216 protein-coding genes, 1 tRNA gene and 1 riboswitch (2 of these 218 only partly in view) are annotated in these 220,635 nt (G+C 70.5%); of the genes, 106 read left to right on the top strand and 111 right to left on the bottom strand.

The window, feature by feature from the left end:
- Window positions 1–29, top strand: the 3' end of a protein-coding gene (locus ACSQ1L_RS09205) for a phasin family protein (RefSeq protein WP_435994174.1). The gene continues 433 nt to the left of window position 1, outside the view; only the last 29 of its 462 coding nucleotides appear in the window; its start codon lies off the left edge, out of view; it ends in the stop codon at window positions 27–29.
- Window position 30: 1 nt separating this feature from the next.
- Here the strand turns inward: ACSQ1L_RS09205 and ACSQ1L_RS09200 are convergent, their stop codons facing one another.
- From ACSQ1L_RS09200 to ACSQ1L_RS09180, 5 genes are all read right to left on the bottom strand, one after another.
- The gene (locus ACSQ1L_RS09200) at window positions 31–1,476 is read right to left on the bottom strand and encodes an AMP nucleosidase (RefSeq protein ID WP_435994172.1); all 1,446 of its coding nucleotides are present in this window, start codon (window positions 1,474–1,476) and stop codon (window positions 31–33) included.
- Between the two features lie 36 nt (window positions 1,477–1,512).
- Entirely contained in the window at window positions 1,513–2,370 is an 858-nt protein-coding gene (locus ACSQ1L_RS09195) for an alpha/beta hydrolase (protein WP_435994171.1), read from the bottom strand.
- Between the two features lie 59 nt (window positions 2,371–2,429).
- Window positions 2,430–4,469, bottom strand: coding sequence for an AsmA family protein (locus ACSQ1L_RS09190; RefSeq protein WP_435994169.1), 2,040 nt, complete (start codon window positions 4,467–4,469; stop codon window positions 2,430–2,432).
- Window positions 4,470–4,596: 127 nt separating this feature from the next.
- Entirely contained in the window at window positions 4,597–6,702 is a 2,106-nt protein-coding gene (locus ACSQ1L_RS09185; protein ID WP_435994167.1) for a prolyl oligopeptidase family serine peptidase, read from the bottom strand.
- A gap of 74 nt (window positions 6,703–6,776) precedes the next feature.
- A complete protein-coding gene (locus ACSQ1L_RS09180) occupies window positions 6,777–7,490 on the bottom strand; it encodes a hypothetical protein (RefSeq protein WP_435994165.1) in 714 nt (237 codons plus the stop codon).
- 102 nt (window positions 7,491–7,592) lie between these two features.
- Between ACSQ1L_RS09180 and ACSQ1L_RS09175 the strand changes: the two genes are divergently transcribed.
- The 7 genes from ACSQ1L_RS09175 (at window position 7,593) to trxA (ending at window position 17,795) form a co-directional block, all read left to right on the top strand.
- On the top strand, window positions 7,593–8,474 hold the full coding sequence (locus ACSQ1L_RS09175; RefSeq protein ID WP_435994163.1) for a GNAT family N-acetyltransferase: 882 nt from the start codon (window positions 7,593–7,595) through the stop codon (window positions 8,472–8,474).
- Window positions 8,467–8,940, top strand: coding sequence for a tRNA (adenosine(37)-N6)-threonylcarbamoyltransferase complex ATPase subunit type 1 TsaE (gene tsaE / locus ACSQ1L_RS09170; protein WP_435994161.1), 474 nt, complete (start codon window positions 8,467–8,469; stop codon window positions 8,938–8,940). The genes ACSQ1L_RS09175 and tsaE overlap by 8 nt, the downstream gene beginning before the upstream one ends.
- On the top strand, window positions 8,933–10,018 hold the full coding sequence (amgK, locus tag ACSQ1L_RS09165; protein WP_435994159.1) for an N-acetylmuramate/N-acetylglucosamine kinase AmgK: 1,086 nt from the start codon (window positions 8,933–8,935) through the stop codon (window positions 10,016–10,018). Before tsaE ends, amgK begins: the two co-directional genes overlap by 8 nt.
- Window positions 10,019–10,038: 20 nt before the next feature.
- Window positions 10,039–10,746: an N-acetylmuramate alpha-1-phosphate uridylyltransferase MurU gene (gene murU / locus ACSQ1L_RS09160; RefSeq protein ID WP_435994272.1), complete on the top strand. Its 708-nt coding sequence runs from the start codon at window positions 10,039–10,041 to the stop codon at window positions 10,744–10,746.
- Window positions 10,747–10,798: 52 nt separating this feature from the next.
- A complete protein-coding gene (addB, locus tag ACSQ1L_RS09155; RefSeq protein WP_435994157.1) occupies window positions 10,799–13,891 on the top strand; it encodes a double-strand break repair protein AddB in 3,093 nt (1,030 codons plus the stop codon).
- Window positions 13,888–17,355 (top strand): double-strand break repair helicase AddA, encoded by a 3,468-nt coding sequence (gene addA, locus ACSQ1L_RS09150; protein ID WP_435994155.1) that lies wholly within the window; start codon window positions 13,888–13,890, stop codon window positions 17,353–17,355. The genes addB and addA overlap by 4 nt, the downstream gene beginning before the upstream one ends.
- A gap of 101 nt (window positions 17,356–17,456) precedes the next feature.
- On the top strand, window positions 17,457–17,795 hold the full coding sequence (trxA, locus tag ACSQ1L_RS09145; RefSeq protein WP_435994153.1) for a thioredoxin: 339 nt from the start codon (window positions 17,457–17,459) through the stop codon (window positions 17,793–17,795).
- A gap of 93 nt (window positions 17,796–17,888) precedes the next feature.
- On the opposite strand, the gene ACSQ1L_RS09140 is transcribed toward trxA, so the two are convergent.
- From ACSQ1L_RS09140 to purH, 10 genes are all read right to left on the bottom strand, one after another.
- A complete protein-coding gene (locus ACSQ1L_RS09140) occupies window positions 17,889–19,175 on the bottom strand; it encodes a bifunctional folylpolyglutamate synthase/dihydrofolate synthase (RefSeq protein ID WP_435994151.1) in 1,287 nt (428 codons plus the stop codon).
- 4 nt (window positions 19,176–19,179) lie between these two features.
- The gene (locus ACSQ1L_RS09135) at window positions 19,180–20,073 is read right to left on the bottom strand and encodes an acetyl-CoA carboxylase carboxyltransferase subunit beta (RefSeq protein WP_435994149.1); all 894 of its coding nucleotides are present in this window, start codon (window positions 20,071–20,073) and stop codon (window positions 19,180–19,182) included.
- A gap of 10 nt (window positions 20,074–20,083) precedes the next feature.
- On the bottom strand, window positions 20,084–20,914 hold the full coding sequence (gene trpA / locus ACSQ1L_RS09130) for a tryptophan synthase subunit alpha (protein ID WP_435994147.1): 831 nt from the start codon (window positions 20,912–20,914) through the stop codon (window positions 20,084–20,086).
- The gene (locus tag ACSQ1L_RS09125) at window positions 20,911–21,339 is read right to left on the bottom strand and encodes a hypothetical protein (RefSeq protein WP_435994145.1); all 429 of its coding nucleotides are present in this window, start codon (window positions 21,337–21,339) and stop codon (window positions 20,911–20,913) included. Before ACSQ1L_RS09125 ends, trpA begins: the two co-directional genes overlap by 4 nt.
- A 3-nt stretch (window positions 21,340–21,342) precedes the next feature.
- Window positions 21,343–22,527 (bottom strand): tryptophan synthase subunit beta, encoded by a 1,185-nt coding sequence (gene trpB, locus ACSQ1L_RS09120; RefSeq protein ID WP_435994270.1) that lies wholly within the window; start codon window positions 22,525–22,527, stop codon window positions 21,343–21,345.
- Window positions 22,528–22,589: 62 nt separating this feature from the next.
- Complete coding sequence (locus ACSQ1L_RS09115; protein WP_435994143.1) at window positions 22,590–23,228, bottom strand: phosphoribosylanthranilate isomerase; 639 nt, start codon at window positions 23,226–23,228, stop codon at window positions 22,590–22,592.
- Window positions 23,229–23,259: 31 nt separating this feature from the next.
- Window positions 23,260–23,976 (bottom strand): pseudouridine synthase, encoded by a 717-nt coding sequence (locus ACSQ1L_RS09110; protein WP_435994268.1) that lies wholly within the window; start codon window positions 23,974–23,976, stop codon window positions 23,260–23,262.
- A gap of 14 nt (window positions 23,977–23,990) precedes the next feature.
- Window positions 23,991–24,890 (bottom strand): class I SAM-dependent methyltransferase, encoded by a 900-nt coding sequence (locus tag ACSQ1L_RS09105; protein WP_435994141.1) that lies wholly within the window; start codon window positions 24,888–24,890, stop codon window positions 23,991–23,993.
- Between the two features lie 19 nt (window positions 24,891–24,909).
- Window positions 24,910–25,665 carry a dienelactone hydrolase family protein gene (locus tag ACSQ1L_RS09100; RefSeq protein WP_435994139.1) on the bottom strand — a complete coding sequence of 252 codons (756 nt, stop codon included), beginning with the start codon at window positions 25,663–25,665 and terminating at the stop codon, window positions 24,910–24,912.
- A gap of 119 nt (window positions 25,666–25,784) precedes the next feature.
- The gene (purH, locus tag ACSQ1L_RS09095; RefSeq protein ID WP_435994137.1) at window positions 25,785–27,389 is read right to left on the bottom strand and encodes a bifunctional phosphoribosylaminoimidazolecarboxamide formyltransferase/IMP cyclohydrolase; all 1,605 of its coding nucleotides are present in this window, start codon (window positions 27,387–27,389) and stop codon (window positions 25,785–25,787) included.
- A gap of 235 nt (window positions 27,390–27,624) precedes the next feature.
- Here purH and ACSQ1L_RS09090 point away from each other — a divergent pair, with 235 nt between their 5' ends.
- Complete coding sequence (locus ACSQ1L_RS09090; protein ID WP_435994135.1) at window positions 27,625–27,834, top strand: hypothetical protein; 210 nt, start codon at window positions 27,625–27,627, stop codon at window positions 27,832–27,834.
- A 169-nt stretch (window positions 27,835–28,003) separates the two neighbouring features.
- Here the strand turns inward: ACSQ1L_RS09090 and ACSQ1L_RS09085 are convergent, their stop codons facing one another.
- On the bottom strand, window positions 28,004–28,525 hold the full coding sequence (locus tag ACSQ1L_RS09085) for a prolyl-tRNA synthetase associated domain-containing protein (protein ID WP_435994133.1): 522 nt from the start codon (window positions 28,523–28,525) through the stop codon (window positions 28,004–28,006).
- A gap of 51 nt (window positions 28,526–28,576) precedes the next feature.
- Here ACSQ1L_RS09085 and ACSQ1L_RS09080 point away from each other — a divergent pair, with 51 nt between their 5' ends.
- Window positions 28,577–29,317, top strand: a complete 741-nt coding sequence (locus ACSQ1L_RS09080) for a DUF6065 family protein (RefSeq protein ID WP_435994131.1) — start codon at window positions 28,577–28,579, stop codon at window positions 29,315–29,317.
- Between the two features lie 90 nt (window positions 29,318–29,407).
- On the opposite strand, the gene ACSQ1L_RS09075 is transcribed toward ACSQ1L_RS09080, so the two are convergent.
- The 7 genes from ACSQ1L_RS09075 to htpX form a co-directional block, all read right to left on the bottom strand.
- On the bottom strand, window positions 29,408–29,956 hold the full coding sequence (locus tag ACSQ1L_RS09075) for a CC0125/CC1285 family lipoprotein (protein WP_435994129.1): 549 nt from the start codon (window positions 29,954–29,956) through the stop codon (window positions 29,408–29,410).
- Window positions 29,957–30,038: 82 nt separating this feature from the next.
- On the bottom strand, window positions 30,039–30,671 hold the full coding sequence (locus ACSQ1L_RS09070; RefSeq protein ID WP_435994127.1) for a LysE family translocator: 633 nt from the start codon (window positions 30,669–30,671) through the stop codon (window positions 30,039–30,041).
- Window positions 30,672–30,712: 41 nt separating this feature from the next.
- The gene (locus ACSQ1L_RS09065) at window positions 30,713–31,291 is read right to left on the bottom strand and encodes a hypothetical protein (protein ID WP_435994125.1); all 579 of its coding nucleotides are present in this window, start codon (window positions 31,289–31,291) and stop codon (window positions 30,713–30,715) included.
- 110 nt (window positions 31,292–31,401) lie between these two features.
- Complete coding sequence (locus ACSQ1L_RS09060; RefSeq protein WP_435994123.1) at window positions 31,402–31,875, bottom strand: translation initiation factor IF-2; 474 nt, start codon at window positions 31,873–31,875, stop codon at window positions 31,402–31,404.
- Window positions 31,876–31,983: 108 nt separating this feature from the next.
- Window positions 31,984–33,216, bottom strand: a complete 1,233-nt coding sequence (locus tag ACSQ1L_RS09055) for an argininosuccinate synthase (RefSeq protein WP_435994121.1) — start codon at window positions 33,214–33,216, stop codon at window positions 31,984–31,986.
- Window positions 33,217–33,317: 101 nt separating this feature from the next.
- Window positions 33,318–33,602 carry a hypothetical protein gene (locus ACSQ1L_RS09050; protein ID WP_435994119.1) on the bottom strand — a complete coding sequence of 95 codons (285 nt, stop codon included), beginning with the start codon at window positions 33,600–33,602 and terminating at the stop codon, window positions 33,318–33,320.
- Window positions 33,603–33,654: 52 nt separating this feature from the next.
- Window positions 33,655–34,641 carry a zinc metalloprotease HtpX gene (gene htpX / locus ACSQ1L_RS09045; RefSeq protein ID WP_435994117.1) on the bottom strand — a complete coding sequence of 329 codons (987 nt, stop codon included), beginning with the start codon at window positions 34,639–34,641 and terminating at the stop codon, window positions 33,655–33,657.
- Window positions 34,642–34,729: 88 nt separating this feature from the next.
- On the opposite strand from htpX, the gene ACSQ1L_RS09040 reads away from it, so the two are divergent.
- Together ACSQ1L_RS09040 and ACSQ1L_RS09035 are read left to right on the top strand one after the other, a co-directional pair.
- Window positions 34,730–34,972, top strand: coding sequence for a DUF1674 domain-containing protein (locus ACSQ1L_RS09040; RefSeq protein WP_435994115.1), 243 nt, complete (start codon window positions 34,730–34,732; stop codon window positions 34,970–34,972).
- A 125-nt stretch (window positions 34,973–35,097) separates the two neighbouring features.
- Window positions 35,098–35,898 carry a hypothetical protein gene (locus ACSQ1L_RS09035; RefSeq protein WP_435994113.1) on the top strand — a complete coding sequence of 267 codons (801 nt, stop codon included), beginning with the start codon at window positions 35,098–35,100 and terminating at the stop codon, window positions 35,896–35,898.
- On the opposite strand, the gene pyrF is transcribed toward ACSQ1L_RS09035, so the two are convergent.
- Complete coding sequence (pyrF, locus tag ACSQ1L_RS09030; RefSeq protein WP_435994266.1) at window positions 35,895–36,605, bottom strand: orotidine-5'-phosphate decarboxylase; 711 nt, start codon at window positions 36,603–36,605, stop codon at window positions 35,895–35,897. The two genes, ACSQ1L_RS09035 and pyrF, sit on opposite strands and share 4 nt — an antisense overlap.
- A gap of 102 nt (window positions 36,606–36,707) precedes the next feature.
- On the opposite strand from pyrF, the gene ACSQ1L_RS09025 reads away from it, so the two are divergent.
- Window positions 36,708–37,406, top strand: coding sequence for a MarC family protein (locus tag ACSQ1L_RS09025; protein WP_435994111.1), 699 nt, complete (start codon window positions 36,708–36,710; stop codon window positions 37,404–37,406).
- On the opposite strand, the gene ACSQ1L_RS09020 is transcribed toward ACSQ1L_RS09025, so the two are convergent.
- Together ACSQ1L_RS09020 and ACSQ1L_RS09015 are read right to left on the bottom strand one after the other, a co-directional pair.
- A complete protein-coding gene (locus ACSQ1L_RS09020) occupies window positions 37,403–38,209 on the bottom strand; it encodes an SDR family NAD(P)-dependent oxidoreductase (RefSeq protein ID WP_435994109.1) in 807 nt (268 codons plus the stop codon). The two genes, ACSQ1L_RS09025 and ACSQ1L_RS09020, sit on opposite strands and share 4 nt — an antisense overlap.
- 13 nt (window positions 38,210–38,222) lie before the next feature.
- Window positions 38,223–38,693 carry an Rrf2 family transcriptional regulator gene (locus ACSQ1L_RS09015; RefSeq protein WP_435994107.1) on the bottom strand — a complete coding sequence of 157 codons (471 nt, stop codon included), beginning with the start codon at window positions 38,691–38,693 and terminating at the stop codon, window positions 38,223–38,225.
- A 209-nt stretch (window positions 38,694–38,902) separates the two neighbouring features.
- On the opposite strand from ACSQ1L_RS09015, the gene ACSQ1L_RS09010 reads away from it, so the two are divergent.
- Both ACSQ1L_RS09010 and ACSQ1L_RS09005 read left to right on the top strand, forming a co-directional pair.
- Window positions 38,903–40,888, top strand: coding sequence for a potassium transporter Kup (locus tag ACSQ1L_RS09010; protein WP_435994105.1), 1,986 nt, complete (start codon window positions 38,903–38,905; stop codon window positions 40,886–40,888).
- Window positions 40,889–40,935: 47 nt separating this feature from the next.
- A complete protein-coding gene (locus ACSQ1L_RS09005; RefSeq protein ID WP_435994264.1) occupies window positions 40,936–42,273 on the top strand; it encodes an RsmB/NOP family class I SAM-dependent RNA methyltransferase in 1,338 nt (445 codons plus the stop codon).
- Window positions 42,274–42,610: 337 nt separating this feature from the next.
- On the opposite strand, the gene ACSQ1L_RS09000 is transcribed toward ACSQ1L_RS09005, so the two are convergent.
- The 5 genes from ACSQ1L_RS09000 to mutS all read right to left on the bottom strand — a co-directional run bounded on the left by ACSQ1L_RS09000 (window position 42,611) and on the right by mutS (window position 51,640).
- The gene (locus ACSQ1L_RS09000) at window positions 42,611–43,291 is read right to left on the bottom strand and encodes a GNAT family N-acetyltransferase (RefSeq protein WP_435994103.1); all 681 of its coding nucleotides are present in this window, start codon (window positions 43,289–43,291) and stop codon (window positions 42,611–42,613) included.
- A gap of 68 nt (window positions 43,292–43,359) precedes the next feature.
- Window positions 43,360–44,409 (bottom strand): tryptophan--tRNA ligase, encoded by a 1,050-nt coding sequence (trpS, locus tag ACSQ1L_RS08995; RefSeq protein ID WP_435994101.1) that lies wholly within the window; start codon window positions 44,407–44,409, stop codon window positions 43,360–43,362.
- 144 nt (window positions 44,410–44,553) lie between these two features.
- The gene (gene murJ / locus ACSQ1L_RS08990; protein WP_435994099.1) at window positions 44,554–46,149 is read right to left on the bottom strand and encodes a murein biosynthesis integral membrane protein MurJ; all 1,596 of its coding nucleotides are present in this window, start codon (window positions 46,147–46,149) and stop codon (window positions 44,554–44,556) included.
- A gap of 29 nt (window positions 46,150–46,178) precedes the next feature.
- Window positions 46,179–48,902: a [protein-PII] uridylyltransferase gene (gene glnD, locus ACSQ1L_RS08985; RefSeq protein ID WP_435994097.1), complete on the bottom strand. Its 2,724-nt coding sequence runs from the start codon at window positions 48,900–48,902 to the stop codon at window positions 46,179–46,181.
- Between the two features lie 47 nt (window positions 48,903–48,949).
- Window positions 48,950–51,640 carry a DNA mismatch repair protein MutS gene (mutS, locus tag ACSQ1L_RS08980; RefSeq protein ID WP_435994095.1) on the bottom strand — a complete coding sequence of 897 codons (2,691 nt, stop codon included), beginning with the start codon at window positions 51,638–51,640 and terminating at the stop codon, window positions 48,950–48,952.
- A gap of 78 nt (window positions 51,641–51,718) precedes the next feature.
- A riboswitch (cobalamin riboswitch) is annotated at window positions 51,719–51,901 on the top strand.
- Window positions 51,902–52,037: 136 nt separating this feature from the next.
- On the opposite strand from mutS, the gene ACSQ1L_RS08975 reads away from it, so the two are divergent.
- Window positions 52,038–53,873, top strand: coding sequence for a TonB-dependent receptor plug domain-containing protein (locus ACSQ1L_RS08975; RefSeq protein ID WP_435994093.1), 1,836 nt, complete (start codon window positions 52,038–52,040; stop codon window positions 53,871–53,873).
- Here the strand turns inward: ACSQ1L_RS08975 and ACSQ1L_RS08970 are convergent.
- From ACSQ1L_RS08970 to ACSQ1L_RS08960, 3 genes are all read right to left on the bottom strand, one after another.
- Window positions 53,857–54,777: an aldo/keto reductase gene (locus tag ACSQ1L_RS08970; RefSeq protein ID WP_435994091.1), complete on the bottom strand. Its 921-nt coding sequence runs from the start codon at window positions 54,775–54,777 to the stop codon at window positions 53,857–53,859. The two genes, ACSQ1L_RS08975 and ACSQ1L_RS08970, sit on opposite strands and share 17 nt — an antisense overlap.
- 85 nt (window positions 54,778–54,862) lie before the next feature.
- Window positions 54,863–56,731, bottom strand: coding sequence for a DNA helicase RecQ (gene recQ, locus ACSQ1L_RS08965; RefSeq protein ID WP_435994089.1), 1,869 nt, complete (start codon window positions 56,729–56,731; stop codon window positions 54,863–54,865).
- Window positions 56,732–56,780: 49 nt separating this feature from the next.
- Window positions 56,781–57,242, bottom strand: coding sequence for an OsmC family protein (locus ACSQ1L_RS08960; RefSeq protein ID WP_435994087.1), 462 nt, complete (start codon window positions 57,240–57,242; stop codon window positions 56,781–56,783).
- Window positions 57,243–57,352: 110 nt separating this feature from the next.
- Here ACSQ1L_RS08960 and rpe point away from each other — a divergent pair, with 110 nt between their 5' ends.
- The 5 genes from rpe (at window position 57,353) to ACSQ1L_RS08935 (ending at window position 61,768) form a co-directional block, all read left to right on the top strand.
- Window positions 57,353–58,027, top strand: coding sequence for a ribulose-phosphate 3-epimerase (rpe, locus tag ACSQ1L_RS08955; protein WP_435994085.1), 675 nt, complete (start codon window positions 57,353–57,355; stop codon window positions 58,025–58,027).
- Window positions 58,024–59,835 carry a heparinase II/III family protein gene (locus ACSQ1L_RS08950; RefSeq protein WP_435994083.1) on the top strand — a complete coding sequence of 604 codons (1,812 nt, stop codon included), beginning with the start codon at window positions 58,024–58,026 and terminating at the stop codon, window positions 59,833–59,835. The genes rpe and ACSQ1L_RS08950 overlap by 4 nt, the downstream gene beginning before the upstream one ends.
- A gap of 78 nt (window positions 59,836–59,913) precedes the next feature.
- Window positions 59,914–60,810 carry a tetratricopeptide repeat protein gene (locus ACSQ1L_RS08945; protein WP_435994081.1) on the top strand — a complete coding sequence of 299 codons (897 nt, stop codon included), beginning with the start codon at window positions 59,914–59,916 and terminating at the stop codon, window positions 60,808–60,810.
- Window positions 60,811–60,819: 9 nt separating this feature from the next.
- Window positions 60,820–61,476 (top strand): LON peptidase substrate-binding domain-containing protein, encoded by a 657-nt coding sequence (locus tag ACSQ1L_RS08940; RefSeq protein WP_435994079.1) that lies wholly within the window; start codon window positions 60,820–60,822, stop codon window positions 61,474–61,476.
- A 97-nt stretch (window positions 61,477–61,573) separates the two neighbouring features.
- Complete coding sequence (locus ACSQ1L_RS08935) at window positions 61,574–61,768, top strand: Trm112 family protein (protein WP_435994077.1); 195 nt, start codon at window positions 61,574–61,576, stop codon at window positions 61,766–61,768.
- A gap of 44 nt (window positions 61,769–61,812) precedes the next feature.
- On the opposite strand, the gene ACSQ1L_RS08930 is transcribed toward ACSQ1L_RS08935, so the two are convergent.
- The gene (locus ACSQ1L_RS08930) at window positions 61,813–63,066 is read right to left on the bottom strand and encodes a UbiH/UbiF/VisC/COQ6 family ubiquinone biosynthesis hydroxylase (protein WP_435994262.1); all 1,254 of its coding nucleotides are present in this window, start codon (window positions 63,064–63,066) and stop codon (window positions 61,813–61,815) included.
- A 167-nt stretch (window positions 63,067–63,233) separates the two neighbouring features.
- Between ACSQ1L_RS08930 and ACSQ1L_RS08925 the strand changes: the two genes are divergently transcribed.
- From ACSQ1L_RS08925 to ACSQ1L_RS08915, 3 genes are all read left to right on the top strand, one after another.
- Window positions 63,234–65,594 (top strand): DNA translocase FtsK 4TM domain-containing protein, encoded by a 2,361-nt coding sequence (locus ACSQ1L_RS08925; RefSeq protein ID WP_435994075.1) that lies wholly within the window; start codon window positions 63,234–63,236, stop codon window positions 65,592–65,594.
- Between the two features lie 175 nt (window positions 65,595–65,769).
- Window positions 65,770–66,402, top strand: coding sequence for a LolA family protein (locus ACSQ1L_RS08920; RefSeq protein ID WP_435994073.1), 633 nt, complete (start codon window positions 65,770–65,772; stop codon window positions 66,400–66,402).
- A 344-nt stretch (window positions 66,403–66,746) separates the two neighbouring features.
- Complete coding sequence (locus tag ACSQ1L_RS08915; RefSeq protein WP_435994071.1) at window positions 66,747–67,541, top strand: exodeoxyribonuclease III; 795 nt, start codon at window positions 66,747–66,749, stop codon at window positions 67,539–67,541.
- On the opposite strand, the gene ACSQ1L_RS08910 is transcribed toward ACSQ1L_RS08915, so the two are convergent.
- Complete coding sequence (locus ACSQ1L_RS08910) at window positions 67,538–68,947, bottom strand: SLC13 family permease (protein ID WP_435994069.1); 1,410 nt, start codon at window positions 68,945–68,947, stop codon at window positions 67,538–67,540. The two genes, ACSQ1L_RS08915 and ACSQ1L_RS08910, sit on opposite strands and share 4 nt — an antisense overlap.
- Before the next feature lie 103 nt (window positions 68,948–69,050).
- Here ACSQ1L_RS08910 and ACSQ1L_RS08905 point away from each other — a divergent pair, with 103 nt between their 5' ends.
- Complete coding sequence (locus ACSQ1L_RS08905) at window positions 69,051–69,875, top strand: hypothetical protein (RefSeq protein WP_435994067.1); 825 nt, start codon at window positions 69,051–69,053, stop codon at window positions 69,873–69,875.
- On the opposite strand, the gene ACSQ1L_RS08900 is transcribed toward ACSQ1L_RS08905, so the two are convergent.
- Both ACSQ1L_RS08900 and ACSQ1L_RS08895 read right to left on the bottom strand, forming a co-directional pair.
- Complete coding sequence (locus tag ACSQ1L_RS08900) at window positions 69,876–70,562, bottom strand: response regulator transcription factor (protein WP_435994065.1); 687 nt, start codon at window positions 70,560–70,562, stop codon at window positions 69,876–69,878. It lies immediately after the preceding gene.
- Between the two features lie 62 nt (window positions 70,563–70,624).
- Window positions 70,625–71,347, bottom strand: a complete 723-nt coding sequence (locus ACSQ1L_RS08895) for a YggS family pyridoxal phosphate-dependent enzyme (protein ID WP_435994063.1) — start codon at window positions 71,345–71,347, stop codon at window positions 70,625–70,627.
- On the opposite strand from ACSQ1L_RS08895, the gene ACSQ1L_RS08890 reads away from it, so the two are divergent.
- Window positions 71,346–71,999 (top strand): thiamine phosphate synthase, encoded by a 654-nt coding sequence (locus ACSQ1L_RS08890; RefSeq protein ID WP_435994061.1) that lies wholly within the window; start codon window positions 71,346–71,348, stop codon window positions 71,997–71,999. The genes ACSQ1L_RS08895 and ACSQ1L_RS08890 overlap by 2 nt on opposite strands.
- A gap of 3 nt (window positions 72,000–72,002) precedes the next feature.
- Here the strand turns inward: ACSQ1L_RS08890 and ACSQ1L_RS08885 are convergent, their stop codons facing one another.
- The gene (locus ACSQ1L_RS08885) at window positions 72,003–72,410 is read right to left on the bottom strand and encodes an NtrZ family periplasmic regulatory protein (RefSeq protein ID WP_435994059.1); all 408 of its coding nucleotides are present in this window, start codon (window positions 72,408–72,410) and stop codon (window positions 72,003–72,005) included.
- 331 nt (window positions 72,411–72,741) lie between these two features.
- Here ACSQ1L_RS08885 and ACSQ1L_RS08880 point away from each other — a divergent pair, with 331 nt between their 5' ends.
- The 4 genes from ACSQ1L_RS08880 (at window position 72,742) to holA (ending at window position 77,343) form a co-directional block, all read left to right on the top strand.
- Window positions 72,742–73,179: a DUF3576 domain-containing protein gene (locus ACSQ1L_RS08880; protein WP_435994058.1), complete on the top strand. Its 438-nt coding sequence runs from the start codon at window positions 72,742–72,744 to the stop codon at window positions 73,177–73,179.
- 63 nt (window positions 73,180–73,242) lie between these two features.
- Entirely contained in the window at window positions 73,243–75,795 is a 2,553-nt protein-coding gene (gene leuS / locus ACSQ1L_RS08875; protein WP_435994056.1) for a leucine--tRNA ligase, read from the top strand.
- Window positions 75,795–76,280 carry an LPS assembly lipoprotein LptE gene (lptE, locus tag ACSQ1L_RS08870; RefSeq protein ID WP_435994054.1) on the top strand — a complete coding sequence of 162 codons (486 nt, stop codon included), beginning with the start codon at window positions 75,795–75,797 and terminating at the stop codon, window positions 76,278–76,280. Before leuS ends, lptE begins: the two co-directional genes overlap by 1 nt.
- 10 nt (window positions 76,281–76,290) lie before the next feature.
- Entirely contained in the window at window positions 76,291–77,343 is a 1,053-nt protein-coding gene (holA, locus tag ACSQ1L_RS08865) for a DNA polymerase III subunit delta (protein WP_435994052.1), read from the top strand.
- A gap of 15 nt (window positions 77,344–77,358) precedes the next feature.
- On the opposite strand, the gene ACSQ1L_RS08860 is transcribed toward holA, so the two are convergent.
- The 12 genes from ACSQ1L_RS08860 to hemE form a co-directional block, all read right to left on the bottom strand.
- A complete protein-coding gene (locus ACSQ1L_RS08860) occupies window positions 77,359–77,544 on the bottom strand; it encodes a hypothetical protein (protein WP_435994050.1) in 186 nt (61 codons plus the stop codon).
- Window positions 77,541–78,149 carry a class I SAM-dependent DNA methyltransferase gene (locus ACSQ1L_RS08855; protein ID WP_435994048.1) on the bottom strand — a complete coding sequence of 203 codons (609 nt, stop codon included), beginning with the start codon at window positions 78,147–78,149 and terminating at the stop codon, window positions 77,541–77,543. The genes ACSQ1L_RS08860 and ACSQ1L_RS08855 overlap by 4 nt, the downstream gene beginning before the upstream one ends.
- A 1-nt stretch (window position 78,150) precedes the next feature.
- Window positions 78,151–79,044, bottom strand: coding sequence for a ParB/RepB/Spo0J family partition protein (locus ACSQ1L_RS08850; RefSeq protein ID WP_435994046.1), 894 nt, complete (start codon window positions 79,042–79,044; stop codon window positions 78,151–78,153).
- Window positions 79,045–79,072: 28 nt separating this feature from the next.
- Window positions 79,073–79,879 (bottom strand): ParA family protein, encoded by an 807-nt coding sequence (locus ACSQ1L_RS08845; RefSeq protein ID WP_435994260.1) that lies wholly within the window; start codon window positions 79,877–79,879, stop codon window positions 79,073–79,075.
- The gene (gene rsmG / locus ACSQ1L_RS08840; RefSeq protein ID WP_435994258.1) at window positions 79,869–80,492 is read right to left on the bottom strand and encodes a 16S rRNA (guanine(527)-N(7))-methyltransferase RsmG; all 624 of its coding nucleotides are present in this window, start codon (window positions 80,490–80,492) and stop codon (window positions 79,869–79,871) included. Before rsmG ends, ACSQ1L_RS08845 begins: the two co-directional genes overlap by 11 nt.
- Window positions 80,493–80,494: 2 nt before the next feature.
- The gene (gene mnmG, locus ACSQ1L_RS08835) at window positions 80,495–82,351 is read right to left on the bottom strand and encodes a tRNA uridine-5-carboxymethylaminomethyl(34) synthesis enzyme MnmG (RefSeq protein ID WP_435994044.1); all 1,857 of its coding nucleotides are present in this window, start codon (window positions 82,349–82,351) and stop codon (window positions 80,495–80,497) included.
- A 68-nt stretch (window positions 82,352–82,419) separates the two neighbouring features.
- Window positions 82,420–83,724, bottom strand: coding sequence for a tRNA uridine-5-carboxymethylaminomethyl(34) synthesis GTPase MnmE (gene mnmE / locus ACSQ1L_RS08830; RefSeq protein ID WP_435994042.1), 1,305 nt, complete (start codon window positions 83,722–83,724; stop codon window positions 82,420–82,422).
- Between the two features lie 139 nt (window positions 83,725–83,863).
- Complete coding sequence (locus ACSQ1L_RS08825) at window positions 83,864–84,088, bottom strand: DUF6489 family protein (protein ID WP_435994040.1); 225 nt, start codon at window positions 84,086–84,088, stop codon at window positions 83,864–83,866.
- Between the two features lie 78 nt (window positions 84,089–84,166).
- Window positions 84,167–85,585, bottom strand: coding sequence for a transcription termination factor Rho (gene rho / locus ACSQ1L_RS08820; RefSeq protein WP_435994038.1), 1,419 nt, complete (start codon window positions 85,583–85,585; stop codon window positions 84,167–84,169).
- A 226-nt stretch (window positions 85,586–85,811) separates the two neighbouring features.
- Complete coding sequence (locus tag ACSQ1L_RS08815; protein WP_435994036.1) at window positions 85,812–86,291, bottom strand: CopD family protein; 480 nt, start codon at window positions 86,289–86,291, stop codon at window positions 85,812–85,814.
- Entirely contained in the window at window positions 86,288–87,346 is a 1,059-nt protein-coding gene (gene hemH / locus ACSQ1L_RS08810) for a ferrochelatase (RefSeq protein ID WP_435994034.1), read from the bottom strand. Before hemH ends, ACSQ1L_RS08815 begins: the two co-directional genes overlap by 4 nt.
- Window positions 87,343–88,386, bottom strand: a complete 1,044-nt coding sequence (gene hemE, locus ACSQ1L_RS08805) for a uroporphyrinogen decarboxylase (RefSeq protein ID WP_435994032.1) — start codon at window positions 88,384–88,386, stop codon at window positions 87,343–87,345. The genes hemH and hemE overlap by 4 nt, the downstream gene beginning before the upstream one ends.
- A 516-nt stretch (window positions 88,387–88,902) precedes the next feature.
- Here hemE and ACSQ1L_RS08800 point away from each other — a divergent pair.
- Genes ACSQ1L_RS08800 through dnaQ form a run of 5 tightly spaced genes read left to right on the top strand, consistent with a single transcriptional unit; the run spans window position 88,903 to window position 92,519 of the window.
- On the top strand, window positions 88,903–89,772 hold the full coding sequence (locus ACSQ1L_RS08800; protein WP_435994030.1) for a pyruvate, water dikinase regulatory protein: 870 nt from the start codon (window positions 88,903–88,905) through the stop codon (window positions 89,770–89,772).
- Window positions 89,769–90,365 carry a Maf family protein gene (locus ACSQ1L_RS08795; RefSeq protein WP_435994028.1) on the top strand — a complete coding sequence of 199 codons (597 nt, stop codon included), beginning with the start codon at window positions 89,769–89,771 and terminating at the stop codon, window positions 90,363–90,365. The genes ACSQ1L_RS08800 and ACSQ1L_RS08795 overlap by 4 nt, the downstream gene beginning before the upstream one ends.
- Window positions 90,362–91,159: a shikimate dehydrogenase family protein gene (locus tag ACSQ1L_RS08790; RefSeq protein WP_435994026.1), complete on the top strand. Its 798-nt coding sequence runs from the start codon at window positions 90,362–90,364 to the stop codon at window positions 91,157–91,159. The genes ACSQ1L_RS08795 and ACSQ1L_RS08790 overlap by 4 nt, the downstream gene beginning before the upstream one ends.
- On the top strand, window positions 91,156–91,797 hold the full coding sequence (gene coaE, locus ACSQ1L_RS08785) for a dephospho-CoA kinase (RefSeq protein ID WP_435994024.1): 642 nt from the start codon (window positions 91,156–91,158) through the stop codon (window positions 91,795–91,797). The genes ACSQ1L_RS08790 and coaE overlap by 4 nt, the downstream gene beginning before the upstream one ends.
- Window positions 91,798–91,802: 5 nt before the next feature.
- A complete protein-coding gene (gene dnaQ, locus ACSQ1L_RS08780) occupies window positions 91,803–92,519 on the top strand; it encodes a DNA polymerase III subunit epsilon (protein WP_435994022.1) in 717 nt (238 codons plus the stop codon).
- 17 nt (window positions 92,520–92,536) lie between these two features.
- On the opposite strand, the gene secB is transcribed toward dnaQ, so the two are convergent.
- Complete coding sequence (gene secB / locus ACSQ1L_RS08775; protein ID WP_435994020.1) at window positions 92,537–93,052, bottom strand: protein-export chaperone SecB; 516 nt, start codon at window positions 93,050–93,052, stop codon at window positions 92,537–92,539.
- Between the two features lie 234 nt (window positions 93,053–93,286).
- On the opposite strand from secB, the gene timA reads away from it, so the two are divergent.
- Window positions 93,287–93,925, top strand: a complete 639-nt coding sequence (timA, locus tag ACSQ1L_RS08770) for a TIM44-related membrane protein TimA (RefSeq protein WP_435994018.1) — start codon at window positions 93,287–93,289, stop codon at window positions 93,923–93,925.
- The gene (locus tag ACSQ1L_RS08765) at window positions 93,922–95,046 is read left to right on the top strand and encodes an MltA domain-containing protein (RefSeq protein ID WP_435994016.1); all 1,125 of its coding nucleotides are present in this window, start codon (window positions 93,922–93,924) and stop codon (window positions 95,044–95,046) included. Before timA ends, ACSQ1L_RS08765 begins: the two co-directional genes overlap by 4 nt.
- Before the next feature lie 76 nt (window positions 95,047–95,122).
- Here the strand turns inward: ACSQ1L_RS08765 and ACSQ1L_RS08760 are convergent, their stop codons facing one another.
- Complete coding sequence (locus tag ACSQ1L_RS08760; RefSeq protein ID WP_435994014.1) at window positions 95,123–96,673, bottom strand: helicase HerA-like domain-containing protein; 1,551 nt, start codon at window positions 96,671–96,673, stop codon at window positions 95,123–95,125.
- A gap of 97 nt (window positions 96,674–96,770) precedes the next feature.
- Between ACSQ1L_RS08760 and ACSQ1L_RS08755 the strand changes: the two genes are divergently transcribed.
- The 14 genes from ACSQ1L_RS08755 to ACSQ1L_RS08690 all read left to right on the top strand — a co-directional run bounded on the left by ACSQ1L_RS08755 (window position 96,771) and on the right by ACSQ1L_RS08690 (window position 112,301).
- Window positions 96,771–97,895: an AI-2E family transporter gene (locus ACSQ1L_RS08755; RefSeq protein WP_435994012.1), complete on the top strand. Its 1,125-nt coding sequence runs from the start codon at window positions 96,771–96,773 to the stop codon at window positions 97,893–97,895.
- Window positions 97,896–98,251: 356 nt separating this feature from the next.
- Window positions 98,252–103,117: an NAD-glutamate dehydrogenase gene (locus tag ACSQ1L_RS08750; RefSeq protein WP_435994010.1), complete on the top strand. Its 4,866-nt coding sequence runs from the start codon at window positions 98,252–98,254 to the stop codon at window positions 103,115–103,117.
- 133 nt (window positions 103,118–103,250) lie between these two features.
- A complete protein-coding gene (locus ACSQ1L_RS08745) occupies window positions 103,251–103,715 on the top strand; it encodes a universal stress protein (protein WP_435994008.1) in 465 nt (154 codons plus the stop codon).
- Between the two features lie 152 nt (window positions 103,716–103,867).
- Window positions 103,868–104,425 (top strand): NifU family protein, encoded by a 558-nt coding sequence (locus ACSQ1L_RS08740; RefSeq protein WP_435994006.1) that lies wholly within the window; start codon window positions 103,868–103,870, stop codon window positions 104,423–104,425.
- A 98-nt stretch (window positions 104,426–104,523) separates the two neighbouring features.
- Window positions 104,524–105,105 carry a helix-turn-helix transcriptional regulator gene (locus ACSQ1L_RS08735; RefSeq protein WP_435994004.1) on the top strand — a complete coding sequence of 194 codons (582 nt, stop codon included), beginning with the start codon at window positions 104,524–104,526 and terminating at the stop codon, window positions 105,103–105,105.
- A 70-nt stretch (window positions 105,106–105,175) separates the two neighbouring features.
- A complete protein-coding gene (locus tag ACSQ1L_RS08730; protein ID WP_435994002.1) occupies window positions 105,176–105,562 on the top strand; it encodes a helix-turn-helix domain-containing protein in 387 nt (128 codons plus the stop codon).
- Window positions 105,563–105,584: 22 nt separating this feature from the next.
- Window positions 105,585–106,274, top strand: coding sequence for a tRNA (adenosine(37)-N6)-threonylcarbamoyltransferase complex dimerization subunit type 1 TsaB (gene tsaB, locus ACSQ1L_RS08725; RefSeq protein ID WP_435994000.1), 690 nt, complete (start codon window positions 105,585–105,587; stop codon window positions 106,272–106,274).
- Window positions 106,271–106,705, top strand: coding sequence for a GNAT family N-acetyltransferase (locus ACSQ1L_RS08720; RefSeq protein WP_435993998.1), 435 nt, complete (start codon window positions 106,271–106,273; stop codon window positions 106,703–106,705). The genes tsaB and ACSQ1L_RS08720 overlap by 4 nt, the downstream gene beginning before the upstream one ends.
- A 27-nt stretch (window positions 106,706–106,732) precedes the next feature.
- On the top strand, window positions 106,733–107,209 hold the full coding sequence (locus ACSQ1L_RS08715; protein ID WP_435993996.1) for a Fur family transcriptional regulator: 477 nt from the start codon (window positions 106,733–106,735) through the stop codon (window positions 107,207–107,209).
- 48 nt (window positions 107,210–107,257) lie between these two features.
- Window positions 107,258–108,688: a tRNA (N6-isopentenyl adenosine(37)-C2)-methylthiotransferase MiaB gene (gene miaB / locus ACSQ1L_RS08710; protein WP_435993994.1), complete on the top strand. Its 1,431-nt coding sequence runs from the start codon at window positions 107,258–107,260 to the stop codon at window positions 108,686–108,688.
- A gap of 1 nt (window position 108,689) precedes the next feature.
- Entirely contained in the window at window positions 108,690–109,685 is a 996-nt protein-coding gene (locus tag ACSQ1L_RS08705) for a PhoH family protein (protein WP_435993993.1), read from the top strand.
- Window positions 109,682–110,143 (top strand): rRNA maturation RNase YbeY, encoded by a 462-nt coding sequence (ybeY, locus tag ACSQ1L_RS08700; RefSeq protein WP_435993991.1) that lies wholly within the window; start codon window positions 109,682–109,684, stop codon window positions 110,141–110,143. The genes ACSQ1L_RS08705 and ybeY overlap by 4 nt, the downstream gene beginning before the upstream one ends.
- Window positions 110,130–111,722, top strand: coding sequence for an apolipoprotein N-acyltransferase (gene lnt, locus ACSQ1L_RS08695; RefSeq protein ID WP_435993989.1), 1,593 nt, complete (start codon window positions 110,130–110,132; stop codon window positions 111,720–111,722). Before ybeY ends, lnt begins: the two co-directional genes overlap by 14 nt.
- A 162-nt stretch (window positions 111,723–111,884) precedes the next feature.
- Entirely contained in the window at window positions 111,885–112,301 is a 417-nt protein-coding gene (locus ACSQ1L_RS08690; RefSeq protein WP_435993987.1) for a helix-turn-helix domain-containing protein, read from the top strand.
- Window positions 112,302–112,315: 14 nt separating this feature from the next.
- On the opposite strand, the gene ACSQ1L_RS08685 is transcribed toward ACSQ1L_RS08690, so the two are convergent.
- Window positions 112,316–112,837: an S-type pyocin family protein gene (locus ACSQ1L_RS08685; protein ID WP_435993985.1), complete on the bottom strand. Its 522-nt coding sequence runs from the start codon at window positions 112,835–112,837 to the stop codon at window positions 112,316–112,318.
- A gap of 121 nt (window positions 112,838–112,958) precedes the next feature.
- Between ACSQ1L_RS08685 and coaBC the strand changes: the two genes are divergently transcribed.
- The 3 genes from coaBC (at window position 112,959) to ACSQ1L_RS08670 (ending at window position 115,211) form a co-directional block, all read left to right on the top strand.
- Window positions 112,959–114,182 (top strand): bifunctional phosphopantothenoylcysteine decarboxylase/phosphopantothenate--cysteine ligase CoaBC, encoded by a 1,224-nt coding sequence (gene coaBC / locus ACSQ1L_RS08680; protein WP_435993983.1) that lies wholly within the window; start codon window positions 112,959–112,961, stop codon window positions 114,180–114,182.
- Between the two features lie 139 nt (window positions 114,183–114,321).
- Window positions 114,322–114,771: a dUTP diphosphatase gene (gene dut / locus ACSQ1L_RS08675; RefSeq protein WP_435993981.1), complete on the top strand. Its 450-nt coding sequence runs from the start codon at window positions 114,322–114,324 to the stop codon at window positions 114,769–114,771.
- A 74-nt stretch (window positions 114,772–114,845) separates the two neighbouring features.
- The gene (locus ACSQ1L_RS08670) at window positions 114,846–115,211 is read left to right on the top strand and encodes a hypothetical protein (protein WP_435993979.1); all 366 of its coding nucleotides are present in this window, start codon (window positions 114,846–114,848) and stop codon (window positions 115,209–115,211) included.
- Between the two features lie 139 nt (window positions 115,212–115,350).
- Here the strand turns inward: ACSQ1L_RS08670 and dapB are convergent, their stop codons facing one another.
- The 3 genes from dapB to dnaK all read right to left on the bottom strand — a co-directional run bounded on the left by dapB (window position 115,351) and on the right by dnaK (window position 119,416).
- Entirely contained in the window at window positions 115,351–116,100 is a 750-nt protein-coding gene (gene dapB, locus ACSQ1L_RS08665; RefSeq protein ID WP_435993977.1) for a 4-hydroxy-tetrahydrodipicolinate reductase, read from the bottom strand.
- Between the two features lie 20 nt (window positions 116,101–116,120).
- Entirely contained in the window at window positions 116,121–117,320 is a 1,200-nt protein-coding gene (gene dnaJ, locus ACSQ1L_RS08660) for a molecular chaperone DnaJ (protein WP_435993975.1), read from the bottom strand.
- Between the two features lie 170 nt (window positions 117,321–117,490).
- Window positions 117,491–119,416 (bottom strand): molecular chaperone DnaK, encoded by a 1,926-nt coding sequence (dnaK, locus tag ACSQ1L_RS08655; RefSeq protein ID WP_435993973.1) that lies wholly within the window; start codon window positions 119,414–119,416, stop codon window positions 117,491–117,493.
- 298 nt (window positions 119,417–119,714) lie between these two features.
- Here dnaK and ACSQ1L_RS08650 point away from each other — a divergent pair, with 298 nt between their 5' ends.
- The 3 genes from ACSQ1L_RS08650 (at window position 119,715) to ACSQ1L_RS08640 (ending at window position 121,674) form a co-directional block, all read left to right on the top strand.
- Complete coding sequence (locus ACSQ1L_RS08650) at window positions 119,715–120,080, top strand: hypothetical protein (protein ID WP_435993971.1); 366 nt, start codon at window positions 119,715–119,717, stop codon at window positions 120,078–120,080.
- A 2-nt stretch (window positions 120,081–120,082) separates the two neighbouring features.
- Complete coding sequence (locus ACSQ1L_RS08645; RefSeq protein WP_435993969.1) at window positions 120,083–120,697, top strand: alpha-ketoglutarate-dependent dioxygenase AlkB; 615 nt, start codon at window positions 120,083–120,085, stop codon at window positions 120,695–120,697.
- Window positions 120,698–120,771: 74 nt separating this feature from the next.
- On the top strand, window positions 120,772–121,674 hold the full coding sequence (locus ACSQ1L_RS08640) for a dienelactone hydrolase family protein (protein ID WP_435993967.1): 903 nt from the start codon (window positions 120,772–120,774) through the stop codon (window positions 121,672–121,674).
- Between the two features lie 37 nt (window positions 121,675–121,711).
- On the opposite strand, the gene grpE is transcribed toward ACSQ1L_RS08640, so the two are convergent.
- From grpE to ACSQ1L_RS08625, 3 genes are read right to left on the bottom strand one after another with little or no spacing between them, the layout of a single operon-like run.
- Window positions 121,712–122,311, bottom strand: a complete 600-nt coding sequence (gene grpE / locus ACSQ1L_RS08635) for a nucleotide exchange factor GrpE (RefSeq protein WP_435994256.1) — start codon at window positions 122,309–122,311, stop codon at window positions 121,712–121,714.
- 35 nt (window positions 122,312–122,346) lie between these two features.
- Entirely contained in the window at window positions 122,347–123,435 is a 1,089-nt protein-coding gene (gene hrcA / locus ACSQ1L_RS08630) for a heat-inducible transcriptional repressor HrcA (protein WP_435993966.1), read from the bottom strand.
- Complete coding sequence (locus ACSQ1L_RS08625) at window positions 123,432–123,971, bottom strand: GNAT family N-acetyltransferase (protein WP_435993964.1); 540 nt, start codon at window positions 123,969–123,971, stop codon at window positions 123,432–123,434. Before ACSQ1L_RS08625 ends, hrcA begins: the two co-directional genes overlap by 4 nt.
- Before the next feature lie 64 nt (window positions 123,972–124,035).
- Here ACSQ1L_RS08625 and rph point away from each other — a divergent pair, with 64 nt between their 5' ends.
- Window positions 124,036–124,761: a ribonuclease PH gene (gene rph, locus ACSQ1L_RS08620; protein ID WP_435993962.1), complete on the top strand. Its 726-nt coding sequence runs from the start codon at window positions 124,036–124,038 to the stop codon at window positions 124,759–124,761.
- 3 nt (window positions 124,762–124,764) lie between these two features.
- On the opposite strand, the gene ACSQ1L_RS08615 is transcribed toward rph, so the two are convergent.
- Both ACSQ1L_RS08615 and ACSQ1L_RS08610 read right to left on the bottom strand, forming a co-directional pair.
- Window positions 124,765–125,562, bottom strand: a complete 798-nt coding sequence (locus tag ACSQ1L_RS08615; RefSeq protein WP_435994254.1) for an enoyl-ACP reductase FabI — start codon at window positions 125,560–125,562, stop codon at window positions 124,765–124,767.
- 26 nt (window positions 125,563–125,588) lie between these two features.
- Window positions 125,589–126,878, bottom strand: a complete 1,290-nt coding sequence (locus tag ACSQ1L_RS08610) for a cation:proton antiporter (RefSeq protein WP_435993960.1) — start codon at window positions 126,876–126,878, stop codon at window positions 125,589–125,591.
- Window positions 126,879–127,008: 130 nt separating this feature from the next.
- Between ACSQ1L_RS08610 and ACSQ1L_RS08605 the strand changes: the two genes are divergently transcribed.
- From ACSQ1L_RS08605 to ACSQ1L_RS08595, 3 genes are all read left to right on the top strand, one after another.
- Window positions 127,009–127,572 carry a hypothetical protein gene (locus tag ACSQ1L_RS08605; protein ID WP_435993958.1) on the top strand — a complete coding sequence of 188 codons (564 nt, stop codon included), beginning with the start codon at window positions 127,009–127,011 and terminating at the stop codon, window positions 127,570–127,572.
- An 83-nt stretch (window positions 127,573–127,655) separates the two neighbouring features.
- Entirely contained in the window at window positions 127,656–128,150 is a 495-nt protein-coding gene (locus ACSQ1L_RS08600; protein WP_435993956.1) for a hypothetical protein, read from the top strand.
- Window positions 128,147–128,674 (top strand): hypothetical protein, encoded by a 528-nt coding sequence (locus tag ACSQ1L_RS08595; protein WP_435993954.1) that lies wholly within the window; start codon window positions 128,147–128,149, stop codon window positions 128,672–128,674. Before ACSQ1L_RS08600 ends, ACSQ1L_RS08595 begins: the two co-directional genes overlap by 4 nt.
- A gap of 3 nt (window positions 128,675–128,677) precedes the next feature.
- Here ACSQ1L_RS08595 and fabB read toward each other — a convergent pair whose 3' ends face one another.
- From fabB to ACSQ1L_RS08580, 3 genes are all read right to left on the bottom strand, one after another.
- The gene (gene fabB / locus ACSQ1L_RS08590) at window positions 128,678–129,907 is read right to left on the bottom strand and encodes a beta-ketoacyl-ACP synthase I (RefSeq protein ID WP_435993952.1); all 1,230 of its coding nucleotides are present in this window, start codon (window positions 129,905–129,907) and stop codon (window positions 128,678–128,680) included.
- Between the two features lie 55 nt (window positions 129,908–129,962).
- Window positions 129,963–130,490: a 3-hydroxyacyl-[acyl-carrier-protein] dehydratase FabA gene (fabA, locus tag ACSQ1L_RS08585; RefSeq protein WP_331032426.1), complete on the bottom strand. Its 528-nt coding sequence runs from the start codon at window positions 130,488–130,490 to the stop codon at window positions 129,963–129,965.
- A 100-nt stretch (window positions 130,491–130,590) separates the two neighbouring features.
- Window positions 130,591–131,151 carry an SH3 domain-containing protein gene (locus tag ACSQ1L_RS08580; RefSeq protein WP_435993950.1) on the bottom strand — a complete coding sequence of 187 codons (561 nt, stop codon included), beginning with the start codon at window positions 131,149–131,151 and terminating at the stop codon, window positions 130,591–130,593.
- Between the two features lie 29 nt (window positions 131,152–131,180).
- On the opposite strand from ACSQ1L_RS08580, the gene ACSQ1L_RS08575 reads away from it, so the two are divergent.
- On the top strand, window positions 131,181–132,167 hold the full coding sequence (locus ACSQ1L_RS08575) for a 2-hydroxyacid dehydrogenase (protein WP_435993948.1): 987 nt from the start codon (window positions 131,181–131,183) through the stop codon (window positions 132,165–132,167).
- A 67-nt stretch (window positions 132,168–132,234) separates the two neighbouring features.
- Complete coding sequence (locus ACSQ1L_RS08570) at window positions 132,235–134,292, top strand: alpha/beta hydrolase family protein (protein ID WP_435993946.1); 2,058 nt, start codon at window positions 132,235–132,237, stop codon at window positions 134,290–134,292.
- Here ACSQ1L_RS08570 and ACSQ1L_RS08565 read toward each other — a convergent pair.
- Window positions 134,289–135,023 (bottom strand): HesA/MoeB/ThiF family protein, encoded by a 735-nt coding sequence (locus tag ACSQ1L_RS08565; RefSeq protein ID WP_435993944.1) that lies wholly within the window; start codon window positions 135,021–135,023, stop codon window positions 134,289–134,291. The genes ACSQ1L_RS08570 and ACSQ1L_RS08565 overlap by 4 nt on opposite strands.
- 31 nt (window positions 135,024–135,054) lie before the next feature.
- Window positions 135,055–135,444 (bottom strand): BLUF domain-containing protein, encoded by a 390-nt coding sequence (locus ACSQ1L_RS08560; protein WP_435993942.1) that lies wholly within the window; start codon window positions 135,442–135,444, stop codon window positions 135,055–135,057.
- Between the two features lie 142 nt (window positions 135,445–135,586).
- Here ACSQ1L_RS08560 and hslV point away from each other — a divergent pair, with 142 nt between their 5' ends.
- On the top strand, window positions 135,587–136,153 hold the full coding sequence (hslV, locus tag ACSQ1L_RS08555) for an ATP-dependent protease subunit HslV (RefSeq protein ID WP_435993940.1): 567 nt from the start codon (window positions 135,587–135,589) through the stop codon (window positions 136,151–136,153).
- A 10-nt stretch (window positions 136,154–136,163) separates the two neighbouring features.
- Here hslV and ACSQ1L_RS08550 read toward each other — a convergent pair whose 3' ends face one another.
- On the bottom strand, window positions 136,164–136,952 hold the full coding sequence (locus ACSQ1L_RS08550) for a TSUP family transporter (RefSeq protein ID WP_435993938.1): 789 nt from the start codon (window positions 136,950–136,952) through the stop codon (window positions 136,164–136,166).
- Between the two features lie 137 nt (window positions 136,953–137,089).
- Between ACSQ1L_RS08550 and hslU the strand changes: the two genes are divergently transcribed.
- Both hslU and mmcB read left to right on the top strand, forming a co-directional pair.
- Window positions 137,090–138,388, top strand: coding sequence for an ATP-dependent protease ATPase subunit HslU (hslU, locus tag ACSQ1L_RS08545; protein ID WP_435993936.1), 1,299 nt, complete (start codon window positions 137,090–137,092; stop codon window positions 138,386–138,388).
- 80 nt (window positions 138,389–138,468) lie between these two features.
- A complete protein-coding gene (gene mmcB / locus ACSQ1L_RS08540) occupies window positions 138,469–138,912 on the top strand; it encodes a DNA repair putative endonuclease MmcB (protein ID WP_435994252.1) in 444 nt (147 codons plus the stop codon).
- On the opposite strand, the gene ACSQ1L_RS08535 is transcribed toward mmcB, so the two are convergent.
- The 6 genes from ACSQ1L_RS08535 to ACSQ1L_RS08510 all read right to left on the bottom strand — a co-directional run bounded on the left by ACSQ1L_RS08535 (window position 138,897) and on the right by ACSQ1L_RS08510 (window position 142,845).
- Window positions 138,897–139,373, bottom strand: a complete 477-nt coding sequence (locus tag ACSQ1L_RS08535) for a COG3650 family protein (RefSeq protein WP_435993934.1) — start codon at window positions 139,371–139,373, stop codon at window positions 138,897–138,899. The two genes, mmcB and ACSQ1L_RS08535, sit on opposite strands and share 16 nt — an antisense overlap.
- 58 nt (window positions 139,374–139,431) lie before the next feature.
- Window positions 139,432–140,394 carry a magnesium transporter CorA family protein gene (locus tag ACSQ1L_RS08530; protein WP_435993932.1) on the bottom strand — a complete coding sequence of 321 codons (963 nt, stop codon included), beginning with the start codon at window positions 140,392–140,394 and terminating at the stop codon, window positions 139,432–139,434.
- Window positions 140,395–140,424: 30 nt separating this feature from the next.
- The gene (locus ACSQ1L_RS08525) at window positions 140,425–140,982 is read right to left on the bottom strand and encodes a CHAP domain-containing protein (protein ID WP_435993930.1); all 558 of its coding nucleotides are present in this window, start codon (window positions 140,980–140,982) and stop codon (window positions 140,425–140,427) included.
- Window positions 140,983–140,989: 7 nt separating this feature from the next.
- Window positions 140,990–142,141, bottom strand: a complete 1,152-nt coding sequence (locus ACSQ1L_RS08520; protein ID WP_435993928.1) for an acyltransferase family protein — start codon at window positions 142,139–142,141, stop codon at window positions 140,990–140,992.
- 36 nt (window positions 142,142–142,177) lie between these two features.
- Window positions 142,178–142,552 (bottom strand): hypothetical protein, encoded by a 375-nt coding sequence (locus ACSQ1L_RS08515; RefSeq protein ID WP_435993926.1) that lies wholly within the window; start codon window positions 142,550–142,552, stop codon window positions 142,178–142,180.
- A gap of 77 nt (window positions 142,553–142,629) precedes the next feature.
- Complete coding sequence (locus ACSQ1L_RS08510; RefSeq protein WP_435993924.1) at window positions 142,630–142,845, bottom strand: KTSC domain-containing protein; 216 nt, start codon at window positions 142,843–142,845, stop codon at window positions 142,630–142,632.
- 142 nt (window positions 142,846–142,987) lie between these two features.
- On the opposite strand from ACSQ1L_RS08510, the gene ACSQ1L_RS08505 reads away from it, so the two are divergent.
- The gene (locus ACSQ1L_RS08505) at window positions 142,988–143,164 is read left to right on the top strand and encodes a YegP family protein (protein ID WP_435993922.1); all 177 of its coding nucleotides are present in this window, start codon (window positions 142,988–142,990) and stop codon (window positions 143,162–143,164) included.
- 7 nt (window positions 143,165–143,171) lie between these two features.
- Here the strand turns inward: ACSQ1L_RS08505 and rimM are convergent, their stop codons facing one another.
- The 3 genes from rimM to ffh all read right to left on the bottom strand — a co-directional run bounded on the left by rimM (window position 143,172) and on the right by ffh (window position 145,986).
- Entirely contained in the window at window positions 143,172–143,696 is a 525-nt protein-coding gene (gene rimM / locus ACSQ1L_RS08500) for a ribosome maturation factor RimM (RefSeq protein ID WP_435993920.1), read from the bottom strand.
- Between the two features lie 145 nt (window positions 143,697–143,841).
- A complete protein-coding gene (gene rpsP / locus ACSQ1L_RS08495) occupies window positions 143,842–144,453 on the bottom strand; it encodes a 30S ribosomal protein S16 (protein WP_435993918.1) in 612 nt (203 codons plus the stop codon).
- A gap of 21 nt (window positions 144,454–144,474) precedes the next feature.
- On the bottom strand, window positions 144,475–145,986 hold the full coding sequence (gene ffh, locus ACSQ1L_RS08490; protein ID WP_435993916.1) for a signal recognition particle protein: 1,512 nt from the start codon (window positions 145,984–145,986) through the stop codon (window positions 144,475–144,477).
- A 287-nt stretch (window positions 145,987–146,273) separates the two neighbouring features.
- Here ffh and ppc point away from each other — a divergent pair, with 287 nt between their 5' ends.
- Complete coding sequence (gene ppc / locus ACSQ1L_RS08485; protein ID WP_435993914.1) at window positions 146,274–148,970, top strand: phosphoenolpyruvate carboxylase; 2,697 nt, start codon at window positions 146,274–146,276, stop codon at window positions 148,968–148,970.
- A 135-nt stretch (window positions 148,971–149,105) separates the two neighbouring features.
- Window positions 149,106–149,393: a UrcA family protein gene (locus tag ACSQ1L_RS08480; RefSeq protein ID WP_435993912.1), complete on the top strand. Its 288-nt coding sequence runs from the start codon at window positions 149,106–149,108 to the stop codon at window positions 149,391–149,393.
- 106 nt (window positions 149,394–149,499) lie between these two features.
- Here the strand turns inward: ACSQ1L_RS08480 and ACSQ1L_RS08475 are convergent, their stop codons facing one another.
- Complete coding sequence (locus ACSQ1L_RS08475) at window positions 149,500–151,668, bottom strand: M3 family metallopeptidase (RefSeq protein WP_435993910.1); 2,169 nt, start codon at window positions 151,666–151,668, stop codon at window positions 149,500–149,502.
- Window positions 151,669–151,791: 123 nt separating this feature from the next.
- Between ACSQ1L_RS08475 and ACSQ1L_RS08470 the strand changes: the two genes are divergently transcribed.
- Complete coding sequence (locus ACSQ1L_RS08470; RefSeq protein WP_435993908.1) at window positions 151,792–152,643, top strand: glutamate racemase; 852 nt, start codon at window positions 151,792–151,794, stop codon at window positions 152,641–152,643.
- 65 nt (window positions 152,644–152,708) lie between these two features.
- Entirely contained in the window at window positions 152,709–153,224 is a 516-nt protein-coding gene (locus ACSQ1L_RS08465) for an ATPase (protein WP_435993906.1), read from the top strand.
- Here the strand turns inward: ACSQ1L_RS08465 and ACSQ1L_RS08460 are convergent.
- Both ACSQ1L_RS08460 and ACSQ1L_RS08455 read right to left on the bottom strand, forming a co-directional pair.
- The gene (locus ACSQ1L_RS08460; RefSeq protein ID WP_435993904.1) at window positions 153,221–153,754 is read right to left on the bottom strand and encodes a carboxymuconolactone decarboxylase family protein; all 534 of its coding nucleotides are present in this window, start codon (window positions 153,752–153,754) and stop codon (window positions 153,221–153,223) included. The two genes, ACSQ1L_RS08465 and ACSQ1L_RS08460, sit on opposite strands and share 4 nt — an antisense overlap.
- Window positions 153,755–153,955: 201 nt before the next feature.
- Window positions 153,956–154,510 carry a peroxiredoxin gene (locus ACSQ1L_RS08455; RefSeq protein ID WP_435993902.1) on the bottom strand — a complete coding sequence of 185 codons (555 nt, stop codon included), beginning with the start codon at window positions 154,508–154,510 and terminating at the stop codon, window positions 153,956–153,958.
- Between the two features lie 228 nt (window positions 154,511–154,738).
- Here ACSQ1L_RS08455 and ACSQ1L_RS08450 point away from each other — a divergent pair, with 228 nt between their 5' ends.
- Both ACSQ1L_RS08450 and ACSQ1L_RS08445 read left to right on the top strand, forming a co-directional pair.
- Window positions 154,739–155,614: an SIMPL domain-containing protein gene (locus ACSQ1L_RS08450; RefSeq protein WP_435993900.1), complete on the top strand. Its 876-nt coding sequence runs from the start codon at window positions 154,739–154,741 to the stop codon at window positions 155,612–155,614.
- Window positions 155,615–155,659: 45 nt separating this feature from the next.
- Window positions 155,660–156,085 (top strand): HIT domain-containing protein, encoded by a 426-nt coding sequence (locus ACSQ1L_RS08445; RefSeq protein ID WP_435994250.1) that lies wholly within the window; start codon window positions 155,660–155,662, stop codon window positions 156,083–156,085.
- Here the strand turns inward: ACSQ1L_RS08445 and ACSQ1L_RS08440 are convergent.
- Complete coding sequence (locus ACSQ1L_RS08440; protein ID WP_435993898.1) at window positions 156,069–156,623, bottom strand: hypothetical protein; 555 nt, start codon at window positions 156,621–156,623, stop codon at window positions 156,069–156,071. The genes ACSQ1L_RS08445 and ACSQ1L_RS08440 overlap by 17 nt on opposite strands.
- Before the next feature lie 179 nt (window positions 156,624–156,802).
- Between ACSQ1L_RS08440 and sdhC the strand changes: the two genes are divergently transcribed.
- From sdhC to ACSQ1L_RS08395, 9 genes are read left to right on the top strand one after another with little or no spacing between them, the layout of a single operon-like run.
- Window positions 156,803–157,276 (top strand): succinate dehydrogenase, cytochrome b556 subunit, encoded by a 474-nt coding sequence (gene sdhC / locus ACSQ1L_RS08435; RefSeq protein WP_435993896.1) that lies wholly within the window; start codon window positions 156,803–156,805, stop codon window positions 157,274–157,276.
- Complete coding sequence (gene sdhD / locus ACSQ1L_RS08430; RefSeq protein ID WP_435993895.1) at window positions 157,273–157,680, top strand: succinate dehydrogenase, hydrophobic membrane anchor protein; 408 nt, start codon at window positions 157,273–157,275, stop codon at window positions 157,678–157,680. The genes sdhC and sdhD overlap by 4 nt, the downstream gene beginning before the upstream one ends.
- 4 nt (window positions 157,681–157,684) lie before the next feature.
- Window positions 157,685–159,469 carry a succinate dehydrogenase flavoprotein subunit gene (gene sdhA / locus ACSQ1L_RS08425; protein WP_435993893.1) on the top strand — a complete coding sequence of 595 codons (1,785 nt, stop codon included), beginning with the start codon at window positions 157,685–157,687 and terminating at the stop codon, window positions 159,467–159,469.
- Between the two features lie 2 nt (window positions 159,470–159,471).
- The gene (locus ACSQ1L_RS08420) at window positions 159,472–159,864 is read left to right on the top strand and encodes a GFA family protein (protein ID WP_435993891.1); all 393 of its coding nucleotides are present in this window, start codon (window positions 159,472–159,474) and stop codon (window positions 159,862–159,864) included.
- Window positions 159,861–161,294, top strand: a complete 1,434-nt coding sequence (creD, locus tag ACSQ1L_RS08415; RefSeq protein ID WP_435993889.1) for a cell envelope integrity protein CreD — start codon at window positions 159,861–159,863, stop codon at window positions 161,292–161,294. Before ACSQ1L_RS08420 ends, creD begins: the two co-directional genes overlap by 4 nt.
- On the top strand, window positions 161,294–162,094 hold the full coding sequence (locus ACSQ1L_RS08410) for a succinate dehydrogenase iron-sulfur subunit (protein ID WP_435993887.1): 801 nt from the start codon (window positions 161,294–161,296) through the stop codon (window positions 162,092–162,094). The genes creD and ACSQ1L_RS08410 overlap by 1 nt, the downstream gene beginning before the upstream one ends.
- Window position 162,095: 1 nt before the next feature.
- Window positions 162,096–162,416, top strand: a complete 321-nt coding sequence (locus ACSQ1L_RS08405) for a 2Fe-2S iron-sulfur cluster-binding protein (protein ID WP_435993885.1) — start codon at window positions 162,096–162,098, stop codon at window positions 162,414–162,416.
- A 7-nt stretch (window positions 162,417–162,423) separates the two neighbouring features.
- Complete coding sequence (locus ACSQ1L_RS08400) at window positions 162,424–163,224, top strand: kinase (RefSeq protein WP_435993883.1); 801 nt, start codon at window positions 162,424–162,426, stop codon at window positions 163,222–163,224.
- Entirely contained in the window at window positions 163,221–163,550 is a 330-nt protein-coding gene (locus tag ACSQ1L_RS08395; protein WP_435993881.1) for a PilZ domain-containing protein, read from the top strand. The genes ACSQ1L_RS08400 and ACSQ1L_RS08395 overlap by 4 nt, the downstream gene beginning before the upstream one ends.
- On the opposite strand, the gene ACSQ1L_RS08390 is transcribed toward ACSQ1L_RS08395, so the two are convergent.
- The gene (locus tag ACSQ1L_RS08390) at window positions 163,547–164,401 is read right to left on the bottom strand and encodes an HAD family hydrolase (protein ID WP_435993879.1); all 855 of its coding nucleotides are present in this window, start codon (window positions 164,399–164,401) and stop codon (window positions 163,547–163,549) included. The two genes, ACSQ1L_RS08395 and ACSQ1L_RS08390, sit on opposite strands and share 4 nt — an antisense overlap.
- Before the next feature lie 127 nt (window positions 164,402–164,528).
- Entirely contained in the window at window positions 164,529–166,865 is a 2,337-nt protein-coding gene (locus ACSQ1L_RS08385; RefSeq protein WP_435993877.1) for an ATP-binding protein, read from the bottom strand.
- Between the two features lie 204 nt (window positions 166,866–167,069).
- On the opposite strand from ACSQ1L_RS08385, the gene ACSQ1L_RS08380 reads away from it, so the two are divergent.
- The 4 genes from ACSQ1L_RS08380 (at window position 167,070) to ACSQ1L_RS08365 (ending at window position 170,097) form a co-directional block, all read left to right on the top strand.
- Window positions 167,070–167,477 carry a metallopeptidase family protein gene (locus ACSQ1L_RS08380; RefSeq protein ID WP_435993875.1) on the top strand — a complete coding sequence of 136 codons (408 nt, stop codon included), beginning with the start codon at window positions 167,070–167,072 and terminating at the stop codon, window positions 167,475–167,477.
- Between the two features lie 75 nt (window positions 167,478–167,552).
- Entirely contained in the window at window positions 167,553–168,710 is a 1,158-nt protein-coding gene (gene rlmN / locus ACSQ1L_RS08375) for a 23S rRNA (adenine(2503)-C(2))-methyltransferase RlmN (protein ID WP_435993873.1), read from the top strand.
- A 114-nt stretch (window positions 168,711–168,824) separates the two neighbouring features.
- Complete coding sequence (locus tag ACSQ1L_RS08370; RefSeq protein WP_435993871.1) at window positions 168,825–169,268, top strand: DUF350 domain-containing protein; 444 nt, start codon at window positions 168,825–168,827, stop codon at window positions 169,266–169,268.
- A gap of 4 nt (window positions 169,269–169,272) precedes the next feature.
- Window positions 169,273–170,097 carry a S1 family peptidase gene (locus ACSQ1L_RS08365; protein WP_435993869.1) on the top strand — a complete coding sequence of 275 codons (825 nt, stop codon included), beginning with the start codon at window positions 169,273–169,275 and terminating at the stop codon, window positions 170,095–170,097.
- A gap of 2 nt (window positions 170,098–170,099) precedes the next feature.
- Here ACSQ1L_RS08365 and ACSQ1L_RS08360 read toward each other — a convergent pair whose 3' ends face one another.
- The 4 genes from ACSQ1L_RS08360 to ACSQ1L_RS08345 all read right to left on the bottom strand — a co-directional run bounded on the left by ACSQ1L_RS08360 (window position 170,100) and on the right by ACSQ1L_RS08345 (window position 177,175).
- Window positions 170,100–172,970: a M16 family metallopeptidase gene (locus ACSQ1L_RS08360; protein ID WP_435993867.1), complete on the bottom strand. Its 2,871-nt coding sequence runs from the start codon at window positions 172,968–172,970 to the stop codon at window positions 170,100–170,102.
- Window positions 172,971–173,061: 91 nt separating this feature from the next.
- A complete protein-coding gene (locus ACSQ1L_RS08355; protein ID WP_435994248.1) occupies window positions 173,062–173,949 on the bottom strand; it encodes a hydrogen peroxide-inducible genes activator in 888 nt (295 codons plus the stop codon).
- A gap of 101 nt (window positions 173,950–174,050) precedes the next feature.
- Complete coding sequence (gene katG, locus ACSQ1L_RS08350; RefSeq protein ID WP_435993865.1) at window positions 174,051–176,294, bottom strand: catalase/peroxidase HPI; 2,244 nt, start codon at window positions 176,292–176,294, stop codon at window positions 174,051–174,053.
- Window positions 176,295–176,386: 92 nt separating this feature from the next.
- Window positions 176,387–177,175 (bottom strand): EcsC family protein, encoded by a 789-nt coding sequence (locus tag ACSQ1L_RS08345; protein WP_435993863.1) that lies wholly within the window; start codon window positions 177,173–177,175, stop codon window positions 176,387–176,389.
- Between the two features lie 137 nt (window positions 177,176–177,312).
- Between ACSQ1L_RS08345 and mdh the strand changes: the two genes are divergently transcribed.
- Window positions 177,313–178,275, top strand: coding sequence for a malate dehydrogenase (mdh, locus tag ACSQ1L_RS08340; RefSeq protein WP_435993861.1), 963 nt, complete (start codon window positions 177,313–177,315; stop codon window positions 178,273–178,275).
- Window positions 178,276–178,519: 244 nt separating this feature from the next.
- Window positions 178,520–180,958, top strand: a complete 2,439-nt coding sequence (gene gyrB / locus ACSQ1L_RS08335; protein WP_435993859.1) for a DNA topoisomerase (ATP-hydrolyzing) subunit B — start codon at window positions 178,520–178,522, stop codon at window positions 180,956–180,958.
- Between the two features lie 9 nt (window positions 180,959–180,967).
- Here gyrB and ACSQ1L_RS08330 read toward each other — a convergent pair whose 3' ends face one another.
- Together ACSQ1L_RS08330 and ACSQ1L_RS08325 are read right to left on the bottom strand one after the other, a co-directional pair.
- Window positions 180,968–181,402, bottom strand: a complete 435-nt coding sequence (locus tag ACSQ1L_RS08330) for a surface-adhesin E family protein (RefSeq protein WP_435993857.1) — start codon at window positions 181,400–181,402, stop codon at window positions 180,968–180,970.
- Between the two features lie 92 nt (window positions 181,403–181,494).
- A tRNA-Arg gene (locus tag ACSQ1L_RS08325) sits at window positions 181,495–181,571 on the bottom strand.
- Window positions 181,572–181,825: 254 nt separating this feature from the next.
- On the opposite strand from ACSQ1L_RS08325, the gene ACSQ1L_RS08320 reads away from it, so the two are divergent.
- On the top strand, window positions 181,826–183,115 hold the full coding sequence (locus tag ACSQ1L_RS08320; RefSeq protein ID WP_435993855.1) for a hypothetical protein: 1,290 nt from the start codon (window positions 181,826–181,828) through the stop codon (window positions 183,113–183,115).
- A gap of 17 nt (window positions 183,116–183,132) precedes the next feature.
- Here ACSQ1L_RS08320 and ACSQ1L_RS08315 read toward each other — a convergent pair whose 3' ends face one another.
- Together ACSQ1L_RS08315 and ACSQ1L_RS08310 are read right to left on the bottom strand one after the other, a co-directional pair.
- On the bottom strand, window positions 183,133–183,915 hold the full coding sequence (locus tag ACSQ1L_RS08315) for an SDR family oxidoreductase (protein WP_435993853.1): 783 nt from the start codon (window positions 183,913–183,915) through the stop codon (window positions 183,133–183,135).
- The gene (locus ACSQ1L_RS08310) at window positions 183,912–184,214 is read right to left on the bottom strand and encodes a 4a-hydroxytetrahydrobiopterin dehydratase (RefSeq protein WP_435993851.1); all 303 of its coding nucleotides are present in this window, start codon (window positions 184,212–184,214) and stop codon (window positions 183,912–183,914) included. The genes ACSQ1L_RS08315 and ACSQ1L_RS08310 overlap by 4 nt, the downstream gene beginning before the upstream one ends.
- Window positions 184,215–184,366: 152 nt before the next feature.
- Here ACSQ1L_RS08310 and ACSQ1L_RS08305 point away from each other — a divergent pair, with 152 nt between their 5' ends.
- The 4 genes from ACSQ1L_RS08305 to ACSQ1L_RS08290 all read left to right on the top strand — a co-directional run bounded on the left by ACSQ1L_RS08305 (window position 184,367) and on the right by ACSQ1L_RS08290 (window position 188,012).
- Complete coding sequence (locus ACSQ1L_RS08305; RefSeq protein ID WP_435993849.1) at window positions 184,367–185,074, top strand: Crp/Fnr family transcriptional regulator; 708 nt, start codon at window positions 184,367–184,369, stop codon at window positions 185,072–185,074.
- Window positions 185,075–185,142: 68 nt separating this feature from the next.
- Window positions 185,143–185,925, top strand: a complete 783-nt coding sequence (locus ACSQ1L_RS08300; protein WP_435993847.1) for a class I SAM-dependent methyltransferase — start codon at window positions 185,143–185,145, stop codon at window positions 185,923–185,925.
- Complete coding sequence (gene ubiB, locus ACSQ1L_RS08295; protein WP_435993845.1) at window positions 185,913–187,511, top strand: 2-polyprenylphenol 6-hydroxylase; 1,599 nt, start codon at window positions 185,913–185,915, stop codon at window positions 187,509–187,511. Before ACSQ1L_RS08300 ends, ubiB begins: the two co-directional genes overlap by 13 nt.
- Before the next feature lie 21 nt (window positions 187,512–187,532).
- Complete coding sequence (locus tag ACSQ1L_RS08290) at window positions 187,533–188,012, top strand: hypothetical protein (protein ID WP_435993844.1); 480 nt, start codon at window positions 187,533–187,535, stop codon at window positions 188,010–188,012.
- Window positions 188,013–188,015: 3 nt separating this feature from the next.
- Here ACSQ1L_RS08290 and arfB read toward each other — a convergent pair whose 3' ends face one another.
- The 10 genes from arfB to ACSQ1L_RS08240 form a co-directional block, all read right to left on the bottom strand.
- The gene (gene arfB / locus ACSQ1L_RS08285) at window positions 188,016–188,420 is read right to left on the bottom strand and encodes an alternative ribosome rescue aminoacyl-tRNA hydrolase ArfB (protein ID WP_435993842.1); all 405 of its coding nucleotides are present in this window, start codon (window positions 188,418–188,420) and stop codon (window positions 188,016–188,018) included.
- Window positions 188,417–188,878, bottom strand: a complete 462-nt coding sequence (locus tag ACSQ1L_RS08280) for a YaiI/YqxD family protein (RefSeq protein WP_435993840.1) — start codon at window positions 188,876–188,878, stop codon at window positions 188,417–188,419. The genes arfB and ACSQ1L_RS08280 overlap by 4 nt, the downstream gene beginning before the upstream one ends.
- 47 nt (window positions 188,879–188,925) lie before the next feature.
- Window positions 188,926–189,792 (bottom strand): Ku protein, encoded by an 867-nt coding sequence (locus ACSQ1L_RS08275; RefSeq protein ID WP_435993838.1) that lies wholly within the window; start codon window positions 189,790–189,792, stop codon window positions 188,926–188,928.
- Window positions 189,793–189,847: 55 nt separating this feature from the next.
- The gene (locus ACSQ1L_RS08270; protein WP_435993837.1) at window positions 189,848–191,605 is read right to left on the bottom strand and encodes an ATP-binding protein; all 1,758 of its coding nucleotides are present in this window, start codon (window positions 191,603–191,605) and stop codon (window positions 189,848–189,850) included.
- A 4-nt stretch (window positions 191,606–191,609) separates the two neighbouring features.
- Window positions 191,610–192,149, bottom strand: coding sequence for a YfiR family protein (locus tag ACSQ1L_RS08265; RefSeq protein ID WP_435993835.1), 540 nt, complete (start codon window positions 192,147–192,149; stop codon window positions 191,610–191,612).
- Between the two features lies 1 nt (window position 192,150).
- Complete coding sequence (locus ACSQ1L_RS08260) at window positions 192,151–194,076, bottom strand: TonB-dependent receptor plug domain-containing protein (protein ID WP_435993833.1); 1,926 nt, start codon at window positions 194,074–194,076, stop codon at window positions 192,151–192,153.
- Window positions 194,077–194,202: 126 nt separating this feature from the next.
- Entirely contained in the window at window positions 194,203–197,037 is a 2,835-nt protein-coding gene (locus tag ACSQ1L_RS08255) for a M16 family metallopeptidase (protein WP_435993831.1), read from the bottom strand.
- Window positions 197,038–197,214: 177 nt separating this feature from the next.
- The gene (locus ACSQ1L_RS08250) at window positions 197,215–197,514 is read right to left on the bottom strand and encodes a hypothetical protein (RefSeq protein ID WP_435993829.1); all 300 of its coding nucleotides are present in this window, start codon (window positions 197,512–197,514) and stop codon (window positions 197,215–197,217) included.
- A gap of 98 nt (window positions 197,515–197,612) precedes the next feature.
- A complete protein-coding gene (locus ACSQ1L_RS08245) occupies window positions 197,613–199,289 on the bottom strand; it encodes a response regulator (RefSeq protein ID WP_435993827.1) in 1,677 nt (558 codons plus the stop codon).
- On the bottom strand, window positions 199,286–200,785 hold the full coding sequence (locus ACSQ1L_RS08240) for an ATPase domain-containing protein (protein ID WP_435993825.1): 1,500 nt from the start codon (window positions 200,783–200,785) through the stop codon (window positions 199,286–199,288). Before ACSQ1L_RS08240 ends, ACSQ1L_RS08245 begins: the two co-directional genes overlap by 4 nt.
- Window positions 200,786–200,987: 202 nt before the next feature.
- Between ACSQ1L_RS08240 and ACSQ1L_RS08235 the strand changes: the two genes are divergently transcribed.
- The 5 genes from ACSQ1L_RS08235 to ACSQ1L_RS08215 all read left to right on the top strand — a co-directional run bounded on the left by ACSQ1L_RS08235 (window position 200,988) and on the right by ACSQ1L_RS08215 (window position 206,773).
- Window positions 200,988–201,590: a demethoxyubiquinone hydroxylase family protein gene (locus ACSQ1L_RS08235; protein ID WP_435993823.1), complete on the top strand. Its 603-nt coding sequence runs from the start codon at window positions 200,988–200,990 to the stop codon at window positions 201,588–201,590.
- Between the two features lie 398 nt (window positions 201,591–201,988).
- Complete coding sequence (locus ACSQ1L_RS08230) at window positions 201,989–203,035, top strand: hypothetical protein (RefSeq protein WP_435993821.1); 1,047 nt, start codon at window positions 201,989–201,991, stop codon at window positions 203,033–203,035.
- 29 nt (window positions 203,036–203,064) lie between these two features.
- Entirely contained in the window at window positions 203,065–205,053 is a 1,989-nt protein-coding gene (locus tag ACSQ1L_RS08225; RefSeq protein ID WP_435993819.1) for an AAA family ATPase, read from the top strand.
- A gap of 9 nt (window positions 205,054–205,062) precedes the next feature.
- Window positions 205,063–205,668 carry a hypothetical protein gene (locus tag ACSQ1L_RS08220; RefSeq protein WP_435993818.1) on the top strand — a complete coding sequence of 202 codons (606 nt, stop codon included), beginning with the start codon at window positions 205,063–205,065 and terminating at the stop codon, window positions 205,666–205,668.
- Window positions 205,661–206,773: a hypothetical protein gene (locus tag ACSQ1L_RS08215; RefSeq protein ID WP_435993816.1), complete on the top strand. Its 1,113-nt coding sequence runs from the start codon at window positions 205,661–205,663 to the stop codon at window positions 206,771–206,773. The genes ACSQ1L_RS08220 and ACSQ1L_RS08215 overlap by 8 nt, the downstream gene beginning before the upstream one ends.
- A 117-nt stretch (window positions 206,774–206,890) precedes the next feature.
- On the opposite strand, the gene groL is transcribed toward ACSQ1L_RS08215, so the two are convergent.
- Complete coding sequence (groL, locus tag ACSQ1L_RS08210; RefSeq protein WP_435993814.1) at window positions 206,891–208,540, bottom strand: chaperonin GroEL; 1,650 nt, start codon at window positions 208,538–208,540, stop codon at window positions 206,891–206,893.
- 56 nt (window positions 208,541–208,596) lie between these two features.
- Window positions 208,597–208,884, bottom strand: a complete 288-nt coding sequence (locus tag ACSQ1L_RS08205) for a co-chaperone GroES (RefSeq protein ID WP_435994246.1) — start codon at window positions 208,882–208,884, stop codon at window positions 208,597–208,599.
- A gap of 256 nt (window positions 208,885–209,140) precedes the next feature.
- Here ACSQ1L_RS08205 and ACSQ1L_RS08200 point away from each other — a divergent pair, with 256 nt between their 5' ends.
- Window positions 209,141–209,581 (top strand): hypothetical protein, encoded by a 441-nt coding sequence (locus ACSQ1L_RS08200; protein ID WP_435993812.1) that lies wholly within the window; start codon window positions 209,141–209,143, stop codon window positions 209,579–209,581.
- Between the two features lie 211 nt (window positions 209,582–209,792).
- Window positions 209,793–210,245, top strand: a complete 453-nt coding sequence (locus ACSQ1L_RS08195; protein WP_435993810.1) for a hypothetical protein — start codon at window positions 209,793–209,795, stop codon at window positions 210,243–210,245.
- A gap of 23 nt (window positions 210,246–210,268) precedes the next feature.
- Here the strand turns inward: ACSQ1L_RS08195 and pgi are convergent, their stop codons facing one another.
- The gene (pgi, locus tag ACSQ1L_RS08190) at window positions 210,269–211,894 is read right to left on the bottom strand and encodes a glucose-6-phosphate isomerase (protein WP_435993808.1); all 1,626 of its coding nucleotides are present in this window, start codon (window positions 211,892–211,894) and stop codon (window positions 210,269–210,271) included.
- 101 nt (window positions 211,895–211,995) lie between these two features.
- Between pgi and ACSQ1L_RS08185 the strand changes: the two genes are divergently transcribed.
- Window positions 211,996–212,472: a hypothetical protein gene (locus ACSQ1L_RS08185; protein WP_435993806.1), complete on the top strand. Its 477-nt coding sequence runs from the start codon at window positions 211,996–211,998 to the stop codon at window positions 212,470–212,472.
- On the opposite strand, the gene ACSQ1L_RS08180 is transcribed toward ACSQ1L_RS08185, so the two are convergent.
- From ACSQ1L_RS08180 to ACSQ1L_RS08170, 3 genes are all read right to left on the bottom strand, one after another.
- Window positions 212,444–214,510, bottom strand: a complete 2,067-nt coding sequence (locus ACSQ1L_RS08180) for a protein-disulfide reductase DsbD family protein (protein ID WP_435994244.1) — start codon at window positions 214,508–214,510, stop codon at window positions 212,444–212,446. The two genes, ACSQ1L_RS08185 and ACSQ1L_RS08180, sit on opposite strands and share 29 nt — an antisense overlap.
- Window positions 214,511–214,690: 180 nt before the next feature.
- Complete coding sequence (locus ACSQ1L_RS08175; protein ID WP_435993804.1) at window positions 214,691–215,137, bottom strand: OmpA family protein; 447 nt, start codon at window positions 215,135–215,137, stop codon at window positions 214,691–214,693.
- A gap of 78 nt (window positions 215,138–215,215) precedes the next feature.
- Entirely contained in the window at window positions 215,216–215,557 is a 342-nt protein-coding gene (locus ACSQ1L_RS08170; protein WP_435993802.1) for a YMGG-like glycine zipper-containing protein, read from the bottom strand.
- 161 nt (window positions 215,558–215,718) lie between these two features.
- Here ACSQ1L_RS08170 and ACSQ1L_RS08165 point away from each other — a divergent pair, with 161 nt between their 5' ends.
- From ACSQ1L_RS08165 to ACSQ1L_RS08155, 3 genes are read left to right on the top strand one after another with little or no spacing between them, the layout of a single operon-like run.
- Window positions 215,719–216,057 carry a hypothetical protein gene (locus ACSQ1L_RS08165; protein ID WP_435993801.1) on the top strand — a complete coding sequence of 113 codons (339 nt, stop codon included), beginning with the start codon at window positions 215,719–215,721 and terminating at the stop codon, window positions 216,055–216,057.
- A 58-nt stretch (window positions 216,058–216,115) separates the two neighbouring features.
- On the top strand, window positions 216,116–217,099 hold the full coding sequence (locus ACSQ1L_RS08160) for a diacylglycerol/lipid kinase family protein (protein WP_435993799.1): 984 nt from the start codon (window positions 216,116–216,118) through the stop codon (window positions 217,097–217,099).
- Complete coding sequence (locus tag ACSQ1L_RS08155; RefSeq protein WP_435993797.1) at window positions 217,099–217,950, top strand: metallophosphoesterase family protein; 852 nt, start codon at window positions 217,099–217,101, stop codon at window positions 217,948–217,950. The genes ACSQ1L_RS08160 and ACSQ1L_RS08155 overlap by 1 nt, the downstream gene beginning before the upstream one ends.
- Window positions 217,951–218,021: 71 nt before the next feature.
- Here the strand turns inward: ACSQ1L_RS08155 and ACSQ1L_RS08150 are convergent, their stop codons facing one another.
- From ACSQ1L_RS08150 to ACSQ1L_RS08140, 3 genes are all read right to left on the bottom strand, one after another.
- Window positions 218,022–218,189 carry a DUF1328 family protein gene (locus tag ACSQ1L_RS08150; RefSeq protein ID WP_324817146.1) on the bottom strand — a complete coding sequence of 56 codons (168 nt, stop codon included), beginning with the start codon at window positions 218,187–218,189 and terminating at the stop codon, window positions 218,022–218,024.
- 93 nt (window positions 218,190–218,282) lie between these two features.
- Window positions 218,283–218,690 (bottom strand): hypothetical protein, encoded by a 408-nt coding sequence (locus tag ACSQ1L_RS08145; RefSeq protein WP_435993795.1) that lies wholly within the window; start codon window positions 218,688–218,690, stop codon window positions 218,283–218,285.
- Window positions 218,690–219,070 (bottom strand): DUF883 family protein, encoded by a 381-nt coding sequence (locus tag ACSQ1L_RS08140; RefSeq protein WP_435993793.1) that lies wholly within the window; start codon window positions 219,068–219,070, stop codon window positions 218,690–218,692. The genes ACSQ1L_RS08145 and ACSQ1L_RS08140 overlap by 1 nt, the downstream gene beginning before the upstream one ends.
- A 136-nt stretch (window positions 219,071–219,206) precedes the next feature.
- Here ACSQ1L_RS08140 and ACSQ1L_RS08135 point away from each other — a divergent pair, with 136 nt between their 5' ends.
- On the top strand, window positions 219,207–219,860 hold the full coding sequence (locus tag ACSQ1L_RS08135; protein WP_435993791.1) for a fumarylacetoacetate hydrolase family protein: 654 nt from the start codon (window positions 219,207–219,209) through the stop codon (window positions 219,858–219,860).
- Window positions 219,857–220,489: a maleylacetoacetate isomerase gene (maiA, locus tag ACSQ1L_RS08130; protein ID WP_435993789.1), complete on the top strand. Its 633-nt coding sequence runs from the start codon at window positions 219,857–219,859 to the stop codon at window positions 220,487–220,489. The genes ACSQ1L_RS08135 and maiA overlap by 4 nt, the downstream gene beginning before the upstream one ends.
- Before the next feature lie 2 nt (window positions 220,490–220,491).
- Here maiA and ACSQ1L_RS08125 read toward each other — a convergent pair whose 3' ends face one another.
- Window positions 220,492–220,635 carry the end of an alpha/beta fold hydrolase gene (locus ACSQ1L_RS08125; protein ID WP_435993787.1) on the bottom strand. 744 nt of this gene lie beyond the right edge of the window, so only the last 144 of its 888 coding nucleotides appear in the window; the start codon falls outside the window, past its right edge; the stop codon is at window positions 220,492–220,494.

Raw genomic sequence — 220,635 nt, 5'->3', positions numbered from 1 at the left:
TGGCCAATGCGAAGCGGCTGAAGCGGTAGATTACCGGAACGGCGGCTCGTCGAAGGCGCGGAGCTTGCGCGAGTGCAGGCGTGAGCCCTCGGCGCGCAACAGATCCACGGCCTGGATGCCGATCTGCAGGTGTTCCGAGATCGAGCCCTCGTAGAAGCGGTTGGCCTGGCCCGGCAGCTTGATCTCGCCGTGCAGCGGCCGGTCCGAGACGCACAGCAGGGTCCCGTAGGGCACGCGGAAGCGATAGCCCTGGGCGGCGATGGTGGCGCTCTCCATGTCGATGGCCACGGCCCGGCTCTGGTTGAAGCGCTGGGCCGACTTGGAATAGCGCAGCTCCCAATTGCGGTCGTCGGTGGTCACCACCGTGCCGGTGCGCAGCCGCCGCTTGACCTCTTCGCCGGGCGCGCCGGAGACCAGCTTGGCGGCGTCGTACAGCGCCCGCTGCACCTCGGCGATCGACGGGATCGGGATGTCCGGCGGCAGCACGGCGTCCAGCACGTGGTCGTCGCGCAGATAGGCGTGGGCCAGCACATAGTCGCCGATGATCTGGCTGTCGCGCAGGCCGCCGCAGTGGCCGATCATCATCCAGGCGTGGGGACGGGTCACGGCCAGGTGGTCGCAGATGGTCTTGGCGTTGGACGGGCCGACGCCGATGTTGACCAGGGTGATGCCGTTCCAGCCCGGCGCGGTCAGGTGGTAGGCCGGCATCTGGTGCTTCTTCCAGGCCGCGTCCATCACCGCCTGCTCGGGGTTCGGGGTGTCGCGGGTGATCACCACCCCGCCGGCGCAGGACAGCGTCTCATAGGGACTGTCCGGGTCGGCCAGCTGGGCGCAGGCCCAGCGCACGAACTCGTCGACGTAGCGGTTGTAGTTGGTGAACAGGATGTAGGACTGCACGTCCTCGACCGGGGTGCCGGTGTAGTGGCGCAGCCGGGCCAGCGAGAAGTCGGTGCGCAGGCCGTCGAACTGGGCCAGCGGGAATTCGCGGCTGGGGTCGAACAGGCCGTCGGAGACCTCGTCGCCGATATGGGCCAGGTCGGTGGTGGGGAAGTGGCGGGCAACGGCGGCGGTCTGGCTGCGGTCCAGCGCCACGTCCGAACCGTCCATCACATAGGGGAAGGGGATCTCCTGATCCGACGGACCGACGTCGAAGGTGGCGCCATAGTCGGCCTCGAGCAGGGCCAGCTGCTCGGTCAGATAGGGACGGAACAGCTCGGGCCGGGTGATGGTGGTCGAATAGACGCCCGGCCGCGAGATCCGGGCGTAGGCGCGGGTGGCCAGATTCGCCGGCCGTTCGCCGAACCAGCTGACCCGGAGTTCGGGATAGGAGAACAGGCCGCGGGCGCGGGCCTCGGGGTCCGGCCGCTCGCCGGTGGCCAGGAAGGTCCGCACCGCCTCGCGGAGGTTGGTCACCGATTGATCGTAGAGGGTTTGAAGGCGGTCCAGAGCCGCCTGTGCTGTCATCGTTTCTGTCATGACCTCCCTTACCGGAGGACTGTGACAAAGGCGAGATCAGGTCAGCTCGCGCCGCAGGAAAGCGGTCACGTCGTCCAGCACCGGCGCCTTCTTGCGGAACAGCGGCGAGAAGGTCGCGATCAGGTCGGCGTGGTTCAGGCCCGGATACAGTTTCGCCTCGCAGCGCCCGCCGGCCGCCGTCATCCGTTGGCACAGGATCGTGCTGTCCTCGGCATGCACCACCTCGTCCTGCGTTCCATGGCCCAGCCACAGCGGCGGGGCGTCGGCCCGGACGAAGGTGACGGGCTGGGTCAGGGTCAGGTCGGCGGCCCGCCCGAAGGCGTTGATCGAGGCCGGAACGTCGAGCGGCAGGAAGTCGTACGGCCCGGCCAGCCCCGCGGCCGCCCGGATCAGCTCGGGCGCCCCGGCGGCGGCCATGTAGCGCCGGTCGAGCGCGATCATCATCGCCAGATGGGCCCCCGCCGAGTGGCCGATGACGCCGAGCCGGGCGGGGTCGCCGCCATAGCGGCGCGCCAGTTCGCCCGCGCGGGCCGTCGCCGCCGCCGCATCCTCGATGAATCCGGGGAAGAGAACCGTCGGGACCAGCCGGTAGTCCGGCACGGCCACGACGAATCCCCGCGCCGCCAGGGCGTGCGCCGCCCAGCCGTAGTGGGCCCGCGAACCGGAGTCCCAGCCCCCGCCATAGAAGAACACCAGCATCGGCCAGGACCGGTCCGGCGCGCCGGTCGGAGCCAGTATGTCCATGCGCTGGCGCGGATCGTCGCCATAGCGGAGGCCGCTCGCCAGTCGCCGCACGCCTCTGTCGCGCGGGCCGACGGCGTTCAGGGCGGCGAGCGGCGAACAGGCCGCGGCCAGCGCCGCGGCGGCGGGAACCAGAAATCCTCTTCGGGTCATGGAGTCTCGAATCCGGCGAACGACCGCCAAGATACGCACGAAGCGCGCCCTTGGCTCAATCACCTCGCCGAAGAGATCAGCGCGCCGCAGTTGGCGTCCTCGGCGAGGCCCGGATCGACGAAGGCCACCAGCGCCGCGAACGGATTGACCAGCGCGCCGATGACCGCGCCCAGCCCGACCTGCGCCGCCACCTCGCCGCGATCAACGTCGACCGAGGGCGACATCAGCGGTCCCTGCACCAGGATCGGGGCCCACAGCCGCACCAGCCGCGCCTCCTTGGTCTCGCCGTCGATGCGCAGATTCATGGTCTCGCTGTCGAGGTCGATCGTGCCGGTGCCGTGGGCCAGCACCGGGGTGGTGTCGATGACGAAGGTCCGCGCCGTGGCCGTGCCGCCGCTGACGGTGAAGTCCGCCACGGCGCAGCGGATCTCGGCGGTCGAGTCATCGTCGAGCTTCAGCAGCCCGGCCAGGAGGTTGATGCCCAGCAGTTCGGCGAAGGCGGCCCGCATCCGGCCCTGCGGCACAACGAGGCTGATCGTCCCCTTCGAGGAGGCGGCGAAGTCGTGCACCGACGCCCCCGGTCCCTCCAGCTGGGCCCGCCCCAGCGCCCGTCCGGTGACCGTCGGGAGGCCGTTGCGGGCGGGAATGATCGATTCCAGCGGGTAGCCGCGCAGGCGGAAGTCGATGGCGCTGTAGGGCCGGTCCCGCGTGGCGTTGATCTTCGCCGTGCCACGCAGCTCGCCGCGGCTGAAGGTGAAGGCCACCGGATCGAGGTTCAGGACGCCGCCCTTCAGATCGCCCCCGAGATCGACCCGGCGGATGTCGAGGTTGTTGCCCTTCACCCGCGCCGCCCGGAAGCGGACTGTGCCGTCCATGACCCGCAGCCGGTCGACGTTCAGCGGCGCGTCGGGGAGCAGGCGGCCGGGCACGCCCGAGCTCACCACCGTATTGCCGCCGGACACGACCCGCGGCTCGGCCCCGAGAACCACCATCAAGTCGTCGATGTCGAGCAGCCGCGAGCGCAGGTCGGCGTCGACACGGCGGCGGTCGTCCACCTTGTTGACCACCACCTCGCCCGCCAGATCGGACGAGCCCACCCGGCCCTCCACGTCGGCGAAGGTGAATTTGGCGTCGTCGCGGGTCAGCGTGCCCGCCAGCCGGTAGGGCGGCGTGTTCGGCGTGGTGATGCCGGTCAGCAGATAGATGTCCGACAGGTCCTGCCCCTGCAGGCGAAGCGTCGCGTTGAAATGGCCGAGGTCGAACGGCCGGGTGATCGAGCCGTCGGCGACCATCCGCGTGCCGGCGCCGGTGATCTCGCCATGGAAGCCGTAGGGCCGGTCGCGGCGGATCTGGATGAAGGGCCCGCCGCGGACCACCACCGTCAGCGGCGTGCCGTTGATCGTGCCGCGGCCATCGAGGTGGAAGCCGGCCTGGCCGTCGGAGCCCTCGCGTGCGTCGAAGGTCGCCTCCAGCCGGAGCTTTCGCCTCTGCTCGTCGAGGGTGACGCGGCCGTCCTGGATCAGCAGCCGGTTGATCGGCGGCAGCTTCAGCCCCTCGCCGGTGTCCGGCCGGTCCGGATTGAGATGCCAGCTCTTGCGGCCGTCCCCGGTCGAGATCAGCACCGCGCGGGGACGGGTGACGGCCACCAGCGGCATCTCCAGCCGTCCGCCCAGCAGGGCCCGCAGCCGCACCGCGAGGCGCAGGTCCTCGACCTGCAGCGTGTCGCGCTCGCGCGCCCAGTCCGGCCCGCCGATGCGCAGGTTCCGCACCTGGGCGGACGGCGTCCAGCTGAACAGATTGACGTCGAGATCGCCGTTGAGCTGGATTTCCCGGTCATACCGCGCCGAGGCCCAGCGGCCGATCGGGCCGCGGAGCATATTCCAGTCGAACAGGATCAGGAACAGCACGATGGCGCCGACCAGGACCAGGGTGACGCCGGCGGCGATCTTCTCCGGCGGTCCCGGCCGCCGCGCGGCGGCGTAGACGGGATCGTTGGCGACCACCCAGTCGCGCCAGCCGCGCATCCTCGCGCCGGCGGGAACAAGGGCGCGGTCCCGCACGACCAGCCAGTTCGGATTGTCCTTCAGAGGGTTGGGCAAGCGCGAACTCCGTCGAGCGGAGACAACGCATGAGCGCCTTGAAAGGCTCAGCGGGGCTCGTCGCCGGCCATGAGAAAGGGCGTCCCCGTCGCCGGAAACGCCCTTCTTCGGATCGCGAGGTCCGGCGCTACTCGACCGGCTTCAGATGCTTGTCCAGCCAGCCGAACACTTCGGTGTGCCATTGCAGGCTGTTGGCCGGCCTCAGCACCCAGTGGTTCTCCTCCGGGAAGACGATCAGACGGCTTTCGATTCCGCGCCGCTGCAGGGCCGTGAAGGTCGACAGCGATTGGGCCGTGGGGATGCGGAAGTCCTGGTCGCCCTGCACCACCAGCATCGGGTCACGCCAGTTCTGGACGTGGTTGGCGGGGTTGAAGGCCTGGTAGCCGCGCGGGTTCTCCCACGGGGTGCCGCCGTACTCCCACTCGGTGAACCACAGCTCCTCGGTCGAATAGCCCATGCCGAAGGTGTCGAAGACGCCGTCGTGGTTGACGAGGCATTTGAACTCGCCGGGCCAGTTGCCGGCGATCCAGTTGATCATATAGCCGCCGTACGAGGCGCCGAGGGCGCAGGCGTTGTCGCCGTCGAGGAAGGGGTAGGCGCCCTGGGCGTGGGCCCAGCCCTTCTGCAGGTCCTCGAGCGGGCGGTCGCCCCAGTGCTGGCTGATCGCGTCGGTGAAGGCCTGGCCGTAGCCGGTCGAACCGTGGAAATCGATCATCACCACCGCATAGCCGGCCCCGGCGTAGGTCGAGGGGTTCCAGCGATAGGACCAGCTGTTGCCGAACGAGCCCTGCGGACCGCCGTGGATCAGGAAGGCGACCGGATATTTCTGGCCCTCGACATAGTTCGCCGGCTTGATGACGTAGCCGTGCACGGTCTCGCCGTTCCAGCCCGGGAAGTTGAACTGCTCGGCCTCGCCGAAGGCCTTGTCGTCCAGCTGCGGGTTCACGTCGGTGATGCGGCGCGGCATCTCGCGGCCGCGGTAGGTCTTGACGAACAGCTCGCTGGGCCGGGTCAGGCTGTCCTGGGCGAAGACGAAGCCGGACGGCGTCTGCTGGAAGGCCGAGACGTGGCCCTCGCCGGTGATCGGCACGACCGAACCGCTGGTCACGTCGATGGCGAACAGCCGGGTCTGACCGACATCGCCGGCGGTGGTGTAGAGCGTGCTCCCGTCGGACGACCACTGCAGGCTGTCGGCCGAACGGTCCCAGTCGGCGGCGATCTGGCGCAGCTGGCCGGTGGCCACGTCGCGCAGGACGATGGCGTATTTGTCGGCCTCGAAGCCGGGCCGGGCCATGGCGCGGTAGGCCATCGTGCGGCCGTCCGGCGAGAACACCGGGCCGGTGTCCCAGGCGTCATTGTGGTCGGTCAGGTTCTCGAACGCGCCGTCGCCGCTCAGGCCGTTGGTCCGCCAGAGGTCGAAATTGGTGCTCCACGGCTCCGACTGGCCCGCCAGACGGGCCGAGAACACCACCGCGTCGCCCTCGGGCGTGAAGGTGAACTCGCTCTCGTCGCCGAACGGCTTGGAGGGCGTGTCGCCGTCGAAGCCCTTCGTGACCCAGACCGGCTCGCCGGAGCCGTCGGTGTTGACCACGAACAGATGGTTCTGGGTCCCGTCGTTCCAGGTGTCCCAGTGGCGCACGAACATGCGGTCGTAGACCTGGCCGGTGGTCTTGTCGTCGGCCTCGGCCTTGGCGCGGTCGACCGTGCAGGCCAGGTCGGCGCAGGAGGGGAACACCGCCAGCGACACCGCCACCTTGCCGGCGTCACGGCTCAGCCGGTAGGCGTTGACGTCGACCGGCAGGTCGGTGACCTGGACCGGATCGGTTCCGTCGGCGTCGGCGCGCCACACCTGGCTCGACCCGGAGCGGCCCGACAGGAAATACAGCTTGCCGTCCGAGCCCCAGCGCGCCGTGTTGGCGCCGCCCTCGCTGATCGCCAGCCGGCGGCCCTCGCCCGGCTCCTGCAGGTCCATGATGTAGAGCGAACCCTGGCGGCGGTTGGCGTCGACGTCGGTGGTGGTCACCGAATATACCACCCAGCGTCCGTCCGGCGACACCTGCGGATCGCCCAGCCGGTTGGCCGTGATCATGTCGCGGTAGCCGAACGGCTCGGCCGTCTGGGCCGAGGCGGTCGCGGCGGCGGGCGCGGCGGGCGGGGCCTCCGCCAGGGCGGGTGCGGCGACGGCGAGCAGCACGGCGGCGGCGGCGCCGGAAAGAAGCGAGCGGTGACGCATGGACGTTTCCTCTGGAAGCTTTGGCAAGGGGTAGCACCCCCGCCCGGCCGCCGCCAAGGCCGGGGCCCGGCGGTTCAGGGGCGGCGCGCCGTCCAGCCGGCCTCGCCGCGTTCGATCTTCAGCCCGGCCTCGTGCGCCCAGGCGGACAGACGCCGCTCCAGCCGGTGGTAGGCCACGGGCTCGCGCCGGGGCGAGATGCGCCACAGCGGCCCGCGGGCGAGCTTGACGGTCCGGCCGCCGGTCAGGCGCAGCCGCAGGTCGATGGTCTCGCTCGCCGCCTTGCGATGTTCGGCGATCCACGGCGGATATCGCCAGGCGAATTCGACGCCGAGCAGTTCGGCCGGCTCGATCAGGTCCAGCCGCCCGGGAAAACCGGGCGCGCCGGCGGCGTCGATGCGCAGCCGGGCGACCCGGAGCGTGCTCCGGATGACCCACGAGGCGACGGCGGCGGCGACGATCAGGGCGCCGATCATGGGCTGGCCGAGACCGATCACAGTCCCGGCGATCACCAGGGCGGAGAAGGTCAGGATCGGCTCGGCCGCGCCGCGCAGCACCCGATACTCGCCGGCCATGTCGTGGCCCGGACCGGGCGCGGGGGCGTCGATCTGCGCCGCGATCGCCGCCGCCTCCTCCGGATCGAAGCCGAGACGGCCGGCCTCGGCCGCGATCTCGCGCGCCAGCGTCCGCAGCGTCGCGCCGTCGCCATGGCCGGCGGCGGCGGCCTCGGCCTGGCGCTCGCGCAGGGACCGCAGCCGCCGCTCGGGGTCGTCCGGGCCTGAAGGGGTCATGACGGCGGGTCCTCGGGACGCTTCTCACAAGGCCTAGCATCGCCGCCACGCCCCGACCAAGCCGCTTGCCCGGCGGCGCGGGAGCGGCGACAAGCGCAGGGCATGGTTCTCGCTGCCGCCCTTGATCCTGTGGACGCTCCGGCCCCCGCGCCCGCGGGGCCGCACATCTGCGACGTGCTGATCGCCGAGCGCGCGCCGCGCCTGACGGGATCGCCCCTGTGGCCGCTGGCGCGACCGTTCCTCTACAAGCTGCTCAACTACCGTCACGCCGTGCGCATGGCCGACGCCGTCCGGCCGCTGTCGGGCGCCGAGGCGCTCGATTACATGAGCGACCTGCTGGACCTGAAGGTCACGGTGATGAACCCCGACCGCATCCCGGCGACGGGCCGCTGCGTCGTCGTCGCCAACCATCCGACCGGCATCGCCGACGGCATCGCGGTGTTCGACGCCATCCGGGCCCGACGCCAGGACGCCGTCTTCTTCGCCAACGCCGACGCCCTGCGGGTCTCGCCCCGCCTGGGCGAGGCGGTCATCCCGGTCGAATGGGTGGTCGAGAAGCGGACTCGCGAGAAGACCCGCGCCACCCTGCAGGCCGCGAAGGAAGCCTTCGAGGCCGGGCGTTGCGTGGTCATGTTCCCGGCCGGGCGGCTGGCGCGGGTGGGCAAGGACGGTTCGGTCACCGATCCCGAATGGGCCCCGACCGCCGCGTCGCTGGCCCGGAAATATGACGCGCCGGTCGTGCCGGTTCATGTCGCCGGGCCGGAGTCCCGCCTGTTCCACTGGTTCGACCGGATCTCGCCGGAGCTGCGCGACATCACCCTGTTCCACGAACTGCTCAACAAGAAGCGCACGCGATTCTTCCTCAAGGTCGGCAAGCCGATTCCGCCGTCGCGGCTCGATATCGACGCCGCCCGGGCGACCTATGCGCTGAAGGCCTTCACCGAACGGGTCCTGCCCAGCCAGCCGGACGCAGACTTTGCCTGAGCCCGGGACGACGTTGGCCCTTGAGGACGCCGTCGCCACCGCCCGGCTCGGCGCGCGCATCGCCCCCCTGCTGGCGCCGGGCGAGACCGTGCTGCTGTACGGTCCGCTGGGCATGGGCAAGTCGACGCTGGCGCGCGGCCTGATCCGCGCCCTGACCACCCCCGACGAGGACGTGCCGTCGCCGACCTTCACCTTGGTGCAGTTCTACGAGAGCGATCCGCCGGTGGCGCATTTCGACCTCTACCGCCTGACCCGCCCCGAGGAGGCCGCCGAGATCGGCCTCGACGAGGCGCTGGACGAGGGCTGCGCCGTGATCGAATGGCCCGAGCGCCTCGGCGACGATCCCGCCGCCTGGCTGGGCCCCGACCGGGTGAGCGTCACCCTGGCGGAGCACGGAGCGGGACGCGTTGCGACCGTTTCTGGCGTAGGGGCGTGGGAGAGCAAGCTGAAGGGCCTGAATGTCTGATCGTGAACTGCAGCGTGTCGATTTCCTCAAGGCGGCCGGCCTCGCCGACGCCGGACGCGCGCCCCTGCCCGGCGACGCCTCGACGCGGCGCTATGAGCGGCTGACCACGCCGCAAGGGGCCAGCCTGATGCTGATGGACCAGGCGCCGGCGGCGGAGTCCCAACCCTGTGACCCGTCGTGGTCGCCGGAGCGACGCCGCGCCGAGGGCTGGAACGCCGTCGCCCGCCTGTCCGCCGGCCGTATCGAGGCCTTCGCCGCCGTCGCCGCCCACCTGCGCTCGCTGGGCCTGTCGGCGCCGGAGATCATCGCCGTCGACGCCGCCGCCGGGCTGGCGGTGCTCGAGGACTTCGGCGACGACCTGTTCGCCCGGGTGATCGAGGCGGGAGAGCCGGAGGCGCCGCTGTATCTGGCGGCGGTGGAGGCTCTGGCGACGCTGCACGAGGCGGCGACGCCCGAGGTGCTGACCGGGGCGGCGGGCGACTGGCCGCTGCTGGCCTATGACGAGACAGCCCTGCAGGGGGGCGCCGACCTGTTCATCGAATGGCTGCCCCGGCTTGATCCGGCCCTGGACTTCGGCGGGGGAGCCGTGGCCGAATGGCGCGCGGCCTGGGCGCCGGTGGTGGCGCGCGGGGCGGCGGGGGCTGGCGTCATGGCCCACCGCGACTATCACGCCGAGAACCTGATCCGCCTGCCCGGGCGCGGACCGGCCAGCGTCGGCATGATCGACTTCCAGGACGCCGTCCGCGCCCACCCCTCGTGGGACCTGCATTCCCTGCTGCAGGACGCCCGCCGCGACGTCCCGCCAGAGATCGAGGCCCGGGCTCTGGCCCACTATTTCGACCTGCGGCCGCAGATCGACCGCGCCGCCTTCCAGCAGGACTACGCCGGTCTCGCGGCCCTGAACGAGGCGCGCATCCTCGGCGTCTTCGCCCGGCTGATCGTCCGCGACGGCAAGCCGAGGTACCGCGCCTTCATGCCCCGCATGTGGGCTCACCTGAACGCCAACCTCGACAAGCCGGGGCTGGAGGGCGTCCGCGCCTGGTTCGACCGTCATGTCCCGGTGGAGAGACGCGGATGAACGGGACCCCAAGAACCGCCATGGTGCTGGCGGCCGGGCTCGGCACCCGGATGCGGCCGCTGACCGACGATCGGCCCAAGGCGCTGGTCGAGGTGGCGGGCCGGGCCCTGATCGACCACGTGCTCGACCGGCTGGCCGGGGCCGGCGTCGAGCGGGCGGTGGTCAATGTCCACTGGTTCGCCGACCGGCTCGAGCGCCACCTCGCCGACCGTGGGCGCGGCCCGGACATCGTCATCTCGGACGAACGGGCGGAACTGCTGGAGACCGGCGGCGGCCTGAAGAAGGCCGCCCCGCTGCTGGGGCCTGATCCGGTGTTCGTGGCCAATATTGACAGCGTCTGGACCGACAACGGTCGCGAGGGGAATTCCGCGCTGAATCAACTCGCTCGCCTGTGGAATCCGTCAACCATGGACGCCGCCCTGCTGCTGGCGCGGCGCGAGGGGTCGATCGGGTTCGAGGGGAACGGCGACGTCTTTCTCGCCGACGACGGGCGGCTGACCTTCCGCGGCGACGCGCCCGAGGCTCCCTACGCCTACATGGGCGTGCACATCTGCCGGCCCGACTATGTCGCCGATGGGCCCGACGGGCCGTTCTCGCTCAGCGGCCTGTGGCGCCGGTCCGCCGCCGCCGGACGGCTGTACGGCTGCGTCCTCGACGGCGACTGGATGCACGTCGGCGACCCGGAGGCCCGGGACGAAGCCGAGGCCAGACTGGCCGGGCCGGGATGATCCGTATGCGCCTGAAGCAGCGAGACGCCGCGCGTCGAGCGGCAGGCGCCCCATGACGTCCCGCTTCGATCCCTTCGCCGCGCCCGGGCCGCGCTGGTACGCCATCGAGGCGCGCCGGCCGTTCCTTGAGGATCTGGCCGCCGGCGTGCTCGACTGGGTCGGCGAACACCCGCCCGAGGCCCTGTCGGACGCCGTCATCCTGCTGCCCAACCGCCGCGCCGCCCGCGCCTTCACCGCCGCCCTGTCGAAGCTGGCGGGCGAGCGGCCCGTGCTGCTGCCGCAGGTCCGGCCGCTGGGCGACCTGGAAGAGGACGAGCCGCCGTTCGCGCCCGGCGAACTGGGCCTCGACCTGCCGCCGGCCATCGCCCCGCTGACCCGCCGCTTCGAGATGGCGCGGATGATCGTCGAGGACTTCCGCCCCGGCCTGGCCCCGCTGCGGGCGCTGGAGATGGCCGACGCCCTCGGCGGCTTCCTCGACTCCTGCCAGCTGGAGGAGATCGACGACCTCGCCCGCGTCGCCACCCTGGTCGAGGGCGACCTGGCCGAGCACTGGCAGGAGTCGGCCCGCTTCCTCGGCCTCGCCGTCGAGGCCTGGCCCAGGCGGCTGGCCGCGTTGGGGCTGGTCGATCCGGCGTGGCGGCGGGCCCGCCTGCTGCGCCTGCTGGCCGACGCCTGGGCCGAGCGGCCGCCGACCCAGCCGGTGATCGCCGCCGGCTCGACCGGCACCGCCCCCGCCGCCGCCGACGTGCTGGCCGCCGTCGCGGGCGCGCCGCAGGGTTGCGTCGTCCTGCCCGGCCTGGACCGCGACCTCGGCGCCCCGGTCTGGTCCCAGCTGGGAGACAACGAACAACACCCCCAGAACGCGCTGTGGCGGCTGCTCGAGCAGCGCCGGGTCGAGCGCGAGGCGGTCCGGCCGTGGTTCCTTCCACCCGAGGAGCCCGCCCGCGCCGGCCGGGGCCGCGCCCGCCAGCGCCTGCTCAACGAGGCCCTGCGCCCGGCCGAGGCCACCGATGACTGGCGCGACCTGATCCGCGATCTGCGCGCCGACGCCTTCCGCGAGCGCTCGGCGGACCCCATCGCTGAAGGACTGGAAGGTCTGTCCGTCGTCACCGTCCGCGCCGAGGAGGACGCCGCCGCGGCGCTGGCCCTGATGATGCGCGAGACGCTGGAGACGCCCGGCCGCACCTGCGCCCTGGTCACGCCCGACCTGGCGCTGGGCCGCCGCGTCGCCGCCCGGCTGGAGCGCTGGGGCGTGGTCGCCGACAACTCGTCCGGCCAGCCGCTGTCGCGCATGCCGGCCGGGCGGCTGGTCGATCTCGCCGCCCGCTTCATCGCCGAGCCGCTCGACCCCCACGCCCTGCTCGGCCTGCTCAAGCATCCGCTGGTCCGCCTCGATCTCGACGGGGCCGGGCCCGCGACCGCGATCAAGGCGCTGGAGGAACACGCCCTGCGCGGCCCCCGCCGCCGCGACTGGGCCCGGGCCCGCCGCGCCCTGCTCACCGCGGCCGAGCCGCGCGACGACGGCCAGCCCCGCTCCGAGGGAACCCGCGCCCGCGTCGCCGCCGCCGCCCGGCTGCTCGACCGGCTGGAGGCCTTGTCCGACGCCGCCCGCGCCCCCTTCGTCCCCGCCGCGCCGCTGGACGAGGCCGCCCGCGCCCTGACCCGCCTGATCGAGGCGCTGGCCGGGCCGGACGCCTGGGCCGGGCCCGATGGCGAGGCCGCCGCCGCGATGGCGGCCGGGCTGATCGAGGGCGGGGCCTCGCTGGGCGCGGTGTCGCGCGCGGACTTCGCCGACCTGGTCCGCGGCCTGCTGGCCGAAGAGACGGTGCGCACCGGCGGGGCCAGCCAGCCGCGCCTGCGCATCCTCGGGGCTATCGAGGCGCGGCTGGTGCGCGCCGACCGGATGATCCTGGCCGGACTCGAGGAAGGCGTCTGGCCCAACGCCGCCCCGACCGACCCCTTCCTGTCGCGGCCGATGCGTCAGGCCCTGGGCCTGCCGCCGCCCGAGCGCCGTCTCGGCCAGACCGCCCAGGACTTCGTCCAGGCCGCCTGCGCCGACGAGGCCATACTGGTGCACAGCGAACGCCGCGGCGGCCAGCCGGCGGTCAAGTCGCGCTGGCTATGGCGGCTGGAGATGCTGACCCGGGGGGCCAACAGCGAGAACACCCCGGTCCAACTGGAACGGCCGTCGGCCCACCTCGATCAGGCCCGCGCCCTCGACGCCCCCGCCCGCGCCACGCCCGACTACGCCCGCCGTCCGGCTCCACGCCCGCCGGTCGGGCGCCGCCCGCGCGAACTGCCCGTCACCGGCGTCGAACGTTGGGTGCGCGATCCCTACGCCATCTATGCGCGATATGTCCTGAACCTGAGACAGATGGACCGGCCCGGCCAGTCGGCCGAGGCCATGGCGCGCGGCAACGCCGTGCACAAGGCGGTCGAGCGCCTGACCCTGTCCTGGCCCGAGGTCCTGCCCGACGACTGCGCCGACCAGCTCGAAACCCTGCTGCTCGAGGAGCTCGGCCACCACGGCTTCGAGGACGCGGCCATGGCCCGCGAGGCGCCGCTGGCCCGCAACTGCGCCCGCTGGCTGTCGGGCTGGGAGGCCGAGCGGCGGATGCGCGGGGTCGAGATCCGGGTCGAGGAAAAGGTCGAGATGCTGATCCCGGCCCCGGCCAGCCCGTTCAAACTGACCGCCAAGGCCGACCGCATCGAGCTGTCGGCCAGGGGCGCGGCGGTGCTCGACTTCAAGACGGGTAGAACTCCGACACGATCCGAGGTCTTGGCGGGATTTTCTCCCCAACTCACCCTAACCGGCGCCATCCTCCTCGCCGATACGATCCACGGTCCCGCTGAGATAAATCAACTGGCCTATGTCCGCGTTGTTGGCAGGAAGGATCCGGGGCAGTTTCTCGACGTCTCGAAGCCCACGCAGAAGAAACCTCTCCCGCTGACGGCCACTGAAATGGCAGTGGATGCGCTCGCTGGCCTCAGGCGTCGCATCGCCCGCTTCGACGACGAGACCACCCCCTATCTGTCGTGGGTCGCGCCGCAGTTCATGGGCTCGTTCGGCGGCAACTACGACCACCTCGCCCGGGTCTGGGAATGGCACGTGGTCGGCGGCGAAGACGGCGGAGACGCCGAATGAGCGCCCGCATCCTGCCCGATCCGCACCAGATCGCCGCCGCCGATCCGCGCCAGTCGGTGTTCGTCACCGCCAACGCCGGCTCGGGCAAGACCTCGACCCTGGTCGACCGCGTGGCCCGCCTGCTGCTCGAGGAAGTCCAGCCCGGCGAGATCCTTTGCGTCACCTACACCAAGGCCGCCGCCGCCGAGATGCAGGCGCGGCTGTTCGACCGGCTCGGCGAGTGGGCTGTGATGAGCGACGAAAGGCTGGCGCAGTCGCTGGCCGACCTCGACACCCGCGACCCCGCCGCCCTGACCGGCCCCGACCTGTCGAAGGCGCGACGCCTGTTCGCCAAGGCGCTGGAGACCCCGGGCGGGCTGAAGATCCAGACCATCCACGCCTTCTGCGAAAAGCTGCTGCGTCGATTCCCGATCGAGGCCGACGTCACGCCCGGATTCACCGTGCTGGAGAACGAGGCGGCGCTGGCCCTGTCGCACGGCGCGCGCGAGGACCTCGCCCGCATGGCCCTGGCCGACGGCGACGGGCCGATCGGTCGCGCCTACAGCCATTTCGCCGTCGAGCTCGACTGGGGAGCCTTCCAGTCGCTGCTGGGCATGATCGAGGCCGACCGGGCCAAGCTGACCGACTACACCGCCCGCATCCTCGACGGCCGGGCGCCGGCGCCGCACATCCTCGTCGGGGCCCATCCGGACGAGACGCCGGAGTCGATCGAGACCGGCTTCATGCGCTGGCTCGGCCGCACCGAATGGCTGGAGACCGCGTCGCTGATGGCGACCGGCTCGGCCAACGACCAGAAATGCGCCGAGCGGATGCGCGCCGCCGACTGGAGCTTCGCCGGGCTTGGCGAGGTCTTCCTGACCAGCGGCGAGCCGCGCAAGTCGATGGCCACCGCCAAGGCCCCGCCCGTCGCCGGCGCCTGGCTGGCGGACCTGCAGCTGAAATACCTCTCGGCGCTGGAGTCCCTGCGCAAGGCCCGGGTCGCCGCCGACACCCGCCACGTGCTGCTGCTGGCCGAGGCGCACGCCCGGCTCTACGACCAGGCCAAGGCCGCGAAGGGGGCGCTCGACTTCGGCGACCTCGTCGCCCGCACCGTCGACCTGCTGACCCAAAAGGCCTCGGCGGCGTGGGTGCTGTACAAGCTGGACGGCGGCATCGAGCATGTGCTCGTCGACGAAGCGCAGGACACCGCGCCCCAGCAATGGGACATTCTGCGCGCCCTGACCGAGGGCTTCTTCGCCGGTGAAGGAAGCCAACGCTTCACCCCGATCCCGACTTCGGGACAGCGCCTCGCCCGCACCGTCTTCGCCGTCGGCGACGAGAAACAGTCGATCTATTCCTTCCAGGGCGCGCGGCCCGAGCGGCTGCGGCAGGAGTCCCAGCGCTACGACTCGCTCGTGACCGGCTCGGGCGCGTCGTTCAAGGGCGTCGAACTGGCCACCTCCTTCCGCTCGACGCCGGAGGTGCTGAAATTCGTCGACGCCGTGTTCGACGGTCCCGAGCGGACCACCGCCCTCGTCGGCGAGGAGATCGGGGCCATCCCGCCGCACGTCGCCAAACGCGAAGGCCAGTCCGGCTGCGTCGACCTGTGGCCCTTGTTCGAGGACATCAAGCCGCCGGAACCGGATGTCTGGGACCCGGTGGACCAGGAGCCGGGCACGAGCGGCCGCAAGCAGCTGGCGGCGAAACTGGCGGCCGAGATCCGGCGGCAGGTCGAGACCGGCGAGGCGGTGTACGATCGTAAACACCGCGAGCGCCGCGCCTGCGGCTACGGCGACTTTCTCATTCTCGTGCGCCGCCGCGACGCCACCTTCGAGGAGATCATCCGGGCGTTGAAGACCGCCGGCGTGCCGGTGGCCGGGGCCGACCGGCTCAAGCTGTCGTCGCACATCGTCTTCGACGACCTGATCGCCCTCGCCCGCTTCGCCCTGTTCCCCGACGACGACCTCAGCCTCGCCGGGGTGCTGCGCAGCCCGTTCTGCGACGTCGATGAGGACAGTCTGTTCGCCCTCGCTGGCGGCAAGGATCGTCGCAAGCTGTGGCGGGAGCTGCGGGACCGGGCGGCGGAGCGGCCGGAGTGGTCCCATGCCCGGGACCTGCTGGCCTTCGCGCTGGAGAGCCGCGACCGCGACCCCTTCGCCTTCTTCTCGGGCCTGCTCAACCGGGTCGATTCCACCGGCGTCTCGGGCCGCGCCCGCATCCTGCGCCGGCTCGGCCGCGAGGCCGAGGAGGCCATCGACGAAACCCTCAACCAGGTGCTCTCGGCCGAGGACCGCGGCGCGGTCGATCTGGAGACCTGCGTCGCCCTGCTCGAGGCCGCCGACGTCGAGGTCAAGCGCGAGCTGGAGGGGCCGCGCGGCGAGGTGCGGGTGATGACCGTGCACGGGGCCAAGGGGCTGGAGGCGCCCGTCGTCATCCTGCCCGACACCACCTCGCGGGCGAAGGCGCAGGGACCCAGCCTGATGCCGGTCACCCTCGACGACGGCTCGGAGGCCTGGCTGATGTGCCCCGGCTCGTCGAAGGAGGACTGCGACGCCTCGAAGGCCGCGCGCGAGGCGCGGCAGGCGCGCACCGACGCCGAGACCCTGCGTCTGCTCTACGTCGCCCTGACCCGGGCCCGCGACCGCCTGATCCTGCTCGGCCGGGCCTGCGGAAACTCGAAACAGGGGTATGACGACGGCAGCTGGTGGTCCGTGCTGACCGAGACCTTCGACCGGCTCGGCGCCGAGGCCCGCGACGTCGGTGACGGCGTCCGCCGCTTCGGCGCCGACCCGGCCCGGCTGGCCCCCGGACGCCCCGACGCCCTGGTCGGAGCGGCCCTGCCCGAATGGGCGCGCACCCCGCCCGCCCCGGACCACGCCGCCCGCTACGCCGCGCCGTCGCAGATGGAGGGGATGGTCCGCATCCCCGCCCCCTCGCCGCTGGCGACCGCGGCCGGGCCGGGCGCGCCGCTCGGCCGCTTCCGGCGCGGCGACCTGATCCACCGGTTGCTCGAGAGACTGCCCGACATCGCCCCGGCCGAACGCCCTTCCGCCGCCGGCCGCCTGCTGTCTCGCGAACGGGACCTGACCGACGAACAGCGGGCCGAGATGACCGCCGCCGCCTTCTCCGTCCTGGACGACGCCCGCTTCGCCCCCGTGTTCGGTCCCGGCTCGCGGGCCGAGGTCGCGTTGACGGGGACCGCGCCGGACCTGCCCGCCGGCGTCACCGTGTCGGGCCGCATCGACCGGCTGGTGATCACGCCGGAGCGGGTGCTGGTCATCGACTACAAGACCAACCGCCCCGCCCCGGACCGCATCGAGGCCGCCGACCCCGCCTATGTGCTGCAACTGGCGATCTATGTCGCCGTGCTGAAGCGGCTCTACCCGGACCGTCCGGTCGAGGCGGCCCTGGTCTGGACCGACGGCCCGAACCTGATGCCGGTCCCCCAGGGGCTGATGGACGCGGCCTTGAAAGCCGCGCGTTGATTTGATCGACGACGCGCCCCACATCGCTTCCGAAGGGCCGGAATCATCGCATGATGCCCGGCTGAAACCGTATCGCGCGCCCGCAGCGCCAAGGAGAGCCCATGGCCACCGTCAAGGTCACCGATGACAGCTTCGACGCCGACGTCCTGAAATCGTCCACCCCCGTGCTCGTCGACTTCTGGGCCGAGTGGTGCGGCCCGTGCAAACAGATCGGCCCGGCCCTGGAGCAGATCGCCGACGAACTGTCCGGCAAGGTCGTCATCGCCAAGGTCAACATCGACGACAGCCCGATGGTCCCCTCGCGCCTCGGCGTGAAGGGCATCCCGACCCTGATGCTGTTCAAGGACGGCCAGCTGGCCTCGATGAAGGTCGGCGCCATGCCCAAGGGCAAGATCGTCGAGTGGCTGGCCGAAGCGGGCATCAGCGCGTCGGCGGCCTGAAGCCGAGGGATTAGGGACCAGGGATCATGGATTGGCCGCTCCGACGTTCGTCCGGACCGCCCTCCTGATCCCTATTCCCTCTTCCCTAATGCCTCACTCCGGCCACGTCTCGCGGCTCGCGCCCAGCACCTCGCCCGCGAGGTAGAGCGACCCGCAGATGGCCACCCGGCCGGCCTCGAGGCGGAGCGCACGCTCGAGCGCCTCGGACACCGAGCCGCAGGCCGTGGCCCCCAATCCATGGCCGCGCGCCACCGCGGCCAGCGCCTCCGGCTCGGCGGCCGCGCCCTCGAAGGGGACCGTGAACACGGCCGCCCCGGTCTCCTTCAGCGCCTCGAAGAAGCCGCCGGCGTCCTTGTTGCCCAGCATGCCGACAATGAGGGCCAGCGGCCGCGGGGCCCTGGCCTGCCGTTCCGCCAGCGCCTCGGCCAGCGCCCGGGCCGCGTGCGGATTGTGCCCCCCGTCCAGCCATAGCTCGGCGTCCGCCGCCCTCGCCGCCTCGCCATAGGGCCCGCCCGTCAGCCGCTGCATCCGCGCCGGCCAGCGGACAGTGCGCAGGCCGTCGGCGATCGCCGCCTCGGGCAGGTCCAGTTCCAGCGCCACGGCGACGGCCAGACCCGCGTTGGCGACCTGGTGCGGCCCGGCCAGCGCCGGGGCCGGCAGGTCGAGGAACCGGCTCTGGTCCTGAAAGGCCAGGCCGCCGCGTTCGGCCCAGGCGTCGAAATCCACCCCCATCGTCGTCAGCGGCGCCCGCACCGCCCCGGCCGCGACCTCGATCGCCGCCATCGCCTCTTCCGGTTGCCGCGCGATCAGCCCCCGCGCGCCGGCCTTGAGAATGCCCGCCTTCTCCACCGCCACGCCGCGCAGACTGGTCCCGAGGAACTCGGCGTGGTCGAGGTCGACGGGGGTGATGACGCTGAGCAACGGCCGCTCGATGACATTGGTGGCGTCCAGCACCCCGCCGAGGCCGACCTCCACGATGGCCAGGTCGGCCGGCGTCTCGCTCATGGCGACGAAGGCGGCGGCGGTGGTGCTCTCGAACACCGTCGCCTCGGTCCCGGACCGGTCGATGGCCGCCTCGATCCGGTCGAGGATGGCGTTCAGCGCCTCGTCCCCGATCAGCCGCCCGGCCAGCCGGATGCGCTCGTTGAACCGCACCAGATGCGGCGAGGTGTAGGCGTGGACGCTGAGCCCCGCCGCCTCGGCGATGGCGCGGATAAGGGCGACCGTCGAGCCCTTGCCGTTGGTGCCGGCCACGTGGATCACCGGCGGCAGGCGGTTCTGCGGGTCGCCGAGGGCGCCGCACAGGGCGCGCATCCGCTCCAGCGACAGATCGATGCGCTGCGGGTGGCGCGCCCTCAGTCTCTCGGAGATCGGATCCATCGGCCTAGGCGGCCCGGCGCTTCCCGCCCATCAGCATCGACAGGATCCGGCCCAGGACCGTCGGCAGCTCGGCCCGCGTGACCACGCGGTCGACCATGCCCTTTTCCTGCAGGTATTCGGCGCGCTGGAAGCCCGGCGGCAGCTTCTCGCGGATGGTGGCCTCGATGACGCGCGGGCCGGCGAAGCCGATCAGGGCCCCCGGCTCGGCCAGGTGCACGTCGCCGAGCATGGCGTAGCTGGCGGTCACCCCGCCGGTGGTCGGGTCGGTCAGCACCACCACGAACGGCAGCTGGACCGCCTTCAGTTCCTGGATGGCCAGGGTGGTGCGGGCCATCTGCATCAGGCTGAGCGCGCCCTCCTGCATCCGCGCCCCGCCCGCCGCCGTGAAGCAGACCAGCGGCACGCCGCGCTCGATCGCGGCCCGGGCCGCGGCGATGAAGGCCTCGCCCGCGGCCATGCCCAGCGACCCGCCCATAAAGGTGAAGTCCTGCACGATGACCACCGCCGGCGTGCCGTCCAGCTCGCCGAAGCCGATAGCCATGGTGTCCTTGCGCCCGCTCGCCTTGCGCGCCGCCGACAGGCGGTCCTTGTAGGGTTTGCCGTCCGAGAATTTCAGCGGGTCCTCTGGGACATCGGGCGTCTCGATCGGCTCATAGGAGCCGCCGTCGAAGGTGAAGCGCAGCCGCGTCGGCGCGTCGATGCGCATGTGGCGACCGGTCGGCGTGACCCACAGCGACGCCTCGAGGTCGGACCGGTACAGCATCTCGCCGGTGTCGGGGTCCTTGACCCACAGGTTGTCGGGCGTGTCGCGCCGGCTGACGATCTTGCGCACGCCGGGGGCGAAGCGGGACAGCCAGCCGCCGCGCTTCTCCTGCTGGGGTTTGTTCTTGTCGACCATGAGCGGCGCTTTAGACGGTTTCCGGCGTCCTTGCACCCCGGACCGCGTTCGCGAGGGCCCTGACCCTGGCCAGAACGCGCCCGGCGGCCGGTTCGTTCGCCTCAAGCGCCGCCGCCACCTCGTCGACCAGCACCGAGCCGGCCACGACGGCGTCGGCCACGCGGGCGATCTCGGCCGCTCGCTCGGGGGTCCTGACGCCGAAGCCGACGGCGACGGGCAGGCCCGAGGCCTTGCGCACCCGCTCGACCGCGGGCGCCACCGATCCCGCCTGCGCCTCCTTGACCCCGGTCACCCCGGCCACCGAGACATAGTAGACGAAGCCCGAGGTGCGCCGGGCGATGATCTTCAGCCGGGCGTCGTCCGAGGTCGGCGTGGCCAGCCGGATCAGCGACACCTGCGCCGCGTCCAGCGCGTCCGACAGCGGCCCGGCCTCCTCCGGCGGACAGTCGACCACGATCACCCCGTCGACCCCCGCCGCCGCCGCGTCGTCGGCGAAGGCCCTGTAGCCGTAGGTCTCGATCGGATTGAGGTAGCCCATCAGGATCACCGGCGTGTCGGCGTCGCCCTCGCGGAAGGCCCGCGCCAGATCGAGCGTGCCCTTCAGCGTCAGCCCGGCCTTGAGGCCGCGCAGGGCTGCGCGCTGGATCGGCGGCCCCTCGGCCATCGGGTCGGAGAAGGGAAAGCCCAGTTCGATGATGTCGGCCCCCGCCGCCGGCAGGCCGCGCAGAATCTCCAGCGCCTGCTCCCGGGTCGGATCGCCGGCCATCACATAGGCGACGAAGCCGGCCCGGCCTTCGGCCTTCAGCGCCGCGAACCGGGCGTCGATGCGTGCGGTGGTCATGGCTGCGGAGCGTCCGCCGCCGCGCCGGGCTCACCCGCGGCGCACACGTCGCCGGGGATCAGGCCGAAGCCGAGATAGCCGGTCGCCTCCGGTCCGGCGGGGCGCGAGGTGTCGTAGAAGGCCTGCATCTGAAGACCGTCGCAGCCGCCGCCCTCGCGGCGCTTCACGAACACCACCCGGTTGGCGTCGCCCCCGGCCGCCAGCCAGCCCCGCCCCTCGAGTTCGGCGACATAGGCGTCGGCCAGGGCGCCGATCCCGGCGAGCGGGGCGCTGACGCAGAAGGCCTTGCCGGCCAGGCCATACAGGTTGCCGCAGTCCGGCGCGGATGTCGCGCCGGCGAGGGTCGGCACGTCGGGCAACGGCGACTGCGCCATCGCCGGACCGGTGAACAGCGCCGCCGCGGCGGCCAGAAGGATGAGTTTCATGGTCTAGAGCTCCACGCCGAGATGCTTCGCCACGGCGAAGATGTCCTTGTCGCCCCGCCCGCACATATTGAGCACGACGTCGCCGCCCTTGCCCACTTCCCGGGCGATCTCGCCGACGCGGGCCAGGGCATGGCTGGGCTCCAGCGCCGGAATGATCCCCTCGAGCTTCGAGCACAGCTGGAAGGCTTCCAGGGCCTCGGCGTCGGTCGTGGCGCGATATTCGGCGCGGCCGATGTCCTTGAGCCAGGCGTGCTCCGGCCCGATGCCCGGATAGTCGAGCCCGGCCGAGATGGAGTGACCCTCGAGAATCTGCCCGTCGTCGTCCTGCAGCAGATAGGTCCGGTTGCCGTGCAGCACGCCCGGGCGTCCGCCCTGCAGCGAGGCCGCGTGATCGGGGCCGTCCAGCCCGCGTCCGGCCGCCTCGACCCCGATCAGCCGCACGCCGGCGTCCTCGATGAACGGGTGGAACAGGCCGATGGCGTTCGACCCGCCGCCGATCGCCGCCACGCAGGCGTCCGGCAGCTTGCCCCTCCGCGCCAGCATCGAGGCCCGCGCCTCGCGCCCGATCACCGCCTGGAAATCGCGCACCATGGCCGGATAGGGATGCGGACCGGCCGCCGTGCCGATCAGGTAGTAGGTATCCTCGACATTGGTCACCCAGTCCCGCATCGCCTCGTTCATGGCGTCCTTGAGCGTGGCCCGCCCGGACGTCACCGGCACCACCTCGGCGCCCAGCAGCTTCATGCGGAAGACGTTGGGCATCTGCCGCTCGACGTCGGTCGCGCCCATGTAGACGACGCACTGCAGGCCGAAGCGGGCGCACACCGTCGCCGTCGCCACGCCATGCTGGCCGGCCCCGGTCTCGGCGATGATGCGGGTCTTGCCCATCCGCATGGCCAGCAGGATCTGGCCCATGCAGTTGTTGATCTTGTGCGCGCCGGTGTGGTTCAGCTCGTCGCGCTTGAACCAGATGTCGGCCGCGCCGTAGTGGGCCGTCAGCCGCTCGGCCAGGTACAGCGGGCTGGGCCGCCCGACATAGTCGGTCAGGAAGCCGTCCAGCTCGGCCTGGAACGACGGATCCGCCTTCGCCGCCTCGTACGCGTCGTTCAGCTGATGGATCAGCGGCATCAGCGTCTCGGCCACGAAACGCCCGCCATAGGGGCCGAAGCGGCCCTCGGCGTCGGGCATGGCGTAGCTGTTGGGGAGAATGGCGTTCACGGGGGCAAACTCGCGCGGGGGAGCGGCGGAAATCAGGCCGACCGCGCCGCCTCGAGGAAAGCCGCGATCAGGTGAGGGTCCTTAACACCGGGGCTGGTTTCCACGCCAGAGGACACATCGACGGCGGGCGCACCCGAAATCGTGATCGCCTCCCCGACATTGGCGGGTGTCAGCCCGCCCGCCACGAACCACGGCCGGCGGAAGGCCCGGTCAGCCAGCAGCGTCCAGTCGAACCGCGCGCCCACCCCGCCCGGCAGGTCCGATCCCTCCGGCGGCTTCGCATCGAACATCAGATGCTCGACGAACGGCTCCCAGGCCTCCGCCTCGGCGAAATCCTCATGCACACGGATGGGCAGGGCCTTGATGACCCCGGCCGCGGTCAGGGTCCGCACCCGTTCCGCCCGCGCCGGGGTTTCGGAGCCGTGCAGCTGGATCAGGTCCGGCTTGAGGATCAGGGCAATCTCGGTCAGCAGGGCGTCGTCGGCGTCGACGGTGACCGCCACCACCTTCGCCCGCCCTCGCGCCCGCTCGAACAGGGTCGCGGCGTGCAGCGGATCGATGTGGCGCGGACTCCTCGGGTACACCACCGCGCCGACGAAGGCCGCGCCCCCGGCCAGGGCGGCGTCGAGCGTTTCCGCTGTGGTCAGGCCGCAGATCTTGACGGAGGTCATGGGGAGCAGGTGGCGGCGCGCCCGCCCGAGGTCAAGCGAAGAGGCTGTCGATCTCGTCCGGCGTCAGCAGCCGCCACTGGCCCGGGGCCAGGTCGTCCGGCAGGGCCAGACCGCCGACCCGCTCACGGTGCAGGGCTTCGACATGATTGCCCACGGCGGCGAACATGCGCCGGACCATGTGGTAGCGGCCCTCGGTCACGGTCAGGCGCGCCTCGACCGGCGACAGCACCTCCAGCGCGGCGGGGGCCAGCGGCTTGTCCTCGCCCTCCAGCACCAGCCCGCCGGCGGCGAACAGCTCGGCCTCGGTTCCAGCCAGCGGCCGCGCCAGCGTGGCGCGATAGACCTTGGCCACGTGGCGTTTGGGCGAGATCACCCGGTGCAGCAGGTCGCCGTCGTCGGTGAGCAGCAGCAGGCCGGTGGTCGCCTTGTCGAGCCGGCCGATGGTCGAGATGGCCGGGTCGCGGCGCCGCCAGCGGTCGGGCAGGACGTCATAGACCAGCGCCCCGTCCTCCTTGTGCGAACAGGTCATGCCCAGCGGCTTGTGCAGCATCAGCACGAGGCCCGGCGGCGGGTCGAGCGGCTGGCCGTCGACCTCCATCCGCGACGGCAGGTCCGGTGTCACCGCGATCCGTTTCGACACGTCGGTCAGCTCGGCCCCGTCCAGCACGATGCCGCCGGCCTTGCCCAGCCGGGCCATTTCATTGCGCGAGCCGTAGCCCATCGAACCGAGAAGGCGGTCGACCCGCATGGTCGAAGGTTTGCTCACTTCACCGCCTCGAACACCTTGTAGCCGCCGGCGTCGGCGATCATGTCGACGCGCCTGAAGGCGGCGTTCAGCTCGGCCTCGTAGGGCAGGTGGCGGTTGGCGACGAGCCACAGCACCCCGCCCTTCTTCAACAGTCCGGCGGCCTTGCGGATGAAGGCCTGCCCCAGCCGTTTGTCCTCGGCCCCGCCGTCGTGGAACGGCGGATTGCTGACCGCAAAATTGAGCTCGGCGCCGTCCTCCAGCGTCCGCACATCGGCCCATTCGAAGCCCGCGCGCGGATCGGTCACGTTCTTCTTCGCCGCCTCGACCGCCCGCCGGTCGAGGTCGACCAGCCGCAGCGCGGTCACCTCCGGCGAGCGCAGCACCACCGTGGCCAGCGCCCCGTAGCCGCAGCCGAGGTCGATGCCCGCGCCCTTCAGCGGCGGCAGGGTCTGGGCCAGCGCCATGGTCCCGGCGTCGAGGCGGTCCCAGGCGAACACGCCCGGCTGCGACCACGCCTCCAGCCCCGGCACGATCCTCGGCGCGCCCGCGTCGATCGCCTCGTCCAGCCCCGTCACCCTCGCCGGCCGGATCACCACACAGCGTCGGTGATGGGCCTTGGCGCTCTCGCCGACCTCGACGCCGAAGGCCGCCAGCTCCTTCTTCAGCCGCGAGCCGCCCTTGTCCTTGGGGGCCATGACGTCGAGCCGCCCGCCGGGCTTCAGCGCCCGCAGCGCCAGCGCCAGGGTGTAACGCCGCTCCAGCACTCCGGGCGGCGCGTAGATCATGGCGACGTCGGCCGAGCCTTCGGCCACCGTTTCAAGCGCGGTCGAGCCGGGGATCAGGGGCGAGGTCTGGATCGCGTCGCCGGGCGGATCGAACACCGCCGGGGGGCGGCCGTACAGGAGGGTCGTCATGGTCGGGTCCATAGACCGATCAGGCCGGCGGCGCGACGGCCACGTCGTGGAGCAGGGCCCCGAAGCGGCGCAGGGCCTCGTCGGTCAGGTCGGGGTCGTATTTCATGGGCGGGGCGCTGGTCGGTTCGTCGAAGCTGTGGCTGCCGTCGGCGACCCAGGTTTCGACCTCGGCGCCGCAGTCGCGGATCATGGCGTGGATGCGTTCGGCGTTGCGGACGGTGGTCAGGTGGTCGGAGCGGGCGATCACGGCCAGGGTCTTCGGGCAGTGCCGCCACGGGCGCATGCGGTTGAAGGCGGCGACGCCGACGTAGGGGTAGGCGAGATACGTTCCGACCACGCCGTCGAGGGCGACGCGTCCGGGATCGGCGACGCCCAGCGCCGGGCGGGATCGGTCGGCGCTCATCGCCTCCATGATGCCCCAGCCGCCGTGGCTCCAGCCGGCGAGGACGATCTTCGAGGCGTCGACGTCAGGTCGTTGGGACACACCGTACAGGGTGGCCAGGATGTCGCCCGCCCGGTCGTGGCCGCGCAGCAGCAGGCCGGTGCAGACCGTGGCCATGGCGAACTCGCGGCTCCAGCCGCGCGGGGCGTATGAATCGACGGTGAAGGCGCGCCAGCCTGCCTGCCGGGCGACTTCAGCGTATTTGGGCAGATGACCGCGCAGGCCGCCGCAGCCGTGGAAGAGCAGCACTGCCGGGCGCGGCCGGTCGTTGTCGGGGCCGACCATGGTGGTGTGGGGCTCGAGCCGGGCCCAGCGCTGGGAGAGGGTGTCCATGGAAGAAGCTTAGCCGCTTTTGCCGCCCCGCCACACACCGTCCGTCGCCCTCGGGGCTTCATCCGGGGATGACGGCCCGAGGGAGCGAACCACCGCGTCGCGAGGGCTGCGCCCGATGCTTAATGCCGGAACACGCGCACGCCGGTGAAGGCCATGGCCACGCCGGCTTCGTCGGCGGCGGCGATGACCTCGTCGTCGCGGATCGAGCCGCCCGGCTGGATCACCGCCGTGGCGCCGGCCGCCACCGCCTCGAGCAGGCCGTCGGCGAAGGGGAAGAAGGCTTCGGAGGCGCAGGCGCTGCCCTGGGCCAGCGAGTGCGCCAGACCCTTGGCCTCGCCCGCCTCGCGGGCGCGGATGGCGGCGATGCGGGCCGAGTCGCGGCGGTTCATCTGGCCGGCGCCGATGCCGGCGGTCTGGCCGTCCCTGGCGTAGACGATGGCGTTGGACTTGACGTGCTTGGCCACGGTGAAGGCGAAGAGCATGTCCTCGATCTCCTGCGGCGTCGGCTGGCGGCGGGTGACGATCTTGAGGTCGGCGGGGGCGATGCGGCTGCGGTCGCGCGACTGGACGAGCAAGCCGCCCGCGACGGAGCGGAACACCTCGCCGGCCGCCAGCGGATCGGGCAGGCCGTCGGTGAGCAGCAGGCGCAGGTTCTTCTTGGCGGCGAAGATCGATTGCGCTTCTTCGTCGGCCCCCGGGGCGATGACCACCTCGGTGAAGATGTCGGTGATCAGCTTCGCGTCGGCGGCGGTCAGGGTGCGGTTGACGGCGATGACGCCGCCGAAGGCCGAGACGGCGTCGCACTCCAGCGCCCGGGCGTAGGCCGTCGCCAGATCGGTCCCGACGGCGACGCCGCAGGGGTTGGCGTGTTTGACGATGACGCAGGCCGGGGCCTCGAACTCGGCGACCAGCTCATAGGCGGCGTCGGCGTCGGCGATGTTGTTGTAGCCCAGCTCCTTGCCCTGGAGCTGGCGGGCGTTGGCCACGCCCGGGCGGGATTCGCCGGTGCGGTAGAAGGCCCCCGTCTGGTGCGGGTTCTCACCGTAGCGCAGGGTCTGGGCCAGCGCGCCGGCGATGGATTTGCGGGCCGGGGCGGCGTCCCCGACCTGCTGCGCGAACCAGCCGGAGACGGCGGCGTCATAGGCGGCGGTGCGGGCGAAGGCGCGGGCGGCGAGGCGTTTGCGCAGGTCCAGCGAGGTGGCGCCGTCGGCCTTCAGCGCGGCCAGCACCTCGTCCAGACCGGCCTTGTCGACGCAGACGGCGACGTAGCCGTGGTTCTTCGAGGCCGAGCGGATCATGGCCGGGCCGCCGATGTCGATGTTCTCGACCGCCGCCTCGAAGCCGCCGCCCGCCGCCACGGTCGCCTCGAACGGATAGAGGTCGATCCAGGCGATATCGATGCCGCCGATGCCGTGTTCGGTCATCGCCTGCGCATGCGAGGGTTCGTCGCGCACCCCGAGCAGGCCGCCGTGCACCACCGGGTGCAGCGTCTTGACCCGGCCGTCCATCATCTCGGGGAAGCCGGTCAGGTCGGCGACGTCCTTCACCGGCAGGCCGAAGCCGGCGATGGCGGCGCGGGTGCCGCCGGTCGAGACCAGTTCGACGCCGAGGTCGTGCAGGGCGCGGGCCGCGTCCTCCAGCCCGGTCTTGTCGCTCAGCGAGATCAGCGCGCGCTTCGGCGCCACGCGGTCGGGCGCGGGGGGAAAGTCGGGAGCGGCGGGCATGGCGGCGTCCGTATGCTGGAGGTCGGGGAGACGCGCGGGGCTCTAGCATTGTCCGCGGCGGGATAGAACCTCGGTCGAGCGATCGAGTGGCGAAACGGGTCCGGCGGCCCAGCCGCTCGGAAACGCGCCGCCCCGGCTCCGCGCTCACGACTTGCTCATGGTTCCCTCATGACGTCGCCGGAACGGGCCCCCTAGCGTGGCCATGGTTCATCACCGGAGATGAGGAGCAGGAAACATGACTCGATCCGACAAGACTGGTTGGGCTTTCACGGCGGGGCTCGCCGTGGCGGCCGTAACCTCGCTTCTGACCGTATGGACGACCGTGGTGCGCGACGACGGTTCGGCCGAGGGGTATTTCATGGTCATCCTCGCGGCGGGCGTGGGGAGTTTCGCGGCCATGTTCCGGGCCTCCGGCATGGCGCGAACCATGCTGGGGTGGCCGTGATGCATGCGGCGCTCGGCCTTCTGACCGCCACGGCGCCATCCACGGCGAGCCAGCCCGGCGCCTCCACAAATGCTCTGCTTTTCAGCGGCGGCTTTTCGCTTCTCTGGCTCACCTCGGCGGCGCTTTTCCGTGTCGCCGACGGATCACAACGGAGCCCGGAACCGTCCGATCAGCCCGCCAACTGATCGAAATCGACCACGATCGGCTCCCGCCCGATCAACGCCAGGAAGCGCCGGAACGCGTCCTGCGTCAGCGCCGTCGTCGCCGTGTTGGTCAGGGGATGGAAGTTGACCACATCCGCGTCCCACAGGGCCTTGTCGAGGACGAAGGTCACGCGCTGGACGGCGTCATTGATCAGGCCGAGCGCCGTCACCGAGCCCGGCGTCAGGCCGAGGGTCTCATAGAGCAGCCCCTCGTTTCCGAACGACAGCCGGTCCGAGCCGATCGTCTTGGGCGCCCGCTTCAGGTCGATGATCGTGTCCTGCCGGGCCGAGATCAGCCACAGCTTCCCCTTCTTGTCCTTGAGGAACAGGTTCTTGGTGTGCGCCCCGGGCAGGGCGGCCTTCAGCTCCAGCCCCTCCTCGACGCGGAACACCGCCGGATGGTCGTGCGTCGTCTGCGCCACGCCGTTCGCCGCCATCCACGCCAGCAGGCGGTCGCGGTCGAAGGCGGGCGGCTTGTCTTGGGTCATGGGGCCCCGCTAGGGATGAGAACCATCCCCGATACCCTCCGGAGCGCCGCCGTGGAACTGGAATGCTACCCGATGTCGGACCAGCCGTGCGACCTGGTGCCGGGCCGCCAGCCGCGCGACTGGATGGACGCCTTCCCCAGCCGCCACCCCTACCGCTGCCTGCCGCTGACCATGGCCAACACCACCGGCTGGGAGGTGCTGTGTCCGATCGGCTTCACCGCCGAATGGAACGGCGGACCCAGCCAGAACGACATCGTCATCACCCCCGACCGGCATTCGCCCAACCTGCACCACTTCGTCACCTCGCACTTCTCGCGCGGGGTGATGACCCTGCATCCGCAGTATCTGTTCCGGACGCCCCCGGGCTGGGGCCTGCTGGTCACCGGCGCGCCCAATCACGTCAAGGACGGCATCGCCCCCCTGACCGGCCTGGTCGAGACCGACTGGCTGCCCTTCCCCTTCACCATGAACTGGATCTTCACCCGCCCGGGCCGGGTCAAGTTCGAGCGCGGCGAGCCGTTCTGCTTCATCACCCCGATCGAGCACCGCAAGGCCGAGGCCTTCGAACCGGTGATCCGCTCGATCGAGTCCAACCCGGTGATGAAGGGCCAGTTCGAGGCCTGGAACCGCCAGCGCACGGACTTCAACAAGCGGCTGGCCTCGGGCGACCCCGACGCCGCCAAGGAGGCGTGGCAGCGCTTCTACTTCAAGGGCGAGCTGCCCGAGGACCTGGGCGCGGCGCCCGAGACGCATACGAACAAGCGGCGGCTGAAGGCGCCGAGGCTGGGATAGGGATTAGGGATTAGGGATGAGAGGTCAGGGAGGTGGGGTGCTGGTCGCCCCGATCCTAATCCCTAATCCCTCTTCCCCAATCCCTCGCTCCTACACCGGCCGCGGCACCCGCGGTCCGAGGTTCTGGATCACCTCGCGGGCGTCGAAGGCGTTCGGATCGCCGGCGGGCTTGGGCCCGTTCCCGACCACGATCTCGGCGGTGGCCTCGTAGCGGTCGATCTCGCGGATATCCATGCTCGGACCGAACGGATCGTACCACGGGCTCCAGAAGCCGCGGCGGTAGTAGCGCCATGACGGGCCCCAGAACGGGCTGTAGCGGTCATAGTAGAACGGGTCGGGCGAGGCCGAATAGCGCACATCGCGGTCGGTGGCGCGGTTGACCGTGGCGAACCAGTCGTGGCCGCTCTCAAGCGTCACCTCGGCGGCGCGCAGCAGCAGGCCCATCTCGACCTGCTCGCGCGAGGTCACCGAATTGCCGGCGAAGCTGACGCGGAAGCGGGTCTCGTCGATCCGCACGTCGGAATAGCCGTAGCGGCTGCCCTGTCCAGCCGGGCCGTAGGGAGTCGCCGTCGCGCAGGCCGAAAGGGCCAGCGCCGCCGTCATGGCCAGCAGGACGGGCTTGAGGACGCGGGTCTTCATCTGAATTCTCCTTGGGCGCCCAGCAGACGCCTTTCCTGCTGAACGGCACATGAACAACGCGGTTCCGCCGGGCAACAAGCCTTTATAATCGCGAGACAATAAGCACCGACGCCGCCAGCAGCAGGCCGCCGGTGACCAAGGCGAAGCCGCGCTGAAAACGCGGCTCCGACATGCGACGGGCCAGCGCCGCCCCACCCAGACCGTAGGCGGACATCGAGAGCACGTCCATGCCGATGGTGGCGACCGCGAACAGGGCCAGCTGCGCCGCCGCCGGCCGGTCTACGTCGAGGAACGGCGGCAGCACGGCGGTGAAGAACAACACCGCCTTGGGGTTGGCGATCTGGACCATGAAGCCGTCCACCAGGGCGCTGCGGCCCAACCGGATGATCGGCGCGTGCGGGTCGGCGGCGGTGCGGAACGCCCCGCGCAGGGCGTTGACCCCCAGCCACGCCACATACAGCGCCCCGCCGATGGAGATCAGCCGGAACACCTCGGGAAACGCGATCACCAGCGCCCCGAGCCCCAGCGCCGCGGCCGCGAACCAGACCAGGGTCGCGGCGTTCATGCCGATCACGCCGGCCATGGCGGCGGCGGGTCCGCGCTGGACGCCGTTGGCCACCGAAAACAGGTTGGCGGGCCCGGGCGTCCAGGCCATCACGGCCATGACTCCGAGGAAGGTCAGATAGAGGCGCGGATCGACGGGCAGGCCGGACATCGCCGCCGTGTCGCGTCACACGTCTCCCGGGTCAAGCGGGATCAGTCGGCGGCGGGTTCCGCCGGCGCGATTTCGGCCTCGACGGCGATCTCCGCCGTGGCGGCGTCGAGCTCGTCCATGGCCTCGTCGACCTCGTCCAGGGCGCCGCCGATGGCGTAGTCGGCCATCAGACCGTAGGTGGCCATGTGCTCGGGATCGTTGGACGCCCAGGAGCCGTTGGCGGCCATGCCGCCGGCCATGGCCATGGCCCCGGACATGTTGACCTCGGACATGGCTTCGGCGACCAGCGCCTCGATGTCGACCTCGGCCAGGGCCTGGCCGGCGATCGTCGCGGCGTGTTCGGTGACCACGGCGGTGAAGGCCTGGACATCCGGCGCATATTCGCCCCACAGGGCGGCGACACGGGCCTCGCGCTGTTCCTCGGGCAGGCTCTCGTCGGCGCTGAGGGCCTCGGCGCGCTCGCCGAATTCCTCCATGCGCAGCTCGAATCGCTCGGCGGCGGCCTCGATGGCGGCTTCGGCGGCGGTAGCAGCGGCCCCGGTGGTCTCCGGTTCCTGCGCGGCGGCGGCCGAGAGCGGCAGGATGGCGAGGGCGGCGGCGAGGGAAAGGGCCTTGATCATGGCGGGGCTCCTGAAGGACCCGCGCAAACTCCGCCCAACGCCGCTCCGCCTCAAGTGAAATCGCGGTAAGGCGGCGGACGCCTGCGCCCGCCGCCCCCTTCGCGCGGGTCTTACTCGGCCGGGGCGGGCGAGGGCGCCGCACCGGCCGCGGCTCCGGCGGCGGCGCCGGCCGCCGTTTCGACCTGACCGCGAACCATGGCGGGAATGCCCCTGATCATCGGGATGACCTGGGCCGCGGCCGCGGCCATCTGGGTCTTCTCTTCCTCGGTCCCCGTGCTCGCCTTGGCGTCGAAGAAGGCCTGAAGCTCGCCGGCGAAGGCATCCGCCTCGGGCTGGTACTGGGCCACAATGGCGTCGAGCGAAGCGGTGATGCGGGCCTGATCGCCGCCGGCCGCGATCGCAGCCTCCATCTCGCCGCCCATGGCCTCCATGCGGGCCTGGAAGACCTCGCTCCTGGCCTCCAGCGCCGCTTCGGCCGGATCGGCGGCCTCGGCGGCTGGCGGCGCGGCGGGGGCGTCCTGGGCGAAGGCAGGCGCGGCGAAGGCCAGAACGGCGGAAGCGGCGAGAACGATGCGAAGAGACATGACGGGTTCCTGATGCGTCGAAGGAGCCCATGCTCCTGCGCGCAGGGTGGCGCCAAACCGGGGCGAGCACGAGGCCATTTCTGACGGCCGTCCCCCGGTAGATTCGCGTCAGTCCCGGTCGCGCTGGTCCCGCTTGCCCAGCACGCGCAGGCGCAGGGCGTTCAGCTTGATGAAGCCGGCGGCGTCCTTCTGGTCGTAGGCCACGGCCCCGTCCTCGAAGGTGACCAGCTCCTGGTCGTACAGGCTGTGCGGGCTCTCGCGGCCGATCACCGTCGCATTGCCCTTGTAGAGCTTGACCCGGACCGTGCCCGACACCTTCGCCTGCGAATGGTCGATCGCAGCCTGCAGCATCTCGCGCTCGGGCGAGAACCAGAAGCCGTTGTAGATCAGGTGGGCGTATTTGACCGCCAGCTCGTCCTTCAGGTGCATGGCGCCGCGGTCGAGGGTGATCGACTCCATGCCCCGGTGCGCCGCCAGCAGGATGGTCCCGCCAGGGGTCTCGTAGACGCCGCGCGACTTCATGCCGACGAAGCGGTTCTCGACCAGATCCAGACGGCCGATGCCATTGTCGTGGCCATGCTGGTTGAGGGCGGTCAGCAGGGTCGCCGGGCTCATCGCCTCGCCGTTGATCGAGACCGCATCGCCCTTCTCGAAGCCGATGGTGATGACAGTCGGCGTGTCCGGCGCATCCTCAGGGCTGATCGTGCGCTGGTGCACGAACTCGGGGGCCTCGACCGCCGGGTCCTCCAGCACCTTGCCCTCGGACGAGGAGTGCAGAAGGTTGGCGTCGACGCTGAACGGGGCCTCGCCGCGCTTGTCCTTGGAGATCGGGATCTGGTGCTTCTCGGCGAAGTCGAGCAGGTGTTCGCGCGACTTGAAGTCCCACTCGCGCCACGGCGCCACGACCCGGATGTCGGGCTCCAGCGCATAGTAGCCCAGCTCGAAGCGGACCTGGTCGTTGCCCTTGCCGGTGGCGCCGTGACAGACGGCGTCGGCGCCGACCTGGCGGGCGATCTCGATCTGGCGCTTGGCGATCAGCGGCCGGGCGATCGAGGTGCCGAGCAGGTATTGCCCCTCGTACAGGGCGTTGGCGCGGAACATCGGGAAGACGTAGTCGCGCACGAACTCCTCGCGCAGGTCGTCGATGAAGATGTTCTCGGGCTTGATGCCCAGCTTGAGCGCCTTCTCCTTCGCCGGCGCCAGCTCCTCGCCCTGGCCGAGGTCGGCGGTGAAGGTCACGACCTCCGCGCCGTATTCGGTCTGCAGCCATTTGAGGATGATCGAGGTGTCCAGCCCGCCGGAATAGGCGAGCACGACCTTCTTGGGCGCGGGCAGGGTCATGAGGAGGTCCTTGGTCGAACGCGGGGAGGCGCTGCGCGCGCTTAAAGGACCAGACGCCCGGCGATGCAAGGGCGGGATTGCGGCGGGCCGGGAGCGACGTTTCAGTCCGCCCCGGCCGCTGGAGGTCGCCGTCGCACGAGAGCCGAGCCGCCGCGTCGGGCCAGGCCGATACCGCACCGGACGAACTGCAGACTGAAGATCGACAGGAACACCAGCGGCGCGGCGTCCGCAAACGTCGCCCAGCTCGGGTCGAGCGTCCAGGATCCCCACTGGCGGATGGCCTGCCAGACGAACAACGCCGGCAGGGCCGCGCCCAGCAAGGTGATCATCACGCCGTTGAGCAAGGTCGCCGCGGCGTCCTCGACGGTCTCGAGTTCATCCGCCATGGCCGGACCTTAACAGCGCGACGCCCGGCGGCAAGGTTCGGGCAGGGACGGGTCAGCCCCAGGGACCGCGACGATCCGGCGGCGTCGATGGGACGCTGGTCGAGGCTCGCACCGGCGGCGTCTTCGAGACGGAGGTGGACATCCCGGCCGTGGCGGGCGCCACAGCAGGACGCGGTCCCAACCCCATCCTCGCCCCCAGCTCCATCAGCGCCCGCACGCGGTTGCCGGTGTTGGGGTGGGTCGAGAACAGGTTGTCGGCGCCGCGTCCCGCCAGAGGGTTGATGATGAACAGCTGGCCCGAGGCCGGATTGCGCTCGGCGGTGACGTTGACGATGCGCTTCGAATACCCCTCGATCTTCTGCAGGGCCGAGGCCAGCGACGCGGGGTCGTCGGCGATCTCGGCCCCGACCCGGTCGGCCTCGTATTCGCGGGTCCGGCTGATGGCCATCTGCACCAGCCCGGCCGCCATCGGCGCGAGGATCATCAGCGCCAGGGCGCCGATCAGGCCGCCCGGCCGCTCGCGGTCGTCGCCGCCGCCGAAGAACAGGGCGAAATTGGCCAGGGCCGCGATCGCCCCCGCCACGGTGGCGGTCACCGTCATGGTCAGGGTGTCGCGGTTCTTCACATGGGCCAGCTCGTGCGCCATGACTCCGCGGATCTCCTCACGGGTCAGCATGTCGAGCAGGCCGGTGGTGGCGCACACGGCGGCGTTCTCCGGATTGCGGCCGGTGGCGAAGGCGTTGGGCTGGTCGTTGGGGATGATGGCCACAACCGGACGCGGCAGGCCGGCGTCCCGCGCCATCTGCACCACGTCGCCGACATAGGCGCGAACCACCGCATTGGGATGACTCTCGTCGACCGGCTGGGCCCGGTACATCTTCAGGACGATCTTGTCGGCGTTCCAGTAGCTGAACAGGTTCATGCCCCCGGCGACGACCAGGGCGATCAGCATGCCCGTCGCGCCGCCGATCAGATAGCCGAGGCCGGCGAACAGCGCGGTCAGGGCGGCCAGCAGGGCGAAGGTCTTGAGGTGGTTCATAGGCGGGAAAAACTCGATCGGCTCTGGCGCGGCGGGCGACGGGCGCTAACTTGTGCAGTCCCGGGCTTTGGCTCAAGGCAGGACCGCTGTGACCGATCAACCCACCCCCGACGACGCCGCCTTCAACGCCCCCGCCTTCAACACCGACGTGCCGCACGCCACGCCGGAGCGGCCGCTGGGCGACGCCGCGCGCCGGGCCCTGCTGGAGGCGGCCGGGCGCCGCGCGGCCGAGGCCGGGACAGCGCTGCAGCCCGAGCACGGCGGCCCGCGCGGACCCGAACCGACCCGCTACGGCGACTGGGAGAAGAAGGGTCTCGCCGTCGACTTCTGAGGCCGAAGGGTTAGCGCCGACTCCGTCGGGGGGAATGACACGGCCCCGATTTCGCCCCCTCGGTGCATTCCGGACCCTTTTCTTTCCAATAACTTAGAGTGGCTCCAGTCTCCGGAGTCCGTGTCATGCGCGCGTTAACGCTTTCCGCCATCCTCGCCCTTCTCGCGGCGGGACCCGCCCTGGCCGGCGATCCGAGGGGCGGCGGCCATCACAACCCTCCGCCCGGACCGCCGGCCGGACCCTGCTGCGGCCACGGCGGCGGCTCGCGCAATGTGAACATCAATGTGAACGCCCACGCCCGCGCCTCGGCCGAGGCCTCCGCGACCTCGCATTTCAACGCCCGCACCTATGATGTCGGCGGCGCCCGCGGCCGCGGCTACGGCGGAACCGTCTATGTCGGCGGCGGCTATGGCGGCGACGCGGGCGGCTACGGCTATGTCGGCGCGCCGGTCTACTACGACATCGACCGCCGCGTGCTCGCCTGCGCCAGCGCGCCGTTCGGCTATATGGTCACCGGCTTCGGGCGCGACGGACGCCGCCCGCCCTCCTGCGGCGGCCGCTATGAACACGCGTACGACACCGACGACCGCGGCGGCCGCTACGGCTACAGCGAACGCCACGACGCCCGGGAAGAGCGGTCGCACCAGTCCTACGAAAGCTACGAGGAATACGTGGCCTACGAGGAGTACGGGACCTACGCCTATGACGGGCCGGTCGAGGATCCGGACTACGGCATCGGCGATTACGAGCGCGGCTATATCGAGGGCCGCGACTGCGACTGCCATGACCGCGGTCCGGCCCCCTATCCGCCGGCCTACCTGCCCGAGCCGCCGCGCTATGAGCCGCCGTCGTATCCGCGGCCCTACGAGCCGCGCCCCGAACCGCCCCGCCAGCAGTACCGGCAGGAACCCGGAGAGCGCGGCTAGACCCCCGCGATCGACCCGACGATGGCCGAAGCCGCCGACAACGGATCGTCGGCCGCCACCACCGGCCGGGCCACGACCAGATGGCTCGCGCCCGCCTGCAGCGCCGCGCGCGGCGTCGCCACCCGCTGCTGGTCGCCCTTGTCCGCGCCCTCGGGGCGCACCCCGGGCGTGACGATCAGGAAGTCCGGCCGGCCCGCCGCGTCCGCCAGCGCCCGGGCCCGGGCCGCCTCCAGCGGGCTCGACACCACGCCGTCGACGCCGCAATCCAGCGCCTGCCGCACCCGTCGCTCGACCAGGTCGCCGGCGACGAAACCATAGCCGATCTCGGCCAGGTCGGCGTCCGACAGGCTGGTCAGCACCGTCACCGCCAGCAGTTTCGTGGCCGTTCCCGCCGCGTCGCGCCCCTTGACCGCGCCGCGCATCACCTGCGGCTCGGCGTGGACGGTCAGCAGGTCGCAGCCGCCCTCGGCCACGGCTCGCGCCGCGCCCTCCACCTGGGCCCCGATGTCGTGCAGCTTCCAGTCCTGGAACACCGCCTTGCCGGCGGCCCGCAGTTCGTGGGCGAAGGCCACGCCGCCCGGCCGCGCCAGCAGGGTGAGCCCGACCTTGTAGGCCGACACCGTCGCCCCCAGCCGCTCCACCATGGCCCGCGCCGCGTCGATCGACGGCAGGTCCAGGCCGACGATCAGGCGGGGGTCGGTCAACAGGGTCGTCATGACGTCGCTCCTTTGGCTCAATCAGGACTGGACGCGCGCGCGGGCGTCAGCCTTGATGGCCGTGAACGGTGAATTGCAGGGCGAGGTCAGCACATGAACGCGGTCGATCTGGGCGTCAACCTGTTCGTGGCCCTGTTCGCCCTGATGGACCCGATCGGCAACCTGCCGATCTTCGCCGCCGCCACGGCGGGCGCGTCGCTGCGTCAGCGCATCTCGGTCTCGGCGCTGATCTGCCTCTTCGCCGTGGTCTTTCTGGCCTTCTTCCTGTTCACCGGCTTGGCGCTGCTGCAGTTCTTCGGCATCTCCATGGCCGCCTTCCGCATCGCCGGCGGCATCCTCCTGCTGCTGCTCGGCCTCGACATGGTGCGCGAAGACTTCCTCAAGATGTTCGCCGACGCCGACGCCTCCTCGGACGCGCTCGACGTGCGCGGCTACGCCCGGCGCCGCTTCAAGCGGCTGATCGTGCCCTTCGCCATCCCGCTGGTGATCGGCCCCGGGGCCATCTCGACGGTCATCATCGTCGCCGGCGAGGGCGAGCAGATCGGCCCGACCGGGACCATGGCCGCCCTCGCGGCCATCGGGGCGGTCGGCTTCGTCAGCTTCGTCTGCTTCGCCCTGACCGGTCCGCTAAGCCGCCTGCTCGGCGACGTCGGCATGGCGGTCGTCGTCCGGGTGCTGGGCCTGATCCTGTGCGCCCTGGCCATCCAGTTCATGCTCTCCGGCCTGTCGGAAGCCATCCCGGGCATGTTCAGCACCATCGCCACGACGCCCTACCCGACCGGCGGACACTAGATCCGCTTCAGCCGCCTGGCGTGCCCGCCGACCATGGCCAGCGCCAGCCGGTCCGGCAGGTGTTTGGCCAGCCCCGCCAGCAGGTTGTTCATCACCCCCGGCGTGACGCTCGGCCGGTTGGCCTCGACCGCATCGTAGCCGATGCGCGCCACCCGCTCCGCATCCATCCACATCCAGCCCGGCCAGGCCGCCGAGACCTCCGCCCGCGTGCCGTTGGCGTCGTGGAATTCGGTCAGGGTGTAGCCGGGGCACAGGGCGGTGACGTGCACCCCGGTCCCGCGCAGCTCCAGATGAAGCCCCTGCGAGGCCTTGATCAGGAAGCTCTTGATCGGCCCGTACAGGGTGTCGCCCCCGGTCGCCGGCATCCGTCCGGCCAGCGAGGCGACATTGAGAATGCGGCCATAGCCCCGCCCGACCATCCCGGGGGCGAACAGCCGGGCGAGCTCGACCGGCGCGGTCAGCATGACCCGGATCATCGCCGCGTGCGCCTCCGGCTCCGCTTCGAGGAAGCCGGCCGTGCGGCTGAAGCCGGCGTTGTTGACCAGGCCGTCGACCGCAAGGCCCTTCGCCCTGATCGCCTCGAACAGGCGGCGCGGCGCGTCCGGGTCGGCGAGATCTTCGGGGATGACGGCCACGGCCGCGCCCCGTCCGGCCAGTTCGGCCGCGAGCGCCTGCAGCGGCGCTTGGCGGCGGGCGGTGAGGATCAGGTCCCAGCCTTCGGCCGCGTACACCCGGGCCAGCGCCGCGCCGATCCCGGCGGAGGCGCCGGTGATCAGGGCCGTCCGGCGGACGTTGGACTTCACGCGGTCCCCGAACTCAGGCCGCAACGGGGCAGGACGAATGCGGCGCGAAGGCCGCCAGCGACGGCGGGTCCTCGGCCAGCAGGTCGGCGATGGTGATCTTGGCCAGCGCCTCGCCGGCGGCGCGGTCGGCGGCGGTCAGGGCCTTGGCCACCTGTCGGGGAATGTGGGTGCTGACCGGGCAGTTCTGCGCCCCAGCGGGCGGCGAGCCGAGGTGGGCGCACCCGTTCACGGCCCGCAACACCGCGTCCAGTGTGATGGCTTCGGGCCGGTGCAGCAGCCAGGCCCCGCCCGAAACGCCGGGCCGGGTGGCGATCAGCCCGGCCTTGGCCAGCAGCGCCGTCACGCGCCGCACCACCACCGGATTGGTCGGGATCGAGGCGGCCAGAACCGCGCTCGGCGCGGCCTCGGCCGGCGAGTAGGCGCCCTTGTGGGCCAGATAGGCCAGGGCGTGGGCGGCGACGGGAAATCGTTGGCTGTCTGACATGGCGTTATCCACAAGATAGGATGTCGGCGGCGCTTTCACAAACGGGGGCCCGTTCGCCGGCGTCGTTCAACTCCCCGGGGCCTCCCGGACCGCTGCGGCCGGTGCAACCTTCGCACCTGCAGCACGATTGAACCGGCGGATGAAAGGGCCTAAAGGCTCGCCGCTCGTTTGATGGGAACCGCACTGTTGCGGCGTCCCGGAGGCACTTCATGGTCGGGGCCCCTCCCCAAGGTGAAGACGGCAAGCCCGCCGCGAATTCCCCCTCCCCCCAGGACAAGTCCGTCGCACCGGCCCACCCGCACCCCGCGGCGGCCGGCGAAGGCGGTCACGTCAAGGCCGGCAAATGGGGCCTGATCATCGGCGCCATCGGCGTGGTGTTCGGCGACATCGGCACCAGCCCGCTCTACGCCATGCGCGAGGCGCTGCACCACAGCCGCAGCGGCGGCACGGCCGAGCTGGCCGTGCTGGGCGTGGTTTCGCTGGTGTTCTGGGCGCTGATCCTGGTCGTGACCCTGAAATACGTCGTCTTTCTGATGAAGGCCGACAACAAGGGCGAGGGCGGCACCCTGGCCCTGATGGCGCTGGCCCAGCGGGCCATGGGCCGACGCTCGGGCCTGGTCTTCCTGCTCGGCGTTTGCGGCGCGGCGTTGTTCTATGGCGACGGGGTGATCACCCCGGCCATCTCGGTCGTCTCGGCGGTCGAGGGCCTGCGCGACGCGCCGGGGATCGGCAGCTCCCTCAGCCCCTTCATCCTGCCCATCGCGGCGGGCATCCTGATCGCCCTGTTCATGATCCAGTCGCGCGGCACCGCCAGCGTGGCCCGCTACTTCGGCCCGCTGACAGCGGTCTGGTTCCTGATCCTGGCCGGCCTCGGCCTGTGGCACATCTTCGACGACATCTCGATCCTGCGCGCCCTGTCGCCGCACTACGGCGTGCTGTTCCTGATCGACAACGGCTTCCTCGGCTTCGTCATCCTCGGCAGCGTCTTCCTCGCGGTGACCGGCGCCGAGGCGCTCTACGCGGACATGGGTCATTTCGGCAAGGCGCCGATCCGGCAGGGTTGGCTGATCTTCGTCCTGCCCTGCCTGACCCTCAACTATCTCGGCCAGGGCGCCCTGGTGCTGGCCGAACCGGCGGCGCTCGCCAATCCGTTCTGGAAGATGGTGCCCGAGTTCGCCTACTGGCCGGTCCTGATCATGGCCACCATCGCCACGGTCATCGCCTCGCAGGCGGTCATCACCGGCGCCTTCTCCGTCACCCAGCAGGCGGTCCAGCTGGGCCTGCTGCCCCGCATCGACATCCGCAACACCTCGGAAAGCCAGGCCGGCCAGATCTTCGTGCCGTCGGTCAACCTGATGCTGATGGTCGGCGTTCTGGCGCTGGTGGCGACCTTCCAGACCTCCACCGCCCTGGCCGCCGCCTACGGCATCGCGGTGACCGGCTCGATGTTCGTCGACACCCTGCTGGCCTGGTTCATCGTGCGCCGGCTGTGGAAGTGGAGCCTGCCGGTCAGCCTCGCCGCGCTCGCGCCCTTCCTGGTCATCGATCTGGTCTTCCTGACCTCGAACCTGCTGAAAATCCCGCAGGGCGCCTGGTTCCCGCTGGCGCTCGGCGTGATCCTGATCCTGATCATGTGGACCTGGGTGCGCGGCACGCAGATCGTCACCGCCAAGACCCGCAAGGACAGCCTGCCGCTCGCCGACCTGATCGAGATGCTGCGCGCCAGGCCGCCGCACCGGGCCCCCGGCACGGCTATCTTCCTGACCTCGGACCCGGACATCGCCCCGGTCGCGCTGATGCACAATCTCAAGCACAACAAGGTGCTGCATGAGAAGAACGTCATCCTGACCGTGCGCACCACGGACCGGCCGCGCGTCTCCGCGGCCGACCGGGTCAGGATCGAGCCGATCTCGGACGACTTCAAGAAGCTGATCGTCTCCTACGGCTTCATGGAGCGGCCCAACGTGCCCAAGGCGCTCAATCTGTGCCGCAAGCAGCAGGGGCTGAAGTTCGACATCATGTCGACCAGCTTCTTCCTCGGCCGCCGCTCGCTGGTGCCGTCGGCCAACCAGGGCATGCCCCTTTGGCAGGACCGTCTGTATATCTTCCTGATGCGCAACGCGGCCAATCCGACCGACTTCTTCCACATCCCCCCGGGGCGGGTGGTCGAACTGGGCACGCAGGTGTCGGTGTGAGCCGCGAACCGACCGGGGGCCGCAGCTCGGCCGCCCGCGGCCGCCGCATGGCCGAGAAGTCGCGCGGGCCGCGTCCGCCGAAGGTCGAACAGCCCCGCGACGAGGCCGCCGACATCGGCGTCGAGGCGCGGCTGGCCGCCGGCGTGCTGCTCAACGCGGCGCTGGAAGGCCGTGGCGGGCTGGACGCCGCCCTGTCGTTCCGCGAGGTCGCCGACCTGCCCGGCCCCGACCGCGCCTTCGCCCGCGCCGTAGCCATGGCCGCCCTGCGCCGGCTGGGCGAGATCGACCAGATCCTCGACCGCAAGCTCCAGAAGGGTCCGCCGCTGGCGGTGCGCACCATTCTGCGCGTCGCCCTGGCCCAGACCCTGGTGCTCGAGACCCCCGCCTTCGCCGCCGTCTCCACCGCCGTGAAGCTGGCCGAGCGCGATCCGAAGACCCGCCCCTACAAGAATCTCGTCAACGCCGTCCTGCGCGGCATCGAGCGCGAGGGCCCCGGCCTGACCACGGCCGAGTCCAACCTGCCCGACTGGCTGTCGGCGCGCTGGCGGGCGACCTACGGCGAGCCCGCCCTGGCCGGGCTGGCGCTGGCCACCCGCGAGGAGCCGGCCACCGACCTCAGCATCAAGCCGGAGGTCGATCCCGCCGCCGTCGCCGACGCGGTGGACGGGGAAGTCCTGCCCGGCGGGACCGTGCGCACCGGACGGCGCGGCGACGTGGCCGGCTGGCCCGGCTTCGACGACGGAACCTGGTGGGTGCAGGACGCCGCCGCCGCGGTCGCGGCCCGCCTGCTGGCCCCGAAAGCCGGCGAGACCGTCGTCGACTTCTGCGCCGCGCCCGGCGGCAAGACCCTGCAACTGGCCGCCGCCGGCGCCGCGGTCGTCGCGCTGGACCGGTCCGCGACCCGCCTGAAGCGGCTCGAAGCCAACCTGGCCCGCACCCGCCTGGCCGCCGAGGTCGTGGCCACGCCGGCCGAGGACTGGGACGACCCGCGCGTCTTCGACGCCGTCCTGCTCGACGCCCCCTGCACCTCCACCGGCACCTTCCGGCGCAATCCCGAGGTCCTGCGCGCCACCAAGCCCGCCGATGTGGCCAAGCTGGCCGATGTCCAGCACCGCCTGCTCGACGCCGCCGCCCTTCGGGTGAAGCCGGGCGGCCGGCTGGTCTATTGCGTCTGTTCGCTGGAGCGCGAAGAGGGCGAGACCCAGGTCATCGCCTTCCTGCGCCGCAACCCCGCCTTCAAGACCGCCCCCGCCGTCCCGGCCGAGCTCGGCGCCCCCGACGAGGCCCTGACCCCTGAAGGCTGGCTGCGCATCCTGCCCTCGATGTGGGCGGAGAAGGGTGGCCTCGACGGCTTCTTCATCGCCCGGCTGGACTGCATCGAATAGCCCTCTCCCGATGGGAGAGGGTCTCCTTTCCCGAAAACCCTGCCAACCCGTACCCTGTCATCCCGACACTTCGCGCGTCATTCCGACACTCCCGGTCACATCGAAGCCGCCGGCAAACCGACTCGATTCTCTCCCACGTCCGCTTCTGACGCAGGCCCGTGCATACTGGAGAAACGCCCGCCGGGCCTGGTCTTTGACAGCTTCAGAACTCCGCCGTCACCGCCCAGGCGCGGCGATCCCATCACCGGGACATGCCCCGCAATTGTTCATGAAGCGACGGGGCCGAATTTTCAGGGCGAACCCTGCCATCCCGGACCCTCCCGCCGGGCCGGGGTGCTCAGTCGACCGCAGCGAGCAGCCGGTAGTCGATCCGCGCCCGGGGTCTGAATCCCAGCGTCTCATAGAAGGCGATGGTTTCGACGTGGGCGGCGCGCGCATGCAGGAGGGCGGTTTCGCCCCGCTGCAGGATGCGCGTCGTCACGATCCGCGTCAGGGCGCCCGCGAGACCCTGCCCGCGCGCGTCGGGATGGGTGCAGACCCCGCTGACCTCGCCGTGGCCGTCGAGACTGAGCCGTTCCCCCGCCATGGCGACCAGACGGCCCTCGCGCCGCACGCCGACGAACGGGCCGAGCTGGTGGGTCTTTTCGAGGAAGGGACCTGGGCGGGTCAGGGTCGCCAACGCCAGCATCTCCGGTCCGTCGGCGTCCGTCAGCTCCACGACGTCAACCTCCCGCCCGCCGGGGGTCAGGGCGTCGCAGAGCATCTGGAGGCAGGGAATGTGGTCGAGCGGCTCGAACCCGGGCGGCTCGGGCGCGGCCGCCTCGAACAGGGCGAGCGGTCCCGTCGCGCGCGCCAGCCGCTGGAGCGCGCTCCAGTCGGGGTTGTTCCCCTGCACCGCCGCGAACAGGGCATAGGCCGGATCGAAACGGGTCGCCGGACCGTCGGTGATGGCCAGATGCGCCTGTCGCCTCGTCAGGGCGTTCAGGGCCGGCCGGTCGAGGGGATGGTTGACGCTCATGACCCCGCTCTAGCGGGTGACACGCGCGTCGTCAGCCACGGCCGTCGCGCGAGGTCCGGAAACCGCGCTCACGCGCGCCAGAAGCCGACGATCTTCTTGACCTCGTCGAGCACCGGATCGGCGATGGCGGCGGCGCGTTCGGCCCCGTCCTTGAGCACCCGGTCGATCTCGGCCGGGTCGTCCATCAGGCGGCGCATCTCGGCCGTCACCGGGGCCATCGAGGCCACGGCGAGGTCGGCCAACGCCGGCTTGAAGGCGCCGAAGCCCTGCCCGCCGAACTCGGCCAGCACCTGCTCCCGCGTCAGGTCCGCGAGGGCGGCGTAGATGGTCACCAGGTTCTTCGCCTCGGGCCGGGCGTCCAGCTCCTCGACCGTCTCCGGCAGCGGCTCCGGGTCGGTCCGTGCCTTGCGGATCTTGGCCGTGATCGCGTCGGCGTCGTCGGTCAGGTTGATGCGCGACTGGTCCGAGGGATCGGACTTGCTCATCTTGGCCGCCCCGTCGCGCAGGCTCATCACCCGTGGCGCCGGCCCCTGGGTCAGCGGCTCCGGCAACGGGAAGAAGCCGGGCACGCCGAAGTCGTTGTTGAACTTGGCGGCGATGTCGCGGGTCAGCTCGAGATGCTGCTTCTGGTCCTCGCCGGTCGGCACCTCGGTGGCCTTGTAGAGCAGGATGTCGGCCGCCTGCAGCACCGGATAGGTGTAGAGGCCCACCGACGAGCGCTCCTTGTGCTTGCCGGACTTCTCCTTGAACTGGGTCATCCGGTCCAGCCAGCCGAGCCGGGCTGTGCAGTTGAAGATCCACGCCAGGTCGGCATGCGCCCGCACCGCCGACTGCGGGAAGATCACCGACCGCGCCGGGTCCAGCCCGGAGGCCAGGTAGGCGGCGGCGATCTCGCGCGTCTGGGCAGCCAGCAGGGCCGGGTCCTGCCACACGGTGATGGCGTGCAGGTCGGCCACGAACAGGAAGCAGGGCGCGCCGGACTCCTGCAGCTGGGTGAAGCGTTTCAGGGCGCCGAGGTAGTTGCCCAGGTGCAGGGCGCCCGAGGCTTGGATGCCGGACAGGATGCGGCGGGGGCCCCCGTAGGCCGGAACGGAGGGGGCCGGGGTCTGGTCGGTCATGGGGCGTGAACTCGGGAAGAAGGCTGGATCAGGCGCGCGCGGTCGCGCGCGGGGGCGCTGGTGAAGATCAGCCGCGCCATCGCCGGCCGGCGCGGGTCTGTCCCGAAGTCGTCATGGCCATGGCGCTTATCGCCTCCCCGGCGGTCAGTCCAGACCGGACGGGATGGAACTCCCCGACTCCCGGCGCAGCACGGCCCTCAGCTCCGCCGGGGTCACGGCGCGGAACAGGATCAGGCACAGGCCGTAGACGACCGCGCCGACGCCGCAGACGACCAGCACCGCGACCTCCTTGGCCAGCAGGAGCCGGCTCAGCGTCTCGTAGCCGACGCCGGCCGCCAGCAGCACGCCGGCCATCACGGCGCTGGCCAGCAGCACCCGGGACAGCCTCGCCACGAACGCCGGCGACGGCCGCCACGCGTCCTCCCGCACCAGCGTCCCCGCCAGCAGGGCCACATTGATCCACGCCGACAGGCTGGTGGCGACGGCCAGGCCCAGCACTCCGTCGACGCCAAGACTCGACAGCCAGAAGAACAGCGCCGATCCGATCAGCACCGTGAAGATCACCGCCGCCACCGCGTAATACATCGGCCGCCGCGTATCCTCGCGGGCGAAGAACGGCGGCGTCAGCACCTTGGCCAGCACGAAGGCGGGCACGCCCCAGGCGAACTGGCGCAGCACATCGGCGGTCCGCGCCGCGTCGGCGCTGGTGAAGGCGCCCCGCGTCACCGTCGCGTCGATCAGGAAGAAGGGGATGACCAGCAGGGCCGTCGCGGCCGGCAGGGTGAAGGCCATGGCCAGGGTGATGCCGTCGTCCAGCGTCCGCCGCCCGCCCTCATGGTCCCCGGACACGAAGGCCCGTGTCAGGCGCGGCACCAGCGCCAGGCCGATCGCCACCCCGATCAGGCCGAGCGGCAGCTGGTACAACCGGTCGGCGTTGTAGAGCACCGACCGCGCGCCCTCGTCCGACCCGGCCAGCATCTGGCTGACCAGAGAATTGACCTGCATGGCCCCGCCGGCCAGCGCCCCGGGCACCGCCAGCGCCAGCGCCCGCTTCACCGCCGGAGTCAGGCGCGGCCACCCGATCCGCAGCGCCACGCCGAGCCGGCGCACGCCCCACCACAGCAGCCCGGCCTGGATCAGGCCCGAGACGGTGACGGCCGCGCTGACCCATAGCAACACCTCGGGCTGGCGGGCGGGCACGAGATAGGCGGCCAGCAGCGGAGCGAGGGTGCACAGGTTCAGGAACACCGGCACGCCGGCCGACAGGGCGAACTTCCCCGCCGTGTTGAGCACGCCCGACAGCAGCGAGGCCACCGTCATGCAGGCGAGGTAGGGCATGGCCAGCTGGGTCGCCGTGACCGCCGCCCGCAGCACCTCGGCGTCGTCGCGGTAGGCCGACAGCAGCCACGGCATGATCCACGGCATCAGCACCTGCAGCAGGATGCAGAAGGCCGCCACCACCGCCAGCATGAAGGACATGGCCTCCGACGCCGTCACCGCCGCCGCCTCGTCGCCCTCGCGCGCCTTGACGCCGCCATAGACCGGCACGAAGGCCTGGGCGAAGGCGCCTTCGGCGAACAGCCGCCGGAACATGTTGGGCAGCATCAGCGCCGTGGTGAAGGCGTCCATCATCGGCCCCTGTCCGAACCGCGCGGCCAGGGCGATATCGCGGGCGAAGCCGAGCACGCGGCTGCCCAGCGTCAGGGTCGATTGGACAAGGGTGTTTCGCGCGAGGCTCATGCGGGGCTCGGTGAGGGCAGACGACCGCCTTAGCGTGCTTCCGGTCCGCGCGATACCGGTCGCCGCGCCGGACGCAGCCGGCCGACCTCCGACACGTCCCGCAGGCTGGCCCGCACCGGCGCGGAGACGGGCGCCCCGCCCCGTTCCTTGTGGTCGAGCACCATTTCGAGGTCGCTCCGCAGCCGCTCCAGCGCCGCCCCCGCCTTCGGCTTCCGGCCCTGGGCGTCGGTGACGTAGAAGCTGTCGACGGCGCGTTCGCCGAAGCCCGCGATATGGGCCGAACGGATCGACAGGCCGGCGTCGGCCAGCGCCCGGGCCAGGTCGGCCAGCAGGCCCGGCCGGTCGGCCCCCGACACCTCGACCACGGCGGCGCTCGGGCTCTGTTCCAGGTCGACGACGGTGGTCGGCCGCACGTCGAAGGCGGCGCGGCGCGAATTGAACGGCGCCGCCGACGGCCGGGCGCGGCCCGGTTGTCCGCGCGCCGCCGCCTCCAGCGCCTTCAACAGGCGAGCGATCCGCCGCGGCTCGGCCTGGCCGTAGGGCGCGCCGGCGCCGTCCTGAAGCTCGAACACGTCCAGCGCCGCGCCGTCCTCCGCCGTCGCCACCCGGGCCCCCACCACGTCGGCGCCCGCCGCGGCCAGGGCTTCGGCCAGGTCGACGAACAGGCCCGGCCGGTCGGTCGCCGCCACGGCCACCCGCGTCGCCGAGTCTTCATCCTCCGAAGGCCTCTCCAGCACCTCGGCCGCAACGCCGTCGGCCCGGGCCCTCGCCATCAGCGCCGGATAGTCGTTCAGCGGATCCGCCCGGATGAGGTCCTCGCCCCGGAACACCGCCTCGGTGCGCTGGTAGAGATCGCGGATCAGCTGCCCCTTCCAGCCGTTCCAGACCCCCGGGCCGACAGCGCGGATGTCGGCCACGGTCAGGATCAGCAGGGTCCGAAGCCGCTCGGGGTCGCCGACCAGTTCGGTGAAAGCCCGCACCGTCTCAGGGTCGGATACGTCGCGCTTCTGGGCGTAGTCGCTGAGCGCCAGATGGTTGCGCACCAGCCAGACCACGAACTCGATCCGGCGCGGGTCGAGCCCGAGGCGGTCGCAGGCGCGGCGCGCGGCGATGGCCCCGTCCTCCAACTGCCCCCGATCGCCGCCCTTGCCGACGTCGTGCAGCAGCATGGCCAGCATCAGGGCCTCGAAGTCGTCGATGCGATGGACCACCTCGCTGGCGTTCGGATGCTCGTCCTTCAGCTTGCCGCGCCAGATGTCGTTGATGATGCCGATGGCCTGCAGCGTGTGCTCGTCGACCGTATAGGCGTGGTACATGTTGAACTGGGTCTGGCCGACGATCCGGCCCCATTCCGGCAGGAAGCGCCCCAGCAGTCCGGTCTCGTTCATCAGGGTCAGCACCCGGTAGGGCCGTTGGCCCTGGGCCAGCACGTCGAGGAAGGCCCGGGCCGCTTCCGGATCGCGGCGCAGCGACGGGGTGACCAGCGACAGCGAACGGCTCACGGCCGAGAAGGCGTCAGGGTGCAGGTCGAGGTCGTGGGCGTCGGCGCAGCGGAACAGCTGCAGCAGTTTCTCCGGCGCGGCCGCGAACACCTCGGGTCCGGCGACCGACAGCCGTCCGCCGTCCTCGATGAAGCCCTCGACGCCGAGCTTGCGCCGGCGCCCCGGGATCAGCCGCGACAGGCTCAGGGTCGGCTTCTGCTGGCGCGCCTCCAGCTTGGCCGACAGGGCGCGGGTCAGACCGCCGACGTCGCGGGCGACAATGAAGTAGCGACGCATGAACCGCTCGACCGCCGGCTCGTCGCCACGCCCGCGCCAGCCCATCCGCCGCGCCACCTCGGGCTGGAGGTCGAAGGTCAGCTTCTCCTCGGCCCGCCCCGCGACCATGTGCAGGTGGGCCCGGGTGCGCCACAGGAAGTCGAAGGCCTCCTCGAAGGTCCGGCGCTCGCGCGGGGTCAGCAGATCGTCCATGACCCGGGCGCCCAGCGGGCTCTCCGGCGCCAGGGAGCGGGCGATCCAGAACAGGGTGTTGAGGTCGCGCAGTCCGCCCTTGCCGTCCTTGACGTTGGGCTCGACCCGGTAGCGCACCGCCCCCGCCTTCTGATGCCGGGCGTCGCGCTCCTCCAGCTTGGCGGCGATGAACGGGCGGGGGTCGGCCTTGACCACGAAGGTGCGGAAACGGGCGATGAAATCCTCGGCCAGCCGCTCGTCGCCGACCAGCGGCCGCGCCTCCAGCAGCGCCGTGCGCACCGTCATGTCGGTCTTCGCCAGCGCCAGACATTCATCGACCGAGCGGGCCGACTGGCCGACCTTCACGCCGAGGTCCCACAGCACGTAGAGCATGAACTCGATGACCTGTTCGGTGCGCGGGATCGACTTCCACGGACGCAGGAACAACAGGTCCAGATCGGAGAAGGGCGCCAGCACGCCGCGTCCATAGCCGCCGACGGCGATCAGGCTGAGCCGCTCGGCCTCGGTCGGATTGGGGGCCGGATAGAGGGCCTCGGTCGCGAACCGCCACAGCGTCGTCAGCATGTCGTCGGCCGCGGCCGCGTAGAGCCGGGCGACCTCGACGCCGCCCAGCCCGTATTCAAGCCGCTGCGCCGCGCGCAGACGGGCGGCCTCCCACGACCGGCGCAGCAGGGCAGTGGCGGCGGCGCGCGGATCGGCCGCCGCGGCGGCCGCGGCCCAGCCGTCGCCGTCGGGCCCGGGGCCTTCTGCGATGTCGGCCGGGCGGCGGGTGCGGGGGCTCATGCCGTGGATATAGACCGTGAGACGGGCGGGCGCGACCGGGTCGGCGGTCAGGCCTTAATGGCCTTCAGCCGGTAGAGCGCTTCCAGCGCCTCGCGCGGCGACAGCTCATCCGGCTCGATGGCCGACAGCGCATCCTCCACCGCCGACGACGGCGGCGGAGCCGGCGGCTCGGCCACCGCGAACAGGGGCAGGTCGTCGAGGCTGACGGCGGCGGCCTTCTCCCCCTCCAGCCGGTCCAGCACCTCGCGGGCGCGGCTGACCACGGCGGCCGGCACCCCGGCCAGCCTGGCCACCTGGACGCCATAGGAACGGTCGGCGGCGCCGGGCGCCGCCTCGTGCAGGAAGACGAGGTCGCCGTTCCACTCCCGGGCCTTCATCGACAGGTTGCAGACGTGGGCCAGCCGCGTCTCCAGCCCGGCCAGCTCGTGATAGTGGGTGGCGAACAGGGTGCGGGCGCGGTTGCGGTCGTGCAGCGCCTCGGCCACCGCCCAGGCGATGGCCAGCCCGTCGTAGGTGGCGGTGCCCCGGCCGATCTCGTCCAGCACCACGAACGACCGGTCGGTGGCCTGGGTCAGGATGGCGGCGGTCTCGACCATCTCGGTCATGAAGGTGGAGCGGCCGCGGGCGAGGTCGTCGCCGGCCCCGACCCGACTGAACAGCCGGTCGACCACGCCCAGCCGCATCGCCCTGGCGGGCACGAAGGCCCCCGCCTGGGCCAGCACCACCAGCAGGGCGTTCTGACGCAGGAAGGTCGACTTGCCGGCCATGTTGGGGCCGGTGACGATCGACAGGCGGGCGCAGCCCGCGCCGGACCCGTCCAGCCGGCAGTCATTGGGCGTATAGGGATCGCCGGCCGACTTGACCGCCGCCTCGACCACCGGATGGCGGCCGGCCGTAACCTCGAAACAGACGGTGTCGTCGACCGTCGGGCGCACCGCCCCGACTTCCTCGGCCCATTCCGCCAGCGCCGAATGGGCGTCCAGCTCGGCCAGCGCCTCGGCCACCGCCTGCAGCGGCTGGGCCAGCGACTGGACCGTGCGCCGCCACGTCTCGAAGGACTCACCCTCGATGGCCAGCGCGCGGTGACCCGCCTGGCTGATCTTCGCGTCCAGCTCCGACAGTTCGACGGTGGTGAACCGCACCTGGCTGGCCAGGGTCTGGCGATGGATGAACGGACCGTCGCCGGTCGGGCGCAGCAGCGGCTCCGCCGCCTTGGCGCTGGTCTCGAGGAAATAGCCGAGCACGGCGTTGTGGCGGATCTTGAACGGCACGCCGGAGTCCGCGACAGCCCGGGCCTCGAGGTCGGCCACGACCCGGCGGCTGTCGTCGCGCAGTCGCCGCGCCTCGTCCAGCTCAGGCCGGAAGCCGGGGTTCACAAAGCCGCCGTCGCGGGCCAGATGCGGCGGCTCCGGCGCCAACCCCTCGGCCAGATCGACCAGCAGCCGGCCGGTGTCCGGCGACAGCGCCAGCCGGTCGAGGCAGCCGGCGATGCGCGCCGGGGGGCCGGTCAGCGGGTCGCGCTCCGGCGGGAACAGGCCGGCGATGCCCTCGGCGATCGACAGGCCGGCGCGGATGGCGGCGAGATCGCGCGGCCCGCCGCGGCCCAGCACCAGCCGGGAGACGGCCCGGGCCACGTCCGACGACGCCTTCAGCCCGTCGCGCAGGTCGCGGCGCAGGTCCCGCCGCTCGAGCAGCCATTCGACCGCATCGAGTCCATGGTTGATGGCGATCGGGTCCCGCAGCGGCCGGGCGATGCGTTCGGCCAGGGCCCGGGCCCCGCCCGGAGTGACGGTGCGGTCGATGCAGGCCAGCAGCGATCCGTCGCACTCGCCGCGCTGGGTGCGGTCGATTTCGAGGCTCAGCCGCGTCGCCGGATCGATGGCGAGGAAGCCGGTGTCGCCCGACCGGCGCGGCGGGGACAGCGCCGGGATCTTCCCGGCCTGGGTGGTTTCCAGATAGGCGGCGATCAGGCCCAGCGCCGAGACCTCGCCCTCCTCGAAGGCGCCGTAGCCGTCGAGCGAGGCGACGCCGTACAGCCGCTCGACCCGCGCCCGCGCCCCGACCGGTTCGCCCAGCGCCTGCGGCAGGGCCTGGACCACCCCGCCCGAGCCGTCGAGCGCCGCCTTCGCCGCCTCGTCCGAGAACAGCCGGTCAGGGACCAGCACCTCCGACGGGCGGAATGAGGCCAGGGTGGCGGCAAGGTCCTCCAGCGAACAGGCGACCACGTCGACGGAGCCGGCCGACAGTTCGACCACCGCCACCGCCGCCCGCCCCTTGCGGATCGCCACCGCCGCCAGCCGGTTGGCCCCGCGCGCGTCCAGCAGGCTGTCCTCGGTCAGGGTGCCGGGCGTGACCACGCGGACGATATCGCGATGGACCACCGCCTTGGAGCCGCGCTTCCGCGCCTCGGCCGGCGCTTCCAGCTGTTCGCAGATCGCCGCCTTGAACCCCTGCCGGATCAGCCGCGCGAGATAGCCGTCCAGCGCATGCACCGGCACCCCGGCCATCGGGATGTCCTCGCCCTTGTGCTTGCCGCGCTTGGTCAGGGTGATGCCCAGCGCCGCCGCGGCGATCTCGGCGTCCCGGAAGAACAACTCGTAGAAGTCGCCCATGCGGAAGAACAGGATGGCGTCCGGGGCCTGCGCCTTGGCGGCCAGGAACTGGGCCATGACCGGCGTCACCCCGTCCGCGGACGGCAGGGCTTCGGCTTTCGGAAGATGGGCGAGTGGGGCGTTCATCGGAGCGCCGCAAGGTGAAGGATTGCGCGGGCGCGCTCAAGCGGCGTCTGACGCCCTTGCACAGGCTTCGCCGCGCTGCGACAAGCGCGGCAGGCGGTTAAGGGAACGCGGTCCAACACCGCGGCTGTGCCCGCAACTGTAGGCGGCGAGACGGACGATCATTCCGAAGCTTCGGCTTCGGCGTCACTGGGCAACCGGGAAGGCGCGATCCTCCGTTTTTGACCCGCAAGCCAGGAGACCTGGCCGCCGACGTCGCACGTCCGCTGCCCGGGACCAGGCAGAGGCGCGGTGATCCGTCGAGGCGACCCGACACTTGCGCCGTTCCCTGGGGACGGGTCGGTCGCCTTTCCCACGTCGCCGCGACGCGCTCGCGCGGGGACGACGGAGATATCGCCTCATGCGATCCCTGCTTTTCGCCACGGCCGCGGCCGTCTGCCTGCCCCTGTCCGCCCACGCCCAGTCCATGGACGACCCGGACGAAGCCCTGCCCGAGGTGGTGGTCACCGCCACCCGCCTGCCGGCCATCATCGCCGACACGCCCGGCGCGCGGGTCATCGACCGGGAGACCATCGACCGACGCGGCGCCGTGTTCGCCGCCGACATCCTGACCGATGTGCCCGGCCTGTCCGTGGTCCGCTCGGGCGCCTTCGGCGGCGTGGCCCAGGTGCGTATGCGGGGCGCCGCGCCCGGCAAGACCCTGGTGCTGATCGACGGCGTGCCGGTCAACGACCCGGCCGAGGTCAACGGCGCCTTCGATTTCTCCGGCCTCGAGCTGTCCGACATCGAACGCATCGAGGTGTTGTCGGGACCGCAGTCGTCGCTGTGGGGCTCCGACGCCATCGGCGGGGTGATCGCCTTCACCACCCGCGAGTTGGACGGGCTGGCGGCAGAGGCCGAAGCGGGGTCGTTCGACACCGTCCGGGGCCGGCTGGCGGCCGGGGTCTCGACCGACCGCTACGGCTTCGGGGCGTGGGTGTCGCGGTTCGACACCGACGGCGTCTCGGCCGCGGACGCGGCGGACGGCAACCCCGAGGCCGATGGCTTCACCTCGACCACGGCCGGGGTCCGGGGCCGTTACGCCTTCGCCGGCGGCGTTTCGGTGGACGGTTCGGTGCGCTGGACCGACAGCGACGTCGATCTCGACGGCTATGCCGCCCCGGCCTTCGTCTTCGCCGACACCGCCGATTCCCAGGCCAGCGAGCAGTGGTCCGGCTTCGGCCGCCTGCGTCTGGACGCCTTCGGCCTGGCCCATCAGGTCAGCGTCTCGGCCTCCGACATCCGCCGCGACACAATTTCAGCGTTTCCGTCGAGTTTCGAGGCCGATCGGCAAGTGTATCGCTGGCAGGCCGAGGGCGAGGCGGCGGGCGTCGCCTTCGTGTTCGGCGCGGAGCGGGAAGAGACCACGGGCAGCCTCTCCACCGGGCTGACGGAAGACCTAGGAACGACCTCCGCCTTCGCCACGGCGCGGGTCGACCCCGCCGACCGCCTGACCCTGACCGGCGCCCTGCGCTTCGACGACACGGACGACTTCGGCTCGAAGGCCACCGGTCGCGCCTCGGCGGCGTTTGACGCCGGGGCCGGAATCACCCTGTCGGCGGCCTACGGCACGGGCTTCAAGGCCCCGTCGATCAGCCAGGCGGTATGCGATTTCTGCTTCTCGTCGCAACCATTCCCGACGCTGCGGCCCGAGACGGCGACCGGATACGAGGCCGCCGTCGGCTGGGCCTCGACGGACGGCCGGATCGAAGGCCGGGCCACCGTCTACCGGCTCGAGGTCGAGGACCAGATCACCTACGTCTTCGATCCGGCGACCTTCGACAGCGTCTACGTCAACGTGGCCGAGACGGCGACCGACGGGGTTGAGCTGGAAGGCCGCGCCCGGCTCGGCGGCGGCTTCGACCTGAGCCTCGCCTGGGCGTGGACCGACGCCCGCGACGAGACCACCGGCGCCCGCCTGCTGCGCGTGCCCGAACAGGCGGGTTCAGCGACCCTCGGCTGGTCGGGCGAGCTGTTGTCGGCGGCGCTGACAGTGCGGGGCGAAAGCGACCAGGACGACGCGGGCGGAGTCCGTGAGGCCTTCGTCACGGCCAATCTGAACGGCGCATTCGCCCTGACCGACAGCGTCTCGCTGACGGCGCGGATCGAGAACCTGGCGGACCAGCGCTATCAGCAGGTGTTCGGCTATGGCGAGCCCGGCCGCTCCGGCTATGTCGGGGTCAGGCTGCGCTACTGACGCGCGTCCGCGCCAGAAGGCTGGACCCGGCGGCGGTCGCCGTCGCCGGCTCCAGCTGGAGGGCGGCCCAGTCGAGCGCCGGCGTCTGGGCGTTGGCGGCGGCCACCACGGCGCGCAGCTCGGCGGCCGAAGCGACACTGGCCACCACCGCCGACACTTCCGGCAGACCCATCACATAGGCCAGCGTGGCCTGCATCGGATCGATCCGCGCCTCGGCGAGGCGGCGGCGGATGCGCGACAGGGCGTGGGCATGCCCGGCCATCTCCGGCGGCAGCGGCTCGCCGCTGATGAACAGCAGGCCGTCGGCGAACACGGAGGTGGCGTGGACATCGACGTCGAGCGCCGCCAGTTCCGCCAGCACGCCGCTGTGCTGGGCCCGCTGGTCGAGCAGGTTCAGCGGCAGTTCGATCACGTCCGGCTGGAACCGCCGGGCCAGCAGCGCCGGCCCGTCCTCCAGCGCGGCGCGGAAACCGATCCGGCGATAGAGGCCGCGCGTCTTCAGCGCCTCGAGCCGATCCCAGAGGGCGCGGCCCTCGGCCCCGGCCAGATCGTCGGCGCTGGACACGAGGAGCGTATCACCGCGAGGCAGGCCCAGCCGCTCCAGCGAGCGGCGCGCCCGGGCCTCGACCCGGTCAACGCCGTCGATGATCGAGACGGTGCGGACGGTGACCTGGAAGGGCGAGGGGAAGGGCCACGCCTGGCCCAGCCGGCGCTCGCCGTCGCCGTCCGGCTTGGTCGCCACGAGAGTCACCCCGGCGTCGGCGGCGGTCTGCAGCAGGAAGCGCAGGGCCTCCTCGCGCGCGCCCGCGGGCAGCGGCGCGTAGGCGTTCACCGCGCGCACGGGATCGTGCACGACCGCCACGGCCAGTTTGTCGATCGGAGAGGAGCCGCGATGGGGAATCACCGCCGAACTGTGACGCTGAATGTTTAAGGCCCCCCTTCCGAGACCTTGACCGAATCTTACCTGCGGAACGCCGTTCGCCGCGCTATCAGGCGGCCGATTGGGTCAGGGCGGCGAGTACGCCCTTGCCATACCGGTCCAGCTTGGTCTGACCGACCCCCGGAATGTGAGCCAGCCGCTCCAGATCGCCGGGCTCGACCATGGCGATCTCCAGCAGGGTCTTGTCCTGGAAGATGACGTAGGGCGGCACCCGCTGCTCCGTCGCCCGGTCGCGGCGCCAGGCCCGCAGGGTTTCGAAACGGGCGCGCACATCGGCGTCCATGGATTCGAGCGCGGCGTTCCGGCCGGTGCGCACCCGCTCGCGCGGCGCCGATGCGCGGGCCGGGGCCAGGCGCACCTCGATCGTCCGCTCGCCGCGATAGACGCCGCGCACCGCCTCGGGATCGCCGAGCATGACCAGCGGCTTGCCCTCGTTCGGGTTCTCGACCAGCAGGCCTTCGAAGAGCAGGTGATCGAGCACGTCGCGCCAGGCGTGCTGGGCCGTGTCCGCCCCGATGCCCCAGGTCGACAGCGCCGTCTCCCACGGCTGGACGTCCTTCGTCTTGCCGAGCAGGTGATCGATGATCCGGCCGCGTCCGAAGCGCTCGCCCAGCCGCTGGACCGCGGCCAGCGCCTTCTGGGCCTGGACGGTGGCGTCGAACCGGGCCGGCGGGTCCTGGCAGACGTCGCAGACGCCGCAGGGTTCGGCGTCGGTCTCGCCGAAGTAGCGCCGCACCGCCTGCGGCCGGCACACGGCGCCGTCCAGCATGGCGAACAGCTGGCGGGCCTTCTTCACCTGCACCGCCTTGACCTCCTCGGCCATCGGCCGGCCTTCGAGCCGGCGCAGCGTCCAGGCGATGTCGGAGGGGCCGTACAGGGTGATGCCCTCGGCCGGTTCGCCGTCGCGTCCGGCCCGGCCGATCTCCTGCCAGTAGGCCTCCAGCGAGCCGGGCGGGTCGGCGTGGATGACGAAGCGCACGTCGGCCTTGTCGACCCCCATGCCGAAGGCGATGGTCGCCACCATCACCGCCCCGTCCTCGGCGAGGAACCGCTCCAGCCGCCGGTCGCGGTCCCGCGCCTCCATGCCGGCGTGATAGGCGATGGCGTTGGTTCCAGCGTCGCGCAGCGCCTGCGCCACTCGCTCGCAGCCGTCGCGCGAACCGCAATAGACCACGCCGGACTTGCCGGGCCGCTGGCGGACCAGCTCGATCACCGCCGCGTCGGTCCTGGCCCGCGAGCCGTTCTCCTTGCGCACCGCCGACAGCTGCAGGTTCGGGCGCGCGAAACTGTCGACCACCACCCGGGCCTCGCCCAGCCGCAGCGAGCGGACGATGTCCTCCCGGGTGCGGGCGTCGGCGGTGGCGGTGACCGCCACGCGCGGCACGCCCGGGAACAGCTCGGCCAGCCGGCCCAGGGTGCGATAATCGGGCCGGAAGTCATGTCCCCATTGCGAGACGCAGTGCGCCTCGTCGATGGCGATCAGCGACAGCGGCAGGTCGTGCAGCCGGTCGATCAGGTGCGGCTGCGCCAGTCCCTCCGGCGAAACATAGAGCAGGTCCAGCTCGCCGGCCCGCGCCGCGCGCCAGATCTCCGAGCGATCGTCCAGCGACACGCCGGAATCCAGGCGGGCCGCCGCCACCCCCTGCTGCTTCAGCGCCTCCACCTGGTCGGTCATCAGGGCGATCAGCGGCGACACCACCAGCCCGAGCCCGGGCCGCAGCATGGCGGGGATCTGGTAGCAGACGCTCTTGCCGCCGCCGGTCGGCAACACGGCCACGACGTCGCGCCCGGCCAGCACCTCGGCGACCACCTCGACCTGACGCCCCCGGAAGTCAGGATGGCCCCACACCCGCTCCAGCGTCGCCCGGGCGTCGGCGAGCGACGGCGAGGCGGAGATCGGAAGTGAATCGGCGGGCATCGCCGCCTTGTGCCTCATTTGTTCCGGTCTGTGAACGGCTGTCGGTCGCTCAGCGGGGCTCGATCGCGACCGCGGCCCGGACGGAGTTGGCGATATAGCAGGCCTCATGGGCCCGATGGTGCAAGTCCCCGAGGGCCGCGGCGTCCGGTTGGGCGTCGCCCGAGAAGACCGCCTCCGGGCGCAGGGTTATCGCCGTGATCGACATCTTGCCCCGCTCGTCCCGGCCGAGAACGCCGACCGCGTCGTCGCGATAGCGGTCCACGACGAACCCCAGCTTCGCCGCGTAGCCGAGGAAGAACAGCATGTGGCAACTGGACACGGCGGCGACCAGCGCCTCCTCCGGATCGACCGCCGCCGGATCGGACATCGGGACCGGCACGCTGGACGGAGCCGAGGAGCCGCGCACCACCGCCCCGCCGTCGAAGCGCCAGTCGTGGGCGCGGGCGTATTTGTTGTCGGAGAAGGCCTGCCCGTCGCGACTCCATTCGACGGTGGCCACGTGTTCGCTCATGACGGTCCTCGGTTGCGGTTGGGGCGATGACTGAACCGTGTAGCTCCGGCGGCCGCCGAAACCCAGTCCGCGCCTTGCTACGGCCCGCGACCCGCCTTATCCCCGGGGCCATGTCCGCGCCCCTGATCTGCCCGTCCATTCTCGCCAGCGACTTCGCCCGACTGGGCGAGGAGGTCGCCGCCCTCGAGGCCGCCGGGGCCGACTGGGTCCATGTCGACGTCATGGACGGCCATTTCGTGCCCAACATCACCATCGGCCCCGAGGTGGTGAAGGCGCTGCGCCCGCACACCAGCCTGCCCTTCGACGTCCATCTGATGGTCGCCCCCGTGGATCCGTGGCTGGAGGCCTATCGCGCGGCGGGCGCAGACTATCTGACCGTCCACCCCGAGAGCGGCCCGCATCTGCACCGCACCCTCGGCCGCATCCGCCAGCTCGGCGCCAAGGCCGGGGTGGTGCTGAACCCGGGCACCCCGCTGACCGTGCTGGAGGAGGTCGTCGATCTCGTCGACCTGGTGCTGCTGATGTCGGTCAACCCGGGCTTTGGCGGCCAGTCCTTCATTCCATCCACCCTGCGCAAGATCGAACGGACCCGGGCCCTGCTCGACGCCGCCGGGTCCAAGGCGCACCTGCAGGTCGACGGCGGGGTCACCGCCGCCAACGCCGGCGCCTGCGTCGCGGCGGGGGCGGACGCCCTGGTCGCCGGCACGGCCGTGTTCCGCGGCGGGCCCGGCGCCTACGCCGACAACATCCGGGCGCTGAAGGCCCCCCAAACCGCGACAGCATGACCCCGATCGGTCCTTTCGCCCGCATCGAGGCCGACGCGCCGCCGCCGGGCGAGATTCCCGGCCTGCGCGGCGCCCCGATGCGAACGCCGGTGCGGACCACCGACGCGGCCACCGGCCCCGGCCTGTGGCCGGCCCTTGTCGGCCGCCTGCTGACCCGCCAGCTGTGGATCGAGCTCTATGGCCTGCCAGGCTACGCCCTGACCCTCAAGGGTCGCGTCGCCCAGGGGTTCGCGGCCACGCCGCGCGATTTCCGCCCGGTCGATCCGGGGCCGGGCAAGCTGGTCCTCGGCGGCAAGTTCCTGCTCGCGGGCGCCAGCCTCGAGGCCGCCGCGCCCGAGGATCCGTGGAACCGGCCCAGCCCAACCCGCGCCTTCGCCGCCGAACTCCACGCCTTCGCCTGGCTGCCGTCGCTGATGCTCGAGGGCGAGCGCGGCGCGCGCGAGGCGCTGCGCCTGACCCTGGCCTGGGCCACGGTGTTCGCGCGCTGGTCGCCGTTCGCCTGGGACCCGCTCATCCTGGCTCGTCGCACCTTCAATCTCGCCTGCGCCGCCCGCCGTATGGGCCAGGTGGCCACCGAGGCCGAACGGCTTCGCCTCGCCGACATTCTGGGGCGGCAGGCGCGGCAGCTGCTTCGCCCCCCGGGCGGCGTGGCCGGCAAGGCCGAGCGGATGGTCGCCGTCGCCGTCGCCGGCTGCGCCCTCGCCGGCGGCGCCGGCGCCGGCCTGCGCCGAAAAGCCCTTCGCGCCCTCCCCGGCGCGCTGGCCCGGACGGTCGGCGAGGATGGCGCCCACGCCTCGCGCAGCCCCGAGGCCGGGCTGGAGCTGCTGCTTGACCTGCTCACGCTCGAGGACGCCCTGGCCCAGCTGTCCGAAGCTCCGCCCGAGGCGATGCTGGCGGCCATACGGCGTCTGACCGCGGCCACGCGTTTCCACACCCTGCCGGACGGCCGGCTGATCACCCTGCAGGGCGGCGGACCCTCCAACCCGGCGCGTGTCGCCGCCGCCGTGGCCCATGACGAGGCGGACGGCGCCGAGCCGCCGGTCGGCGCCGTGGGCGGCGTGGCCCGCATCCGCAGCCCGCTGCTGACCGTCGCCGCCGATGTCGCCGCCCCGGCCCGGGGCGTGTGGTCCGCCGCCGCCTGCGCCCAGCCGCTGGCGCTGGAGATCGTCTGCGGTCGCGACCGGATGGTCACCGGCTGCGGCTGGACCCCGCGCGCCACCGACCGCCAGGGGCTGCGTCTCGCGCCCGGCCATTCCACGCTGGCGCTCGGCGAGGCCTCGACCGGCGCGCCGCTGGGCGGCTGGAAGGGCGGCCTTCTGGGCCACCGCCTGATCGGCCGCCCGCTGCACCTTGAGGTCAACCGCCGCGACGGCGAGGGCGCGGTCTGGCTCGAGGCCGAGCACGACGGCTGGGTCCACGATTTCGGCCTGCTGCACCAGCGCCGGCTCTATCTCGACCAGCGGCTCGACGAGGTCCGCGCCGAGGAGCGGCTGCATCCCGCGCCCGGCCAGAAGGACGTGGTCCGCGCCATCGCCGCCCCCTACGCCGTGCGCTTCCAGCTCGAGCCGGGGGTGCAGGCCTCTCTGGCCCGCGACCGCCGCTCGATCCTGCTGCGCGGCCATTCCGGACGCGGCTGGTGGTTTCGCACCGACGGCCCCGACGTGGCCATCGAGCCCTCGGTGCACATCGACGAGGGCCTGACCCGGCGCTCGCTGCAGATCGTCGTGCGCGGCTCGGCCCGCACCGACTCCGAGACCAAGATCCGCTGGAAGCTCAGTCCGGCCGGAGCCGGCGGCGAACCATCCTGATCTGTCCCTTGAGACGAACAGTCGCCGCGACCATCTTGGAGCTGCCGCGTTAGGCCCTCACACCCACAGGATCGACAGATGAGCTTCGCCGACCCGACCACCCTGCCTGACGACCTGATCAAGGACGGCTCCGACGCTTCCTTCATGGCCGATGTGGTCGAGGCGTCGAAGATCCAGCCGGTGCTGGTCGACTTCTGGGCCACCTGGTGCGGCCCGTGCCGGACCCTGACGCCGATGCTGGAGAAGGCCGTTCGCGCCGCCGGCGGGGCGGTTAAACTGGTCAAGATCGACGTCGACAAGAACCCGGCCTACGCAGGCCAGCTGCGCGTCCAGTCGATCCCCACGGTCTACGCCTTCGTCGACGGCCAACCCGCCGACGGTTTCCAGGGCGCGGTGCCCGAGAGCCAGCTCAGAGCCTTCATCGACAAGCTGACCGGGGGCACGAGCGCCGATTCCGACATCGAACAGCTGATGTCCATGGGCGAAGAGTCGCTGGCCCTGAACGACCTCGGCGGCGCCGCCCAGGCCTTCGCCCAGGTGATGACGCTGGAGCCGGGGCACGAGGGCGCGATCGCCGGCATGGCGCGGGTCTATCTGGCCGACGGCGACGCCGATCAGGCCCGCCAGACCATCGCCATGGCCCCCGCCGATTCGAAGAACGCCCAGGTCCAGTCCGTGCGCGCCCAGCTGTCGCTCGCCTCCGCCGCCCCGAGTGGCGCGAGCGCGGAGCTCGAGGCGCGCGTCGCCGCCGACCCGTCCGACCATCAGGCCCGTTATGACCTGTCTCTGGCCCAGGCCGCCGCCGGCGATCTGCAGGGCGCGGTCGACAGCCTGCTGGCCATCGTCGCCGCCGACCGCGAGTGGAACGACCAGACCGCCCGCAAGCAGCTGCTGACGGTGTTCGAGGCCGCCGGTCCGGCGTCGGAGATCGCCCGCGACGGCCGCCGTCGCCTCTCGTCCATCCTGTTCGCCTAGGGGATTCGCATGGCGCAGGGCTATGTCAGGGCTGTCGACCTGCCGCAGGTCATTCCGGTCTTTCCCCTGCCCGGCGCGATCCTGCTGCCGCGCGGCCAGTTGCCGCTGAACATCTTCGAGCCGCGCTATCTCAACATGATCGACGACGCCATGGCCGGCGACCGGATCATCGGCATGATCCAGCCGCAGGGGTCGCAGAGCCTGCCCGGCCTGTCGCCGGTGGGGTGCGCGGGGCGGATCACCAGCTTCGCCGAGACGTCGGACGGCCGCTACCTGATCACCCTGACCGGCTGCGCCCGCTTCCGCCTCGCCGCCGAACTGCCGACCCAGACCCCCTATCGCCAGATCCGCGCCGACTTCGCCCCGTTCGAGGCCGATCTCGCGGCCCCGCCGGTCGACGACGTCGGCCTCGATCGCGACACCTTGCTGGACGCCCTGCGCGCCTATCTGGAGACGCGCGGGCTCGACATCGACTGGGACACGGCCGAAACGGCGCCGCCCGAGGCCCTGATCAACAGCCTGTCCATGGCCCTGCCGTTCGAGCCGGCCGAAAAGCAGGCCTTGCTCGAGGCGGTCAGCCTGACCGACCGCTCGGACGTGCTGACCGCCCTGCTGACCATCGACGCCGCCGACGACGGCGAGGGCGACACGCCATCCATCCAGTGAGAGGCGACAGGGCCCGGCCGGCGGGGTAGACGCATCTCCTCTCCCGGCTCACCATCCTCCGTCTGCCCGATCCTTCTTCCCTTCCCCGAGCATCCCGATGAGCGACGCCTTCAACACCCCGGTCTCCGTCGATCCCCGCCTGCTTGAGGTGCTGGTCTGTCCGGTCACCCGGGGTCGGCTGACCTATGACCGCGAGCGCCAGGAGCTGGTGTCCAGGGGCGCCAAACTGGCCTTCCCGATCCGCGACGGCGTGCCGATCATGCTGGCCGAAGAAGCCCGCAAGCTGGACTAGCCGCCCTCAAGCAGCGAGCGACCGCGTCGCGAGCGATAGCGCCCTTAAAGCCCCTGCCCCCGCAGCAACCGGGGCAGGTCGCCCGTCGCGCCGCCGGCCTCGTGCATGAAGGCGCGGCGCAGGGGGGCGATGCGGTTGACGGCGGCGATGCCGAGGTCGCGCGCCAGGCGCACCGGCGCCAGGTCGTTGGAGAACAGCCGCACGAAGCCATCGAAGCCGGCCGCCAGCGCCGCGTTGTCGAACCGCCGCCAGCGGGCGTAGCGGTCCAGCACCACCTCCGAGCCAATGTCTTCGCCGACGCGCAGCGCCTCGACCAGCACCTCGGCCAGCGCGGCCGCGTCCTTCAGCCCCATGTTGAGGCCCTGCCCGGCCACCGGATGCACCGCGTGGGCGGCGTCGCCGATCAGGGCGATGCGCGGTGCGGTCAGCTGCTCGGCCAGCTGCAGCGACAACGGATAGACGAAGCGCGGCCCCACCACCGCGACATCTTCGAGGAAATCCCCGAACCGCCGCATCAGATGGGCGTGGAAGGCCTCGTCAGACGCCGCCTTCAGCGCCTCGGCCCGCCGCGTCGTCTCGGTCCAGACCAGGCTGGCGCGCCGTTCGGTCAGCGGCAGGATGGCGAAGGGCCCTGACGGGAGGAAATACTCGTGCGCGACATTGCCGTGGTCCCGCCCCATGGAGACCGTGGCCACGACGCCGCTCTGGCCATAGCTCCAGCCGGTCGTATCGATGCCGGCCTCGCGACGCACCCGTGAGCCGCGCCCCTCGGCCCCGACCACCAGCGGCGCCTCAAGCACCGCCCCGTCCTCCAGCGTTATGGTCGCCCGCCCCGGCCCGGCGTCGACCGAGGCGACCGAGGCCGGGGCCCGCGCCTCGATCCCGGCCGCGGTGATCGCCTCGGCCAGGGCCGAGCGGATCCGCCGATTCTCGACCATATAGCCGAGTGGTTCACCGTCGGTGCGGTCGCCGATTTCGTCGGCGTCGAAGCGCAGGAAGGCCGACGAGGCTGCGGCCGACGCCGCGCCCGGCCGCCGTCCGTCGGTGACCAGGATCCGGTCCATGCGGCAGGCGTGCGGCCGCAGCGCCGCGCCGACGCCCAGCGCGTCCAGCATGCGGAAGGTCGAAAACGCGATCGCGGTCGAGCGCCCGTCGAAGGTCGGGGCCAGTTGGGCGGAGAAGGGCTGCGGGTCGACCAGCATCACCTTCAGTCCGCCCTGGGCCGCGGCCAGGGCGAAGGTCGCCCCCGCCATGCCGGCTCCGGCGATGATGACGTCATGGCGGTCGGTCTGGCTCATGGACGGGTTGTCGCGCCGGACGACCGGAAGGTCCAGTGCGGCAGGAAGCATCAGGCATCAGGCATGGTGGGCCGGCGACAGACCCCCTCGCCCCTAAAGTAAACAGCCCCTTAACCCTGCCCGGGCGACAACCGCCCCAGTACCGTCGCCCCGGAGTCCGCCGCCGCATGTCCGCCGCCCTCGCCCTCGGCCACCGCGCCTTCGAGAGCGCCCGCATCCTGTGGGCCGCGCCGTTCGCGGTGCGCGTCCGGGGCGTGCTGCAGGCCGTGCTGGCGGCCCTGCTGCTGACGGCGCTGATCTCGTGGAACCCGGCCGACCCCAGCCTCAACGCCGCCTCCTCCGCGCCGCCGACCAATTGGCTCGGCCTGAACGGCGCGATGTTCGCGGACCTGTTCATGCAGTCTCTGGGTCTCGCCGCCTGGCCCGCCGCCTTGCTGCTGATCGCTTTCGGCCTCGCCGGCGCGATCGGCGACGCCATGCAGCAGCGGCTCAAGCCGACGACCCCGAAGGCCCTGTCCGCGACGGCCGGCGTTCTGGCGCTGTCGGCGGCCCTTTCGGCGCTGGCCGCACCCGCCGCCTGGCCGCTGGCGACGGGACTCGGCGGCCTCTGGGGCGACGCCCTCGTCGGCCTCGTGCGCATGGCCTTCGCGGCGCTGCGCCTGCCCGGCGCCCCCATCGGCGCCGGCGTCCTCTTCTTCCCCCTCGCCCTCTGGGGCATCGGCTACGCCATCGGCCTGCGTTTCTCCGATCTGGGCGAAGGCCTCGACTGGGCGCGCGGCGGCCGGTCATCCGCGCCGTCCCGGTCCGGCGAACGGTCCCGCACCGCCAGGACCCCGCCCCGTCCCCGCCCGGCCCCGGAGCCGGAGGACTATCCCGCGGTCAGCCTCGACGCCGACGCCGGACCGCCCTGGCAGGAGCCGGTCCCGGCCCGCGGCGCGCCTGAGCCCAAGGTCGCCGCCGCCAAGGCCCCCAAGGCCTCGCGCCGCGAGATCGACGACAGCCAGGCCGCCTTCGACTTCGCCCGTCCCTCGACCGGTTTCGACCTGCCCCCGCTGGGCATGCTGACCAAGCCGGTCAAGCGCGTCGCCTCGGTGGACGAGGAAGCGCTGAAGCAGAACGCCAAGATGCTGGAGGGCGTGCTGCAGGAGTTCGGCGTGCGCGGCGTCATCGACCAGATCCGCCCTGGCCCGGTCGTCACCCTGTACGAGCTGGTCCCCGCCCCTGGGGTCAAGCATGGCCGGGTCGTGGCCCTCAGCGACGACATCGCCCGCTCGATGAGCGCCCGCGCCTGCCGCATCAGCGTCGTGCCCGGCCGCAACGCCATCGGCATCGAACTGCCCAATGCGAAGCGCGAGACCGTCTATCTGCGCGATCTGCTGGCCTCGACCGAATACGACAAGCCGGCCCACCTGCTGCCCCTTGCGCTGGGCGAGACCATTGGCGGCGAACCCTATGTCGCCGACCTGGCCCGCATGCCCCACCTGCTGATCGCCGGCACCACCGGCTCGGGCAAGTCGGTCGGGGTCAACGCCATGATCCTGTCGATCCTCTATCGGCACAGCCCGGCCGAGTGCCGTTTCATCATGATCGATCCCAAGATGCTGGAGCTGTCGGTCTACGACGGCATCCCGCACCTGCTGGCTCCGGTGGTCACCGACCCGAAGAAGGCCGTGGTCGCGCTGAAGTGGACCGTGCGCGAGATGGAGGACCGCTACCGCCGCATGTCCAAGCTGGGGGTGCGCAACATCGCCAGCTACAACGAGCGCGCCCGCGAGGCCCAGGCCAAGGGCGAGCATTTCGAACGCACGGTCCAGACCGGCTTCGACGATCAGGGCCGCCCGGTCTACGAGTCCGAGAAGATCCGTCCCGAGCCCATGCCCTATCTGGTCGTGGTCATGGACGAGATGGCCGACCTGATGCTGGTCGCCGGCAAGGACGTGGAGGGCGCGGTGCAGCGTTTGGCCCAGATGGCCCGGGCCGCCGGCATCCACCTGATCATGGCCACCCAGCGCCCGTCCGTCGACGTCATCACCGGCACCATCAAGGCCAATTTCCCGACCCGGATCTCCTTCCAGGTCACCTCCAAGATCGACAGCCGCACCATCCTCGGCGAGCAGGGCGGCGAACAGCTGCTCGGCCAGGGCGACATGCTCTACATGGCCGGCGGCGGCCGCATCACCCGCCTGCACGGACCGTTCGTGACCGACCAGGAGGTCGACGAGGTCTGCAAACACCTGCGCTCGCAGGCCGAGCCCGACTATCTCGACCTGATCACCGACGATCCGGACGGGGACGGGGACGCGGCCGGTTTCGACGACGGCGGCGGCTCGGGCGACGATCTCTACGACCGGGCCGTGGCCGTGGTGACCCGCGACCGCAAGGCCTCGACCAGCTACATCCAGCGCCGCCTGCAGATCGGCTACAACCGCGCCGCCTCCCTCATCGAGCGGATGGAGCAGGAGGGCGTGGTCAGCCCCGCCAACCACGCCGGCAAGCGCGACATCCTCGCCGGTCCGCCGCCGATGTAGGCCCGGAGGGGCAACGGACGGGGGCGCGTCGCGTTAGGAAGGGCCGCCGCCGGTTGCGCGATGCTGAACAGGGCTTCATCGGAGCGCCTGAATATGGTCAGGCTGGGGTCACGCCCCCGCCAGACCCGTTCCGCAAGACGGCAGACTCCAACCATCCCGAACGGGAGAAGACATCATGACCGTCTCACGCCGCGCCTTCGCGCTCGGATCCGCCGCCCTCGCCGCCGTTGCGGCCCTGCCCGCCCACGCCCAGTCCGGCCTGTCGGCCGATGACCGCGCCGTCCTGGCCCGCGCCCAGACCTATCTGCAGGGCCTGACCTCGGCCCAGGGGACCTTCGTCGAGACCTCGGGCGCCCAGCGCCGCCAGGGCCGCTTCTATCTGCAGCGCCCCGGCAAGATGCGTTTCGAATACACCGACCCGGCCGGCCTGCTGGTCGTCTCGGACGGCTCGAACGTGAAGCGCTACGACCCCCGTCTGAACGTCTTCCGCCAGGTGCCGCTGAGCCAGACGCCGCTGTCGACCTTCCTCGCCCGCACCGTCCGGCTGGACCAAGGCGTCCGCATCGACCGCGTCACCCGCATGGACTCCGGCGCCTTCGCCATCACCGCCCGCGACCGCAACCGGCCCAACGACGGTTCCGTAGTTCTGGCCTTCGCCGGCGACCCGATCCGTCTGCAGGAATGGACCATCGTCGACGCCCAGGGCGGCCGGACCCGCACCCAGCTGACCACCCTGCGTCCGGCCTCCGGCCTGTCGCCGAGCCTGTTCCAGCTGCGCGATCCGACCCGTCGCCCCCGCCGCAACTAATTCCCCTGAGGCGCGAAATCGTCTCCGCGGCCCGCCTCGTTTGACTTGACATTTTTTGTCGGGCGTGTTGTTTTGGCCACAGATCGGCGGGAGCCGGTCTGACCCGCTACGGATTTCATCCCCTTCCCGGCGGCGAGAGAGACGAACCTTGAAACGCCCGGCCCGCAACGGTCGGGCGTCTCTTTATGTTCGGCCGCGGTCGTCGGCCCTTCGGGACCTCCCGACCCGACGCGGCCTGATTTGAGGCGGCGCGAAGCGCCAGGAGCGCGCCGGGTCGACCCGAAGGGCGGCGCGAAGCGTCAAAAGGCGGAGCCTTTTGACCGCGGCCCCACTAAGAATGAGCGATGCTTCGCATCGCCACCTGGAACATCAACTCGGTCCGCCTGCGCGTCGATCAGGTCGCCCGCTTCGTCGCCGAAAGCGGAACCGACGTCCTGTGCCTGCAGGAGATCAAATGCCTGGAGGACCAGTTCCCCCGGGCCGCGTTCGAGGCCATGGGCCTGCCCCACCTGAAGATCGGCGGCCAGAAGGGCTGGCACGGCGTCGCCATCGCCAGCCGCAAGCCGATCGGCGAGGCTCCCAGGCTCGACGTCTGCCGCGAAGGCCACGCCCGCTGCGTCGCCGTCATGGTCGAAGGCGTCGAGATCCAGAATTTCTACATCCCCGCCGGCGGCGACACGCCCGACCGCAAGCTGAACCCCAAGTTCGACCACAAACTGGACTTCTACGAACGCCTGACCGCCGAGATGGCCGTGCGCGACCGCCAGCGTCCGCTGGTGCTGGCCGGCGACTTCAACATCGCGCCGGGCGAGAACGACGTCTGGAACCACCGCTACATGTCGAAGATCGTCAGCCACACCCCGCTCGAGGTCGAGACCCTGCGCCGGCTGCAGGCCGCCGGCGGCTTCGCCGACGTGGTTCGCGACCAGATACCCGAACCGACCAAACTGGCCAGCTGGTGGAGCTACCGCGCCGCCGACTTCCGCAAGTCCAACCGAGGCCTCCGTCTCGACCACCTGTGGACCTCCCCCGGCCTGACTCCCGCCGTCGTCCCGGCCAGCGCCCGCATCCATGACACCGTCCGCGAGTGGACCCAGCCCAGCGACCACGCCCCGGTGACCATGGATCTCGACGTCTAGAACGGGAAGAAGATCGGGATGGCGACCATCGCCGCCACCCAGGTGACCAGGTTCAGCGGCAGGCCGACCCGGACGAAGTCCATGTAGCTGTAGCCGCCCATCTGGTAGACGAGGACGTTGGTCTGATAGCCGAACGGGGTGGCGAAGGCGGCCGAGGCGGCCATCATCACCCCGACCAGGAACGGCCGCGGATCGACCCCGAAACTCTCCGCCAGGGCCACCGCGATCGGCGTGATCAACACCGCGACCGTGGCGTTGGACAACAGCTCCGTGGCGAACAGGGTGACGCCGTAGAGGATGATCAGGCCGACCAGCGGACCGAAGGGCCGCAGCACCTCGATCAGGACGCCGGCCCCGGCCGCCGCCAGCCCGGTTACCTCGATGGCGATCCCGACCACCACCATGCCGGCGATCAGCAGCAGGATTTCGGGCCTCAGCCCGGCGTAGGCCTCTTCGGGCGTGATCACCTTGAGCAGGATCAGGGCGACCGCCCCCGCGAAGGCCGAAGCGGCGATGGGAGCCCAGCCGAGCCCCGCGGCCGCCACAACGATAATGAAGACCCCGAGCGCGATCAGCGAGCGCCGAAGGTCGAACGGCCGGTCGGCCGCGCCGAACAGGTCCACGTCGCCCAGATGGGCGTCCCCCGACCCGTCGTCGTTGGTGCGCGCCTCACCCAGACGCGGCAGGCCGAATGGAAACCGGCGGCGGCGCCCCGCCGAAAGCTCGGCCTCCGCCTGACGGCGGGCTTCCTCCATCTCCGCCATCCGGACCTGCTCGGCCTCGTCCGCCGCCACGCTGCGGCCCAGCTGGCGCGCGCCGACGAAGTACAGCCACAGGCCGCCGACCACGGCGATGAACAGGCCGACGGGCGTGATCTCGAACAGGCTGAACACCGGCTGGCCGGTGTTGCGGGCCATGTCGTTGACCAGCAGGTTGGTCGAGGTGCCGATCAGCGTCAGCAGGCCGCCGAGCACGGAGATATGGCTCAGCGGCATCAGGAAGCGTTTGGGCGACAGCGTCAGCGACTGGGCGACGTCCCGGATCACCGGCGCGGCCAGCACCACCACCGGCGTGTTGTTGAGAAAGCCGCCGAGTCCTCCGCACATGCCGAGCACCGCCCAGATGCCGATCGCTCCGACGCGCGAGGCCAACTTCGTCGCCTGCCGGATCATCAGGCCGAGCAGGCCGGACAGCTCGATCGCGTAGGCGATGACAAACAGGCCGGCGAGGGCGATGACGGCGGGGCTGGCGAAGGCGCCCTGCACCTCGACCGGCCGCACCACGCCCAGCAGCAGCAGGGCGGCGGCCCCGGTCAGGGCCACGACGTCGGCGCGAACCCGACCGTGAATCAACACCCCGACCACAGCCACGAGCACGAGCAGAGCCGCGATCTGATCGAAGGTCATGCGCTCTGCTGCCTCCCCCGCCCGGGTCGGGTCAACCTTTTACGGCCGGCCGTCCCCAATTCAGCGAACGACGTGCTAGGCTGGTTCCATGCTGAATCCGGTCATGTCTGTTCGCCTGCCGGTCGTCGCGGCGGCGGCGGTCGGCCTTTTGCTGGCCTCCTGCGACAGGGACGCCGAGCCCGTCGCGCCGCCGCCGGCGCCGGTCGGGCCCGCCGCCAGCGGCCCGGCGACGCCGCCGATCAATACGGCGCTGGATCGGCGCGAATTGCTCTCGGCCGTAGCCCTGGCGGCGTCGAACTACGCCGCGGGCGCCACCGCCACGACGGCGAATTCACTGGTCGGCCGTCAATTCGACATCCGCCTGGCCTTTGGCTGCGAGGGCGCCGAGGCGTCTCCCGCCGACGGGGCCGGCGACGGGCTGGCGCGCTGGTCGTGGGGGCCGGACCGCGAGACCATCCGTCTGGGCCTGACCCCCGGCGACTGGGCCCGCTCGGCGCTGATCGCCGGCGCCGGCCAGGACCGGTGGGAGGCCGTCGAGGGCTTCTGGGTCGCCCGCCCGTGGATGGCCGCCGACGGGTGCCCATCGATCCGGGCCGATCCGCTGGCCAGCGGCCCGATCGCGCCGTCGCCGCCCACGGTCGGACTGGCGGCGGTGTTCGAGGCCGGCGGCTCCCGCCTCGGCCGCCGCAACGGCCGCGCCTACACGCATACGATCCGTCAGGCGGGCGACGCGCCGCTGATCGCCCTGGACGCCGGTTACCGGGTTCGCCTGCAGGGTCGGGTCGTAGCCTTCCCCGACGGACGGGCCATCCGCTGCCGCGCCGCCAACCCCAACCAGCGGCCCGTTTGCGTGGCCGCGGTCCAGCTCGACCGCGTCGCCTTCGAGACGCCGACCGGCGAGACCCTCAGCGAGTGGCGGACGGGCTGATTACGGTTGCAGCCGGTAGCCGCCGGCGTCGGTCAGCAGAAGCCGGGCCTGACCGGGCTCCGGCTCGATCTTCTGGCGCAGGCGGTAGATGTGGGTTTCCAGCGTGTGGGTGGTGACCCCGGCGTTGTAGCCCCAGACTTCAGTCAACAGCTCCTCGCGCGACACCGCCTTGGCCCCGGCGCGGTAAAGATACTTGAGGATGCTGGTTTCCTTCTCGGTCAGCCGCACCTTGCGACCCTTGTCGTCGATCAGGACCTTGGCGGCGGGACGGAATTCGTACGGCCCCACCCGGAACACCGCGTCCTCGGACTGTTCGTGGCTGCGCAGGTGGGCGCGGATGCGGGCCAGCAGGACAGCGAAGCGGAAGGGCTTGGTGACATAGTCGTTGGCCCCCGACTCCAGCCCCAGCACGGTGTCGGCGTCCGAGGCCTGACCGGTCAGCATGATGATCGGGGTCGAGACGCCGTCCTTGCGCAGCAGCCGGCAGGCCTCGCGCCCATCCATGTCGGGCAGGTCGACGTCCAGCAGGATCAGGTCGGCGCGGGTTTCGCGTCCCAGCTTGACGCCCTCGGCGGCCGTCGCGGCCTGCACCGGCCGGAAGGCTTCATGCAGGGCCAGCTGTTCGGCCAGCGCCTCGCGCAGGTCGTCGTCGTCGTCGATGATCAGGATCGTCTTGGGCGTGGGCATGGGTACCAGAATGGCGAGCGTCGGCCGTTCCGCCAAGGGTTGGACCTCAAGCGGGACGGTTTTCAGTCAATAGAGGGCGTTTGGGGCCGGTTTCGTTCCCCGAACAGCGCCGATCCGATCCGCACATGGGTCGCGCCGAAGCGGATCGCGGTCTCATAGTCGCCGCTCATTCCCATCGACAGCGTCTCCAGCCCGTTGCGGCGGGCGATCTTGCGCAGCAGGGCGAAATGCGGCCCCGCCGCCTCGTCCGCGGGCGGAATGCACATCAATCCCTCGACCGCCAGGCCCTTGCTCCGGGCGTACGCCACCAGGGCGTCGGCGTCCCCGGGCAGGACCCCGGCCTTCTGCGGTTCGGCCCCGGTATTGACCTGCACCAGCACCCGGACCGTTCGGCCGGCCTCGCCGGCGGCGGCGGCGGCGAGGGCGTCGGCCAGCTTCGGCCGGTCGAGGGTCTCGATGACGTCGAACAGGGCCACCGCATCGGCGGCCTTGTTGGTCTGCAGCGGGCCGATCAGGCGCAGCTCCAGATCAGGAACGGCCGGACGAAGCGCGCTCCAGTGCGCCTGGGCCTCCTGCACCCGGTTCTCGCCGAACACCCGCTGGCCGGCGGCGAGCGCGGCCGCGAGGGCCTCCGGCGACTGGGTCTTGGTCACGGCGGTCAGGACGGCCCCGGCCGGATTTCGCCCGGCCGCACGGCAGGCGTCGGCGATGCGACGGCGCACCGTCTCGAAACGCCCGGCGACGGTGCTGGACGTCTGGGCGGGATCGGGAGAAGAGGAGGCCATGAACCGGTCCGACGCGGAAATCCTGTGGGAGGTCGCCAGCGTCCTCGCACGGGACGCCGCTGATGTCAGCCGCCGGACGGGAAGGCCGTCTGCCGACCTGCCGCCGCTGCTGTTCTTCACCGACCCCGGCCGGACCCCTCGTCCGTGGGAGACGGCGGCGCGGCTGCCGCCCGGATCGGGCGTGGTCTTCCGCGCCTTCGGAGCCGCCGACGCCCTCGACACCGCGCGGCGCCTGCGCGAGGCCACCGCCCGGCGCGACGGGCTGCTGCTGATCGGCCTCGACGCCGAACTCGCCGAGACGGTCGGGGCCGACGGCGTCCATCTGCCCGAACGGGCGCTCGGACAGGCTGCGGCCCTTGCGACGGCCCGGCCGGACTGGCGGATCACCGGGGCGGCGCATTCGTCGAAGGCGTTGGCTCGGGCTGCGGATCTGGACGCCGCCGTTCTGTCGCCGGTGTTCGCGGCGGGCGGGGCCTCGGCCGGCGGCCCGCCCCTCGGGATCGGGGCGTTCAGCGACGTCGTGCGCGGCGCCGTCGTCCCCGTCTACGCCCTCGGGGGGATCGACAGCGCAAACGCACGCGCCCTGCTCGGCTCGGGCGCCTGCGGTCTGGCGGGGGTGTCGGCGATCCGGGCGGCGTTCGGCCCGGACTGAGACCTAGAAGCGGAAGATCGATTCCAGCCGGAAGCGCGGCGCGGTCCGGCGGTCGGTCTGCGGCGGACGGGCCGGATCGGCCTCGGGCTCGGCCAGGCCGGCGGTGGCGCCGACCCGCAGGCGCGGATTGACGCGGTAATAGGCCCCGGCCTCGACGTCGCCGAGATTGCTCTCGCGCCCGACCGGCTGACTGAGGTTCAGGTCCAGGCCCCAGCGGCCACGCTCGGTGAAGCGAAGACGCGACTGGCTCGGGGTCGCGGCGCGGGCGGCCTGGGCTTCGGACAAGGTTACGGCGGGGGCGCGGCTGCGCGCGGCGGCTTGGGCCGAGGCGGAATCGGCCACGGCGAGGAGCGTGAGCCCCGCGGCCAGTCCGGCGATGACGGCGCCGTTCTTGCGCGTGATCTGGCGCATGTCCTGCCCTTCATGCCGCGACGGAGCCTCCGCCGCGATCCTTGCCAGCGATTAGACACCGCTGGTCAGCCCGGTCAACGAAACGTGGCCTTTGACCTATGGTTCCGCCGGACTCTGCGGGACTCCTGTGGCGCGAGCGTCACGCGTCGGAAGTCGCCCGGGGCGCGTCGCGGCCGTTTCATGGCCGTCAAGCGGCGGGCCGATGCGACTTCGCCTTGTCATCGCCCCTTTTGGCCGTGTTATAGAGCGTCGCTTCGGCATCCGCCTTTCGGGCGGGCCGGCGCGTGCGCGGGACGGCCCGCCGCACGTCTCGATGGAATGGAGAGTCTCGATGGTGCTGGTTCGCGGCGCAGCGATCGCCCTGATCGCCTCGGGTCTGATGCTGGGCGGGTGCGGCGGGATCCCGGGCATGGGGGCGACCAAGGCCGTGCCGGCCGGCCAGACCGGAATCGGCGTCAACGCCTTCCTGTGGCGCGCCACCCTCGACACCCTCAGCTTCATGCCGCTGGCCAACGCGGATCCGTGGGGCGGCGTCATCAACTACGACTGGTACACCGATCCGCAGACGCCGAACGAGCGGTTCAAGGCCACGGTCTTCATCCTCGACACCCGACTTCGCGCCGACGCGCTGAACGTCACGGTGACCAAGGAAGTGCGCGACGGGACCGGCGGCTGGGTCGGCGCACCCGTGGCCGCCCAGACCGAGACCGATCTGGAGAACGCCATCCTGACCAAGGCGCGCCAGCTCAACCTCCAGAACGCCGGCTGACCTCCCCCTCCCGACCATAGCCTCCTCAAGGCTCGCCCTTCAGGAGCGACCTCAAGGATTCCCGTGGCCCGCTACGAGCCCAAGACCGCCGAACCCCGCCAGCAGACCCGCTGGGCGGCCGCCGACGCCTTCCGCACGCCGACGGACGATACGGGCAAGCCCAAATACTACGTCCTCGAGATGTTCCCCTACCCGTCGGGCAACATCCACATGGGCCACGCGCGCAACTATGTGATGGGCGACGTGGTGGCGCGCTCGAAGCGGGCCCAGGGCTTCGACGTGCTGCACCCGATGGGCTGGGACGCCTTCGGTCTGCCGGCCGAGAACGCCGCCATCGAGCGCGGAATCCACCCCGGCGACTGGACCTGGTCCAACATCGCCGCCATGCGCGAACAACTGAAGCTGCTCGGCCTGTCGCTCGACTGGTCGCGTGAGTTCGCTACCTGCGACCCGGCCTACTATGGCCAGCAGCAGGCCTGGTTCCTCGAGCTGTTCAAGCGCGGCCTGGTCTATCGCAAGGACTCGGTGGTCAACTGGGACCCGGTCGACAACACCGTCCTGGCCAACGAACAGGTCGTCGATGGCCGCGGCTGGCGCTCGGGCGCGATCGTCGAGAAGCGCAAGCTGAACCAGTGGTTCCTGCGCATCACCGACTACGCCGACGACCTGATCGAGGGCCTGAAGGAGCTGGAAGGCCGCTGGCCGGACAAGGTCCGGCTGATGCAGGAGAACTGGATCGGCCGCTCGAAGGGTCTGCAGATGACCTGGGCCTGGGCCGGCCAGGCCCCAGAAGGCGCCCCCGGCGGGCTGGAGATCTACACCACCCGCCCCGACACCCTGTTCGGGGCCTCGTTCATGGGCATCGCCCCGGATCACCCGGTGGCCCGCGCCCTGGCCGAGACGAACCCGGACGCGGCCGCCTTCATCGCCGAGTGCCGCAAGGGCGGCTCGACCCAGGCCGAGATCGAGCAGGCCGAAAAGGTCGGCTTCGACACCGGCCTCAGGGTGCTGCACCCGTTCGACGGCCGCGAGGTCAGCGTGTGGATCGCCAACTTCATCCTGTCGGAGTACGGCACTGGCGCCATCTTCGGATGTCCCGCCCATGACCAGCGCGACCTCGACTTCGCCCGCAAGTACGGCCTGCCAGTGATCCCGGTGGTGAGACCTGACGGCGCCGGCGATGATTTCGGCGTCGGAACAGAGGCTTATACGGGTCCGGGGTCGATCTTCCAGTCAGACTTCCTGAACGGTCTCGACATTGAATCGGCCAAGGCGGCGGCGATCGCTCGCGTGGAGGCCGCGAGCCAGGGCGAGGGTGCGACCATCTACCGGCTGCGCGACTGGGGCGTCAGCCGCCAGCGCTACTGGGGCTGCCCGATCCCGATCGTCCACTGCCCGTCGTGCGGCGCAGTCCCGGCCGCCCAGCTGCCGGTCGAACTGCCGAAGGACGTGACCTTCGACAAGCCCGGCAACCCGCTGGACCGGCACCCGACCTGGAAGCACGTCAGCTGCCCGTCGTGCGGCGGCGAGGCCACGCGCGAAACCGACACCCTCGACACCTTCGTCGACTCCAGCTGGTATTTCGCCCGTTTCGCCGATCCCACGGCCGCCGAGCCGATCTCGAAGGCCGCCGCCGACAAATGGCTGCCGGTCGATCAGTATATTGGCGGCGTCGAGCACGCCGTGCTGCACCTGCTCTACGCCCGCTTCATCTCCCGGGCCCTGTCCGACGCCGGCCTGATGAACGTGAAGGAGCCGTTCGCCGGCCTGTTCACCCAGGGCATGGTGGTCCACGAGACCTACCGCCGCGCCGACGGCGCCTGGGTCGAGCCGACCGATGTCGAACTGATCCACGAGGGCGGCGAGCGCTCGGCCCGCCAGCTTTCGACCGGCGGGGCCCTGATCATCGGCGACATCGAGAAGATGTCGAAGTCGAAGAAGAACGTGGTCGCGCCCCAGGAGATCGTCGACACCCACGGCGTCGACGCCGGCCGCCTGTTCGTCCTCTCCGACAGCCCGCCCGAGCGTGACGTGCAGTGGACCCCGGGCGGCGTCGAGGGCGCCAGCCGCTTCCTCCAGCGCGTCTGGGCCGAGGTCGACGGCTTCGATCCGTCCATCCCCGGCGACGAGGCCGCCAACACCTCGCTGGTCCGCGAAACGCACAAAGCGATCAAGGCGGTGTCGGAGGGCATCGACGGTTTCCGCTTCAACTCCGCCATCGCCAAGCTCTACGCCTTCGTCGCCACCGTGCGCGACCATCCGGCGGCCGGCGGCGGAGCGAAACGCGAGGCCCTGTCGGCCCTGCTGCGGCTGGTCGCCCCCTTCACCCCGCACCTGGCCGAGGAAGGCTGGACGCGGCTGGGCGAAGCGGGGATGATCCTCGACGCGCCGTGGCCGGTCTTCGACCCGGCGCTGGCGGCCGATGACGAGGTCGTCCTGCCGATCCAGGTCAACGGCAAGCGGCGCGGCGAGATCCGCGTCGCCCGCGGTCTGGAGCCGGCCGAGGTCGAGGCCATCGTGATGGCCGATGCGGACGTGCAGGCGCGGCTCGAGGGTCAGACGGTGAGGAAGATCGTGGTGGTCAAGGATCGCATCGTCAATCTGGTGGTCGGCTGATGCGCCGCGCCGGCCTCGGCCTTGTCGCGCTTGTGGGACTCGGGCTCGCCGGCTGCGGCTTCACGCCCCTGTACGGCGACGCCGGCGTCGGCTCCAGCCTGTCGCGCATCGCCGTCACCACCCAGGACGACCGGCTCGGCTACCGCCTGCGTGAACAGCTCGAGGACGCGCTGGGCCGCGACCCGGCGCAGGCCCCGCTGTGGCGGCTCGAGACCGCGGTCGAGCAGTCCCGCCGCCCGCTCGGCCGGCGCATCGACGACACCGCGACCCGCTATGAACTGACCGTCCGCGGCGCCTGGACGCTGACCCCGGTCGGCGGCGGCCTGCCGCTGTCGGGCGTCGAGACCGTGACCACCACCTACGCCGCCGCCGACCAGCCCTACGCCGCCATCGCCGCCCAGCAGGACGGCGAGGAGCGCGCGGCGGCGGAACTGGCCCGCCAGATCCGGCTCGACCTGATGCGGGCCCTGCCCGACCGCCCATGACCGGCCCCCGATGATCCTGGCGAAGCGGCCCGAGGTCGATCGCTTCCTCAAGACGCCGGACCGCTCGGTGCGCGCCGCCGTCATCCACGGCAAGGATCGCTCCGGGGTGGCCGAGCGCGCCGGCCAGCTGTGCCGGGCCATCACCCCGGATCTCAACGACCCTTTCAACGTCACCGTCCTGACCGACAGCGACATCGACGGCGACGAGGCGCGGCTCGACGAGGCCCTGACCGCCCTGTCGATGATCGGCGGCCGCCGCCTCGTCCGCGTGCGGCTCGGGTCCGAAAAGGCCTCGATCGACAAGATGCTGGCGGCGGCGCTGAAGGCCCACGCCGAGGGCGCCTACAACCCCGACGCCATGCTGGTCGTCGAGGCGGGGGCGCTGGGCCGCGACTCGGCCCTGCGCAAGGCGGCCGAGGCGTCGTCCGGCGCTGTGGCCATCGCCTGCTACGAGGACGAGACCGGCGACGTGGCCCGCATGACCCGCGAGGCGCTGACCGCCGACAAGGTCGGCCTGACCCAGGACGCCCTCGACCGTTTCGTCGCCCGCCTGCCCCGCGAGCGCGGCCTGATGCGGCAGGAGATCGAGCGGCTGGTGCTCTACATCGGCCCCGGCTCGGGCCAGATCATCGACGTGGCCGAGCTGGAGCTGCACCTCGGGGTCGAGCCGGACGCCTCGCTGCAGGACGCGGCGCTGCAGGCCTTCGGCGGCCGCCCCGCCCCGGCCCAGTCCGGCCTGCGTCGCGCCCTCGCCGAGGGCGAGTCGCCGGTTATGGCCGTGCGCCAGGCCTCGATCCATCTCGGCAAGCTGCGCCGCATCAACGTGCTTCAGGCCAACGGCGCGGGGGCCAAGGAGGCGGCCAAGGCGGCCGGCGTATTCTGGAAACAGGAGGCCGAGATGCTGCGTCAGGCCCGCAGCTGGCGCCTCGAGGACCTCGACAGGGTTCTGGACAGCGTCAACGCCGCCGACATCGCCACCAAGACCACCGGCTCGCCCGACCAGCTCATCGCCGAACGCCTGCTGCTGGAGATTTCCGCCCGGGCGCGGCGGCTGGGCCTGTAGCCCTTCCTGCGACCGTCAGCCCCGCTTCGACGCCTTGCGGAAGGCGGGCTTGTTGGCCGCCGCGTTCTGGCGGGCGATGACCTTTTCGGCGTGCTGGCCTGGCTTGAAGCCGCCGCTCGACGGCGCGCTTCCGCCCGCCCTCTTGGCGGCGAGCGCCTTTTTCATGGCTTCGGCGGTCGGATTGCTCGGCTTCTCGGTCATGAGGCCACCCTAGCACGCGCCAGCCATACGGTCGCGCCGCCCGTCTCCGGATCGTCGATCCGGTTGTCCAGCAGGTCGAAGCCCGACGCGTCGAGCGCCGCCCGGTATTCCGCCGCCGACAGGCTGCCGTGATAGAGCGGCTCGCCGCGCCACTCGCCGACGACCTCGCCCGCCTCCGTTCCGCTGGTGAACATCAGCACGCCCGGCGCGACATGGCGGGCATAGACGGCGAACAGGTCCTTCTGGTCCCGTGGCGTCAGGTGAAAGGCGCTGTGCCAGGCGATCACGCCGTCGAAGGTCCGGCCCAGCGCCAGCGCCCGCATGTCCGCCACGCGCCAGTCGTGCTCGGGAAAGCGCTGGCGGCACAGGTCGATCAGGCCCGGCGACGCATCGACGCCGGTGAGCGATCGCCCCCGTTCGATCAGATAGCGCGCGATCGGCTCGCCCGAACCGCAGCCGAGGTCAAGGATCGAGCCTTCCGGCGGGAGACGCGCCAGGAAGGCGTCGAGCCACCTCTTCTCGATCAGGATCTTGCCGCGATCGGCGTCCCACTCCAAAGCCCGGCGGCTGTAGAGATCGACGATCCCGTCCGCCGGCCCGGCCATGTCAGCCGCGCATCAACCGCCGGCACAGGTCGTCCAGCTGCTCCAGCGTGCCGTAGCGGAGGGTCAGTTCACCCTTGCCGCCGCGATCGGCCAGCTGCACCTGCAAGCCGAGCGCGTCGGTCAGGTCCTGCTCCAGCGCCGCGATGTCGGCGCCGCCCTCGCCCGCCGTGGCGCCTCCACGAGCCTTCGCCTTACCCGGTTTCGGTCCCTCGGCCGCGCGCCGCGCCAGCGCCTCGGCCTGGCGGACGTTCAGGCCTTCCTTGACGATCTGCTCGGCCAGCTCGCCCGGATTCGGCGCGGTGATCAGCGCCCGCGCGTGGCCGGCGCTCATCTTGCCGTGCCGCACGTACCACAGCACCTCCTCGGGCAGCTGCAGCAGGCGCAGGGTGTTGGCCACGTGGCTGCGGCTCTTGCCGACCACGCCGGCGACGGCGTCCTGGGTGCGGCCGAACCGCTCCATCAGCATCCGGTAGGCTTCGGCCTCCTCCAGCGGGTTGAGGTCGGCCCGCTGGACGTTCTCGATGATGGCGACCTCGAACACCGCCACGTCGTCCATCTCGCGGACGATGATCGGCGCCTGGGTCAGCCGGGCCAGCTGGGCCGCGCGCCAGCGGCGCTCGCCGGCGATGATCTGCCAGACCCCGTCCTCCTTCGGATGGGGCCGGACCAGGATCGGTTGCAGCACGCCCTTGTCGCGGATCGACTCGGCCAGCTCGGCCAGTTCGGCCTGGCCGAAGGTCTTGCGCGGCTGGTCGGGATTGGGCTTCAGCGACTCGATCGGAGCCATGCGCACGCCGGCCGGCGCTGCCGAGCCGTCCACCGGCACGGCCTCGCCCGCCTGTTCCCCGAGAAGGGCCGACAATCCCCGGCCCAGACCGCGCTGACGTTCACTCAACTGACTGATTCCACTTCGAATATTGGCATTACGCGGCCTGCAGCCGCCGGCTTCTCTCGCGCGCCACCACTTCGCGGGCGAGCCGAAGATAGGCCTGGCTTCCGGCGCATTTGAGGTCGTAGATCAGCGCCGGCTTGCCGAACGACGGCGCCTCCGACACCCGCACATTGCGCGGGATCACCGCCTCGTAGACCTTCTCGCCGAAATGCTTGCGGACATCCGCCGCCACCTGCCCCGACAGGGCGTTGCGGCGGTCGTACATGGTCAGGACCAGGCCCTGGATCTCCAGCGTCGGATTGAGGCTCTGGCGCACCATTTCGATGGTCTTCATCAGCTGCGTCAGGCCTTCGAGGGCGAAGAATTCGCACTGCAGCGGCACCAGCACCGCATCGGCCGCGGCCATGGCGTTGAGGGTCAGCAGGTTCAGCGACGGTGGGCAGTCGATCAGCACATAGTCATACCGGGTCTGCCCTTCCGCCCCCTGCCCCATGAGGGCGTCGCGCAGTCGGAACGAGCGGCGGTCGGCCTGACTCAGTTCGATCTCCACGCCGGACATGTCGGCGTCGGCTGGAATGATGTGCAGGCCCGGCACCGAGGTCTGAACCGCGGAGTCGTCGACCGAACGACCGTCGACGATGACGTCGTAGATGGTCACCCGCCGTGTTTCACGTGGAACACCCAGGCCGGTGGAGGCATTGCCCTGCGGGTCCATGTCCACGATCAGCACCTTCTCGCCGATCGCCGCCAGCGCCGTGCCGAGGTTGATCGCCGTGGTGGTCTTGCCCACCCCGCCCTTCTGGTTGGAAACGGCGAGGACGCGAGTCTTACCGGCTATGGACACGTCGGAGGCTCCGGACGGAAACGATACGGCCGCGCGGGTCGCTGCGCGAGACGGAGAGGTCGCTATCGAAATGCCAGACCTTGCGGGCTTCGATCAACTCAGCCTCGGCCTTTTCCCCCTTGAGAAACAGCCCCTGTGCGCCGCGCTGTAGATAAGGCTGTGCATAGGCCAGCAGCTTGTCCATCGGCGCCACCGCCCGGGCGGTCACCACATCGACCCTGAGCGCCTGCGCCTCGGCCCGGCCGTTGATCACCGTGGCCGGCAGGGCCATTTCGTCGACGACTTCCTGCAGGAAGCGGCAGCGCTTGCCGAGGCTGTCGATCAGCCAGACGTGGGCCTCCGCCCGCCCCTTCAACAGGATCGCCAGCACCACCCCCGGGAACCCCGCTCCGGCTCCGAGATCGGCCCAGGTCTTCGCCTTCGGGGCCAGTTCCAGAAGCTGGGCGGAGTCCCAGATGTGGCGGTTCCAGACATCCGGCAGGGTGTCGGGGCCGATCAGGTTCATCACCGCATTGGCCTCGGCGAGGCGCTCGATGAAGATCTCGAGATCGGCGATCTGTTCGTCCGTCGCTTTGATCAGGGCCTGAAAACCGGCCGCGTTGCTGATGGTCACGCGGCGACCTTCGTCCGCTTCACGTGCGACAGCAGGGCCGTCAGCGCGCCCGGCGTCATGCCCTCGATCCGGCCCGCCTGTCCCAACGTCCGCGGCTGGACCAGCGTCAGCTTCTCGCGCACCTCGTTGGAGAGGCTGCCGATGGCCGCGTAGTCGAGGTCGTGCGGTATGGCCAACGCCTCCTCCCGGCGCAGCGCCTCCGCGTCCGAGGCCTGGCGGTCGAGATAGCCCGCATAGCCGGCGTCGATCTCGATCTGCTCGCGCACCTGCCGCGGCCAGGCGGCGATCGCCGGATGGGCCGCCTCGAAGGCGCCCAGCTCGACGCCCGGGAAGGCGAGCAGGTCGCGGATCGAGCGCCGCTGGCCGTCGGCGTTGACCGCGATGCCCAGCGCCCCGGCCTCCTTCGGCGTGTAGGTCGCGCCGCGCACCAGCGCCGTCGCCTCGGCCAGCAGGCCAGCCTTGGTCTCGAACGCCGCCCGCCGCTGCGACGACACCAGCCCGGCGGCGATGGCCAGCGGGGTCAGGCGCAGGTCGGCGTTGTCGGCCCGCAGCGTCAGCCGATATTCGGCCCGGCTGGTGAACATCCGGTAGGGCTCGGTCACCCCGCGCGTCACCAGATCGTCGATCATCACGCCGATATAGGCCTGGTCCCGACCCAGCACGACGGGATCGGAGCCGGCCGCCGCCCGCGCGGCGTTCAGCCCGGCGATCAAGCCCTGCGCCCCGGCCTCCTCATAGCCCGTGGTGCCGTTGATCTGGCCGGCCAGGTACAGTCCCCGCCGCTTCTTGACCTCCAGCGCCGGCGTCAGCTCGCGCGGATCGACGTAGTCGTACTCGATCGCATAGCCGAAGCGGAACACCTCCACCGCCTCCAGCCCCGGAATGGTGCGCAGGAAGGCGGCCTGGGTGGCGTCGGACACCGAGGTCGAGATGCCGTTCGGATAGACGGTCGGGTCGTCCAGCCCTTCCGGTTCAAGGAAGATCTGATGCGAGGTCTTGTCGGCGAAGCGGACGACCTTGTCCTCGATCGAGGGGCAGTAGCGGGGACCGCGGCCGGACAGGTGACCGCCGTAGACGGCGCTTTCGCCGAGGTTTTCGGCGATGATCCGGTGGGTCTCGGCCGTGGTGTGGGTCACGCCGCAGGCGATCTGGGGCACGTCGATGCGGTCCGTCAGGAAGCTGAACGGCACGGGCTCGTCGTCGGCCGCCTGCATCTCCAGCCGGTCCCAGGCGATGGTGCGCCCATCGAGCCGCGCCGGCGTGCCGGTCTTCAGCCGGCCCATCGACAGGCCGGCGCCGTAGAGGTCGGCGGCGAGGCCGGTAGACGGCGCCTCGCCGTGCCGACCGGCGGGGATGCGCTGGTCGCCCTTGTGGATGACGCCGTTGAGGAAGGTGCCGGTCGTCAGCACGACCGCGCCGGCGCGCAGCTCGGTCCCCTCGCCCGTGACCACGCCGGCGACCCGGTCCCCGTCGAGGATCAGGCTCTCGGCCGTGCCGGCCATCAGGGTCAGGTTCGGCGTCGCGCCGAGCTCGGCCTGCATGGCCTCGCGATAGAGCCGCCGGTCGATCTGGCTGCGCGGGCCCTGAACGGCCGCGCCCTTGGAGCGGTTGAGCAGGCGGAACTGGATGCCGGAAAGGTCGCCGAGTCGGCCCATGACGCCGTCCATGGCGTCGATCTCGCGCACCAGATGGCCCTTGCCCAGGCCGCCGATGGCCGGATTGCACGACATCTCGCCGATGGTCTCGAGCTTCTGGGTCAGCAGCAGGGTGGCCGCGCCCGCGCGCGCGGACGCCGCCGCGGCCTCGCAGCCGGCGTGGCCGCCGCCGATGACGATGACGTCGAAGGAGTTCATGGGCCGGGACATAGGGGAAAACGGCCCGTTTCGCTACCGGCGCCGTCGCCGTGTTTCACGTGAAACGCTCACTTGCCGATGCAGAACGTCGAGAACACCTCGCCTAGGATGTCCTCCACCCCGATGGCCCCGGTGACACGGCCCAGGCTCTCGGCGGCGCGGCGCAGATCGTCGCCGGCCATCTCGGGCGAGACATCCACCGCGCGGCGGCCCGCCTCTACGGAGGCGAGCGCCTCGGTCAGCCGCCGTCGATGTCTCTCGCGCGTGACCGCCGGGAAATCCGCGCCCGACAGATCGCGGGCCAGCCGCGCGGCCAGCCAGTCGTGCAGCGCGCCCAGCCCCTCTCCCGTCTCGGTGCTGACCACCAGCGCCTGGCGGTCCGGCGGCGGCGCGGCCCGGTCGATGTCGGCCTTGGTGAAGACCAGCAAGTCGTCCGGCCGGGCGTAGTCCGCGGCCGGGCCCTCGGGATCGCCGGGGGCCCGGACCCACAGCCGCAGTTCCGCCGCCTCCGCCCGCGCCCGGGCGCGACGCACGCCTTCGGCCTCGATCGGATCGTCGCTGTCGCGCAGGCCGGCGGTGTCGGACAGGGTCACCGCATAGCCGCCGATGATCAGATCGGCGTCGAGCACGTCGCGGGTGGTGCCGGCGATGGGGGTGACGATGGCCGCCTCGCGCGCCACCAGGGCGTTGAACAGCGACGACTTGCCGGCGTTGGTCTCGCCGATCAGGACGATGCGATAGCCCTCCCGCACCCGCTCACCTCGCCGTGCATCGGCCAGCGCCGCCTTGAGGTCGGCGATCAGGCCGTCGAGCACCGGCCCGGCGGTGCGGGCCAGATTGTCCGGCACCTCCTCGTCGGGGAAGTCGATCTCGGCCTCGACCAGCGCCAGCGCCTTGAGCAGATCGCGGCGGAAGCCGGCGTAGGTCTGCGACAGGGCCCCGTCCAGCTGGCCCAGCGCTTGCATCGCCTGGGCCGTGGTCTCGGCGTCGATCAGGTCGGCCACCGCCTCGGCCTGGGCCAGATCCATGCGGCCGTTCTCGAAGGCGCGACGGGTGAACTCACCGGGCTCGGCGGGGCGCAGGCCGAGGGCCAGCAGGGCGTCGCTGACCGCCTCGACCACGGCGCGGCCGCCATGCAGGTGCAGTTCGGCGCAGTCCTCGCCGGTGTAGGAGTTCGGAGCAGGGAAACGGAGGACCAGCGCCTGATCGAGCGGGCGGCCGTCGAGGGTCAGCTCACGCAGCGAGGCCAACCGCGGCTTGAGGCCGCCGGCTCCGAGGGCCGTCAGGGCTTCGTCCGTGCGGGGGCCGGACAGGCGGATGATGGCGATGGCGCCCCGGCCCGGCGGGGTGGCGAGGGCGAAGATGGTGCTCATGTCTCCTCCCTGTCGCGCAGCGATGGGGAGGTGGCGCGCCGCGATAGCGGCGTGACGGAGGGGCTGACGGCGGCGGCGCGGACAGAGCCCCCCAACCGCTTCGCGGTCCCCCTCCCCACGACGTGGGGAGGAGACACGGTCACTTGACCGCCGCTTCCATCAGTTTGCGGAACTGGTCCTGCGCCTGCATACCGAAGCTGGTCCAGGTCTTCATCAACTCGTCGGGCTGCATGGCGGCGACGTTGTCGGCCATCCGCTTCTGCATCTCGGCGACCATGGCCTCGTTCAGCGGCGCGACATCGGGCAGGCCGAGAAAGGCCCGGGCCTCGGCCGGCGTGCAATCGATCTCGACGTTGACCTTCATCGCGTCCCTCCTGTTTCACGTGAAACATCCCCTCAAGTAGCCGCGCGCCGCGTGCGTGGCGATAGGGGCCTGGAATGGTCAGGTGTTCATCGACTGGAAGAAGTCCGCATTGTTCTTGGACTGGCGCAGCTTGTCGATCAGGAACTCGATCGCGTCCTGCGGGCCCATCGGGTTGAGGATGCGGCGCAGCACATAGGTCTTGGCCAGCTGATCCTTCGGCGTCGTGAGCTCTTCCTTGCGGGTGCCGGACTTGAGCACGTCGATGGCCGGGAAGATGCGCTTGTCGGCGACCTTGCGGTCGAGCACGATCTCGGAGTTGCCGGTGCCCTTGAACTCTTCGAAGATCACCTCGTCCATCCGCGAGCCCGTGTCGATCAGGGCGGTGGCGATGATGGTCAGCGAACCGCCCTGCTCCACGTTCCGCGCGGCGCCGAAGAAGCGCTTGGGCCGCTGCAGGGCGTTGGCGTCAACGCCGCCGGTCAGGACCTTGCCCGACGACGGGACGGTGGCGTTGTAGGCGCGGCCGAGGCGGGTGATCGAGTCGAGCAGGATGACGACGTCCTTCTTGTGCTCGACCAGGCGCTTGGCCTTTTCGATGACCATCTCGGCCACGGCGACGTGGCGGGTCGCCGGCTCGTCGAAGGTCGAGGCGATGACCTCGCCCTTCACCGTGCGCTGCATGTCGGTGACTTCCTCGGGCCGTTCGTCGATCAGCAGGACGATGAGGAAGACCTCGGGGTGGTTCTTCTCGATCGACTTGGCGATGTTCTGCAGCATCACCGTCTTGCCGACCCGCGGCGGGGCGACGATCAGGCAGCGCTGGCCCTTGCCGAGCGGGGCGACGATGTCGATGACCCGGCCCGAACGGTCCTTCAGGGTCGGATCCTGGATTTCCATGTGCAGCCGCTCTTCGGGATAGAGCGGGGTCAGGTTGTCGAACAGGACCTTGGTCTTGACCGTTTCCGGGTCTTCCAGGTTGATCGTGTCGACCTTGAGCAGGGCGAAGTAGCGCTCGCCCTCGCGCGGGCCGCGCACGGCGCCGTGGATGGTGTCGCCCGAACGCAGGCCGAAGCGGCGGATCTGCGACGGCGACACATAGACATCGTCCGGACCCGGAAGATAGTTGGCGTCGGGGCTGCGCAGGAAGCCGAACCCGTCCGGCAGGATCTCGAGCACGCCGTCGGCGATGATCTCGACCTCCTCGTCGGCCAGGGCCTTGAGGATGGCGAACAGCAGGTCCTGCTTGCGCAGGTTCGAGGCGTTCTCGATTTCGAGCCCCTCGGCGAAGGCGACCAGGTCGGCCGGCGTCTTCTCGTTCAGCTCGGCCAGGGTGATGCGGCCATTGGGGACGATCGGTTCGCCGTCGTCCTCGTCTTCCTCGTCAGCTTCCTGGTCGACCATGGGCAGGTCGGCGGCGGCGACCTCGTTGGTCGGCTGTTCGCCTTCGAGGTTTTCCGCCTCGGGAGCGGTGGGATCGGTGTCACGGACGTCGGTCATGGGAAATCTTCTTCAGGCGTGCGCGCAAGGACGCCCGCGAACAGCAGGGTCGGAGCGGCTGGCGATGTTGGCCCGGAGGCCGGCAGGGAAGGCGACGGGAGTCCCGCGGGGTCGATCCGGCAGGCGTCGCTGGGAGAGAGGGACCGTCCGGAAGGCGAAAGCCCGTGCCAGGATCGGTTCGGAACCAGCGAAACCACGCCGGGCCGGCTAGGTCAAGCGTCAGCGCTCAGCCCAGGGTCCATTCCGTGGTCACCGACAGCACGGCGACGACGGCGATGAGGAACGGAATCTCGTTGGTCATCCGCCAGAACCGGCCGGAGCGGACCGAGGTCCCGGCCTGAATGCGCCTGAACTCCCCGGACAGGAAGCCGTGCCAACCGCTCAGCGCCACCACCGCCAGCAGCTTGGTCGCCATCCACGGCCGGGCGACGAAGCCCCAGCCCTCGCCGAAGCCGTAGACGTGGATCAGGATCATCCACACGCCGAACACCCAGGTCGCGGCCATCGAGGGATTGATGATGATCTTGAGCAGACGGCGCTGCCAGATCCGCAGCAGGCCCTGCATCTCCGATTTCAGCGGCTCGGCCTTGCCAGACTGCTCCGCGTCGTAGGCGTAGAGCCGGGGCAGGAACAGCATGCCGGCCATCCAGGCGACCACCGCCAGGATGTGCAGGCCGCGCACGACGTTGAACACCTCGAAGCTCATGCCGCCCGGTTCTCCCTCTGGCAGGGGCAGGCCTTCCAGTCCCCCCGGCAACCCGGACCGTACGGCGCCACGCCGGTGCGCGACAGGGCGTGGAGCGCGGCCCCGGCCAGCGCGTCCACAAAGGCCGGTGCGATTCCGACAGCGGGAACCCGCAGATAGGGCGCGACGCCCAGCCGCCGGGCCAGTTCGCCGTATTCGATGTCCAGCTCCACCAGGGTCTCGACGTGTTCGGAAACGAAGGCGATCGGGACCACCACCACGCCGACACCGTCCGCCGCGGCCTGTTCCAGCGCCTCAGGCGTCGAGGGGCCGAGCCATTTCAGCGGCCCGACCCGGCTCTGGTAGCAGATAGCGTGGTCGACGGGCCGGCCGTCGGACGCCAGCTTCGCCACCACCGCCGCGACCGTGCTCTCGACCTGCTCCTGATAGGGATCGCCCTTGCGGCGGATCAGGCCCTCGGGAATGCCGTGGGCCGAGAACAGCACCCGCACCGGCCGATCTCCGGCCTTGTCCAGCTGGTCCCCGATCGCCGCCGCCTGGACGTCCACCCAGCCATGGGCCTCGGGCCAGCAGCAAACCGTGCGGCTCTCGCCGGTCCCGGCGTAGACCGCACTCCAGAGTTTCAGCGAGGACTCCGTCGTGGTGGTGGAAAACTGCGGATAAAGCGGCAGCAGCACGATGTCGTCCGGGCCGAAGGCGGCCACATCGACGGCGGTTTCCTCGGTCAGCGGCGACCAGTAGCGCATGGCGATGAAGACCCGCACCTCGTCGTCCGGCAATCGCGGCGCCAGGGCCGCCTCCAGGGCCGCGGCCTGTTTCCGGGTTTCGGGCAGAAGCGGCGAGCCGCCGCCCATCAGGGCGTAGTTGGCCTGGGCCGTCTTCTCGCGCCGGCCGGCGATGCGACGGGCCAGGGGCGTGCGCACGATCCCGGGCAGGCCGATGATGGCCCGGTCGTTGAACAGGTTGAACAGGAACGGCTTCACCGAAGCCTGGTCGTCCGGCCCGCCGAGATTGAACAGGACCACGGCGATGCGGCGGCCGCTGAACGGGGTCATTGCGCCCCGATCCGCTTCAGCACCTGCCCGACGTGGGCGATCGGCACGTCGGGGAGGATGCCGTGGCCGAGATTGAAGATCCACGGTCCCTGCCCCCAGGCCTCGAGCAGCTGGTCGACGCGCCGGTCGAGCAGCGGCCCGCCGGCCCGCAGCAGAAGCGGATCGAGCGCGCCCTGGATCGGCTTGATCGCCTGCACCCGGCGGCCGATCCCCAGCGGGCAGGCGGTGTCGAGCGCCACGGCCTGCACGTCGCATTCGGCGGCGTAGCGTTCCGCCAGCGCCGCCGAGCCGCGTGGGAAACCGATCAGCGGAACCGTCACGCCCAGGTCCCGGACCCGTTTCACCAGCGCCTGATGCGGCCGGAGCACGAGGCTTTCGAACAGGTCTTCGGGCAGACCCTCGGCCCAGCTTTCGAAGATCTTCAGCACCTGCGCCCCGGCGTCGGCCTGCATCTTCAGATAATGCGCCGTGGCCTCGACCAGCACCTCCAGCAGGGCCGCGACCTTGTCGGGCTCCGCATAGGCGTAGGTCCGCGCCATGGCCCGCTCGCCCTTGCCGATGGTGCGGGCCTCGCCGTCCAGCATGTAGGTCGCCACGGTCCACGGCGCGCCGGCGAACCCGATCAGGGCCCGCTCCGGCTCCAGCCCGCCCCGCACGATCGACAGGGTCTGGCCGACCTGCTGCAGCGCCTCGCCCGCCCCGGAGGCCAGCGCCCGCATCGACTCCACCGGCGGCAGGGCCCCCAGCCGCGGTCCTTCCCCCGCCTCGAACCAGACCTCCTGGCCCAGGGCCCGGGGGATGAGAAGGATGTCGGCGAAGACGATGGCCGCGTCGAAGCCGAACCGCCGCATCGGCTGCAGCGTGGCCTCAGCGGCCTTTTCCGGATCGAGGCAGAAAGAGATGAAGTCCGGCGTCGTCGCCCGGAGCGCGCGGTACTCGGGCAGATACCGTCCGGCCTGGCGCATGAACCACACCGGCGGACGCGACGTCGTCTCGCCAGCGAGAACCTTGAGCAGCAGCGGGGTGTCGGAAACGGTCATCGGATGTTGGGCTTACCGGGGGCCCGGGTCCCGCTCAACCCCGGGCCGATGTCGCACCCCCCAATCCTTCAATGAAAGAGATTCGAGAAGGATGGTGGAAGGAAGCGGGGGCGGGGATGCCGGGGATAAGACCGGCCGATCAGCGCGACGGCGAAGGGTTTTCCGCAGGCTGTCCGCGCGTCATCCCCCGGCGTTCACCGGGCTGGTGAAAGCGGGGACAGTTGCTTCCGGGGCCCTGACCGCCGGGACTTCGCGTCGTGAGGCGGTCACCCGCGGGCGGGCGCCGTTAAGGTCTCGTTAAGACTATCCACACCCGACCCGTGGAGCCGTGCCGGAGCGCGGGATGACTCGGTCCGGGCGGGCGGCGCCGTCCACCTTCATCCCGGCTCGCCGCATCCGGCCGCCCCGGCTATAGAGATCGGCGCACCGGTCGGGACGATCGGCGCCCGGCCCCGTCCACAGGAGTCTCGCCGCCATGGACAGCTTCCAAGAGCCCATCCCCATGAGCTCCGCCCGATGAATGCGGCCCGACCCGCCGGCGTCTCCCGCCTGGCGACCTATTTCCACGTCCATCTGGTCTCGGACTCGACCGGCGAGACCCTGAACGCCATGGCCAAGGCCGTGGTGGCGCGTTTCGACGGCGTCATTCCGATCGAGCACATCTACGCCCTGGTCCGGTCGGCCAAGCAGATGGACCGGGTGCTGGAAGAAATCGCGGCCTCGCCCGGCGTGGTCCTGCACACCCTCGTCGACCGGAGCCTGCGCGAGCAGCTGGAGGAAGGCTGCCGCCGGCTGGACATGCCGCAGATCGCGGCGCTGGATCCGCTGGTGGGCGCCCTGTCGCGCTATCTCGGCGCGGCCCTGTCGACCCGGGTGGGGGCCCAGCACGCGCTCGACACCGACTATTTCAACCGCATCGCGGCGCTGGACTACGCCATGGCCCACGACGACGGCCAGGGCACGACGGAACAGCTGGAGAGCGCCGACGTGGTGCTGTGCGGGGTCAGCCGCACCTCGAAGACGCCGACCTGCATCTATCTGGCCCACCGCGGCATCCGCGCCGCCAACGTGCCGCTGGTGCCCGGCCAGGAGGACGGCGAGCGGCTGGTCGGGTTGAAGAACCCGCTGATCATCGGCCTGACCGTGTCGCCCGACCGGCTGGTGCAGATCCGGCGAAACCGCCTGGACGGGCTGAATGCGAGCCGGGCCTCGTCCTACACCGACCACGAGGCGGTGCGCGAGGAGACGGTCAAGGCGCGCCGGGCCTTCGAACGCCGGGGCTGGCCGGTCATCGACGTCACCCGGCGCTCGGTCGAGGAGACGGCGGCGGCGATCATCAACGTGCTCAACGAACGGCGCACGCACCGCGTGGGAACCAGCTGGTGAGCGGCGAGCGGCTGATCCTCGCCTCGAAAAGCGCCGCCCGCCGGGCCATGCTCGAGGGGGCCGGCGTGCCCTTCTCCGTCCATGTCGCCGAGGTGGACGAGGACGTGGTCAAGGCGGCGCACGATCCTGCCGACGCGGCCGGACTCGCCCTTGAACTGGCGCGGGTCAAGGCGCTGGCCGTGTCGCGCCACGATCCCGAGGCCTGGGTGCTGGGCGCCGACCAGACCCTCGCCTTCGCCGGCGGACTGGTGTCCAAGGCCCCTTCGATGACGGCGGCCCGGGCCCAACTCGCGGCGATGCGAGGCCGGAGCCACCAGCTGCATTCGGCTGCGGCGCTGGCGCGGAACGGTCAGGTGGTCTGGTCCGACGTCGACACCGTGACCCTGCGGGTTCGCGATTTCTCCGACGTCTTTCTCGACGCCTATCTGACGGCCGAGGGCGAGGCCCTGTTGGCCTCGGTCGGCTCCTACCGCCTCGAGGGAATGGGCGCGCAGCTGTTCGAGGCGGTCGACGGCGACTACTTCACCGTGCTCGGCATGCCGCTGTGGCCGGTGCTGGCCGAACTGCGCCGGGCCGGAGTGCTGGCGACATGACCTTGATCGCCGGCGTTGTCGGGTGGCCGATCGCCCATTCGCTCAGTCCGTTGATCCACAACGCCTGGATCACGGCGGCGGGACTGGACGCCCGCTACGAGGCGTTCGAGGCCGGGGACGAGCCGGCGTTCCGTCGGCTGGTCGAGGAGGGCCGGGGCGGCCGGCTGGTCGGCCTGAACGTGACCGCGCCGTGGAAGCAGCTGGCGCTGGAGCTGGCGGATACGGCCAGCCTGACGGCCCGCCGGTGCGGCTCGGCGAACCTCATCGGCTTTGCGGAGGGGCGGGTGGTCGCGACCTCGACCGACGGCCTGGGTCTGATGGCGGCCCTGGTCGAGCAGGCTCCGGGCTTCGATGCGAGGGGGGCGGAGGTGGTGGTGCTCGGCGCCGGGGGCGCAGCGCGCGCGGCCGTGGCGGCGCTGGTCCGTGACGGGGCGAGGGTCGGGGTGATGAACCGGACGCGGGAGCGGGCGGAGCGTCTGGCGGAGGACCTCGACGCGGAGGTGGCGGAGGAGACGGCGCTGGAGCGGGCCGCGCTGGTGGTCAACGCCCTGAGCGTTCCGCCCCGGATAGACGCCGGGTCCCTGAGGTCCGATGCGGTGCTGATGGACATGACCTATCGACCGCTGGAGACCCCCTTCCTGGCCGCCGGCCGGGCGCGGGGCCTGACAACGGTGGATGGCCTGGCCATGCTGATCGGTCAGGCGCGGCCCTCGTTCAAGACGCTGTTCGACCAGGCTCCGCCCGATATCGACGTCCGGGCGCTGGCGCTTCAGGCCCTGGGAGAGGCGTCATGATCGTGCTCGGACTGACCGGCTCCATCGGCATGGGAAAGACCACCACGACCGGGATGTTCGCCGATGAGGGCGCCCTGGTGTGGAACGCCGACGAGGCCGTGCACCGGCTCTACGCCAAGGGCGGGGCGGCGGTCGGGCCGGTGGGCGAGGCCTTTCCGGGCGTGGTCGTCGACGGGGCCGTCGACCGCGTCCGGCTGGCCGGGGCGCTGGGCCAGGACGAGGCGGCGTTCCGGCGGCTGGAGGCCATCGTGCATCCGCTGGTGTTGAAGGGGCGGCTGGAGGATCTCGAGGCGGCGGAGCGGCGCGGCGTGAAGCTGGCGGTGTTGGACATCCCCCTGCTGTTCGAGACCGGCGGCGACGCGGCCGTGGATGCTGTGGTGGTGGTCACGGCCGATCCGGAGGTGCAGGCCGAGCGCGTACTGGCGCGGCCCGGCATGACGCGGGAGCGGTTCGAAGCCATCCTGGCGCGGCAGACGCCCGATGCGGAGAAGCGGCGGCGGGCGGACTTCATCGTCGACACCGGCCGGGGGCTGGAGGCGGCGCGGGCGCGGGTGCGCGAAATCGTGGGGACGGTTCTGGCGCCGGGGTGGAGTTCTCCGCGGCGCGGTCTTCCGGAAACCGGCGAACGGATTCAATAAGGCGCATGGCCCGCGAAATCGTTCTCGACACCGAAACCACCGGCTTCGATCCGAAGACCGGCGACCGGCTGATCGAGGTCGGCTGCATCGAGATCGAGGACCTGCTGCCGACCGGGCGGACGTACCACACCCTGGTCCACCCTGAGCGGCTGATCCCGCCCGACGCCATCCGGGTGCACGGCATCACCGACGAGAAGGTGCGCGGCGCGCCGAAGTTTCGCGAGGTGGTGCACGAGCTGATGGCCTTCATCGGCGACGCGCCGGTGATCGCCCACAACGCCGCCTTCGACCGCGCCTTCATCGACCACGAGTGCGGCCTGTGCAGTCATCCGCTGCTCGAGGAGGCGCGCTGGATCGACACGCTGAAGCTGGCCCAGAGCCGGTTTCCGGGCATGGCCAACTCGCTCGACGCCCTGTGCAAGCGGTTCAAGATCAGCCTGGTCGAGCGCACCCTGCACGGGGCGCTGATCGACGCCCGCCTGCTGGCCGAGGTCTATCTGGAGCTCAAGGGCGGCAAGGAGCGACGGCTGGACCTGTCGTCCGCCCGGACCACGGCCGCCAACGTCGCGGCGGCGGCGATCGGCGGATACGGCCCCCGCCCCCGACCGCTGGCGCCTCGCTCGACCGAAGCCGAGCAGGCGGCGCATCGCGCCTTCCTTCAGGCCAACCTGAAGGACCGGTCGCTGTGGGCCGGCTATGGGCTGGAGATCGAGACGGCCTGAGGGCCGTCAGGCCGCCGTCAGACCTTGGCCGCTTCCGGGCCGCGCGCGATCTGCTGCTGGCGCGACATGTAGATGGCCGCGAAGTCGATCGGGTCGAGCATGAAGGGCGGGTAGAAGCCGCCGTCCGAGGTGGCGCGGGCGATGATCTCGCGGGCGAACGGGAACAGGTAGCGCGGGCACTCGATCAGCAGCATCGGCTCGATCTCCTGCTCGGCGACGCCGTGCAGGGCGAACAGGCCGCCGTAGAGCAGCTCGACGTTGAACACCGTCATGGCGTCGGTCGTGGCCTTGACGGTCAGGCGCAGCTCGACCTCGAACAGGCCGTCCTTGCGGCCCTGGGCATTCATCTCGACCCCGAGGTCGATGGCCGGCTTGCCGTCGATGCGCAGCGAGTCCGGGGCCTTGGGGTTCTCGAACGAGAGATCGCGGACGTACTGGGCGAGGATGCGGAAACCCGGGCCGGCGGGAGCGCCGGCGCCGTTCTCGGCGGGCGCGGGGGTGTTGGCGTCGGCGGGCGGGGCGGCGTCGGTCATGGCGGGTCGGTCTTGTCCGGAAATGGCGTGAGGGGCGCGGCTTCCCGGCCCGAAGGCGCCGCGACTACCATGCGGCGCCACTTGCGGCAACGACGCTCGCCGAAGCGGGGTGGCCGTGACGGTGGAAGGCGATCGGCCGCGGACGCAGGGGGCGCCGTTCGCCTTGCGCGTCCCCATATGAGCCCCTAATCGTCGTTTCGCCGCGTCCGGCGTTGTTCGGACGCCAGTCAGGGATTGCCAGTGCCGCCGGTCCAGATCCAGATCGTCTTCTTCGCGGTGATCGCCGCCTTCGTCCTGTTCCAGCTCTACAATGTGCTGGGCAAGAAGGTCGGCCGCCAGCCCGAGGAGGACGCCCGCGCCCAGCCGCCCGCTCCCGCCGGCCCCCAGGACCCCAACGCGCCCCGCGCGACCGTGCTGGACGCGGTGACCCTGACCTCTATCGCCGGGCTGAAGGCGCGCGACCCCAATTTCGACCCGGTCCGCTTCCTCGAGGGCGCGCGCCAGGCGCACGAGACCATCGTCCGCGCCTACGCCGCCGGCGACCGCGAGACGCTCAAGCCGCTGCTGACCCCGCGGGTCATGGAGTCGTTCGAGGGCGGCATCGCCGCGCGCGAGGCCCGGGGCGAAACCGAGGAGGCCGAGTTCCTGCATCCCGCCCGGGCCGATCTGGAACTGGCCACCGCCGAGGAAAACCGCGCCATCGCCAAGGTCCGCTTCCTCGCCGAACTGCGCAACCGGGTGAAGCCGGCCGAGCCGGGGGCCGAGGAACAGGTCGAGGAACGCCGCGTGGCCGAGGTCTGGACCTTCGAGCGCATTCTCGGGGCCAGCGATCCGAACTGGCTTCTGGCCCGCACCGAACCCGCCGCCGCATGAGCCGCGGCGGCCGCTGGGCGACGCCCCGGACGGCCGCGGGCGCCGTCGTCCTTGTCCTGACGCTGGCGCTGGCCGCCTGCGCCAGCCCGCCGCCGCTCCCCTCCACGCCCGCGCCCGTCCCCACGACGCCGGTCCGCCCGGCCCCGTTGCCGGCCGCGCCCGTCGGGGTGAGCCCGACCATCCTGCCGGGCTGGGACGACGAGGATCATCTGGCCGCCTTCAACGCCTGGGCCGACGGCTGCCGCGTGGCCCGCGACCCGGCCGCCCGGGCCCAGTGCGACCGGGCCCTGCAGATCCGCCGGACCTCGCGGCCGGTGACGCCCTCGCTGGCCCGCGCCTTCTTCGAGAGCGGCTTCTCGGTGGTGGAGGCCGAGACGGCCGACGGCGGTCCCGGCCTGCTGACCGCCTATTTCGCGCCCGAGTACGCCGCGCGCCGGAGCCCGGACGGCGAGTTCGACATGCCGGTGCTCGCACCGCCCGCCGGCTGGACGCGCGGTCAGGTCCTGCCCGAGCGCGCCGCGATCGAGGCGGCTCCGCCGACAACCCCGTTGGCCTGGATGCGGGCCGAGGATCTGTTCTTCATGCAGATCCAGGGGTCGGGCTATCTGACCTTCGCCGACGGCTCGAAGGCCCGCGCCGCCTACGCCGCCGACAACGGCCGGCCGTTCACCGGCATCGCCCGCCCGATGGCCGAGCAGGGACTGCTGCCGCCGAACGGGACCTCCGGCGAGGCCATCCGTGGCTGGCTGGCGGCGCACCGGGGGCCGGAGGCGCGGGCGGTGATGGCGCTGAACGCCCGCTACATCTTCTTCAGCCTCGATCCCGACGACGGCGGCGACCCGAACGGGGCCGCGGGACTCCCCCTGCCCGCTCGCCGCGCCATCGCGGTGGACCCGACCCACTGGCGCTATGGCGACCTCGTCTGGATCAGCGCCGACGGGGGCAACCTGGCCGGGGCGCGGGGCAGCTACCGCGGCCTGGTCGTGGCGCTGGACACCGGCTCGGCGATCAAGGGCCCGGTGCGGGCCGACCTCTACATGGGTCGCGGCGCGGCGGCCGGCGAGGAGGCCGGGGCGGTGCGGCATCCGCTCAGGATGTGGCGGCTGGTTCCGAGGGGCTGAAGCCCCGGGGCCGCGCCGGATGTATTTTCGGCGTCACGTCTTCCTTCTCTCCCAAGGGAGAAGGGACGTGGGAGGCTCAGCGCCGTCGCAATCCGCCCAGCAGCCCTCGCAGCAGCTCGCGGGTGATCGTCGAGCCCGCGGTGCGCAGCACCGACTTGGTCGCCGCCTCGATCGGCGTCTCGCGGCTGGAACGGCGGCGCGCCGGGGCGCGGGCGCGGGCCTGTTCCTTGGCCCGGGCGGCGGCGGCCTTTTCGGCCTCCTTCGCGGCGGCGGCGTCGGTCTTGGCGCGGGCTTCGGCGAGTTTGTCGGCGGCGGCGGCCTGGTCGGCCTCGCCGCGGCGGGCGAGCAGGATCTCTTCGGCCGACTCGCGGTCGACGGCCGTGTCGTAGAGGCCGCGCACCGGGCTGGCGGCCATGATCTGGGCCCGCTCGGCGTCGGTGGCGGGACCGAGGCGGCTATCCGGCGGGCGGATCATGGTGCGGGCCACGACATTGGGGGCGCCCTTGGCGTCGAGGGTCGAGACCAGCGCCTCGCCCACGCCGAGGGCCTGGATGGCCTCGGCGGTGTCGAAGGCCGGATTGGCGCGGAAGCTCTCCGAGGCCGCCTTCAGGCCGCGCTGTTCCGACGGGGTGTAGGCGCGCAGGGCGTGCTGGATGCGGTTGCCCAGCTGGGCCAGGACGCTGTCGGGGATGTCGGCCGGGTTCTGGGTGACGAAATAGACCCCGACCCCCTTGGAGCGGATCAGGCGCACCACCTGCTCGACCTTCTCGCGCAGGGCGTCCGGCGCGTCGGTGAACAGCAGGTGGGCCTCGTCGAAGAAGAAGACGAGGCGCGGTTTGTCGGGGTCGCCGACCTCGGGCAGCTGTTCGAACAGCTCCGACAGCAGCCACAGCAGGAAGGCGGCGTAGAGGCGTGGGCTGTTCATCAGCTTCGTCGCGTCCAGCACATTGACCTGGCCGCGGCCATCGAGGCCGGTGCGCATCATGTCCTCAAGCTTCAGCGCCGGTTCGCCGAAGAAGGCCTTGCCGCCCTGTTGTTCGAGCTGGAGGATCGAGCGCTGGATGGCGGCGATCGAGGCCGGGGCCACATGGCCGACCTCGCGGCCGATGCGTTCGGCGTTCTCGCCGACGTGGACCAGCATGCTGCGCAGGTCGTCGAGGTCGAGCAGTAGCAGGCCTTCCTTGTCGGCGACGTGGAAGACCACCGACAGCACCCCTTCCTGCACCTCGTTGAGGTTCAACATCCGGCCGAGCAGCAGCGGGCCGATCTCGCTGACGGTGGTGCGGATCGGGTGGCCCTTCTCGCCGTAGAGGTCCCAGAACACCACCGGGGCCGCCTTCGACTGCAGCGTCAGTCCCATGCTCTCGGCCCGCGCGGTCAGTTTTTCGTTCGGCGAGCCCGACACGCAGATGCCCGACAGGTCGCCCTTCACGTCGGCGCAGAACACCGGCACGCCGGCGTCGGAGAAGCCCTGGGCCATGATCTGCAGGGTCACGGTCTTGCCCGTGCCGGTCGCGCCGGCGACGACGCCGTGGCGATTGGCGCGGTGGAACAGCAGGACCTCGGGCCGGGCGCCGCTGTCGGTGGAGGACTGGCCGAGGAACAGACCGGGAGAGGCGTCGGGCATGGGAACTCCTGCACAAGCTTGGCGCTCATGCTCTACCGGCCGGCGCGGCGGTTCAAGGCCGATTGACGGCGATCACCGGGACCTTGACCATATGCCCATGAAACCGCCGATCAGCCTGCCGACCTCATCCGTGGCCCGCAACGCGCTGGTGGCGATCGCCGTGGTCGCCGCGGGGGCGGCGGTCTACTGGCTGAGGGACATCCTGACGCCGCTGGCCATGGCCATCTTCCTGCTGATTATGATCGACGGGGTGAAGCGGTTCATCGAGGCGCGGACCCGCATCCCGCAGCGGTTCGCGGGCGCGGCGGCGCTGATCCTGATCGTGCTGCTGTTCTTCGCCTCGATCGCGGTGATCGTGAACGGGGCGGCGGGCTTCTTCGACGAGGCGACGGGGGTGACCTCGCGCATCGGGCCCCGGATCGACCAGATCCTGGTCGACGGCGGGCGCATCCTGGGGATCGAGACGGTGCCGACGGCGGCCGAGCTGATGACCCAGCTGGATATCCGCAGCTATCTGGCCGACGCGGCGCTGCAGGCCCAGGGCGTGCTGACCGGGGCCTTCTTCGTGATGATCTACCTGGCCTTCCTGCTGGCCTCGCAGTCTGGCTTCCGGCGCAAGATCGTCGGCATGTTCCCGGACCGCACGGCCCGGGGCGAGGCGCTGGAGGTGTTCCAGCGGGTGCGCGGCGGGGTCGAGGGCTATCTGTGGGTCCAGACCGTCACCGGGGCGATGATCTGCGCGGCGGCCTGGCTGCTGATGCGGGCGGTGGGGCTGCAGAACGCGGAGTTCTGGACCTTCGTCATCTTCATCGTCGGCTTCATTCCGGTGCTCGGCGGCGCGGTCGCCGGCCTCGCCCCGCCGCTGTTCGCCCTGGTCCAGTTCGAGACCTACTGGCAGGCCGCGGTGCTGCTGATCGGGCTGCAGACCATCCTGTTCATCAGCGGCAACCTGATCCAGCCGCGCATGCAGGGCGACAACCAGAACATCGACCCGGTGGTGGTGCTGCTGGCGCTGGCCTTCTGGGGCAAGATCTGGGGCGTGGTCGGCATGTTCCTGTCGACGCCGCTGGCCGTCATGGCCATGGCCATACTGGCCGAGTTCAAGGGCTCGCGCTGGATGGCCATCCTGCTGTCCGGCGACGGCGAGCCCTACGCGGACGAGGAGGGCGAGGCCAAGCCCGTCCGACGCCGCGTCAACCCGCCGCAGGCCAAGGCCGACTGAGGGGTTTCCCCGCCCTTGATTGGCCACAACCGGCTCCTATCTCAACCCTGTCGCCGCGGCCCCCCCTCCCCCCCAAGCCGCGGCGCCGAGATCGGCGCCACCCCTCCCCCTCCTGGGCGCCGGTCCGAACAGGCCGCCGGACGAAAGTCCGGCGGCCTAGTCGTTTCCGGGGGGCGCCGGGCCCAAGCCGCCCATGCCCGGACCCGCCCTGCGGCGCTTTTGGGCCTTCCCGTCGGAGCAGCCCTGTCCTAGTGGAGCCGGGTCGGGCGGGCGGCTTGCCGAAGCGGCGAAGCGGCCTAGTCTGGCGACGCCCTGGCGGGCCGATCCCCGGCCCCGCCCCGCAAAGAGAACTGTCCATGTCCGGCGCTTCCGCCCCCACGCTCCCTCAGGCCATTACCCTGGAGGCGCTGGAGGCGAACTTCGCCACCGCGGTCAGCGGCCCGTACGGCGAGGACGCCCGCGCCTACCTGGCCCAGGCGCACGACGACTATGTCGCCGACGAGACGCCGGAGCTGAGCGGCGCCGACCTGGCCCATCTGCTGGCCTCGGTGTGGAAGTCGGCGAAGGGACGCAAGCCCGGCGGCGCGGCCCTGATCACCTTCGGGCCGCTGACCGGAGCCGACGGCCGCGCGGTGGGCTATGACAGCATCGCCATCATCCAGGACGACCGGCCCTTCCTGGTCGACAGCGTCATGGGCGAACTGGCCGAGGCCGGCGTCACCGTGCGTTCGATGTTCCACCCGATCGTCGAGATCGGCGGGGCCCGCACCTCGCTGATCATCGTGGTCATGGACCCCGCCCCGCAAGAGCGCCGCGACGCCCTGGGCGAGAGTCTGGCGGCGACCATGGCCGACGTGCGCGCGGCGGTGACCGACCACGCCGCGATGAACGCCCTGATGGCGCGCTCGATCGCCCATCTGGAAGCCGGGGTGCCGGGAGTCGACGCCGACGTGCTGGCCGAGAATCTCGACTTCCTGCGCTGGCTGGAGGCGGATCACTTCGTCTTCCTCGGCGCCCGCGACTACGACTATCCGCGAACCAAGGACGGCGGCTACGAGGCCGAGGCGCCGCTGTCGCAGTCGGGCGCCGGCCTGGGCGTGCTGGCGGATCCGGACCGCACCGTGCTGCGCCGCGCCAACGAGCCGGCGGTGCTGACCCGGTCGATGAAGAAGCAGCTGAACCTGTCCGAGCCGGTCACCGTGGCCAAGGCCAACGCCCGGTCGCGGGTGCATCGCCGGGCCTATATGGACTACATCGGGGTCAAGCGGTTCGGGCCGGACGGCAAACCGTCGGGCGAGACCCGCTTCGTCGGCCTGTTCACCGCCGAGGCTTATGACAAGACCGCCAAGGAGGTGCCGCTGCTGCGGCGCAAGGTGGTCAACGCCCTGGCGCGGGCGGGCAAGGTGGCCGGCTCGCACAGCCACAAGCGGCTGAAGAACATCCTCGAGAACTATCCGCGCGACGAACTCTTCCAGATCGGCGAGGACGAGCTGCTGGAGATCGCGCTGGGCATCCTGCACCTGCACGACCGGCCGCGGATCAAGAGCTTCACCCGCAAGGACCCGTTCGACCGGTTCGTCTCGGTGCTGACCTTCATCCCGCGCGAACGGTTCAACCCGGGCATCCGCGAGCGGATCGGCCGGATCCTGGCGCGGGCCTGGGGCGGGCGGCTGTCGGCCTGGTATCCGCAGCTGTCGGACCAGCCCCTGGTGCGCATCCACTACATCATCGGGGTGACGCCGGGCGAACACCCCTGCCCGGACCTGGCCGAGCTCGACGCCGAGATCGCCGAGGCCGGCCGCGGCTGGGTCGACCGCTTCGAAACCGCCCTGCGCCGCGCCGACGTCGACGATGTCCAGGTCGGACCGCTGAGCGGCCGCTGGGCCTGGGCCTTCGGGGCCGGCTACCGTGACCGCTACGACGCTGACGAGGCGGTGCGGGACCTGCAGGCGGCGGACGGGCTGAACGCGTCCGGCCTCAACGACGGCGGCGACCCCGTGGCCGTGCGCGCCTTCCGCGCCGAGAGCGACGGGCCGCTCAATTTCCGCTTCAAGCTCTACCGCCGCGGCTCCGCCGTGCCGTTGTCGGACGTGCTGCCGATCCTCGCCGACATGGGGCTGAAGACGCTTGAGGAATGGGGCCACGCCCTGTCGCCGCTGGGCGATCCGCAGATCCACGTCCACGAGTTCCTGCTCGAGGACCCGCGCGGCGGCGGCCTGCATTTCGACGATGTCCGCGAGCCGTTCGAACAGGCCTTCTCGGCGGTGTGGACCGGCCGCACCGAGAGCGACGGCTTCAACCGGCTGGTGCTGGAGCTGGGCGTCGACTGGCGCGAGGCGGCGCTGGTCCGCACCCTCGCCCGCTACCGCCAGCAGACCGGCCTCGACCCGAGCCAGGCGGTGCAGGAGGAGGCGCTGCGCGACTATCCGGCCGTGGCGCGCGGCCTGGTGTCGCTGTTCCACGCCAAATTCGATCCCGCCGCCGGCGGCGACGCCAAGGCCCGCAAGGCCATGGTGGCCGAGCAGGCCGACAAGCTGATGGCCCTGCTCCAGGAGGTGAAGAGCCTCGACCACGACCGGGCCCTGCGCCGGCTTGCGCTGCTGGTGCAGGCGATCAAGCGGACCAACTATTTCCAGACCGCGGCCGACGGCCGGCCGCATCCGCACATCGCCATCAAGATCGCCTCGCGCGAGCTGGAGTATCTGCCGCTGCCCAAGCCGTACCGGGAGATCTTCGTCTGGGCCCCGCACATCGAGGGCGTGCACCTGCGCTTCGGCCCGGTGGCGCGCGGCGGCCTGCGCTGGTCCGACCGCCGCGACGACTTCCGCACCGAGGTGCTGGGGCTGGTCAAGGCGCAGCAGGTCAAGAACGCCGTCATCGTGCCGGTCGGCTCCAAGGGCGGCTTCTATCCGAAGCACCTGCCGGCCATCGTGCGCGCCGGCGGCGACCGCGACGCCCAGCAGGCCGAGGCCATCCGCGCCTACAAGACCTTCCTGTCGGGCATGCTCGACGTCACCGACAACATCGCCGCCGACGGCTCGGTGGTCCATCCGGCCGAGGTGGTGATCTGGGAAGGCGACGATCCCTATCTGGTCGTGGCCGCCGACAAGGGCACGGCCAGCTTCTCGGACATCGCCAACGGCATTTCCGCGGATTACGGCTACTGGCTCGACGACGCCTTCGCCAGCGGCGGCTCGGCCGGCTACGACCACAAGGAGATGGGCATCACCGCCCGCGGCGCGTGGGAGGCGGTCAAGCGCCACTTCCGCGAGATGGGCAAGGATATCCAGACCGAGCCGTTCACCGCCGTCGGGGTCGGCGACATGAGCGGCGACGTGTTCGGCAACGGCATGCTGCTGTCCAAGGCCACCCGGCTGGTCGCCGCCTTCGACCACCGCGACATCTTCATCGATCCGAACCCGGATCCGGCCACGTCGTGGGTCGAGCGAAAGCGGCTGTACGAACTGCCGCGCTCGACCTGGCAGGACTACGACAAGAAGAAGATCTCCAAGGGCGGCGGGGTCTTCCCGCGCTCGGCCAAGTCGATCGACCTGACGCCGGAGATCAAGGCGGCGCTTGAGATCACCGAAGACAAGCTGGATCCGGCCGCCCTGATGCAGGCGATCCTCAAGGCGCCGGTGGAGCTGCTCTATTTCGGCGGCATCGGCACCTATGTGAAGGCGGCCGGCGAGAGCGATCTTCAGGTCGGCGACAAGGCCAATGACGCCATCCGCATCGACGGTCTGGAGGTCCGCGCCAAGGTCATCGGCGAGGGCGCCAACCTGGGCATGACCCAGGCCGGGCGCATCGCCTTCGCCCGCCTCGGCGGACGGATCAACACCGACGCCATCGACAACTCGGCGGGGGTCGACAGCTCCGACCACGAGGTCAACATCAAGATCCTGACCGGGGCGGCGATCGCCTCGGGCGCGCTCAAGGCCAAGGACCGCAACGCCCTGCTGGCCTCGATGACCGAAGAGGTCGGGCACAAGGTGCTGGTCCACAACTACGACCAGACCCTGGCGCTGACGCTGCAGCAGGCCGAGGGGGCCGGGGCGCTGGATTCCCAGCAGCGTTTCATGCAGTGGCTCGAGGGCAAGGGAAAGCTGGACCGCAAGGTCGAGGGCCTGCCCGACGACCTCAAGCTGGCCGAGATGAAGACGGCCGGATCGGCGCTGACGCGGCCGGAGCTGGCGGTGCTGACCGCCTATTCCAAGCTGGAGCTGTTCGACGACATCGTCGCCTCGGACGCGCCGGACGACGCCTTCTTCAAACAGACCCTGGTGCGCTACTTCCCCGATCCGTTGGCGAAGTTCGAGGCGGACATGCAGCGCCATCGCCTGCGCCGCGAGATCGTCTCGACCGTGCTGTCGAACGAGATCGTCAACATGTGCGGCCCGACCTTCCCGGAACGGCTGCGCCTGTCGGCCCAGTGCGACACCGCGGCCATGGTCATCGCCTTCGAGGCGGCGCGGCAGGTGTTCCGGCTCGACCAGGCCTGGGACCAGGTCTCGAAGCTGGACCTGAAGATTCCGGCTGAGGCCCAGACGGCCCTCTATCGCGAAATCTCGACCGTGCTGCGCCGCCAGACCTTCTGGCTGGCCCGGCGGGCCATGCGCGAGGGCGCCTCGGTCGAGGGACTGATCGCCGCCTACCAGCCGGCGGCGGATGCGCTCCGGGCGGCCGGCGGCGCGGTGCTGTCCCGCTTCGAGCGCGACCGGCTGGAGGCCCGTATCGCGACCTTCGCGGGCTATGGCGCGCCCAAGGCGATGGCCCGCGACTTCGCCATGCTGCGGCCGCTGGTGGCGACGGCGGACATTGGCGACCTGGCCCGGGAAGCGGGCTGGCCCGAGCCGGCCATGGCGACCCTGTACCACCAGGTCGGCGCCGCCTTCGACTTCGACCGGCTGCGCGCGGCGGCGGGGGCGGTGCCCTCGGCCGACCATTTCGACCGGCTGGCGGTGCGCCGCCTGATCGAGGACCTGATGAACGAACAGGTCGCGCTGACCCGGGCGGTGGCGCGCTCGGCGGACGCCTCGGTCGGGGCCGCCGAAAAGTCGGCGGAACAGGCGGTCGACCGCTGGATCGGGCCGCGCCTGAAGACGGTCGAGGGCGTTCGCGCCTCGGTCGACGAGATCGAGGCCTCGGGCTCGGGCTGGACCTTCGCCAAGCTGACCATCGCCAACAGCGTCATCCGCGAAATAGCGTCCTCGGCGGGCTAGGATTTCCGGGATAACGGCGCGTCGGCCCTGCGGGTCGGCGCGCCGCCTTCGGATCTTCGGACCGGCGCCGCGCGGGCCCATTATGCAACAGGCGGTGTTCTGCTAGCGTGCCGGATGAGGGAGAGGGTCGCCGATGCCGCGTAAATTCCTGGTCGTCGTCGACGACAGTCCGGAGTTCGAGGCGGCGCTGCGCTATACGGCGCGGCGGGCGCGCTCGACCGGCGGCCACCTCGTCATGTTGCGGATCATTCCGGCGGCGGCGTCGGACGCCCACTGGGCCGGCGTGCGCGAGGAGATCGAACGCCAGACCCGGGCCGAGGCTGAGGCCACGCTGAACGCCTGGGCGGCCGAGGCGGCGGAGCGGTCCGGCTCGACCCCGATCCTGCTGATCGAGCGGGGCGATCCGCAGGCCTGTATCCGCAAGGTCGTCGGCGAGGATCCCGATATCAAGATCCTGGTGCTGGCGGCGGGCTCGAACGCGCCGGGGCCGCTGGTCGGGGCCGTGGTCAAACAGGGCGCGAGCTTCACCGGGCGCAAGCTGCCGGTGACCATCGTGCCGGGGGAGCTCACGGAGAAAGAGATCGAGGATCTGGCTTGATCCAGGGAAGGCGCTATCGCTCGCGACGCGGTCGCTCACTGCTGAGCGCGGCCCCCTCCATAGTCGTCGGCGGCCCCCCTCCCCGGCGGGGAAGGCAGGCTGCGATGTTGCGGCGCCTTGAACCCGGCGGTCGGCGGGCGCACTTACGGACCATGTTCATCCAGACCGAGCCGACGCCCAATCCGAACGCGCTCAAATTCCTGCCGGGCCGCGAGGTTTCGGCCGAGCCGCGCGAGTTCCTCAACATCGACGAGGCGGCCGCCTCGCCGCTGGCCGAGGCGCTGTTCCAGCTGGAAGGCGTGGCCGGGGTGTTCTTCGGCGCCGACTACGTCTCGGTGACGCGGGACCCGGCCGGGCTCGAGTGGAGCCAGATGAAGGCCCCGATCCTGGCGACGATCATGGATCATTTCGTCTCGGGCGCGCCGCTGATGCGCCACGGCGAGGCCGACGGCGCCGCTTCCGGCGCCGAGGACAGCGAGATCGTGGCCGAGATCAAGCAGCTGCTGGACAGCCGCATCCGTCCGGCGGTGGCCCAGGACGGCGGCGACATCCTGTTCGACGCCTTCGACGAGGAGAGCGGCGTTCTGAGCCTGCGCATGCGCGGCGCTTGCGCCGGCTGCCCGTCGTCCTCGGCCACGCTGAAGGCCGGCGTCGAGCAGATGATGAAACACTATGTGCCGGAAGTGACCCGCGTCGAGCAGGTCATTTAAGCAGGGCGCTATCGCTCGCCCCGCGGCGGCTCGTTGCTTGAGCGCCCTGAAACAAATCCGTCCTCGCTTCGCGGCGGCGACGGCGCCATCATCCCTCCATGCCCCGGTTTGAAAGCGACAGCGACGCCCGGCGCCTCGGCGAGGCGCTCGCCGCCCTGCGCCAGGAGCGCGGGCTCAGCCAGGCGCAGGCCGGCGAGCGGGTCGGCATGACCAGTCAGGGTTGGGGCCTGTACGAGGCGGGCAAGCGGTCGGGCCTGTTCCGGCCGGATGTGCAGCGGCGGCTGACGGCGGCGCTGGAATCGACCCCGGAGGCGCTGGCCCTGAAGCTGGGCTCGCCCGCGCCGGCCGCGGAGCCGGCCGTTGTGCAGGGCCTCCAGAGCGGCGGGCGCGCGTTCGCCGGTCCGGCTCCGGCCGCGACGACGCGGCGGCTGCAACTCTCCAACGACGACCTCGCGCCTTGGGCCGCCTCGGGCGTGGTGCTGGAGTACGAGCCGGGACGCTGGCCGCGCCGCGCCCAGGGTTGCGTCATCGAGATGGCCGACGGCGAGGTGCGGGTGCGCCTCTACGACCACGCCGACCCCGACGCCCTGTTCGTCCGCGGCGTGCGGGGCGACGAGGAACGGATCGCCCGCGCCGAGACCCGTCAGGTGTCGGCGGTCGTGGCCCGGCTGGATGTGTAGATGAAACGTTTTGGTTGCAACATTTGCGTTTCCATGAAACGGTTTCGTCCTGAACAGGGGGAGCGGGGTCATGAGCAGGACCGGCGGACCGGAACGGGTAGACGCCTTCGTCGGCGCGCGGATCAGCCTGCGCCGCTCGGCGCTCGGCCTGTCGCAGACGGCGCTGGCGCAGCAGCTGGGCGTCAGCTTCCAGCAGGTCCAGAAATACGAGACCGGCCAGAACCGCATCTCGGCCTCGCGGCTGCACCGGGTGGCGACGGTGCTGGCCACCTCGGTCGACGCCTTCTTCCCGCCGGTCGAGACGGCGCGTCAACCGGCCGACAGCGGCTGGGAGGCGCTGCGCCACATGACCGCCTCGCCGGACGGCCGGGCCGTGGCGGCGGCCTGGCCCAGGATCGAGGACCGCGACCTGCGCAAGGCGGTGGCGCGCATCGTGCGGGCGCTGGCCCGCGACTGACCGCCGGCCGGGGAGCGGCGTCGTGAGGGTGCTGGTCGTCGATACGGCGCTGGGCCTGTGCAGCGCCGGGGTGTTCGCGGTGGAGGCCGGAGGCGAGGGTTGGGCGGCGCGGCCGTTGGGCCTGCGGTCCGAGGCGATGAGCAAGGGCCACCAGGAACGGCTGGCCGGCATGGCCCGCGACGCCGTGGCCGAGGCGGGCGGGTTCGACGGGATCGACCGGATCGGCGTCACCGTCGGTCCCGGGTCGTTCACCGGCCTGCGGGTCGGCCTGGCTTTCGCCCAGGGCCTCGGCGCGGCGCTGGGCCGGCCGGTGGTCGGGATTTCGACGCTTGACGCCCTGGCCGCCTCGGCGGGGCCGGGGTCCGCTGTGGCGGCGCTGATCGACGCGCGGCGGGGCCAAGTCTACGCCCGTTTCTGGCGCGACGGGGTGGCGGAGGGGCCCGCGGAAGCCCTGTCGATCGAGGCGGCGCGGGATCGGGCGACGGCGCTGGGCGACGGCGCGCGTCTGGTCGGCTCCGGCGCGGCCCTGATCGCGGACGACGTTCCGGGCGCGGCGGCGCTGGACCTCGCCGGCCCGTCGCCCGAGGCGCTGGCCCGACTGACGGCGGCGGCCGATCCAGCCCAAAGCCCGCCGCGGCCGCTCTATCTGCGGGCGCCCGACGCCACGCCGCCGACCCGCCTGCCCGGCCAGCCCCGGCCGCCGGCGCCATGACAGCCCCCGCGCGGCTCGCCTCGATCCACGCCGAGGCCTTCGACCAGCCCGGCGAGACGCCGTGGAGCGAGGCGGCCTTCGCGGACCTGCTGGCCCAGACCGGGGTGTTCGCGGTCGAGGCGCCGGACGGATTTATCCTCATGCGGACCGTCGCCGACGAGGCGGAGATCCTGACCCTGGCGGTGCGCCCAGCGGCGCGGCGCGGCGGACAGGGCGTGCGACTGGTCGGCGAGGGGGTGCTGGCGGCGGCGGCGAGGGGCGCCGGGCGGGTGTTTCTCGAGGTCGCCGAGGACAACGCCGCGGCCCGGGCGCTCTACGCCCGCGCGGGCTTTGCGGAGGCCGGACGGCGGCCCGGATACTACGCCGCCGCGGACGGCGGCCGGCGCGACGCCCTGCTTCTGGCGCTCAACTTGACCGCCCGGCTTCCCTAGGCCGCCGACCCCGCCTATCCTGTCGCCATGGACCGGATCGAGAAACTCTGCGCCGAACGCGGCATGCGCATGACCGAGCAGCGGCGCGTCATCGCCCGCGTCCTGTCCAGCGCCGAGGACCACCCCGACGTCGAGGAGCTGTACCGCCGCGCCTCGGCCATCGATCCGCACATCTCGATCGCCACCGTCTATCGCACGGTGCGGCTGTTCGAAGAGGCCGGGGTCGTCGAGAAGCACGACTTCGGCGACGGGCGTTCGCGCTACGAAGAGGCGGGCGACGATCACCACGACCACCTGATCGACACCCGCTCGGGCGAGGTGATCGAATTCTTCGACGCCGAGATCGAACGGCTGAAGACCGAGATCGCGGAACGGCTGGGCTTCGAACTGGTCGGTCACAAGCTCGAGCTCTACGGCAAGCCGATCCCCGGCGCGGAGCCGTCCAAGCGCGAGGGGCTGGTGTTCGAGCGCCGCGCGGCGCGTCCGGACTCCGAAGACGCCTAGGCGCGCGGGGCATGGCGCGAACCGCGCCGGGGCCTTAAAAGCCGATCCATGACCGAGACCGTTGTTTCGCCGCCCGGGACGGACGAGGCGGGCGCCGCGCCGAAGCGCCTGTTCATCAAGACCTACGGCTGCCAGATGAACGTCTATGACTCCGAGCGCATGGCCGACGTGCTGCGCCCGCTGGGGTATGCGCCGACCGACACGGCCGAGGACGCCGACTTCGTCATCCTCAACACCTGCCACATCCGCGAGAAGGCGGCCGAGAAGGTCTATTCGGAGCTCGGCAAGCTGAGGGTGATGAAGGAGGGCAAGGGCGGGGCGATGACCATCGCCGTGGCCGGCTGCGTCGCCCAGGCCGAGGGCGAGGAGATCATCAAGCGGCAGCCGGCGGTCGATCTGGTGGTCGGGCCGCAGGCCTATCACCAGCTGCCCGAGCTGCTGACCCGCACCGCCCGGGCGCGGGGCGAGCGCATCGGGGCCGACTTCGCGCCGAATGAGAAGTTCGACGCCCTGCAGGTCCCGCGCGGCGGCGAGGGAGTTACGGCCTTCCTGACCGTGCAGGAGGGCTGCGACAAATTCTGCACCTTCTGCGTGGTGCCCTATACCCGTGGCGCCGAGTGGTCGCGGCCCGTGGCGGACGTGCTGGCCGAGGCGCGGGAGCTGGCGGCGCGGGGCGTGCGCGAGGTCACCCTGCTGGGCCAGAACGTCAACGCCTATGACGGCGAGGGGCCGGACGGAAAGCCGTCCAGCCTGGCGCGGCTGGCGTATGCGCTGGCGGAGATCCCGGGGCTGGATCGCATCCGCTACACCACCAGCCATCCCAACGACATGTCGGACGAGCTGATCGCAGCGCACGCCGAGCTGGAGGCGCTGATGCCCTATCTGCACCTGCCGGTGCAGTCGGGCTCGGACCGCATCCTGAGGCTGATGAACCGCAAGCATGGGCGGGCGAAATATCTGGAGCTGGTTGACCGCATCCGCGGCGGCCGGCCGGACATGGCGCTGTCGGGCGACTTCATCGTCGGCTTCCCCGGCGAGACCGACGCCGACTTCGAGCAGACGATGGATCTCGTCCGGAAGGTCGGATACGCCTCGGCCTTCTCCTTCATGTATTCGCCGCGTCCCGGCACGCCGGCGGCGACGATGGCGCAGGTTCCGGGCGACGTGAGCCGCGAGCGGCTGCATGCGCTGCAGACCCTGCTGACCGGACAGCAGACCGCCTTCAACGAAGCGCAGGCGGGGCGGACCATGCCGGTGCTGTTCGAGCGCAAGGGCCGCCACGGGGCGCAGGCGGTCGGCCGGTCGCCCTATCTGCAGTCGGTGCATGTCGATGACGCGGATCATCTGATCGGGCAGATCGTTCCGGTGACGATCGAGCATGGCCAGCAAAACAGCCTGACAGGAGCTTTGGTGACGGAACAGAAGAGCACGCCCCTCGAGCAGCGAGGCTCCGCGAGCCAAGCGGTAGGGGCCCCCTAGAGTGGCGCGTGAGAGTGAGTTCCTGGCGTTGGACGACGCCGCCCTGCGCGCCGTCGTGGGTCCCCACAGCCGCCACGTCGCCCTGATCGAGGACGCCTTCAAGGTGCTGGTCGAGGCCCCCGGGGGCGGGGTGACCATCAACGGCTCGAGCCGCGACCGCGCCCAGGCGAAGCGGGTCATCCAGACCCTGGCGGAGCGGGCCGACACGGGCGCGGTGATCACCGAGGCCGACGTGCGCACCGCGCTGGGGGCGGCGGCGACCCAGCCGCGGAACGGGCAGGGGACGGTGGCGCCCAACGCCATCGCCCTGCCGGTCGGCCGGCGTGGGGCGATCGCGCCCAAGACGGCGGCCCAGGCCAACTATCTCGACATGCTGTCGCGCTGCGAACTGACCTTCGGGGTCGGGCCGGCGGGCACGGGCAAGACGTTTCTGGCGGCGGCCTACGGAGCTTCTCTCCTGCGGCGGGGACAGGTCGACCGGCTGGTCATCACCCGGCCGGCGGTCGAGGCGGGCGAGAAGCTGGGCTTCCTGCCGGGCGACCTGAACGAGAAGGTCGATCCGTATCTGGCCCCGATCTGGGAAGCGCTGAACGACATTCTCGGGCCCGACGACGTGCGCCGGCGGCGCGACAAGGGCGAGATCGAGGCGGCCCCGATCGCCTTCATGCGCGGCCGGACCCTGGCCCACGCCTTCATCATCGTCGACGAGGCCCAGAACACCTCGCGGCTGCAGATGAAGATGGTGCTGACCCGGCTGGGCGAGGGCGCGCGGATGGTGGTCACCGGCGATCCGTCGCAGATCGATCTGCTGAACCCGCGCGATTCCGGCCTGCGCCACGCGCTGCGCATCCTCGACGGGGTCAAGGGCGTGGCCATCCAGACCTTCCAGGCCCAGGACGTGGTCCGCCACGCCATGGTCGAGCGCATCGTCCGCGCCTACGACGCCGACGCGGCGAAGCACCGCCCGGCCGCCGATCTGGAAGATCCGGACGCATGATCGAGGTCGAGATCGAGGACGAGGCGTGGACGGCGGCCTTGGCGGACGCCGCCGCCGTGGCCTCGCGCGCGGCGACCGCCGCCCTTGGGGCCGTCGAGGGCGACGTGGTGGTTCTGCTGACCGACGACGCGACGGTGCGGGAGCTCAACGCGCGCTTTCGCGACAAGGACCGGCCGACCAATGTGCTGTCCTTCCCGGCAGCGGAGATGACGCTTCCGGGGCGCGCGCCGCACCTCGGTGACCTCGTGCTGGCCTTCGGCGTCTGCGCGGCCGAGGCCGGGGCGCAGGGCAAGACCCTCGCCGATCATCTGTCGCACCTGACCGTCCACGGCGTGCTGCACCTGCTGGGCCGGGACCACGAGATCGAGGCCGAGGCGGAGGAGATGGAGGCCGAGGAGCGGAGCATCCTTGCCACCCTGGGCGTCGCCGACCCATACAGGGCCGATGTTCAACCTTGACCCCGCCGTCCGCCGCGACCGCCTGATCCTGCGCTTCGGCCGCATCGCCCTGGCGCTGTTCGCCGGCGCGGGCGCGGCCCTGGCCCATCCGCCGTTCGGACTCCTGCCGGGCCTGCTGGGCTATCCGCTGCTGATGCTGCTGGCCGAGCGGTCGGCGACCACGCGCGGCGGCTTCTGGATGGGCTGGCTGGCCGGCTTCGCCTATTTCTTCATCAGCTGCTGGTGGGTGGCCGAGGCCTTCCTGGTCAATCCGGCCCAGGCCTGGATGGCCCCGTTCGCGGCGTCGCTGCTGCCGATCGGCCTGGGCCTGTTCTGGGGGACGGCGACGGCCCTCTATCGGCGGTTCAACCCGGGCGGCGTGGGACGGGCGCTGGTCTTCGCGGGCCTGTTCTGCCTGCTGGAATGGCTGCGCGGCCACGTGCTGACCGGCTTCCCGTGGAACCCGGCGGGAGCCAGCTGGGAGGCCGGTTCGGCGGCGTCGCAGTTCGCCTCGGTGGCCGGGGTCTACGGCCTCGGCCTGGTGACGGTGGCGGCGGTCTCCGCCTTTGGTCCGCTGGCGGCGGCCGGACCGCGCAAGGCCCGGATCGGCGCGGCCGTTCTCGGCGCCGTGGCGTTGGGGGCCCTGGTCGTCGGCGGCGCGGTGCGGTTGTCGGGCGCGCGCCTGGCCCTGACCGACACGGTGGTGCGCATCGTCCAGGCCGACGTGGCGCAGGAGTCGAAATGGACGCCCGAGGCCTATCGCGGCATCGTCGACCGCTATGTGAACCTGACGGCGCGGCCCGGCGCGGTGGTTCCGGACGTGGTGATCTGGCCCGAGGGCGCCCTGCCCGCGTCGGCCAACCAGGTGTTCGCGCCCGGCTCGCCGGACGCGGCGGCCATCGCCCGGGCGGTGCAGCCGGGCCAGACCCTGATCCTCGGGCTCGGCCGGGGCGTGGCCAATCCGGCCGCTCCGGACGGCGCGTATTATTACAACAGCCTGCTGGCGTTGACCGACGAGGGCGGCGAGGGTCTGAGGATCACCGCCACCTATGACAAATACCGGCTGGTGCCGTTCGGCGAATACCTGCCCGCCGGCGGCCTGCTGGGCTCGCTGGGCGTCCGCAGCCTGACCCATATGCCGCTGGATTTCAGCGCCGGTCCGCTGCCCGCGCCGATCGACATTCCCGGCCTGCCGTCGGTGCAGCCGCTGATCTGCTACGAGAGCCTGTATCCGGGGTTCACGCCCGGCGGCGCGGCGCGGCCGCGCTGGATCGTCAACATCTCCAACGACGCCTGGTTCGGGCGGACCTCGGGGCCGCTGCAACACCTCAACCTGGCCAGCTATCGGGCCATCGAGACGGGGCTGCCGGTGGTGCGTTCGACCCCGACCGGGGTCTCGGCGATGATCGATCCGTGGGGCCGGGTCGTCGGCGACCAGCGGCTGGAGCCGGGTGAAAGCGGCGTGATCGACGCCCGTCTGCCGGCGCCGGCCGCGGCGACGATCTATGGCCGGCTCGGCGATCTACTGTTCGGTTTCGGCCTGATCCTGGCGTTCGTCCCGGCCATGGCGGGGCGGCTCCGAGCCCGTCCGCGGCCCTGATTTCAACCCCAACCGGGCGATTTTCCCGTGGTCGGTGCGGGCCCCAAACGGCGGCGCAACCATACATTGCATGTTGACCTTGAATCGGGTGTTTTTCCGTGACAGCGGGCCCAAGCTGGCGCATTCAGAGCGAGCTTCACCCACAAAAGGGCAAGACGAGAAATGGCCAGAGGCAAGGGCGAGGATGGACCCCATCCCGTGGATCGGCATGTGGGCCGCCGGGTGTGCGAGAAACGGCTGGCGCTCGGCTATAACCAGAGCGATCTCGGTCGCGCCCTGGGTCTGACCTTCCAGCAAATCCAGAAATACGAAAAGGGCGCGAACCGCATCTCGGCGTCCAAGCTCTGGGACATCGCCCGCTTCTTCAAGGTCGACATCGGCTATTTCTTCGAGGGCCTCAACGGCGCCCAGGCCGCCGGCATGGCGGAGGGCGGCGGGACCTTCGACCACGATTTTCCGGCCACCCGCTACACCATCGAGATCAGCCGCCTGGCCCCCCAGCTGTCCACCCGGCAGCAGAAGCTGGCGCTGGAGCTGGTCCGGGACATGGCCGACCGCCGGGACGCCGACGAGGCCTGAGAGTCGCGTCCGCCCTACTCCCCTGACTGTGACCGCCGCCCGAAGCCGGGCGCGGCCGCCTTCTGTTCGGCCCAGTAGGCGGCGCCCTCGCGCGGCTTGAACATGGTCTTGGCCACGCCGTCGCGCGACACCACGGCGAAGGTGTTGGTCGAGGCCTCATAGAACAGCACGTCGCCGTTGGGTCGCTCGACCCGCTCGGCGCCCGCCGGGGGCCGTGTGGTGAAGGCCCGCACCTTGGCCAGATAGTCCTCGGCCGAGACCGCGTCGAAATCGGCGCCGTTGCGTTCGAACAGGCGCGCGACCTTGGCGTCGACCGTTTCGCGCCGGTTGGCGGTCAGGGCCGGCGCCCTCTTGTCCCGGCCGGTCTCCGCGGCCTGCGCCGGAGCGCCCGCCGCCGAGGTCAGCACCGCCTCCGCCCCCTCGGCCGCGCGATCCCGCGTCTCGACCGCCGAGCCGCCGTTGCCGCATCCGGCCAGCCCCAGCAGCGCCAGCGCCGCCCCGGCCGCCCACGCCACCCTCGCATCCGTGCCGATCATCACACCCTCCAATGGTCTGAACCTGCCGGCACTACCATAACGATGGCATATTGTTCTTGCAATGTTCTTGTTTGGCCGCGCCTCCCTCGACGCCGGCGGGCCGCATCGCTAGATCAGGGCCATGACCCCAGCCCCGCTGTCCGGACGGAAGATCCTGCTGATCGTCGGCGGCGGCATCGCCGCCTACAAGGCGCTGGAGCTGGTGCGTCTGCTGAAAAAGGCCGGCGCCGAGGTGATGAGCGTCCTGACCGCCGCCGGGGCGGAGTTCGTCACCCCCATGTCGCTGGCCGCCCTGACCGGCCATCCGGTGCGACAGGCGCTGTTCATGCCCGAGGACGAGACGGCGATGGGCCATATCGAGCTGTCGCGCTGGGCCGACCTGGTGGTGGTCGCCCCGGCCACGGCGGGGCTGATCGCCAAGGCCGCCAACGGGCTGGCCGACGACCTGGCCTCGACGACCCTGCTGGCCACGGACAAGCGGGTGCTGCTGGCCCCGGCGATGAACGTGCGGATGTGGCTGCACCCGGCGGTGCAGGCCAATGTCGAACGGCTTGAGGGCTTCGGCGGCTTCCACGGCGTCGCGGTGGTCGGGCCGGACGAGGGCGAGATGGCCTGCGGTGAGTTCGGACCGGGCCGCATGGCCGAGCCGGCGGCGATCCTCGGCGCCATCGAGGGATTGCTGGCCGGGCCCGACGGTCGGCCCCTGGCGGGGCGCCATGCGGTGGTTACGGCCGGACCGACCTTCGAGCCGATCGATCCGGTGCGGGGCCTCACCAACCGCTCCAGCGGCAAACAGGGCTACGCCATCGCCGAGGCGCTGGCCGCGTTGGGCGCGCGGGTGACGCTGGTCTCCGGGCCGGTCGCCCTGCCCGCTCCGGTCGGCGTCGAGCGGGTCTGGGTGGAGACGGCGCGCGAGATGCAGGCCGCCGTCCAGGCGGCGCTGCCCGCCGACATCGCGGTGATGAGCGCCGCCGTGGCGGACTGGCGGGTGGACGGCGTGGCCTCGGGCAAGATCAAGAAGGCTCCGGGCGGCCCGCCATCGCTGGCCCTGATCGAGAATCCAGACATCCTCGCGGGGGTGTCGGCGCCGGGGAAGACCCGGCCGACGCTGGTTATCGGCTTTGCCGCGGAAACCGCCGATCTGGAGGCCAACGCCCGGGCCAAGCTATCGCGCAAGGGCTGCGACTGGATCGTCGGCAACGACGTGTCCGGCGACGTGTTCGGATCCGGGGACAATGCGGTGACGCTGTTCACGCGCGAGGGCGGGGCCGAGAGCTGGCCGCGCCAGCCCAAGACCGGCGTGGCCCGCAAGCTGGCCGCCCGGATCGCCGGCCATTTCGCCTGAACGGTTCCGTTTTCCACAGCTTGTCCACAAGGACGTTCCGGACGCGTCACGCCGGACAGCGCTCTGGCGACAAGCGCGATAAGATCGGCGGACGAGACATCGCCCTCTGACGGGCCTCCACACGGGATCACGCCACGCCATGACGACCCTCCGCGTCGAACGCCTGCCGCATGCCGAGGGCCTGCCGCTGCCCGCCTACGAAACCTCGGGCTCGGCCGGGATGGACCTGCGCGCGGCGGTGGCGGACGAGACGCCGATGATCCTCGCGCCCGGCGCTCGGGCGCTGGTGCCCACCGGCCTGAAGATCGCGCTGGAGCCGGGCTATGAGGCGCAGGTGCGGCCGCGCTCGGGGCTGGCGCTGAAGCACGGGCTGACCTGCCTGAACTCGCCGGGCACGATCGACAGCGACTATCGCGGCGAGGTCGGGGTCATCCTCGCCAACCTGGGGCAGGAGCCGTTCGTCATCCGGCGCGGCGAACGCATCGCCCAGCTGGTCGTCGCCCGCTGCGAACAGGCGGCCTTGGTCGAGGTCGAGGCGCTGGACCAGACGGCGCGCGGGGCGGGCGGCTTCGGCTCGACCGGACGGTAAGCGGAGCCATTCGCGGCGAGCGGCGTTAACCCTGCCGCACGGCCAAGCTGGCCGGGAGAAACGGAGGTCGGCCTATGGAGTCCCTGTTCGATTCGGTCTGCGCGTTCCTGGGCGGCGTGTTCGGTCTGGCCCAGGGTGGGTTCGACGGCGTCAACCAGGTCATGGGGCTGCTGATCGCGATCATCGCGGCCCTGCTGATGCCGGCGTGGAGCCGGTTGTGGGCCACGGCGCTCGGCGCGGCCCTGGTGCATGTGGCCATCGGGGTGATCCGGCCGGTGCTGGACGGCGCGGCCTTCGTCCTGCCGGACCTGTTGACGCTGGGATTCTGGATGTCGGTGCTGGCCCTGTTCCTGGGCTATGCGATCGTCATCGCCGTGTTCTTCCTGATCAAGTCGCTGGTCACCGGCGGCGGCCACGGTCGCCGCAGAGCCGCGCACTGAGGGCCGGAGCTCCTCGGCTTTTTGGGGGGGCGGTCACAGGGCTCCGCCCCGTCGACCCGACGCCGCCTGGCGCTTCGCGCGCTCAAGCCGCGAGCCGCGAGCCGCGCGGCAGCTCTTGCAGGGTGAGCCTGCCGGGGCGTCAGGCCTGCCGGAACCCCAGCACGTCCTGCATGTCGTAGAGGCCGGGCTTGCGGTTGCGGACCCAGGCGGCGGCGGCGACGGCGCCCTTGGCGAACAGGGACCGGTCGATGGCCGAATGGCTCAGGGTCAGGGTCTCGTCGTCCGAAGCGAACAGCACGGTGTGCTCGCCGATAACCCCGCCGGCGCGCAGGGACGCGAAGCCGATGCGGCCGCTCTGGCGTTCGCCGGTGAGGCCGTCGTACGGGGCGCTGCGCACGTCGGCCAGATCCTCGCCCCGCCCGCTGGCGGCGGCCTCGCCCAGCATCAGGGCGGTCCCCGAGGGCGCGTCGGCCTTGCGTCGGTGGTGGGTCTCGAGCACCTCAATGTCCCAGTCGCGCGCGTCCAGCCGCTGGGCGGCGTGCTCGACCAGGCCGATCAGGATGTTGACGCCGAGCGAGAAATTGCCGCTGCGGACGATGGCGACCGTCCCGGCGGCCTTGAGGATCTCGGCGTCCTGTTCGGGGCTCAGACCGGTCGAGCCGATGACCAGTGCGGGGCCGCCGCGCGCGGCGCTGGCGCGGGCCAGCTCGACCGAGGCCTCGGGCGTCGAGAAGTCGATGATCACGTCGCACAGCGACAGGTCGGGAGTCTCGCCGCGGTCGAAGCGGGCGGCGACGACGACGTCCTCGCGCGCGTCCAGCACGGCCGAGACGGCGCGGCCCATACGGCCCCGGGCGCCGGAGATGCCGGCGTGGAAGATGGCGCTCATCGGATGCCCCCCGGCAGGATTCACTGGGCCGTTTCCCGCGCCCCGGGCTCGGCCCCGAGGATGTCGGCCCAGAAGCGCTTGGCCTTGCCGGCGAACGACGAGTTGCGCGGCGTCTGGGTGTCGCCCAGCGAGGCGGCCAGCTCCTCGAGCAGCTCCTTCTGGCGCGCGGTCAGGTCGGTCGGGGTCTCGACGAACAGCTCGACCACCAGGTCGCCGCGGTTCTTGCCGTTCAGATGCGGCATGCCCTTGCCCTTGATGCGCACGGTGCGGCCGGTCTGGGCGCCCGCCGGGACTGTCACCGGCGCCTTGCAGCGGCCGTCGCAGGCCTCGGACACCAGGCAGGGGGCGTCGATCTCGCCGCCCAGCGCCGCCGTGGTCATGGGCACGGGCACGGTGACCAGCAGGTCGAGGTTGTCGCGCTCGAACAGCTCGTGCGGGGTCACCGACAGGAAGACGTAGAGGTCGCCGCGCGGGCCGCCGCGCTGGCCGGCGTCGCCCTCGCCCGACAGGCGGATGCGCGAACCGTCGTCCACGCCCGCAGGGACTTTCAGCTGCAGCTTGCGGTTCTTGCGCACCTGGCCGTGGCCGTGACAGGTGGTGCACGGCTCGGCGATCATCTGACCGTGGCCGCCGCAGCGCGGGCAGGTCCGCTCGACCTGGAAGAAGCCGTTGGCGGAGCGCACGCGGCCGGCGCCCTGGCAGGTGGTGCAGGTGGTCGGCTTGGTGCCCTTCTTGGCCCCGGAGCCCTCGCAGGTCTCGCAGGTGGCGGTGGTCGGCACCGATATCTCGACGTCGGCGCCCTTGTAGGCCTGCTCAAGGGTGATCTCGAGGTCGTAGCGCAGGTCCGAGCCTCGCCGCGGGCCGTGCTGGCGGGCGCCGCCGCCCTGCCGACCGCCGAAGACGTCCCCGAAGGCGTCGCCGAAGACCTGGGAGAAGATGTCGTTGACGTCGGCGAAGCCCTGACCCTGGCCGAACGGATTGCCGCCGCCGCCGCCGTTGACGCCGGCGTGGCCGAAGCGGTCGTAGGCGGCGCGCTTCTGCTCGTCCGAGAGGACGCTGTAGGCCTCGGAAATCTCCTTAAAGCGGGCCATGGACTCATCGCACCCGCCGTTGCGGTCGGGATGGTGCTGCATGGCCAGCTTGCGGTAGGCGGATTTCAGCCCGGCGGCGTCGATGGTCCGCTCGACGCCCAGAACCTCGTAATAGTCACGCGTCGCCATCTGGCGTTCGTCCTCTTACCCTGCCGTTCCCGCCGCCGCCTCTATGGGCCGCTGACCGGAAGGGCTGACCGGGCTGACATGGGCGCCCGGCCGACTGATGCAAGTTTTATGAAACGGCCCCGCCCGTCGGGTGACAAGCGGGGCCGTAGCGATTGCGCGGAGCCTGTGGCTTACGCGCTCTTTTTTTCGTCGCCGGCGTCGGCCTCGGCGTCCGGGGAGACCTCCTCGAACTCCGCGTCGACCACGCCGTCATCGGCCGGGGCCTCGGCGGCGGCGCCGTCGCCCGACCCTTGCGAGGCCGCGTACATGGCCTCGCCCAGCTTCATCGAGGCCTGGGCCAGGGTGTTGGTCTTCTCGCGGATGGCGTCCGCGTCCGTGCCGTCCTTGGCCGTCTTCAGGTCCGCGATGGCGGCCTCGATGGCGGTCTTGCCGGCCTCGTCGATCTTGTCGCCGTGCTCGGACATGGCCTTCTCGGTCGAGTGGATCAGGCTGTCGGCCGAATTCTGGGCCTCGACCAGGTCCTTGCGGGCCTTGTCGGCCGCGGCGTTGGCCTCGGCTTCCTTGACCATCTTCTCGATGTCGTCGTCCGACAGGCCGCCGTTGGCCTGGATGCGGATCGACTGTTCCTTGTTGGTCGCCTTGTCCTTGGCGGTGACGTGGACGATGCCGTTGGCGTCGATGTCGAAGGCGACCTCGATCTGCGGCATGCCGCGCGGGGCCGGCGGAATGCCCATCAGGTCGAACTGGCCGAGGATCTTGTTGTCGGCCGCCATCGGCCGCTCGCCCTGGAAGACCCGGATGGTCACGGCCGACTGGTTGTCGTCGGCGGTCGAGAAGGTCTGGCTCTTCTTGGTCGGGATGGTGGTGTTGCGCTCGATCAGCGGGGTGAACACGCCGCCCAGCGTCTCGATGCCGAGGGTCAGCGGGGTCACGTCCAGCAGCAGCACGTCCTTGACGTCGCCCTGCAGCACGCCGGCCTGGACCGCGGCGCCCAGCGCCACGACCTCGTCCGGGTTGACGCCCTTGTGCGGCTCCTTGCCGAAGAAGGCCTTCACGGCCTCCTGCACCTTGGGCATGCGGGTCATGCCGCCGACCAGCACCACTTCGTCGATGTCCGAGGCCTTGAGGCCGGCGTCCTTGAGGGCCTTCTGGCACGGCTCGATGGTGCGCTGGACCAGGTCCTCGACGAGGGCCTCCAGCTTGGCGCGCGACAGCTTGATGTTGAGGTGCAGCGGGCCCGAGGCGTTCATGGTGATGAACGGCAGATTGACCTCGTACTGGGTCGTGGAGCTGAGCTCCTTCTTGGCCTTCTCGGCCTCTTCCTTGAGGCGCTGCAGGGCCAGCTTGTCGGAGCGCAGGTCGACGCCCTGCTCCTTCTTGAACTCGTCGGCCAGGTAGTCGACGAGGCGCAGGTCGAAGTCCTCGCCGCCGAGGAAGGTGTCGCCGTTGGTCGACTTCACCTCGAACACGCCGTCGCCGATCTCGAGGATCGAGACGTCGAAGGTGCCGCCGCCGAGGTCGTAGACGGCGATCTTCTGGCCCTCGGCCTTGTCGAGGCCGTAGGCCAGGGCGGCCGCGGTCGGCTCGTTGATGATGCGCAGAACCTCGAGGCCGGCGATCTTGCCGGCGTCCTTGGTGGCCTGACGCTGGGCGTCGTTGAAATAGGCGGGGACGGTGATGACGGCCTGGGTGACGGTTTCACCGAGGTAGGCCTCCGCGGCCTCCTTCATCTTGCCGAGGGTGTAGGCCGAGACCTGCTGGGGCGAATAGTCCTTGCCGTGGGCTTTGACCCAGGCGTCGCCGGTCGGGCCCTTGACGATCTCGTAGGGCACCATGTCCTTGTCCTTCGCCACCACGGGGTCCGTGAAGGCGCGGCCGATCAGGCGCTTGATGGCGAAGAAGGTGTTGGTCGGGTTGGTCACGGCCTGACGCTTGGCGGGCTGGCCGACCAGCACCTCGCCATTGTCCTGGATGGCCACGACCGACGGGGTCGTGCGGTTGCCTTCCGCGTTCTCGATGACCTTGGGGTTCTTGCCGTCCATGACGGCGACGCACGAGTTGGTGGTGCCCAGGTCGATGCCGATGATCTTGGCCATGTGTTGGTCTTTCACTCCATTTCAGCGGGCGGTGCGGCGGCCTTTTAGAGCGAAGCGCCGCGCGTGACCGCCCCCGGTGTCAGGGTCTTGGGTCAATTGTACGGTTCCGGCGCAAAGCCCCACGGTCTGCGGGGTTTTCCGACGGCTGTCGCCGATATGGGAAACTGGGCCCTGCCCGCAAGGCCTGATCGCGATTCAGCGTCAGTCTCCGTCAGGTGTGTCACGAAGCGCGCAACGGCATATAATGGGCGCCACGGCCCCTGCCCAGACGGGGACGGGCCAGGCAGGGGAGAGGGCCATGACCGCCCGCAGACCAATCATCGCCGCCGCTATCGCCGCCGCGCTCGGCCTCGCCGGATTCACGGCGGCCGCCCCGGCGTCCTGGGGCCAGTCGAGCGATGGCCAGAACCGGCGGGTCCGCATCCACAACCAGACCGGCGCGGCCTTGCAGAAGCTGCAGGCCGCCGACGTGCGGACGGGCGAGTTCGGCCCGGACCTGCTGGCCGGAACCGCGGTGGCGACCGGAGCCAGCGTGCCGGTGACGATCGACGCCGGGGCCGGCGGTTGCCTCTACGATCTGCGCGCCGAGCTCGCGGGCGGCCAGACGCTGCTGCGCGAAAACATCAACGTCTGCCGCATCGCCGACTACTACCTGACCCGCTGAGCGTGATCCGGCGCGAGATCGAGACCGGGCTGGAGGGATTCCGCCTCTGGCCGGGGGCCCTGTCGCCGGATGAACAGGCCGCGCTGCGCGACGAGGTGATGGAAGCGGTCGAGGCGGCGCCCTTCTACCGGCCGACGACCCGGAGCGGGCGGCCGTTCTCGGTCGAGATGAGCAATCTGGGGCCGCTGGGCTGGGTCTCGGACCGCGGCGGCTACCGCTATCAGCCCGTCCATCCAGCGACCGGCGCGCCGTGGCCGCCGATGCCGGAGCGGCTGCTGGAGCTGTGGAGCGAACTGACCGGCTGGCCGGAGCCGCCGGACGCCTGTCTGGTCAACCTCTATCGCGAAGGCGCCCGGATGGGCCTGCATCAGGACCTCGACGAGGCCGACAGGGCCGCGCCGGTGCTGTCGGTGTCGCTGGGCGATACCGCGGTGTTCCGGATCGGGGCGGCGGAGGGCGGGCCGACCCGGTCGATGCGGCTGGCCTCGGGCGACGTCTGCGCCCTGACCGGGCCCGCAAGGCTGGCGCGGCATGGGATCGACCGGCTGCTGGCGGGTTCCTCGAACCTGATCCCGGGCGGCGGACGGCTCAACCTGACCCTGCGGCGCGCGGCCTGAGCCTCACGGCAATCGTGACTCGACGCCCCGGGGCGCCCACGGCACTGTCCCGCTTTCCCGAGCCGGAGGTCCCCATGCCAGATCTGATCCGTCCCGAAGGTCCCCAGGCCGACGATTTCCGCTTCAGCCGCCGCGCCCTGGCGACCGGCGGACTGGGCGGCCTGTTCTTCGCCGGCTATGCGCCCGCCGCGCTCGCCCGCCAGGCCGCGCCGATCACCACCAACGACGACGATCTGACCATCGAGACCACAACCATCCCCGCCCCGGACGGCTTCGACCTGCCGATCTATGCGGCTCGGCCGACCGGCGCCGGGCCTTTTCCGGTGGTGATCGTCGTGTCCGAGATTTTCGGCGTGCACGAGTACATCCGCGACATCTGCCGCCGGCTGGCCAAGGCCGGCTACGCCGCCATCGCGCCGGCCTTCTTCAACCGGGTCGAGGACCCCGCCCCGCTGGCCGACATGGCGCGGGTGCAGGCGATCGTGGCCGAGGCGGGATACGAACAGGTCATGGGCGACGTCGCCGCCACCCTCGACTGGGCCAGCCAGCAGCTGTGGGCCAACGCCGAACGGGTCGGCATCACCGGCTGGTGCTGGGGCGGCAAGGTGGTGTGGCAGGCGGCGGCGCGGTTCGCCGCCATCGACGCTGGCGTCGCCTGGTACGGCCGCCTCGCCCCGCCTGCCGACGCGACGCCGGAGCGGGCGGCCGCCGGCGGGCCGTGGCCGGTGGACCTGGCCGACGACCTCAAGGCGCCGGTGCTGGGCCTGTACGGCGAGGCCGACCGGGGTATTCCGCTGACCAGCGTGGAGGCCATGCGCAGCGCGCTGCAACGCGCGGGACAGACGGAAAGCGAGATCGTGGTCTATCCGGGCGCGCCCCACGGCTTCCACGCCGACTATCGCGACAGTTATAGCCCGAACGCCGCGCAGGACGGCTGGGCGAAGCTGTTGGCGCTGTTCGAGCGGCGGCTGAAGTAGCGGGCGTCAGCCTTCTCCCCTAGGGGGAGAAGGAACCTCACGCTTTCTTGTCGAAATTGCCGCCGTCGCCCTCGTCCGAGGCCTTGGCATAGGCCGCATTGCCCGCCGCCGCGCCCGAGCCCTTGGCGGCGACAACGACCATGGCCGGGCGCACGGTGCGGCCGAACAAGGCGTAGCCGGCCTGCAGGGTCTGGATCACCTGGCCGCCCTGAACCGCGTCGGACGGCTGTTCCATCATGGCCTGGTGCAGGTGCGGGTCGAAGGCCTCGCCCGGTTCGGGGGCGACGCGCTTCAGATTGTTGGCCTCGAAGGCCGACAGCAGCGACTTGTGGGTCAACTCCAGCCCCTTGACCAGATTGGCCACGGCCGGGTCCTGGCTGCCGCCCAGCTCGGCGGCGAGGGCGCGCTCGAGCGTGTCGGCCACGCCCAGCAGGTCGCGGGCGAATCGCTGGATGGCGTAGGCGCGGGCGTCGTTGGACTGGGTCTCGGCGCGCTTCTTCGTATTCTCGGCCTCGGCGACGGCGCGCAGGGCGCGGTCCTTCCACTGGTCGCGCTCGGCGATCAGGGCGTCGATCGGTCCGAGGCCGTCGTCCTGTTCCGCGTCAAAGCCTTCGGTCTCACCGATATCGGCGGCCAGTTCCTCGGAGGTCGGGGTGTCGTCGTGAATGTCGCTCAAGTCTCTTGTCCGTCCAGAATCCGGCCCAGCACCCGGGCGGTGTAGTCCACCAACGGTATGACACGGGCGTAGTTCAGTCTCGCGGGGCCGATGACGCCGATGGCGCCCAGCACCCGCTGGCGGCCCGTCATATAGGGCGCCGCGATCACGGCGGAACCCGAAAGCGAAAAGAGTCTGGTTTCCGCGCCGATGAAGATGCGCACCCCCTGGGCGGTGGACACGCCGTCCAGCAGGCCGATCAGCTGCTCCTTCTGCTCCAGGTCGTCGAACAGAACCCGGACCCTTTCGAGGTCCTCGACCGTCTCGCGGTCGTGCAACAGGTTGGCTCGGCCGCGCACGATCAGGGCGCGCTCGCGCTCGGCCCCGCCGGACCAGGCGGCCAGCCCGTCCTCGACCAGCCGGGCCGCGGCGGCGTCGAGGTCGCGGCGGGCGGCGTCCAGCTCGGTGCGCATCTCGGTGCGCGCCTCGTGCAGGGGGCGGCCCTTCAGGCGGGCGTTGAGGAAGTTCGAGGCCTCGGTCAGGGTCGAGGGGGTGACTCCGGCCTTGAGCGGCATCAGCCGGTTTTCGACCGTGCCGTCGTCGGCGACCAGCACGGCCAGCGCCTGGTCGTGGCCCAGGGCCACGAACTCGACGTGCTTGACCCCGGCCTCACGCACCGGGCTGGCCACGATACTGGCCCCGCCGGCGAGACCCGACAGCAGGGAGGAGGCCTCGTTCAGCGCCTCATCGAAGCTGCGGCCGCTGCCGGCCAGCCGGGCGTCGATCTCGCGCCGCTCCTCGGCCCCGACGTCGCCGACCTCGAGCAGACCGTCGACGAAAAGGCGCAGGCCGGCGTGGGTCGGGATGCGTCCCGCCGAGGTGTGGGGCGAGCCGAGCAGGCCCGCCAGCGTCAGGTCCTGCATGGTGTTGCGGATCGAGGCCGGCGACAGGGCCACGCCGGTCAGCGACAGGGTCCGCGACCCGACCGGCTCGCCGGTCTGCAGATAGCTCTCGACGATGCGGCGGAAGATGTCGCGGGCGCGCTCGTCGAGGGCGGGCAGGCTCAGGGAGGGTCCGCCGAAGGGGGCGCCGGCGAAGCTGGTCATGATCGCGCCTCCCACCGTTCGCGGAACAGCCGGTGCACCAGGCAGTCGTCCGCGTCGAACATCCGCCGCCCGACCGGCTCGAAGCCCAGCCGCTGGTAGAAACGGTGCGCGTCCGTGTTCGACGCCAGCGGGTCGATGACGATGGCGGTCACCGCCGGGTCGGCGAAGCAATCGTTGATGGCGAGGGTCATCATCTGCGTGCCGTAGCCGTGGCCGAGCGCGTCCTTCGGGCCGATCCAGATATCCAGGGCCCGCAGGTTCGGCTCGATATCGCCCCAGTAACGGGTCGGTTCCCGGTGCGGGTCGATGACCTGCATGACGCCAATGGCCCGGCCGTCGATCTCGGCGATGCGGTAGAAGCTGACCTCCGACTGGTCCGACAGCTCCTCGCGCCATTCGATGCCGCCGAAGGCGATGTCCGCGTCCGGGTCGTCGGTCGAGCAGGCGATGACGTGCGGCTCGCGATCCCAGCCGGCCAGCAGGCCGGCGTCGTCGACCGTCGCAGGGCGCAGCCGGACCTCGGAAGGCATGGACATTGGGGAATACAGGCTCACGGTTTCAGGATAAGCAGCCCCGCCGCCCCGTCCAAGGAAATCGCTCATGTCGACCGCCCGTCCCTCCGAACGCAGCCCCGAACAGCTCCGCGCCGTGACGCTGGAGACGGGGATCAACCGCTACGCCGAGGGTTCGTGCCTCGTGACCTTCGGCCATACGAAGGTGCTGGTCACGGCCTCGGTCGAGGAGAACGTCCCGGGCTGGATGCGCGGCAAGGGTCAGGGCTGGGTGACGGCGGAATACGGCATGCTGCCCCGCGCCACCCACACCCGCGGCCGGCGCGAGGCCGCCTCGGGCAAGCAGACCGGCCGGACGCAGGAAATCCAGCGGCTGATCGGCCGCTCGCTGCGCGCCGTGGTCGACCTCAAGGCGCTGGGCGAACGGCAGGTGGTGCTGGACTGCGACGTGGTCCAGGCCGACGGCGGCACCCGCACGGCGGCCATCACCGGCGCCTGGGTGGCGATGGCCTCGGCCTTCGACTACCTGCGCGCCGAGGGGGTGCTGAAGGCCGATCCGATCCTCGACCAGGTCGCGGCGGTGTCGTGCGGCGTGTGCAACGACCAGCCGGTGCTGGACCTCGACTACGAGGAGGATTCCACCGCCGAGGCCGACAGCAATTTCGTCCTGACCGGCTCGGGGACCATCGTCGAGATCCAGGCCACCGGCGAGAAGCGCGGCTTCACGCGGGGCGAGTTCGACCGGCTGTTCCAGCTGGCCGAAGGCGGCTGCGCCGAACTGTTCGCGATGCAGCGGGCCGCCCTGGGGCGGTAGGGGTCAGCCCTCGTCCCCGTCCGGCAGGCCCATCATGTGGAAGCCGGCGTCAACGTGGATGATCTCGCCGGTGGTCGACAGGCCGAGGTCGGAGCACAGCCACAGGGCGGCGCCGGCGACGCCTTCCATCGAGGTGTCCTCCTTCATCGCCGACATGGCCCGGCCCTGGGCGATCATGCCGCGGCCGCCCGAGATGCCGGCCAGCGACAGGGTGCGCATGGCCCCGGCGGAGATGGCGTTGCAGCGGATGCCCTTCGGCCCGAGGTCGCGGGCGATGTAGCGGGTCGCCGCCTCCAGCGCCGCCTTGGCCACGCCCATGGTGTTGTAGTTGGGGATGGCCCGCTCGGAGCCGAGATAGGTCATGGTCACCAGCGAGCCGCCGTTGGGCATCAGCTTCGAGGCCCGCTTGGCCACGTCGACGAAGCTGAAGGCCGAGATGTTCATGGCCAGCAGGAAGCTGTCGCGGCTGGTGTTGTCGACGAAGGAGCCCTTCAGCTCGTCCTTGTTGGCGAAGGCGACCGAGTGAACCACGAAGTCGATGGTCCCGAATTCCTTCTCCAGCTCGGCGAAGGCGGCGTCCATAGAGGCGTCGTCGGTGACGTCGGCCTGGATCAGCAGTTTGGCCCCGACGCTCTCGGCCAGCGGCCGCACCCGGCGCTCCAGCCCCTCGCCGAGGTAGGTGAAGGCCAGTTCGGCGCCCTGGGCCGCCAGCTGGGAGGCGATGCCCCAGGCGATCGAGTTGGCGTTGGCCACCCCCATGATCAGCCCCTTCTTGCCCTGCATCAGGGTTCCGGTGGGCATGTTCCAGCCTTCGGCGCTCGCCATGGTCAGTCTCCTTGCCTGGGCCCGGCGCGCGGAGGCGCGGCTGCGGGCGGTCGTGTGTCCGGCTGGGTAGCAGGGGCCGGCTCCGGGCGGAAGTCCGCGTCGTTCCCGTCCCGTCGCCGCCGGGCCAGCCGCTCGAGCAGGGGCGCGGCGGTGACGCCGTGGACGAGGATCGAGACGAGGATGATGAAGCCGACGACGGCCCACAGCCGCTCGCTGTCGCCGAAGTCGCCGTGGTTGATGCCGTAGGCCACATAATAGACCGAGCCGACGCCGCGGATGCCGAGGAAGGCCAGCAGAAGCCGCTCGCGCATCGGGTGGCTGGAGCCGAGCATCGCGACCAGGCCCGCGACCGGCCGCACGACGAACACCACCGCGAGGCCGACCAGGGCGTCGGTCCAGGTCAGGGCGTCCAGCAGGCCATTGGACAGCGCCCCGCCGAACAGCACCAGCAGCAGCATGATCAGCAACCGCTCGATCTGGTCGGAGAAGTCGTGCATCTCCTGATGGAACACATGGTCCCGTTCGCCGGAGCGGATGGTCAGGGCGCAGATGAAGACGGCGAGGAAGCCGTAGCCGTGGGCCAGTTCGGTCGCCGTGTAGGCGAGCAGGGTCGCGGCCAGGGCCACGAGGCCGTCGCCGAAGCGAATCCCCCCCGCCCGGGCGTTGTGGAACAGCAGGAAGGCGAAGGCCCGACCGACGACGAAGCCCACGCCCGCCCCGGCCAGCAGCTTCCACGCCACCTTGACGGCGACCCAGTCCGTCAGGGCGCCGGTCGAGGCCAGGCCGCCGGCCGCGGCGAGGATGGCCAGGTGCACGAAGGGGAAGGCCAGGGCGTCGTTGAGACCGGCTTCCGAGGTCAGGCCGAAGCGAACCTCGTCCTCGTCGCCGGACGCCGGGGGGCCGACCTGGACGTCGGCGGCGAGGACCGGGTCGGTCGGGGCCATGGCCGCGCCCAGCAGCAGGGCCATGGCCAAGCTGAAGCCGAGGCCGGCGACGCCCAGCCAGGCCACCGCCGCTATGGTCAGGGGCATGGCGACGGCCAGCAGCCGCCACGTGGAGGACCAGCGGCGCCAGCCCAGCGGCCGGTCCAGCTTCAGGCCGGCGCCCATCAGGGCGATGATGACCACCAGTTCGGTCAGCCGCTCGGTGACGGTGTCCCAGGTCCGGGGATCGGGATCGAAGGCCAGCAGTCCGGTGCTGAACACCAGCACGCCCAGGGCCACGCACAGGATGGCCAGGGTCAGCGGCACGCGCTTGAGCCCGACCGGAGCCCATGAGACCAGCAGGACCACGGCGCCGAGGCCGAACAGGAACAGGATGTAGGGATCGGGGGTCAGGCCGGGCTCCGGCGTCAGGTTTGGTGGGCTGTCGCCGCCCGAAAAAGCGGGGCAGTCTGCAACAACGCTGATCGGAGTCCTTCGGATGCGCGCGCTGTTCCTTCTGGCCGGGCTGGCCCTCTGCGGGTTCGCGGACCCGGTCCTCGCCCAGACTGCCGAACCTCGACCCCGGGTGGCCGTCGTGGTGGTGACGCTGGACGAAGCCCGTCAGGGCCAGATCAAGCATGGGCGCATCGTGCTGGACAGTCTTGGCGACGACCGGTTCGGCCGCTACCGCCTGGTCGAGCCGGCCGTCCCGCTGGATGACTTCCGCTCCTGCGAGGACGACGCACCGGAGGGCGGCTTGGCCTTCTGCGCGCGTTTCAGCCTGCATCGGGCGCCGACGCCGGAGACGCCGCCGTACGTGGTCGTGGTGTTCACGGACAATCCCGACGCGCGGCCCCGGAACCACAGGGGGACGATGCGCGCGCTGTGCTACGGCCGCGGCGACGGGGCCGTCGACGCCAGCGCCCAGGACACCTGGCTGTGGCCCGGCTCGGCGCGGGTGCACGGAGTCAACGACTGGAACCGCGACCAGGACGCCTTGGCAGCTTGCATCGACGCCGCTCTGTCCGAAACGCCCGGCGGGCCGAAGCCGGCTCCGCTTTGATGACCGTCGGGTGGGTCAGAAGTCGTCGGGTGGCGCTCGCGCGGCCGACGGGTAAGGTCCGTCGTCCAGACCGGAGATCGCCCATGCACCGCCTCGCTCCCCTCCTCGCCGGCCTCGCCCTCGCCGGCGCGGCGCCGGTCGCGGCCCTCGCCCCGCCGGCGCCGGACGTGGCGGTGCTGGTCTATGCGTCGGGCGGAGACGACGTCTTCAACGATGCGCTGCTCGCCCGCATCGCCCCCGACGACGGAAGCGGCTGGTTTCGCCGGGCCGAGCCGGCCTTGACCAGCGCCGACTTCGACGGCTGCGGCGCGACGGGGGTGGACCCCGAGGCCTGCGTCCGGGGCGTGCTGGCCGACCGGGGCGCGGCGCGGATGGAGGGGCCGCCGACGGTGGTCGTGCTGGTCCGCCCCGCGCCGGGGTTCCACGTCGGCTGGACCTGCATCGGCGTCGGTGACGGCCCGAGCCAGGAGGACCGCCAGCGCCGTCCCGGCATCGAACGGACGCCCGGCGCCGAGGATAGCAACGCCCAGGCCGCGGCCGGCTGCATCCTGGCGGCCGCGGCGGAGAGCGGCTGGTGAAAGCCCCGACCCGCATGCGGCTGGCCTTGCTGGCCGTCGGCCTCGTCGCCGCGCCGGCCGCCGCCGCGCAGTCGCCCCCTCCGCTGGGGGTCAAGGTGCTGATGGCCGCCAGCCCGCACATGGACGAGTCGCGGCGCGCGGCCAACGAAGCCCTGCTGGCCTCGCTCGAAAGCGGGGCGACGGCGGGCGGCGGCTGGTTCCGATTCATGCCGAGCGGGCTGGATACGGAACGCTATCAGCACTGCACGATATCGGCCCAGGATTCGCGGGAGTGTGTCCGCCGGTATCTGGAACGGGACGGCGCGACCGGCGCGACCGTGGTCGTGCTGGCCTCCGGGCGCGGGGCCGACGCCGCAGCCCAATGGCTCTGCGTCGGCCTCGGCAAGCGGCTGTTCAACCCCGAACGGCAGTCGATCACCCTCGATCTGGAGGCCGCGCTGGACCCCGCCTCGCCGACATACATGCAGCAGCGCGCGGCCGCGGCCGGCTGTATCACGTCGGCCGCGGCGGAGAGCGGCTGGTAGGTCTCAGACTTTCGACAGGATCAGCGTGCCGTTGGTGCCGCCGAAGCCGAAGCTGTTGGACATGACGTGCTTCAGTTCGCCGTCGTGGCGCTGGCGCAGGATCGGCATGCCCTCGAACTCGGGGTCGAGGTTTTCGATGTGGGCGCTCTCGGCCGCGAAGCCGTTCTTCATCATCAGCAGGCAGTAGATCGCCTCCTGCGCGCCCGCCGCGCCGAGGCTGTGGCCGGTCAGGGACTTGGTCGAGGAGATCATCGGCAGGTCGTCGCCGAACACCCGGCGGACCGCGCCCATCTCCTTGGAGTCGCCGACCGGGGTCGAGGTGCCGTGGGGGTTGAGGTAGTCGATGCGCGGGTTGCCGGCCATTTCAAGCGCCAGCTTCATGCAGCGCTCGGCGCCCTCGCCGGAGGGGGCGACCATGTCAAAGCCGTCGGAATTGGCCCCGTAGCCGGTGACCTCGGCGTAGATGGTCGCGCCGCGCGCCTTGGCCCGTTCGTACTCTTCCAGCACCACGATGCCGGCGCCGCCGGCGATGACGAAGCCGTCGCGGTCCTTGTCATAGGCGCGGCTGGCTTTCGCGGGGGTTTCGTTGAAGTTCGACGACATGGCGCCCATGGCGTCGAACATGTTCGACATCGACCAGTCGATGTCCTCGCAGCCGCCGGCGAAGACCACGTCCTGCTTGCCCCAGGCGATCTGCTCGGCGGCCGCGCCGATGCAGTGGGCCGAGGTCGCGCAGGCCGAACTGATCGAATAGTTGATGCCCTTGAGCTCGAACCAGGTGGCCAGCACGGCCGAAGGGCCGGAGGCCATGGCCTTGGGCACGGCGAACGGACCGATGCGCTTGGGCGAGCCCTTCTCGATGGTGGTCTGGGCCGCCTGCAGGATGATCTGGGTCGAGGGGCCGCCCTCGCCGACGATCAGGCCGATGCGCTCGGACTTGATCTCGTCCGGGGTCAGGCCGGAGTCCTTGAGCGCCTCCTCGAAGGCGATATGCCCCCAGGCGGTGCCGTTGGCGAGGAAGCGGGCCGCGCGGCGATCGACGTGCGGGGCCCAGTCCTCGGCCGTCACTCCCAGCGACGGCGGGGCCCAGACCTGCGAGCGGAAGCCGTGCGCGGCGTGGTCGGCGGCGTGCTGCACGCCGGATTTCGCCTCGCGCAGGGAGGCGGTGACCTCATCCTGGCCCGTGCCGATGGATGAGACGATACCCAGTCCGGTGACGACGACACGCCGCATGGTGGTTTCCTTCTTGAACTCAGCTCGCCGCGTTGGCCGCGGTCTGTAAACGGGTTTAGCCGCCGACGGGTTCGGTCGCGCCGAACAGGCCGACGCGCATGTCGGTCGCCGTATAGATGGGGACGCCGTCGGCTTCGAGAACCCCGTCGGCGATGCCCATGACCAGGCGGCGGTTGATGACCCGCTTGAGGTCGATCTTGTAGACCACCTTCTTGATGTCCGGGGTCACCTGGCCGGTGAATTTGACCTCGCCGACGCCCAGCGCCCGGCCGCGGCCCGGGCCGCCGATCCAGCCGAGGTAGAAGCCGACCAGCTGCCACATGGCGTCGAGGCCCAGGCAGCCGGGCATGACCGGATCGCCGATGAAGTGGCACTGGAAGAACCAGAGGTCGGGATGGATATCCAGCTCGGCCTCGACATAGCCCTTGCCGTGCGCGCCGCCGTCCGCGTTGATCGTGACGATGCGGTCGAACATCAGCATCGGCGGGGCGGGCAGCCGGGCGTTGCCCTCGCCGAACAGCTCGCCGCGGCCCGAGGCCAGCAGGGCTTCATAGTCGAACGAGGACGGATTCGGTTGGGTCAACGGGCGCTCGCATCTCAGAGGGCCGCGGCGCGGGGCGCTGCTCATGGCCGGGTGTGGCCGTCGGGTTACACGAGCGCGCGAGCGGGCTCAACCACTCCTGTCAGCGGCGGGCTGTTCCCGCCGGCCGGGCCGCGTTGCACAGCGGCCGCTCCTGGGCCCCGAACACGGCCGACTGGCGCACCCAGCCGCGAAGCCGGCCGGCGCGGACGCGGCACCAGCCTTCCTCGCACTCATCTACCGGCACCAGCGAGCGGGGCGACAGCCGGGCCCGCACGGCCGAGGCGTCGGATCGGCCCGAACGGATGGGCACTTCCTCCGCCGAGGCGTTGAAGACGCTGCGGCGGCTCGACACCACGCTGCGGTGGACCCAGGCGACCGCGCCCTCGGGGTCGCAGATCTTGCGCCATTCGGTGGTCTCGGCGATCACCTGCACCGGCAGGCCGGAGACGCGGTATTCCCACAGGATGCGGTGGTCGAGGCCCGGGCCGAAGCGGGCGTGCACTTCCGACGACTTCAGGGACAGCCAGCGCGGCACCGGTTGACCGCTGGGCGTGGGGCGGCCGTCGGGCATGGTCTGGGCGCCGCCGGCCAGCACCGCCGCGCAAACGGCCGCCGCCGTTGCAGCCAGTCTTTGGAAGCGGGGACGAGCTTTGCTAGACACGCGGGGGTCCACGAAATTGAAGGCTCCGAATGTCCGCGCCCAGGCTTAAGGTCGTGTTAACCAGACGCTTGCCGGACGCGGTCGAGACGCGCATGCGCGAGCTGTTCGACGCCGAGCTGAACCTGACCGACACGGCGATGGACCGGGCCGCGCTGGAGGCGGCGGTGCGGCGCGCCGATGTGCTGGTCCCGACCATCACCGACGCCATCGACGCCGGGCTGATCGCGGCGGCGGGCGAACGGCTGAAGATGATCGCCAGCTTCGGCGCGGGCGTGAATCACATGGATATCGAGGCGGCGGTCGGGCGGGGCCTGATCGTCACCAACACCCCCGGCGTGCTGACCGAGGACACCGCCGACCTGACCATGGGGTTGATCCTCGCGGTCAGCCGGCGCCTCGTCGAGGGCGCGCAGGTCATGGCCGAGGGCCGGTTCGAGGGCTGGACCCCGACCTGGATGACCGGCCGCAAGCTGTGGGGCAAGCGGCTGGGCATCGTCGGCATGGGGCGCATCGGCCAGGCGCTGGCGCGGCGGGCCCGCGCCTTCGGGATGCAGGTCCACTACCACAACCGCAAGCCGGTCCCGAACATGGTCGCCGAGGAACTGGGCGCGACCTACTGGGACGATCTGGACCAGATGCTGGCGCGGATGGACGTCATCTCGCTGAACGCCCCGGCGACGCGGGAGACGCATCACCTGCTGTCGGCCGAACGGCTGGCGCGGCTGCAGCCGCATGCCCTGCTGGTCAACACCGCCCGCGGCGAACTGATCGACGAGGCGGCGCTGGCCGACGCTGTGGCGCGCCGCGCCATCGCCGGGGTCGGTCTGGACGTCTACGAGCACGAGCCGGCGGTGCATCCCGGCCTGCTGCGCCACGCCAACGTCGTGCTGCTGCCGCACCTCGGCTCGGCCACGCTGGAGGCGCGCCAGGACATGGGCGACCGCGTCATCGCCAACATCCTGACCTTCCAGAACGGCCACCGTCCGCCCGACCGGGTCATTCCGGCGATGCTTTAACGTCCGAGGGTTGACGCCTTGGGGCGGCTCGCGGAAAGCTTGCCGCGGATCACCCGGGGGCGGCGCGATGCAGAGTATCCGAACGATTGCGGCCGCCTGCGCGGCGTTCTGGCTGCTGGGCGCGGTCCCGCCGGCGCGCGCCGATCCTCCGACCGTCGCCGACTTCCTCGAGGGGCCGGCGCTGAGCGCCGCCAGCCTGTCGCCGTCGGGACGCTATCTGGTCTGGACCGTCCACGAGGGCGACGAGAGCGCGGTCCACATCCGCGACCTTCAGGAGGGCACGGTCTCGATCATGGGAGCGGGGTCGAGCCGGGAGCATTTCGGCGGCGTGTTCGTCGACTGGATTCGCTGGAAGACCGACGACCGGCTGCTGATCGGCCTGACCCGCCTCGAGCTGCGGCGCTTCAGGGGTCGGGAAGACGGCAGTGTGCGGAGCTTCACCTTCGGCCAGTCCGTATTGTCACTGGCCCGCGACGGCAGCGGCATGGTTGCGCTCAAGGCTCCAGGCGCCGAGGACGCCGCGCCGGGCGAGGTGCTGGACACCCTGCGCGACGATCCCGACCACATTCTGATGAGCTATCGCGACCGCCATGACCGGCTGAACGTGGCCCGGGTCAACATCCTGACCGGCGAGGCCGCCAGAACCGTCGAGGGCCATCGCCGCGTCCTGGACTACATCACCGACCGGAACGGGGCGGTGGTCGGCCGCATCGCCTATCGCGGGGCCACCGGCCGCATCATGCTGATGGAGGCGCTGAACCCCGACGGCGCCTGGAGCGAAGTGTTCCGCCTGCGCCGCAACGAGATTCGCGACCTGCCCGACTACGAGTCCCTCGGCGCCACGGACCAGCCGGGCAAGATCTATGTCGCGGTTCGGCCGGACGCCCCGGATGGTGAGAGCACCGCAGGTGTGCACATCTTCGACTTCACCACCCGAACGATGGGGCCGACCATCTGGCGCAATCCCCGCTACGACGTTTCAGGGATCGTGCTGGACGCGGATAGCCTTGAACTGGTGGCCGGCTGCTACTGGGCCGACATCTATCGCTGCGACTTCACGGATCGGGGCGAGAACGCCTTGATGACCGGCATCCGCCGTTTCTTCGGGGACAGCTGGAGCGTCAGCGTGGTTTCGCAGGCCCGGGACGGCTCGCGCTGGCTGGTGCTGGCGTCGGCTCCCAACAATCCGGGGCAATATTACATCTTCGACGTCGCCGAGCGGCATATGGAGTTCGTCGGCTCGATCTATCCGCGCCTTCCCGAGCCGGCGCTCGGCGTGATGGAGCGGGTCGACTACGCGGCGGCCGACGGCGAGGCGCTGTTCGGCTATCTGACGCGGCCTCCCGGCGCCGCGGTGGGGGCGCCCCTGCCGCTTGTGGTCATGCCGCACGGCGGGCCCGAGATGCGCGACTACCTGACCTACGACCGCTGGGCCCAGTTCCTCGCGACGCGGGGCTATCAGGTCTTCCAGCCCAATTTCCGGGGCTCGGCGGGGATGGGCAAGGCGTTCGCCGAGGCCGGCTACCGCGAGTGGGGCGGCCGCATGCAGGACGATGTGACCGCCGGCGTCGAACACCTGATCACCCAGGGTCTCGCCGACCGCAGCCAGATCTGCATCGTGGGCGCCAGCTACGGCGGCTATGCGGCCCTGCAGGCGGGGGCGACCCAACCCGACCTGTATCGCTGCGTCGTCTCGATCGCCGGCCCCAGCGACCTGGTCGCCATGATGAGCTGGGAGCGGTCCGAGGCGGGGGCCGATTCCGACCGCTACGACTACTGGCTGAAGTCCATCGGCGACCCGCGCGAGGACCGGGAGCGGCTGGACGCTGCCTCGCCCCTGCGTCGCGCCGCCGATTGGCGCCTTCCCGTCCTGCTCATTCACGGCGAGGCCGACGACGTGGTTCCGGTCAGCCAGTCGCGCAACATGGACCGCTCCTTGCGGCGGGCCGGCAAGGACGTGCAGCTGATCGTGTTGGAGGACGCCGGTCATTCGGACTGGTCGACGCGGCAGGACACCACCGCCTTGACGGAGGTCGAGGCCTTCCTCGGCCGACATCTTCCGGCGGCCGTGGCCGCGGCCTCTGGAAGCGGCGTTTCAGCGGCCGAGGCGTCCCCGGTCGACTAGCCGCACACCGGACAGGCCGGATCGGCCGCGACGCCCACTGTCCGCGCGGTTCCGGCCAGGCCGTCGTAGAGGAGCAGCCGGCCGGTCAGGGCCTCGCCGGCGCCGGTGATCAGCTTGATCGCCTCCAGCGCCGTCATCGAGCCGACCACGCCGGCCAGCGCCCCGACCACGCCGACGCGGGCGCAGGTCTCGGCGTCCGGCGGGGCTTCCGGGACGAGGCAGCGGTAGCAGGGGCGTCCGGCGAACACCCCGACCTGGCCGCTCCACCGTCCGAGCGCGCCGGACACCAGTGGAATCCCGGCGGCGACGCAGGCGGCGTTGGTCGCGAACCGGGTCTCGAAATCGTCGGTGCCGTCGAGGACCAGGTCGCAGCCGTCCAGCAGCCAGGCGGCGTTGTTGGCGGTCAGGCGCTCGGGCGCCGTCTCGACGTCGACATGGGAATTGAGGGCGCCCAGCCGCGCCGCGCCGGCTTCCGCCTTGGGGTCGCCGACATCGGTTTCGGCGAAGATGATCTGGCGCTGCAGGTTGGACAGGCCGATGACGTCATGGTCGATCAGGCGAAGCGCCCCGACGCCCGCCGCCGCCAGATACAGCGCCGCCGGCGCGCCGACGCCGCCCAGGCCCACGATGGCCACGCGGGCGGCCTTCAGCCGCTGCTGGCCGGGCCCGCCGATCTCGGCCAGAACCAGGTGGCGGGCGTAGCGCTCGATCTCGTCGTCGGAAAAGCTCACCCGCCCCAGTTAGGCGGTCCGGAGCCCCCCGTCACGCGGCCTTGCGGATATCCAGCAGCACCTCGGCCTCGACGCCGGTGACGCGCGACAGGCAGTTCAGTCCGAGACGGTCCAGCAGGGCGGCCGGATCGGCGCACAGCCCCATCGGCTCGTCGATGCGCCGGGCGTTGATCGGCGCATCCCCCAGAATTCGCAGCCCGGTGTGCCGGGGATCGTCGAGCAGACGCCGGATCAGCCGGTCCAGGTCGGTGCGGCCGCCCTCGATCGCCTGCAGGATATGCCCCTGGTGGAACATCACGCAGCTGGTCAGGTGGTCGCGCCGGTTGTTGCGCTCCGAGACGCCGAGGATCTGGGCGATCGACAGGGTCGAAGCGCCGGTCGCGCCAACCGCTTCGCTGGCGTAGATTACGCGATGAAGCACAGCGCTTCCCTCATATAGCGATATCGGGGGTACAGATTGGCGTTGTAACGGCTTACATTGGTCGAAATATGGCTCAGCTTGAGCATTGGATTCCCGCTGGAAACCGCTTGCCCCGCCGCATTTCGGTCTCCATCTGAAATGTATGACGCACGAAACCTCAGTTCCCTCATTGCCGGGCTGGCACGGCACCACCATCCTGGCGGTGCGCAAGGACGGCCGCACCGTCATCGCCGGTGACGGCCAGGTCTCGATGGGACAGACCATCGTCAAGGGCGCCGCGCGCAAGGTGCGGACCCTGGCGGGCGGCAAGGTGCTGGCGGGCTTCGCCGGGGCCACGGCCGACGCCTTCACCCTGATCGAGCGTCTTGAGGCCAAGCTGGAGCAGTATCCGGACCAGCTGGCCCGGGCCTGCGTCGATCTCGCCAAGGACTGGCGCACCGACCGCTACCTGCGCCGGCTCGAGGCCATGCTGCTGGTGGCGGACAGGAGCTCGATCTTCACCGTCACCGGCGTCGGCGACGTGCTGGAGCCGGAACACGGGGTCGCGGCGGTCGGATCGGGGGGCAATTTCGCGCTCGCCGCCGCCCGGGCCCTGATCGACAACACCGAGCTGGACGCCGAAGCCGTCGCCCGTCGCGCCATGGCCATCGCGGCGGACATCTGCGTCTACACCAACGGCAATCTGGTGGTGGAGACGCTCGAGGCCTGAGCGGCGCCGGTCAGGTCCCGATCAGACCGGCCGCGAGCGCCGCGCCGATCGCAAGCATGGCGGCGGCGACGACGCCCCGCACCAGGCCGATGGTGACCTTCTTCAGCCACCGCACCGCGCCCCAGGCGCCGGCGAAGGCGCACAACACCGCCCATCCCACCAGCAGCCCCTGCCGCACGTCGAGATCGCCGGCGGCGCTCCCGGCCATCAGGCCGTAGACCGGCAGCCGCGACAGGTCGATCAGCACCGCGATCATCACCCCCGTGGCGATGAACCGGGCCGGATCGAGCCCGAAACGGAGCAGGAACATCGAGCGCAGCGCGCCCTGCTGTCCGGTCAGTCCACCCACGAAGCCCGTCGCCAACCCGCCGAGCGGCGCGGCGGACGGCGGGGCGGCGAGGCGCTGGAACCACGGCTGCAGCTCGAGCAGGCCGAGCGTGATCATCACGAGGCCGACGGCAAGGGCGGCGGGTGTAGGGCCGAAGCCGTGACCGGCGAAACTCCACGAGAACAGCACGCCCCCGGCTCCGAGCCGGCCCAGCAGCCAGGCTCCGGCGATCGCCGCCGGTATGGCGGGCAGGCCGAAGCGCAGCACGACGCCCCAGTCGGCCTGCCGCCACAGCAGGCCGCCCTTGAACAGGCCGTTGAGCAGATGGACGATCCCCGTCGCCGCCACGGCGACCGGGGCCGGGAAGAACAGGGCGAAGGCGGGCAGCAGCACGGTGCCCAGCCCGAATCCCGAATACAGGGTCAGGCCGGACGCCAGGAAGGCCACGAGGCCGATGACGACGAAATCCATGCGCACTCCTCGGCATGCGGTCGGGCATGCTCCACATACCGCACCGCGGCGGCGTCGTTCGGCAATTTGACGGGCGGGGCCGGCCGTCCAGCGCCCCACCCCTCCCGCCGGCGGCTGAACAGCCCTATCTGCGCATCATGACCGATCTGTCTCCCCGCGAAATCGTTTCTGAACTCGACCGCTTCATCGTCGGCCAGGACGACGCCAAACGCGCCGTCGCCGTGGCCCTGAGGAACCGCTGGCGGCGCAAGCGCGTGCCCGAGGATCTGCGCGACGAGGTGACGCCCAAGAACATCCTGATGATCGGCCCCACCGGCGTCGGCAAGACCGAGATCGCCCGCCGCCTGGCCAAGCTGGCGGGCTCGCCCTTCCTCAAGGTCGAGGCGACCAAATTCACCGAGGTCGGCTACGTCGGCCGTGACGTCGACCAGATCATGCGCGACCTCGTCGAGTCCGCGCTGGTCATGGTCCGCGACAAGCGCCGCACGGGCGTCAAGGCCAAGGCCGAGGCCGCCGCCGAGGAGCGTATCCTCGACGCCCTCGTCGGGCCGGGGTCGCAGCCGGCGACGCGCGACAGCTTCCGCAAGAAGCTGCGCGCCGGCGAGCTGGACGACAAGGAGGTCGAGGTGTCCCTCGCCGACACCGCCTCGCCGATCCAGGGGCTCGACCTGCCCGGCGGCAACGTCGGCATGATCAATCTGTCCGAGATGCTGGGCAAGCTGGGCGGCGGCCGGACGAAGACGGTCAAGCTGCCGGTGCGCGACGCCGTCGGGCCGCTGGTCACCGAGGAGAGCGACAAGCTGCTGGATCAGGACAGCCTGACCCGCGAGGCCCTGCTGCTGGCCGAGAACGAGGGCATCGTCTTCCTCGACGAGATCGACAAGGTGGCGGCCCGGCAGGGCGCCTCCGGGGCCGACGTCAGCCGCGAGGGCGTCCAGCGCGACCTGCTGCCGCTGATCGAGGGCACCACGGTGTCGACCAAATACGGGCCGGTGAAGTCGGACCATGTGTTGTTCATCGCCTCGGGCGCCTTCCACGTGGCCAAGCCGTCGGACCTGCTGCCGGAATTGCAGGGGCGGTTGCCGATCCGGGTCGAGCTGAAGGCCCTGACCCGCGACGACTTCGTGCGCATCCTGACCCAGCCCGAGGCCAATCTGATCCGCCAGAACCAGGCTTTGCTGGCCACGGAAGATGTCACGTTGACCTTCACTGACGAGGCCATCGGGGCCCTCGCCGACGCGGCGGTGGCGGCCAATTCCACCGTCGAGAACATCGGCGCGCGCCGGCTTCAGACGGTGCTGGAACGGGTGCTGGAGGAGACCAGCTTCAAGGCCTCGGACCTCGCCGGCCAGACCATCGCCTTCGACGCCGATCAGGTGCGGGACAAGGTCGCCGATCTGGCGCGGGACGCGGATCTGAGCCGGTTCATCCTGTAGGGCGCCGCCGATCGTTCCGAACCCTCCGGCTTGAAAACGGAACACATCCGGAACATAGAGGGCTCGTGCCCGCCGCCGTCCTGTCCATCGACCTGGTCTTCAGCCGCCCTGCGACGACCCTGTCGGTTACGCGCGGCGCCGCGCGGCTGATGGCCGACATGGGCTATGCGCCGCTGCTCGAAGTCGGCCTGCCCAACGGCCGCCGCGCCGACGTGATGGCGCTCGGTCCGCGCGGCGAGATCGCCATCTGCGAGGTCAAGTCGGGGCTGGAGGATTTCCGGGTCGACCGCAAATGGGGCGAGTACCGGCCGTACTGCGACCTGTTCTATTTCGCGGTCGCGCCCGAGTTTCCCGCCGACATCCTGCCCGACGAGCCGGGGCTGATCGTGGCCGACGGCTTCGGCGGCGCGGTGGTGCGCGAGGCGGTGTCGATCCCGCTGGCCCCCGCCCGGCGCAAGGCCCTGACCATCGCCTTCGCCCGGCTGGGCGCGCTCAGGACGCTGAGGGATCAGCCGGCGGGCTGAGCCGGGTCGACGACGCGGCCGCTTTCTCCCGTGCTTGTGTGGGCGGTGGCGGTCGAGGCGCAGCCCATCAGCGTTTCGCCGCTGATCTCCACCATCGCGGTGAGCGGATAGGTGCGATCGCTCATGCCGTCGCTGCAGTCGGTGGCGGTCAGCGTGACCTTGAGCGGGGCGCCGGCGCCGGTCGCCGTCTCCCAGGTCGCCATGGTGCCCTGTATCGTGGGCTGACCCTGCGGCGCCCGCTGCTCGGGGCGGTCGACGCCGCCATAGACCATCTCGGAGCCGGTCATCTCGATAGCCCAGAACGGCTCGTTGCCGCCGACGCGCAACGGCCGGGTCAGGTCGACGCCGGCCAGAATGGGCGCGGGCGCGGACGCGGGTTCGGGGGCCGCGGGGGCGTCCGCGGGCTGGGAGCAGGCGGCGAGGGCGAGGCCGGCGAGGGGGGTCAGGGCGAGGGCGCGCATGGGAGTCTCCGGGTTGGCGGCATGGAGCGCGGGACGGCCGGTCGGGTCAAGCGCGGCCTTACAGCCAGCCCTTCTTCTTGAACCAGGCCAGCGGCAGGATAGCCGAGACGAGCATGGCCACGAGGGCGGCCGGATAGCCCCAGACCTGCGGCAGCTCGGGCATGTGATCGAAATTCATCCCGTAGATCGAGGCGATCAGGGTCGGCGGCAGGAAGGCCACCGCCGCCACCGAGAAGATCTTGATGATCGACGACTGCTCGATGTTGATCAGCCCCAGCGCCGCCGACAGCTGGAAATCGATCGAGGCCGCCACGGCCTGGTTATGGGAGATCAGGCTCTGGGCGTCGCGCGCCAGCGAGTTGAGATGCTCGCGCGTCTCGGGCTGCTTCTCGATGCGGTCGTCGAGCGCCACGAAGGCGAAGATGCGCGCCAGCCCCGACAGGCTCTGCTCGATGCGGGCGTTGGCGATATGGGCGCGGCCCAGCTGGGTGATCAGCTTCTCGAACCCGACCGTCTTACGCCCGCTGAAGACGTGGTTCGACACCCCCTCGACCTTGGCGGCATTGGTCGACAGGACGTCCGAGGCCCGGTCGATGATCGCCTCCATCAGGTTCAGGAAGAGATCGGCGCCCGTGCCGCACAGCGCCGGATCGCGACCCAGCTTGTCGAGCAGCAGGGCGAACGGCTTGGGGTCGAAATAGCGGACGGTCACCAGCGGACCCGCCGTCAGCACGAAGGTCACCGGATCGAGGCCCGGCATGTCGGTGTCGCCGTGATGAATGATGTCGGCGGTGACATAGGTGGCCCCATTCTCGCGGTAGAGCCGGCTCGACGCCTCCAGCTCGGCCATCTCCTCGCGGGTCGGCACCGACAGGCCCAGGGCCGCCTCGACGGCCCGGTCCTCGTCGGGAGTGGGGTTCAGCAGGTCGATCCAGACCGCGTCGGGCGGCAGGGTCCAGGCGGCCGGCTCGCCGGCATGGGACTCGCAGGTTCGGCAGCCCGGCCGATAGACGCGGATCATGGGCGAACGCCGGGGGCGGGGATCAGGCGGTCAGGGCTGGCCGTCGCTCGTCGGAACCGAGGCCATGAGCACGCCGTCCGAGGGCTGCGCCGGGGCTTTGTAGATGAAGCCGTAGGTCGGATAGACGGTCGTGCCCAGGTCATTGATCGGGTTGTACCACACCTTGACCGAGCTCCAGTCATTCGAGCCCGAGACGTCCACGACGGTGACGTTCTCCTCGACCTTGCCGCGGCTGCCGCCCCAGTTGGCGTGGGTGACGCGGATGACCCGGTCGGTCAGGACCTCCGACACCACGGCGACGTGGCCCCGGCTCATCCGGCCGCTTGACTGGAACGCCAGCACCGCACCGGTCCGGGGCCGCTCACCGGTCTGGAAGCGGTTCTGGGCCTGCGACCACCAGGTGTGGGCGTCGCCGAAGATTTCGATGCCGGAGAACATCCGGGCGAAGGTCACGCACTGCCAGTACGGCTCGTCGGCCTTCGCGGCGGGGGCCGTGCCGGCCAGCGCGAAAAGTCCGAGGGTCGCCGCAACCGCGGCGGCTGTGAGCCGTTTCATCATGCTGGCGTGGGTCCCGACCTGTTTCAGCAACTTAGCCTTAGACGATAGTTTTCGAGGGTTGAAGCACCCCCTCAGGCGAATCCGCCTGTGGTTTCAATGCCACTTGACCTGAGCCGTAGCGAGTCGCCATCCCCCGCAAAGCCTTGCGGGCGGGGCGTTCGACCACGTGGTAGGTCAGGGCCGCCGCGATCGGGATCATCGCCAGAACGGCCAGCCACACAATTATGTGAAGCTTCTTGTCCCCGGCCCCGGTGAGCCGCGCCGCGACGTTGACGCCCAGCAGCAGCACGGGCGCGCAGACCATGTAGATCGAATACGAAATCTCCCCGAGGTAGACCCCGGCCTTCGAGGCGAAAACGCCGGCCCGGGCGTTGTCGAGCCCGCCCAAGCCGAGGATCAGTCCGCCCGCGAACAGCACCACGACGGGATCCCACAGGCCCAGCGAGGCGCTGGCCAGCAGGCCCGCCCCGCAGGCGACGGCGATCAGGCCGCCGTGGCGCACGGGCGCGCGGCGGTGGATCAGGTAGAGGGCGCAGCCCAGCGCGAAACAGGGAACGATCCTGAGCGCGCCCCAGCGGAAGGTCGCCTCGGTCAGGGAGAAGCCGGCCAGCGGTTCGAACGCGGCGTAGAGCGCCAGGGCGGCGGCCGCGGCGATCGCGGTGGCCAGCACGGGCCGCTCGCGCATCCGCCAGGCCACGAAGGCGAAGGCGGGGAAGCTCAGATAGGCGAACCATTCGGCCGAGATCGACCACGACGGATGGTTGAAGGCCGCGCTCGACGCCAGCCCCCAGGCGTGGGTCAGGCTCAGGTGCGCCGGCAGGGAGCGCCAGTCGAGCAGGCTCTCGCTGACGGTCAGGCCGGCGACGGTGGCCGCGACGCCCAGCCCGACCATGCCCGCCAAGGTGACCAGATGCAGCGGATAGACCCGCGCCACCCGCGCCCACAGGAAGCCGCGATAGCTGAAGCCGCCCGGCCGGCCCTGCCCGGCCGCCTCGAGATAGACGTGGCTGAGGATGAAGCCGGACAGGACGAAGAAGACCTCGACGCCCAGATAGCCCTTGGTCACCGCGACGGGCGTGAAGCCGACATCCAGATGCGGCCAGGCCGCGAACATCACCACCCACAGCGCCGCGAGGAACCGCAGCGTGGTCAGAGCGCGTAGATCGGGGGGCGTCTGGACGGGTGTCATGACCGCCCAGACTAGAGAGTCACGTTATAGGAACCGTTAAGCGCCGCATTCCGCCGGTTTCGCTTCGCCGGGCGCGTACATTTCGCAGGCCCGGTCGATCTCGCCCTGGATCATGGCGCAGGGGTTGGCGGCGTTGCACGGCGGATGGGTGGCGGGGCTGACGGCGATGCAGCGCTGGACCAGCCGCGCCGAGGCGGCCGCGCCGATCTCGTTCAGGCAGGAGCCGGGCTCGCCCGCCGGGGTGGCGGCGAGCACGGCGGGATCGACCTCTTCCTGGGGCGGGGCGTCGGCGGGCATCTGGGGCGTCGGCAGGACGGCGTCGGCGGGTTCGGTCGCGGGTGTTTCGGCGGCCTCTCCGCAGCCCGCGACGAGGGCGGCCACGGCCATCAGGGCGACAACGGTCCGGCGCATCCACTCACTCCGATATCGATCGCGAAGCGCCACCATAGGCACGGTTCGCGGCCGCGCGAAAGCGCCCGGGGCGGCGCTCAGTGCGGCCTGGGCGCCTTCTCGATCCGGCGATACGGGTAGCGATCGCGGATGTTCGGCCCGAAGAACCGCCCCTTGGACGGCGCCGCCCTGAAGTCCTCGACCACGTCTGGCGGCACCGCCTCATAATCGTAGACGTCGCCGCTGGTGAAGGTCACCCGCAGCCGCCGGCGCGGTTCGTCATAACTGAAACGGCGGATGACGGTGGAGGGCATGCCGGTAAAACGCCGGACGGCGGCGACGGCTCCGATCACGCGTCTGTGTCGTTAACCGGACATTTCCCCCGTTTGCCCACGGCGCCGCCTGTGACAGCGTGGCCGTCGGCTCACTGTCGAGCCTGTGAGAGGAGACGCCCGCATGGCCCACAAGTTCGAGATCTACAAGGACAAGGCGGGCGAGTTCCGCGTCCGCTTCAAATACAATTCCGAGACCATCTTCTCGACTGAGGGCTATTCCTCGAAGTCGTCGGCCCAGAACGCCATCGACTCGATCAAGAAGAATGGCCCGGGCGCGCCGACCGAGGACAACAGCTAGAGCCCGGTCAGTCCGGCTCGCGCTCCCCGATCTCCACGGGTCGCACGGCCAGCAGCCAGCCGTCGGCGATGTGGAGATCGGGGACGGCGTCGCGGGTGAACGGCAGATACCAGGTCGGCCCGCCGACGGCGGGGGCGATCTCCAGCATGTCGTCGGCCCCGAAATTCTGCACCGATTTCACCGTCCCCAGCACGCCGCCGTCGGGCGCGCGCGCTTCCAGCCCGACCAGGTCGGTCAGGTAGAATTCGTCCTCGTCCGGCTCGGGCAGCCGGTCCCGGAGGACGTGCAGCTTGAGCCCCCGCATCGCGTCGGCCTGTTCCTTGGTGGCGATCTCCTTCGCCCGCCCGACCACGCCGCTCTTCTCGGGCCGCGCCGAGGTCAGGGTCAGGCCGACCGATCCATCGGCGCGCAGCAGCGGCCCGTAGGCCAGCAGCGCCATGGGGTCGGCGGTCCAGGCCGTGACCCGCACCTCGCCCTTGACCCCGAACCCGCCGGCCACCTGGCCGACGAGGATGAGCTTGTCCTGCGCCACGAAAACCTCCGCTCATCCCGGCGAAGGCCGGGACCCAGATCACAAACGCCGCCGCCAGATAGCAGAAAAGCAGCGCCCGGACCTCGAGCGCTGCCTTCTGTCATCTGGACCCCGGCCTTCGCCGGGGTGAGCGGATGAAGGCCGATCAGGCCTCGGTCTTCTCTTCCTCGGTCGCTTCGGCGGCCGGGGCTTCTTCAGCAGCGGCTTCGGCCGGAGCTTCTTCCGCGGCGGCTTCAGCAGGGGCTTCCTCGGTCACGGCGTCAGCGGCCGGGGCCTCTTCAGCAGCGGCTTCGGGCTCGGGGGCCGGGGCGTTCTTGGCGGCTTCGGCGGCGGCCTTGGCCTCTTCCTTGGCGCGGACGGCGGCTTCGGCGGCTTCCACCTTGGCGGCGGCTTCGGCCTCGGCGCGGTCGGCCTCGCGCTGGGCGCGCTCGGCGGCGCGTTCCTGGGCCTTCTTGCCCGGCTGCGCCTTGTTCGGGTTGTTGCCCTGCGTCCACTTGACCTTGCCGGCGAGGGCTTCGTCCTGGCTCAGGAAGCGGGCCACGCGGTCGGTCGGCTGGGCGCCCTTGGCGAGCCATTCGGCGATGCGGTCGGCCTTCAGGACGACGCGCTTCTGCTCGCCGTCGCGCGGCAGCATCGGGTTGTAGCTGCCGACGCGCTCGATGAACTTGCCGTCGCGCGGCGAGTGGGAGTCGGCGATGACGATATAGTAGTAGGGGCGCTTCTTGGCGCCGCCGCGGGCCAGACGAATCTTAAGCATTTTCAGTCTCTTTCTTGGAAGTCAGTTTTTCTTGGAAGGGAAGCCCGGCAGGCCGGGGAGGCCTCCCGGCAGTTGTCCGCCGCCCAGGCCGGCGAGCCGGTCCTGGATGGCTTTCATTTCGTCGGCCGAGGGCTCCGGCATCTTGCCGCCGCCCAGCGCCTTGAGACGGGCCATGTCGCCGCCGCCGCCCATGCCCATTGCGGCGGCCATCTGTTTCAGGCCCTTGCCGCCGCCCTTGGACATCGACTTGACCATGTCGGCCATCTGGCGGTGTTGCTTGAGCAGGCGGTTGATCTCCTGGACCTCGACCCCGGCGCCGGCGGCGATGCGCTTCTTGCGGCTGGCGTTGAGCAGGTCCGGCTTCTTGCGCTCGACCTTGGTCATCGAGCTGATGATGGCTTCCTGCCGCGCGATCATGCGGTCGTCGACGTTGGCGTTGGCCATCTGGGCCTTCATCTTGGCCACGCCGGGCAGCATCCCCATGATGCCCTGCAGCCCGCCCATCCGCTTCATCTGCTGCAGCTGGGCGGCGAGGTCGTTGAGGTCGAACTGGCCCTTGGCCAGCTTGCGGGCCATGGCCTCGGCCTTGGACTGGTCGAGCTCTTGCGACGCCTTCTCGACCAGGGCGACGATGTCTCCCTGACCGAGGATGCGGCCGGCGACGCGGCGGGCGTCGAACACCTCCAGCGCGTCGACCTTCTCGCCGGCGCCGATGTATTTGATCGGCAGGCCGGTGACGGCCCGCATCGACAGCATGGCCCCGCCGCGCCCGTCGCCGTCGGCGCGGGTCAGGACGAGACCGGTCAGCGGCAGGCGCTCGTGGAAGGCCTTGGCGGTGCGCACCGCGTCCTGGCCGGTCAGGCTGTCCGCGACCAGCAGGGTCTCGACCGGCTTCGAGACGGCGGCGACTTCCGCCACCTCGGCCATCAGGGCTTCGTCCAGCGTGATGCGGCCGGCGGTGTCGAGGATCAGGACGTCGAAGCCTTGCAGCTTGGCCGACTGCAGCGCCCGGCGGGTGATCTGGACCGGGCTTTCGCCGGCCACGATCGGCAGGGTCGCGACCTCGATCTGCTTGCCGAGGGTGGCCAGCTGCTCCATCGCCGCCGGGCGGCGGGTGTCGAGCGAGGCCATCATGACCTTCTTGCGCTCGAACTTGGTCAGCCGCAGCGCCAGCTTGGCCGAGGTCGTCGTCTTGCCCGAGCCCTGCAGGCCCGACATCAGGATGACGGCCGGCGGCGTGGCGTTCAGGTTGATCGGGGCCGGCTCCTCGCCGCCCAGCATCTCGACGAGGCCGTCGTAGACGATCTTGACCACCTGATCGGCCGGCTTGACCGAGCGGATGACCTCCTCGCCGGTGGCGCGCTCGGTGGCGAAGGCGATGAAGTCCTTGACGACGGGCAGGGCGACGTCGGCCTCGAGCAGCGCCACGCGAACCTCGCGCATCGCCTCGGCCACGTCCTTTTCGGACAGGGCGCCGCGCCCGGTGATCCGGTCGAAGACGCCTGTCAGCCGCTCGTTCAGAGCCTCGAACATTCACAACCTCGTTGCGACGGGTGAAACGGCTCCATACGACAACGGCCCCTGGCGACGATCACGTCGGCAGGGGGTTCTCGCCGGGCTCGTCCTGTCGAAACAGGGGTCGTCCCGGTGGAGACGCAGGGTTCACTTGCGTCGGAAGCGGCGGCTTATGGGGCAAAAGGGGCGGTTTGTCGACTCGGGCCAGGACACGCACATCGCGTTTCAGCGTTATCGTTTCCGATGGCCCGTTCCCACGTCCCTGATACGGTGTGCCTCCCAGCCTCCCCGCTGCGAGATCCGACATGACCCCGCTCACCGACGACCGACTGCGCGACGAGGTGCGCCTGTTGGGCGGCCTGCTCGGCGAGGTGATCCGCGACGAGGGCGGGCAGGACCTTTACGACCGCGTCGAGGCTGTCCGTCAGGCCTCGGTCGCCTGGCACCGCGACGCGGGGGCCGCCGACGCCGCCCGCCTGGAGCAGTTGCTCGGCGAACTGTCTCTGGATCAGGCCGTCGGCCTCGCCCATGGCTTCGCGGTCTTCTCCCTGCTCGCCAACGTCGCCGAGGACCGGGCAGGCAAACGCCGGGCCCGGGAACAGGCGGCGGCGGGCGCGAGGGCCGACACCCCCGAGGGCGCGCTTCAACGCCTTGCCGGGACGGGCGCGTCGACGGACGAGGCGCGCGACCTGCTGGCCGGCGCGCTGATCTCGCCCGTTCTCACCGCCCATCCCTCCGAGGTGCGGCGCAAGAGCGTCATCGACCGCATCGCCGCCGTGTCCGACCTGCTCGACGCCTGCGACCAGAACGACCTCGCCTGCGCGCCCGAGGTGCTGATGGCCGGCCTGCGACGCCAGACGGTCATTCTCTGGACCACCCGGCTGGTCCGGCAGGCGGGGCTGGCGGTGCAGGACGAGATCGACACTGTCGTCTCGTTCCTGGAGCGGGTCTTCCTGCATGTGGCGCCGGCCCAGCTGGCCGACTGGCGCAGGCGGGTGGGGGCGCCGGAGCTCGCACCCTTCATCCGCATCGGCACCTGGGTCGGCGGCGATCGCGACGGCAACCCCAATGTGGACGGCGGCGTCCTGACCGCCGCCTTCCGCACCCAGGCCCGCGCGGCGCTTCGCCACTATCTGGACGAGGTCAACGCCCTCGGCGCGGAGCTCAGCCTGTCCGGCTCGATGAGCGCCGTGTCGCCGGAACTGGCGGCGCTGGCGCAGGCGTCCGGGGACCGCTCGCCGCACCGGGCCGACGAGCCCTATCGCCGCGCCCTCAGTGAAATCTACGCCCGCCTGGCCGCGACCCATCCGGTGCTGACGGGGCAACCCGCCCCCCGGGCGGCGGCGTTCGCGGCCGGGCCCTACGCCGGGCCGGACGTCTTCCGCGCCGACTTGGCGGTGCTGCGCGACAGCCTGGTCGCCCATCACGGGGCGGTGTTCGCCGATGACCGGCTGACCCGGCTGGTCACGGCCGTGGACGTGTTCGGCTTCCACATGGCCACCCTGGACCTGCGCCAGAACGCCGATGTCCACGAGCGCGTGGTCGCCGACCTGCTCAAGGTCGCCGGCGTTTGCGAGGACTACCCCGCGCTGGATGAGGAGGCCCGGCTGGCGCTGTTGGCGGCGGAACTGGCCTCCGGCCGCCTGCTGTTCAGCCCCTACGCCGCCTATGCGGACGAGACCTTGAAGGAGAGGGACATCCTGCTGGCCGCGGCCGAGGCGCTGCGCCTGTTCGGGCCCCAGGCGATCCGCACCCACGTGGTCTCCAAGACCGACGCCGCGTCCGACCTGCTGGAGGTCTATCTGCTGCTCCGGGAGGTCGGCCTCTACCGACCCGACGCGCCCGAGACCTGCCCGATCCAGGCGGCTCCCCTGTTCGAGACCATCGACGACCTGCGCGCCTCGAAGCCGACGCTGGAGCGGTTGCTGAAGGAGCCCTCCGCCCTCGCCGTGGCCCGCGCCCGGGGGGTGCAGGAGGTGATGATCGGCTATTCCGACTCCAACAAGGACGGCTCCTACCTGACCTCGACCTGGGAGTTGCACGAGGCGTCGCGGGCCCTGCTGGAGGTCACGGACGCGGCGGGCCTGCGACTGCAGCTGTTCCACGGCCGGGGCGGCGCCGTCGGCCGGGGCGGCGGCTCCAGTTTCGCCGCCGTCGTCGCCCAGCCGCAGGGCACCGTCGCCGGCCGCATCCGCGTCACCGAACAGGGCGAGGTGATCGCCAACAAATACGGCGAGCCCGACGTGGCCCGTCGCAACCTCGACGCCTTGACCTGCGGCGTCCTGCTGGCCTCGCTGCGGCCGCCGGCCGACCAGACCTTCAGCGAACGGCATGGCGACACGGCGCGGGCCCTGTCCCGGGCCTCGATGGCGGCCTACCGGGCGCTGGTCTACGAGACCGAGGGCTTCGTCAACTATTTCCGCGCCGCCACGCCGATCGTCGAGATCGCCGAGCTGAAGATCGGTTCCCGCCCGGCCTCTCGCTCCGCCTCGACCGCGATCGAGGACCTGCGCGCCATTCCCTGGGTGTTCAGCTGGAGCCAGTCGCGGATCATGCTGCCGGGCTGGTTCGGTTTCGGCTCGGCGGTCGAGGGGGCGGACCTGGACGAACTGCGGGCCATGGCCCGCGACTGGCCGTTCTTTCGCACCCTGATGCAGAACATGGAGATGGTCATGGCCAAGGCTGACATGACCATCGCCCGGCGCTACGCCTCGCTGGTCCCCGACCGCGCCCTGGCCGACCGCATCCACGGCGCGATCGTCGCCGAGTGGGACCGGACGGTGGCGGCGGTGCTGGCCGTCACCGGACAGGACGCCCTGCTGGCCGGACAGCCCGAGCTCGACCGCCTGATCCGCCTGCGCATGCCCTATGTCGAGCCGCTCAATCACGTGCAGATCGAGCTGATCCGCCGCCGCCGCGCCGGCGATGACGACCCGCGCGTTCGCGAGGGCATCCTGCTGGCCCTCAACGGCGTCGCCGCGGGCCTGCGCAACAGCGGCTGATCAACGTTAAGTTATCCGCGAATTCACCCGGCGTCGCCATTTCGCCGCGAAATCCACATCAGGCCGCAACAGCGTGGCCGTATCTCCCGCACCGTCGCCGCCAGGGAGCGACGCAGCTCTCCGCAGGAGATCGCCATGAAAACTCTCGCTTCTCTCACCGCCGTCCTGATCGTCGCCATCGCCGGTTCCGCTTCCGCCCAGGAGGCCCGCATCCGGTGGGGCGATCTGGACCTGTCCACCGCCGCCGGGGCCGACGCCTTCGACGCCCGCATCCGCTCGGCGGCCCGCAAGATGTGCCGCAATATCCCGGTGACCGGCGGTCGCGCCGCCTGTCAGACGGCGGTCCGGGACGAAGCCGTCCGCCTGCTGCCCGGCGCCGCCCAGGTCGACTACGCCCTGAGCCGGGTCCCGCTGGTGGCGTAAGGCCCGCGAAAAAGGCCCGGCGGAGCGATCCGCCGGGCCTTCGCCGTTTCTGGCCTGATCCGTGCCCCGCGCGCCGCCCTCAGGCAGCCCGAAGGTCGTCAGGGCGCTAGGACGTCGGGAAACCCCGCACCTTCAGCAGGGCGGCCACATCCGGGTCGCGGCCGCGGAAGCGGCGGTAGGCTTCGCCCCGGTCGGTGGTGTTGCCCTCCGACAGGATGATCGCCTTGTAGCGGGCCGCGATGTCCGGGTTGAAGACGTCGCCCGACTCCTCGAAATAGGCCCAGGTGTCGGCGTCCATGACCTCGGACCAGAGGTAGCTGTAGTACCCCGCCGAATAGGCGTCCGATGTGAACAGGTGATTGAACTGCGGCAGGCGGTGCCGCATCACGATCTCCTTCGGCATGCCGATCCGGGCCAGGCTCTCGCGCTCGAACGCGTCGATGTCGGTCGGCGGCGTGGCCCGGGTGTGCAGGTCCATGTCGACCAGGGCCGAGGAGAGGTAGCTGACCGTCGTATAGCCCTGGTTGAAGGTCTGCGAGGCCTCGATCTTGTCGACCAGCGCCTGCGGCATCGGCTGACCGGTCTCCACGTGCTTCATGTAACCGTCGAGGATCGGCCGCGACAGCACCCAGTGCTCGTGCACCTGCGACGGATATTCCACATAGTCGCGCGGCGTGCCCCCCAGGGCCGGGTAGGTGATCTTGTACGAGAGATAGTGCAGGGCGTGGCCGAACTCGTGGAACATCGTCTCGGCGTCGTCGAGCGAGATCAGGATGGGGTCCGCGCCCTCGGCCTTGATGAAGTTGTTGTTGTTCGACGCCAGGGTGTTCTTGACCCCGTCATAGGTGGAATAGCCGCGATAGGTGGTCATCCATGCGCCCGAACGCTTACCCGGACGCGCATAGTCGTCGGCGTAGTAGAGGCCGATGGGCTGGCCGGCGTCCTTGACCTCGTAAACGGTGACGTCGGGATGGAAGACCGGCACCGTTCCCGGGGCCAGCTTCTCGAAGGTGAAGCCGTACAGGCGGCGGGCCATTTCGAACGAGCCGGCGCGGACGTTGGTCAGCTCGAAATACGGCTTCAGCTCGTTCTGATCGAGGTCGTACTTCTGCTTCCGGACCTTCTCCGCATAGTAGAGGTAGTCCCACGGCTCGATGTCGTGGCCGGCGATGGCGCGCATGTCGGCGACCTCTTCCGCCACCCGGGCCTTGGCCGGAGCCCAGACCCGGTTCATCAGGTCCATGGCCGCCGCCGGCGTCTTCGCCATCGTGTCCTGCATCCGCCATTCGGCGTGGTTGCCGAAGCCCAGCAGGCTGGCGCGCTCGGCCCGCAGCTTCACGATCTCGGCGATGGTGGCGTTGGTGTCGTTGGCGTCGCCGTTGTCGCCGCGATTGACGAATTTGCGCCAGACCTGCTCACGCAGCGCGCGGTCGTCAGCGAAGGACAGGAAGGGATCCACGCTCGAGCGGGTGTTGACGATGGCGTAGCCCGGCACATTGCGGCTGCGGGCCGCCGCCGCGGCCGCCGCCTTGTTCGACGCCGGCAGGCCGGCCACCCCGGCCTCGGCCGGGATGTGCGTGAAGGTGTTCTCGTCGGCGACGACCTTCTGGCCGAAACGGGTGAAGGCGTTGGACAGGGCGGTGTTGATCCGGCCCAGCTCGGCCTTCTTCGCCGCGTCCAGCGCCGCGCCGCTGCGCACGAAGGCGTCGCGACTGCGTTCCGAGAGACGGGTCTGCTCGGCGGTCAGCCCGGCCGCCGCGGCGCCGTCGGCCACGGCCTTGATGCGGGCGAACAGCTTCTCGTTGAAGGTGATCTCGTCGCCGGCGGCGGACAGCAGGGGCGACACTTCGGTGTCGACGGCCTGGTAGTCGTCCGAGCCGATGTTCTGGGTCATCACCCCGAACAGGTTCAGGGCCCGGTCCAGCGGCTCGCCGGCCATCTGCAGGGCGACCTGGGTGTTGGCGAAGGTGGCCGGCTCGGGGTTGTTCGCGATCGCCTCGATCTCGGCGCGTTGCAGTTCGATGCCCTCGAGGATGGCCTCGCGCAGCTTGGCGGCGCTGACCTTGTCCCACGGCGGCACCCCCTGATAGGGGCCGGTCCACGGCTGCAGCAGCTCGGCGCGCGGGGTCTGCGCCGGCAGGACGGCCCGGGCGATGCGGGCGTCCTCGGCGAGACTGGACGCCGACGGGGCCTCGCCCAGGTCAACGCCGTTGGCGGCGCAAGCGGACAGAACCATCAGGCTGCCTCCGGCGATGAAGAAGTTGCGGCGATGCATGGACAAGCCTCCGTTGAAACGATCCGTTCCGCCCTACCTAGGCCCCCCGGGCGCTGACTGTCACATGAACGGCCCGTAATCTTGGACGTGGACGACAAAGAGCCGCACGGCTAACACCCCGCCATGGCGATAGGCGTATTCGACTCCGGCGTGGGCGGGCTGACGGTCCACCGCGAACTGACGCGGCGGTTCCCCGACCGGGACTTCGTCTATCTGGCCGATCAGGCCAACGCCCCCTACGGCGGCCGCGGCGGCGAGGAGATCGTCGATCTGACCCGGGCCGGTTGCGAGCGGCTGTTCGAGGCCGGAGCCAACGTCATCGTCCTGGCCTGCAACACCGCCAGCGCCATCGCCCTTCGCCGCCTGCAGCAGACCTGGGTGCCCGAGGCCCGGGCGCGGCACGGGCGGCCGGTCAATGTGCTGGGCATCATCGTGCCGACCATAGAGTCCGCCACCGGCCTGCCCTGGACCTATGAAGCCGAACGGCTCGGGGACAAGATCGAGGCGCTCGAGATCACCGGCGTGTTCTGCACCGCCGCCACCGCCATGAGCCGGGTCTACGAGATCGAGATCGACAAGCGCCGCGAGGATCTGGCCGTGTTCTCCGAACCCTGCCCCGGCCTCGCCGGCCTGATCGAACTGGGCGCGCCGCCCGAGGAGCTGAAGATCGTTGTGCAGGACCACGTCGACGCCCTGCGCCGCCGCATCGGACGGCACCCGGACAAGGCCATTCTCGGCTGCACCCACTACGAGATCGTCGCCGACCTGTTCGCCGCCGCCCTGCCCGAGGGCACGCCGGTGATCCACCAGCCGACCGCCGTCGCCGACGCGCTGGACCGCTATTTCCAACGGCATCCCGAATACGCGCTCGGCGGCTCCGGCCGGCGAGACTTCCTGACCACCGGCCAGCCGGGCGCCCAATCGGATCTGGTGGGCCAGTTCTGGGGCGCGCCGCTGACCTTCCAGCCGGCTTGAGCGACGGCGGCGCTTGACGCCGGAGCCTGTCCGGGCGCGGATGCCGTCCGGGAGGATTTTTTCGCATGAACCGTCTGCTGCTCGCCGCCGCGTTGTCGGCCTTGGCCGGCTCCGCTTCGGCGGAGGTGTCGAGCCGGTCCGACGATGGCTTCAGCCTGACCTATGAACGCGGGGTGGCGGCGTCCGACGAGGCGATCCTCGCCGCCATCGCCGGCCCCGCCGCGTGGTGGAGCGACGCCCACACCTACTCCGGAAGCGCGGCCAACATCTCGGTCGATCTGAGGCCCGGCGGCTGCTGGTGCGAGGCTCTGCCGGGCGGCGGCGTCAAGCACGCTGAGGCGGTGCTGGTCTGGCCGGAACAGCGGATGGTCCGCTTCGACGCGCCGTTCGGGCCGCTGCAATCGATCGGCGCCGACGCGATCCTGACCATGAGCTGGGCCGATGTGGAGGGTCAGCCGGGCCGCGCCCTGAAGTGGACCTTTGTCGTCAACGGCCCCGGCGCCGGCGCCATGGCCGACGCCATCGATGGCGTCATGAGCGAGCAGTTCGGCCGACTGGCGGACCACCTCGGCGGCGACTAGCCCGCCAGCGCCGTCTCCGAGGCCACGATCCGGCTGGCGGCGTGGACCACCGCGCCGATGCGCAGGGCGGCCTGCACCTGGGTCGCCGGCACGCCGTGCTTGCGCAGCTCGCCCTCGTGGGCGTCGAGGCAGGCGCCGCAGCCGTTGATGGCCGAGACGGCCGTGGACCACAGCTCGAAGTCCATCTTGTCGACGCCCGGATTGGCGATGACGTTCATGCGCAGCTTCGCGGGGATGGTCGTGTATTCCTGGTTCTTCATCAGGTGCAGCGACCGGTAGTAGATGTTGTTCATGCCCATGATGGCGGCGGCCGACTTGGCGGCGTTCATCGCCTCGGGCGACAGCACGGTCGCGGCCTGGGTCTCGATGGCCTTGACCACGGGCGCGACGCCGATGGCGTGGGCCGAGGCCAGGAAGGCGCCCCACTTCTGCTGATCGTTCAGCACCGTCTCGGAGGCCAGCGAGCCGAGGTTCAGCGAGATGTCCTTGGCGTAGGCCGGGATGAGGTCGCGCAGGGCGTCGATCGACATTTTGGGGGTTCCCTTCGGGAAGCGGCTATCGCTCACGACGCGGTCGTTCGCTGCTTGAGCCGCATATGGGGACTTGGTTGTTTCAGGCGCGACCGCGCTCAAGTCGCGAGGCTCCGCGAGCCGGGCATAGCGCCAGAAAAGAAACGAGTGTGGAAGGCGGCGATCCACGCGCCGCCGCCTTCCACATCTCAGGTCGCCGCCTTACGCGGCGAGCGTCTCGCCGCCCACCGGGCGGTTGCAGGCGCACAGTTCGTCGGTCTGCAGGGCGTCGACGACGCGCAGGGTGTCCGCCGGGGCGCGGCCGACGTTCAGGTTGGTGACGTAGACGTGCTGCACGACGTTGTGCGGATCGACCACGAAGGTGGCGCGCAGGGCGACGCCTTCGGCCTCGTCGAGCACGCCGAGCTCGCGGGCGAACTTGCCGCCATTGTCGGCGAACTGCCAGATCGGCAGCTTGTTCAGGTCGGCGTGGTCACGCCGCCAGGCCAGCTTGACGAATTCGTTGTCGGTCGAGCCGCCCAGCACCACGGTGTCGCGGTCGTCGAAATCGCGGGCCAGCGAGGCGAACTCGGCGATCTCGGTCGGGCAGACGAAGGTGAAGTCCTTCGGGTAGAAGAAGATGACCTTCCACTTGCCCTCGAAGCTGTCCTGGGTGATCGGCTCGAAGGCCGAGACGCCGTTCTCTTCGTGGCTGTTGAAGCCCGGCTTCACGCCGATGATCTTGAATTCCGGCAGTTTCTGACCGACGCCCAGCATGTGCTGACCTCCTGATGGTTTCGATGAAGAAGTTCTGGAGCGCCGGGGGAGCGGCGCCGCAGCCGCGAATTGGCCTGTGCGCTGCACAAAGTCAATCTCTGGAAACACATTTCATCGATAGATTTATTCTATACACATCATAGGCTGACGAGGCCTGACGATGCGGCGCCGGGCGCTTTACCGGCCACGGCCCGGAGGGCACGGTCCGGGTCTGACAAGGAGCCCGCCATGAACCGACTGATCGCCGCCGTCCTGGCCGCCGCCATCGCCGCCCCGGCCGTCGCCGTCGCCCAGACGCCGCCCGCCACCATCGGCGAGCGCTACATCCCCGCGCCCTGGTGGATGCGCGAGCCGGTGATCGCCTCCATCGGCCAGGTGCGCACCCAGGTCGCCGCCAACCGCGCCGGCTTCAGCGCCAGCTTCCAGTCGGTCGATCGCACCGCCGCCGACGCCTCGCGCAAGGCCGCCGACCAGATTCGCGCGCTCAGCCAGGCCCTGGCCGCCTACGGCGTCGACGTCGTCCGGGTCGAGACGACGGTGTCCACCCGGCCGCTCTACGACCAGTACCGCGACGAGGGCGGCGTACTGCGCGACAACGCCCGCGCCGACCAGATCGAGCGCTACCAGGCCGACGCCACCATCAACGTCACGGTGCGGGACACGCGGGTGCTGGAGCGGGTCTACGCCACCGTCGTCGCCTCCCAGCCGACCTCGATCGGCCAGGTCTGGTTCAACCTCGAACCGGACAATGCGGTGAAGACCTGGCTGCAGGGCGAGGCGGTCAAGGACGCCGCCGCCCGGGCGCGCGCGGCCGCCTCCAACGCCGGGGCGTCGCTGGGCGAGGTCAAGGTCATCGATCCGACCGGCCGCGCCTGTGAGACCGACGTGCTGGCCGGCTGGCCCGCCTACGGCTCGGGCGGCCTCGCCACCGACGTCGACTTCGAGCCGGCCTTCGTGCCGCCGCCGGCCCCGCCCCCGTCGCCCGTGGCCGCCCGCGGAGCCGGCGCGCCCAGCGAGGAACAGATCGAGGCGGCGCGGCTGGCGCTGCAGCCGCCGCTGCGCGAGCTGACCGACCGGGCCTGCGTGGTTTACGCCCTCAACTGACGGACGGGTTGACGCAAGACCGCGGCCGGGCGACCGAAGGGCATGCTGCACGCCTTTCAGGCCGATCCCGCCTTCGACGCCGGCTCCGTCGTGGTCTGCGACTGGCCGCTGTGCCAGGTCCGGCTCCAGGATGACGTCCGCTTTCCGTGGCTGATCCTGATCCCTCGCCGCGCCGGTCTGCGCGAGCTTGAGGACCTGACCCCCGCAGACCGGGCTTTGCTGATGGACGAGACCATCCGCGCGGGCGAGGTCGTGCGAATGCTGGGCGAGGCGGCCCGGCGGCCGGTCGAGAAGTTGAATGTGGCCGCGCTGGGCAACGTCACGGCGCAGTTGCACGTGCATGTGGTCGGCCGCCGCCGCGACGACGGCTTGTGGCCCGATCCGGTCTGGGGGCGCGGCGGCGCGAGGCCGTATGGGGCGCAGGCGCTTCAGACAGCCGTATCGCGCGTGCGGCTCAGTCGGGCCGGGTGAGAGTCACCGGCCGGGTTTGTCCGTCCCCGGTCAGCCGGCCGGTCCAGCCGCTCCGGCCCCGCTCCAGCGCGATCCCGCCGACGCCTTCCAGCGTCAGCGTCCTTCCGTCGAACACGGCCGCGCCCGAGTCCCGCGCATTGCGCCATCCGCCCTCGGCCCTCCCGGAGCCGGAATCCATCAGCACCATCTCATAGAGCGTCCGCCCCTCCGCATCGACGATCCGCCAGGCGCCGTCCATCGGCCCGGCCGTCTGGTCGGCGCGGATCTCGGCCGAGGCCACGCCCTGCTCGTAGGCGGCCTCCGCGTCGGTCGGGGTGACCTCGTAGGAGCCGTCATAGGCGTCGACCGTGACCGGCGCGGTCAGCGGCGCGCGGTGCGGGGTGGGGCCGACGTCGCCCTCGGCGATCTCGCGGCCGAAGTCGGAACCGGGCTCGAACGGACGGATCGCCGGCGCCGTATAGAGCGTCTGCGTCGACGGGTGCGGCGCCGCCTGCGGGGCGAGCAGGCCGGCCACGGCGGCTAGGATGATCCCCGACATGGCCCCAGTCTGCCGCCTTCGGCGTGATCTGGCAAAGCCGGTGCGTCCGCGCCGCGAATTCGTGACAGGACGACAAGGAACGCTCGCGCTTCGTTGACCCCCGCCGCGCCGCTGGACTAAAGCCTGATCACCGATTTCGAGCGGCTGATTTCGCTCAGGTTTCTGAGAACCATTCGCATATGTCGACTTCCCCCTTGCCGGGCGATGCTTCGAACGATCCGACCGACGATCAGTCCGGCCGCTTCGTGCGCCAGCCCAACGGCCGTGTCCGCCCCCTCTCGCCCCACCTGCAGGTCTGGCGCTGGCACGTCACCATGCTGGCTTCGATCCTTGTCCGCGTCAGCGGCGGGGCGCTGGCGGCCGGCGCCCTGTTCGTTGTCGCCTGGCTGGCGGCCCTGGCCTTGGGACCCGACGCCTATGCGACCTTCACCGCCTGGATGGGTTCGCCGCTGGGCCTGCTGGTCTGGATCGGCCTGACCGCCGCCTTGGCCTACCATTTCGCCGGCGGCGTCCGGCACCTGATCTGGGACGCCGGCCAAGGCCTGACGCCGAAGTCGGCCAATCTGCTGTCCACCGCCTCGATCGCCTTCGCCGTCGTCGTCACGGTCGCCTTCTGGGCCGGGCTGTTCATGACCGGGAGGGTGTCGCTTTGAGCCACGGGACCAAAAGCTACATCAAGGGCGTCAAGGTCTCCGAACGCCACGGCGCGGGCGAGTGGGTGCAGGAGCGGCTGTCGTCGCTGATCCTCGTCCCCCTGACCCTGTGGGGCCTGTGGAGCGGCTGGGTCCTGTCCGGCGCTGGCTACGAGGGGGCGCTGGCCTGGTTCCGCTCGCCGGTCAACGCGGTCCTGCTGGCCGTCACCCTGCTGGTCAGCCTGTGGCACATGAACATGGGCCTGAAGGTCATGATCGACGACTACATCCACCGGCCCGCTTCGCGGAACACCCTGGTCGGCCTGATCGGCCTGCTGTGCGTGATCCTCGCCGCCGCCGGCGTCTTCTTCATCGTGCGACTGGCGCTGGGCTCGGCCCCGCTGCCGGCCGGTTTCGGAGCCTGATCGCGTGGCTGCTTATGAATTCGTCGACCATGCTTATGACGTCGTGGTCGTGGGGGCGGGCGGTTCCGGCCTGCGCGCGGCGCTCGGCGCGGCGCAGCAGGGGCTGAAGGTCGCCTGCGTCACCAAGGTCTTCCCGACCCGCTCGCACACCGTGGCGGCCCAGGGCGGCATCTCCGCCTCGCTCGGCAACATGGGCGAGGACTCGTGGCAGTGGCACATGTACGACACCGTCAAGGGGTCGGACTGGCTGGGCGACCAGGACGCCATTGAATACCTGGTCCGCAACGCGCCCAAGGCCGTCTACGAGCTCGAGCACTGGGGCGTGCCCTTCTCTCGCACCGACGAGGGCAAGATCTACCAGCGCGCCTTCGGCGGCATGACGCGCAATTTCGGCGAAGGCCCGGTGCAGCGCACCTGCGCCGCCGCCGACCGCACCGGCCACGCCATCCTGCACACCCTGTACGGCCAGTCGGTGCGCCGCGAGGTCGAGTTCTTCGTCGAATATTTCGGCCTCGACCTGATCATGCAGGACGGCGCCTGCACCGGCCTGACGGCGCTCCAGCTCGACACCGGCCAGTTGCACCGCTTCCGCGCCAAGATGGTCATCCTGGCCACCGGCGGCTACGGGCGCGCCTATTTCAGCGCCACCAGCGCCCACACCTGCACCGGTGACGGCAACGCCATGGTGCTGCGCGCCGGCCTGCCGCTGCAGGATATGGAGTTCGTGCAGTTCCACCCGACCGGCATCTACGGCGCCGGCTGCCTGATCACCGAAGGTGCGCGCGGCGAGGGCGGCTACCTGACCAACTCCGAAGGCGAGCGGTTCATGGAGCGCTATGCGCCGACCGTGAAAGACCTGGCCCCGCGCGACATGGTCAGCCGCTCCATGACCATCGAGATCCGCGAGGGCCGCGGCGTCGGCCCGAACAAGGACCACATCCACCTGCACCTCGACCACCTCGATCCGAAGATACTGCACGAGCGTCTGCCGGGCATTTCCGAGAGCGCCAAGATCTTCGCCGGCGTCGACGTGACGAAGCAGCCGATCCCGGTGCTGCCAACGGTCCACTACAACATGGGCGGCATCCCCACGAACTATCACGGCGAGGTCCTGACCAAGGTCGGCGACAATGCCGACAGCGTCGTGCCCGGCCTGATGGCCGTCGGCGAGGCGGCCTGCGTCTCGGTGCACGGGGCCAACCGCCTCGGCTCCAACAGCCTCACCGATCTGGTCGTCTTCGGCCGCGCCGCAGGCTTGCGCTGCGGCGAGACGGTGGACAAGACCTCGAAGGTCCCGGATGCGCCCGCCGCCGTCACCGACGGCCACCTGGCGCGGCTCGACCGCTTCCGTCACGCGAACGGCTCGACCCCGACCGCGAAGCTGCGCATCGAGATGCAGCGCGCCATGCAGTCGGACGCCGCCGTGTTCCGCACCGGCAGGACGCTGGAGGAGGGCGTGGCCAAGCTGCGCGCCATCCACGCCGCCGGCGCTGACATCAAGACCACCGACCGCGGCCTGATCTGGAACACCGACCTGGTCGAGACCCTCGAATACGACAATCTGGTCGACCAGGCCCTGGTCACCATCGAGGGGGCGCTGAACCGCACCGAGAGCCGCGGCGCCCACGCCCGCGAGGACTTCCCCGAGCGCGACGATGTGAACTGGATGAAGCACACCCTCGCCTGGAAGGTCCCCGGCGACGCGGTGAAGATCGATTACCGGCCGGTCCACAATTACACGATGTCCGACGACATCGCCTACATCGAGCCCAAGGCTCGGGTGTACTGACCATGCTGACCGGCGGCTGCCATTGCGGAAGCGTGCGCTACGAGGCCGAGGGGGTCCCGATCGAGCGCGCCCTCTGCCATTGCGAACTGTGCCGCCGCACGACCGGGGCTCCCGCCGTCGCCTGGTTCACGGTGCGTGAGGGCGACTTGCGCCTGACCGGCGAACCGGTCGCCTACGCCTCGTCCGATCACGCGGTGCGCACCTTCTGCGGTCGCTGCGGGACCCAGATCACCTTCCGGGACGCCGCCTGCGACGACCGTATCGACATCACCACGGGCAGCCTCGACGATCCCGAGGCCTGTCCTCCGGTCGAGCAAATCTGGGTCCGCAGCCGTCTCGCCTGGATGGCCACGGCCCACGCCCTGCCCGATGACCTTGAAAGGCGGCCGCGATGACCGAAACGACCCTCCGTCTGCCGCTGCCGCCGCGCCGTTCCGCGGGGCTGAAGCTGCTTCTGGTCTGCGGCCTGGCCCTGGTGATGAGCCTTGCCGCCCTGTTCGTCTTCGCCTTGCTGATGGATCGCTCGAATCGGGCCGATCAGGTGGCGCAGGAGGTCGGCGGCCTGATGGGCGGCCCCCAGACCTTCCTGGGTCCGGTTATCGCCGTGCCCTACACCCGAAGCGTGGTTGAGGCCGCGCCCCCGGCGGCGGACGGCACGACCCGGGCGATGCAGGCGAGCGTGGACGCCGGCGTCTGGCACATCTTCCCGACCCGGGGCCGTGTCGAGGTCGCGACCGTGTCCGAGGTCCGCAGCCGCTCGCTGTTCAAGGTTCCCGTCTACACCGCCGACCTGAGCTATGCCGCGAGCTTCGACCTCGCCAACGCCGGGGCCGAGGCGCCGCGCGGGGCCGTGCTGGACTGGAGCCGGGCCGAGATCGTGCTGGGGGCCTCTGATGCACGGGGGGCCAAGTCGGACATCGGTCTGACTCTCGCCGGACAGACGGTGGCCCTGACCCCGTCGAGGGTCGAACCCACGGCGCAATTGTCGGCGGCGGACGACGTGGGCGACCACCCGCGCGTCCGGGGCGAACAGAGCCTGCGGCTGTTCGGAACCCGCCTGCCGGAGAGCCTTCGAACCGCCGGGACGTTCCAGGTGGCGGGACGCGCCGCCTTCTCCGGGGCCCAGCGCGTCGCGGTCCTCGCCTTCGCCGGAACGACCGATGCGGTCATTCGCGGCGACTGGCCGCATCCGTCCTACAACGGCGGCTTCCTGCCGTCCCGCCAGCAGGCCGGCGCCGATGACACCGGCTTCAACGCCACATGGACGGTGCCGTTCGTCGCGCGCGGCGTGCCGGTGGAAGGGGACGCCGCAACCCTGAGCCGATTGGGCGCCACCTCCCTCGGCGCCACCTTCGTCGAGCCGGCGAACCCCTATCAGTCGGTCAGCCGCTCGCTGAAGTACGCGCCCCTGTTCATCGGCCTGGTCTTCCTGGCCTATTTCCTTTTCGAGACCACCACCGGCCGCCGCGTCCATCCGGCCCAGTACATCCTCGTCGGCATGGCCCAGGTGATCTTCTACATGCTGCTGCTGTCGATCGCCGAGCACATCGGCTTCGACCTCGCCTTCGCGGTGGCTGCGGCCGCCACCGTCGGCCTGATTTCGGCCTACGCCGGCTGGACTTTCGACAGCCGGGCCCAAGGCCTGAGGGCGTTGGTCGCCTTCACCTTCCTGTACGGCCTCATCTATGTGCTGATGCGGCTCGAGGACTATGCGCTGCTGGTCGGCGCCCTCTCCAGCTTCGCGGCCATCGCGGCCGTCATGTATTTCACCCGCAACGTCGACTGGTATGGCGTGAAGGGTCAGGACACCCGAGATATCGCCTGATGGTTCAGCTCACCCTTCCCAAGGGCTCCAAGCCCACCCGCGGCACGGTCCACAAGGCCCCGGCCGGCGCGAAGAACGTCAAGACCTACAAGGTCTACCGCTACGACCCCGAGGTCGACGCCGACCCGCGCTGGGACGTCTATGAGGTTTCGGCCGACGACCACGGGCCGATGCTGCTCGACGCCCTGATCCACATCAAGAACGAGATCGACCCGACGCTGTCGTTTCGGCGCTCGTGCCGCGAGGGCATCTGCGGTTCCTGCTCGATGAACATCGACGGCCGCAACACCCTGGCCTGCACCAAGGGCTGGGAGGAGTGCTCCTCCTCGACGATCTCCATCGCGCCCTTGCCGCACCAGCCGGTGGTCAAGGACCTGGTCACTGACCTGACCCTGTTCTACGCCCAGTACGACTCGATCCAGCCCTACCTCCAGTCCGACGAGCCGGACCCGGAGAAGGAGCGCATCCAGCTGCCGGAAGACCGCGCCAAGCTGGACGGCCTCTACGAATGCATCCTGTGCGCCTGCTGCTCGACCTCGTGCCCGAGCTACTGGTGGAACCAGACCGAATACCTCGGCCCGGCCGCCCTGCTGCAGTCCTACCGCTGGATCGCCGACAGCCGCGACGACGCCACCGACAAGCGGCTCGACGACCTCGAGGACCCGTTCAAGCTCTACCGCTGCCACACCATCATGAACTGCGCCCAGGTGTGCCCCAAGGGCCTGAACCCGGCCAAGGCCATCGCCGAGACCAAGAAGCTGATGGTCTCGCCGTCGCGGAAGAAGACCGAGGCCGCCTGACGTGGCGAAGATAACCTACATCGAGCACGACGGCCGCGAGCATGTCGTGGAGGTCAAGAACGGCCTCTCCGTCATGGAGGGGGCGATCCGCAACAATGTGCCGGGCATCGACGCAGACTGCGGCGGGGCCTGCGCCTGCGCCACCTGTCACGTCTATGTCGACGAGGCCTTCCAGGCCGAGACCGGCCGCGCCTCGGCCATGGAGGAGTCGATGCTGGACTTCGCCGAGAACGTCCAGCCGAACAGCCGTCTGTCGTGCCAGATCCGGGTCAGCGACGATCTCGACGGCCTGATCGTCCGCCTGCCCGAAAACCAGCACTGAGCCCGCCGTGGGCCGCGCGCATCCCGACCTGATCGATCTCGTCGGCGGGCTGATCGCCAGTGGTCCCGGGGACCACCCGCCGCTGATCGCCATCGTCGGCGCGCAGGGGTCCGGCAAGACCACCCTGGCCCGCGCCGCCGCCGACCGCTTCGGCGCCGCGCAGATCTCGATCGACGACGTCTACCTGACCCGGGCCGAGCGCGAGGCCATGGCCCGCGCCGTCCATCCGCTGTTCGCCCATCGCGGCCCGCCCGGGACCCATGACCTGGCCCTGCTCCAGCGCCTGATCGACGGCCTCTCGACCGCCGGCCCAGACGACCGGACCGCCATTCCCGATTTCGACAAGCGCGGCGACGACCGCTGGCCGGCCGACCGCTGGCGCCGTTTCCAGGGCCGCCCGTCGGCCATCCTGATCGACGCCTGGTGCCTCGGCGCCCTGCCCGAGGACGCGGCGGCCCTGGCCCGGCCGCTCAACGCCCTCGAGCGCGAACGGGACCTTGACGGCGAGTGGCGGCGCGCGGTCAACGGCTTCGTCGCGGGGCCGTACGCCGACTTCGCGGCCCGTTTCGACGCCGTGCTGTTCCTGCGCGCGCCCGGCTTCGAGGTGGTGCTGGACTGGCGCGCACAGCAGGAGGCCGACCTTCTCGGCGTCGCCCCGGCCGACCTGCCGGGGGCGGAACGCGCGCGTCTCGCCGGCTTCATCCAGTATTTCGAGCGGATCACCCGGCGCATGCTGGTGGCGGGCGTGCGCGCCGACGTCACAGTGACACTGGATCGAAACCGCGTTCCGGTAGCTATCGAACCATGAGCCGGCCCGACGACCGCAGACTGGAGACCCGTTCGCCCGCCAACGCGCGCGGCGTCGTCGTCGCGCCCGGGCTCGAACTGGCCTGCCTGATCGTCGACCAGTCGTCCACGGGGGTGCGCCTGCGGCTCGACCGAAACCTCGCCCTGCCCAACCGGGTGGTGCTGGTGGACGTCGCCCAGGCGACCGCCGTCGAGGCGGAGGTGGTCTGGCGAAAGGGTCAGGAGGCCGGGGTCAAGAGGGCCGGGACGGCGTCGTCCCTGCGCGGTCTGGTGCCGTCCCGCCTCGCCGCCGCCCGTGACGCCCTGATGCGGGCCGGCGGGCGCTAGACCCCGTCCGGCATCGTCCCGGCGGTGATGGCGATGCGGCCGATCAGGCCCTTGACGATCAGGTCCAGCGCCGAACCCTCGCGGTAGTCGGCGGCGGCGACGAAATTGACCCGGTCCTCCGAGATCAGGCCGTAGATCTTCTGCTGGTCCCGCTCGGAGTTGCGCGGATCGTAGACGGCGATCGAGAAGCCGCCCTTGGTGTGCATCATCTTCATGGTCGGCACGTCGGTGTCGCCGTCGCCGAGGAAGATCATCCGCTCGAACGGCACCGGCCGGTCGTCGTCGGCCATGAAGCGGTTGATCTTCTCGTGCTCCCAGTGGTTCAGCACGCCCTTGTTGATGCGGAACAGGTACTGGGTCTTGGTGGTGTAGTTGACGCCCACCGCCGGCCAGATCGCCACGCCGTGCTCGTCGTAGACGAACTTCGACGCGAACACGTGCCGGAACTCCGGCCGGATCGGGCAGCCCTCGATCATCTCCTCGAGGCCCGCCGAGATGATGTAGTGCTCGATCTCCAGACCGTATCTCGCCCCGACGGCGTTGATGCGCTCGAACCAGCCCGGGCCTGTCAGGTCCGACTTGAGGCCGTCGAACAGCTTCACGTCCTGACCGTGTTCGGCCAGCAGCTTGCGGGTGATCGGATGGTCGTTCTCCCGCGACCGCTGCAGCATCAGCTGCATATACATCAGGATGTTGTCGCCATCGGCCTCGCGGGTCAGGGCGTCGGCCGCCCCCCAGAAGTCACCGATCCCCATGCCCACCGAGGGGATGAAGGTGACCTCCTGCATGTTGCCGCGCGCCAGCGTGCCGTCGAAGTCGTAGATCAGCGCGGTCTTGAGCGGCTTGGCCATGGCAGGGTCCGGGAAGTGACGGGTGGCTAGTGGTTAGTGGTTAGTGGCGACGGATTCCAGCGTCTCCGCAGAAGGGCGGCGCGGGCGGCGCCGGCACACAGGCGCCCCCAGCCGCCGGCTGCCGGCCCTAACCCGTCTCCCGCTCGCCCAACCGCAGCTCCGGGGCCGCCGCCGCCACGGTCGCCTCCAGCGGCAGGTGCAGGATGAAGGCCGCGCCCTTGCCCGGCTCGCTCTCCACCTCGGCCCAGCCGCCGTGCAGTTCGACCAGAGCCTTGACCAGGGCCAGGCCGACGCCCGGGCCGCCCCGCTCGCGCCTGACGAACCGGTCGAAGACGTGGGCCTGCAGGTGGTAGGGAATGCCCCGGCCGGTGTCCTCGACCCGGACGCGCACCTCGGCGGGCGCGGCCTCGGCGATCAGGGACACCGTCCCGCCCTCCGAGACGGCGCGGGCTGCGTTGTCGAGCAGGTAGGCGAGAGCCTGACAGACCCGCTGGGCGTCCGCGCGGATCGGCCTCATCGAGGCCGGGCAGGTCACCACCAGCGTCGCGCCGCGGCCCTCGATCCGGTCCCGCACCTTCTCCGCCGCCTCCTCCAGCACGTCGCTGACCCGCACGTCGCCGAGGATCAGCTCCATCTCGCCGGCGTCGATCTGGGCCATGTCCAGCACGTCGTCGATCGATCCCGCCAGCTGCCGGGCGGCCACGCGAATGGCCCCGGCGTGCTGGCGGCTGCGCTCCGGCAGGTCCGCCTGGGTTTCCAGCAGTTCGGAATACCCGACGATGGTGGTCAGCGGCGTGCGCAGCTCATAGCTGACGCTGCCGACGAACTCGCGCTTCAGCGCCGTCGACTCCTCCAGCGCCTGGGCCTTGGCCGCGAGCGCGTGCTCGAGGCCCCGCCGGGCGGTGACGTCCGAGAAGGCCACCAGGGTCGCGCCATCCGGCAGCGGCCGGGTCTGCCACGAGGCGATGCGGCCGTCGGCGGTCCGGCCCTCGCCGGAGATCGGCACGCGGCTTTCCGGATCGGGATCCGCCACCCGCGCCTTCAGGCCCAGCCACAGGGCCGGGTCGGGCATAGTCGCCTGGCACAGGGCGGCCACGGCGTCGAAATCACCGGCGGTGTCCAGCGCCTCGCCGCCCACTCCCCAGAAGGTGTCGAAGGCTTCGTTGTGCAGGCGCAGGCGGCCGTCCGAGCCGAACACGGCCACCGCGTCGTTGAGCTTGTCCAGCGTCGCCTTCTGCACCTGGATCTGGGCGTTGAACCGGCTGCGCAGCTGGAGCTCGTCGGTGATGTCCGAGAACAGCAGCAGCACCCCGCCCAGCGGGTGCGGCTGGCGCACCACGCGCAGGGTGCGGCCGTCGGGCAGGGACCAGCTGTCGTCCGGGGCGGCCTCGGAGGCGCCGTAGAAGTCCAGCTCGTTGGCCTTCCAGCCGGCGTAGTCGATGACCTCGGGCAGCAGGCGGCGCTGGCGCAACCGGTCCAGCAGTTCGGCGTGGGTCGGCCGCTCGTCCAGCCAGGCCGGATCGATGTTGAACAGGGTCTGGAAGGCGGTGTTGTGGAAGGCCAGCCGCTTGGACGGGCCGAAGATGGCCACGGCGTCGGCGAGGTGGTTCAGGGTCTCGTCATGGGCCTCGACGTGGCGGCGCAGGGTGTCGCGGGTCTCCTCGGCCTCGGTCATGTCGAGGGCGAAGGCCAGCACCGCCCCGGCGCCGCCCGGGGCCGGCTCGGCCACGATCCGCCACGCCCGCCGCCGCCCGCCGCCGGTGGTCCAGCGGAACCCTTCCTGGTGCTGGTGCAGCCGCCCGGCCTCGGCCACGATGGCGTCCGCGCCGCGGTCGAAGCTCAGCTTCTTCTCGCGGGCCGCGTCGATGCTGTCGACCTTCATCTCGGCCAGCCACGCCTTGTTGGCCCAAGCCAGCCGCCCAGCCGCATCGGTGATCCAGGTCGGGGCCGGATAGGCGTCGGCCAGCAGTCCCAGGCCGCTTTCAGCCGCCGTACCGACCAGTCCCAGCCGCGACAGCCTCAGCCAAGCCGCGCCCGCCGACGACCGGCCCTCGACCGCCCAGGCCCCGCCAGCGCCTTCCAGCACGGCGTCGAACGCCTCGCCCTGGTCGATCAGGGCGTCCAGCCGCTGTCCCGCCGCCGCCCGCACCGCGTCCAGCACCACCAGCGCCGGATCGGCCCCGTCTTCCGCGCCCGACAGCTCGCGGGTGATGACGTTCCACGCGGCGGGCGCGCCCAGCCGGCGGGTCTGGCCGTCCGGAGTGAGGGCCAGGCGCGCGTCCTCGAACGCCGCCAGCGCGCCGTCCCGGTCGGCGAGCGCGGCCCGCGTGGCGGACAGGTCCGCCTCGGCTTCCTGGGCCCGCGCGGCCAGCCGGCCGCGGAGCCTCGCCGCCCAGGCGCTGAGCGCCAGCGCCAGACCCGCGGCGCCCGCGGTCGCGACATAGGCGATGTCGGCCTCGGCCATTTGGTCAGATCAGCTCCCACGCCCTGATTCGGTAACCATACCTGATGAGGGGCGGGGGTCGAGGGAGGGCGGGGAGGGATTAGGAGCAGGGATTGGGGGCGGGCGGAACGGCCGCGCCGGAACCGGCCAATCGAGGGTTGGTGGTTCCGTAGCCGGGCCCTACTAATCCCTACTCCCTCATCCCAATCCCCAATCCCTCATCTGATGACCGACTGGACCGACCAGACCGCCCCCTCCCTCGACGACTTCGCCCGACTGGCGCGCGAGGCGTTCGACGGCCTGCCCGAGCCGTTCCGCTCGCTGGCCGGGGACGTCGTCATCCGGGTCGACGACTTCGCCGACGACGAGACGCTGGCGATGATGGAGATGGAGGACCCGTTCGAACTGACCGGCCTCTACCACGGCGTCGACATCGGCCGCCGTGACGAGATGGGCCCGGCCGCCGAGGCCAGCCGCATCTTCCTCTATCGCCGCCCGATCCTCGACGAGTGGTGCGAGCGCGGCGACGTCGGCCTGTCGGAGATCATCGCCCACGTCCTGATCCACGAGATCGGCCACCATTTCGGCCTCGACGACGACCAGATCCACGTGATCGAGGACGGGGCGGACTGAAGCGGCTGCTCCTCGCCTTAAAACCCTCACGATCTGTGGTATAAGCCGCGCCTCCCGCCACCCAAGGATGCCGCCTTGAGCCTCACGCTCGATCTTTCGCGCACGTCGAACGCCGCCCCCTCGGCGCCCGTCAACCTTTCGGGTCTGACGCGCGCAGGCCTGCGTCAGGCGCTGATCGACGCCGGCGTCTGCCCGCCCGAGAAGGCGAAGATGCGCGCTTCGCAGGTGTGGGGCTGGATCCACCACTACGGCGTCACCGACTTCGCGGCGATGAGCAATGTCGCCAAGGACATGCAGGCGAAGCTGGCCGAGCATTTCACTCTCGCCCGCCCCGAGATCGTCGAGCGCCAGGTGTCCAAGGACGGCACCCGCAAATGGCTGATCCGCACCGCCCCGGGCATTGAGATCGAGACCGTCTACATCCCCGACGTCGGCCGCGCCGGCGCCCTGTGCGTGTCGTCGCAGGTGGGCTGCACGCTCAACTGCACCTTCTGCCACACCGGCACCCAGAAGCTGGTCCGCAACCTGACCGCCGCCGAGATCGTGGCCCAGGTCCAGGTCGCTCGCGACGACCTCGGCGAATGGCCGTCGCCCAAGGAAGACCGCCGCCTGTCGAACATCGTCTTCATGGGCATGGGCGAGCCGCTCTACAATCTGGACCACGTCGCCGACGCCATCGACATCATCTCCGACAACGAGGGCATCGCCCTGTCGCGCCGCCGGATCACCGTCTCGACGTCGGGGGTGGTGCCGCAGCTGGACGCGCTCGGAACCCGCACCCAGGCCATGCTGGCGATCAGCCTGCACGCCACCAACGACGCCCTGCGCGACGTGCTGGTGCCGCTGAACAAGAAGTACAATCTCGAACAGCTGATGGCCGGCATCCGCGCCTATCCGGGCCTGTCCAACGCCCGCCGGGTTACCTTCGAATACGTCATGCTGAAGGGCGTCAACGACAGCCCGGAAGAGGCGCGGGCGCTGCTCAGGCTGATCGAGGGCGTCCCGGCCAAGGTCAACCTGATCCCGTTCAACCCGTGGCCGGGCACGGACTACGAATGCTCGGACTGGAAGACCATCGAGCGGTTCGCGGCCATCCTCAACAAGGCCGGCTACGCCTCGCCGATCCGCACCCCGCGCGGCCGCGACATCCTCGCCGCCTGCGGCCAGCTGAAGTCCGAGAGTGAAAAGGTGCGGGCCTCGGCGGTGCGCAAGGCCGCCCAGGCGGCGGCGTAAGGCCCGCTTCCGGACACACACCGACATCAATCTTGACCGACTGTGGCTCCGCTGCGCTTGCGGAATGGGGCGCCATTGGGGCAAGCCTCGGTTGTATCAGCCGCCCGGACCGCCATGGACTCCTCGTCTCTCGCCCAAGTCCTTGAAAGCCCCGAAGTTCAGGCCTTCGCATCGGGCTTTCCGACCACCGTCGCCCATCTGGCGGTGACCCTCGCCCTGCTGGCGGGCGGAGCGATCATCTACGCCCTGCTGACTCCGTGGAAGGAAATCACCCTTATCCGCGAGGGCAACGCCGCCGCCGCCGTGGCCTTCGCCGGGGTCCTGATCGGTCTGGCCGTGCCGCTGGCGGTCAGCCTCAGCGTCTCCACCTCGGTGCGCGACATCGTCATCTGGGGCGTGGCCACGGTGGTGCTCCAGCTGCTGGCCTTCCGCGTCGTCGACCTGCTGCTCACCGGCCTGCCCCAGCGCATTCGCGAGGGCGAGATTTCCGCCGCCGTCCTGCTGGTCGGGGCCAAGCTGTCGACGGCCCTGATCCTCGCCGCCGCCCTGACCGGCTGAGGCCATGGCCCGTCCGCCCGACTGGGTGATCTACACCCTCGTCCTCGCCGCCCTGATCGGTCTCTCCCTCGGCCAGCGCGAGAACGCCGACGCTCCGCCCGCCCCTCCGCCGCCCGACGAGATGGAGGGCGCCCTGCTGGGCCCGATCACCCCGTTCGATCCCGCCGTCACCGTCAACGCCCCCGACATCCCGTTCCAGCCCGCGGCCGGGACCGCCTTCTCCATCGCCGGCGAAGGCCAGTGGGTCACCGCCCGCCACGTGGTCGAGGGCTGTCGCCGGCCGGCGATCATGGTCGGCGGCGGCCGCGCCGTCGCCGCCGACGTGCGCCTCGCCCCCCGCGCCGACATCGCCGTGCTGCACACCGCGGGCGGCCCGGCGGCGCTTCCGCTCGCGGCGAACCAGCCCCTGCGCGAGGGTCAGCGCGCCTTCCATCCCGGCTATCCTCAAGGCCGCGCCGGCGAGGTCACTTCGCGTCTTCTGGGCCGCGAGACGTTGCGCGTCCGCGGGCGCGGCCAGCGCGAGGAACCCGTGCTGGCCTGGGCCGAGGTCGGCCGCACCGATGGACTGGGCGGCACGCTGGCCGGCCTGTCCGGCGCGCCGGTTCTGGATCGGCAGGGCCGCGCCGTCGGCGTCACCATCGCCGAAAGCCCGCGCCGGGGCCGGATCTACACGACCTCGCCCGACACCTTCGGCCCCGCCGTCCGCGGTCTGCAGAAGGCCGACGAGCCGCTGACGGGCCGCACCGTCACCATCGACAACTACGGCCTCGTCGCCGACGACCTGCGCCGCGACCTGCGCGTCGTCCAGGTCGTGTGCCTGTCGGCCTGATCCTACCGCAGCGCCGCCGAGTCGATGTTCAGGTCGGTCAGCGGAATGACCTCGACGTCCGGATATTTCGCTCGCAGCGCCTCGAGGAAGACCGCGGCGTCGCCGACGATGACGAGGCTGGCGTTCGAGGCCGGCAGGTGCTCGGCCGCCGCCGCCTGGATCTGCGCCGGGGTGACGCCGTTCACGTCGTCGTCGTAGGTCGCCAGGTCCGACAGGGGCAGGCCGTAGAGGGCCAGTCCGGCGACCAGTCCGCCGAGGCCGTCGACCGTTTCGAGCGACCGGCCGAACGAGCCGATCAGCGTCGCCTTGCGCGGGGCCAGTTCGGCCTCGGTCGCCCCGGTCGCCGACAGGCGGGCGATCTCGGCCAGGATCAGCTCCGCCACCTGCGGCACGGCGTCGTTCCGCGTCTGGGCCGAGGCCGAGAGCATGCCCTCGTCCTCGCGCGTGCTCAGGCTCGAATAGGCCCCGTAGCTGAGGCCGCGCTTGATGCGGATCTCCTGGCTCAGGCGGGCCGAGAAGCCGCCGCCCATCAGGCCGTTGGCGACGAGCATCGGGAAATAGTCCTCGTCGGTCCGCGCGATGCCCCGCATGGCCGCGTAGACCGCCGCCTGGCCCGCGCCCGGCTGGTCGATGACGATGACACGCGGGGCCACGGCCGGACCGGCGGGATCCGCGACCGGCGTCCGGGCGGGGCCCGCCCGCCAGTCGCCGAACGCCTGCTCGGCCAGCGCGTATGCGGCCTCCGGGGTGATGTCGCCCGAGAACACCAGGGTGGCGTTCGATGGCTGGTACATGCCGCTATGGAAGGCGACCAGGTCGTCGCGCGAGATCGACGGGATCGAGGTCGGCGTGCCGGATCCCGGCGCCGCATAGGGGGCGTCGGCGTAGACGGCGCGCGCCGCCGCGAGGCCGGCCACGGGGCCCGGCTGCGACAGCTGCACCCTCAGCCCGTCCAGGGTCCGGGTCTGCTCGCGATCCAGGTCCTCGGCCGTGAAGGCCGGGTTGCGCACGACGTCGGCCATCAGGGCCATGGTCTGCGGGAAGACGTTGGCCGGCGATGAGGCGAAGACGGTGGTGAAGTCCACGCCGGCTCCGGCTCCGATATCGGCTCCCAGCCTTTCGATCTCGGTGGCGATCTGCGGCGCCGTCCGGGTCCGGGTGCCCTGGGTCAGCAGCGAGGCGGTGAAGTTGGCGACGCCCGGCTTGCCCCCGGCCGCGTCGTCGGCCGTGCCCGCGTCGAAGCTCAGCCGCGCCGACACCAGCGGCAGGCCGGGCTTGGGCGCGACCAGCACCCGCATGCCGTTGGCGAGGCGCCGCTCGGCCACCACGGGCGTGGCCGGATCGACGGCCGGCCCCGGCTCCGGCAACGGGGTGCGCTGGCCTTCGGGCAGCAGGGTGACCCGCTCGCCCGGCGGGGCGAGATCGGCCAGGGTCACCGGCGCGGTGAAGGCCTCCTGAACCGGCGAGGCCGGGTTCTCGTCAGTCGCCTGGAGGTAACGCATGGCGATGGCGCGGTCGTCGGTCAGGTACTGACGCGCGACCCGCTGGACGTCTTCGGCGCTGACCGCCTGGATGTTCGGAATGTCGCGGTCGGCGGCGGTCGGGTCGCCGGTCATGATCAGGGCGTAGCCGAGCTGGAAGGCGCGGCCGTCGATGGTCTCCAGCCCGCGCAAGGCCTGCGCCGTCAATTCGGTCTTGGCCTCGGCCAGCTCCGCCGCGGTCACCGGCTCATCGCGCAGGCGGGCGACCTCGGCCCGCAGCGCCGCCAGCCCCTCGTCCGGGGTCTTGCCCTCGCTCATGATGGCGAAGGTGTTCAGCACCCCGACCTGCTGCTGCTGGCTGTTGGAGGAACTGGCCTGGGTGGCGATCTGCTGGCGATAGACCAGCGACTGGTACAGCCGCGAGCTTTCCCCGGTCGACAGGATGCCGTCCAGCACGTCCAGCGCCGCCCGGTCCGGGTGGTCGTAGGGGACCGTCGGCCAGGTGATCTGCACCATCGGCAGCGGCACGTTGGGTCCGTAGAAGGTCGCCTCGCGGGCCGGACCGAAGGTCTCCGGCACATGGTTTTCCGGCAGCGGCCGGTCGGGGTTCTCGATGCCGCCGAAATACTGGTCGATCCACGCATCCAGCCGGGCCTGGTCGAAATTCCCCGCCACGATCAGATAGGCGTTGTCGGGTCGGTAGAAGGTCTCGTGGAAGCGCAGCACGTCGTCCATGGTCGCCGCGTCCAGGTCGGCGATCGAGCCGATGCCGGGCCGTCGGTAGGGGCTGTCCTGGAAGATGAAGGCCTGGGAATGCAGCCGCTGGAACCGGCCGTAGGGCGTGGACAACACCCGCAGCCGGAACTCCTCCTTGACCACGTCCCGCTCGCTCTCGAACGAGGTCTCGTCGACCACCAGCGAGCCCATCCGCTCGGCTTCGGCGAACAGCATCCGCTCCAGATGCTGGGCCGGCACGGTCTCGAAATAGTTGGTCACGTCCAGGCCGGTCGAGGCGTTGTTGGAGCCGCCCACGTCCTCGGTCAGCCGGTCGAAGGCCTCCTGCGGCAGGTTCCGTGTCGCCTTGAACATCAGGTGTTCGAACATGTGGGCGAAGCCGGAGCGGCCTTCCGGATCGTCCTTGGCGCCGACCTTGTACCAGACCTGCACCGTCACGTTCGAGGTCGCCGCGTCCCGCGCCGTATAGACCTTCAGCCCGTTCGGCAGGGTCCGCTCGCGGAAGCCCAGCGGCGGCACCACGATGGGCGAGGCGGCGGCTTCAACGGGGGCCGCGCGGGCGTCCGGCGCGACATCGACGGCGGGCGCGGTGGCGCAGGCGGCCACGCCGACCAGCAGGGCGGAGATCGAGGCGGCGGCGAACAGGCGGGACTTCATGGCGAACGGCTCCGGACGCCCGTCGCGTCCGGGCGAAGCGACCCTATCAGGGCGAAATCCGGGCGCACCTTACGGAGTCGTAATGCGCCGCTCAGTCGATCCGCAGCGCCTCGGCGAGCAGCTTCGCCTCGGCCGCGCGGCTGGAGCCGGTGCGCCAGGCGACCACGATCTCGCGGCGGGGCGCCTTGGCGGCGATCGGTCGGACCACGACGCCCGGCATGTCGGCCAGCCCGGCCCGCACCGCCATCTCGGGCAGGAAGCTGACCCCCAGGCCGGCGGACACCATCTGCACCAGCGTATGCAGCGAGGTGGCGGCGAAGACGTCGTCGCCCTTGGGCGGATCGATGTCGAAGGCGGCCAGCGCCTGGTCGCGGAGGCAGTGGCCGTCCTCGAGCAGGATCAGGTCCTCGGCCTTCAGCGATCCCGGCGGGATCGGGCCGGTCCCGGCCAGCGCATGGCCGACCGGCGCGGCGGCGAGGATCTCGTCGTCGCCGATGCGGGCGTGGTCCACGCCGTGGGCGGAGTAGGGCAGGGCGATCACCGCCGCGTCGAGATGTCCGGCCTTCAGCCCCGCAACGAGACGCGGGGTCAAATCCTCGCGGATGAACAGCCGCAGGGCCGGGTAGGCGAGTCTGAGTCCCGGCAGTTTGGCCGGCAGCAGGAAGGGCGCGACCGTGGGTATGACGCCGAGGCGGAACCGGCCCGACAGCGGCTTGCCGGCGTTCCTCGCCGCCTCGACGAGGTCCTCGGTCCGGGCCAGCACGTCCTCGGCCCGCCGCACCGCCTCGGCGCCGACCGCCGTCAGCTGCACATTGCCCCGCGTCCGCTCGACCACCGGCGCGCCGAGGATCTTCTCCAGCTCCTGCACGCCCGCGGACAGGGCCGGCTGGCTGACGTGGGCGGCCTCCGCCGCGCGGCTGAACGAGGCGTGCTCGGCAAGGAGCTTGAGATACTGGAGCTGGCGCAGGGTCGGAAGCATCCGGCCCACATAGGCGGTCGCTATGCCGAAAGCCATGATGATCGAGGTTCCCGATGCACGGGGCCCCGCCACGGCCCGAAGGTCGCGGCGGGGCTTCCGGCTCAGGCCGCCGCGGCCCCGAACTCTTCGTCGAGGGTCAGGTCGAAACGGTCCGCGTTCATCACATGGGTCCAGGCGCTGACGAAATCGCGCACGAACTTCCCGCCCGCGTCGGCGGACGCATAGACCTCGGCCAGCGCCCGAAGCTGCGAGTTGGAGCCGAACACCAGGTCTGTGCGGGTGGCCGTCCATCGCTCCTCGCCGCTCGCGCGGTCCGAACCGACGAAGACCTCGTCGCCCCGGTCATCGATCTCCTTCCACGCCGTGCCCATGTCGAGCAGGTTGACGAAGAAGTCGTTGGTCAGCTGTCCGGGCCGGTCGGTCAGGGCGCCGTGCCTGGAGCCGCCGTGGTTGGCTCCCAGCACGCGCAGGCCGCCGACCAGCACCGTCATCTGCGGCGCCGACAGGCCCAGCAGTTGCGACCGGTCGACCAGCAGCTCCTCGGTCGCCACATTGAACCGCACCTGCAGATAGTTGCGGAACCCGTCGGCGCGGGGCTCCAGCACCTTGAAGCCCTCGACATCGGTCTGCTCCGCCGAGGCGTCGGTGCGGCCCGGCGTGAACGGGACCTCTATGGCGTGGCCCGCCGCCTTCGCCGCCTGCTCGATCCCCACCGAGCCGCCCAGCACGATCAGGTCGGCGATGGAGACATTGGTCCCCGAGGCCGCCCTGATTTCCTCATAGACCTTGAGAACCCGGGCCAGCTTCTGCGGCTCGTTGACGTCCCAGTCCTTCTGCGGAGCGAGGCGGATACGGCCCCCGTTGGCGCCGCCCCGGTGATCCGAGCCGCGATAGGTCGAGGCCGAGGCCCAGGCCGTGGTGACCAGTTCGGCCACCGACAGGTCCGACGCCGCGATCCGGTCCTTCAGCGCCGTGATGTCGGCCGCGCCGATGACCGGTCCGGTCCGCGCCGGAATCGGATCCTGCCAGATCAGCTCTTCCGCCGGCACTTCCGGGCCCAGGTAGCGGGCCTTGGGGCCCATGTCGCGGTGGCACAGCTTGAACCAGGCGCGGGCGAAGGCGTCGCCGAAATAGGCCGGATCGGCCCGGAATTTCTCGAGGACCTTGCGGTATTCCGGGTCGAATTTGAACGCCATGTCGGCGGTGGTCATCATCGTCGGCACGCGTTTGCCCGGCGTATGGGCGGCCGGGGCGAGGGTGTCGTCCGGATTGCCGACCGGCTGCCACTGCTTCGCGCCGGCCGGGCTGCGGACCAGCTCGTAGTCATGGTCCAGCAGCATGGCGAAGAAGCTCATGTCCCAGGTGGTCGGCGTCGGGGTCCAGGCCCCCTCGATGCCGGAGGTGATGGTGTGGTCGCCGACGCCGCTCTCATGCCCGGAAATCCAGCCCAGTCCCTGCTGCGCGATGTCGGCGCCCTCGGGACTGATGCCGACCTTGGAGGCGTCGCCCGCTCCGTGGGCCTTGCCGAAGGTATGGCCGCCCGCCGTCAGGGCCACCGTCTCCTCGTCGTTCATGCCCATGCGGGCGAAGGTCTCGCGGATGTCGCGCGCCGACTGCAGCGCGTCGGGCACGCCGCCCGGGCCTTCCGGGTTGACGTAGATCAGCCCCATCTGGATCGCCGCCAGCGGCTCCTCCAGCACCATCTGCTTGTCGGGCTGGATTCGGGTTTCGTTGCCCTCCTCGCCGACCCACTGTTCCTCGGTGCCCCAGTAGACGTCCTTCTCGGGCTCCCAGACATCGGCCCGCCCCCCGCCGAAGCCGAACACCGGCCCGCCCATGGACTCGATCGCCACGTTGCCGGCCAGGATCATCAGGTCGGCCCACGACAGACTGGCCCCGTACTTCTGCTTGATCGGCCACAGCAGGCGCCGCGCCTTGTCCAGGTTGCCGTTGTCCGGCCAGCTGTTCAGGGGCGCGAAACGCTGCTGGCCGGCGCCCGCGCCGCCGCGCCCGTCGCCGGTGCGGTAGGTCCCGGCCGAGTGCCAGGCCATGCGGATGAAGAACGGCCCGTAGTGGCCATAGTCCGCCGGCCACCACGGCTGGCTGTCGGTCATCAGGGCGTGCAGGTCGCGCTTGACGGCCGCATAGTCGAGTTTCCTGAAGGCCTCGGCGTAGTTGAAGTCGTCGCCCATCGGGTCGCCGGTGCGGCCCTGCTGGTGCAGGATGTCCACCGACAGATGGTTGGGCCACCAGTCGCGATTGGTCCGCCCCAGCAGGGCGCGAAGCGCCGCTGGCTCCTTCTTCGGATCGTGAAGCGGGCTCGGTCCGCCTGCATTGCCGTCCATGACGTCCTCCGTTGTCTGATTTCTGGAGGCAGCCTAGGCCCGGCTTTTCGCTAAGGACAATCGATAAACCTTGTCGCTTGAAACAGGAAAATCTATGTCGGATCGACTCCTGTCTCCGCCATCCATCGCATCCTGCAGGCCATCATCGCCGCCTCGCCCAGCCGTTCGACCAGTCGCCAGTTCACCACCGCCCCGACCGGCGCGCCGATGACGGGGATCAACTGGGCCATCTTGGCCAGGTCGATGTGGTCCCGATATTCGATCTGGAAGGTGCGCCAGTCATAGTCGGCGATGGCCCGGGGCTGATCGGCGCCGGCGATCCACCGCTCCAGTTCGGCGAGGGCTTCGGGCCGCCGCCTGGCGCTGGCGAAGGCCAGATGGAAGATGTGCAGCACGAACAGCCGCTCGCGCAGCGATCCGCCGCCCCAGCCGTAGGCGGCGACGATCTCGCCCAGCATCCGCACCTTGATCGCCATCAGGGCCGGGAAGTCCGCCGCCGCCAGCACGAAGCCGCCGGCGCCGGCGACGCCGCCCTCGACGCTGGCGGTATTGCGATGGGCCGTGATGATCGCCCGGGCCCGCTGTTCGCGCGCCGCCAGCGATCCCTCGATGGTCGCCCGGGCGTTCAGCAGGTCCGAGCCGGACAGGATGCCCTTCGTCATGGCCTCCACCCCGGCGGTGACGACGGCGTGGACCCGCTCGGGGATCATGCGGTTGATGCGCTGCTGCGTCCCTCGCGCCGCCCGGTCCCACAGGCCCGGCCGTTTCAGCAGACGGGCCCGCCACGCCTCGACCTCGGCGCGCACCGTGGTCTCGTCGACGACGGCGATCAGGTCCGCCGGCGTGTCGGCGGCGGCAACGATTTCGGGCAGGCTGGCCATGGCGGCTCCGGTGACGCGGCGTCACGGTTGCAGGCGAAAGCGCGCGGGTCTAGACCGCCGCCAACCGTTTCCCTCCCCACCCCCCACACTGACCGGCCTCAAGTAGCGCCAAGCGCGTTAGGCCCCTGGAGATGCATATGGCTCGCGCGAAGATCGCCCTTATCGGCGCCGGCATGATCGGCGGCACCCTGGCCCACGTGGCCGCGCGCGAGGCGCTGGGCGACATCATCCTGTTCGACATCGCCGAGGGCACGCCGCAGGGCAAGGCGCTCGACATCGCCGAGGCCACCGCCGTCATCGGCACGGATGTCGCGCTCAAGGGCGCCAATGACTACGCCGACATCGCGGGCGCCGACGTCTGCATCGTCACCGCCGGCGTGCCGCGCAAGCCGGGCATGAGCCGCGACGACCTGATCGGCATCAATCTGAAGGTCATGAAGGCCGTCGGCGAGGGCATCAAGACGCACGCCCCGAACGCCTTCGTCATCTGCATCACCAACCCGCTCGACGCCATGGTCTGGGCCCTGCAGAAATTCTCGGGCCTGCCGAAGGAGAAGGTCGTCGGCATGGCCGGCGTGCTCGACTCGGCCCGCTTCGCCTACTTCCTGGCCGAGAAGACCGGCGTGTCGATCCAGGACATCCACGCCTGGACCCTGGGCGGCCACGGCGACGACATGGTGCCGATGGTGCGCCACTCGACCGTCGGCGGCCTGCCGCTGCCGGACGCGGTCAAGGCCGGCTTCCTGTCGCAGGCGGAACTGGACGCCATCGTCGATCGCACCCGCAAGGGCGGCGGCGAGATCGTGGCCCTGCTCAAGACCGGCTCGGCCTTCTACGCCCCGGCCGAAAGCGCCATCGCCATGGCCCGCTCCTACCTGCTGGACCAGAAGCGCGTCCTGCCCTGCGCCGTCTGGCTGTCGGGCGAATACGGCCTTTCGGACCTCTATGTCGGCGTCCCCGCCCTGATCGGCGCCAAGGGCGTCGAGAAGGTGATCGAATTCACCACCAACGACGACGAGAAGGCCATGTTCAAGAAGTCGGTGGAGTCGGTCCAGGGTCTGATCCAGGCCTGCAAGGACATCGACGGCTCGCTGGCCTGACGCCTTCGCCCGCGGCCGGCTGAACAGCCGGCCGCGAGACGGCCCGCACCGCCCCTGAACGCAGCTTTCACGGACCGTTCCACACCTGTGGAGCGGCGCCCGGTTTTGCTCGCAATTCTCCCGGAAATTCCTATATGTTGCGAGCTCCGGCGCGGATCAGATTCGCGGCCCGGAGGCAACCGATTCCGGACGGCGCGATCGCCGTCCTTTCCGGCCCGCACCGGGCGATGATCCGACCGAATATATGACCGACAAAACCCCGACCGCGCGCCACGCCGACACCGCCGAAGAGGCCGCCTACGGCGCCGATTCCATCAAGGTCCTCAAGGGCCTGGACGCGGTGCGCAAACGCCCCGGCATGTATATCGGCGACACCGACGACGGCTCGGGCCTGCACCACATGGTCTATGAGGTGGTCGACAACGCCATCGACGAGGCCCTGGCCGGCCACGCCGACCTGGTCCAGGTCATCCTCAACGCCGACGGCTCGGTGACCGTCACCGACAACGGCCGCGGCATCCCCGTCGACATCCACGAGGGCGAGGGCGTCTCGGCGGCCGAGGTCATCATGACCCAACTGCACGCCGGCGGTAAGTTCGACCAGAATTCCTACAAGGTCTCCGGCGGCCTGCACGGCGTCGGCGTCTCGGTGGTCAACGCCCTGTCGGACTGGCTGAAGCTGGTCATCTACCGCAACGGCAAGCGCCACGAGATGCGCTTCGAGCGCGGCGACACGGTCGAGAGCCTGCGGGTCACCGGCGACGCCCCGACGCGCGACAACGGCAAGGTGCTGTCCGGCACGGAAGTCACCTTCTATCCGTCGGTGACGACCTTCTCGCACATCGATTTCGACCTGAAGACGCTGGAGCACCGGCTGCGCGAACTGGCCTTCCTCAACTCGGGCGTGGTCATCAAGCTGCGCGACGACCGCGGCGCCGAGCCGGTCGAGATTCTGTTGCACTACGAAGGCGGGGTCGAGGCCTTCGTGCGTCACCTCGACAAGTCGAAGACGCCCCTGCTCAAGGACGTCATCGTCATCCGCGGCAAGAAGGAAGGGATCGAGATCGATCTCGCCCTGTGGTGGAACGACAGCTACCACGAGACCATGCTGTGCTTCACCAACAACATCCCCCAGCGGGATGGAGGCACCCACCTGTCGGCCTTCCGCGCCAGCCTGACGCGGGTGATGAGCAGCTACATCGACGCCGCCGGCGCCGCCCGCAAGGAGAAGGTCTCGGTCTCCGGCGAGGACGCCCGCGAAGGCCTGACCTGCGTCCTGTCGGTCAAGGTGCCGGATCCGAAATTCAGCTCCCAGACCAAGGACAAGCTGGTCTCGTCCGAGGTGCGCCCCGCCGTCGAGGGCCTGTGCTCCGAAGGCCTGTCGACCTGGTTCGAGGAACACCCGGTCGAGGCCAAACAGGTCGTCGCCAAGATCGTCGAGGCCGCCGCGGCGCGCGAGGCCGCCCGCAAGGCCCGCGACCTGACCCGCCGCAAGACGGCGATGGAGATCAGCTCCCTGCCCGGCAAGCTCGCCGACTGCCAGGAGCGCGACCCCGCCAAGTCCGAACTGTTCATCGTCGAGGGCGATTCCGCCGGCGGCTCGGCCAAACAGGCCCGCAACCGCGAGAACCAGGCGGTGCTGCCCCTGCGCGGCAAGATCCTCAACGTCGAGCGGGCCCGCTTCGACCGCATGCTGTCGTCCGACACCATCGGCACCCTGATCCTGGCGCTGGGCACCGGCATCGGCCGGGACGATTTCAACGCCGACAAGCTGCGCTACCACAAGATCATCCTGATGGCCGACGCCGACGTCGACGGCGCCCATATCCGCACCCTGCTGCTGACCTTCTTCTATCGCCAGATGCCCGAGCTGATCGAGCGCGGCCACGTCTACATCGCGCAGCCGCCGCTCTACAAAGTCTCCAAGGGCAAGCAGTCGCGTTACATCAAGGACCAAGCCGAGATGGACGCCTACCTGATCGAGGAGGGCTCCGCCGAGGCCGAACTGGACCTGCCCCACGGCGAACGCCGCGTCGGTCTGGACCTGCAGGCGCTGGTCCGCGAGGCCAAGGCCTTCAAGGCCGGCGTCGACCGCCTCAGCCAGCGCGCGCCGGCCTTCGCGGTGGAGCAGGCGGCGCTGGCCGGCCTGTTCGACGAGAAAGCGGCCGACCCGGCCAGGGCCGCCGCCCGGCTCAACCTCTACGCCGAGGAGGGCGACGGCGACTGGACCGGTTCGCACGGCGCCCAGGGCGCCGTGGCGTTCGAGCGCGTACGCCGCGCCGTCAGCGAGCGCATCGTGCTCGAGGAAGCCCTGATCCGCTCGCTGGACGCGCGCCGCCTGGCCGAGCGCTCGGCCGCGTTCGAGGGTCTGTTCGACAAGCCCGCCATCTATCGCCGCAAGGACAAGACGGTGACCATCCGCGGGCCGCTGGACCTGCTCGAAGCGGTGCTTGACGCCGGCAAGAAGGGCATCGCCATCCAGCGCTACAAGGGTCTGGGCGAGATGAACCCCGAGCAGCTGTGGGAGACCACCCTGGACGCCAACGCCCGCACCCTGCTCAAGGTCAGCGTCGAGCACCAGGAGGACGCCTCCGACCTGTTCGCCAAGCTGATGGGCGACGTGGTCGAGCCGCGCCGCGAGTTCATCCAGGCCAACGCCCTGGACGCCGCTGTCGACGCCTGACGCGGACCGCTACGGCCGTCCGGCCTCGATGAAGGCCTGGACGGTCGGCCAATGCGGCGGCACGACGCGGACCCGGTCGCAGGCGATCTCCTTCAGATAGTGGGGCATCGTCTCCGGCCGCAGCGGCTCCCATGCGGCGTCCACTTCCGGATACTGGCCGATCTCGCTTCCGTCCGGCCCCAGTTCGACGACGCCGGCGGTGCGCCACTGGCGGGCCGCGCAGCGGAACTGATAGGTCTCGACCGAATGGCTCAGGTCGCCGGTTTCGCCGGCCCGAGGCACCGTGGCGACCCGGATCGAGGTGATATCGCCCTCGGTCAGTATGCCGTCGACGTCGGCCATGAAGGCGTTGTTCACGCTGCGGGAATAGACCTGCCAGGTCTCCGCCGCAGCCGGTCCGGCGAACGCGAGCGCGGCGACGCCCGTGAGTACCGCGATTTTCATCGTGACCTCCCCAGATCAACATCGACATGATGCGCCGCGCGGCGCGCTTGGCAAGAGCCGTGCGCCTTCGGGGATGATCCGGATCAGGAGAATGGCGCACCCGAGAGGATTCGAACCTCTGACCCCTGCCTTCGGAGGGCAGTACTCTATCCAGCTGAGCTACGGGTGCGTCTGACGGCGAAACGCCGGACGAAGGGCCTTACAGCAGGACCGGCCCGCCCTCAATCCCGAATGCGCAACCGGCTTGGCGAGCGGTCTCCCAACGCCGGAGTCTGATCGGTGGAGGTGGAATCGCTTGGCGATTCCGCTGATGCCGTGAATCAGGCTCCAGCACGATGCTGGAGCGAATATCTGGATTCAGCTGCCATCGCCTCTGAATCGATTTCGCTCTAGCGTGCGGCCGTTCACCGATGGAGGTCCCGAATGCGCGCGATTGTGATCAGCCTGCTGTGCCTGCTTGGCGCCTGCGCCACGGTCCCCACCGCGACGCCTGACGCGTCCGGGGACAGCCTCGATCTCATCGCCCGCGACTACGTCGCCCTGATCCTCGAGATCGGCGAGCGCGAGGAGGGCTATGTCGACGCCTACTATGGCCCGCCGGAATGGGCCGCCGCGGCCGAGGCCGATCCCCGCACCGTGCCGCAGCTGATCCAGGGCGCGGCGTCGCTCACGGAGCGGCTCGAGGCCGTCTCAACCGCCGGCGCCGGCCCGGCCGTCGCGCAGCGCAAGGCCTATCTTCTGGCCCACGTCTCGTCGGCCGCGGCGCGGCTGCGCATGCTGTCGGGCGAGAAGATGAGCTTCGCCGACGAGGCCGAGGCGCTGTTCGGGGTCCGCCCCGAGCTGCGCCCGCTGTCGTCCTACGACCCCGTGCTGGCCGAGATCGACGCCCTGCTGCCGGGGTCCGGCACGCTGGCCGAGCGCGTCACCGCCTTCAAATCGCACTACGTCATTCCGAAAGACCGGCTGCAGGTCGTCATGGACGCCGCCATCGCCGAATGCCGCCGCCGCACGGTCCAGCATATCGCCCTGCCGGCCAATGAGAATTTCACCCTCGCCTTCGTCGGCGACAAGCCGTGGTCCGGGTACAATTATTACCAGGGCGACGCCCGGTCGAAGATCGAGATCAACGCCGACTTCCCGATCTACACCGAGCGCGCCATCGACCTGGGCTGCCACGAAGGCTACCCGGGCCATCACGTTTACAACGCCCTGCTGGAGAAGACCTTCGTCGACGAGCGCGGCTGGGTCGAGATGAGCGTCTATCCGCTGTTCAGCCCCATGTCGTTCGTGGCCGAGGGCAGCGCCAACTACGGCATCGACCTGGCCTTCCCGGGCGACGAGGGCCTTGCGTTCGAGCGCGAGGTGCTGTTCCCGCTGGCCGGGCTCGATCCCTCGACGGCGGAGAAGAAGGCCCAGCTGGCGGCCCTGACCCGCCAACTGGCCCGCGCCGAATACACCATCGCCGACGACTATCTCGCGGGCCGGATCGACCGCGACGCGGCCATCGAGCAGCTGATGAAATACAGCCTCGCCGACCGCGCCAAGGCGACCCAGCGGCTGCGCTTCATCGACACCTACCGCAGCTACATCATCAACTACGGCCTCGGCCGCGATGTGGTGCAGGCCTGGGTCGAGCGGCAAGGGCCGGACCACTGGCAGGGCATGGAGACGCTGCTCAGCAGCCAGATCCTGCCGGTGGACCTGGTGGAGTAGGGACTAGTCCCTCCGCCTCACTGCGCGAGCATGCCGCCGTCGATCTTGAATTCGGCGCCGGTGACGAACTTCGACTCGTCCGAGACGAGGTAGAGGACGCAGTACGCCACGTCGTCCGGTTCGCCGATGCGCTTCAGCGGGATGCCGCGGGCCAGCTTCTGGTGCGCCGTCGCCTCGTCGCCGCCGGCCATGGCCACGAACGGGTCGAGGATCGGGGTCTTGATGAACACCGGATGCACCGAGTTGCAGCGCACGTTCCAGCCCGCCTTCGCGGCCTCCAGGGCGATGGTCTTGGTGTACATCCACACCGCCGCCTTGGTGGCGTTGTAGGCCCCCATGCCCGGGGCGGCGGCCAGCCCCGCCACCGAGCTGATGTTGACGATCGAGGCCGCGCCGGAGGCGCGCAGGTGCGGCATGGCGTGTTTGCAGCCGAGCATGATCGACTCGACGTTGACCGCCTGCACCCGGCGCCAGTTCTCCAGCGTGTCCTGCTCGACCCAGGTCAGTTCGCCCCCGATGCCGGCGTTGTTGATCAGGATCGACAGTCCGCCCATGGCCGAGACCGCCTGATCGACCACCGAGACCCACTGCGCCTCGTCAGTGACGTCGTGGGCGAAGGCGAAGGCCGTCCCGGGGTGATCGGCGTTGATGGCCTCGGCCAGCGCCCGCGCGCCGTCGAGGTTCATGTCGGTGACGGCGACCCGGGCGCCCTCGCGGGCCAGCATCCACGCCATGGCCTGGCCCAGGCCGCCGGCGGCGCCGGTGATCAGGGCCGCCTTGCCGGCGACGCGGCCGCTCACGCTTTCGCGCCCATGGCGGCGGCGGCCTCGTCGATGAACCGGGCCAGGTCGAGGTCGCGCTCGGTGACGCCGCCCGCGTCGTGGGTCGTGAGCACGACCTCGACCCGGTTGTAGACGTTGAACCACTCCGGGTGATGATCGACCTTGTCGGCCCTCAGGGCCACCCGGGTCATGAAGCCGAAGGCGGCGTTGAAGTCGGCGAAGACCAGCTTGCGTTCGATGGCGGGCCGGTCGCCGGGATGGGCGCGCCACAACGGAAGGGTCTTGAGAACCTGTTCCACGTCCAGCCGCTCGACCATGTCCCGCTTCCTCCGTCGCGAGCCGCCGGTACGCGGCGACCTGTGACTGCCGTATCGCGCACGCCGGTCGCCGACAAGGCGTCGGCGCGCCCCGGAACGCTCTCCCAAGCGTGGCGTTACGGAACCATTCCCCTTCAATGCGGAGCCTGGACATGGATAATCTGTGGATTGCCGCGCTCGACCCCGCAGACCGCCTGCGGCTCGAGCCGCACCTGCACGAGAGACCCTTCGCCCAGGGCCAGATGCTGTACGACGCCGGCGAAGCCGTCGAGGAGGTCTGGTTCCCGATGAGCGGCGTGGTGTCGCTGATGACCCTCCTCGACGACAACCGGATGGTCGAAACCGCCGCCATCGGCCGGGAGGGACTGGTCGGAGTCACCTGCGGCCCGCTGAACGCGCGCGCCGCGAGCCGCGCCATCGCCCAGGTCGACGGCGTCTCGGCCTGCTGCCCGGCCGCCGTCTTCGCCGACGCGCTCGGCCGCAGCGAGAGCATGCGGACAGCCCTGGCGAAATTCACCGAAAGCCTGTTCGCCCAGGTCCAGCAGGCGGCGGCCTGCAACGCCCAGCACCGGCTGGACGAGCGGCTGGCGCGCTGGCTGCTGACCATCCACGACCGCGCCGACGCCGACCGCTTCGCCCTGACCCAGCTGGACATCGCCGGCATGCTGGGCGTGCGGCGGGCCACCGTGTCCGAGGTCGGTTCGGCGCTGGAGGAGAAGGGTCTGATCCGGCGGGGACGCGGCTGGGTCGAGGTGCTGGACCGCAAGGCGCTGGAGAAGGCGTCCTGCGGCTGTTACGCCCAGATGCGCGGGGTCATGCAGGACCTCGGGGTGCCGCGGCCCAACGGGTCCACCCACTGACCGGCCGTGCGGACCCTGCGGCCAAGGGGACGGATGACGGCGCGACAGGGACGCGCTAGACCGCCGACATGACCGACGCGGCTCCCGGCGCCTCTTCAGGCAAGACCTCCTCCTTCGGCTTTCGCGACGTCGACGCGAAGGAGAAGGTGCGGCTGGTCCGCGGCGTGTTCGACAGCGTGGCGTCGAACTATGACCTGATGAACGACCTGATGAGCGTCGGCGTGCACCGGCTGTGGAAGGACGCGGCCGCGGCGAAGCTCAACCCCCGGCCGGGCGAGACCATCCTCGACGTGGCCGGCGGCACCGGCGACATGGCCCGGCGCTATGCGAAGATGGCGCGGTCGGCCCAACAGCGGCGCGGCGGAGACGACGCCTCGGTGATCGTGCTCGACTATAACGCCGAAATGATCCTGGCCGGCGTCCACAAGGGCGGCGAGCCGGAGATGTCGTGGTCCGTCGGCGACGCCATGGCCCTGCCGCTGCCCGACGCCTCGGTCGACGCCTATTCGATCAGCTTCGGCATCCGCAACGTGGCCGACATTCCGCAGGCGCTGGCCGAGGCGCGCCGGGTGCTGAAGCCGGGCGGCCGCTTCCTGTGCCTCGAGTTCTCCCGCCCGACCGCCGCGGCGATCCGCGCGGCCTATGACGCCTGGTCGTTCCACGCCATTCCGCGCATCGGCGGCTGGGTGGCCGGCGACCGCGACAGCTACCAGTACCTCGTCGAGAGCATCCGCCGCTTCCCCGACCAGCAGACCTTCAAGGCCATGATCGAGGCGGCGGGGTTCGGCCGGGTGACGGTCGCCAACCTGTCCGGCGGCGTGGCCGCCATCCACCATGGGTGGGCGATCTGACCCGCCGCATCGATCCCGCCACCCCGCCGCCGCCGCCGGCCACGGTGCCGGTGCGCCATCCGGTCGAGGCGGCGTTCCGCCTGCTCGGCTGGGGCTGGGTGCTGGTTCGTCATGATGCGCTCGTCCCCCGCGAGATCACGCCGCTGCTGCCCGTCTGGGTGCGCTGGATCGCCCACCTGCTGCACGCCTTCGCCGGACGCGAGGGCCGTCAGGGCCGTCCGGGCCAGCGGCTGGGCCGGGCCTTCGAGCATCTCGGCCCCGTGGCCATCAAGCTGGGGCAGGTGCTGGCCACCCGCGCCGACATCTTCGGCGTCGAGTTCGCCCGCGACCTCGGCCGGCTCAAGGACGCGCTGGAGCCCTTCCCGCTGGATCAGGCCCGGCGCGAGGTCGAGCGGTCGCTGGGGCGGCCGGTGGAATCCCTGTTCACCGACTTCGGCCCGCCGGTCGCCGCCGCCTCGCTGGCCCAGGCCCATCCGGCCTGGCTGGCCGACGGGCGCAAGGTGGCGGTCAAGGTGCTGCGCCCGGGCGTCGAGCGGCGGGTGGCCCAGGGGCTGGATTCCATGCGGCTGGCGGCCCGGCTGGCCGTGCGTTTCGTGGCCCCGGCCCGGCGGCTGGAGCCGTCGGCCTTCGTCGAGACTATCGCCCGCGCCCTCCAGCTGGAGCTGGACATGCGGCTCGAGGCGGCGGCGGCGTCCGAGCTGAAGGACATCATGGACAAGGCGCGGGACAGCGGCGCCTGCCACATGACCGCGCCCGCCGTGGTCTGGGACGGGGTCGGCAAGCGGGTTCTGACGCTCGAGTGGGCCGCCGGCCTGCCGATGACCGACCCGGCCGCCGCCGACCAGCCGGGTCTGGACCGCAACGGGCTGGCCGACCACGTGGTGCAGGCCTTCCTGACCCAGGCGCTGGACTACGGGACGTTTCACGCCGACCTGCACGAGGGCAATCTGTTCTGCCACGCCCCGGCCGAGCTGACCGCCATCGACTTCGGAATCGTCGGGCGGCTAGGCCCGTCGGAGCGGCGCTATCTGGCCGAGATCCTCTGGGGCTTCCTGAGCCGCGACTACGAGCGCATCAGCCGGGTGCATTTCGAGGCCGGCTACGTCCCGCCCGGGCATTCGGTCGAGGCCTTCGCCCAGGCCCTGCGGGCGGTGGGCGAGCCGGTCATCGGCAAGCAGGCGTCGCAGGTGTCGATGGGCCGGCTGCTGGGGCAGCTGTTCGAGATCACCGCCCTGTTCGACATGCACCTGCGGCCCGAGCTGATCCTGCTGCAGAAGACCATGGTCTCGGTCGAGGGCGTGGCGAGGCGGCTCAATCCGGACCACGACCTGTGGGCCGCCTCGCATTCGGTGGTCGAGCGCTGGATCCGCCGCGAGCTGGGCCCGCAGGCCCAGGTCCGTGACGCGCTGGAGGAATTGCGCGCCACGCTGAAGGCCCTTTCGCGGCTGGCGCAGAACCCCCCGGAGGCCCGGACCGTTGTGGTCCAGCAGGCGCGGACGCCGGCGTGGATGGTCGTGACCGCAGTCCTGGCGGTCTGCGCCTCGACGGCCGCCCTTGTTCTGTCGCTTTGGCCCGCCATCGTCTGACTTCAGTCCGGAGACGACCCCATGAAGCCGCTTCTGCTCGCCGCCGCCGTCCTTCTGCTCGCGCCCGTCACGTTCGCGTCGGGGGCCCACGCCCAGGTCGCCGCAGGGGCCCTGCCCAACACCTTCGACGGTCCCGCCGCCCGCGCCCGGGCCGCCACAGCGGCGCCTGCGCCCACGCCGGCGCCCGCCGCGCCCCTGGCGTCCGAGCCGGCCAATGCGGCGTCCGAGGACATTCTGCGGACCCTCATCGCCTCCGCCCAGGCCGGGACCATGGACTACGCGCTGATGACCGACGACCTCGCCGGCAAGGTCCGCGAGCAGGAGGCGGCCGTCCTGCCGGTGATCGAGAGCTTCGGCGCCCTGGTCGCGCTCGACTTCGTGGGCAGCCGGGACCGTAACGATCTGTTCTCGGCCACCTTCGCCAATGCGGCGACCGAATGGGTGATCGGCGTCAACGACGACGGCAAGGTCGCCGCCCTGCTGTTCCGCCCGGCCGAATAGGCCTCAGTCGGACAGGCCGGGCTTGCCGCGGCCGCTCTTGATGGTCGAGCGCCGGGTCTTGCCCTCGAGCCGGCGTTCCTTCGAGGCCCGGGTCGGGCGCGTCGGGACGCGATAGACCGGGGCCACCGAGGCCTTGTCGACCAGCCCCTGCAGCCGCTCGATCGCGTCGGCCCGGTTGCGCTCCTGGGTGCGGAAGCGCACGGCGGCGATGACGATGACCCCGTCCAGCGTCAGCCGGCTGCCGGCCAGCTTCATCAGCCGCGCCTTGACCGGGTCCGTCAGCGAGGGCGAGTTGCGCACGTCGAAGCGCATCTGCACGGCCGTCGCCACCTTGTTGACGTTCTGGCCGCCGGGCCCGCCGGCGCGGAAGAAGCGGAACTCCAGTTCATTGTCCGGGATGGTGGTCATCGGGGCGCCCGCCGGGCCATGACGACGGCCCGGTCCAGCGCCTGCAGGAAGGCCGACCGGTCCTTCGGCCCGAACGGGGGCGGGCCGCCGGTGATCGCGCCCGTCGAACGCAGATGCTCGCCGACCATCCGCCCCGCCAGGGCCGAGCCGATCGAGTCCGGCGTGAACGGCTGGCCGTTCGACTTCAAGGCCTGCGCCCCCGCCTTCAGGCAGCGGTCGGCCAGCGGGATGTCGGAGGTGATGACGATGTCGCCCGGCCCGGCCCGTTCGGCGATCCAGTCGTCGGCGATGTCCGGCCCCGCGTCGACGACGATCTGTTCGATCCACGGGTCCCGCCGGGTGTTGATCCAGCCGTTCGAGACCACGAACACCTTCAGTCCGTAGCGTTCCGCCACGCGATAGACCTCGTCCTTCACCGGGCAGGCGTCGGCGTCGATGAAGATGCGGGGCGCGGTCATGGGCCGATTAGCTGGCCGTTCCGGGTCCCGTTGTCAAAGACGCTCCGCTACGCCGCCTTCTTGCGCGCCGCCGGCTTCTTCGCCGCCGTCTTTTTCGCGGCCGCCTTCTTCGCCGGCGCCGTCTTGCCGCCGCCGCTCGCCGATCCCTTCAGGCTGGCCCGCAGCGCCGCCATCAGGTCCACGACATTGGTGTCGTCGGGCTCGGGCGCCTCGACCAGACCCTTGCCGCCCTTCTGCTTGGCCTTGATCATCTCCTTCAGGGCTTCGTCATAACGGTCCCTGAACTCGCCCGGATCGAACTCGGCCTCCTTCTGGGCGATGATGCGGGTGGCGATGTCGACCATGTCCTTGTCGGCCTTCACCGTCGGGATGTCGTCGAAATAGTCGGCGGCGTCGCGCACCTCCTCGTGCGGCCGCAGGGTATAGGCGACCAGCCCCTTGCCCCGCACTTCCAGGGCGATCTGGCGCTCGCGGTTGCGCAGCACCAGGCAGCCGATGGCGATCTTGCCCGCCGCCTTCATCGAATCCCGGATCACCGCGAAGGCCTCGGCCCCGACGCCCTTCTCGGGCACCACATAGAAGGGGTCGTCCCAATACAGCCGGTCGATATCGTCCTCATCGACGAACTGGCCGATGTCGATGGTCCGCGTCGACTCCAGCTTGACCTTCTCGAAGTCGGCGTCGTCGAACAGGACGTATTCGTCCTTCGACACCTCATAGCCCTTGACCAGGTCCGAGCGCTCGACCGGGCCGGAGTCGGGGTCGGTCGGCACCATTCGGATGCGGTTGTTGGTCTCGGGATTGATCAGGTGGAAGCTGACGTGGCTCGCCGACGACGTCGCCGTGTAAAGCGCCACCGGGCACGTCACCAGCGACAGCTTCAGATGCCCCTGCCAGGTCGGTCTCGCGGCCATAATCGTCTCCTCATCGCGCAATTCGCGACTCGAACGCGGCGGGCGGGGGATTCGTTCAGGACGCCTGTTCGTGCAGGGTCGCGGCGAGGGCCTCGGACAGGCTCTCGATGCCATAGGGCTTGGGCAGCAGGCGGAAGGCCTCGCCGGTCGCGGCCGAGGCCGCCTCGCTGAAGCCGGTGGTCAGCAGCACCGGCGTGTCCGGCATCCGCCGCCGCACCTCCTGCGCCAGCCCCAGGCCGTCCATCTGGCCCGGCATGACCATGTCGGAAAACACCAGGTCGAACTGCGAATCCTTGTCCAGCGTGGCCAGGGCTTCCGCCGCGCTGGCCACCCGGACATGGCGGTAGCCGAGGTCGTCCAGCATGTGTCCGACCCCCGTGGCGACCGCGTCGTCGTCTTCGACCAGCAGCAGGCGTCCGCTGAATTTGCGCGGGCCCGGACCGTCGCCGGCGCGAACCGGCCGCGGCGGCTCCGTCTCCGTCGCGGGCTTTTCGGTGCGCGGCAGGCACAGGGTGAACGTCGTCCCCTCGCCCTCGCGGGAATCGACGCTGACGTCGCCGCCCGACGAGCGCACGAAGCCGTAGACCTGCGACAGGCCCAGGCCGGTGCCTCGTCCGACCTCCTTGGTCGTGAAGAAGGGTTCGAACACCCGTGAGGCCACCGCCGCCGGCATGCCGACGCCGGTGTCCGCGACCTTGAGGCAGACCCGGTCCCCGACCTCGCCCTCGCCCGGCGCATTGGCGCCGGAGACGGTCAGGCGTCCCCCCCGGGGCATGGCGTCCCGCGCGTTGACGGCCAGGTTGAGCAGCGCCAGCTCCAGTTCGCCCCGGTCGGCCTCGATCCGCCACAGGTCGGCCGGCAGATCCAGCACCACCTCGATGTCCTCCCGCAGCGACCGTTCCAGCAGGAAGCGTAGGCCCTCGATGTGGCGTCTCAGGTCCAGCACTTCGGCCCGCAACGGCGAGCGGCGGGCGAAGGCCAGCAGCTGCCGGGTCAGGGCCGCGCCCCGCTCGACCGCCTGTTTGACTCCGGCGCTCAGCGTCCGGCGCCGCTCCGGGTCGCCGGTGCGGTCCAGCAGTTCGATGCCGCTCGAGGCCACCATCAGCAGATTGTTGAAGTCGTGGGCGATGCCGCCGGTCAGCCGCCCGATCGCCTCCATCTTCTGGCTCTGCCGCAGGGCCTCCTCGGCCTTCTCCCGTTCGATCATCTGCTGCTGCAGCAGGCTGTTGGCGCGCACCAGGTCGGCCGCCCGGTCGGCGAGCTGCCGGTTGGCCCGCCTCAGCGCCCCCTGGGCCACGGCCAGCACGAAGACGACCAGCGCCGCGAGACCCAGCACCAGCAGCAGGCCGGCATAACGGCTGAAGCGTTGCGCGGCCGGGGTTTCCATCAGCCGCAGATGGACGGCGCCCAGCTTCTGGCCCGCTTGCTGCACCGGGCGCACGACGTAGAGCCGGCCGTCCCCGAACGCGGTCGAGCGGTCGCTGGCCGGCAGGGTCGAGGGCGCGGTTTCGCCGTCCCGGCCGAAGCTGGCCACCATGCGGTTTTCCTCGTCGTAGACCGCCGCGGCCAGCACGCTCGGATTGACCTGAACCGCGTCGACGTAGTCCTGCGCCGCCTCCCGGTCGTCGAAGGCCAGGGCCCCGCTCACCGCCGAGGCCAGCAGGTCGGCCTGGGCGCCCGCCTCCCGCGCCGTCTGAATCTTCAGCGACTGTTCGTTGACCACCGCGATGGCCACCCCGGCGATAAGCAGCACCAGCAACGACGCCAGCGCGACGAGCGGGAACCGGCTGTAGCGGAGGCGGGTCCAGAGCATGTCCTCAGCCTCCCCGCACGCTAAGGGCCAGGTTCAACAGGCGCGAACTGATCGACAGGCCGCTTCGCGACGCCGCCTGCAGGTCGATATGAAACCGAACCCGTTCGTCCGTGATGACGAAATGGATCATCCCCCGTTCGCTCGAGACGGCCGCGTCGGTGACCAGCAGGATGGGGCGGGGGGCCGCCGGAACCATGCGGCCGCCGCCCTTCCCCACATACAGGATGTGGCAGCCCGCGACCTCGTCCGGCCCGCCGGGCCGCCGCACGGCCAGCGGCCGGCCATGCGCCGTCTGCGCCCGCGCGGCCCGGTCCAGGGCCCCGGCGAACGGATCGCGGCCGACGACGCAGATCACCACCGGCGACTGGCCGGTGGCGAAGCTCCGACGCGGCCATTCCACGAAGGCGGCGAACCGCACCAGATAGTTGGCCTTGACGGAGTATTCGAGGCGGGCCTGGGGAGGCCCGGACATGGCGAGGACCGGAAGCGGGGCGCTCCACAGCAGGGCGATCACCACCCCCAATGAGCCACGCCCCAGGGCCATGTCAGAACCTCGCCTGCAGCGCGGCGAAGACACTTCGGCCGAACGCCCGTCCGCGGACGGCGTCGCCCGTCTCGACGCGCCGGTCCTCGATCAGGTTTCGGCCGGTCAGCGACAGCTCCAGCGCGTCGGTCAGCCGCCAGCCCAGCCGCACGTCCGCCTCGACATAGCCGTCGACCAGCCTCAGGTCGTCCACGGCGCGCAGCCGCACGTCCAGCTCCACGGCCTCGGTCAGGTCGTGCTGCGAGCGCAGCAGGATCTGGTGATCCGGGTCGTCGCCGATCGAGATCAGCCCGCTGATGTCGTCCAGCGTCGGGGTCGCGTCATAGTCCTTGGTCAGGGTGCTGGCGCCGGCGCTGAGCCGCCAGGTCGGCGTCACGTCATAGCTGCCCCAGGCCTCGACACCCCAGGTCTGCGCCTCGCCATGGTTGGTCAAGGTCAGCGGAAGGAAGGTGACCGGCGTGGTCGAGACCGTCCTCAGGTCGTCGTAGACGTTGTAGAAGGCGTTGATCGAGAACGACATCCGGGGCCGCGGCATGGCCCGGTAGCCCAGTTCGTAGGCCGTCACCGTCTCGGATCGGAAATCCCCACCGACGAGGAAGCCCGGAAAGGTCAGGTCGCGCTCGATACGGTTCGGGGTGCGGCTGGCCCGGCTGATCGCGCCCCAGACCAGGTCGCCGCCTGGTCTCTGCCACGCCAGCCTGACATTGGGCAGGAATTCCTGGCCGGAGAAGCTGTTGTTCTCGAACTTTGCTCCCAGAGTCAGCGTCAGGCCGCGGCCCAGCGCGATCTGGTCCTGCGCGAAGACATTGGTCAGCGTCAGCGTCCGCTCGGCCGGATCGAGGAAGGCGATGCTCCCCGGGGCCAGGAACCGGGACTGCACCTCGCGGTGTCCGGCGCCCAGCACGAAATGGTGGGGACCCATCGCGAAGGCGTGTTGCACCGACAGATCCCAGGTGTCCGTTTCCTCGAGCGAGCCCGGCTCCTCCCGCTCGTAGCGATCGAAATAGGCCTGGACCTGCAATTCGCCGCCGGCCAGTGGCCGATTCCAGCGGCCCAGCACATTGGCTCCCCGCACGGTGGTGTCGACGCCCAGCAGGTCCTCGTTGATCGCCACTTCGTTGTCGAAGGCGTCGCCCTGCAGGGTCAGCCGGTTCTCGCCGACCAGCCAGTCCGCCCGCGCCCCCGCCCGCACGCCCTCGGCGTCGTCATTGGCTTCCTCGCCGGTCCTGGCGTGGCTCTCGCCCCTTCGGTGGCCGGTCAACCAGGCCCGCCACGCCCCCGCCTCGCCGAGATCGCCGCCGTGGCGAAGGGCGACGGTCGCATCATCGTCGCCGACGCCCGCGCTGAGCAGCGTCCCCTGGGTTTCGAGCGTCGACCGGGTGACGATGTTGATCACCCCGTTCATGGCGTTGGAGCCGAACAGCGCCCCGCCCGGACCGCTGATCACCTCGATCCGCTCGACGTCCTGCAGCATCACGTCGTGGGCGTCCCAGAGCACGCCCGAGTGCAGGGTCGAATAGATGCTCCGCCCGTCGATCAGCACCAGCAGCTTGTTGGAGGTCTCGAAGCCGTTGAAGCCGCGCGCGGTGATGGCGTAGTCGACGGCGTTGACCCGCTGCACGTTGAGATTGGGAGCCAGCCTCAGCGCCTCGGGCAGGCTGGACACGCCCGAACGGCGGATGTCCTCGGCGCTGATCACATAGATCGCCGCCGCCGCCTCGGCCAAGGCCTCGGGCCGGCGCGACACGGACGTCACCTCGACCATCGACAGTTCTTCCAGCGACAGTCGCGTCAGGTCCTGGTCGTCCAACCCGACCCGGATAAGCTGCTGCGGGCTCGAGGGCGCGGCCGGAGCCCCCTCCGCCTGAGCCACGGCCGGGATGACGAGAAGAACGGCCGCAGCGGCTCCCCGCCGGAGATGACGCATCTTCGATGACCCCCCTCGCGATCCTGCGATCGGACACAACGTCCGGGTCGTCAATCAGTTGCCCGACATTGTCGGCCGGGTTTCCTTACAATTGCCAAACCCCGAGGGTCGTCCAGCCCGCTCGCCCTATTGCGCCGGACGCACCTCCACCGGCAGGCCGAGCGCCTCCAGCTGGGGCTGAACCACCGAGGCGTCGCCGACCACGATCCAGACGAAACGCGACGGGTCGATCGCGGCGCGCGCGGCGGCGTCGAGTTCGGCCGCCGTCAACGCCCGCGTCCGGCTCGCGAGGGTCTCGTAGTAGTCGTCGGGGCGCTGGTAGAGGGCGTTGCTGCGCAGGGCGCTGAGCAGTTGGCCCGACGTCTCGAAGCTGCCCGCCAGCGACCGGGTGTTGCCGTTGATGGTGCGCTCCAGCTCGGCCGGCGTGACGCCGTTGGCCCCGAGGAAGCCGTTGTATTGCTCCAGCAAGGCGGCGATCGACTCGCCGGTGCGGTTGGCCTGCACCGGGGCCGAAATCAGGTACGGGACCTGGTGTTCGAGCGCGTTGACCGTGCCGCGCACCCCGTAGGACCAGCCCTTGGTCTCGCGCAGGTCGGCGTTGATCCGGGACAGGAAGTCCGTGCCCAGGACGGAGTTGGCCGTGTTCAGGGTCAGCAGGTCGTCCGTGCCGGACATCGGCAGCACCGCCCCGCCGTAGATCAGCGACTGCGGCGACTGCGGCCGGTCGATCAGGACGATGCGGCTGGGGGTGGTCGGAACGGCGTCGCCGAACGTCTTCACCCCCTTGGCGGACGCCGGGGCGCGCCAATCGCCGAACGCGGCCTCCAGCTGTGGCGTGATCTCGGAGAGCGGCAGGTCGGAGACCACGAAGATGGTGGCGTTGTCCGGCCGGATCCAGGCGGCGTGCTCGGCCGCCAGGTCGGCCCGGGTCAGGGCGGCGATGCTGGCCTCGTCGCCGGTGCCGGTGAACGGACGCCCGTAGGGGCTGCCCTCGCCGTACAGCAACGGCGGCAGGGCGCGAATGGCCAGGGCGTTGGGCGAGGTCCGCTCGTTGGCGATCGAGGACAGGCGCTGCTGGCGCAGCCGCTCGACCTCGTTCGGCGCGAAGGCCGGGTTGCGCACCACGTCCGACAGCAGAACCAGCGACGGCTGCAGATTGGTGGTCACCGCCGTCAGGCTGGCGGCCGACCGGTCCATCGAGGCCCCGGTGTTGATCGAGGCGCCGAGACGCTCCTCCTCCTCGGCCAGCTGGGTCGAGTTGCGCGTCGTGGTGCCGTCGTCCAGCAGGTCCAGCATCAGGCTGTGGGCGCCGAGACGGTCGGCGCGGTCGGCGGCGTAGCCGGCGTCGAACTCGACCGCCACGTGGGTCACCGGCACGGTGGTGCTGCGGGCGTAGACGATCTCCACGCCGTTCGACAGGCGCGCGCGCTCGACGGCCGGGAAGTTCAGGTCGGACACGTCGCCGATCGCCGGCATGGGCATGCGCTCGACCCGTTCGATCGCCGCGGCCTCGACCGGGGCGGCGCCCGACGGCGCGGCGGCGGCCTCGACATAGGCTTCACGCTCGCCGGGCTGGATGGTCAGGCTGTAGGCGGGCCGCGTCAGCCACTTCTGCAGCGCGGCCTGCACCTGGGCCGGCGTGACCGAGGCATAGGCTTCAAGCTGGTGTTTGTAGTGGTCGGGGTCGCCCGCGTAGAGCTGGCCCTCGGCCAGCACCGAGGCCTTGCCGTTGACCTGCTCCAGCCGCTGGATGGTGCGCGAGGCGTAGGTCGTGGCGACGCGTTCGACCTCGTCCTCGGTCGGACCGTTGGCGATCAGGTCGGCGAGGATGGCGTCCAGCCGGGACTCCACGGCCGCCGGATCCTGCCCGGGCTTCACATTGACGGTGATGTCGAAGATGCCGACGCGGTGGAAGTCGGACAGGGAGCTGCTCACCGAGACGGCGCTCTGGTCCTCGCGCACCAGTTCGTTGTCCAGCCGCGAGCTGGCCAGCCCGCCCAGCACCGAGGCGCCCACGGCCAGCGGCACGGCGTCCTCGTCCAGCAGGCCGGGCACGGCCCAGCTGCGGGTCAGGCGGACATTGGCGACGCGGTCGCTCATCACGGCGTTGACCGGCGCGGCGAGGGTCGGGATCGGTGCGTCGGCGGGGGTGTTCACCGGCCCGCGCGGAATGGCCCCGAAATAGCGCTCGGTCAGGGTCCGGGCGGTCGCCTCGTCGATATCGCCCGACAGCACCAGCACGGCGTTGTTCGGTCCATAGTTCTCGCGGAACCAGTTGCGCACCGTCTCGAGGCTGGCGGCGTCCAGGTCGGCCATCGAGCCGATGGTCGAGTGGCGGTAGGGATGGCCCTCGGGGAACAGCGCCTCCAGCTGGGCGTATTCGAACAGGCCATAGGGCTGGTTGTCGCCCTGGCGCTTCTCGTTCTGGACCACGCCGCGCTGCAGATCGAGCACCTCCTGCCCGACCTCGCCGAGCAGATAGCCCATGCGGTCGCTCTCCAGGAACAGCGCCTGCTCCAGCGCCGGCGTCGGCACGGTCTCGAAATAGTTGGTGCGATCGAACCAGGTCGTACCGTTCAGATTGGTCGGTCCGAGGTTGCGCATCCGCCCCAGATAGCTGCCCGGCGCGTTCTCCGAGCCGCCGAACATCAGGTGCTCGAACAGGTGGGCGAAGCCGGTCGAGCCGGCCGGCTCGTCCTTGGAGCCGACGTTGTACCAGACCGACACCGCCACCACCGGCGCCTTGTGGTCCTCGTGCACCAGCACCGTCAGGCCGTTGTCGAGCGTGAAGCGCGACCACGGAATGTCGACCCGCGCCACCAGATCCGAAACCGGCGCGGCCTGCAGCGGCGCGGCCTGGACGGCGGACGCCGCGGCGGGCGTCTCGTAGGGCGCATGGGCCCAGACGGGCGCGGCGGGCGCGATGACGGCGAGAATGGCGGCGAGCGAGACGAGACGCATGTGGATTTCCCCCAAAAGGACGGTCAGCGTATGCGTAACCCAAGCCGCAGGCCGTTCCCACCCCTCACACCACCCGCACGCCCGTCTCCTCTCCGTCGCCAGGGATGGAGAGGGGGGCCGCGACCCGAAGGGCGGCGCGTGGCAGTCAAGCGGTGGAGGGGCCGCCTGCGCCCCCGATCAGTCTCGGCCTCCCGTCCCCTCCAGCATCCCGAGCACCGCTCCGAACAGCGCCTGCGCCGCCCGGTCCCCCAGCGCCTCGAAGTCCACCCCGGCGGTCATCCGCTCCAGCCGCCGCACCACATCGCCGCAGTCCGCCCGCGCCCCGGGCGCTTCCTCGATCACCCATTCGGCGATGGCGGCGATGCTCTGCAGCGCCTCCTGGTCGGTCATCTGGCTGTCTTCCAGCCCCGCCACGGCCGCGATCTCCCCGATCTCGCGCAGGGCCCGGCGGCAGGTCTGGGGATCGCGTGAGCTCATGGCCGCCGAACGCCCGGCGCGGGCCCCGGTTCACCACGCCCCGCCGAACCGCTTCCGGACGCGACGGCCTCGCCCGATCATTGCGGCGATGAAGCGCGTCAGGCCGCCGCGAAACTGCGCGACAGCTTGCGCGCCAGTTCCGCCTGCACGAAGGGCTTGTGAACGATCTGGTGGTCTCCGACCTTCATCAGGGCCTCGGCGTCCGCATAGCCGGTCGCGAACAGGATCGGCACCCGCGGCTGCCGCGCCCTCAGCTCCCGCGCCAAGTCGGCGCCGTTCATGCCGGGCATGGCGAAATCCAGCACCACCGCGCTGATCTGATGCCGCTCGATCAGGTCCAGCGCCGCGCCGCCGCTCCCGGCCTCTATGACGTTGTAACCCAGATCGACCAGCAGGCCGGCGGTGACCTCGCGAACCGCATCGTCGTCATCGACGACCAGCACCATCAGGTGATCGCCGGGGGCCATCGGCGCAGCCCCCGCCTCGGCGACCTGGCCGACCGGCGCCTCGTTCGCCCGCGGCAGGAACACCTTGATGGTGGTGCCTCGACCGACATCCGTCTCGAGACCGAGTCCCCCGCCCGACTGTTTCGCCAGACCGAACACCTGGCTGAGTCCGAGACCCGACCCCTTGCCGACCTCCTTGGTGGTGAAGAAGGGCTCGAAGGCCCGCGCCCGCACTTCATCGGTCATGCCTGAGCCGGTGTCGCCCACCGACACCATCACATACTCTCCCGGCGGCGGCGCCTCGGGGGCGTCGGGTTCGCCCAGCACGACGTTGGCCGTGCTGATGGTAAGCGACCCGCCGACCTCCATCGCGTCCCGGGCGTTGATGGCGAGGTTCAGGATCACGAGTTCGATCTGCGTCGGGTCGATCATGGCCGGCCACAGGTCGTCAGCCAGCCGCGGCGCGGCGATCTGCACGCTGCCGCCGATCGTGCTCTGCAACAGGTCCCGCATGCTCAGCACCGTGTCGTTCAGGTCGACGGGACGCGGCTCCAGCTTCTGTTGCCGGGAGAAGGCCAGCATCTGCGCGGTCAGCCGCGCGCCCCGGTGCGAGGCCTCGCTCATCATCGCCAGCCGCCGCTTCAGGACCGGGTCGTCGGCGTGCTTCCGCATCTGTTCGACGTTGCCGAGGATCACCGTCAGCAGGTTGTTGAAGTCGTGGGCGACGCCCGAGGTCAGCTGGCCGACGGCCTCCAGCCGTTGCGCCTGCCGCAGGGCGGATTCCACCTTCTCCCGCTCGCCGATCTGCGAGGCCAGCTGCCGGTTGGCGGCTTCCAGCTCGGCGGTGCGCTCGGCGACGCGGCGCTCCAGCATCGCCTCCGCGCGCCGGATCTCCTCGATCCGCTCCCGGGCCTCATACTGCCGCCTGCGTCCACGCAGCGCCGTGCGGACGGCGCTGACCAGGGTGGTGGGATGGAACGGCCGCTCCAGAAAGCTGACGTTGCCCAGCGTCACCGACAGCCGCTGCGCCACCGGATTCCGTTCGACGCTGCCGCCGCGCTGGGTGAGCATGACGAACGGAAAATCGGACCAGGACGGCTGCGCCTCTATCCACGCCGACAGGCCCGTGAGATCGCAGTCGCGCAGCGCCTCCTCGACGACCACCGCCAGGCCAGCGCCCTCCCCGAGCCGCTCGCGCAGCATGTCGAGCGTGTCGCAGACCAGCGCCGGGACCCCCGCCTCCTTCAGAATGGCGGCCGCGATGGCGGCGTCGCGCCCCGCCGGAGCCAACACCAGCGCGCGCTCCGAAAGATCGCCTCCGTAACTCATGCGGAGGCGTCGCCCATCAGGCCCGAGCCCTGCCCGACGAAGTTCGGCACGCCGCGCAACACGCCCTGGAAGCCCTTCAGCGGCTCGCCCATCGACAGGCCGGCCTGGCCGATCTCGAACTCGCGGATGGTCTTTTCATGCCCGCCCGCGCGCTTCTTGATCACCGAGACGGCCCGTCTCACATGCCCCAGCGCCTCGAAATAGCGCAGCAGGATCACCGTGTCGGCCAGATAGGTCACGTCCACCGGCGCCTTCATGTCCCCGACCAGCCCGTGCTGGGCCACGGTCAGGAAGGTCGAGGCGCCCTGCCGGTTCAGGTACTGCAGCAGTTCGTGGATGTGCAGCACCAGGAACTGCTCCTGCGGCATCGACGCCTGGTAGCCGTTCAGGCTGTCGATCACGACCGTCTTGATGTCCTTCTCCGAGACGCAGCGCCGAACCCTTGCGGCGAACTCGCCCGGCGACAGTTCGGCCGCGTCGACCTGTTCGATGATGAGCGACCCCGCCGAGCGCATCGCCTCCAGGTCGATGCCCAGCGCCCGCATGCGGTCGAACAGCAGTCCCAGCTCCTCGTCGAAGATGAACAGCGCGGCCTTCTCGCCCCGTTTCACCGCCGAAACCGCGAAATTCAGCGCGAACAGAGACTTGCCCGTGCCCGCCGGCCCGAGGATCAGGGCGCTGGAGCCCCGCTCCACGCCGCCGCCCAGCAGCTGGTCCAGTCCGGCCACGCCGCTCGACACCTGACTGCGGTCGAACGCCGTGCGGTGCTCCGAGGCCACGATGCGCGGATAGACCTCCAGCCCACCGGTCTTGATGGTGAAGTCGTGATAGCCGCCGCGGAAGCGCCGGCCGCGATATTTGATCACCCGCACCCGCCGCCGCTCGGCCCCGTATTCAGGGGCCAGCTCCTGCAGCTGGACGACCCCGTGCGCCACGCTGTGCACGGTCTTGTCGTTGACGTCGGTGGTCAGGTCGTCGAGCAGCAGCACCGTGGCCCCGCGCTTGGCGAAATAGTGCTTCAGCGCCAGCACCTGCCGCCGGTACCTCAGCGACCCCTGGGCCAGCAGTCGGATCTCCGACAGGCTGTCGACGACCACCCGCTTCGGCCCCACCCGCTCCACCGCGTCGAAGATCATTCGCGTCGTCTCGCCGAGCTCCAGGTCCGACGAGTACAGCAGGCTCTGCTGCTGCTGCTCGTCCAGCAGGCTCTCGGGCGGGACCAGTTCGAAGATGTCGATCCCCTCCAGCGACCATTCGTGCGACCGCGCCGTGCCGCGCAGCTCCTCCTCGGTCTCGGACAGGGTGATGTACAGGCAGCGTTCGCCGCGCTCCGCCCCTTCCAGCAGGAAGCGCATCGCCGCCGTGGTCTTGCCTGTGCCGGGCGCCCCTTCCAGCAGATAAAGCCGGTCCCGCTCCAGTCCCCCCGCGAGGATGTCGTCCAGTCCGGAAATCCCGAACGCCGCGTCATCTCGGCCCCTGATTTCACCGTTCGCCATGCGTCCTCTCATGTACAGCTGAGCCGTAACGCCCGGATATCCAGAAGGTTACACGGCGCCAAGCCGCCTCATTTCCTGACAGCGCCTCCCGGGTTCACCCCCCCAACGACCCTTGGGGACGCGAATGGGGAGCGGGATCACGACCTGAAGGGCGGCGCGTGGCAGTCAAGGGGTGGAGGGGCTGTCACTCCCGCACCGCCCCATGCCACTCTCCCCCGGCATGCCCTCCACCGTCGCCCGCATCCTCAAGGTCAACCACGGCGGCGAGCACGGCGCGTCGCGCATCTACGCCGCCCAGATCGCCGCCGCCCGCCTGCGCTGCCCCGAGCTCGTGCCCGAGCTCGCCGACCTGCTGGCCCACGAGCGCCGCCACGAACAGATATTCCTCGCCTTGATGCCCGCCCGCGCCGCCCGCCCCTGCCGGCTGATGCCCCTCTGGGCCGTCGGCGGCTTCGCGCTCGGCCTGTTCACCGGTCTCCTCGGCCGCACCGGCGTCTTCCTCTGCACCGAGGCCGTCGAGCGCACCGTCCACCGCCACCTCGACCACCAGCTGGCCTGGCTCGCCGCCGACCCCGCCCGCGCCGACCCCGAGCTCAGCGCCGCCATCGCCGCCATCCAGACCGAGGAGGAAGGCCACCTGACCTGGGCGGCCGACCGCCGGCCCCCGCAGACGGCGACCACGCGCGCCCTCTACGCCTCGGTCGCCGCCACGGTCGAGGCGCTGATCTGGCTGTCGACGCAGGGGGAGAGCGGAAGGCTGGAGCGGGAGATGGGGACGGGGGTTGCATCAACCTTGAAAGCTTGAACAAATCAAACTTTGGGGGCAATGCGCCGTGCGAGATGCGCTCGACGTCCCTCAGGGGCCGGGTCCGATTTCGACGAAGCGTACTCCGACTAGCGGATTGCCGAGCGATGACTGAATTTTGGGAATCTACGCTGGCAGATACGGTCCGGAACTCCGAGAGACTGACGGACAATCCCACAAGATCGAAGGACGTAGCTGCGTGGCTAGGCCTCTATTCGGAGGCTGCACCAACGTCGTCGAACCAAGGTACGGCTAAACTGCCGTTTCAGCGATGGTTTCATTTTAAGGAAGCCTTCTCCCCGAAGTTCGTCGCCGACACGCTCAGTTCACTACCCTATACCGTTAAAAAGTGCCTCGACCCCTTCGGAGGGAGCGGCACAACGGCCATGACTTGCCGTATGCTCGGCATTTCATCGACCTCGGTGGAGGTCAATCCGTTCCTCGCCGATCTCATTGAAGCCAAGTTGAGCCCCGTGTCGCCAGCGCGGTTTTGCGCGGCTTATGAGCGCCTGATCACTGGGCTGGAGGTCACGGCCGCCGACACGCTGCCAATCACAGGCATGCCCCCGACGCTAGTGGCTCCTGGACTGAAGGATCGTTACGTCTTCCCGGTAGATGTCTATTCCACCGCGCGGGCCATCCTGAGATCGTCGGAGGCCTTGGAGCCTGACCAAGCACGTTTGCTCAGGATACTTCTAGGTTCGGTTCTGGTGCCGAACAGCAATGTCGTCATCAATGGCAAGGGACGCCGGTATCGTGGCGCTTGGCAGTCGAAAGAAAAATCGCGCGCCGATCTCATCGCAAGTCTTGATGGTGCGGTAGACGTCGCCGCTACCGACCTGACGAGATTCTCCGACCTGCCGGGGGGGCAGCACAAGGTGCTTCGCGGCGACGCACGGACCGCTCTCGCAGAGGTGAATGACGCAGATGTTGTCATCTTCTCCCCGCCCTACCCCAACTCGTTCGATTACACCGACGTGTACAATCTGGAACTCTGGATGCTGGGTTACCTGAATTCCGCGCCGGACAATCGCGCTCTCCGCCAACGAACGCTCCGATCGCACGTTCAAATGAAGTGGCACACGACGCCACGATACGCCTCATCGGCTATGCTCGACGCTACGTTGGAAGCGCTGCGCTCAGCTAGGGCCGATCTCTGGAATCCCAATATCCCTGAGATGGTCGGCTTCTATTTCGATGACCTCTGCCGGGTATTCCAGCAAGTCGCTCGCATACTGGAGTCGGGGCGTCACGTGATCGTAGCTATCGGCGACAGCCAGTACGCTGGCGTGCACATCGACGTGGCATCGATTCTCACTGAGAGTTTGGTAGGCTTGGGCTTCCAACTCACCGAACGCGGCGCCATCAGATCCATGCGAAACAGCTCCCAGCACGGAGGTGCTTTTAAACTGTCCGAGCATTGCCTCGTGTTTGAGCGCACCTAGACTTCGCTGTCCCTCCGGAGATCACCTGGTTGCCCGAGACTGTCCCCACCAAGAAGGTGTCCTTTCCGCGGATCACCCGCATCGCGCTGGAAAACTTCGACCTCTACTCCAATGAGCCCAACCCCGACGTCGCTGTCGAGCGGAACGTCTTCTGTCTGATAGGTGCGAATGGCCTCGGAAAGTCCACCTTTCTGAACACAGTGAACTTCACCATCACAGGTGCAATTCCCGACCCGAACCGCAAATTTCAGTCGGCACAAGAATACTATCGAAACGCAGCGCGGCGGGAACGGAGCGAGGACTATTTCAACGGCCGCCTCAGCGAGAGCGCAAGCCGGATCGCTACCGCGACGGTCGATCTGGCATGGCCATCAATTGTGGTGTCCGTGACTCGTGACCTAGTCGGCAGTGCTGGGGTTACGCGACTGATATTACGCGATACCGCCACGGGCGAAGCCACGGCGATGACGCTGGCTGACGATCCGGACGGCGACTTGAACGCGCTCTTCGAGGAGGAAATCCTAAAGCAAACCGGTCTTGAGGATTTCGCCCAGTTCGTCTTCCTCGTTCATTTCATTGCGACCTTTGATGAGGGACGGCATCTCTTGATGTGGGATGATGGTGCGCTGACGAATGCGCTCTACCTCGCATTCGGGGCCGATCCCGTGGCTGCCAAGGCGGCTGATAAACTTCAACGCGACATGGACCGTGAGAGCTCTCGCGGTCGAAACGTTCGGTTCTCGGCGCGCCACGTCGCCGACCGCATCAAGATGCTGACGGACGTCATCAAGGACACTGGGTCAGACGACCATATTACAAAAGCTCAGCTCCAGGCACAGCACGATGGGCTGATCACGGAGCGCAACGAGGCCGAAGAGCGCGTTCGACGTAAGCAGGCGGAGTTGCGCGACGCAGACTTGAAGTGGACCGATCTCAGCGCAGCGTTGACCGAGGCGCAGCTTGAATACCGCCGCGTGTTTTCCAATCGTCTGCAAAAGTCGTCTTCCGTCGACCACCACCCCGTTGTCCGTGCCTCACTGTCTGAGGATCGTTGCGCCATTTGTGGAACTGCTCACGTCGGCGCTGTGATCCAAGCTAAGCTGACGGCTGGTGAATGCCCCCTCTGTGAAAGCCCCGTTGACCGATCCATCAAGGACGACGGCGCCATCGCAGAGTTGCAGCGCCTCGATCGCGCAATTGCGACAATTCGGGACAATCTCGCCGCGATCTTGGCTACCCGAGAGCGCGTCAGCGCCGAATTGATTGCCGCCCAAGCTGCCGAGGACGCTTCTGATTGGGCTCTTAGAGCATTTGAGGAAAAGGAAGCTCAAGGCCTTGCTCGTGCAGGCGTCGGGTCTGATTTCTCCGCAATCGACGAACAGGTGAAGAAGCTCGAAGCCGAGCGGTTGGAGTTCTTGTCGCAGAGCGAAGAGCACTATCGTAGGCGGGATGAGTTCCGCGAGAAGCTCAGGGTCTACGAAAAGCAGCTCAAAGCGCAATACGAAGTTGGCTCGCAGGATTTCGTCCCTCGATTTAGGGAACTTGCCGAAGCCTTCATCGGTCTCCCCATCGACGTCGAACTTGAGCATCGCCAAGGTGCCAATGACTCCGGATTTGGGCTGCGGTTGCGGATGGACGACCAAGTGCGGGCCTTGCCGGACAAGGTCTCGGAGAGCCAGCGCTTCTTTATCGATATCGCGCTCCGCATGGCCCTGTCTGAATTCATGGCAACCGGGCCTGCAACGCTGCTAATCGATACGCCAGAAGGCTCACTGGATATCGCCTACGAGGCCCAAGCGGGAGCGATGTTCTCGAAGTTTGTGGCTGAGGGGAACGCGGTCCTCATGACCGCCAACCTCCGGAGTTCGGAACTCATTTTGCGTCTTGCCCAGCTGCAAAAGAAGCAGGGCATGCAAATCGTGCGAATGACCGACTGGACAGACCTAAGCGAAGTCCAGCAGCGCGAGGAGAAGTTGTTCCGAGAGGCGTACGACACAATCGACGCGGCGCTGAACTGAGGGGTGCCCGTGAACGACGTTGTCCCGGAAGCCTACATCGATGGGCTTGTAATAATGAACGACGCGCGCCCGTCGGTGCTGCCGATGTCCGTGAACGAGATGCATCTCTACTCGTACCTCGGATGCATCTTCGCCCTCTTCAAGGGCAAACCCATCGCCGATTGGGGCTACCCTTATTCCATTACTTCCGAAGGCTTTCCGTGGAGCGCGGAATTTGACCAGGCGCGCGCGACGCTGTGCGAGTCTGGTCTGATCGAAGTCGATGACCGTGGGCTGATGATGCCTCGGCCGAGAGAACTCGCGACTGAACTCGACACCGTTCTGGTCCTCGGTCCATGGGCTGAGCGTAGGACTTGGCTCCGGGCAGCAGTGGAGTGCGCCCTTGCGTTGCCCATCGGGTCGATCCGGCACGCCATCAGTCGGTCGCCGGGCGTCGCGCCTTCTTTTTTCCTGGGCCAACGCGGGCGGCTATTGGAACCTGCGGACGCTACGCTCCTGTATGAAGAGTATGAGATCGTGAGTTCCGTTCTTGGCGCGGAGGCGCAGGACGTTCTCTCGCCGGCAGTGATCTGGCTCTCGGCCCGCATCCTCCGGAAGGAGGACGCAGTTGTCTAATTTCAACATAGAGAATGTGCAGGCCTTGGTGGCCAAGGCATACATTCCTCACGCGGAGATCGCGTTTGGTTCCGACGGTGCCAACGGAATTCGGGCGCTGCTCGATTGCGTGAAGCTGATTTTCCAGCGTTGTCCCCCAGAAAAGCTTCCGGGAACGTTGACGGTGGCGGTGGGTATCCAAGCGACACCACTCTCGCCAGCGATTGCAACGCTCGGTTCGCCGACTGCCTGCTCCGACTACTCCGATATTGGCCGCTTCCTCGCCGCGAACCCGCCAGCATCACATTCGGTCGTCGAAATCTCGTCTGACGGTAGCTTCAGGCTGCTCGTGCTCACCAATGATGTGGACCTGAAGGCGCTGGCGCAGGAGGCACTGGTCTATCGGTTCGACGGGAGCGCAGAGCGCATCCTGGCGAAGGATTTCGAGGATTTTGTTCCGTCGATCTCGCCCATGCTGAAGAGCAATTTCGCGACACCCACACTAAGTGGCCTAGAAGAGGCCTTCGACTATTATTCCAAATACGTACTTGAGACCAATTGCAGGCTCCTCAAGGACATCTGGGAAGGCGGTGTGGATGGGCCGCGCTTGATACTGGTGAACAAGCCCGAAGCAAAGATGCGAGACTCGCTCACGCAGGCCCTTGAGCTCCTTCTCCGCGACGTCACCGTGAAACCCGAACAGAATACCGACGAGACCAAACCGGTCGATATCAGAGTGAACTGGTTCGCTTCCGGCGCGACGGCATTGATCGAAATCAAATGGCTGGGCAAGGCGACGGCAAAATCCCAAAGCCCGGGGGCCGACCCCACCTACACGGAGTACAGCGCCTCCCGTGCGCAGTCTGGAGCAAACCAGCTAGCTGACTATATGGACCGTGAGGTACGCCATTCGGGAGCTATCACTCCTTCTGGGTACCTTGTTGTTTTCGACGCCCGTCGGAAGGGGGCCAAGGGAGCGGGGGACGCACTGACAGCCTCTGATGCCATGGCGTTCGCCAACGATGTCATCGTGTACAATCCCGATCACGCGAAAACGCGCCCGGACTTCGAACCGCCAGTCAGGTTCTTTATGAATCCTAGGAAATCGCACTTCAAAGCCGCCTAAGGCTCGCAGTTGGTGACCCAAGCGCACGGGTCTTTCACATAAAAAAAGGGCGGGCCCGTCTCCGGACCCGCCCTCTTCTGTCCCGGCTCAAGGCCGGGATGACAAGACGTCGTGGACCTAGAAGTCCATCCCGCCCATGCCGCCGCCCATGCCGCCCATGTCGGGGGCGCCGCCGGCCGAGGCCTTCTTCGGCGCGTCGGCCACCGCGGCTTCGGTGGTGATCATGATGCCGGCCACCGAGGCCGCGTCCTGCAGGGCGGTGCGGACCACCTTGGCGGGGTCGATGACGCCCATGGCGACCAGGTCGCCGTACTCTTCGGTCTGGGCGTTGAAGCCGTAGGTGGCGGACTTGTTCTCCAGCACCTTGCCGACCACGATCGAGCCTTCGACGCCGGCGTTCTCGACGATCTGCCGGATCGGGGCCTGGATGGCGCGGCGGATGATGGCGATGCCGGCGGTCTGGTCGGCGTTGTCGCCTTTCAGGCCTTCCAGCGCCCTGGTCGCCTTCAGCAGGGCGATGCCGCCGCCCGGGACGATGCCTTCTTCAACGGCCGCGCGCGTGGCGTTCAGCGCGTCGTCGACGCGATCCTTCTTCTCCTTGACCTCGACCTCGGTCGAGCCGCCGACGCGGATGACCGCGACGCCGCCGGCCAGCTTGGCCAGACGTTCCTGCAGCTTCTCCTTGTCGTAGTCCGAGGTGGTGTCCTCGATCTGCTTCTTGATCTGGCCGATGCGGGCCTCGATGGCGGCCTTCTCACCCACGCCGTCGACGATGGTGGTGTCGTCCTTGGTGATGGTGACCTTCTTGGCCTTGCCGAGCATGTCGAGGGTGACGTTCTCCAGCTTGATGCCGAGGTCTTCCGAGATCACCTGGCCGCCGGTCAGGACGGCGATGTCCTCCAGCATGGCCTTGCGGCGGTCGCCGAAGCCCGGGGCCTTGACGGCGGCGACGCGCAGGCCGCCGCGCAGCTTGTTGACCACCAGGGTGGCCAGGGCCTCGCCCTCGATGTCCTCGGCGACGATGACCAGCGGACGGCCCGATTGGACGACGGCTTCCAGGATCGGCAGCATGGCCTGCAGGCTCGAGAGCTTCTTCTCGAACAGCAGGATCAGGGGCTCCTCGAGCTGGACCTCCATCTTGTCGGCGTTGGTGATGAAGTAGGGCGACAGGTAGCCGCGGTCGAACTGCATGCCCTCGACGACGTCCAGTTCGGTTTCGGCGGTCTTGGCTTCCTCGACCGTGATGACGCCTTCGTTGCCGACCTTTTCCATGGCCTTGGCGATCATTTCGCCGACCTCGATGTCGCCGTTGGCCGAGATGGTGCCGACCTGGGCGATCTCGGAGTTGGCGCTGACCTTCTTGGAGGAGGCCTTGATGTCGGCGATGACGGCGGCGACGGCCTTGTCGATGCCGCGCTTCAGATCCATCGGGTTCATGCCGGCGGCGACGGATTTGAGGCCTTCCTGCACGATCGACTGGGCCAGGACGGTGGCGGTGGTGGTGCCGTCGCCGGCCTTGTCATTGGTCTTGGAGGCGACTTCGCGGATCAGCTGGGCGCCCATGTTCTCGAAGGCGTCTTCCAGCTCGATTTCCTTGGCCACCGAGACGCCGTCCTTGGTCGAGCGCGGGGCGCCGAAGGACTTCTGGATGATGACGTTGCGGCCTTTCGGGCCCAGGGTGACCTTGACCGCATTGGCCAGGACGTTGACGCCCCGCAGCATCTTCTCGCGGGCTTCGGTGGAGAACTGAACTTGTTTCGCGGCCATGTGAGGCTGCTCCTAATTCTGTGTTGTCAGGGGAAAGGTTCGGAAGGCGCCGGTGCTTACGAGAGCACGCCCAGCACGTCCGATTCCTTCATGATGATCAGGTCCTCGCCTTCCAGCTTGACCTCGGTGCCCGACCACTTGCCGAACAGGATGCGGTCGCCGGCCTTCAGCTCGAGGGCGTTGACCTTGCCGCTTTCGTCGCGGAGGCCCGGCCCAACGGAGATGACTTCGCCTTCCTGGGGCTTTTCCTTGGCGGTGTCGGGGATGATGATCCCGCCCTTGGTCTTGGATTCTTCTTCCACGCGCTTCACGAGCACGCGGTCGCCGAGCGGACGAAACGCCATCTTCAGTGTCTCCCAAACAGTTTGATCGAGCGCTCCGACGCGGCCGTTTTGGCAGCCATGTCGCCAGAGTGCTAACGCGAGGGGCAGGTAGGGCTCCCCATGCCGGGCGTCAAGCGCCGCGGCTCCCGAATTCGGCGTCGCGACGGGCGCCGATGAACGCATGATGAACGGCCGCCGGCCGGGGCGTTCAGGCGATCAGGCGCATAACGGCAGCTTCACCGGCGCATCCTGCGCGAGAACCGGGAAAGGACCGACCATGAAGACGCTTTCGAAGATCGCCCTGACCACCCCCGCCGTGGTCGGCGCCATGGCGCTCGGGCTGGCCGCCGCCACGCCGGCCGACGCCCAGAGCCGCTACAATGATCGCGACCGCGACAACGACCGCACCGAGGACGTCCTGATCGGGGCCGCCGTCGGCGCTCTCGCCGGCGCGGTGATCGGCAATGGCGACGGAACCTATATCGCCGGCGGCGCCTTGGCCGGCGCCGCCCTGGGCGCCAGCGCGGGTCGCGATGACGACTGCAACTACTACCGCGGCGGCCGCTGCTACCGGAACCGCGGCCACTGGGAGCGCGAGCACGGCATCAACAGCCGCGAGCCGCGCTGGGAACAGCGCCGTGACCGCCGCGAGTACCGCCGCGAGCGCCGCGACGATCGCCGCTACGATCGCGACTACCGCTACGACCGTCGCTGGTAGCGTGCACACCATTCGCCCGGCCGCGTGAGTCTGGCCGGGCGTGGGCGAGGAAGGCGGGCGCCGGAAGCGGCGTCCGTCTTTTTCACTGGAGAGGGCCGGACTCTGGTCCCGACGTGATGCCGAGATGTTCCCGTTGACATAGATCGACATGAGATCACCCCCCCATAACTCTGGGCGGCGAACCATTGCGTTTTGCAATCTTTGAGGATCTATGACCGACGTCCCCGCGGCTCCCTGCTTTGTCCACACGCCGGATACGCATGAGTTCTGGCTCAAGGAAGCGCCTCTCGATCAGCAACGAACGAGCCCCCTTTCCCTCTCATCAGGGTGGCCGGAGCAGGCTCTGGTCTTCGACGCCGTGGGGACGGCGTGGCGAATGATTGTCCCCGGGGCTGCGCGTTATCGGAAATGGTACTGGCGGCTGGCGTCGCAGTTCTACAATCCGATCCGCTTTGTCGGAATTTCCTGGGAAGCTCTTCGATCCTACGAACTATCGGAACTGCTGGCCGTGTTCAGAAGACAGGTCTCCATCGACGACGACTGTTTGACCCAGTTCTACGAAGCCGAGGAAATCTATCGCGTGCTCGATGATTGCCGGAGCTTTGATGATATTCTCGCGGTCTGGCGCAAGCTCGAAGCGGGGGACGAAGGCTCGCCGTCTTAACGCCCTGGAAGCGGCTCTCCGCCTCACACCATCAACCGCTTCATCAGTTCCGCGGTCGACGGGTCCAGTTCCGCGGACGGCTCCCCGGCCTGCACGTCCTTCAGGATCGCCTTCGCCAGCTGTTTGCCCAGCTCCACGCCCCATTGGTCGAAGCTGTTGATGTCCCAGATGACGCCCTCGACGAAGGTCTTGTGTTCATAGAGGGCGATCAGGGCGCCGACCGCCTCGGGCGTCAGGGCGTCCATCAGGATGGTCGTCGACGGCCGGTCGCCGGGGAAGGTCTTGTGCGGGGCCAGACGATCCGCTTCCGCCGCGTCGGCGCCCGCCGCCAGCAGTTCCGCCCGCGCCTCGGCCTCGCTCTTTCCGACCATCAGCGCCTGCGCCTGGGCCAGGGCGTTCGACCACAGCGGCGCGTCGCCCTCGCGGGCGTCAACGGCCGCGTCGGAGGTGTGGCCGACCACGATGAACTCGGCCGGGACCACCTGCGGTCCCTGATGAATCTGCTGGAAGAAGGCGTGCTGGCCGTTGGTGCCCGGTTCGCCGAACACGATGGGGCCGGTGGCGGTGTCGACGGGCGAGCCGTCGCGCCTCACCCGCTTGCCGTTGGACTCCATTTCCAGCTGCTGCAGGAAGGCCGGCAGGCGGCGCAGGCCATGGGCGTACGGCGCCACCGTCCGCGCGTGCCGGTCGCGGCCCTCGACATTGTAGACCTGCGCCAGCGCCAGCAGCACCGGCGCGTTGCGTTCGATGTCGGCCGTCAGAAAGTGCTCGTCCATGGCGCGCGCGCCGGCCAGCACCCGCTCGAACACGTCCCAGCCCAGCGCCACCGCCACCGAGAGGCTGACCGCCGACCACAACGAGTAGCGGCCGCCGACCCAGTCCCGGAAGCCGAAGGTCCGCCCGCAGCCCCAGGCCTCGGCCTTGTCCGGCGCCGCCGTGACCCCCACCAGATGCCGGACCATGCGCCGCGGCGACAGGCTCTCGGCCAGCCAGGCCTTGGCCAGGTCGGCGTTGGCCAGCGTCTCCTGGGTGGTGAAGGTCTTGGACACCACCACCACCAGCGTGGTCTCCGGATCCAGCCCGGCCAGGGCCTCGCCCATGTCGCGTGGGTCGATATTGGCCACGAAACGCAGGTCAATGGTCGGCTCCAGCGGCCGCAGCGCGTCCCACAGCAGACGCGGCCCCAGGTCCGACCCGCCGATGCCGATGTGGACGATGGCCGTGAACGGCTGTTTGGTCCCGCCGGTCTCGGCGCCCGAGCCGATGTTCGAGGCGAAGGTCGCCATTTCACGGCGCGTCTCCGCCACCTCTTTCGAGACGGGCTCGCCGAGGGCGCGGAAATCGGCGTCGTCGGCGGCGCGCAGGGCCGGGTGCAACACGGCCCGCCCTTCGGTGTTGTTCACCGCCTCGCCCCCGAACAGGGCGTCGCGCCGGCCCTCCACATCGCAGGTCCGCGCCAGGTCCAGCGACGCCTCGAAGCCCCCGGCGCTCCACGACTGTTTCGACAGGTCGAGATAGAGGCCGGCCGCCTCGACGCCCATGCGTTCGATCCGGCCGCGATCGGCGGCGAACTGGTGGACGATGCGCGCCCCGGCGTCATTGCGCGCCACCGCGCGAAGCATTTCGAGGGCCTGGGAGCGAGCGGTCATCGGTGAACTCGACGGGAGGAAGGTAAACCCTCGTTTACGGGTCGGGCGTAAGCCGGTTCAACGCCGAAACCACGATTCGGCCAAACATTATGAGGTTCGCCATGTCCTGCGGCGTCGCCCTGACCCTCTCCCTGCTGCTCTCGGACCCCAATGTGGCCATGGCCGCGGCCCAGCCGCCGGCGGCGGCGGACGCCCCCGTCTCGGTGGCCGGAGAGCCGCTGTTCGCCGATATCGTGGCGCGCTCGGGCGTGCTGCGCACCGAGGTGCAGGGCTGGCTGGCCGCCGGCGCGGGCGATCAGGCCGAATTCTTCTCGGGGCCGACCTTCAGCCGCTTCAAGAGCCAGGCCTCCGAACTGGCCGCGCTCGACATGCAGGGCCACCTGATCCTCAAGGAGCGCGGCACGGACGGCGACCTCAAATGCATCCTGCGCGGCATTTCAGAAGACATTCCGGTCAAGGTCGCAGCCGTCGAGGGCGCGGCCACGCCGGCCGAACGCCGCATCGCCCTCGACGAGCTTGCCTATCTGCTCAACGACAACGTTGAGGTCATCACCGCGCCGCCTCAGCCGGAAGCCTGACGGCGCGGGCGCTCTCCAGCGCCTCGATCACCACGCCCTCGGTCAGCAGTTGCGGCAGGATGCGGGGCGCGGTCTCGCCGGGAGCGTACAGCAGGTAGAGGGGCACGCCCGAGCGGCCGTGCCGTTCCAGTTCGGCGGTGATCAGGTCGTCGCGGCGGGTCCAGTCGCCGACGAGATAGACAGCGTTCGCGGCCCGGAACGCCTTGCCGGTGCGGGCGGAGTGCAGCGCCCCCGCCTCATTGATCTTGCAGGTCACGCACCAGTCGGCGGTGAAATTGACCAATACGGGGCGTCCCTCGGCGAGCGCCGCCTCCACGCCCTGCGCCGACCACGGCGCGGCGGGCAGGCGGCTGCTCTCGTTCGCCGCCGGCGTCCCGGGCGACGCCGCGGGCAGGCGGATCGCGACAAACAGACCGGCGGCCGCAAGCACCAGCGCCGCCCCGCCCGCTGCGGCCAGCCACCGACCGCGACGGCCGAGCGCCCGCTCGCTTTGGGCCGAGCCGAGCAGCCATCCGGCGAGCGCCAGCAGCAGGCCGGCGATGAACAGCAGCCCCAGCGCCTCCGCGCCGGTCTGGCGGCTGAACACCCAGGCCAGCCACAGGGCGGCGCCGTACATCGGGAAGGCCAGCAGGCCCTTGAGCCGCTCCATCCACGGACCGGGCCTTGGCAGGCGCGACAGCAGGCCCGGCGTCAGGCTGACCAGCACATAGGGCAGGGCGAGCCCCAGCCCGAGCATCAGGAAGACCGCCAGCGCCATCGGCCACGGCATCAGCAAGGCCGCGCCGAGGGCCACGGCCATGAACGGAGCGGTGCAGGGCGCGGCGACCACCACGGCCAGCACCCCGGTCAGGAAGGCGCCGGCCGTCCCGCCGAGCCGGGCCAGCGGACCGGAGCCCGCGCCCTGCACCCCCGCCCCGACATGGAAGACCCCCGACAGGTTCAGGCCGACCGCCAGCATCAGCAGGGCCAGCCCCGCCGTCACCGCCGGCGACTGCAGCTGGAAGCCCCAGCCCGCGGCCTGCCCGGCCGCCCGCAGCGCCAGCAACGCCCCCGCCAACAGCACGAAAGTGACCAGCACGCCCGCGAGGAAGGCGAGGCCGTCGCGACGCGCCCGGGGCGCGTCGTGCGCGGCGCCGGCCAGCGCCGCCGCCTTCATGGCCAGGATCGGAAACACGCACGGCATCAGGTTGAGGATCAGTCCGCCCAGCAGGGCGAACAGGGCGGCCTGCACGAACCCGGCGGCCGATCCCTTTTCGAGTTCGGCGGCGGGCGCGTCTTCCGGCGCCGGGGTCAGATCGCCCGAGCCGCCGGTTCCGGCCAGCGGCGGTCCGACCTCCGCGGCGATTTCGAACGCGCCCAGTCCTGTGCTCAGCACGCCCCGGAGCGGCGTCCCGGCCGCCGGGAGCTCGGCGCCGGGCGTCAAAGCCAGGGTCAGGCCTTCGGGCCCGTAGCGTCCGGACTGCGGCGCGGCGTGATCGATCAGCCCAGGCTCGAACGGGAAGAAATAGCTCGGCCCCGGCTCACGCCCGGCCAGCGGCCCGCCGGCGGCGGTCAGGGTGGCGACGCCATTCTGCACGGTGATCCGGGCCGAGACGCCGGCGGGGCGGGGGGCGGTCTCGACGATGCGCTGGACGGCCGCGCCGTGCCTGGCGTCGAGCGGCGCCGCGCCGTCGCGGATCGGCAGGTCGAGCGTCAGGGTCAGCTCGTCGGGCACGCACATCTCGTCGCTGCACACGAAGAACAGCGCCTTCACCCGCAGCGGCAGGTTTGTCCCGGGCCGCGCGCCCGCCGGAATCTGGATGGGGACGGGCAGATAGACCTGGCCGGAATAGCCGTAGTTCATCAGCGACTGCAGCCGCTGCCGCTGGGGCAGGGGCCAGACGATGTTGCCGGCCTCGACCCCGCTCGGCAGGGTCCAGGTCAGGGTGGTCGGTCCCCCGGAATCCCCTGGATTGCGCCAGTAGGTATGCCAGCCGGGCTCGATGTCCTGACGCACCGCCACCACGGCCGTCGACCCGGGCGCGGCCCATTGCGACATCGCCACCAGTTCGGCCGCGATCCGCTCGGTCCGCTGCACGCGCCCGTCCTGCGCCACCGCTTGGGACGGGGCGAGCAGCAGTCCCAGCAGGACGAATAATTTCAGGAAGCGGATCACGGCGGGACCTTAGCCGCGTCGCCCCGTCTGCGTCACGCGGCGTGCTGTCTCAGCCGCGCCGGCTCAACGGGGCGCGGCGTCGACCAGCACTTCGGTCCGGCGCCGCATCGGTTCGCTGGCCCCGTCGGCGGTCACCGCCCCCGACTCGCCGGCGACGATCAGGCTGAAGACCGGCGAGGGCCAGCCGGCCGCCTCCAGCGCCTCGGCGACAGCCAGCGCGCGCCGCTCGGACAGGTCCAGGTTGGCGGTGGGTCCGCCCCGTGCGTCGGCGAGGCCGATGACGTTGACCTGGCGGATCTCGCAGCCCTGCAGCTGGGTGGCGGTCAGGCCGATGGCGTGCCGCGCCGCGTCGGTCAGGCGGGCCTCGCTGTCACGGAAATAGACCTCGAACCGCTGCGGCGTGCAGACGTTCGGCTCGGTGACCACGTCGCTGCGGTCGCGGACGCCGGGCGTCAGGGCGCAACCGGCCACGGCCAGCGCGGCGCCCAAAGCTAAAGTCAGCCCCTTCATGCAGCCCTCCTGCCGCGGCGTGGAAAGGGCGGCCCGCCAGATGACGAACCGCCCTGAAGTCCTGAAAATCCGGCGCGCCTAGTACCGCCGCTGACCGTTTTCCCAATAGCACTCGGTCTGACGGTTATCGTAGCAGTAGTAGTACCGGCCCTGGCTGTCCCGGTAGCGCTGCTGGTTGGCGCGGTCCTGCTGCGAACCACGGATTGCGCCTGCAGCGCCACCCACGACAGCGCCGATCGCCGCGCCGGTGCCGGCGTTGCCGTCGCCGACGTTGTTGCCGATGATCGCGCCGGCGACTGCGCCGATGCCGGCGCCGATGGCGCCCTGTCGGACGGTTTCATTGGTGCCGCCGTACGGATCGCTGGCGCAGGCGGAAGCCACCAGGCCGGCGCCGGCGATCGCGATGATTGCCTTTTTCATGGGTATGTCCTTCATCCCTCTGGTTCGCCCCACGGGTGATAATGCTGGATAACCGTGACGGTTCCCCCGCTATGCTGTTGATTGAGCCTGTATTAGGCTTTGCAGTACGTCGCACGGAGGGTGCGGCCGGCCCCGCATGGGGCGAGAGACGGGGGTTTCGTATGCGTTTTTCTGAACCGGTCCGCATGGCGGACGACGGTGATCACAGTCCCGTGTGGGCCCGCGGCAAGCGTCGGCGGGGTAACCCGCTGGTTGGCCTGCTGGTCACGCTCCTGGCCCTGTTCGGGGTGCTCACCGCCGTGCTCGGGGTCATGGAGAAGTCCCTGTCGGGGGGCGGCGCCGTGATGGACGGCTGGATTTCGAAGGCGAACGCCACCGTGCGGGGCGAGGCCCCCAAGGTCGCGGACCAGGCCGGCGACGCCGCCGGAGCCGCTGCGGCCAAGGCCGGCGACGCGGCCCAGGCGGGCGCGGCTGCGGCTTCGGACGAACTGAAGAAGTAATAGTCACGCTTCCGCCGCCCGGCCCGGAACATCGCTCCGGGCCGGGCGTTCGGGCGGCATGAGCGCAACCCTGACTCCGGCGGCCGACACCCCGACCGCGCCCGAAGCCACGCCCGAGACGCAGGCGGCGGGGTCGTGCGTCCTGACCAGCCATGTGTCGCTGAAGCGGGTCATCATGCTGGTGAATCCGCTTGCGGGCAGCGTCGGGCCGCGGGCGGCGGAGGAGGCCGGAACCATCCTGAACGGCTACGCCTGCGAAACCTCGGTCGTGACGCTCGAGTCGGGCCAGTTCGACGCCCAGATCCAGGCGGCGCTGGACGCCCGGCCCGACGTGCTGTTCGTGCTCGCGGGCGATGGAACGGCCGGCAGCATCGCCTCGCGCGCGGGTCCTGACGGTCCGTTGGTCGCTCCGCTCCCGGGAGGCACGATGAACATGCTGCCCAAGGCGCTCTATGGGACCGCGGACTGGAAGGCGGCCCTGAAGATCGCGCTCGAAGAGGGCGCTCCCCAAGGCGTGGCCGGGGGCGAGGTTTCGGACGGCCAGACCACCCAAGCCTTCTATTGCGCGGCCATTTTCGGATCGCCGGCCCTCTGGGCGCCCGCCCGCGAGGCGTTCCGCGTGGGCAAGCTGGGGTTGGCCTGGGCCTACGTCCGTCGGGCCTTGAAGCGGGCATTTTCGGGTCAGATGCGGTTTTCGCTCGACGGGCGCCCGCCCCGCCGGGCCGAGGCCCTGGTGCTGATCAGCCCGATGATCTCCAGCGCGATGGACGAGGACACCGGGCTCGAGGCCGCCGCCATGAACCCCGCCGACGCGGGCCAGGCTTTCCGGCTCGCCGCCCACGCGGTGCTCGACGATTGGCGTCAGGATCCGGCCGTGACGACGCGGGCGACGCAGACGGTCGCATTGCGCGCCCGTTCTCGGATCCCCGCCGTGGTCGACGGCGAACCCCTGTTGTTGCGCCATGAGGCGAGGGTGCGATTCATCCGCCGGGCCTTCCGGGCCCTGGCGCCGATCCCGGCGGCGGCGGAGGACAGCGTCTAGTGGGGCGTGTGCTCCAGTTCTCGGACGTGCATTTCGGCCGCGAGCACCGCCACGCCTGCGCCGCCGCGCTCGAGTTCGCCCACGCCACGCCGTGCGATCTGGTGCTGATCACGGGTGACGTCACCCAGCAGGGCCTTCCGGACGAGTTCGACGCCGCCAGCGACTGGATCCGGCGCATGCCCGAACCGACCTTCGTCATCGTCGGCAATCACGACGTGCCCTACTGGAGCCTGAAGGCGCGCCTGTTCCACCCGTGGCGGGCGTTCGAGCGGGCCATCGGCCACCCGGCGCACGACCACCAATTCCTCAGCCCCGAGGTGATGGTGCGCGGCGTGGTCACGGCGCGCGGCTGGCAGGCGCGCGCCAACTGGTCAAAGGGCGTCATCGACCTGGCCCAGACCCGCAAGGCGGCGGAAGCGCTGCGTCAGGCGCCCGCAGGCGCCTTGCGCATCCTCGCCTGTCATCATCCACTGATCGAGATGATCGGCGCCCCGATGACCGGCGACGTCAAGCGCGGCGACGCGGCGGCGTTGATCTTCGCCGAGGCCGGCGTCGACCTGGTCGCCACCGGCCATGTCCACGTTCCCTTCGCCCTGCCGATCCAACTCGGCGACCACTGTTCCTATGCGGTCGGCTGCGGGACCCTGTCGCATCGCGAGCGCGGCGCGCCGCCGAGCTTCAACCAGATCGACTGGGACGCGGAGGAGATCGTCGTCACCGCCATCACCTGGACCGGCGACCGTTTCGAGCCTGGGCAGAAGTGGCGCCTCCCGCGTCGACAGGACACCCGACGACGCGCCACCGCGCCGGACCCGAACGTTCCCGGGGAGCGTGAGCAGGCGGCGACCTGAGCGGCTGGCGGCGGGCAAGAGAAAGGGGCCGCGGTCGATGACCGCGGCCCCTCCTTACTGTTCGGCCCAGGCTAGATCCTGGTGCCTCTCCTGCCCTGGAAGAAGTGCACGACCAGCAGGATGAGGAAGACGACGAACAGCACATAGGCGATGTTCATCGACAGACCCGCGACGCCGCCCGCGCCGAGGGCGCCGGCGATCAGGGCGAGGACGAGAAAAATGAGGGCCCAGCGAAGCATGACGAACTCCCGAACTTGTTGATCCAAAAAGGGGAGCGGCTCGAAACTGCCGCGCCTGTGGGATCAACTCTCCGGGGCCGCGCCCGTTCCGCGTCAGCGCCGCCGGCGGCCGTGCGATTTTTCGGTGAACGCCGCCGCGACCATGGTCGCCAGAGCCGGGTTGCGCAGGAATATCCAGCCCCCGGCCAGCGCCGCCGCCGTGCCGAGGATCGGACGCTGGCGGAACAGCGTATAGGCCCGTTCGCCCAGCCCGACCGGCTCGTCGTCCTCGACCTCTTCCTCGCCGGCCTCGCGCCGCAGGAAGACCACGACCACCGCCAGCGCCGCGAGGGCGAACAGCAGCATGGTCAGGGCGGCGGCCGCGAGGGGCGCCACGACGAGGCACAGGGCGTAGAAGATCGTCGCCCCGAAGGCGACCACGGCGACCAGGGCCGCGCCCGCCGCCACGGCGGCCGCGACGGCCTTTCTCGCCAGCTTGCGGGCCAGCCCTCCGCCCATCATCAGCGGCGACGGCCGGCGAGCAGCATGCCGAGGACGACGCCGACGCCGAGGGCGATGGCGGTCGACTGCATCGGGCGCTCCTGCACCCGCTCGGTCAGGTAGCGTTGGGCTTCGTCGAAGCGCTCGGAGGCTTCGTCATAGTATTCCTGGCCGCGCACGCGGGCGGTGTCGTAATAGCCGCGGGCGCGTTCGCGCAGGACTTCCGACTGTTCGCGCAGGCGCGCCTCGGTTTCGGCCGCCTTGGCGCGAAGGCGCGCTTCAGCCGCCGTCGTCTTCTCGCGCAGACGGGCCTTTTCCTCGGCGCCGAGGCTCTTCAGATCGTCCTTCAGCGTATTGATGTCGTTCTTCACGGCTGTCCGTGCTGCCTTGGTGGTGGCCATGTGCGCGCTCCGCTCTGCAAGCTTGACGGTTAGATAGAGAACCCTGAGCCGGAACGCCACTCCGGCGTGGCGGTTCCGCAATGCAGCATGTGCGCGCGCGCTGGCGAAGCGCCGCATCCCGCTCTAGACAACGGCGATGACCAACTGGCTATTCCCGCCTGCTCCGACGCCGTCCCTGCCCATCGTCGGTCGGACCGGGCGCCTGCCCGTGCGCCGCATCCTCTGCGTCGGCCAGAACTACGCCGCGCACGCCCGCGAGATGGGTCACGAGCGGGCCGAGCCCTTCTTCTTCTCGAAGCCCGCGGACGCGGTGGTGACGGACGGCTCCGATCCTCTGTTCCCGACCGCCACGGCCGACCTGCATCACGAGGTCGAGCTGGTCTGCGCGGTCGGCGAGGACGGGACCATCGCCGGCTGGGCGGTCGGCTGCGACCTGACCCGCCGCGATCTGCAGGCGGCGGCCAAGGCCAGGGGCCGGCCGTGGGACGCGGCCAAGGGCTTCGACCAGTCCGCTCCGTGCGGCGCCCTTACCCTCGGCGCCCTGCCCGATCCGGCCGCGCCGATCACCCTGTCGGTCAACGGCGAGGTCCGCCAGTCGGGACGTCTGGACGACATGGTCTGGGCCCCGGACGAGATTCTCGCCAAGGCCCGGACGCTGTGGGACCTCCGTCCCGGCGACCTGATCTTCACAGGCACCCCAGAGGGCGTCGGCCCGCTCCAGCCCGGCGACCGGGTGGAGGCGAGCATCGGCGGCCTCGAGCCCCTGACCTTCACCGTGAGAACGCGATGATCCTGCATGGCTACTGGCGCTCGGGCGCCGCCTACCGCACCCGCATCGCCCTGAATCTCAAGGGCCTATCCTATGATCAGCGCGGGATCGATCTGCGCACCGGGGCCCAGAAATCCGACGCCTTCATCGTGCTCAATCCGCAGGGTCTGGTTCCCGCCCTCGAGATCGACGGCGCGGTCCTGACCCAGAGCCCGGCCATCCTCGAATGGCTGGAGGAGGCCCATCCGGCTCCGCCGCTGCTCCCCGCCGGCGCGGTCGACCGGGCCCACGTCCGGGCCATGGCGGCCCTGATCGGCTGCGACATCCACCCGCTGAACAATCTGCGCGTCGGCAAGGCCCTGCGCGAGAGCTTCGGCGCGGACCAGGCGGCGGTCGACGGCTGGGCCGCGCGCTGGATCCTGCCCGGCTTCGAGGCGCTGGAGCGGCTGGCGGCGATCCACGGCGACAGCTGGTGTTTCGGCGCCGCCCCCACCCTGGCCGACTGCTACCTGATTCCGCAGATATATTCGGCCCGCCGGTTCAACGTCCCGCTCGAGGCCTTCCCCCGCCTTCTGGCCATCGACGCGGCGGCGCATGCGCACCCCGCCTTCGTCGCCGCCCACCCGGACAAACAGCCGGATGCCGACTGAGCTCAGGTCAGGAACCGCTCCACCGCCGCGAGGAAGCGGGTCGGCTGGTCGATCATGACCATGTGCTCGGCCCCCTCGATCCGCTCGAAGGTGGCGGGACGGGGCAGGGAGGCGTAGGCGCCGCGGAACAGGCTGTCGGTGCGGCT

This window comes from Brevundimonas sp. LjRoot202 (genome assembly GCF_964253355.1).
GTDB lineage: Bacteria > Pseudomonadota > Alphaproteobacteria > Caulobacterales > Caulobacteraceae > Brevundimonas.
Note: the sequence above shows the minus strand (reverse complement) of the source record. Positions and strands in the feature narration are given on the sequence as shown.

Bases quoted from the DNA above. Each gene is read 5' to 3' on its own strand.
- ACSQ1L_RS09200 (WP_435994172.1), bottom strand. From the start codon at position 1,476: ATGACAGAAACGATGACAGCACAGGCGGCTCTGGACCGCCTTCAAACC.
- ACSQ1L_RS09195 (WP_435994171.1), bottom strand. From the start codon at position 2,370: ATGACCCGAAGAGGATTTCTGGTTCCCGCCGCCGCGGCGCTGGCCGCG.
- ACSQ1L_RS09185 (WP_435994167.1), bottom strand. From the start codon at position 6,702: ATGCGTCACCGCTCGCTTCTTTCCGGCGCCGCCGCCGCCGTGCTGCTC.
- ACSQ1L_RS09180 (WP_435994165.1), bottom strand. From the start codon at position 7,490: ATGACCCCTTCAGGCCCGGACGACCCCGAGCGGCGGCTGCGGTCCCTG.
- ACSQ1L_RS09175 (WP_435994163.1), top strand. From the start codon at position 7,593: ATGGTTCTCGCTGCCGCCCTTGATCCTGTGGACGCTCCGGCCCCCGCG.
- amgK (WP_435994159.1), top strand. From the start codon at position 8,933: ATGTCTGATCGTGAACTGCAGCGTGTCGATTTCCTCAAGGCGGCCGGC.
- murU (WP_435994272.1), top strand. From the start codon at position 10,039: ATGGTGCTGGCGGCCGGGCTCGGCACCCGGATGCGGCCGCTGACCGAC.
- addB (WP_435994157.1), top strand. From the start codon at position 10,799: ATGACGTCCCGCTTCGATCCCTTCGCCGCGCCCGGGCCGCGCTGGTAC.
- addA (WP_435994155.1), top strand. From the start codon at position 13,888: ATGAGCGCCCGCATCCTGCCCGATCCGCACCAGATCGCCGCCGCCGAT.
- trxA (WP_435994153.1), top strand. From the start codon at position 17,457: ATGGCCACCGTCAAGGTCACCGATGACAGCTTCGACGCCGACGTCCTG.
- ACSQ1L_RS09140 (WP_435994151.1), bottom strand. From the start codon at position 19,175: ATGGATCCGATCTCCGAGAGACTGAGGGCGCGCCACCCGCAGCGCATC.
- ACSQ1L_RS09135 (WP_435994149.1), bottom strand. From the start codon at position 20,073: ATGGTCGACAAGAACAAACCCCAGCAGGAGAAGCGCGGCGGCTGGCTG.
- trpA (WP_435994147.1), bottom strand. From the start codon at position 20,914: ATGACCACCGCACGCATCGACGCCCGGTTCGCGGCGCTGAAGGCCGAA.
- ACSQ1L_RS09125 (WP_435994145.1), bottom strand. From the start codon at position 21,339: ATGAAACTCATCCTTCTGGCCGCCGCGGCGGCGCTGTTCACCGGTCCG.
- trpB (WP_435994270.1), bottom strand. From the start codon at position 22,527: ATGCCCGACGCCGAGGGCCGCTTCGGCCCCTATGGCGGGCGTTTCGTG.
- ACSQ1L_RS09115 (WP_435994143.1), bottom strand. From the start codon at position 23,228: ATGACCTCCGTCAAGATCTGCGGCCTGACCACAGCGGAAACGCTCGAC.
- ACSQ1L_RS09110 (WP_435994268.1), bottom strand. From the start codon at position 23,976: ATGCGGGTCGACCGCCTTCTCGGTTCGATGGGCTACGGCTCGCGCAAT.
- ACSQ1L_RS09105 (WP_435994141.1), bottom strand. From the start codon at position 24,890: ATGACGACCCTCCTGTACGGCCGCCCCCCGGCGGTGTTCGATCCGCCC.
- ACSQ1L_RS09100 (WP_435994139.1), bottom strand. From the start codon at position 25,665: ATGGACACCCTCTCCCAGCGCTGGGCCCGGCTCGAGCCCCACACCACC.
- purH (WP_435994137.1), bottom strand. From the start codon at position 27,389: ATGCCCGCCGCTCCCGACTTTCCCCCCGCGCCCGACCGCGTGGCGCCG.
- ACSQ1L_RS09090 (WP_435994135.1), top strand. From the start codon at position 27,625: ATGACTCGATCCGACAAGACTGGTTGGGCTTTCACGGCGGGGCTCGCC.
- ACSQ1L_RS09085 (WP_435994133.1), bottom strand. From the start codon at position 28,525: ATGACCCAAGACAAGCCGCCCGCCTTCGACCGCGACCGCCTGCTGGCG.
- ACSQ1L_RS09075 (WP_435994129.1), bottom strand. From the start codon at position 29,956: ATGAAGACCCGCGTCCTCAAGCCCGTCCTGCTGGCCATGACGGCGGCG.
- ACSQ1L_RS09070 (WP_435994127.1), bottom strand. From the start codon at position 30,671: ATGTCCGGCCTGCCCGTCGATCCGCGCCTCTATCTGACCTTCCTCGGA.
- ACSQ1L_RS09065 (WP_435994125.1), bottom strand. From the start codon at position 31,291: ATGATCAAGGCCCTTTCCCTCGCCGCCGCCCTCGCCATCCTGCCGCTC.
- ACSQ1L_RS09060 (WP_435994123.1), bottom strand. From the start codon at position 31,875: ATGTCTCTTCGCATCGTTCTCGCCGCTTCCGCCGTTCTGGCCTTCGCC.
- ACSQ1L_RS09055 (WP_435994121.1), bottom strand. From the start codon at position 33,216: ATGACCCTGCCCGCGCCCAAGAAGGTCGTGCTCGCCTATTCCGGCGGG.
- ACSQ1L_RS09050 (WP_435994119.1), bottom strand. From the start codon at position 33,602: ATGGCGGATGAACTCGAGACCGTCGAGGACGCCGCGGCGACCTTGCTC.
- htpX (WP_435994117.1), bottom strand. From the start codon at position 34,641: ATGAACCACCTCAAGACCTTCGCCCTGCTGGCCGCCCTGACCGCGCTG.
- ACSQ1L_RS09035 (WP_435994113.1), top strand. From the start codon at position 35,098: ATGCGCGCGTTAACGCTTTCCGCCATCCTCGCCCTTCTCGCGGCGGGA.
- ACSQ1L_RS09025 (WP_435994111.1), top strand. From the start codon at position 36,708: ATGAACGCGGTCGATCTGGGCGTCAACCTGTTCGTGGCCCTGTTCGCC.
- ACSQ1L_RS09015 (WP_435994107.1), bottom strand. From the start codon at position 38,693: ATGTCAGACAGCCAACGATTTCCCGTCGCCGCCCACGCCCTGGCCTAT.
- ACSQ1L_RS09010 (WP_435994105.1), top strand. From the start codon at position 38,903: ATGGTCGGGGCCCCTCCCCAAGGTGAAGACGGCAAGCCCGCCGCGAAT.
- ACSQ1L_RS09005 (WP_435994264.1), top strand. From the start codon at position 40,936: ATGGCCGAGAAGTCGCGCGGGCCGCGTCCGCCGAAGGTCGAACAGCCC.
- ACSQ1L_RS09000 (WP_435994103.1), bottom strand. From the start codon at position 43,291: ATGAGCGTCAACCATCCCCTCGACCGGCCGGCCCTGAACGCCCTGACG.
- trpS (WP_435994101.1), bottom strand. From the start codon at position 44,409: ATGACCGACCAGACCCCGGCCCCCTCCGTTCCGGCCTACGGGGGCCCC.
- murJ (WP_435994099.1), bottom strand. From the start codon at position 46,149: ATGAGCCTCGCGCGAAACACCCTTGTCCAATCGACCCTGACGCTGGGC.
- glnD (WP_435994097.1), bottom strand. From the start codon at position 48,902: ATGAGCCCCCGCACCCGCCGCCCGGCCGACATCGCAGAAGGCCCCGGG.
- mutS (WP_435994095.1), bottom strand. From the start codon at position 51,640: ATGAACGCCCCACTCGCCCATCTTCCGAAAGCCGAAGCCCTGCCGTCC.
- ACSQ1L_RS08975 (WP_435994093.1), top strand. From the start codon at position 52,038: ATGCGATCCCTGCTTTTCGCCACGGCCGCGGCCGTCTGCCTGCCCCTG.
- recQ (WP_435994089.1), bottom strand. From the start codon at position 56,731: ATGCCCGCCGATTCACTTCCGATCTCCGCCTCGCCGTCGCTCGCCGAC.
- ACSQ1L_RS08960 (WP_435994087.1), bottom strand. From the start codon at position 57,242: ATGAGCGAACACGTGGCCACCGTCGAATGGAGTCGCGACGGGCAGGCC.
- rpe (WP_435994085.1), top strand. From the start codon at position 57,353: ATGTCCGCGCCCCTGATCTGCCCGTCCATTCTCGCCAGCGACTTCGCC.
- ACSQ1L_RS08950 (WP_435994083.1), top strand. From the start codon at position 58,024: ATGACCCCGATCGGTCCTTTCGCCCGCATCGAGGCCGACGCGCCGCCG.
- ACSQ1L_RS08945 (WP_435994081.1), top strand. From the start codon at position 59,914: ATGAGCTTCGCCGACCCGACCACCCTGCCTGACGACCTGATCAAGGAC.
- ACSQ1L_RS08940 (WP_435994079.1), top strand. From the start codon at position 60,820: ATGGCGCAGGGCTATGTCAGGGCTGTCGACCTGCCGCAGGTCATTCCG.
- ACSQ1L_RS08935 (WP_435994077.1), top strand. From the start codon at position 61,574: ATGAGCGACGCCTTCAACACCCCGGTCTCCGTCGATCCCCGCCTGCTT.
- ACSQ1L_RS08930 (WP_435994262.1), bottom strand. From the start codon at position 63,066: ATGAGCCAGACCGACCGCCATGACGTCATCATCGCCGGAGCCGGCATG.
- ACSQ1L_RS08925 (WP_435994075.1), top strand. From the start codon at position 63,234: ATGTCCGCCGCCCTCGCCCTCGGCCACCGCGCCTTCGAGAGCGCCCGC.
- ACSQ1L_RS08920 (WP_435994073.1), top strand. From the start codon at position 65,770: ATGACCGTCTCACGCCGCGCCTTCGCGCTCGGATCCGCCGCCCTCGCC.
- ACSQ1L_RS08915 (WP_435994071.1), top strand. From the start codon at position 66,747: ATGCTTCGCATCGCCACCTGGAACATCAACTCGGTCCGCCTGCGCGTC.
- ACSQ1L_RS08910 (WP_435994069.1), bottom strand. From the start codon at position 68,947: ATGACCTTCGATCAGATCGCGGCTCTGCTCGTGCTCGTGGCTGTGGTC.
- ACSQ1L_RS08905 (WP_435994067.1), top strand. From the start codon at position 69,051: ATGTCTGTTCGCCTGCCGGTCGTCGCGGCGGCGGCGGTCGGCCTTTTG.
- ACSQ1L_RS08900 (WP_435994065.1), bottom strand. From the start codon at position 70,562: ATGCCCACGCCCAAGACGATCCTGATCATCGACGACGACGACGACCTG.
- ACSQ1L_RS08890 (WP_435994061.1), top strand. From the start codon at position 71,346: ATGAACCGGTCCGACGCGGAAATCCTGTGGGAGGTCGCCAGCGTCCTC.
- ACSQ1L_RS08895 (WP_435994063.1), bottom strand. From the start codon at position 71,347: ATGGCCTCCTCTTCTCCCGATCCCGCCCAGACGTCCAGCACCGTCGCC.
- ACSQ1L_RS08885 (WP_435994059.1), bottom strand. From the start codon at position 72,410: ATGCGCCAGATCACGCGCAAGAACGGCGCCGTCATCGCCGGACTGGCC.
- ACSQ1L_RS08880 (WP_435994058.1), top strand. From the start codon at position 72,742: ATGGTGCTGGTTCGCGGCGCAGCGATCGCCCTGATCGCCTCGGGTCTG.
- lptE (WP_435994054.1), top strand. From the start codon at position 75,795: ATGCGCCGCGCCGGCCTCGGCCTTGTCGCGCTTGTGGGACTCGGGCTC.
- holA (WP_435994052.1), top strand. From the start codon at position 76,291: ATGATCCTGGCGAAGCGGCCCGAGGTCGATCGCTTCCTCAAGACGCCG.
- ACSQ1L_RS08860 (WP_435994050.1), bottom strand. From the start codon at position 77,544: ATGACCGAGAAGCCGAGCAATCCGACCGCCGAAGCCATGAAAAAGGCG.
- ACSQ1L_RS08855 (WP_435994048.1), bottom strand. From the start codon at position 78,149: ATGGCCGGGCCGGCGGACGGGATCGTCGATCTCTACAGCCGCCGGGCT.
- mnmG (WP_435994044.1), bottom strand. From the start codon at position 82,351: ATGAACTCCTTCGACGTCATCGTCATCGGCGGCGGCCACGCCGGCTGC.
- mnmE (WP_435994042.1), bottom strand. From the start codon at position 83,724: ATGAGCACCATCTTCGCCCTCGCCACCCCGCCGGGCCGGGGCGCCATC.
- ACSQ1L_RS08825 (WP_435994040.1), bottom strand. From the start codon at position 84,088: ATGAAGGTCAACGTCGAGATCGATTGCACGCCGGCCGAGGCCCGGGCC.
- rho (WP_435994038.1), bottom strand. From the start codon at position 85,585: ATGACCGACGTCCGTGACACCGATCCCACCGCTCCCGAGGCGGAAAAC.
- ACSQ1L_RS08815 (WP_435994036.1), bottom strand. From the start codon at position 86,291: ATGAGCTTCGAGGTGTTCAACGTCGTGCGCGGCCTGCACATCCTGGCG.
- hemH (WP_435994034.1), bottom strand. From the start codon at position 87,346: ATGACCCCGTTCAGCGGCCGCCGCATCGCCGTGGTCCTGTTCAATCTC.
- hemE (WP_435994032.1), bottom strand. From the start codon at position 88,386: ATGACCGTTTCCGACACCCCGCTGCTGCTCAAGGTTCTCGCTGGCGAG.
- ACSQ1L_RS08800 (WP_435994030.1), top strand. From the start codon at position 88,903: ATGAATGCGGCCCGACCCGCCGGCGTCTCCCGCCTGGCGACCTATTTC.
- ACSQ1L_RS08790 (WP_435994026.1), top strand. From the start codon at position 90,362: ATGACCTTGATCGCCGGCGTTGTCGGGTGGCCGATCGCCCATTCGCTC.
- coaE (WP_435994024.1), top strand. From the start codon at position 91,156: ATGATCGTGCTCGGACTGACCGGCTCCATCGGCATGGGAAAGACCACC.
- dnaQ (WP_435994022.1), top strand. From the start codon at position 91,803: ATGGCCCGCGAAATCGTTCTCGACACCGAAACCACCGGCTTCGATCCG.
- secB (WP_435994020.1), bottom strand. From the start codon at position 93,052: ATGACCGACGCCGCCCCGCCCGCCGACGCCAACACCCCCGCGCCCGCC.
- ACSQ1L_RS08765 (WP_435994016.1), top strand. From the start codon at position 93,922: ATGAGCCGCGGCGGCCGCTGGGCGACGCCCCGGACGGCCGCGGGCGCC.
- ACSQ1L_RS08760 (WP_435994014.1), bottom strand. From the start codon at position 96,673: ATGCCCGACGCCTCTCCCGGTCTGTTCCTCGGCCAGTCCTCCACCGAC.
- ACSQ1L_RS08755 (WP_435994012.1), top strand. From the start codon at position 96,771: ATGAAACCGCCGATCAGCCTGCCGACCTCATCCGTGGCCCGCAACGCG.
- ACSQ1L_RS08750 (WP_435994010.1), top strand. From the start codon at position 98,252: ATGTCCGGCGCTTCCGCCCCCACGCTCCCTCAGGCCATTACCCTGGAG.
- ACSQ1L_RS08745 (WP_435994008.1), top strand. From the start codon at position 103,251: ATGCCGCGTAAATTCCTGGTCGTCGTCGACGACAGTCCGGAGTTCGAG.
- ACSQ1L_RS08740 (WP_435994006.1), top strand. From the start codon at position 103,868: ATGTTCATCCAGACCGAGCCGACGCCCAATCCGAACGCGCTCAAATTC.
- ACSQ1L_RS08735 (WP_435994004.1), top strand. From the start codon at position 104,524: ATGCCCCGGTTTGAAAGCGACAGCGACGCCCGGCGCCTCGGCGAGGCG.
- ACSQ1L_RS08730 (WP_435994002.1), top strand. From the start codon at position 105,176: ATGAGCAGGACCGGCGGACCGGAACGGGTAGACGCCTTCGTCGGCGCG.
- ACSQ1L_RS08720 (WP_435993998.1), top strand. From the start codon at position 106,271: ATGACAGCCCCCGCGCGGCTCGCCTCGATCCACGCCGAGGCCTTCGAC.
- ACSQ1L_RS08715 (WP_435993996.1), top strand. From the start codon at position 106,733: ATGGACCGGATCGAGAAACTCTGCGCCGAACGCGGCATGCGCATGACC.
- miaB (WP_435993994.1), top strand. From the start codon at position 107,258: ATGACCGAGACCGTTGTTTCGCCGCCCGGGACGGACGAGGCGGGCGCC.
- ybeY (WP_435993991.1), top strand. From the start codon at position 109,682: ATGATCGAGGTCGAGATCGAGGACGAGGCGTGGACGGCGGCCTTGGCG.
- lnt (WP_435993989.1), top strand. From the start codon at position 110,130: ATGTTCAACCTTGACCCCGCCGTCCGCCGCGACCGCCTGATCCTGCGC.
- ACSQ1L_RS08690 (WP_435993987.1), top strand. From the start codon at position 111,885: ATGGCCAGAGGCAAGGGCGAGGATGGACCCCATCCCGTGGATCGGCAT.
- ACSQ1L_RS08685 (WP_435993985.1), bottom strand. From the start codon at position 112,837: ATGATCGGCACGGATGCGAGGGTGGCGTGGGCGGCCGGGGCGGCGCTG.
- coaBC (WP_435993983.1), top strand. From the start codon at position 112,959: ATGACCCCAGCCCCGCTGTCCGGACGGAAGATCCTGCTGATCGTCGGC.
- dut (WP_435993981.1), top strand. From the start codon at position 114,322: ATGACGACCCTCCGCGTCGAACGCCTGCCGCATGCCGAGGGCCTGCCG.
- ACSQ1L_RS08670 (WP_435993979.1), top strand. From the start codon at position 114,846: ATGGAGTCCCTGTTCGATTCGGTCTGCGCGTTCCTGGGCGGCGTGTTC.
- dapB (WP_435993977.1), bottom strand. From the start codon at position 116,100: ATGAGCGCCATCTTCCACGCCGGCATCTCCGGCGCCCGGGGCCGTATG.
- dnaJ (WP_435993975.1), bottom strand. From the start codon at position 117,320: ATGGCGACGCGTGACTATTACGAGGTTCTGGGCGTCGAGCGGACCATC.
- dnaK (WP_435993973.1), bottom strand. From the start codon at position 119,416: ATGGCCAAGATCATCGGCATCGACCTGGGCACCACCAACTCGTGCGTC.
- ACSQ1L_RS08650 (WP_435993971.1), top strand. From the start codon at position 119,715: ATGACCGCCCGCAGACCAATCATCGCCGCCGCTATCGCCGCCGCGCTC.
- ACSQ1L_RS08640 (WP_435993967.1), top strand. From the start codon at position 120,772: ATGCCAGATCTGATCCGTCCCGAAGGTCCCCAGGCCGACGATTTCCGC.
- hrcA (WP_435993966.1), bottom strand. From the start codon at position 123,435: ATGACCAGCTTCGCCGGCGCCCCCTTCGGCGGACCCTCCCTGAGCCTG.
- ACSQ1L_RS08625 (WP_435993964.1), bottom strand. From the start codon at position 123,971: ATGTCCATGCCTTCCGAGGTCCGGCTGCGCCCTGCGACGGTCGACGAC.
- rph (WP_435993962.1), top strand. From the start codon at position 124,036: ATGTCGACCGCCCGTCCCTCCGAACGCAGCCCCGAACAGCTCCGCGCC.
- ACSQ1L_RS08615 (WP_435994254.1), bottom strand. From the start codon at position 125,562: ATGCCCACCGGAACCCTGATGCAGGGCAAGAAGGGGCTGATCATGGGG.
- ACSQ1L_RS08605 (WP_435993958.1), top strand. From the start codon at position 127,009: ATGCGCGCGCTGTTCCTTCTGGCCGGGCTGGCCCTCTGCGGGTTCGCG.
- ACSQ1L_RS08600 (WP_435993956.1), top strand. From the start codon at position 127,656: ATGCACCGCCTCGCTCCCCTCCTCGCCGGCCTCGCCCTCGCCGGCGCG.
- fabB (WP_435993952.1), bottom strand. From the start codon at position 129,907: ATGCGGCGTGTCGTCGTCACCGGACTGGGTATCGTCTCATCCATCGGC.
- ACSQ1L_RS08575 (WP_435993948.1), top strand. From the start codon at position 131,181: ATGTCCGCGCCCAGGCTTAAGGTCGTGTTAACCAGACGCTTGCCGGAC.
- ACSQ1L_RS08570 (WP_435993946.1), top strand. From the start codon at position 132,235: ATGCAGAGTATCCGAACGATTGCGGCCGCCTGCGCGGCGTTCTGGCTG.
- hslV (WP_435993940.1), top strand. From the start codon at position 135,587: ATGACGCACGAAACCTCAGTTCCCTCATTGCCGGGCTGGCACGGCACC.
- ACSQ1L_RS08550 (WP_435993938.1), bottom strand. From the start codon at position 136,952: ATGGATTTCGTCGTCATCGGCCTCGTGGCCTTCCTGGCGTCCGGCCTG.
- hslU (WP_435993936.1), top strand. From the start codon at position 137,090: ATGACCGATCTGTCTCCCCGCGAAATCGTTTCTGAACTCGACCGCTTC.
- ACSQ1L_RS08535 (WP_435993934.1), bottom strand. From the start codon at position 139,373: ATGCGCGCCCTCGCCCTGACCCCCCTCGCCGGCCTCGCCCTCGCCGCC.
- ACSQ1L_RS08530 (WP_435993932.1), bottom strand. From the start codon at position 140,394: ATGATCCGCGTCTATCGGCCGGGCTGCCGAACCTGCGAGTCCCATGCC.
- ACSQ1L_RS08520 (WP_435993928.1), bottom strand. From the start codon at position 142,141: ATGACACCCGTCCAGACGCCCCCCGATCTACGCGCTCTGACCACGCTG.
- ACSQ1L_RS08515 (WP_435993926.1), bottom strand. From the start codon at position 142,552: ATGCGCCGGACCGTTGTCGCCCTGATGGCCGTGGCCGCCCTCGTCGCG.
- ACSQ1L_RS08510 (WP_435993924.1), bottom strand. From the start codon at position 142,845: ATGCCCTCCACCGTCATCCGCCGTTTCAGTTATGACGAACCGCGCCGG.
- ACSQ1L_RS08505 (WP_435993922.1), top strand. From the start codon at position 142,988: ATGGCCCACAAGTTCGAGATCTACAAGGACAAGGCGGGCGAGTTCCGC.
- rpsP (WP_435993918.1), bottom strand. From the start codon at position 144,453: ATGCTTAAGATTCGTCTGGCCCGCGGCGGCGCCAAGAAGCGCCCCTAC.
- ffh (WP_435993916.1), bottom strand. From the start codon at position 145,986: ATGTTCGAGGCTCTGAACGAGCGGCTGACAGGCGTCTTCGACCGGATC.
- ppc (WP_435993914.1), top strand. From the start codon at position 146,274: ATGACCCCGCTCACCGACGACCGACTGCGCGACGAGGTGCGCCTGTTG.
- ACSQ1L_RS08480 (WP_435993912.1), top strand. From the start codon at position 149,106: ATGAAAACTCTCGCTTCTCTCACCGCCGTCCTGATCGTCGCCATCGCC.
- ACSQ1L_RS08475 (WP_435993910.1), bottom strand. From the start codon at position 151,668: ATGCATCGCCGCAACTTCTTCATCGCCGGAGGCAGCCTGATGGTTCTG.
- ACSQ1L_RS08470 (WP_435993908.1), top strand. From the start codon at position 151,792: ATGGCGATAGGCGTATTCGACTCCGGCGTGGGCGGGCTGACGGTCCAC.
- ACSQ1L_RS08465 (WP_435993906.1), top strand. From the start codon at position 152,709: ATGAACCGTCTGCTGCTCGCCGCCGCGTTGTCGGCCTTGGCCGGCTCC.
- ACSQ1L_RS08460 (WP_435993904.1), bottom strand. From the start codon at position 153,754: ATGTCGATCGACGCCCTGCGCGACCTCATCCCGGCCTACGCCAAGGAC.
- ACSQ1L_RS08455 (WP_435993902.1), bottom strand. From the start codon at position 154,510: ATGCTGGGCGTCGGTCAGAAACTGCCGGAATTCAAGATCATCGGCGTG.
- ACSQ1L_RS08450 (WP_435993900.1), top strand. From the start codon at position 154,739: ATGAACCGACTGATCGCCGCCGTCCTGGCCGCCGCCATCGCCGCCCCG.
- ACSQ1L_RS08440 (WP_435993898.1), bottom strand. From the start codon at position 156,623: ATGTCGGGGATCATCCTAGCCGCCGTGGCCGGCCTGCTCGCCCCGCAG.
- sdhC (WP_435993896.1), top strand. From the start codon at position 156,803: ATGTCGACTTCCCCCTTGCCGGGCGATGCTTCGAACGATCCGACCGAC.
- ACSQ1L_RS08420 (WP_435993891.1), top strand. From the start codon at position 159,472: ATGCTGACCGGCGGCTGCCATTGCGGAAGCGTGCGCTACGAGGCCGAG.
- creD (WP_435993889.1), top strand. From the start codon at position 159,861: ATGACCGAAACGACCCTCCGTCTGCCGCTGCCGCCGCGCCGTTCCGCG.
- ACSQ1L_RS08410 (WP_435993887.1), top strand. From the start codon at position 161,294: ATGGTTCAGCTCACCCTTCCCAAGGGCTCCAAGCCCACCCGCGGCACG.
- ACSQ1L_RS08395 (WP_435993881.1), top strand. From the start codon at position 163,221: ATGAGCCGGCCCGACGACCGCAGACTGGAGACCCGTTCGCCCGCCAAC.
- ACSQ1L_RS08390 (WP_435993879.1), bottom strand. From the start codon at position 164,401: ATGGCCAAGCCGCTCAAGACCGCGCTGATCTACGACTTCGACGGCACG.
- ACSQ1L_RS08385 (WP_435993877.1), bottom strand. From the start codon at position 166,865: ATGGCCGAGGCCGACATCGCCTATGTCGCGACCGCGGGCGCCGCGGGT.
- ACSQ1L_RS08380 (WP_435993875.1), top strand. From the start codon at position 167,070: ATGACCGACTGGACCGACCAGACCGCCCCCTCCCTCGACGACTTCGCC.
- ACSQ1L_RS08370 (WP_435993871.1), top strand. From the start codon at position 168,825: ATGGACTCCTCGTCTCTCGCCCAAGTCCTTGAAAGCCCCGAAGTTCAG.
- ACSQ1L_RS08365 (WP_435993869.1), top strand. From the start codon at position 169,273: ATGGCCCGTCCGCCCGACTGGGTGATCTACACCCTCGTCCTCGCCGCC.
- ACSQ1L_RS08360 (WP_435993867.1), bottom strand. From the start codon at position 172,970: ATGAAGTCCCGCCTGTTCGCCGCCGCCTCGATCTCCGCCCTGCTGGTC.
- ACSQ1L_RS08355 (WP_435994248.1), bottom strand. From the start codon at position 173,949: ATGCTTCCGACCCTGCGCCAGCTCCAGTATCTCAAGCTCCTTGCCGAG.
- katG (WP_435993865.1), bottom strand. From the start codon at position 176,294: ATGGACGGCAATGCAGGCGGACCGAGCCCGCTTCACGATCCGAAGAAG.
- ACSQ1L_RS08345 (WP_435993863.1), bottom strand. From the start codon at position 177,175: ATGGCCAGCCTGCCCGAAATCGTTGCCGCCGCCGACACGCCGGCGGAC.
- mdh (WP_435993861.1), top strand. From the start codon at position 177,313: ATGGCTCGCGCGAAGATCGCCCTTATCGGCGCCGGCATGATCGGCGGC.
- gyrB (WP_435993859.1), top strand. From the start codon at position 178,520: ATGACCGACAAAACCCCGACCGCGCGCCACGCCGACACCGCCGAAGAG.
- ACSQ1L_RS08330 (WP_435993857.1), bottom strand. From the start codon at position 181,402: ATGAAAATCGCGGTACTCACGGGCGTCGCCGCGCTCGCGTTCGCCGGA.
- ACSQ1L_RS08320 (WP_435993855.1), top strand. From the start codon at position 181,826: ATGCGCGCGATTGTGATCAGCCTGCTGTGCCTGCTTGGCGCCTGCGCC.
- ACSQ1L_RS08310 (WP_435993851.1), bottom strand. From the start codon at position 184,214: ATGGTCGAGCGGCTGGACGTGGAACAGGTTCTCAAGACCCTTCCGTTG.
- ACSQ1L_RS08305 (WP_435993849.1), top strand. From the start codon at position 184,367: ATGGATAATCTGTGGATTGCCGCGCTCGACCCCGCAGACCGCCTGCGG.
- ACSQ1L_RS08300 (WP_435993847.1), top strand. From the start codon at position 185,143: ATGACCGACGCGGCTCCCGGCGCCTCTTCAGGCAAGACCTCCTCCTTC.
- ACSQ1L_RS08290 (WP_435993844.1), top strand. From the start codon at position 187,533: ATGAAGCCGCTTCTGCTCGCCGCCGCCGTCCTTCTGCTCGCGCCCGTC.
- arfB (WP_435993842.1), bottom strand. From the start codon at position 188,420: ATGACCACCATCCCGGACAATGAACTGGAGTTCCGCTTCTTCCGCGCC.
- ACSQ1L_RS08280 (WP_435993840.1), bottom strand. From the start codon at position 188,878: ATGACCGCGCCCCGCATCTTCATCGACGCCGACGCCTGCCCGGTGAAG.
- ACSQ1L_RS08275 (WP_435993838.1), bottom strand. From the start codon at position 189,792: ATGGCCGCGAGACCGACCTGGCAGGGGCATCTGAAGCTGTCGCTGGTG.
- ACSQ1L_RS08270 (WP_435993837.1), bottom strand. From the start codon at position 191,605: ATGCTCTGGACCCGCCTCCGCTACAGCCGGTTCCCGCTCGTCGCGCTG.
- ACSQ1L_RS08265 (WP_435993835.1), bottom strand. From the start codon at position 192,149: ATGGCCCTGGGGCGTGGCTCATTGGGGGTGGTGATCGCCCTGCTGTGG.
- ACSQ1L_RS08260 (WP_435993833.1), bottom strand. From the start codon at position 194,076: ATGCGTCATCTCCGGCGGGGAGCCGCTGCGGCCGTTCTTCTCGTCATC.
- ACSQ1L_RS08255 (WP_435993831.1), bottom strand. From the start codon at position 197,037: ATGCGTCTCGTCTCGCTCGCCGCCATTCTCGCCGTCATCGCGCCCGCC.
- ACSQ1L_RS08250 (WP_435993829.1), bottom strand. From the start codon at position 197,514: ATGAGCTCACGCGATCCCCAGACCTGCCGCCGGGCCCTGCGCGAGATC.
- ACSQ1L_RS08245 (WP_435993827.1), bottom strand. From the start codon at position 199,289: ATGAGTTACGGAGGCGATCTTTCGGAGCGCGCGCTGGTGTTGGCTCCG.
- ACSQ1L_RS08240 (WP_435993825.1), bottom strand. From the start codon at position 200,785: ATGGCGAACGGTGAAATCAGGGGCCGAGATGACGCGGCGTTCGGGATT.
- ACSQ1L_RS08235 (WP_435993823.1), top strand. From the start codon at position 200,988: ATGCCACTCTCCCCCGGCATGCCCTCCACCGTCGCCCGCATCCTCAAG.
- ACSQ1L_RS08230 (WP_435993821.1), top strand. From the start codon at position 201,989: ATGCTCGGCATTTCATCGACCTCGGTGGAGGTCAATCCGTTCCTCGCC.
- groL (WP_435993814.1), bottom strand. From the start codon at position 208,540: ATGGCCGCGAAACAAGTTCAGTTCTCCACCGAAGCCCGCGAGAAGATG.
- ACSQ1L_RS08205 (WP_435994246.1), bottom strand. From the start codon at position 208,884: ATGGCGTTTCGTCCGCTCGGCGACCGCGTGCTCGTGAAGCGCGTGGAA.
- ACSQ1L_RS08200 (WP_435993812.1), top strand. From the start codon at position 209,141: ATGAAGACGCTTTCGAAGATCGCCCTGACCACCCCCGCCGTGGTCGGC.
- ACSQ1L_RS08195 (WP_435993810.1), top strand. From the start codon at position 209,793: ATGACCGACGTCCCCGCGGCTCCCTGCTTTGTCCACACGCCGGATACG.
- pgi (WP_435993808.1), bottom strand. From the start codon at position 211,894: ATGACCGCTCGCTCCCAGGCCCTCGAAATGCTTCGCGCGGTGGCGCGC.
- ACSQ1L_RS08185 (WP_435993806.1), top strand. From the start codon at position 211,996: ATGTCCTGCGGCGTCGCCCTGACCCTCTCCCTGCTGCTCTCGGACCCC.
- ACSQ1L_RS08180 (WP_435994244.1), bottom strand. From the start codon at position 214,510: ATGTCGCAATGGGCCGCGCCCGGGTCGACGGCCGTGGTGGCGGTGCGT.
- ACSQ1L_RS08175 (WP_435993804.1), bottom strand. From the start codon at position 215,137: ATGAAGGGGCTGACTTTAGCTTTGGGCGCCGCGCTGGCCGTGGCCGGT.
- ACSQ1L_RS08170 (WP_435993802.1), bottom strand. From the start codon at position 215,557: ATGAAAAAGGCAATCATCGCGATCGCCGGCGCCGGCCTGGTGGCTTCC.
- ACSQ1L_RS08165 (WP_435993801.1), top strand. From the start codon at position 215,719: ATGCGTTTTTCTGAACCGGTCCGCATGGCGGACGACGGTGATCACAGT.
- ACSQ1L_RS08160 (WP_435993799.1), top strand. From the start codon at position 216,116: ATGAGCGCAACCCTGACTCCGGCGGCCGACACCCCGACCGCGCCCGAA.
- ACSQ1L_RS08150 (WP_324817146.1), bottom strand. From the start codon at position 218,189: ATGCTTCGCTGGGCCCTCATTTTTCTCGTCCTCGCCCTGATCGCCGGC.
- ACSQ1L_RS08145 (WP_435993795.1), bottom strand. From the start codon at position 218,690: ATGATGGGCGGAGGGCTGGCCCGCAAGCTGGCGAGAAAGGCCGTCGCG.
- ACSQ1L_RS08140 (WP_435993793.1), bottom strand. From the start codon at position 219,070: ATGGCCACCACCAAGGCAGCACGGACAGCCGTGAAGAACGACATCAAT.
- ACSQ1L_RS08135 (WP_435993791.1), top strand. From the start codon at position 219,207: ATGACCAACTGGCTATTCCCGCCTGCTCCGACGCCGTCCCTGCCCATC.
- maiA (WP_435993789.1), top strand. From the start codon at position 219,857: ATGATCCTGCATGGCTACTGGCGCTCGGGCGCCGCCTACCGCACCCGC.